Origin of the sequence: Pseudomonas sp. CF161 (genome assembly GCF_000416215.1) — a bacterium.
Lineage (GTDB): Bacteria > Pseudomonadota > Gammaproteobacteria > Pseudomonadales > Pseudomonadaceae > Aquipseudomonas.
Genome location: NZ_ATLP01000111.1, coordinates 1 through 223,986, shown reverse-complemented (window position 1 = coordinate 223,986; position 223,986 = coordinate 1). Strand labels below are relative to the sequence as shown.

Annotated in this window: 184 protein-coding genes, 3 tRNA genes, 6 pseudogenes and 1 riboswitch; of the genes and pseudogenes, 119 read left to right on the top strand and 74 right to left on the bottom strand. The window is 62.1% G+C overall.

The features are described from left to right. The 6 genes from CF161_RS25845 to CF161_RS25820 form a co-directional block, all read right to left on the bottom strand. On the bottom strand, positions 1 to 833 hold an 833-nt coding region (locus CF161_RS25845), incomplete at its 3' end, for an ABC transporter ATP-binding protein (RefSeq protein ID WP_020299580.1). 470 nt (positions 834 to 1,303) lie between these two features. Continuing rightward, a complete protein-coding gene (locus CF161_RS25840; RefSeq protein WP_020299579.1) occupies positions 1,304 to 2,515 on the bottom strand; it encodes a methyltransferase in 1,212 nt (403 codons plus the stop codon). Between the two features lie 71 nt (positions 2,516 to 2,586). Continuing rightward, a complete protein-coding gene (locus CF161_RS25835) occupies positions 2,587 to 3,276 on the bottom strand; it encodes an ABC transporter permease (RefSeq protein ID WP_020299578.1) in 690 nt (229 codons plus the stop codon). Then, positions 3,276 to 3,968, bottom strand: coding sequence for an ABC transporter permease (locus tag CF161_RS25830; protein WP_020299577.1), 693 nt, complete (start codon positions 3,966 to 3,968; stop codon positions 3,276 to 3,278). Before CF161_RS25830 ends, CF161_RS25835 begins: the two co-directional genes overlap by 1 nt. 65 nt (positions 3,969 to 4,033) lie before the next feature. Further along, positions 4,034 to 4,786 carry an ABC transporter substrate-binding protein gene (locus CF161_RS25825; RefSeq protein ID WP_020299576.1) on the bottom strand — a complete coding sequence of 251 codons (753 nt, stop codon included), beginning with the start codon at positions 4,784 to 4,786 and terminating at the stop codon, positions 4,034 to 4,036. Between the two features lie 13 nt (positions 4,787 to 4,799). Beyond that, positions 4,800 to 5,573, bottom strand: coding sequence for an ABC transporter ATP-binding protein (locus CF161_RS25820; RefSeq protein WP_020299575.1), 774 nt, complete (start codon positions 5,571 to 5,573; stop codon positions 4,800 to 4,802). A 554-nt stretch (positions 5,574 to 6,127) separates the two neighbouring features. Here CF161_RS25820 and gabP point away from each other — a divergent pair. Continuing rightward, positions 6,128 to 7,519 carry a GABA permease gene (gene gabP / locus CF161_RS25815; protein WP_020299574.1) on the top strand — a complete coding sequence of 464 codons (1,392 nt, stop codon included), beginning with the start codon at positions 6,128 to 6,130 and terminating at the stop codon, positions 7,517 to 7,519. Between the two features lie 458 nt (positions 7,520 to 7,977). Next, positions 7,978 to 8,298 (top strand): hypothetical protein, encoded by a 321-nt coding sequence (locus tag CF161_RS25810; protein ID WP_020299573.1) that lies wholly within the window; start codon positions 7,978 to 7,980, stop codon positions 8,296 to 8,298. Between the two features lie 79 nt (positions 8,299 to 8,377). Here CF161_RS25810 and CF161_RS25805 read toward each other — a convergent pair whose 3' ends face one another. After that, positions 8,378 to 8,788, bottom strand: a complete 411-nt coding sequence (locus CF161_RS25805; protein ID WP_020299572.1) for a hypothetical protein — start codon at positions 8,786 to 8,788, stop codon at positions 8,378 to 8,380. A 109-nt stretch (positions 8,789 to 8,897) separates the two neighbouring features. After that, complete coding sequence (locus tag CF161_RS25800; protein WP_020299571.1) at positions 8,898 to 9,854, bottom strand: alpha/beta fold hydrolase; 957 nt, start codon at positions 9,852 to 9,854, stop codon at positions 8,898 to 8,900. A gap of 174 nt (positions 9,855 to 10,028) precedes the next feature. Here CF161_RS25800 and CF161_RS25795 point away from each other — a divergent pair, with 174 nt between their 5' ends. From CF161_RS25795 to CF161_RS32920, 8 genes and pseudogenes are all read left to right on the top strand, one after another. After that, the gene (locus CF161_RS25795) at positions 10,029 to 12,053 is read left to right on the top strand and encodes a DKNYY domain-containing protein (protein WP_020299570.1); all 2,025 of its coding nucleotides are present in this window, start codon (positions 10,029 to 10,031) and stop codon (positions 12,051 to 12,053) included. A gap of 23 nt (positions 12,054 to 12,076) precedes the next feature. Continuing rightward, a complete protein-coding gene (locus CF161_RS25790) occupies positions 12,077 to 12,397 on the top strand; it encodes an isochorismate lyase (protein WP_043230378.1) in 321 nt (106 codons plus the stop codon). Positions 12,398 to 12,734: 337 nt separating this feature from the next. Next, on the top strand, positions 12,735 to 14,453 hold the full coding sequence (locus CF161_RS25785) for a ShlB/FhaC/HecB family hemolysin secretion/activation protein (protein WP_020299568.1): 1,719 nt from the start codon (positions 12,735 to 12,737) through the stop codon (positions 14,451 to 14,453). Between the two features lie 24 nt (positions 14,454 to 14,477). After that, positions 14,478 to 21,914 (top strand): DUF637 domain-containing protein, encoded by a 7,437-nt coding sequence (locus CF161_RS25780; RefSeq protein ID WP_020299567.1) that lies wholly within the window; start codon positions 14,478 to 14,480, stop codon positions 21,912 to 21,914. A 2-nt stretch (positions 21,915 to 21,916) separates the two neighbouring features. Beyond that, positions 21,917 to 22,360: a hypothetical protein gene (locus tag CF161_RS25775; RefSeq protein ID WP_020299566.1), complete on the top strand. Its 444-nt coding sequence runs from the start codon at positions 21,917 to 21,919 to the stop codon at positions 22,358 to 22,360. Between the two features lie 743 nt (positions 22,361 to 23,103). Further along, positions 23,104 to 23,364 (top strand): hypothetical protein, encoded by a 261-nt coding sequence (locus tag CF161_RS32925; protein ID WP_156882736.1) that lies wholly within the window; start codon positions 23,104 to 23,106, stop codon positions 23,362 to 23,364. A gap of 339 nt (positions 23,365 to 23,703) precedes the next feature. Continuing rightward, positions 23,704 to 23,910, top strand: a pseudogene (locus CF161_RS33790) (hypothetical protein); the annotation flags it as partial. Between the two features lie 433 nt (positions 23,911 to 24,343). Next, a complete protein-coding gene (locus CF161_RS32920; protein ID WP_156882735.1) occupies positions 24,344 to 24,868 on the top strand; it encodes a hypothetical protein in 525 nt (174 codons plus the stop codon). A 366-nt stretch (positions 24,869 to 25,234) separates the two neighbouring features. On the opposite strand, the pseudogene CF161_RS32490 reads toward CF161_RS32920, so the two are convergent. From CF161_RS32490 to CF161_RS25755, 3 genes and pseudogenes are all read right to left on the bottom strand, one after another. Next, positions 25,235 to 25,483: pseudogene (locus CF161_RS32490) on the bottom strand (hypothetical protein); the annotation flags it as partial. 329 nt (positions 25,484 to 25,812) lie between these two features. Next, positions 25,813 to 26,376 (bottom strand): DUF4272 domain-containing protein, encoded by a 564-nt coding sequence (locus CF161_RS25760; RefSeq protein ID WP_020299562.1) that lies wholly within the window; start codon positions 26,374 to 26,376, stop codon positions 25,813 to 25,815. A gap of 83 nt (positions 26,377 to 26,459) precedes the next feature. After that, entirely contained in the window at positions 26,460 to 27,014 is a 555-nt protein-coding gene (locus CF161_RS25755; RefSeq protein WP_020299561.1) for a hypothetical protein, read from the bottom strand. Between the two features lie 89 nt (positions 27,015 to 27,103). On the opposite strand from CF161_RS25755, the gene CF161_RS25750 reads away from it, so the two are divergent. Next, positions 27,104 to 27,703: a hypothetical protein gene (locus tag CF161_RS25750; RefSeq protein WP_020299560.1), complete on the top strand. Its 600-nt coding sequence runs from the start codon at positions 27,104 to 27,106 to the stop codon at positions 27,701 to 27,703. 17 nt (positions 27,704 to 27,720) lie between these two features. Here CF161_RS25750 and CF161_RS25745 read toward each other — a convergent pair whose 3' ends face one another. The 3 genes from CF161_RS25745 to CF161_RS25735 form a co-directional block, all read right to left on the bottom strand. Further along, on the bottom strand, positions 27,721 to 29,562 hold the full coding sequence (locus tag CF161_RS25745; RefSeq protein ID WP_020299559.1) for a M48 family metallopeptidase: 1,842 nt from the start codon (positions 29,560 to 29,562) through the stop codon (positions 27,721 to 27,723). A gap of 5 nt (positions 29,563 to 29,567) precedes the next feature. After that, complete coding sequence (locus CF161_RS25740; RefSeq protein WP_020299558.1) at positions 29,568 to 31,568, bottom strand: DUF4034 domain-containing protein; 2,001 nt, start codon at positions 31,566 to 31,568, stop codon at positions 29,568 to 29,570. Positions 31,569 to 31,709: 141 nt separating this feature from the next. Further along, positions 31,710 to 32,672 carry a LysR substrate-binding domain-containing protein gene (locus tag CF161_RS25735; RefSeq protein WP_020299557.1) on the bottom strand — a complete coding sequence of 321 codons (963 nt, stop codon included), beginning with the start codon at positions 32,670 to 32,672 and terminating at the stop codon, positions 31,710 to 31,712. A 90-nt stretch (positions 32,673 to 32,762) separates the two neighbouring features. On the opposite strand from CF161_RS25735, the gene CF161_RS25730 reads away from it, so the two are divergent. Then, the gene (locus CF161_RS25730) at positions 32,763 to 33,752 is read left to right on the top strand and encodes a DMT family transporter (protein ID WP_020299556.1); all 990 of its coding nucleotides are present in this window, start codon (positions 32,763 to 32,765) and stop codon (positions 33,750 to 33,752) included. An 18-nt stretch (positions 33,753 to 33,770) separates the two neighbouring features. Here the strand turns inward: CF161_RS25730 and CF161_RS25725 are convergent, their stop codons facing one another. Continuing rightward, positions 33,771 to 34,925, bottom strand: a complete 1,155-nt coding sequence (locus CF161_RS25725) for a Fic family protein (protein ID WP_020299555.1) — start codon at positions 34,923 to 34,925, stop codon at positions 33,771 to 33,773. Between the two features lie 468 nt (positions 34,926 to 35,393). Here CF161_RS25725 and CF161_RS25720 point away from each other — a divergent pair, with 468 nt between their 5' ends. The 3 genes from CF161_RS25720 (at position 35,394) to CF161_RS25710 (ending at position 36,575) form a co-directional block, all read left to right on the top strand. Further along, the gene (locus CF161_RS25720; RefSeq protein ID WP_020299554.1) at positions 35,394 to 35,672 is read left to right on the top strand and encodes a hypothetical protein; all 279 of its coding nucleotides are present in this window, start codon (positions 35,394 to 35,396) and stop codon (positions 35,670 to 35,672) included. 107 nt (positions 35,673 to 35,779) lie between these two features. Continuing rightward, positions 35,780 to 36,361 (top strand): hypothetical protein, encoded by a 582-nt coding sequence (locus tag CF161_RS25715; RefSeq protein ID WP_020299553.1) that lies wholly within the window; start codon positions 35,780 to 35,782, stop codon positions 36,359 to 36,361. A 22-nt stretch (positions 36,362 to 36,383) separates the two neighbouring features. Further along, positions 36,384 to 36,575, top strand: a complete 192-nt coding sequence (locus CF161_RS25710; protein WP_156882734.1) for a DNA-binding protein — start codon at positions 36,384 to 36,386, stop codon at positions 36,573 to 36,575. 82 nt (positions 36,576 to 36,657) lie between these two features. On the opposite strand, the gene CF161_RS25705 is transcribed toward CF161_RS25710, so the two are convergent. From CF161_RS25705 to CF161_RS25685, 5 genes are all read right to left on the bottom strand, one after another. Beyond that, positions 36,658 to 36,733, bottom strand: a tRNA-Phe gene (locus tag CF161_RS25705). Positions 36,734 to 36,837: 104 nt separating this feature from the next. Next, entirely contained in the window at positions 36,838 to 37,110 is a 273-nt protein-coding gene (locus CF161_RS25700) for an oxidative damage protection protein (RefSeq protein ID WP_020299551.1), read from the bottom strand. After that, positions 37,107 to 38,174: an A/G-specific adenine glycosylase gene (gene mutY, locus CF161_RS25695; RefSeq protein ID WP_020299550.1), complete on the bottom strand. Its 1,068-nt coding sequence runs from the start codon at positions 38,172 to 38,174 to the stop codon at positions 37,107 to 37,109. Before mutY ends, CF161_RS25700 begins: the two co-directional genes overlap by 4 nt. After that, on the bottom strand, positions 38,171 to 40,399 hold the full coding sequence (locus CF161_RS25690; RefSeq protein WP_020299549.1) for an AsmA family protein: 2,229 nt from the start codon (positions 40,397 to 40,399) through the stop codon (positions 38,171 to 38,173). Before CF161_RS25690 ends, mutY begins: the two co-directional genes overlap by 4 nt. Positions 40,400 to 40,480: 81 nt before the next feature. Continuing rightward, positions 40,481 to 40,879 carry an acetyl-CoA sensor PanZ family protein gene (locus CF161_RS25685; protein WP_020299548.1) on the bottom strand — a complete coding sequence of 133 codons (399 nt, stop codon included), beginning with the start codon at positions 40,877 to 40,879 and terminating at the stop codon, positions 40,481 to 40,483. A 309-nt stretch (positions 40,880 to 41,188) separates the two neighbouring features. Here CF161_RS25685 and CF161_RS25680 point away from each other — a divergent pair, with 309 nt between their 5' ends. The 7 genes from CF161_RS25680 (at position 41,189) to CF161_RS25650 (ending at position 47,092) form a co-directional block, all read left to right on the top strand. Further along, entirely contained in the window at positions 41,189 to 42,850 is a 1,662-nt protein-coding gene (locus CF161_RS25680; protein WP_020299547.1) for an OFA family MFS transporter, read from the top strand. 220 nt (positions 42,851 to 43,070) lie between these two features. Next, complete coding sequence (gene hisB / locus CF161_RS25675; RefSeq protein WP_017849940.1) at positions 43,071 to 43,664, top strand: imidazoleglycerol-phosphate dehydratase HisB; 594 nt, start codon at positions 43,071 to 43,073, stop codon at positions 43,662 to 43,664. Then, positions 43,664 to 44,302: an imidazole glycerol phosphate synthase subunit HisH gene (hisH, locus tag CF161_RS25670; RefSeq protein ID WP_020299546.1), complete on the top strand. Its 639-nt coding sequence runs from the start codon at positions 43,664 to 43,666 to the stop codon at positions 44,300 to 44,302. The genes hisB and hisH overlap by 1 nt, the downstream gene beginning before the upstream one ends. Next, complete coding sequence (locus tag CF161_RS25665) at positions 44,302 to 44,559, top strand: DUF2164 domain-containing protein (protein ID WP_020299545.1); 258 nt, start codon at positions 44,302 to 44,304, stop codon at positions 44,557 to 44,559. The genes hisH and CF161_RS25665 overlap by 1 nt, the downstream gene beginning before the upstream one ends. 100 nt (positions 44,560 to 44,659) lie before the next feature. After that, positions 44,660 to 45,409, top strand: coding sequence for a 1-(5-phosphoribosyl)-5-[(5-phosphoribosylamino)methylideneamino]imidazole-4-carboxamide isomerase (hisA, locus tag CF161_RS25660; RefSeq protein WP_020299544.1), 750 nt, complete (start codon positions 44,660 to 44,662; stop codon positions 45,407 to 45,409). A 93-nt stretch (positions 45,410 to 45,502) separates the two neighbouring features. Next, positions 45,503 to 46,273, top strand: a complete 771-nt coding sequence (gene hisF / locus CF161_RS25655) for an imidazole glycerol phosphate synthase subunit HisF (protein WP_020299543.1) — start codon at positions 45,503 to 45,505, stop codon at positions 46,271 to 46,273. A 63-nt stretch (positions 46,274 to 46,336) separates the two neighbouring features. Further along, the gene (locus tag CF161_RS25650) at positions 46,337 to 47,092 is read left to right on the top strand and encodes an ABC transporter substrate-binding protein (RefSeq protein WP_020299542.1); all 756 of its coding nucleotides are present in this window, start codon (positions 46,337 to 46,339) and stop codon (positions 47,090 to 47,092) included. 90 nt (positions 47,093 to 47,182) lie between these two features. Here the strand turns inward: CF161_RS25650 and CF161_RS25645 are convergent, their stop codons facing one another. The 4 genes from CF161_RS25645 to gpmI form a co-directional block, all read right to left on the bottom strand. Beyond that, complete coding sequence (locus CF161_RS25645; protein ID WP_052027229.1) at positions 47,183 to 48,007, bottom strand: divergent polysaccharide deacetylase family protein; 825 nt, start codon at positions 48,005 to 48,007, stop codon at positions 47,183 to 47,185. Between the two features lie 115 nt (positions 48,008 to 48,122). Next, positions 48,123 to 49,433 (bottom strand): S41 family peptidase, encoded by a 1,311-nt coding sequence (locus CF161_RS25640; RefSeq protein WP_020299540.1) that lies wholly within the window; start codon positions 49,431 to 49,433, stop codon positions 48,123 to 48,125. 32 nt (positions 49,434 to 49,465) lie between these two features. Continuing rightward, complete coding sequence (locus CF161_RS25635; protein ID WP_020299539.1) at positions 49,466 to 50,752, bottom strand: murein hydrolase activator EnvC; 1,287 nt, start codon at positions 50,750 to 50,752, stop codon at positions 49,466 to 49,468. A gap of 134 nt (positions 50,753 to 50,886) precedes the next feature. Then, a complete protein-coding gene (gpmI, locus tag CF161_RS25630; protein WP_020299538.1) occupies positions 50,887 to 52,416 on the bottom strand; it encodes a 2,3-bisphosphoglycerate-independent phosphoglycerate mutase in 1,530 nt (509 codons plus the stop codon). A gap of 151 nt (positions 52,417 to 52,567) precedes the next feature. Here gpmI and CF161_RS25625 point away from each other — a divergent pair, with 151 nt between their 5' ends. The 3 genes from CF161_RS25625 to secB are packed head-to-tail and all read left to right on the top strand — an operon-like array spanning position 52,568 to position 53,778. Then, the gene (locus tag CF161_RS25625; protein ID WP_020299537.1) at positions 52,568 to 52,981 is read left to right on the top strand and encodes a rhodanese-like domain-containing protein; all 414 of its coding nucleotides are present in this window, start codon (positions 52,568 to 52,570) and stop codon (positions 52,979 to 52,981) included. A 1-nt stretch (position 52,982) separates the two neighbouring features. After that, positions 52,983 to 53,237, top strand: a complete 255-nt coding sequence (grxC, locus tag CF161_RS25620) for a glutaredoxin 3 (protein ID WP_020299536.1) — start codon at positions 52,983 to 52,985, stop codon at positions 53,235 to 53,237. 58 nt (positions 53,238 to 53,295) lie between these two features. Continuing rightward, on the top strand, positions 53,296 to 53,778 hold the full coding sequence (secB, locus tag CF161_RS25615) for a protein-export chaperone SecB (RefSeq protein ID WP_020299535.1): 483 nt from the start codon (positions 53,296 to 53,298) through the stop codon (positions 53,776 to 53,778). Positions 53,779 to 53,949: 171 nt separating this feature from the next. Here secB and CF161_RS25610 read toward each other — a convergent pair whose 3' ends face one another. Further along, entirely contained in the window at positions 53,950 to 54,405 is a 456-nt protein-coding gene (locus CF161_RS25610; protein ID WP_020299534.1) for a tRNA (cytidine(34)-2'-O)-methyltransferase, read from the bottom strand. On the opposite strand from CF161_RS25610, the gene CF161_RS25605 reads away from it, so the two are divergent. Further along, positions 54,404 to 54,844 (top strand): hypothetical protein, encoded by a 441-nt coding sequence (locus CF161_RS25605; protein WP_043230369.1) that lies wholly within the window; start codon positions 54,404 to 54,406, stop codon positions 54,842 to 54,844. The genes CF161_RS25610 and CF161_RS25605 overlap by 2 nt on opposite strands. A 711-nt stretch (positions 54,845 to 55,555) precedes the next feature. Here CF161_RS25605 and ntrC read toward each other — a convergent pair. The 4 genes from ntrC to CF161_RS25585 form a co-directional block, all read right to left on the bottom strand. After that, positions 55,556 to 56,992 (bottom strand): nitrogen regulation protein NR(I), encoded by a 1,437-nt coding sequence (ntrC, locus tag CF161_RS25600; RefSeq protein WP_020299532.1) that lies wholly within the window; start codon positions 56,990 to 56,992, stop codon positions 55,556 to 55,558. Then, positions 56,989 to 58,074, bottom strand: coding sequence for a nitrogen regulation protein NR(II) (gene glnL, locus CF161_RS25595; protein ID WP_020299531.1), 1,086 nt, complete (start codon positions 58,072 to 58,074; stop codon positions 56,989 to 56,991). The genes ntrC and glnL overlap by 4 nt, the downstream gene beginning before the upstream one ends. A 407-nt stretch (positions 58,075 to 58,481) precedes the next feature. Then, a complete protein-coding gene (locus tag CF161_RS25590; protein ID WP_020299530.1) occupies positions 58,482 to 59,900 on the bottom strand; it encodes an MFS transporter in 1,419 nt (472 codons plus the stop codon). 198 nt (positions 59,901 to 60,098) lie between these two features. Further along, on the bottom strand, positions 60,099 to 60,998 hold the full coding sequence (locus CF161_RS25585; protein WP_020299529.1) for a LysR family transcriptional regulator: 900 nt from the start codon (positions 60,996 to 60,998) through the stop codon (positions 60,099 to 60,101). A 111-nt stretch (positions 60,999 to 61,109) separates the two neighbouring features. Here CF161_RS25585 and CF161_RS25580 point away from each other — a divergent pair, with 111 nt between their 5' ends. Genes CF161_RS25580 through CF161_RS25565 form a run of 4 tightly spaced genes read left to right on the top strand, consistent with a single transcriptional unit; the run spans position 61,110 to position 66,871 of the window. Then, complete coding sequence (locus tag CF161_RS25580; protein WP_020299528.1) at positions 61,110 to 62,831, top strand: acyl-CoA dehydrogenase family protein; 1,722 nt, start codon at positions 61,110 to 61,112, stop codon at positions 62,829 to 62,831. Between the two features lie 32 nt (positions 62,832 to 62,863). Then, a complete protein-coding gene (locus tag CF161_RS25575; RefSeq protein ID WP_020299527.1) occupies positions 62,864 to 64,051 on the top strand; it encodes a CaiB/BaiF CoA-transferase family protein in 1,188 nt (395 codons plus the stop codon). Between the two features lie 36 nt (positions 64,052 to 64,087). After that, on the top strand, positions 64,088 to 65,635 hold the full coding sequence (locus tag CF161_RS25570) for a 3-hydroxyacyl-CoA dehydrogenase (RefSeq protein ID WP_020299526.1): 1,548 nt from the start codon (positions 64,088 to 64,090) through the stop codon (positions 65,633 to 65,635). Between the two features lie 33 nt (positions 65,636 to 65,668). Then, on the top strand, positions 65,669 to 66,871 hold the full coding sequence (locus CF161_RS25565; RefSeq protein WP_020299525.1) for a 3-oxoadipyl-CoA thiolase: 1,203 nt from the start codon (positions 65,669 to 65,671) through the stop codon (positions 66,869 to 66,871). Positions 66,872 to 66,887: 16 nt separating this feature from the next. Here CF161_RS25565 and CF161_RS25560 read toward each other — a convergent pair whose 3' ends face one another. The 4 genes from CF161_RS25560 to glnA all read right to left on the bottom strand — a co-directional run bounded on the left by CF161_RS25560 (position 66,888) and on the right by glnA (position 71,766). Next, positions 66,888 to 67,406 (bottom strand): DUF4124 domain-containing protein, encoded by a 519-nt coding sequence (locus CF161_RS25560; protein ID WP_020299524.1) that lies wholly within the window; start codon positions 67,404 to 67,406, stop codon positions 66,888 to 66,890. Between the two features lie 70 nt (positions 67,407 to 67,476). Next, a complete protein-coding gene (locus tag CF161_RS25555; RefSeq protein WP_156882738.1) occupies positions 67,477 to 68,025 on the bottom strand; it encodes a chorismate mutase in 549 nt (182 codons plus the stop codon). A 134-nt stretch (positions 68,026 to 68,159) separates the two neighbouring features. Then, entirely contained in the window at positions 68,160 to 70,202 is a 2,043-nt protein-coding gene (locus CF161_RS25550) for a hypothetical protein (protein WP_020299522.1), read from the bottom strand. A gap of 157 nt (positions 70,203 to 70,359) precedes the next feature. Beyond that, a complete protein-coding gene (gene glnA, locus CF161_RS25545; RefSeq protein WP_020299521.1) occupies positions 70,360 to 71,766 on the bottom strand; it encodes a glutamate--ammonia ligase in 1,407 nt (468 codons plus the stop codon). A gap of 331 nt (positions 71,767 to 72,097) precedes the next feature. On the opposite strand from glnA, the gene thiI reads away from it, so the two are divergent. Beyond that, positions 72,098 to 73,552: a tRNA uracil 4-sulfurtransferase ThiI gene (gene thiI / locus CF161_RS25540; RefSeq protein WP_043230367.1), complete on the top strand. Its 1,455-nt coding sequence runs from the start codon at positions 72,098 to 72,100 to the stop codon at positions 73,550 to 73,552. A gap of 137 nt (positions 73,553 to 73,689) precedes the next feature. Continuing rightward, complete coding sequence (typA, locus tag CF161_RS25535) at positions 73,690 to 75,510, top strand: translational GTPase TypA (RefSeq protein WP_020299519.1); 1,821 nt, start codon at positions 73,690 to 73,692, stop codon at positions 75,508 to 75,510. 230 nt (positions 75,511 to 75,740) lie between these two features. Here the strand turns inward: typA and CF161_RS25530 are convergent, their stop codons facing one another. Beyond that, positions 75,741 to 76,175 (bottom strand): YkgJ family cysteine cluster protein, encoded by a 435-nt coding sequence (locus CF161_RS25530; protein ID WP_020299518.1) that lies wholly within the window; start codon positions 76,173 to 76,175, stop codon positions 75,741 to 75,743. A gap of 237 nt (positions 76,176 to 76,412) precedes the next feature. Here CF161_RS25530 and CF161_RS25525 point away from each other — a divergent pair, with 237 nt between their 5' ends. The 5 genes from CF161_RS25525 to CF161_RS25505 all read left to right on the top strand — a co-directional run bounded on the left by CF161_RS25525 (position 76,413) and on the right by CF161_RS25505 (position 85,849). Next, the gene (locus tag CF161_RS25525) at positions 76,413 to 78,863 is read left to right on the top strand and encodes a glycogen/starch/alpha-glucan phosphorylase (RefSeq protein ID WP_020299517.1); all 2,451 of its coding nucleotides are present in this window, start codon (positions 76,413 to 76,415) and stop codon (positions 78,861 to 78,863) included. Positions 78,864 to 78,991: 128 nt separating this feature from the next. Next, positions 78,992 to 82,636 (top strand): DUF2339 domain-containing protein, encoded by a 3,645-nt coding sequence (locus CF161_RS25520; protein ID WP_020299516.1) that lies wholly within the window; start codon positions 78,992 to 78,994, stop codon positions 82,634 to 82,636. Then, positions 82,633 to 84,012: a DUF3999 domain-containing protein gene (locus CF161_RS25515; protein ID WP_020299515.1), complete on the top strand. Its 1,380-nt coding sequence runs from the start codon at positions 82,633 to 82,635 to the stop codon at positions 84,010 to 84,012. Before CF161_RS25520 ends, CF161_RS25515 begins: the two co-directional genes overlap by 4 nt. A 219-nt stretch (positions 84,013 to 84,231) precedes the next feature. Further along, positions 84,232 to 85,242, top strand: a complete 1,011-nt coding sequence (locus CF161_RS25510; RefSeq protein WP_020299514.1) for a class 1 fructose-bisphosphatase — start codon at positions 84,232 to 84,234, stop codon at positions 85,240 to 85,242. A gap of 4 nt (positions 85,243 to 85,246) precedes the next feature. Next, positions 85,247 to 85,849 (top strand): DUF924 family protein, encoded by a 603-nt coding sequence (locus tag CF161_RS25505; RefSeq protein WP_020299513.1) that lies wholly within the window; start codon positions 85,247 to 85,249, stop codon positions 85,847 to 85,849. Positions 85,850 to 86,001: 152 nt separating this feature from the next. Here CF161_RS25505 and CF161_RS33785 read toward each other — a convergent pair whose 3' ends face one another. Together CF161_RS33785 and CF161_RS33780 are read right to left on the bottom strand one after the other, a co-directional pair. Continuing rightward, positions 86,002 to 86,766 (bottom strand): methyl-accepting chemotaxis protein, encoded by a 765-nt coding sequence (locus CF161_RS33785; RefSeq protein ID WP_371106548.1) that lies wholly within the window; start codon positions 86,764 to 86,766, stop codon positions 86,002 to 86,004. Positions 86,767 to 86,859: 93 nt separating this feature from the next. Continuing rightward, positions 86,860 to 87,882 (bottom strand): annotated as a pseudogene (locus CF161_RS33780) (cache domain-containing protein); the annotation flags it as partial. Between the two features lie 294 nt (positions 87,883 to 88,176). Here CF161_RS33780 and CF161_RS25495 point away from each other — a divergent pair. Both CF161_RS25495 and CF161_RS25490 read left to right on the top strand, forming a co-directional pair. After that, on the top strand, positions 88,177 to 88,431 hold the full coding sequence (locus tag CF161_RS25495; RefSeq protein ID WP_020299511.1) for a lipoprotein: 255 nt from the start codon (positions 88,177 to 88,179) through the stop codon (positions 88,429 to 88,431). Between the two features lie 31 nt (positions 88,432 to 88,462). Continuing rightward, entirely contained in the window at positions 88,463 to 89,032 is a 570-nt protein-coding gene (locus CF161_RS25490; RefSeq protein ID WP_020299510.1) for a lipocalin family protein, read from the top strand. A gap of 131 nt (positions 89,033 to 89,163) precedes the next feature. On the opposite strand, the gene CF161_RS25485 is transcribed toward CF161_RS25490, so the two are convergent. Beyond that, a complete protein-coding gene (locus CF161_RS25485; RefSeq protein ID WP_020299509.1) occupies positions 89,164 to 90,528 on the bottom strand; it encodes a formimidoylglutamate deiminase in 1,365 nt (454 codons plus the stop codon). A gap of 187 nt (positions 90,529 to 90,715) precedes the next feature. Between CF161_RS25485 and hutC the strand changes: the two genes are divergently transcribed. The 22 genes from hutC (at position 90,716) to CF161_RS25375 (ending at position 118,850) form a co-directional block, all read left to right on the top strand. Beyond that, positions 90,716 to 91,384: a histidine utilization repressor gene (gene hutC / locus CF161_RS25480; protein ID WP_238596131.1), complete on the top strand. Its 669-nt coding sequence runs from the start codon at positions 90,716 to 90,718 to the stop codon at positions 91,382 to 91,384. Further along, the gene (locus tag CF161_RS25475; protein ID WP_020299507.1) at positions 91,381 to 91,953 is read left to right on the top strand and encodes a HutD family protein; all 573 of its coding nucleotides are present in this window, start codon (positions 91,381 to 91,383) and stop codon (positions 91,951 to 91,953) included. Before hutC ends, CF161_RS25475 begins: the two co-directional genes overlap by 4 nt. 497 nt (positions 91,954 to 92,450) lie before the next feature. Beyond that, entirely contained in the window at positions 92,451 to 94,133 is a 1,683-nt protein-coding gene (gene hutU / locus CF161_RS25470; RefSeq protein WP_020299506.1) for a urocanate hydratase, read from the top strand. 99 nt (positions 94,134 to 94,232) lie between these two features. Continuing rightward, on the top strand, positions 94,233 to 95,702 hold the full coding sequence (locus CF161_RS25465; RefSeq protein ID WP_043230364.1) for a cytosine permease: 1,470 nt from the start codon (positions 94,233 to 94,235) through the stop codon (positions 95,700 to 95,702). A gap of 74 nt (positions 95,703 to 95,776) precedes the next feature. Then, complete coding sequence (locus CF161_RS25460; protein ID WP_020299504.1) at positions 95,777 to 96,745, top strand: ABC transporter substrate-binding protein; 969 nt, start codon at positions 95,777 to 95,779, stop codon at positions 96,743 to 96,745. A 72-nt stretch (positions 96,746 to 96,817) separates the two neighbouring features. After that, complete coding sequence (locus CF161_RS25455; protein WP_020299503.1) at positions 96,818 to 97,669, top strand: proline/glycine betaine ABC transporter permease; 852 nt, start codon at positions 96,818 to 96,820, stop codon at positions 97,667 to 97,669. Beyond that, positions 97,666 to 98,496 (top strand): glycine betaine/L-proline ABC transporter ATP-binding protein, encoded by an 831-nt coding sequence (locus tag CF161_RS25450; RefSeq protein WP_020299502.1) that lies wholly within the window; start codon positions 97,666 to 97,668, stop codon positions 98,494 to 98,496. The genes CF161_RS25455 and CF161_RS25450 overlap by 4 nt, the downstream gene beginning before the upstream one ends. Positions 98,497 to 98,544: 48 nt before the next feature. Then, positions 98,545 to 100,068: a histidine ammonia-lyase gene (hutH, locus tag CF161_RS25445; RefSeq protein ID WP_020299501.1), complete on the top strand. Its 1,524-nt coding sequence runs from the start codon at positions 98,545 to 98,547 to the stop codon at positions 100,066 to 100,068. Between the two features lie 111 nt (positions 100,069 to 100,179). Further along, a complete protein-coding gene (gene hutH / locus CF161_RS25440) occupies positions 100,180 to 101,718 on the top strand; it encodes a histidine ammonia-lyase (RefSeq protein WP_156882732.1) in 1,539 nt (512 codons plus the stop codon). Between the two features lie 224 nt (positions 101,719 to 101,942). Then, the gene (locus CF161_RS25435; protein WP_020299499.1) at positions 101,943 to 103,355 is read left to right on the top strand and encodes an amino acid permease; all 1,413 of its coding nucleotides are present in this window, start codon (positions 101,943 to 101,945) and stop codon (positions 103,353 to 103,355) included. Positions 103,356 to 103,367: 12 nt separating this feature from the next. Next, positions 103,368 to 104,573, top strand: a complete 1,206-nt coding sequence (gene hutI / locus CF161_RS25430) for an imidazolonepropionase (protein ID WP_020299498.1) — start codon at positions 103,368 to 103,370, stop codon at positions 104,571 to 104,573. A gap of 10 nt (positions 104,574 to 104,583) precedes the next feature. Further along, positions 104,584 to 105,387, top strand: coding sequence for an N-formylglutamate deformylase (gene hutG / locus CF161_RS25425; RefSeq protein ID WP_020299497.1), 804 nt, complete (start codon positions 104,584 to 104,586; stop codon positions 105,385 to 105,387). Positions 105,388 to 105,562: 175 nt separating this feature from the next. Continuing rightward, entirely contained in the window at positions 105,563 to 106,534 is a 972-nt protein-coding gene (gene pip, locus CF161_RS25420) for a prolyl aminopeptidase (RefSeq protein ID WP_020299496.1), read from the top strand. Further along, positions 106,531 to 106,968, top strand: coding sequence for a D-aminoacyl-tRNA deacylase (gene dtd, locus CF161_RS25415; RefSeq protein ID WP_020299495.1), 438 nt, complete (start codon positions 106,531 to 106,533; stop codon positions 106,966 to 106,968). The genes pip and dtd overlap by 4 nt, the downstream gene beginning before the upstream one ends. 276 nt (positions 106,969 to 107,244) lie before the next feature. After that, positions 107,245 to 109,053 carry a glucan biosynthesis protein gene (locus tag CF161_RS25410; RefSeq protein ID WP_043230385.1) on the top strand — a complete coding sequence of 603 codons (1,809 nt, stop codon included), beginning with the start codon at positions 107,245 to 107,247 and terminating at the stop codon, positions 109,051 to 109,053. Continuing rightward, positions 109,046 to 111,616, top strand: coding sequence for a glucans biosynthesis glucosyltransferase MdoH (gene mdoH / locus CF161_RS25405; RefSeq protein WP_043230361.1), 2,571 nt, complete (start codon positions 109,046 to 109,048; stop codon positions 111,614 to 111,616). The genes CF161_RS25410 and mdoH overlap by 8 nt, the downstream gene beginning before the upstream one ends. Before the next feature lie 592 nt (positions 111,617 to 112,208). Further along, positions 112,209 to 113,420, top strand: a complete 1,212-nt coding sequence (locus CF161_RS25400; RefSeq protein WP_020299492.1) for a hypothetical protein — start codon at positions 112,209 to 112,211, stop codon at positions 113,418 to 113,420. A gap of 120 nt (positions 113,421 to 113,540) precedes the next feature. Further along, positions 113,541 to 114,296 carry a hypothetical protein gene (locus CF161_RS25395; protein ID WP_020299491.1) on the top strand — a complete coding sequence of 252 codons (756 nt, stop codon included), beginning with the start codon at positions 113,541 to 113,543 and terminating at the stop codon, positions 114,294 to 114,296. A 199-nt stretch (positions 114,297 to 114,495) separates the two neighbouring features. Continuing rightward, positions 114,496 to 115,815 carry an MFS transporter gene (locus tag CF161_RS25390; RefSeq protein ID WP_218187575.1) on the top strand — a complete coding sequence of 440 codons (1,320 nt, stop codon included), beginning with the start codon at positions 114,496 to 114,498 and terminating at the stop codon, positions 115,813 to 115,815. A 411-nt stretch (positions 115,816 to 116,226) separates the two neighbouring features. Continuing rightward, positions 116,227 to 117,024 (top strand): transporter substrate-binding domain-containing protein, encoded by a 798-nt coding sequence (locus CF161_RS25385; RefSeq protein WP_043230359.1) that lies wholly within the window; start codon positions 116,227 to 116,229, stop codon positions 117,022 to 117,024. A gap of 139 nt (positions 117,025 to 117,163) precedes the next feature. Further along, positions 117,164 to 118,123, top strand: coding sequence for an amino acid ABC transporter permease (locus tag CF161_RS25380; protein WP_020299488.1), 960 nt, complete (start codon positions 117,164 to 117,166; stop codon positions 118,121 to 118,123). Continuing rightward, complete coding sequence (locus tag CF161_RS25375) at positions 118,116 to 118,850, top strand: amino acid ABC transporter ATP-binding protein (protein WP_020299487.1); 735 nt, start codon at positions 118,116 to 118,118, stop codon at positions 118,848 to 118,850. Before CF161_RS25380 ends, CF161_RS25375 begins: the two co-directional genes overlap by 8 nt. A gap of 132 nt (positions 118,851 to 118,982) precedes the next feature. On the opposite strand, the gene CF161_RS33775 is transcribed toward CF161_RS25375, so the two are convergent. The 11 genes and pseudogenes from CF161_RS33775 to ubiE form a co-directional block, all read right to left on the bottom strand. Next, entirely contained in the window at positions 118,983 to 119,696 is a 714-nt protein-coding gene (locus CF161_RS33775; protein WP_371106547.1) for a methyl-accepting chemotaxis protein, read from the bottom strand. A gap of 141 nt (positions 119,697 to 119,837) precedes the next feature. Further along, positions 119,838 to 120,788 (bottom strand): annotated as a pseudogene (locus tag CF161_RS33770) (methyl-accepting chemotaxis protein); the annotation flags it as partial. Positions 120,789 to 121,044: 256 nt separating this feature from the next. Beyond that, positions 121,045 to 121,752, bottom strand: a complete 708-nt coding sequence (locus CF161_RS25365; RefSeq protein WP_020299485.1) for a 16S rRNA (uracil(1498)-N(3))-methyltransferase — start codon at positions 121,750 to 121,752, stop codon at positions 121,045 to 121,047. Next, positions 121,749 to 122,543: a twin-arginine translocase subunit TatC gene (tatC, locus tag CF161_RS25360; RefSeq protein ID WP_020299484.1), complete on the bottom strand. Its 795-nt coding sequence runs from the start codon at positions 122,541 to 122,543 to the stop codon at positions 121,749 to 121,751. Before tatC ends, CF161_RS25365 begins: the two co-directional genes overlap by 4 nt. Then, positions 122,540 to 122,995 carry a Sec-independent protein translocase protein TatB gene (gene tatB / locus CF161_RS25355; protein WP_020299483.1) on the bottom strand — a complete coding sequence of 152 codons (456 nt, stop codon included), beginning with the start codon at positions 122,993 to 122,995 and terminating at the stop codon, positions 122,540 to 122,542. The genes tatC and tatB overlap by 4 nt, the downstream gene beginning before the upstream one ends. A 10-nt stretch (positions 122,996 to 123,005) precedes the next feature. After that, a complete protein-coding gene (locus CF161_RS25350; RefSeq protein WP_020299482.1) occupies positions 123,006 to 123,287 on the bottom strand; it encodes a twin-arginine translocase TatA/TatE family subunit in 282 nt (93 codons plus the stop codon). A 27-nt stretch (positions 123,288 to 123,314) separates the two neighbouring features. Further along, entirely contained in the window at positions 123,315 to 123,647 is a 333-nt protein-coding gene (locus CF161_RS25345; RefSeq protein ID WP_020299481.1) for a phosphoribosyl-ATP diphosphatase, read from the bottom strand. A gap of 2 nt (positions 123,648 to 123,649) precedes the next feature. Continuing rightward, a complete protein-coding gene (gene hisI, locus CF161_RS25340) occupies positions 123,650 to 124,042 on the bottom strand; it encodes a phosphoribosyl-AMP cyclohydrolase (protein ID WP_020299480.1) in 393 nt (130 codons plus the stop codon). A gap of 80 nt (positions 124,043 to 124,122) precedes the next feature. Next, on the bottom strand, positions 124,123 to 125,727 hold the full coding sequence (gene ubiB, locus CF161_RS25335) for a ubiquinone biosynthesis regulatory protein kinase UbiB (RefSeq protein WP_020299479.1): 1,605 nt from the start codon (positions 125,725 to 125,727) through the stop codon (positions 124,123 to 124,125). Further along, on the bottom strand, positions 125,724 to 126,347 hold the full coding sequence (locus CF161_RS25330; RefSeq protein WP_020299478.1) for an SCP2 domain-containing protein: 624 nt from the start codon (positions 126,345 to 126,347) through the stop codon (positions 125,724 to 125,726). Before CF161_RS25330 ends, ubiB begins: the two co-directional genes overlap by 4 nt. Further along, positions 126,347 to 127,117 (bottom strand): bifunctional demethylmenaquinone methyltransferase/2-methoxy-6-polyprenyl-1,4-benzoquinol methylase UbiE, encoded by a 771-nt coding sequence (gene ubiE / locus CF161_RS25325; protein ID WP_020299477.1) that lies wholly within the window; start codon positions 127,115 to 127,117, stop codon positions 126,347 to 126,349. The genes CF161_RS25330 and ubiE overlap by 1 nt, the downstream gene beginning before the upstream one ends. 155 nt (positions 127,118 to 127,272) lie before the next feature. On the opposite strand from ubiE, the gene CF161_RS25320 reads away from it, so the two are divergent. The 3 genes from CF161_RS25320 to CF161_RS25310 all read left to right on the top strand — a co-directional run bounded on the left by CF161_RS25320 (position 127,273) and on the right by CF161_RS25310 (position 129,088). Beyond that, on the top strand, positions 127,273 to 127,548 hold the full coding sequence (locus CF161_RS25320; protein ID WP_020299476.1) for a polyhydroxyalkanoic acid system family protein: 276 nt from the start codon (positions 127,273 to 127,275) through the stop codon (positions 127,546 to 127,548). Between the two features lie 207 nt (positions 127,549 to 127,755). Further along, positions 127,756 to 128,178, top strand: a complete 423-nt coding sequence (locus tag CF161_RS25315) for a phasin family protein (RefSeq protein ID WP_020299475.1) — start codon at positions 127,756 to 127,758, stop codon at positions 128,176 to 128,178. A 10-nt stretch (positions 128,179 to 128,188) separates the two neighbouring features. Beyond that, positions 128,189 to 129,088 carry a phasin family protein gene (locus tag CF161_RS25310; protein ID WP_020299474.1) on the top strand — a complete coding sequence of 300 codons (900 nt, stop codon included), beginning with the start codon at positions 128,189 to 128,191 and terminating at the stop codon, positions 129,086 to 129,088. Positions 129,089 to 129,204: 116 nt separating this feature from the next. Here CF161_RS25310 and CF161_RS25305 read toward each other — a convergent pair whose 3' ends face one another. The 8 genes from CF161_RS25305 to CF161_RS25270 form a co-directional block, all read right to left on the bottom strand. After that, positions 129,205 to 129,825, bottom strand: a complete 621-nt coding sequence (locus CF161_RS25305; RefSeq protein ID WP_020299473.1) for a TetR/AcrR family transcriptional regulator — start codon at positions 129,823 to 129,825, stop codon at positions 129,205 to 129,207. A 61-nt stretch (positions 129,826 to 129,886) separates the two neighbouring features. Continuing rightward, entirely contained in the window at positions 129,887 to 131,569 is a 1,683-nt protein-coding gene (gene phaC, locus CF161_RS25300; RefSeq protein WP_020299472.1) for a class II poly(R)-hydroxyalkanoic acid synthase, read from the bottom strand. Positions 131,570 to 131,676: 107 nt separating this feature from the next. Next, entirely contained in the window at positions 131,677 to 132,534 is an 858-nt protein-coding gene (gene phaZ, locus CF161_RS25295; RefSeq protein WP_020299471.1) for a poly(3-hydroxyalkanoate) depolymerase, read from the bottom strand. A gap of 137 nt (positions 132,535 to 132,671) precedes the next feature. After that, complete coding sequence (phaC, locus tag CF161_RS25290) at positions 132,672 to 134,351, bottom strand: class II poly(R)-hydroxyalkanoic acid synthase (RefSeq protein WP_020299470.1); 1,680 nt, start codon at positions 134,349 to 134,351, stop codon at positions 132,672 to 132,674. A 259-nt stretch (positions 134,352 to 134,610) separates the two neighbouring features. Then, positions 134,611 to 134,988 carry a gamma-butyrobetaine hydroxylase-like domain-containing protein gene (locus CF161_RS25285; RefSeq protein WP_020299469.1) on the bottom strand — a complete coding sequence of 126 codons (378 nt, stop codon included), beginning with the start codon at positions 134,986 to 134,988 and terminating at the stop codon, positions 134,611 to 134,613. A gap of 80 nt (positions 134,989 to 135,068) precedes the next feature. Continuing rightward, the gene (gene hslU / locus CF161_RS25280) at positions 135,069 to 136,406 is read right to left on the bottom strand and encodes an ATP-dependent protease ATPase subunit HslU (RefSeq protein WP_020299468.1); all 1,338 of its coding nucleotides are present in this window, start codon (positions 136,404 to 136,406) and stop codon (positions 135,069 to 135,071) included. A gap of 57 nt (positions 136,407 to 136,463) precedes the next feature. Next, a complete protein-coding gene (gene hslV, locus CF161_RS25275) occupies positions 136,464 to 136,994 on the bottom strand; it encodes an ATP-dependent protease subunit HslV (RefSeq protein ID WP_020299467.1) in 531 nt (176 codons plus the stop codon). A gap of 488 nt (positions 136,995 to 137,482) precedes the next feature. After that, positions 137,483 to 138,916, bottom strand: a complete 1,434-nt coding sequence (locus CF161_RS25270; RefSeq protein ID WP_020299466.1) for a TolC family outer membrane protein — start codon at positions 138,914 to 138,916, stop codon at positions 137,483 to 137,485. 197 nt (positions 138,917 to 139,113) lie between these two features. Next, positions 139,114 to 139,218, top strand: a riboswitch (TPP riboswitch). A gap of 165 nt (positions 139,219 to 139,383) precedes the next feature. Here CF161_RS25270 and thiC point away from each other — a divergent pair. Then, positions 139,384 to 141,273 carry a phosphomethylpyrimidine synthase ThiC gene (gene thiC, locus CF161_RS25265; protein WP_020299465.1) on the top strand — a complete coding sequence of 630 codons (1,890 nt, stop codon included), beginning with the start codon at positions 139,384 to 139,386 and terminating at the stop codon, positions 141,271 to 141,273. 103 nt (positions 141,274 to 141,376) lie between these two features. Next, positions 141,377 to 142,669, top strand: a complete 1,293-nt coding sequence (gene cytX, locus CF161_RS25260; RefSeq protein ID WP_020299464.1) for a putative hydroxymethylpyrimidine transporter CytX — start codon at positions 141,377 to 141,379, stop codon at positions 142,667 to 142,669. Here cytX and CF161_RS25255 read toward each other — a convergent pair. Beyond that, complete coding sequence (locus tag CF161_RS25255) at positions 142,638 to 143,384, bottom strand: RsiV family protein (RefSeq protein WP_020299463.1); 747 nt, start codon at positions 143,382 to 143,384, stop codon at positions 142,638 to 142,640. The two genes, cytX and CF161_RS25255, sit on opposite strands and share 32 nt — an antisense overlap. A 223-nt stretch (positions 143,385 to 143,607) precedes the next feature. Here CF161_RS25255 and CF161_RS25250 point away from each other — a divergent pair, with 223 nt between their 5' ends. The 9 genes from CF161_RS25250 to CF161_RS25210 all read left to right on the top strand — a co-directional run bounded on the left by CF161_RS25250 (position 143,608) and on the right by CF161_RS25210 (position 152,911). Further along, a complete protein-coding gene (locus tag CF161_RS25250; RefSeq protein ID WP_020299462.1) occupies positions 143,608 to 144,225 on the top strand; it encodes an NUDIX domain-containing protein in 618 nt (205 codons plus the stop codon). After that, a complete protein-coding gene (locus tag CF161_RS25245) occupies positions 144,216 to 144,668 on the top strand; it encodes a DUF1249 domain-containing protein (RefSeq protein WP_020299461.1) in 453 nt (150 codons plus the stop codon). The genes CF161_RS25250 and CF161_RS25245 overlap by 10 nt, the downstream gene beginning before the upstream one ends. A gap of 98 nt (positions 144,669 to 144,766) precedes the next feature. Then, a complete protein-coding gene (gene cpdA / locus CF161_RS25240) occupies positions 144,767 to 145,582 on the top strand; it encodes a 3',5'-cyclic-AMP phosphodiesterase (RefSeq protein WP_020299460.1) in 816 nt (271 codons plus the stop codon). A gap of 109 nt (positions 145,583 to 145,691) precedes the next feature. Beyond that, entirely contained in the window at positions 145,692 to 146,300 is a 609-nt protein-coding gene (locus CF161_RS25235) for a YqiA/YcfP family alpha/beta fold hydrolase (protein WP_020299459.1), read from the top strand. A 43-nt stretch (positions 146,301 to 146,343) separates the two neighbouring features. Further along, positions 146,344 to 148,248, top strand: a complete 1,905-nt coding sequence (parE, locus tag CF161_RS25230; RefSeq protein WP_020299458.1) for a DNA topoisomerase IV subunit B — start codon at positions 146,344 to 146,346, stop codon at positions 148,246 to 148,248. Continuing rightward, on the top strand, positions 148,248 to 149,231 hold the full coding sequence (locus CF161_RS25225; protein WP_020299457.1) for an esterase-like activity of phytase family protein: 984 nt from the start codon (positions 148,248 to 148,250) through the stop codon (positions 149,229 to 149,231). Before parE ends, CF161_RS25225 begins: the two co-directional genes overlap by 1 nt. Continuing rightward, complete coding sequence (locus CF161_RS25220; protein WP_020299456.1) at positions 149,228 to 149,746, top strand: TIGR02281 family clan AA aspartic protease; 519 nt, start codon at positions 149,228 to 149,230, stop codon at positions 149,744 to 149,746. Before CF161_RS25225 ends, CF161_RS25220 begins: the two co-directional genes overlap by 4 nt. 10 nt (positions 149,747 to 149,756) lie before the next feature. Then, the gene (parC, locus tag CF161_RS25215) at positions 149,757 to 152,021 is read left to right on the top strand and encodes a DNA topoisomerase IV subunit A (protein WP_020299455.1); all 2,265 of its coding nucleotides are present in this window, start codon (positions 149,757 to 149,759) and stop codon (positions 152,019 to 152,021) included. A 179-nt stretch (positions 152,022 to 152,200) separates the two neighbouring features. After that, on the top strand, positions 152,201 to 152,911 hold the full coding sequence (locus CF161_RS25210; RefSeq protein WP_020299454.1) for a membrane integrity-associated transporter subunit PqiC: 711 nt from the start codon (positions 152,201 to 152,203) through the stop codon (positions 152,909 to 152,911). Between the two features lie 213 nt (positions 152,912 to 153,124). On the opposite strand, the gene CF161_RS25205 is transcribed toward CF161_RS25210, so the two are convergent. Continuing rightward, the gene (locus CF161_RS25205) at positions 153,125 to 154,666 is read right to left on the bottom strand and encodes an AhpA/YtjB family protein (protein ID WP_020299453.1); all 1,542 of its coding nucleotides are present in this window, start codon (positions 154,664 to 154,666) and stop codon (positions 153,125 to 153,127) included. Between the two features lie 134 nt (positions 154,667 to 154,800). On the opposite strand from CF161_RS25205, the gene serB reads away from it, so the two are divergent. Next, entirely contained in the window at positions 154,801 to 156,015 is a 1,215-nt protein-coding gene (gene serB / locus CF161_RS25200) for a phosphoserine phosphatase SerB (RefSeq protein WP_020299452.1), read from the top strand. Between the two features lie 71 nt (positions 156,016 to 156,086). Here the strand turns inward: serB and asd are convergent, their stop codons facing one another. The 3 genes from asd to CF161_RS25185 are packed head-to-tail and all read right to left on the bottom strand — an operon-like array spanning position 156,087 to position 159,363. Beyond that, the gene (gene asd / locus CF161_RS25195; protein ID WP_020299451.1) at positions 156,087 to 156,947 is read right to left on the bottom strand and encodes an archaetidylserine decarboxylase; all 861 of its coding nucleotides are present in this window, start codon (positions 156,945 to 156,947) and stop codon (positions 156,087 to 156,089) included. Positions 156,948 to 156,965: 18 nt separating this feature from the next. Further along, the gene (locus CF161_RS25190; RefSeq protein ID WP_020299450.1) at positions 156,966 to 157,781 is read right to left on the bottom strand and encodes a rhodanese-like domain-containing protein; all 816 of its coding nucleotides are present in this window, start codon (positions 157,779 to 157,781) and stop codon (positions 156,966 to 156,968) included. A gap of 43 nt (positions 157,782 to 157,824) precedes the next feature. Next, positions 157,825 to 159,363 carry an HDOD domain-containing protein gene (locus tag CF161_RS25185; protein ID WP_043230355.1) on the bottom strand — a complete coding sequence of 513 codons (1,539 nt, stop codon included), beginning with the start codon at positions 159,361 to 159,363 and terminating at the stop codon, positions 157,825 to 157,827. Positions 159,364 to 159,529: 166 nt separating this feature from the next. Here CF161_RS25185 and motA point away from each other — a divergent pair, with 166 nt between their 5' ends. Beyond that, entirely contained in the window at positions 159,530 to 160,381 is an 852-nt protein-coding gene (gene motA, locus CF161_RS25180; protein WP_020299448.1) for a flagellar motor stator protein MotA, read from the top strand. A 3-nt stretch (positions 160,382 to 160,384) separates the two neighbouring features. After that, complete coding sequence (gene motB, locus CF161_RS25175) at positions 160,385 to 161,488, top strand: flagellar motor protein MotB (RefSeq protein ID WP_020299447.1); 1,104 nt, start codon at positions 160,385 to 160,387, stop codon at positions 161,486 to 161,488. A 56-nt stretch (positions 161,489 to 161,544) separates the two neighbouring features. Here the strand turns inward: motB and rsgA are convergent, their stop codons facing one another. Then, entirely contained in the window at positions 161,545 to 162,576 is a 1,032-nt protein-coding gene (rsgA, locus tag CF161_RS25170; RefSeq protein ID WP_020299446.1) for a small ribosomal subunit biogenesis GTPase RsgA, read from the bottom strand. A gap of 108 nt (positions 162,577 to 162,684) precedes the next feature. On the opposite strand from rsgA, the gene orn reads away from it, so the two are divergent. Both orn and CF161_RS25160 read left to right on the top strand, forming a co-directional pair. After that, positions 162,685 to 163,227, top strand: coding sequence for an oligoribonuclease (gene orn / locus CF161_RS25165; RefSeq protein ID WP_020299445.1), 543 nt, complete (start codon positions 162,685 to 162,687; stop codon positions 163,225 to 163,227). A gap of 104 nt (positions 163,228 to 163,331) precedes the next feature. Continuing rightward, on the top strand, positions 163,332 to 163,946 hold the full coding sequence (locus tag CF161_RS25160; protein ID WP_177326804.1) for a trimeric intracellular cation channel family protein: 615 nt from the start codon (positions 163,332 to 163,334) through the stop codon (positions 163,944 to 163,946). Here CF161_RS25160 and queG read toward each other — a convergent pair. After that, on the bottom strand, positions 163,928 to 165,007 hold the full coding sequence (queG, locus tag CF161_RS25155; protein ID WP_020299443.1) for a tRNA epoxyqueuosine(34) reductase QueG: 1,080 nt from the start codon (positions 165,005 to 165,007) through the stop codon (positions 163,928 to 163,930). The two genes, CF161_RS25160 and queG, sit on opposite strands and share 19 nt — an antisense overlap. 63 nt (positions 165,008 to 165,070) lie before the next feature. On the opposite strand from queG, the gene CF161_RS25150 reads away from it, so the two are divergent. From CF161_RS25150 to CF161_RS33760, 13 genes and pseudogenes are all read left to right on the top strand, one after another. Next, positions 165,071 to 165,931 carry an NAD(P)H-hydrate dehydratase gene (locus CF161_RS25150; RefSeq protein WP_020299442.1) on the top strand — a complete coding sequence of 287 codons (861 nt, stop codon included), beginning with the start codon at positions 165,071 to 165,073 and terminating at the stop codon, positions 165,929 to 165,931. After that, positions 165,919 to 166,389, top strand: coding sequence for a tRNA (adenosine(37)-N6)-threonylcarbamoyltransferase complex ATPase subunit type 1 TsaE (gene tsaE, locus CF161_RS25145; protein ID WP_020299441.1), 471 nt, complete (start codon positions 165,919 to 165,921; stop codon positions 166,387 to 166,389). The genes CF161_RS25150 and tsaE overlap by 13 nt, the downstream gene beginning before the upstream one ends. A gap of 3 nt (positions 166,390 to 166,392) precedes the next feature. Next, positions 166,393 to 167,820 (top strand): N-acetylmuramoyl-L-alanine amidase, encoded by a 1,428-nt coding sequence (locus tag CF161_RS25140; protein WP_218187574.1) that lies wholly within the window; start codon positions 166,393 to 166,395, stop codon positions 167,818 to 167,820. Then, the gene (gene mutL / locus CF161_RS25135; RefSeq protein WP_020299439.1) at positions 167,817 to 169,727 is read left to right on the top strand and encodes a DNA mismatch repair endonuclease MutL; all 1,911 of its coding nucleotides are present in this window, start codon (positions 167,817 to 167,819) and stop codon (positions 169,725 to 169,727) included. The genes CF161_RS25140 and mutL overlap by 4 nt, the downstream gene beginning before the upstream one ends. Then, positions 169,727 to 170,698 carry a tRNA (adenosine(37)-N6)-dimethylallyltransferase MiaA gene (miaA, locus tag CF161_RS25130; protein ID WP_020299438.1) on the top strand — a complete coding sequence of 324 codons (972 nt, stop codon included), beginning with the start codon at positions 169,727 to 169,729 and terminating at the stop codon, positions 170,696 to 170,698. Before mutL ends, miaA begins: the two co-directional genes overlap by 1 nt. Before the next feature lie 93 nt (positions 170,699 to 170,791). Then, positions 170,792 to 171,052 carry an RNA chaperone Hfq gene (hfq, locus tag CF161_RS25125; RefSeq protein WP_007921378.1) on the top strand — a complete coding sequence of 87 codons (261 nt, stop codon included), beginning with the start codon at positions 170,792 to 170,794 and terminating at the stop codon, positions 171,050 to 171,052. Between the two features lie 12 nt (positions 171,053 to 171,064). After that, entirely contained in the window at positions 171,065 to 172,366 is a 1,302-nt protein-coding gene (gene hflX, locus CF161_RS25120; protein WP_020299437.1) for a ribosome rescue GTPase HflX, read from the top strand. Positions 172,367 to 172,462: 96 nt separating this feature from the next. Next, positions 172,463 to 173,638: an FtsH protease activity modulator HflK gene (gene hflK, locus CF161_RS25115; protein ID WP_020299436.1), complete on the top strand. Its 1,176-nt coding sequence runs from the start codon at positions 172,463 to 172,465 to the stop codon at positions 173,636 to 173,638. Then, positions 173,638 to 174,507: a protease modulator HflC gene (hflC, locus tag CF161_RS25110; protein WP_020299435.1), complete on the top strand. Its 870-nt coding sequence runs from the start codon at positions 173,638 to 173,640 to the stop codon at positions 174,505 to 174,507. Before hflK ends, hflC begins: the two co-directional genes overlap by 1 nt. 288 nt (positions 174,508 to 174,795) lie before the next feature. Next, positions 174,796 to 175,983 carry an ATP phosphoribosyltransferase regulatory subunit gene (locus tag CF161_RS25105; RefSeq protein ID WP_020299434.1) on the top strand — a complete coding sequence of 396 codons (1,188 nt, stop codon included), beginning with the start codon at positions 174,796 to 174,798 and terminating at the stop codon, positions 175,981 to 175,983. Between the two features lie 54 nt (positions 175,984 to 176,037). Beyond that, on the top strand, positions 176,038 to 177,327 hold the full coding sequence (locus tag CF161_RS25100) for an adenylosuccinate synthase (protein WP_020299433.1): 1,290 nt from the start codon (positions 176,038 to 176,040) through the stop codon (positions 177,325 to 177,327). A 474-nt stretch (positions 177,328 to 177,801) separates the two neighbouring features. Next, positions 177,802 to 178,494 (top strand): annotated as a pseudogene (locus tag CF161_RS33765) (methyl-accepting chemotaxis protein); the annotation flags it as partial. A 21-nt stretch (positions 178,495 to 178,515) separates the two neighbouring features. After that, a complete protein-coding gene (locus CF161_RS33760) occupies positions 178,516 to 179,400 on the top strand; it encodes a methyl-accepting chemotaxis protein (RefSeq protein ID WP_371106546.1) in 885 nt (294 codons plus the stop codon). 66 nt (positions 179,401 to 179,466) lie between these two features. On the opposite strand, the gene CF161_RS25090 is transcribed toward CF161_RS33760, so the two are convergent. Then, positions 179,467 to 181,032, bottom strand: a complete 1,566-nt coding sequence (locus CF161_RS25090; RefSeq protein ID WP_020299431.1) for an iron ABC transporter permease — start codon at positions 181,030 to 181,032, stop codon at positions 179,467 to 179,469. Beyond that, the gene (locus CF161_RS25085) at positions 181,032 to 182,045 is read right to left on the bottom strand and encodes an extracellular solute-binding protein (RefSeq protein WP_020299430.1); all 1,014 of its coding nucleotides are present in this window, start codon (positions 182,043 to 182,045) and stop codon (positions 181,032 to 181,034) included. The genes CF161_RS25090 and CF161_RS25085 overlap by 1 nt, the downstream gene beginning before the upstream one ends. Positions 182,046 to 182,443: 398 nt before the next feature. Here CF161_RS25085 and CF161_RS25080 point away from each other — a divergent pair, with 398 nt between their 5' ends. The 3 genes from CF161_RS25080 to CF161_RS25070 all read left to right on the top strand — a co-directional run bounded on the left by CF161_RS25080 (position 182,444) and on the right by CF161_RS25070 (position 188,031). Continuing rightward, positions 182,444 to 185,572 (top strand): TonB-dependent receptor domain-containing protein, encoded by a 3,129-nt coding sequence (locus CF161_RS25080; RefSeq protein ID WP_043230347.1) that lies wholly within the window; start codon positions 182,444 to 182,446, stop codon positions 185,570 to 185,572. A 58-nt stretch (positions 185,573 to 185,630) separates the two neighbouring features. After that, positions 185,631 to 186,467: a Slam-dependent surface lipoprotein gene (locus CF161_RS25075; protein WP_020299428.1), complete on the top strand. Its 837-nt coding sequence runs from the start codon at positions 185,631 to 185,633 to the stop codon at positions 186,465 to 186,467. Between the two features lie 193 nt (positions 186,468 to 186,660). Next, a complete protein-coding gene (locus CF161_RS25070; RefSeq protein WP_256206589.1) occupies positions 186,661 to 188,031 on the top strand; it encodes a surface lipoprotein assembly modifier in 1,371 nt (456 codons plus the stop codon). 83 nt (positions 188,032 to 188,114) lie between these two features. Here the strand turns inward: CF161_RS25070 and CF161_RS25065 are convergent. Both CF161_RS25065 and CF161_RS25060 read right to left on the bottom strand, forming a co-directional pair. Further along, a tRNA-Leu gene (locus CF161_RS25065) sits at positions 188,115 to 188,201 on the bottom strand. A gap of 164 nt (positions 188,202 to 188,365) precedes the next feature. Continuing rightward, positions 188,366 to 188,452 (bottom strand) — tRNA-Leu (locus CF161_RS25060). Positions 188,453 to 188,675: 223 nt separating this feature from the next. Between CF161_RS25060 and rnr the strand changes: the two genes are divergently transcribed. From rnr to CF161_RS24995, 13 genes are all read left to right on the top strand, one after another. Then, complete coding sequence (rnr, locus tag CF161_RS25055; RefSeq protein ID WP_020299426.1) at positions 188,676 to 191,300, top strand: ribonuclease R; 2,625 nt, start codon at positions 188,676 to 188,678, stop codon at positions 191,298 to 191,300. Next, a complete protein-coding gene (rlmB, locus tag CF161_RS25050) occupies positions 191,297 to 192,058 on the top strand; it encodes a 23S rRNA (guanosine(2251)-2'-O)-methyltransferase RlmB (protein ID WP_020299425.1) in 762 nt (253 codons plus the stop codon). The genes rnr and rlmB overlap by 4 nt, the downstream gene beginning before the upstream one ends. Before the next feature lie 200 nt (positions 192,059 to 192,258). Beyond that, positions 192,259 to 192,684 carry a 30S ribosomal protein S6 gene (gene rpsF / locus CF161_RS25045; protein ID WP_020299424.1) on the top strand — a complete coding sequence of 142 codons (426 nt, stop codon included), beginning with the start codon at positions 192,259 to 192,261 and terminating at the stop codon, positions 192,682 to 192,684. A 28-nt stretch (positions 192,685 to 192,712) separates the two neighbouring features. After that, positions 192,713 to 192,943: a 30S ribosomal protein S18 gene (gene rpsR / locus CF161_RS25040; RefSeq protein WP_002551829.1), complete on the top strand. Its 231-nt coding sequence runs from the start codon at positions 192,713 to 192,715 to the stop codon at positions 192,941 to 192,943. 36 nt (positions 192,944 to 192,979) lie between these two features. Beyond that, positions 192,980 to 193,873 (top strand): hypothetical protein, encoded by an 894-nt coding sequence (locus CF161_RS25035; protein WP_043230342.1) that lies wholly within the window; start codon positions 192,980 to 192,982, stop codon positions 193,871 to 193,873. A 19-nt stretch (positions 193,874 to 193,892) separates the two neighbouring features. Beyond that, on the top strand, positions 193,893 to 194,339 hold the full coding sequence (rplI, locus tag CF161_RS25030; protein ID WP_020299422.1) for a 50S ribosomal protein L9: 447 nt from the start codon (positions 193,893 to 193,895) through the stop codon (positions 194,337 to 194,339). A gap of 123 nt (positions 194,340 to 194,462) precedes the next feature. Beyond that, positions 194,463 to 195,857, top strand: a complete 1,395-nt coding sequence (gene dnaB / locus CF161_RS25025) for a replicative DNA helicase (protein ID WP_020299421.1) — start codon at positions 194,463 to 194,465, stop codon at positions 195,855 to 195,857. 143 nt (positions 195,858 to 196,000) lie between these two features. Next, complete coding sequence (locus tag CF161_RS25020; protein WP_043230381.1) at positions 196,001 to 198,304, top strand: YgiQ family radical SAM protein; 2,304 nt, start codon at positions 196,001 to 196,003, stop codon at positions 198,302 to 198,304. A gap of 161 nt (positions 198,305 to 198,465) precedes the next feature. Then, entirely contained in the window at positions 198,466 to 198,702 is a 237-nt protein-coding gene (locus CF161_RS25015; RefSeq protein ID WP_020299419.1) for a hypothetical protein, read from the top strand. After that, positions 198,699 to 199,160 carry a hypothetical protein gene (locus CF161_RS25010; protein WP_020299418.1) on the top strand — a complete coding sequence of 154 codons (462 nt, stop codon included), beginning with the start codon at positions 198,699 to 198,701 and terminating at the stop codon, positions 199,158 to 199,160. Before CF161_RS25015 ends, CF161_RS25010 begins: the two co-directional genes overlap by 4 nt. 170 nt (positions 199,161 to 199,330) lie before the next feature. Further along, a complete protein-coding gene (locus tag CF161_RS25005; RefSeq protein WP_020299417.1) occupies positions 199,331 to 202,606 on the top strand; it encodes a DUF2126 domain-containing protein in 3,276 nt (1,091 codons plus the stop codon). Between the two features lie 87 nt (positions 202,607 to 202,693). Continuing rightward, positions 202,694 to 205,180, top strand: coding sequence for a circularly permuted type 2 ATP-grasp protein (locus CF161_RS25000; RefSeq protein ID WP_020299416.1), 2,487 nt, complete (start codon positions 202,694 to 202,696; stop codon positions 205,178 to 205,180). After that, positions 205,180 to 206,070: a transglutaminase family protein gene (locus CF161_RS24995; protein ID WP_020299415.1), complete on the top strand. Its 891-nt coding sequence runs from the start codon at positions 205,180 to 205,182 to the stop codon at positions 206,068 to 206,070. Before CF161_RS25000 ends, CF161_RS24995 begins: the two co-directional genes overlap by 1 nt. 180 nt (positions 206,071 to 206,250) lie before the next feature. Here the strand turns inward: CF161_RS24995 and CF161_RS24990 are convergent, their stop codons facing one another. Continuing rightward, the gene (locus CF161_RS24990) at positions 206,251 to 206,439 is read right to left on the bottom strand and encodes a hypothetical protein (protein ID WP_020299414.1); all 189 of its coding nucleotides are present in this window, start codon (positions 206,437 to 206,439) and stop codon (positions 206,251 to 206,253) included. Between the two features lie 69 nt (positions 206,440 to 206,508). Then, positions 206,509 to 207,096, bottom strand: a complete 588-nt coding sequence (locus CF161_RS24985; RefSeq protein ID WP_020299413.1) for a TIGR00730 family Rossman fold protein — start codon at positions 207,094 to 207,096, stop codon at positions 206,509 to 206,511. Positions 207,097 to 207,447: 351 nt separating this feature from the next. Here CF161_RS24985 and azu point away from each other — a divergent pair, with 351 nt between their 5' ends. Beyond that, a complete protein-coding gene (azu, locus tag CF161_RS24980) occupies positions 207,448 to 207,894 on the top strand; it encodes an azurin (RefSeq protein WP_020299412.1) in 447 nt (148 codons plus the stop codon). A gap of 115 nt (positions 207,895 to 208,009) precedes the next feature. Here the strand turns inward: azu and nadE are convergent, their stop codons facing one another. The 3 genes from nadE to CF161_RS24965 form a co-directional block, all read right to left on the bottom strand. Next, positions 208,010 to 208,837, bottom strand: coding sequence for an ammonia-dependent NAD(+) synthetase (nadE, locus tag CF161_RS24975; RefSeq protein WP_020299411.1), 828 nt, complete (start codon positions 208,835 to 208,837; stop codon positions 208,010 to 208,012). 3 nt (positions 208,838 to 208,840) lie between these two features. Further along, entirely contained in the window at positions 208,841 to 210,067 is a 1,227-nt protein-coding gene (pncB, locus tag CF161_RS24970; RefSeq protein ID WP_020299410.1) for a nicotinate phosphoribosyltransferase, read from the bottom strand. A 125-nt stretch (positions 210,068 to 210,192) separates the two neighbouring features. Further along, positions 210,193 to 211,095 carry a LysR family transcriptional regulator gene (locus CF161_RS24965; RefSeq protein ID WP_020299409.1) on the bottom strand — a complete coding sequence of 301 codons (903 nt, stop codon included), beginning with the start codon at positions 211,093 to 211,095 and terminating at the stop codon, positions 210,193 to 210,195. 178 nt (positions 211,096 to 211,273) lie between these two features. On the opposite strand from CF161_RS24965, the gene CF161_RS24960 reads away from it, so the two are divergent. The 9 genes from CF161_RS24960 (at position 211,274) to CF161_RS24920 (ending at position 222,606) form a co-directional block, all read left to right on the top strand. Beyond that, positions 211,274 to 212,764: an aldehyde dehydrogenase family protein gene (locus CF161_RS24960; RefSeq protein ID WP_020299408.1), complete on the top strand. Its 1,491-nt coding sequence runs from the start codon at positions 211,274 to 211,276 to the stop codon at positions 212,762 to 212,764. Positions 212,765 to 212,935: 171 nt separating this feature from the next. Then, on the top strand, positions 212,936 to 214,219 hold the full coding sequence (locus CF161_RS24955; protein WP_020299407.1) for an FAD-binding oxidoreductase: 1,284 nt from the start codon (positions 212,936 to 212,938) through the stop codon (positions 214,217 to 214,219). A 362-nt stretch (positions 214,220 to 214,581) separates the two neighbouring features. After that, the gene (locus tag CF161_RS24950; protein ID WP_020299406.1) at positions 214,582 to 215,718 is read left to right on the top strand and encodes a branched-chain amino acid ABC transporter substrate-binding protein; all 1,137 of its coding nucleotides are present in this window, start codon (positions 214,582 to 214,584) and stop codon (positions 215,716 to 215,718) included. Positions 215,719 to 215,968: 250 nt separating this feature from the next. Then, positions 215,969 to 216,883 carry a branched-chain amino acid ABC transporter permease gene (locus CF161_RS24945; protein ID WP_020299405.1) on the top strand — a complete coding sequence of 305 codons (915 nt, stop codon included), beginning with the start codon at positions 215,969 to 215,971 and terminating at the stop codon, positions 216,881 to 216,883. A 2-nt stretch (positions 216,884 to 216,885) separates the two neighbouring features. Next, the gene (gene livM, locus CF161_RS24940) at positions 216,886 to 218,181 is read left to right on the top strand and encodes a high-affinity branched-chain amino acid ABC transporter permease LivM (RefSeq protein WP_020299404.1); all 1,296 of its coding nucleotides are present in this window, start codon (positions 216,886 to 216,888) and stop codon (positions 218,179 to 218,181) included. Next, positions 218,178 to 219,053 carry an ABC transporter ATP-binding protein gene (locus tag CF161_RS24935; RefSeq protein WP_020299403.1) on the top strand — a complete coding sequence of 292 codons (876 nt, stop codon included), beginning with the start codon at positions 218,178 to 218,180 and terminating at the stop codon, positions 219,051 to 219,053. Before livM ends, CF161_RS24935 begins: the two co-directional genes overlap by 4 nt. Continuing rightward, the gene (locus CF161_RS24930; protein ID WP_020299402.1) at positions 219,050 to 219,766 is read left to right on the top strand and encodes an ABC transporter ATP-binding protein; all 717 of its coding nucleotides are present in this window, start codon (positions 219,050 to 219,052) and stop codon (positions 219,764 to 219,766) included. The genes CF161_RS24935 and CF161_RS24930 overlap by 4 nt, the downstream gene beginning before the upstream one ends. Before the next feature lie 899 nt (positions 219,767 to 220,665). Further along, on the top strand, positions 220,666 to 221,433 hold the full coding sequence (locus CF161_RS24925; RefSeq protein ID WP_020299401.1) for an SDR family oxidoreductase: 768 nt from the start codon (positions 220,666 to 220,668) through the stop codon (positions 221,431 to 221,433). Positions 221,434 to 221,700: 267 nt separating this feature from the next. After that, entirely contained in the window at positions 221,701 to 222,606 is a 906-nt protein-coding gene (locus CF161_RS24920; protein ID WP_043230336.1) for a cation diffusion facilitator family transporter, read from the top strand. Positions 222,607 to 222,654: 48 nt separating this feature from the next. On the opposite strand, the gene CF161_RS24915 is transcribed toward CF161_RS24920, so the two are convergent. Continuing rightward, complete coding sequence (locus tag CF161_RS24915) at positions 222,655 to 223,788, bottom strand: AGE family epimerase/isomerase (protein ID WP_020299399.1); 1,134 nt, start codon at positions 223,786 to 223,788, stop codon at positions 222,655 to 222,657. Between the two features lie 108 nt (positions 223,789 to 223,896). Next, positions 223,897 to 223,986 (bottom strand): annotated as a pseudogene (locus tag CF161_RS32915) (protein hupE); the annotation flags it as partial.

The following is a 223,986-nucleotide window of genomic DNA, read 5'->3' as shown; positions in this document are numbered from 1 at the left end:
GCCTGACTGCCCAGGGCCTGGGGCGCGGCGGCGTGCAGTTGGCTGTCGCCGCAGCGGCCGCTGGCCTGGCCGCCATGGCGTGCCACGTCCTGCAGCGCGAAGAGGTTCATCTTGCCCAGGAACTCGGCGACGAAGCGGCTGTTGGGCCGGTCATAGATGACTTGCGGGGTATCGACCTGGGCCAGGCGGCCCTGGTTGAAAATGGCAATCCGCGTCGACAGTGCCAGGGCTTCGCCCTGGTCGTGGGTGACGAACACGAAGCTGGTGCCGACCTGGCGGTGGATGCGCTGCAACTCGGTTTGCAGCTGTTCGCGCAGGTTTTTGTCGAGGGCCGACAGGGGTTCGTCGAGCAGCAGCATGTCCGGTTCGAACACCAGGGCGCGGGCAATAGCCACCCGCTGCTGCTGGCCGCCGGAAAGCTGCGAAGGTTTTTTGTCGAGGTGGGCGCCGAGGCCGACCACTTCAATGATGTGCTTGACCCGGCGCTGGCGCTCCTCGGCCTTGACCCCGCGAATGCGCAGCGGATAGGCGACGTTGTCGGCCACGCTCATGTGCGGGAACAGCGCATAACCCTGGAACACCATGCCGTAGTTGCGCTTCTCGGCCGGACGCTGGCTGATGTCCACGCCATGCTCCAGCAGCTTGCCGGCGCTGGGGCTGAGAAAGCCGGCGAGGATCATGAGGAGGGTGGTTTTGCCCGACCCGGAAGGTCCGAGCAGGGTCAGGAATTCGCCTTGGCGAACATCCAGGTTGATCGCATCCAGGGCGGTGAATTTGCCGTAGTACTGGCTGATGCCTTGGGCGCTGAGCTGAATAGAGGGATTGCTGGACACGACGAAGTTCTCCCTTTGGCCTGGCTGGCATCTGAGGTTTTTGTTGTGGGCTCAGGCAGGCGTAGGCCCATTATTGTCAAAAGGATTGCTACATCAATGGAATATTTTTCGCCGAATTGGTGAGCAATATCGAACAAAAAAGCCGGGGCGAGGGGGCTTGTTCTGGTGTCTCGCCGCCTCTGTTCAACGCCAATAAAAGCCGTCCGATGGCCCTGGCTCGAAGGTGCTGCGGGAACCTTGAATGGCTGGCCTTATGCCCTTTGGCCGCTGGGCTTATGCACAATCGACGGCGGCCGCGAGCCCTGGCTGCTGGATTTTGTGAAGCCGTTCTCATTAGCTCGCAACTGGCTGTTTTTCCGATATTTTATTGTGTGAACAAAAAATGACCAGCGCTGAGAATGGCCTCTGAGCCAGGGTTTTACAGGTGTCGTGGATATTCCATCAACAGAGTTATCCACAGGCTGGAGGGCTCAGGCGCGCTCGGCCAGCAGCATCAGATTGCGCGGTGTCAGCGGTGCCTGGCAGAACAGGCCCAGGCGTACCTGGTAACCCTGTTGTTGCAGAAACAGTCCGCGATCCAGCACCAGCCACAGTTCCAGTGGTCGCCGAAACAGGCCGCGGAGCAATTCCAGGTTGCGCACCTGGGCCAGGCGCTGCCAGCCGGCGGCTTCCAGGGCCGGCCAGTCCGGGTTGCCGCTGATGGCCAAACCCTTGAGCGCCGCCAGGTCGCGGCAATAGTCGGTGAAGGGTTTGTCCAGCCAGCTGCTGGGCAGCGACGGGGTGGGCAGGTACTGGTCGCTGCCGCGCAGGCCGCGTTGCAGCAGGTCGAACCCCAGGCGCCGGGCCATGGAGGTATCACGTTGGCGCCGGACCCGGGCGCCGGCGGTCACGGTTTCACTCATGGGCAGGGCCAGGTCGTCGAGGGACAGGCGCAACGCCGACCCCTGGGCGCTGGTCGACAGCGGTACGTAGTGCGGGGCCTGGATACGGTTGTAGCAGCACGGGGCAATCGCCAGTTGCCGGCAACCGGCGCTGCTGGCCAGTTGCATCAGGCGCACATGCAGATCGCCGCAGGCATGCAGCGCCACCGGGGTGTGTTCGGGTTTGAGGCGCAAGGCCGCGTCGGCGGCCAATACGTCCTGCTGCACATGGCTGGCGTCCAGGTGATGGTGCTGGCTCAGTTGCCGGCCGCTGGCAACCAGCGCCGGGTCGTATTCGAGGCAGGTCAGCTGTTGCCCCGGTTGCAGCAGGCGCCGGCCCAGGTGGCCCTTGCCGGCGCACCAGTCCAGCCAGTGGCTGGGGGTGGCAGAAAATTGCAGGCGGCTGGCGAAGGCTTCCAGTTGCTGCCATTTGCGCCCGGGCACGTCCACGTTCAGGCGTTGTCGGGCCGGCGGCACTGGGTGTTCGGGCAACTCGCCGAGGTCACTCAGGGCCAGGGCCTCGCTGGCCAGGGCCGGGAAGGGCGCCGGCGCATCCAGAATCTGCAGGTGGGTATGGCTGGCCTCGGCGTCGGCCAGGGAGCGCCCGCGCAGCCAGTGTGCCAGCTCGGGATACCGGGCTTCCCAAGGCAGGTGCAGGTGGGTGAACGGACGGGGACGCCACAGCGCCTGGTGCGCCAGCAGAAAACGCTCCAGGGCCTGGAAGCGGGTGTGCAGTTCGGGGCCGTGGAGGGCGGTGGGCATGGGCGGCTCGGCGAAGTGGGGCAGGCTATGCGCTCGCTCTGCCGATAGCGATCAGCAGAGCGGGTAGCGCTTCAGCGACCCTGGCAGGCGTCGACCCGCAGCCAGCGTTCCAGTTGGCGGAAGGCCTGGACCAGCATGAACGACATCAACAGGTAGAACACCCCGGCGGTGAAGAACATATCCACCGTCAGGTAGTTGCGGGCAATGATGGTGCGCGCCATGCCGGTCAGTTCCAGCAGGGTCACGGTGCTGGCCAGGGAACTGGCCTTGAGCATCAGGATCACTTCGTTGCTGTAGGCCGGCAGGCCGATGCGCGCGGCACGGGGCAGGATGATGTAGAACAGCGCCTTGGGCTTGGACATGCCCAGGGCCCGCGCAGCTTCGATCTCGCCGGGCGGAATGGCCTGGATTGCGCCGCGCAGGATCTCGGCAATATAGGCCGCAGTGTGCAGGGTCATGGTGGCGGTGGCACACCAGAACGGGTCACGCAGGTACGGCCACATGAAGCTGTCGCGCACCGCATCGAACTGCGCCAGGCCGTAATACACCAGAAACAGCTGCACCAGCAGCGGCGTGCCGCGAAAGAAGAAGATGTAGGCGTAGGGCAGGGCGCGCACGTACCACAGCTTGGACGAGCGGGCGATGCCCAGGGGGATGGCCAGCAGCAGGCCGAGAATCACGGCGATGCCCACCAGCTCCAGGGTCAGCGTCGCGCCCTGGATGAACTTCGGCAGCCATTTGTAGATGACTTCCCATTCCATTACGTCGTCCTCACAAAGCCGCGGGCGGCGCGTTTTTCCAGGAAGTGCATGCCGGTCATGGCCAGCACGGTCAGGCCCAGGTACATGAAGGCCGCGACCATGAAGAAGGTGAACGGGTGCTTGGCGAAGGTCACGGCGTTTTGCGCGTGGCGCATGATTTCTTCAAGGCCGATCACCGACACCAGCGCGGTGTCCTTCATCAGGATCATGAACAGGTTGCCCAGGCCCGGCAGGGCGATACGCCACATCTGCGGCAGGATCAGGCGGCTGAAAATCCGAAACTTGGACAGGCCCAGCGCGGTGCCCGCCTCGCGGTGGCCCTTGGGGATGGCCAGGATCGCGCCGCGGAACACTTCCGTGGCATAGGCACCAAAGCACAGGCCGAGGGCGATGACCCCGGCGAGAAACGGGCTGAGGGCCAGATCGGGGTTGCCGAAATACTCTCCCAGCGCGCTCATCATATTCACCGTGCCGTAGTACATCAGCAGCACCCACAGCAGTTCCGGGACGCCACGCACGATGGTCGAATAGGTTTCGCCAAGCCAGCGCAGCGGCTTGTACGGGGAAGTCTTGGCCAAGGCGCCGAGCAGACCGAGGACCAGCCCCAGGCACAACGCCGAGAGGGCCAGCTTGACGGTCATCAGCGCGCCGGCGGCGAGCGCCGGGCCGAATCCGTAGAGATCGATATTCATGGGTTCTGGATGGCTTTGCTAAGGACCGGCGCCCAGGGGGCGAGCGCCGGTCAGGCAAGTCAGTATCAATAGATGCTGAACGGGAAGTACTTGTCGTTGATCTTCTTGTACGTGCCGTCGGCCACGATTTCTTTCAGGGCGGCGTTCAGCTTCTCGCGCAGTGGATCTTTCTTGCGCACGGCAATCCCGATCTTGTCGCTTTCTTCAACCGGGTCGCCCTTGAACTCGTAAGGCTTGCCGGCATCGCTCTTGAGCCACTCGTAGTTGACGTACTTGTCGGCCAGGATCGCGTCCAGGCGGCCGGAGGTCAGGTCCAGGTAAGCGTTTTCCTGGGTGTCATAGAGCTTGATGGTGATGTCGTCGCCCAGGTTGTCTTCCAGCCAGGTGCCGGCCAGGGTCGCCCGTTGTGCGCCGATGATCTTGCCCTTGAGCGAGGCCTTGTCGGTCTTGAACTCGGTTTTGGCTTTAGGGGCGATGAACTGCAGTTTGTTGGAGTAGTACGGGTCGGTGAAATCCACCGCCTGCTTGCGCTCGTCGGTGATCGACAGCGAGGAGATCAGGAAGTCGAACTTCTTGGCGTTCAGGGCCGGGATGATGCCGTCCCAGTCGGAGGTGACCACGGTGCACTCGACTTTCATCTTGGCGCACAGGGCGTCGCCGATGTCTTTGTCGAAGCCGACGACCTGGCCGCTCGCATCTTTATTGTTGAACGGCGGGTAGGCGGCTTCGATCCCCATTTTCAGGGTCTCGGCGGCAGCCGTGGCGCTGAAGGCCAGGGTGACGGCAGCGGCCAGGAGGATTTTTTTATAGCTCTGCATGCGTGTAGCTCCGTTAGCGGTTGCTGGACATGAATTGTTTGCAGCGCGCCGAAAGCGGGTTATCGAAGACCTGCTGTGGCGATCCTTGCTCTTCTACCAGACCCTGGTGCAGGAATACCACTTCACTGGAAACCTGGCGGGCAAAGCCCATCTCATGGGTCACCAGCAGCATGGTACGGCCCTCTTCGGCCAGGGCGCGGATCACCGCCAGCACTTCCTGGACCATTTCCGGGTCCAGGGCCGAGGTCGGTTCATCGAACAGAATGACCTTGGGCGCCATGGCCAGGGTGCGGGCAATGGCCGCGCGTTGCTGCTGGCCACCGGAGAGCTGGGACGGGTAGGCGTGGCGCTTGTCGCCGATGCCGACCTTGGCCAGCAGCGCCTCGGCCACTTCGATGGCCTCGGCCTTGCTTTGGCCGAGGACCCGGCGCGGGGCCTCGATAATGTTGTCGAGCACGCTCATGTGCGGCCAGAGGTTGAAGTTCTGGAACACAAAACCGATTTCGCTGCGCAGGCGGTTGATCTGCTTGCCGTCGGCGGCAACCAGTTCGCCATTTTTGGCGGGCTTGAGCTTGAGTTCTTCACCGGCGACCAGGATCTGGCCCTGGTGCGGGTTTTCCAGCAGGTTGATGCAGCGCAGGAAGGTGGACTTGCCAGAACCGGAGGAGCCCAGGATCGAGATCACGTCGCCGTCGCGTGCGGTCAGCGAGACGCCCTTGAGCACCTCCAGCGAGCCGTAGCGTTTATGCAAGTTGCGGATTTCAAGCGCGGGCGTGGCCTCAGCCATGTGCGGTCCTCATTGGGTTCATTGCGCTCCTGCTGTTGGCCGCCTTCCTGGCGAGGCGCCAAGCTAGCATAGGGTTTCAATCACAGCCAACAGCGCCACGGCGGGTAAACAGACGGTGTGCGGCAGGTTGTCGCATCAGCACAGCAGACTGTCGCGCCATCAACAACCGAACGCCTGTTTGAACCCGGTTCGTGGTGGGCGTCGCGTAAAAAAAGGCGCGATGGTGCCAGCTTTGGCCGGGTGTTGGAAGCGTCAAGGGGCCAAAGGTCATGGATCCGCACCTTAATTGGGCGCAACGCCGTTTGGGGGTGTGTTTCTGGTGCAGTGTTTCGTCCTACAAAGTGAGTCTCTCGGTAACGCTGTGGCTAATTGCTATCAACTTCAATGACTTGCGCTGACCCGCCGGTCGGCTTGCAGCCCGCGCCATTCGGGATCCTGTAACATTTTGGCGCAATTCTTGCGTAAGAAATAAACAACGCCCTGTTGGATTCTTTTTACGAGAAGGAATGCAGACCGGGCGCAGTGAATCTATTTTCGTTGCAAAGGTGCTTTAAATGAGCGGTACGCAACTCTCCAATGACCTCGAACAGGGGCTCAAACCGCGGCATGTCACCATGCTGTCGATCGCTGGCGTCATCGGCGCCGGGCTGTTTGTCGGCTCCGGCCATGCCATCGCCGAAGCCGGCCCCGCCGTGCTCCTGGCCTATGCCGCCGCCGGTACCCTGGTGGTGCTGGTCATGCGCATGCTGGCCGAGATGGCCGTGGCCTCACCGGATACCGGTTCCTTTTCGACCTATGCCGACCGCGCCATCGGGCACTGGGCCGGTTTCACCATCGGCTGGTTGTACTGGTGGTTCTGGGTGTTGGTGATTCCGCTGGAAGCCAACGCCGCGGCGACCATCCTCCATGCCTGGTTCCCCGACATCGCGATCTGGGTCTTTACCCTGGTCATCACCCTGTTGCTGACCGCAACCAACCTGTTCAGCGTGAAGAACTACGGCGAGTTCGAGTTCTGGTTCGCCCTGATCAAGGTTGTGGCCATCATCGGCTTCGTGATCCTGGGCCTGCTGGCGATCTTCGGCTGGCTGCCGGGCAGCCAGGTCAGTGGCGTGTCGCACCTGTTCGACACCCAGGGCTTCCTGCCCAACGGCATGGGCGCGGTGTTGGCGGCAATGCTGACCACCATGTTCTCCTTCATGGGCACCGAGATCGTCACCATCGCGGCCGCCGAGTCGAAGAACCCGGGGCAGCAGATCTCCAAGGCCACCAACTCGGTGATCTGGCGGATCGGCCTGTTCTACCTGGTGTCGATCTTTATCGTCGTGGCCCTGGTGCCGTGGAACGATCCGGCTCTGGCCAAAGTGGGTTCCTACCAGACCGTGCTCGACCGCATGGGCATCCCCAACGCCAAGCTGATCGTCGACCTGGTGGTCCTGGTCGCGGTAACCAGCTGCCTGAACTCGGCGCTCTACACCGCTTCGCGCATGCTCTTCTCCCTGGGCAAGCGTGGCGATGCTCCGGCCGTGGCCAAGCGCACCAATAAAAGCGGCACCCCGTACTGGGCTGTGCTGCTGTCGACGGCAGCGGCGTTCCTCGCGGTATTTGCCAACTACGTGGCTCCGGCGGCGGTGTTCGACTTCCTGCTGGCCAGCTCCGGCGCCATCGCCCTGCTGGTGTACCTGGTGATTGCCGTGTCGCAACTGCGCATGCGCCAGAAACGCATGGCGGCGGGCGAGAAAATCGCCTTCCGCATGTGGCTGTTCCCGGGCCTGACCTATGCGGTGATCGTGTTCATCATCGGTGTCCTGGCGATCATGCTGTTCCAGGAAGAGCACCGGGTGGAGATCCTCGCCACCGGCCTGCTGAGCATTATTGTGATTGCCGCCGGCCTGCTGGTGGCGCGTCGACGCAAGCTCGCCCGGGTGGGCGCACCGGTGCTCAATTGAGGGCGTGAGCCAGCGTTGAGTGCCATAAAGGCCGCGGTCAGCCCTGACCGCGGCCTTTTTTGTTGCTGTTTGTGAGGTGTAACACGAGGTTTCATGGACAGCATGATGTTGAAATAGTAGCCTTCGCCCCCTCAGATAAAGGCTCGCACGCTCCCGCGTGAGAGAAGCTATGGATTAGCGTTGCAGTGACCAGGGATGGAACGTTTATCGAGCGTCCAGCGCCGTACCCCTCCCTGTTTCGCTAAGCCTGCTTGAAACACCCCTTGCCGACGTCGTGCAGTCAATAGCCGTCGAGCTCAATAAGCTCGCGCTCGATCCCGCCTTGCTGCTGTGTGTGGACGCTGTGTGACCTGGCCTGGTTGGCGTATCTGGCCCTTGATAGCAGGGCTTGGCATTCAGAGCTTTATGGAGATAGCCCGGCCATTTAGATCTCACATTGGGGCAACAAGGAGACGCGCATGGCGTTCACAAAGATCATCTTCAAAAACCCTAATACCGGGGCGATCAAGGAAGCGCCAGTTGGCTTTTCCTGGACTGTTTTCTTCTTCGGTTTCATCCCGGCACTGTTCCGCGCCGACTGGAAATGGGCAGCCATCATGTTCCTGCTGGCCATGTTCACGTTCGGCCTGAGCAACCTGGTGTTCATGTTCATCTACAACAAGCTGTACCTCAAAGACCTGATCGGCTCCGGCTTCAAGGCCCAGTCCATCGCCAGCGGCGACCTGAGCTACGCCAGCGCCAACATCGGTATGGAAATCCCGAAGCTGGAAGCGGCATAAGCCACGGGCTTTTAGCCAGACAAAAAAAACGGGCGCCTCCAATCATGGAAGCGCCCGTTTTTTTTTGGCCTCAGACCGGCTACTTGGCGGCGTCCAGCAGAGCCTGGGAAGCGGCCACGTAGTCGGCCTGGAAGGCCGGTGACTCGATCCAGGCCAGGGCGGCGGCCTCATCGGCTTCGGTGGACCACTGGCGGTACTCGATCAGCGCCGCAAGGATGAAATCGGTGGCGCCGTCTTCGCCTTCCTGCTCGAACACCAGTTCCAGCAGCGGGTCCTGCAAAAAGGCGCTGCACAGGGCCAGTTGGCTGGTCTGCTCGGCGTCGCGCATTTTCTTGAACAGTTCGGTCAGGTCCACCGATTCGAAGTCCAGGCGGTCATCGTTGGGGTCCAGTTCCACTGCGCTGCTGGCGCCGGCGCGCTGGCTGCGGTTCTGCTTGGCCTTGGCTTTGGCCCGGGTGGCACGTTTGTGTTGTTTGTTTGCAGATGCCATGGGCTTCTTACCTGGTGACAAAAGGGGGGAGCGGCGGCTGGAGCCGACAATCAGGCGACACAGGATGCCAGTAAATCAGTGGGCCGGCACCCTTGTCGCCGGGCCCGGGTCAATCAAGCCAGCGCCCCGGCGCGTCGGCGGGCAGCTCGGCGTGCTGCAACCAGGCCAGGGCCAGCGGCCACAACCGGGCCTGGTAGTGGCTGCGAAAAAACGCGAAATGCCCGACCTGCTGTTCGCCGATGTCTTCGGGGGTGAGGCGCCGATGGTGACAATCGCCAGCCTCGAAATACGCCAGCAAGCGCTCGATGGCCGGCACCGTGCCGTAGGGGTCATCGCTGATGCTGATGGCCAGGATCTGGGCCGTGACCCGCGCGAACGGCAACCCGCCCGCCGTCTCCAGCAGTGCCCGCCCGCTGGGCCGACCCTGGTAGCGAGCGCTGGGGGTGGCCCAGTCGCGCACCACGCCGGAGGGCGTGTCTTCCAGCCAACCCAGGCGCTTGCCGGGGAAGTAACCGCAGACGGCGGTGAGCAGCGGCATCGCCAGGTGCCATTTGAGCAGCATGCGCCAGCGGGTCGCGGCGGCGTAATCGCGCCAGTAGGCGAACTGCGCGCCAACCGTCACCACGCGCCGGATCAGCGCGCTCGACGCCGCCAGCCCCACCGCGCAGCCGCCGAAGCTGTGGCCGACCACATCGATCGGCTGCCCGGAGAATTCACGCTGCGCACGTTGCAGCATGGCCTCGAAATCCAGCGCGCCCCAATCCGACCACGACGCCTTGAACCCGCGCAACGAGGCCGGTCGCGACTCGCCGATGCCCCGGTAGTCGTAGACGATCACCTCCAGGCCGTGGGCGAACAGGTAATCGGCGAAGCGAAAGTAATGCCGGCAACGCACCGAGGTCGCGGCGTTGATGATCACCACCGGGCGCTGCGGCTCGTGGCGCGCATGGCGCCAGGTAAAGCCACCGAGGCGCACGCCGTCTGCGGCCCGTTCGTGGAAGGCTTCGCCACCGGGGCTGGCGGCCTGGCGGGCGACGGGCTCGGGCAAGGGGGACTGCACGGTCATGGCAGGTGTTCCTGGTTGGGGCTGGGTCCGCTGCGGGCCGTCGAAGGGACGGGTGGCAGCGCTCGGCTCTTTTTAGCGAACCCATTAATAACCGGGCTGCCCTGGGTCGGGCAACTTTACTCGCCCCCGGCCGATCACGATAATCGGCGCCTCTGTCACCTCGGAACGCCGCACATGGAATTGCTGGAAAGGGATCTTGCCGATTGGGAACCACTGGAGCTTGAGTGGCATCAGGGCTTTGCATTTCTGCAGGGCGAGCTGCTGGGCGATGCCCAGGTGCGTGACACCTACATTCTGATCAGCCCCCAGGGCAAGGCGCCTCAGACGCTGGTCGAAGAAGCCATCGCCCAACATTGTTGGCCGACGCCGCTGATCCCCGGGCAGCCGGTCTGGCGCCATCGCCGCCAGCCCCATTTGCTGGCCGATGCACGCTGCGTTTTCTACCGATTGCCGCACTACGACGGGCGCCACGGTTATCAGGTGTTGCAGGCCTTGCCGTTCCAGTTCCGCGAGTCGCTGCACAGCCTGGGTAATGGCTATTGGCGCGACCGTCTGACCCTCTACTACTTTCACCACTACACCGTGCATGCGGTGCAGGGCGTGCGGCATGCCGAGTTTGCCCTGCTGGAGCAGGACCTGCCTGAAGGTGCCGTGGCGTCGCCGCTGTACAGCGATGGGGTCAACCTCTTCCTCCATGGCAGTCGTGTAGCCAGTGCTGGCGATCAGGTACGAGCGACCAACAGCGCGGGCTATCGGCTGATCAATGGCCAGGTCTGCCGTGGTTTCAAGCCCTTGCACCAGAAGGACGGCAGCCTGTTGCCGATTGCCAATCCGGAGGGTTTCCATCGGGTCAATGGCCGCTGGTTCAGCGATGGCCAGTCGATCATCGTCCAGGCGCAGCAAGGGTCGAGTGCGAGCTACGAATACTTCTACAGCATCGATGACGTCGACCTCGAAAGCTTCACCGTGCTCAACGAGCGCTACGCCAAGGACGCCCGGCGCGCCTATTACATCACCGGCAGAACCATCCGCAACGTCGGCGAGTTCCGCCTGGTGAAGGAGCAGTACCCGCAGTTCGACGCCGGCGGGCGAGTGGTGGCGAGCACGGAAAGCGACGACCGCTATTTTGCCGTGGACGAGCAACACGTCTACGCCGCGGGTACCCGATTGCGCGGCGCTCACGGCCCGAGTTTTCGCTCCCTGGGCTTCAACCATTACTGCGATCAGCAGCGCGCCTATCTGGGCAAGCAGCCGCTGGAGCTGGAAGTGGAAAGCCTGGTGGTGGCCAAGCTGTACCGCGGCGAGGACGAATACGCACCGGTGCTGGTGGGCGACCGGCATGGCCCGCTGAACGCTGGCGGGGTGCTTAATAACGCGATGTTCGAACAGTGGGCGCCGTACTTTGCCGCGCACCCCGAGCGACAGGATTACTGGTGGCACCGCATGCAGGCGCAACGTGAGCAGCCTGAAGCCGAGGAGGACCCGGCCAGCCTGCGGGATATCGGCCAGGGCTTCAGCCTGGGGCGCAGTGTCTACTTCCAGGGGAATAAGATCGAAGGCCTGGACGCGGCCAGTTTCAGGTTGCTCAACGAAAGCCTGTGCGGCGATGCCAATGGCCTGTACCTCCTCGACTACCAGGCAAACGACAACATGGGCGCCGAGCGTTTTTCGACCCAGCCGGTAGAGCATTTCCGCTTCCTGGATGAGGTGTACATCACCGATGGCAAGGCCGTGTTCAAGCACTGGATTCACTACCACCTGCCGGAACTGCTGCGCAAAGCCGATCTCGCCACCTTCGAAACCTTCGGCCACGGCTGGGCCAGGGACGCGTCGGCGGTGTACTGCTACGGCGAAATAAAAAAACACCTCAACCCGGCGACCACGCGCTTTTTGGGCAGCTATGCCTTCAGCCCCGAACTGATGTCGTGGGCCGGCAAACCGCTGGATGTGGAATTCACCATGGACGAAGTGTCGGTGCCGCACCCGGAGTTTCTGCAACTGGGGACCCGCAAACTGTTCTGCGGCCGCCGCCCGCAGAGCGCCAAGCGTATCGACCTGCCGACCCTGGAGTTTCTCGACGGCAAATTCGCCCGGGACAAACGAACCTTCTATCGCTACGAGCGTGACCTGGGCCTGACCGAAACCAGCGAAGACGAGTACCGACAAGCCTTGGCCAAGGCCGGCGAAACGTCGAACTAATCACTCACCAAAGGACTGCACACATGGACGCGACAACAACGCTGCAACCCCAGGAATGTCAGGGCATGGACGATATCCGCCGGGAAATCGACCGCCTGGATCAGAGTGTCATCCAACTGCTGGGCCAACGTTTCCAGTACGTCCTTGCGGCCTCTAAGTTCAAGACCTCGGCCACCTCGGTGCGCGCTCCGGAACGCTTCAAGGCCATGCTCGCCACCCGCCGCGAATGGGCCCAGGCCGAGGGCCTGAGCCCGGACGCCATCGAGAAAATGTACAGCGACCTGGTCACCCATTTTATCGAGCAAGAGTTGCAGCATTGGCAGGCGGCGCAGCCTGCGGTTTGAGTCGATCAGCTTAGGCACACGCTAAGGTTAAAAGCCCACCGCCCCGCTCCCCGTTTGTTGTCTGCGAGCCCTTCAGGGGCTCGACAGAGCACGCAATAGGGGGGCTGGGTCGGTGGGCTTTTGCGTTCCCTAAGCAGGCTTTCAGAAGTCTGCAATAAATTAAGAATGGTCTTATGTGCACGTGCGGAGCATGGGCCTAGCATCCTCACGCCTCAAAGAACGCTTGCATGCGCCGCCGGTCGGGAGTCATGCAGCGGTTAATTGACGCCAGAATGATGGCCACTTAACATCATCGCGCTTTCTGCATGGACTGCAGTGCCTTATCAAAGGATTGAACATGTACGGACCCTCCCTCGCGAACCGCTTGCGCGTCGTGTTTGTGTGCCTGCTCTGGTTTTCTGCTGTACCGGATGCGACCTTGGCCGCGACCAATCCGGGCGATCAGGAGCTGATTCGCGACCGCCAGAACCGCCTGCTCGAAGAGCAGCAGCGGCGCCTTGAGGAACTCAGGGAGCTGCCGGGTAAAACGCCAACGCCCGATGCGCCCGAGGTCGCTGGCGACACTCGTTGTTTTGCCATTCGCCAGGTCGATTTGCAGGGTGCCGAGCAGTTGTCCGCCGCGCAGCAGGCGCGCTTGCTGGCACCCTATAACGGCCAGTGCCTGGGCATGGCGCAGCTCAACCAGTTGCTTCAGGTCATCACCGATCACTACCTCCAACAGGGCTTTGTGACCAGTCGTGCCTACCTGCCGCAGCAGCATCTGGGCAGCGGAATTTTGCGGGTGCAGGTGGTGGAAGGCCGCCTGGAACAGGTGAACCTGGCCCCGGGCAGCCAGCTGTCCCAACGGGAAATAGCCATGGCCTTTCCCGGGCATGAAGGCCAGCTCCTGAATCTGCGGCAGGTCGAACAATTGCTCGACCAACTCAACCGGCTGCCTTCCAACCGCGCCACCATGGAGCTGATGCCTGGCGAGGCGGTGGGTGGCAGCCAGGTGTTGCTGAGCAACCAGCCGCAACAGCCTTGGCGTGCCGCGTTGGCCCGGCATAACAACGGCCAGAAAAGCACCGGTGAACAACAGTGGAACCTTGGGTTGGGCTGGGACAGCCCGCTCGGGCTCGCGGACCAGTTGAACCTGCGGCGCAGCGAGGATGCCGTCAGCGATCACCAGCGCCGTTCCGCCAGCAACTTTCTCAATTACAACCTGCCCTGGGGTTGGTGGAACTTCAGCTACAGCTACAGCGACAGTGAATACCGTACCCGTGGCCAAGGTGCCGGTTTCGATTTCAAGTACAGCGGTGAAAGCCAGACCCATCAAGGACTCGTCGAGCGCGTGATTCACCGTGACGCCCAAGGCAAGACGGCTTTGAGCGCCGGCCTCAGTCATCTGCGAACGGTCAGCTATATCGAAGACAGCCCGCTGCGCAACGGCACCCAGCGCATCACCGAAGCCCAGTTCGGCTTTAGCCATGGTCGGGTGTTGGGCAGCGCCTTCGGCAACCTGGAATTGGGCATGCAGCAAGGCCTCGGCGCCCTGGATGCGATGTCCGACAAGCACGCCGCAAGCACCACGCCAACCGCCCGCTACCGCAAATACACGGCGACCTTGAGTTACCTGCAACCGTTCAAGTTGTGGGGTGAGGACTGGGCGTTCAGCAGCCTGGCCACCGGCCAGCGCAGTGAAGACCTGCTCTACAACAGCCAGCGCATCAGCCTCACTGGGCAGTCGGCGGTGCGCGGCTACAAGGAGCAATTTCTCTCGGGCGACAGTGGTGGCTACTGGCGCAACGACCTGCGTTGGACCCGCCAGGTCGATAGCACCTGGCTGCGACCGTGGCTTCAGCAGTACGGGCTCGGTGTGGCCTACGACCAGGGCGTTGTTCGCCACGACGCCCACAGTGCCGGGCAAAACGGCCGGGTGTCGAGCAATGCCCTGGAGCTCTTTGGCCGGGGTCCGCACATGGGCGCGAGCCTGACGTTTGCCCACTCGCTCAAGCGCCCCATGGCGCTCAGCGAAAGCGAGGCGCCGATCTACTTTCGGCTTGAGTTTTTTCTTTGAATGATGCGCCAAGGATTACGTGATATGGACGTTACGCAACAGGCCACCGCGACCCGACTGCACACTCTCGAGGGTTTTCGAGGCTTGGCCAGGCGCGGCCTGGCGCTGATTCTGGCCAACGCGATGGTCTGGCAACCTTTGCTGGTCCAGGCCGAGGGCATTGCCATCAATGGCGGCGGTGGCAGCCTCGGTGCGGCGGCCAACGGCGTCCCGGTCGTCAACATTGCCAAGCCCAACAGCAATGGCCTGTCGCATAACACGTTCGAGCACTACAACGTCGGTAGCCAGGGCCTGATCCTCAACAACGCGATCGACCGGACCCAGAGCACCCAGTTGGGCGGAATCATCCTCGGCAACAGCCACCTTCAAGGTCAATCCGCGACCACCATCCTCAACGAGGTCACCAGCAACAACCGCACGCAGCTCAAGGGCTACACCGAAGTGGCCGGGCAGGCCGCACGGGTGATCATCGCCAACCCTTACGGCATTACGTGCGACGGTTGCGGCTTCATCAACACCCCCCAGGCCACACTGACCACGGGCAAGCCGGTCGTCGACCAGGGCCGCCTGGACCGTTTCACGGTCGATGGCGGGGATATCGCCATCGAGGGTGCCGGCGCCAATACCAGCAACCTCAACCAGTTCGACCTGATCACGCGTTCGGCCAAGATCAACGCCAAGCTCCATGCAAAAAAACTCAATGTCATCGCCGGGCGCAACGAGGTGGACGCCAGCAGCCTGGCCGTCACGGCCCTGGCGCCAGGCGGCTCCCCGGCGCCGCAGTTGGCTATCGACAGCAGTGCCTTGGGCGGTATGTACGCCGGGGCGATCAAGCTGGTGGGCACCGAGCAAGGAGTAGGCGTCAAACTCTCGGGGGAAATGGCCGCCAGCGCCGGTGATATCCACATCGATGTTGACGGTCGCCTGACCATGGCCACCGCTGCCGCCACGGCAGCCCTGAACATCAAGGCCCAGAGCCTGCGGGCCGAGGATGCGCTGTACGCCGGCGGTGACCTGGATATCCAGGCCCGCGACGAGCTGTTCAGCGACAAGAGCATCGCCGCTGGCGGCAAGGTGATCTTGGCCAGCAACGGCCAGTTGACCAGCCTCGGTGCCATCGAGGCTGGGGTCAACGCCGACAACAGCCGCAATCCGCGGGGCGATGTGCAGATCGCCGCGCAGAACCTGCGCAACGCCGGGCAGGTCATCGCCACGCGCCAGCTCGATATCAGCACCGAGCAGACGCTGGACAACCGCGACGGCAAGCTGATCGGTGCCCAGGTCCAGCTCAGTGCCAACCGGCTCGACAACCGCAATGGCCTGATCGGCGCCAGTACCGGCGAGACCAAGGTGAGCGCCGGCGAGCAACTGGACAACCGTGGCGGCACGCTGCAAGCCGAGAGCAAGCTGCGCCTGGACGGTGGGGCCATGCTCAACCGCAACGGCGTAATGCTCGGCAAGCAGGTCACCCTGGACGCCAAGAGTCTGGACAACAGTGAGCAGGGCCACATCGTGGCCGAGGCCGGTCGCCTGAGTGCGACGGTGGAGCAGGCGCTCGACAATCAACAGGGGCGCCTGCAAGCCTCGGCCGGGGACATGGAGCTCTCGGCGGCCAGCCTCGACAACCGTGGTGGCGTGATGGTTGGCGAGCACGTCCAGGTCACCGCCACCCAGGGCGGCCTGGACAACCAGGGCGGTCAAGTGCTCGGCAGCGGCCTGCAGATCCAGGCCGAGACCGCGATTGATAACCGCGCCGGCGGCCAACTGCTGGCGGGCAGCAACGGCTTGAAACTGGGCAGTGCGTACTTGCACAACCAGCAGGGCCAGGTCATCGCCGGAGGCAGTCATGCGCAGCTCGAGCTGGAGCACCTGGACAATCAGCAGGGCAGTATCAGCGCCAGCAGCCTGAGCCTGACCGCCGACGAAGCCGACAACCGCGCAGGCCACATCGCCAGCCTGGACGGCCATTTGCAACTGAGCGTGGCCCGACTGAACAACCAGGGCGGATTGATCGAGGCGAGCCAGCACTTGCTGATCCAGGGGCAGCGTCTGGACAACAGTGCCGGCGGCCGGCTGATTGCCTACCTGGGTGAGCTGAGTCGTATCCAGCTCGGCGGCGAGCTGGACAATCGCAGGGGGCGCATCGCTATTGGCAGCCGCGACTTTGGCCTGCAAGCCGGGACCCTGCACAACGTTGGCGGGCAGATCGAACACGCGGGCAGCGGCTCGTTCAACCTGAGTTCGGCCAGCCTGCTCGGTGCCCAGGGCCGGGTGATCGGCCAGGGCAGTGGCGCCTGGAATATCACCCAGGTCGATGGCGCCGGTGTCTGGCACCTCAACGGCGCACTGGATGTCAGTGGCCTGAACAGCATCTCCCTGATGGCCGGCGACCGTATCGCCAGTGCCGGCAACCTCAGCCTGGCAGCCGTCAGCCTGAACAACGCCGGCGAGCTGCTGAGCGATGGCGACCTGGTCCTGACGTTGTCCGGTGACCTTAACAACCAGGGCTTGATCTCGACCCAGAAAGCGCTGCGTATCGACGCCGCCAACCTGACCCAGGAGGACGGGCGCATCGCCAGTGCCGCCGAGGCCGAGGTCAACCTGACCGGGCTGCTCGACAACCTGGGGCGCCTGACCGCTGGCACTCAACTCAATGTGCGCGCCGAGGCCATCGACAACCGCGGCACCTTGGGCGCGCAACAGTTCCTTGGCCTTACCGCCATCCAGGGCATCAGCAACCAGTCCGGCAGCTTGATCTTCAGCGGCGCCGATATGCAATTGCGCGCCGACAGCCTGCTCAATCGCTACGCCGATCTCTACAGCAAAGGCAACCTGAGCTTCGCTGCGGTCGACGGCGGCCTTGCCCGTGAAATGCGCAACCTGTCCGGCAGCATCGAAAGCGAAGGCGACCTGCAACTCAAGGTCGGTGAACTGGAGAACGCCAAGGCCGACTTCGAAGCCGGCGAAAGCGTGGCCAACCGCAACATTCTGATCAACTGCATCGACTGCCGAGGCGATCGCCACTCCGGCTACTACATCGTGCGCACCACCTACGAGGGCAACGTTCTCAAGGACTCGCCGGCTGCGCGCCTGCTGGCCAATCGCGACCTGTTGCTGGAGGCCGTGACCGTCACCAATGGCCAGAGCCTGCTGGCGGCCAACCGTAACCTCAGCGTCACGGCGGCCAACTTCTACAACCGGGGGCTGACCCTCGACAACCGCGTCGAGACCGTCAATTACTTCCTCAGCGGCGTGAGCCAAAGCGCCTACCGCGTGACCGAAGCGGCGACCAATGCCTGGAACGCCTGGAACGCCGGTCTGGCTCCCGAAGACCAGGCGCCGATCCCCGTCGCCATCACCCAATATGGGGTTCACAGCAGCAACAGCACCCTCACCCCCGGGACCAACACCCTTGAAAGTGGCACCGTACAAGCCGGCGCGACCCTGAGCCTGAACATCAGCGGTGAACTGGTCAACGGAACCCTCAGCCCCCAGGGCGACGCTCAACTCAGTGGCACCACCCTGGACAGCCAGGCCTATGGCGCTGGTGGCCAGGAGGTGATTCTCGGCACCCAGGCCGGCGCTCCGGGGCCGTTGAAAGACGTGAAGCGGGTTGAAGTCGTCAATGCCGATGGCAGCGTCCACGTCAGCTTCGTGCCACAGGACTTCAGCGACGCGCCGTTTGTCAGCGTCGACCCGACTTCGCTGCCGACCTTCCGTTTGCCCCAGGGTGAATATGGCCTGTTCACCCAGGCCCGCAACCCGGCGAGTCAGTACCTGATCGAAACCAATCCGGCGCTGACTGACCTCAAACGGTTCATGAGCTCGGACTACCTGCTGGGCCAACTCAATTACGATTTTCGCGAAGCGTCTCGCCGCCTGGGCGATGGTCAATATGAAACCCGCCTGATCGCCGATGCCGTGCGGGCCCAGACCGGGCAACGCTTCCTTGCCGATGGCCTGAGCAGCGACTACGAGCAGTTCCAGTACCTGATGGACAACGCCATCGGCAGCAAGAGCGCCCTGGGCTTGAGTGTTGGCGTGGGCCTGACGGCTGAGCAGATGGCGGCCCTGACCCATGACATTGTCTGGATGGAAGAACGGCTGGTCGGCGGCGAATCGGTACTCGCCCCGGTGCTGTACTTGGCCAAGGTCGACTCTCGAAACCTGCGCGGCGCCAGCCTGATTCAAGGGCGTGACGTCAACCTGATCAGTGGGGCTGACCTGAAGAACGTGGGGACCTTGCGCGCCAGCAAAGACCTCACCTTGATCAGCGGCGGCAGCGTCCTGCAGGGGGGGCTGGTCCAAGCCAACGACCGCTTGAGCCTGCTGGCGCAGGGCAGCATCCGCAACGCCCTGGCCGGGGAGATTCGTGCCGATAAGGTCGACCTCACCAGCCTGAGTGGCCATATCGTCAACGATCGCACGGCCACCGCCCTGTCTGTCGGTGCCGGCAGCGTGACCCATGTGGACGCTGGCAGCCTGATCAGCGCCGGTTCGCAACTGACCCTGAACGCAGCGCAGGACCTGGTGAACGCAGGGCGGATCAGCAGTGGCGGTAACGCCACCCTGAGCGCGGGCAACGACATCAACCTGCTTGCCGTCGAAGACCGCACCCTCAGCGTCGAAGCGCTGGGGCGCGGCATACGCCGCGAAGAGCACATGACCCAGCTGGGCTCCAGCGTCAGTGCCAAGGGCAACCTCACGCTGAAGGCCGGTAACGACATCAACGCCCTGGCCAGCAGCGCCAGCGCCGGAGAGGACCTGAGTGTCGAGGCTGCGCGGGACATCAACCTGGTCTCCGCCGCCGACGAACACACCCTAGAAAGCCGCTACAAAAAGGGCCAGAAAAAAGTCCACAGCATCGACAGCCAGACTCGCCAAGTCGCGAGCGAATTCAGCGCGGGTGGCAACCTCGACCTGTTGGCCGGGCGCGACGCCACCCTGATTGCCAGCACGCTCGAGGCGGGTGAAGAGGCTTATGTCCATGCCGGCCAGCAACTCAACCTGCTGGCCGCCGAAAACAGCGATTACTCGCTGTACGACATGAAGAAAAAGGGCAGTTGGGGCAGCAAGAAAACCCAGCGCGACGAAGTCACCGACATCACCAACGTGGGCAGCACCATCAAGGCCGGCGGCGACCTGACCCTCAAGAGCGGTGGCGACCAAACCTATCAGGTGGCCAAACTCGACAGCGGCCGCGACATCCTCCTCGACAGCGGCGGAGCCATCGCCTTTGAAGGGGTGAAGGACCTGCATCAGGAGAGTCACGAGAAGACCAACAACAACGCGTTCTGGGTTTCCTCCAAAGGCAAGGGCAATACCGACGAAACCCTGCGCCAGAGCCAGATGGTGGCGGCCGGCAACATCGTGATCAAGGCCGTCGATGGCCTGCAGATTGATGTGCGGCAGGTCAACCGGCAAAGCGTCAGCCAGACCATCGACGCCATGGTCGCCGCCGATCCGCAACTGGCGTGGCTCAAGGACGCCGAGCAACGCGGTGATGTCGACTGGCGCCAAGTGAAGGAAATCCACGACTCCTTCAAGTACAGCAACGCGGGGCTTGGGCCGGCGTCGCAGATCATTATTGCGATATTGATGGGCGCGGTAATCGGGCCAATGGCCGGTGGGCTGGTCGGGGGCGGTACGACCGGTGCCGTAGTAGGCGCCGTTGCATCCGGAGCCTCTACCAACGCGACCGTGAGCTTCATCAATAACGGCGGCAACCTCGGGGCCGTGTTCAAGGACGTGACCTCTTCGAATGCCATGAAGGGCTACGTGATTTCTGGTGTGACGGCGGGGCTGACCTCTGGCGTTTTCGACGAGCTGACGGGAACTCACACCAATCCGTATACCAACAAGGTCACCGTCCCGAACCTGAGCACCTGGACCGGGGTAGGCCAGTTCGCTGCGAACCAGACGTTGCAGTCGGGTACGTCAATGCTGCTGAGCAAGGCACTGGGGCAGGGCGGCAGTGCCAGCGATGCGCTGAAAAGCGCGCTGTTCAATACCCTGGCCGCCGCGAGCTTCAATGCCGTGGGTGATTACACCGAAGGCGTGCTGACTGAAGGCATGCCACCCAAGATCCTGGTCCACGCCATGGTCGGCGGCCTGCTGTCAAAAGCCACCGGTGGCGACTTCAAGACCGGCGCCTTGGCGGCGGGCGTGAACGAGGCCCTGGTCGTCCATCTGGACAAGCTGGTGAGCGGTAACAAAACGCTGCTGTCCATGAGCTCGCAAATCGTGGGCGTGCTGACGGCTGCGGCGCAGAAGGATGCGAATGCGCAGTCGATGGAGAAGGCTGGGTGGGTGGCGAAGAATGCGACTGAGTACAACTACCTGAACCATGCTGAAAATGAAGAGCGTTTTAACGCCGAGAAAGAGTGTCAGGCGGGAAATGCCGATGCCTGTAGCAGGCGAGATGAACTTAACCGCTTGGACGTAGGGCGCGATAAAGCGCTTTGGGCCGCTTGCAACGGTGCTGCGAGCAGTGCTGCTTGTACAGCGGTTCGCATTGAGATGCGCACAGCCGAGTTGGATCTACTGCGCCATCAAAATACTCCTGAGGCACGCGAGCAGTACCTGCAGGCAAAAAATAACCCGGAGTTGATGAGATATACCATCGAGGCTGAGCTTTATAGCATTCGAGGTGTCAACGACCTGGTCACAGCGCAGCTATCGACTCGTATTGCGAAGAGCTTATTATCGCTTGGCGCTGACTTCACACCTGGCGTTGGAGATGCCAAAGCTTATGCGGAAGCTGAGGATGGCATTGACTACGCGTTTGCTACCGTTGGGCTATTGCCGCTTTTGGGCGACTTGTTGTCGGTTGCGTTACGGGAAGCGAGGACGCTTCTCAAGCTAGGCAAGGTTGAAGAGGCTACTGTTGTTCTTGAGCGAGCGGCTCAAGAGCAGGCTTTGCAAAAGGCTTCGGTAAAGGGAAACAGTAGCTCGAACTTGGGCGGAGCTTATGTGGATGGCGCGGGCGGCGCTATCAAGGGGAGTCCAACTATTGCATATGATCCTAAAGGAACGTTTGTTTCACAAGGCAATGCGCCTGTGTGTGGTCCCGCTTGTGCAGCTATGACCATAACCGATGGAACAGGGGTTTTTATTAACTTGGAAAACACCATAGGAAAGTTTGTGAATGGAGTTAGGCCTAGTGGTGTAAATACTTTAGAGTTGTCAGAGGTGATCACTAAGGCGGGTGTCAAAAATACAGTGAATACGACCATGTTTCCTGGGCAGTTAAATAAGGCTTTGGAGGAGGTTGGTAGTGTAATAGTTCAAGTTCCTTCGGGGCCAGGGAAGCATTTCATAATCGTAGATGGCGTGCAGATTGTGAATGGTGTCAAATATTATATGACAAGAGACCCAAGCGCAGGGCCACGAGGTGTTCGGCAGGACTTTTTGGATAAAGCGATGTCAGATGGTGTTAACGCGATTGTGATAGGCAAATAGGCATGAAAATTCCAAATGAAAAATATAGTGATTTTTTTAATCGGTTTGTCGGCAGTGAGGGTCTAATCGAGCTGGCTGGATGGTTAGTGATTATTGATTATAGGTTGTTTCTTATTTCTGAAAAATATGTCGGAGATTATAGGCAGGCTGAAAGGATTGAATTTTCTGATTCGGCAGTTATTTTTTCCGTAATAGATAGGGTTTTCCCGTTAGGTGGAGGTGAGAGTTTTTTATTTCATAAGGCAAAAGTCATTGGGTGGCTCTTCGAAACTACTCCTCTAAAGATTGACCCCGTAGAACTGGTGGTTGAAGAAAGAGGTCGCGGGTTTGTTTCTATTAGTCTCCAGGAGGAAGATATGGAAAAGAATAGGGTGCGATATGAGAGCTTTCTAAAAAATAAAGAAACTGCTAATCCAGTTGACTGGCTCGATTTCTACAGGGACTAATTCTCGGTCCGGCAACCTGGTTTTCGGCGGCGTCGATATGCAGTTGCGCGCCGATAGCCAGCTCAGTAGCTATGCCGATCTCTACAGCAAAGGCAACCTGCAACTAAAGGTTGGTGAACTGGAGAACGCCTAGGCAGACTTCGAAGCCGGCGAAAGCGTAGCCAACCGCAACCGCAACCGCAACCGCAACCGCAACTGCCGGGGCGATCGCCACTCCGGCTACTACATAGTGCGCACCACCTACCAGGGCACCGATCTCAAAAACTTGCCAGCTGCGCGCCTGATCGATAATACATCTGGGCACTATGAGCCCTCTGGTCCTGTTGCACAGGTTGCAGCAGAAAAAGCCTCCTCCCCAAAAGGCCTTGATGTATCAGGGAAGTATGTAGAAAAGTCTGAATTCCAAATCATAGTAGTTCTAGAATAGGTGCGTGGTATACGCAATTATGAAACGTTTGGCCTTGAGAAGATGGCTCGAAACCAAGGATTGGAACGCTTTCCTTTCTAAGTGAGGAGGTAACCTGGGGATTGAGCTTAAATCCGAGGCGGGGAATCTGAAGTTTCTTATCGGGAGTGCAGAAGCTGAGAGTTTTTTGATTTTGATATTGTCTGTGATTGGTGTAAGAGGTTTCTGGATTTTTTATCTAGTGGCTTTTTTCGCAGTTTAGGTGCCTAAATGATGTAAGATAAATTCTGGTGCGCCTCTGTAAAGAGTTGCAGTAGGAGTGTGGGGACGGTTTTAGATGATTGCGATTGATGGTGTCATGAAAATTAACTGTGTTAATGGAACATCTAAAGCAATGCTGCTTATTATTGAACCTTGGGCTGAAGAGTATTGGCTTGAGTCTGGTGTGTCAGTTGATATTGTCGGGTGTGGAGGGGCAGTTGATGGTAATTTTGAAGTTGAGTATTTCGACGGTGGTGTGATCTTTTATGGGTGGGAAGGCAGCGTGGTTTCAGTGTTTTCGAATGGTGTCGAGGTGGTTCCTAGTCGACAGGATTAAATCTTTGGTGCGAAAGGTACGGCGAAAGACCTAGGGAACCTCCGACCAACTTGCCGCTCAGTTGCGGCAAGTTGGTCGGAGGTTCCCTAATGGGATTTCATACAAGAATGGCTATCCGGACTTCTCTGTGGTTGCACTTCAAGAGGTTAGACTTTCTGGTCTAATGTCTACAAGGCGAGATGCTAATTTCCGCGCTGCTAACCAGATGCTGGCTAGTAAGTTGGGTGTGAAAGAGTCTGAAAAACCACTGTTTTTTTGTTGGTAGAGAAAGCTTTTTTTAGCTACTACGTTTGCAGGCTTGAGGAATACCGATAGTGATTTGATGCTGATGAGGCTGATACCAAGGCGCCGAGGGTTCACGTAGTTAATGACATTGGGAAATTGGTTTCTCTGAGGTGTATTAAAGTGATGTCCGCTTTTGACGCTGACGCACGTCAAATTGGTTTTATTTTTGACGCGACGTTTGACCCTCAGCTTGGCTTGGGGGTTCTGCTTACTAACGGCTCTGTGGAAGCTGTAGATACCCAAGATATTTTACTAGGCTAACTGCAGGGAAAGAGATCCCTGCAACCTCTGCAAATGCACGGGTAGGTTTGCGAGAAGATTTAGCCGTACAAACTGACATCCCGAGAAACCTAGATAAGGTTTGGGGGGGGCAATAAATGATCTTATCCGATCTTATAAGATGGATGGTGCAACGCTGACCCAAGTATTCGCTCAGGAACCTCAGGAAAGGCCCAGGCATATACAGTTGAAGGGCATCCAACAATTTCCGAGATTCAGTATCATCCAGGTAGTGGAAAGCACAAAGTTGGTGAATATTATAATTTTACTTATAAGGATGGTTTGGAAGTTGCAGTTATTGATCCGGCTTCGGGGTTTGAATCTGGAGCTATCACTAGTTATCAGAGATGCTATGACCCTCAAGGTAACAGGCTAAAGTATGAGGCCGGTAAATAGAGTGTCTGGGAATAAAACTATGAAAGTGATAAATCCAGACTTATATGCGGATTTGGTTCCTGGTTTAGCTGGGGCTGGATTTAGACTCGGAGAGTCTTTAGAGAGTGTAGAGAAAAGACTCGGTGTGGTTAAATGGTTTGAAAATGACTGCAATCTAAAAGATGTACTCTCTAAGAATTCTGGTTGGGTAGGGGTGGTATCAAAAATAGGACAGGCAACTGGACTTGATCTAAAAGAAATTTCTTTCTCATATATGGATGATGTCGTTTCTTTGTTCTTTGAGGAGAAGAAAATTCTTTATAGGATTCTCGTGGGTAAAGGGTGTCTAGGAAATTTTCGAGGAGTTAAGTCTGGCGAAAATATTTTGGGGTTAAGTAAATTCTATAGGATTAATTTTAACTGTGAGGATGATGAGTTTCTTGTTGTTGAGGGTGATAGGGTTGTAGAAGGGATAAGCTTTGTTACGGACTATCGGGCATCTTTAGAGTGTGCGCCTGAGCAAGAAATCCAATATATATCCATCCATGATTGGACTTTTCGATAAAAAGAATGCATGAGCCGTAATCATCAGACACCCCTTAATTACTCGCGTTTTAACGCTCTCGTTCACCTCAAGCCCCCGTCTGCCTCAGCCACAATCCCCGTAGCCTGATCCAGGACACGGGCCGGGCGGTGGCGTAGTCATTGTCCTTGTCGTTGGCTGGGTAGAAATCGGCGGCGATTTTTAACCGGCGGTCAGTGACGAGAGATACTTTTATTGAGGTGGCCGTATCGCTACCAAGCAGTTTTAATTTGAGGGTGTGTAAGCATTTTAGGATTTGGTATGAGTGTTTAGTTCTTTAGTAATTGAGTTTTTTACAGGCGATAACAACGGGCGGCGGACGCCGCCCATTTTTCGCCATATTGAAAACTGTTTCTGTAGCTTCCGCCCCACTACATCCAGCAAGTCGCAACCATCACGTAACAAGATGGCGCAAGCAAGTGTCATTTCTTGAAGGACTATAGGGTTGTGGCAAACCTCATCAGAAGTGACGAAGTTTTCCAACAATTGATTAACTGCACGATTGCGATAGGCGGCTGCATCGTGTGATACATCAATAGGTGCCTGAGTATCAATAAGTAACGAGGGGGTATTACAGTCGTGACCCGTAATGGGCATTTATCGTTCCATGATTAGACTCTCTGCTTGATTGCTGAGGCCATCACTCATTCGTCGCCAAACGATGGGTGGCAGCTGTACGCAGGTTGGCGAACCGGCAGCGGAGAAAACCGGCAGACCATAAGGTCTCCCGCGTGCAGCCGCCAATAAGGCAATTTGTAGGTGTGAATCTGCAAGCAAGCCAATGACTTTTGCATTCTCTACTGTCAGGTCGCCAAACCTGAATCGCCATTTGGGCGACCAGCGGGCAGATGCAACATCAGTTCACCCTCGCTGCTCTGCGAGCTAAATGACTATCCCCCGCTGAACTACCCACTCAGACCTAGCCCTCAAGTATCCGTCGGCACCTCATCCCAATCATCGCCATAGCCCACCAGCCAGCTCAAGGCGTAACGCCGTTCGTACACCACCCCGGGGTGGAGTTCCTCGGGCATGGGTTTGTTGAACAACTGGGCATCGCGTACCCGCCAGTGCTGCTGATAGAGCTCGCCTTCGGCGGCTTCGATATCGGCCGCCGGGCGCAGTTGGGCCTGGGCGATAAAGGCTTTAGGGTCTTTCATGGCCTGGGCCAGCAGGCGGATGCTCTTCAGATCTGCTGTCAGGTTCAGCGCCGGTAGCTGGTCGAGCCCGCCCAGGGCCCAGGCCACTGCGACCAGGCCTTCGGCGCGCCAGCTGAAGTTGACCAGCTGCTGTTCGGTGGGCTCCGGTTGCTGGTAAAAAGCCCGTTCCTCATCCGAGAAAAACGCCTCGACGCCGTGCTGCTTGACCCAGGCCAGTTCCGGCGAGTCCGCTGCCGAGTAGGTGCGCGACACGGTGGCCGTCAGGGCCAGCAAGCGTTGTGCGACCTGTTCTGGGGTACGCGCGCTCATGGCGTCATCGTCGTGCTCGGTCATCTGCTGCGAAGCTCCATTTCTGTGGCCGAACGGGCCGGGAGGGCGATCCTGGCACAGCCCTCGGCGGCGTTCAACGTGTGGCGTCAGTCGGTTTTTGCGTGCAGTTTGATCAGCCCGGCGGGCAATTGGTCGAGCTCTTCGTAGGCATCGCGCGGGCCGTACACCAGGTAGCGGTGGCTGCTTTCATGGCCGACATTGTTGAAGATCACCCGTGGCCCCTGGGCGGTCATCTGCACCCAACCGGGGCGGTTTCTTTCGGCAAAATCGATGCGCTGCACCCGGCTGCCCTGGGGCTCCCAGTAGAACGCCGCGCCTTGCAGGTAGTTGGCGGTGAATTCGCCGGACAGTAGCAGCAGGTGGCTGTTGGCACCGGTGGCCACGCATTGCCATTGCACATTCATGCCCAGGGAATCGTCTTCGCTGTTGTAGAGCAGCCAGGTCTGCGGTCCATGGCGCAGGCGATAGATAAACGAGTCGACAAAGGCGGCGCTGCGCAGCAAGGTCAGCCGCTGGGAAGGGCCCGCCAGCTCGCAATCGATCACGGTCCTGGCCGGTGCCGCTGCCCAGGCGTGGGCGGTGCACAGCAGGGGCAGCAGGCCAAGTAAAAGGCGGCGCAGGGGCGGTGGCAGGGTGGGCATAAGGGGGACGGCTTCCATGGCGAGATATTGAGGTAGTGCGGGCCGTACCTAGTAATATGGCGGCACATTTTTTACCAGCTGATTTGTTAATGCCTGAGTACAGCCCGTCTGCCAGCGATGCGCCTATCCTGTTGTTTCCCAAGCACATCAGCTTGTGGGCCGATGGAGGGGAACTGCCGGCGCTGGCCATGCCGGTGCCGGGCCCCATCCGGGTGTTGCGTTATGGCTGGCTGGTGCTGGCTCTCGGATTGCTGGGAGCGGTGGCGCTGGGGCAGCAGGGGCTGGCGCTGATCCTTGGGGTGTCGATGGTGATGATTCCATTGCTGGTCCTGGGCGTGCGCAGGCGGCTGTTTCCGCCTGCTCGGCCCAAGGCCTGGTTCGACGCCCAGGGCCTGCACCTGGCCTGCGGCACTGAAACGGCCCCCGGTGGCGTTTACCGGCACTTTATTGCCTTCGGTGATATCACCCGTATCGCGAGCCTGGATCAGTCGATTGATTTGCCACGGCGCGGTCATGCCCAGTACCGCACCTACCTCGTCGAAACTCGGCAGTTCCTGGGCGATAACACCTGCATCCACATCAGCACCCAGCAGAGCCTGGAAGCGCTGCACAGTGTGCTGGAACGCCTGAGGCAACTGCCCGCAGCGGCCCATATCAGCCTGCCGCCGACGCACCGGTACGGCGCCTGAACCGTGTCCAAAGCGCATCAGCCGAGTGACGCATCGAGACGCATCCGCGCCGCCTCTGTGCACTGCGCAAGCCGTGGGTCGTTGTCTTCGAGGAGGTAGGCCTCGACCCGCAGGTGCAGGCGGGGCATTAGCCGATCCAGCAGTTGCTCGCAGTTGCGCTGGCTGTAGTTCTGCTCGCCGGTGAGACGGCTGACGAGGCGCAGCAGAAGGTTCTCCCGGGCCTGGACCAGCAGCACATAGTGCCGGCTATCGGGCAGGCGCAGCAGCCAGACGCCGCTGGCAATGCGCAGCAGCGGGGCCAGGGTCTGAGCCAGTTTGTTGACTTCCACGGCGGCCAGTTCATGGGCGTGATACTGCGGCGGGTCCTGCTCGGCGTTGGCCTGTCGATGCAGGCGGTCGGCCTGCTGCCGATAGTGGCAGGCCTGCTCCCAGTCCTGCGCGGCCATGGCCAGCATGCTCAATTGGCGCAAGCTGCCCAACTGGTACGGCCCGGGTTTGGCGGCCAGTTGCTGCCAGCGTTGCGCGGCGGCTTGATGCTCCCCGGCCTGGTACAGGCTGAAGGCCTGCTGCTGGCGCAGGGCGCGGTGTTCCGGGTCCTGCTCCAGCGCTTGTTCCAGCAATGAGGCGGCCCGGGGGTTGTCGTCCAGGTGGGTGCGATACAGCCAGGCCAGGCGAGCGATCTCATCACTGTTGAGGCTGCGGATTCGTTGCTTGCGCAGCAGCTCGTGGTGTTCGCCGACCAGGGCCTGATAGTCCTCGCGGGCGTCGTTGCAGCGCTCGCGGATGAACTCGGCAAATTGCTGGTCCAGGCGTTGCGCCAGGGCCTGGTGCTGTTCTCCCAGCCACACCTGGGCGGCGCTGGGCTGGGCGCGTTGCCAGTGCAGCGGCAGGTCGGTGCGTGCGGTGTCGATGCCCAGGGCGGCCAGACGCTCGGCCAGTGCCGGGTGGGTGTCGCTGCGTTCGGTGCTGTTGCACAGTTCGGCGTGCAACCAGGTGCCGGCCTGGGCGGCGTCCACCGGGGTCGCCAGCAGGCCGTGGCGCGCCAGTTCGACCAGGGGTTGCAGGTCGTCCCGGGGCTGGTTCACCGCCTGGGTGTAGAGCTTGGGCCAGTAGTCCTCGGCCAAGGCGCGGCGTTGCAGGGCGGTGCCGATCAGGGCCTGGGCGAAGGTGCCGGCGCCGCAGACTCGCGCCGCCTCGGCATCGGCCTGGTATTCACAGTGGCGGGCGAAATCCAGGCTGATATCGAGAAACCTCGGCACGTACCACTCCACAAACAACCGCAGCGGGGCGCCGGTCAGGGTGCGGTTGCGCTCCAGCCGGTCGCTGACGGCCTGCCATTGCAGGCGGGCGAAATACACCCGGCTGGCATAGCGCCCGTGGCGATGGGCAATGTGCGCGCATTCGTGGGCGAGGATGGCCGCGCAGGCGGCGGGCGACAAGGTGTCGAGCAGCGGCAGCCCCAGCCACAGCACGTTGCGGGTGCGCCCGGCGAGCACCCGGTGCTGGCGAATGCTGGCGTTGAACTGGCTGTTGAGATACACCGCATCCAGCCTGGGCGCGCCCAGCTCGTTGCGGATCCGCTCCAGTTCGCTGAACAGCTGCGGCACCTCCTCGGGGAGCAGGGCGATGCCGTCCTCATCCCCCTGGACCCGGCTGCTGAACGGAACCTTGAGCATCACCAGGCCGAACGGCGCGGCGGGGAAGGTCGCCACCGCCGCCAGCACCCCCAACAGCCCCGGCAAGGCCACCAGCAACAGCGCCGGCAGCAGGCAGAGCAGCAGGCCCAGGGTCAGCAGTGCCACATCCCCCAACAGCAGCCAGGCGCTGATCCGCAGTCGGTGTCGACGCAGGTTCGGCATTTCACTCATGACGCAGGTTTGGGCGGCAGGTCATCGGGGCTGATGTTGCCGCGCTTGAAAAAGGCCCCGACCACCGTGCCCACGGTCTTCACCAGGCTGTGGGAGTTGAGCACCTCGCGTTCGATTTCCTCGATGCCCTCGTTGTCCGGCAGCAGGCGGGTGGCGTGCTGGGCCCATTCGATGGCGGCAAAACGACTGCGTTTGGCGCCGCGCCCGTTCATGTAGGCCAGGGCGATTTCCGCGCAGGCGCGGGCGGCGGTCCAGTCGTCCTGGTCGTCGATCAGCGAACGCAGGTAGCCCTGCACGCCTTCTTCCTGCTCGTCGAGGGTGCCGAAGTCGCGTTGCAGCACGCCGATCCGCAGCCGGGCGAATGCTTCGCAGCGCGAGTCCTCGCGGGACTCCTGCAGCAACTGGCGCACGGCGTTGAAGTGCTTGCGCTCGTTGAAGTCCAGGCCCTGGCTGAACAACCGGTCCCAGGCCATGTTGTACTTGGCCAGGGCCGAGCCGTCGGCCACTGCGCGCTCCAGCCAGAACTCGCGGGCGGCGTCATTGATGTAGCTCTCCGGGGTGTTGCTGCGGCTGCCCCGGTGAATGTCGTACATGGCGCTGGAGGCGTCGTGTACCCGGCGTTCGGCGCATTGTCGGATCAAGTAGTAGCCCGCCTCATGGGCGCCGCTGTCCCACAGCAGGTAGCCGGCAGTGAGGACATTGAAGTTGTCGTCCATCTGGTTTTTGCTCAGCACCGCGGCGCGGTTGAGCAGGGTGCGTGCGCGCTCCGCATCGTGGGCAAAACCCCAAAGCGCGAACTCGTGGCCCACGGCGGCCAGGGCCAGCGGGGTGGCCAGTTCATCCATGCGGCACATGCGCTCGATCGCCTCTTTGAAGACGTCGATGTGGTCCGTCATCTGATGGATCAGGGTCAGGTAGGCGAAGCTGTGGAACGGGCCGTCGACCTCGCGGAAATACACCCCGGGAGCGAAGGCCGCGACGCTGGCCACATGCAGCGAATAAGCGCGGGCTTCGTCGTTCAGCGAGTAGCTGCAGAAGTTGGCGAAGCGGCCCAGGGCATCGCCGCGCTCTTCGGGCCGCAGGTCGCGTTGCAACCAGGCTTCGAAGCGCGCCAGGAAGGCCTGCGCGGTGCTGACTTCATCGGCGGCCGGGTAGTCGCTGATGGCGTCGTACGCGCCGATCCAGCGGATCGCGTTGCGTTGCGCTTCGTCCAGCCCGGCGGCGAGCGGCCCGCTGGCCAAGCCTTCGATGTCTTCGTAACTGCCACCCCAGCGCGGCCGCAGGTAATTGGTGTAGGCCAGCAAGGCTTCGAGGCAGGCGGGGCGCCATTGCAGGATCTGGTGCAGCCAGTAGTCCTGGCCCTGGTCCATCTCGTGGGCCTCTCGGGTCGGCAGCAGCTCCGGCAGTGCCTGGGGCGGTTGGGCCAGCGGGGTCAGGCCATAGTCGGCCAGGTGCGTCAGGGCCTGGGCCAGCAGTTCCGGCTCCTGGTCGGTGGCGGCGCAGGTGACGGCGGGCTGCTGGCGGAACAGCTCCAGTAACCAGGCCGGCTCCTGGAAGTGTGACGACAATTGCAGCATGGCCATGCCGGCCGCCACCGGGCGCGACGAGCGCTGCATGGCGGTCAGCAGTGCCGCGGTGGCGCTCTCGCAGGCCATGGCTGCGCCCAGCCAGCAGTCCTGGGACACGCCCTGGGCCCAGCCGTAGCCGCGGATATCGGTGGCGCGGCCAAAGCAGAATTTGCCCCAGATCAGCTGCGGGTGATACGCCTCGGGGCAGGCCGCGATCCAGGCCTGGAGAAACTGCGCCACGGACGTGTAGGACTGGGTGCTGTAGTCGAACAGCGTCCCGGCCTGGGTTGCATCGATGTAGGGATGGCTGCCAGTGGGCGCCTCGAGCCATTGCGCCTCAAGCTCGTTGTAGTAGCGGTCCAGCTCGGCATAGGCCGCAGTGCGTACCAGATCACGAACGTGCAGGCGCAGGGTAGAGAGGGTAGGCAAGGGGCATCATCCTTGATCGGGTAAGGGGCGGCGCAGTCCGGGGTTTGCGCGTGGGGCGTATCGCATGGGGCATCGCGCCCGGGCTGCGGTAAAAAATCCGCGTGATATTAATACAATGGCAGGCGCGGCGCAGCCGGATGTTCAGGCGTGCAGCGCTGGGGTGTTGGCGTCGAGCTTTTTGGCGGCCTGGGCCTCGTCGTCGGCGCGCAATTCATCCTCCAGCCATTGCACCAGGGCCCGGGTTTCGTGGCGATCGCGGTCCTGATAGCGGCTGAACACCGAGATCGCCTCGGGCAGCGGCACGCTCTGCACGCAGGGGCGAATCAGCGCGCCGCTCTCGATCAAGCGGCTGGCCGTGCGTTGCCAGCCCATGGCGATGCCATGCCCCTCGACAGCGGCTTGCAGCATCATCGGGTAGTTATCGAACACCTGGCTGGCACTGTGCTGTGCCAGGGTCAGGCCGAACGTGCCCAGCCAACTGTCCCATTCCATCAAGTGCGGCGGGCTGGAGCGGTGATGGAGCAGGGTGTGCTGCGGCAAGTCAGTGAGGGCCAGGGGCAGTGCCGTACCTGCCAGATAGCCCGGGCTGCACACCGGGAACACCTCGTCAGACGCCGTGAACGCCAGGGCCTGGGAGCCGCTGGCGCGCCCGGTGCTTTGCAGGGCGACGTCGAAATGGCCGTTGAATTCGGTCAGCGGGCGGGTGGTGGTGACCACCTGGATCTCGATCTGCGCATGCCGCTGATGAAACCCGGACAGGCGCGGCATCAGCCAGTAGAAGGCCTCGCACAGCTGGCACAGCAGCACCAGCTGGTTCTTGCGCGGCGCGCCGCGAAGCTCGTCGGCGCTGGTGCCGATGCTGCGCAAGGCACTGCCGACCACCCGCGACAATTCGATGCCCTGGGCCGTGAGAAACACCGCGCGATTGCGCCGGCTGAACAGCTGCACGCCGAGGTTCTCCTCCAGCCAGCGAATCTGCCGGCTGATGGCGGCCTGGGTGATGTGTAGCTCCTGCGCCGCCAGGGAAAAACTGCCCAGGCGCGCGGCGGCCTCGAACGGCAGCAAGCTGGCGAGTGGGGGCAGGGACTTGCCGAGAGCATTCATAATCTGTGGTTATGCATTGGCGGCTGAGAACTCGTTTGTAGCACAGAACCGGCGTTGCGCAGTATGGCCCCAGATTCAACGGAGGCCGTCATGTCCCAACCTGTCCCACATCTGGCCGCTGGCATCGCCTGCGCCGTGTTCGCCACCCTGAGCTGGGCGCTGAACTTCATTGCGCCCTACGTCAGCGGGGCTTACAGCCTGTTTGATCTGCTGGCGCTGCGGTTTCTGCTGGCGGGGGTGATCGGCGGCGTATTGCTGCTAGTGCACCGCCGCCAACTGGCCTTTATCCGCCCGTGGCAACGCGGGCTCGGCCTGAGCCTGGGGGTTATGGGTTACCTGGGCTACAGCGCCTGCATCGCCGGCGGCATCCTCTTCGCCGGCCCGGTACTGACCCCGGCCCTGATCGGCCTGGTGCCGGTGCTGCTGGCGCTGCTGGGCAATGTCCGCTGCCCGACCCTGACCTGGAGCCGGCTGGCGTTGCCTCTGGGCTTTCTGTTGTGCGGCTTGTTGTTGATCCACCTCGGCAGCCTGGATCAACCCTTTATCGCCGGTCCATCGCTGGGCATCGGCCTGCTGTTCTCGGTGCTGGCGGTGGTGATCTGGCTGCTGTTCAGCCTGCTCAACCAGCACGCCATGGATCAGTTACCGACCACCGCCAACGGCGCCTGGACCGGGCTGATGATGGTCGGCGGCGCCCTGGGCACCCTGTGCTTGCTGCCGGTCGGCCTGCACCTCGACCTGCTGCGCCTGCCGCACCTGGGGTTCGGCTTCGACCAGGCTGGCTCGCTCTACGCCTGGGCCCTGGCGCTGGCTCTGCTGTCATCGGTGGCCGGCGGCTGGGCCTGGAACCTCGCCACCCGCTACCTGCCGATGGTGCTCTCGGCCCAATTGATCTCCCTCGAATCCCTGTTCGCCAGCGTGCTTGGCCTGCTGTTCCACGGGCGCTGGCCGACCCTGTTTGAAGCCTTGGGCCTGGGGGCCGTGCTGCTGGGGGCGATGCTGGCGGTGCGGGTGATTTTGCCGGGGCGGGGGCAGGAGGTGGCTGAGGTCGGGGCGTGCGTGGGTGGGCGTTTGGATTAGCCGTGTGTGCGAGGTTCTTCAGGGCTTGTCGAGGGGCTCGGGGATGAAACCCTGCTCGCGCAGCGATTTGATAACGCCCCTGATCAGGTAGTTGTTCGAGAAGCCGATGGTGTACTGACGCGCTCCCGGACTGATGGGCAGCAGCATGCCTTGGTCCACCAGTTTTTTGATCTGGTAGGTACGCTGCCCGGCCGACAGTTTCGGCAGTACGTTGCCAATGTCCGCGGACTTGACCACTTTGATTTTTATCGCGGCCGCCAGCACCCGTTCCTCCGCCTGGGTGATCCAGCCGCGCTCGTGGGCGAAGGTCACGGCGGGGTCCAGAATGTGCGTCTTCAGGTAGCGGTAGTCAGTCAGCCGATCGACTTTCTCCAGCTCGTCCCGGACCCCCTCCAGTACGTAAGTGCACCACAGCTCCCGCCCCTCCTTGGTGCCGGTATCCGCCGTGGCGAGCATGGCGTAGTAGCGTTCTCGATCATTGCAAAACACCGCCGTGGGGTTGAGTACTCGTCCGACGGCGCTCACATCAAAGCCATATTTCAGGAGCAGGGCATAGGTCAGGAGCCGCACCACACGCCCGTTGCCATTGCTGAATGGGTGAATCCAGCCAAACCGATGATGGGCCAGCGCGACTTTCATCAGGTCGTATTTGGGAGGGTCTTCGCGGTTCACGAAGGCCACCAACTCCTGCATGTAACCGGGGACCAGTACCGCATCCGGGGGTAAGTGATCGGATTGCGCAATCTGCACGCTGCCCAGGCGATAGGCCCCTGGGGTCGGGTCTCCCTCTCGCTCCAGGGTTTGTACGGCGATGGCGTGCAGTTCTCTGATGGCCCGCTCTGTCAGTTCGGTGCCGGGGGCCATGATCTGCTCGATGTAGTCCATGGCTTTTTCGATATTGGCGATTTCGCGCAGTTGATCGGTCTGTTCGGCGGTGCCCTCGACTTTGCTCTCGATGTAATCGGCCAAGGTCGTGTGGTTGCCCTCGATCCGTGCGGAGCCCAGGCTTTCCAGTGCATGGAAAATGGATTTGAGTTGATGGAAAACACCTGGCGGCGTATCACCTTCCAGCCGGAGCCGGCGAAGGTGCTCCAGCTCGCTCAGGACGTCGACCAGGCCTGAATCGAAAGAAGGATTCAAGAGCTGCAGATCGTGGTGAGTAAAGGTTGCCATGGTGAATTTATCTCAAATCTGTTTTGTAACTATCTTTAAATATTTATTGCTAAGCCCTGTATTTAAAGGGCTGAGCGCTAGTAAGCGCTTAACGTTATCTCAAATCCAGGGTTTTACTAAGTCAAAGTGTATAGGTTGCCCGTGGCGTGCTTTTGCCCTGGCATCAGGGTTTTGTGCGCCTTGTTACTTCTGGTTATCGAGCAAGGCTTGCTCTGTGGAGAGGGGCTCTTTACTCTGCGCCGGTCGCTGCAAAATCAGCGGCCGGGTGTAGGAGCCCGATGTTCGCACCGTGCACGAGCGCCCGACTTCTCGGGTGCTTTTTGCTGCCCTGTGTTTTATGGCGGCTGTGCGCGGGCACGCTTCGGCGTGGCCGGGACGTGCGTCCGGTCTCCTACCCCGCGTACAGCTGCCACCCAGCTTGTAGGAGAGTTTGGGGGGGAAGCTTCCTTAACGCACGGAGCTACGCCAATGAACGGATATATCCCGCTACCCAACACCCCCAGCGAACACCCTGTTCTGCTGATCAACCCCAACGCCCCGTTGGTGGACCTCATGGCCTGCGCCGATCAGCGCGTACGCGCCATTCACAAGCTGATGACTCGCCTCTCATGCATGACCGCCCACAGCGCGGACGAGACCGACCTGTTCCAGATCGCCGACATTGCCGCGCTGCTGCTCAGTGACGGCGTGGCCTTGCTCGATGTGGCGCAGGGCAGGGCGATGGCATTGGTGGATAAAGCGGCCTGAGGGCCTTCGGTAAAGCGGCCAGGCCGGTCATGGCCTGGCCGCCTCGCTTATGAACACGCCGCGCAGGTAGGCTGGCGGCTTTTGCTGATGGACCAGGAACGACAACGATGACATTACGCACATGGATTGGGCTGGCGCTGCTGGCTGTCAGCGGGCCGCTATGGGCCAGCGAGCCGTCCTCGGTGTACCTGCGCTGCACGATGACCGTCGAGCAGTACACCAAGGCCATGGCGGCGCCTCCAGGCTCGGCGCTGGCCTACAGCGATTGGCAGGCGTGGTTCGACAGCCAGGGCCCGTCCGGCCTGGGGCCGGTCGAGCTGGAATGGCTGCGTGACTATTCCGCTGCCCCCAACCTGCAAGCCCTGGTGCAGCTATGGCTGGGCGCAGGCGGGACCTCACGCTATGACCCGCAGACCGGGAGCTGGCAGTTTGCGCTGCTGGAGTTCACCGACAACTACGGCGAAATGATCCAGCTGCTGGCGCCCCTGCGCGGCGTCGCTTCTTACTGCCAGCCGCAGTCGGGCAGCTTCCTGTTTATCTACTCCTACTTCTGGGGCAACGGCGACAACGCCTACCTGACCCTGGATAACCCGCGCAGCCAATTCGCCCCCGGCCCGACCCCGGCCCAGCGCTCCGAGGCGGATGCGGCGCTCAAGGTGCTGATGGAGTCGAGTGCCGAGAGAAATTGACATGGACTGTTTGGAGGGTGAGATGGCGAAGAGCAGATTGAGCCGGTGGGATGTTGTCGATCATCTGCGGACCGAGCACGACCGGTCGCTTTATCTTGAGGCCTGCCAGCAGGAAAGCGATCCGCAGCTGCTGGCTGTCGCCCCGGGTGATATCGCCCGGGCGCGGGAAATGCATCGGCGCCCTGAGTCATGGAAAAAGCCGATACAGGGCTAAAACTCCAGACAACAAAAAACCCGCACTAGGCGGGTTTTCTGGTTGCTCTCACGTGATGTAAACACCACCTGAAAGCTGAAGGTGGTGCCCAGAGACGGAATCGAACCGCCGACACGGGGATTTTCAATCCCCTGCTCTACCGACTGAGCTATCTGGGCAACGGGGCGCATTAAACGGGTTTTTCGGGGGGGCGTCAAGCGAGTTTTGAAAAAAATGTTTAATTATTACCGTCGCTTACGTTCCACCCCCGATTTATACGGGTTTATTCAGCTGGCGGCACGTAGCCGTCGGCCTTGGCGTATTCCTCGCCGGAGAAGAACTTGTCCATCTCGCCCTGCAAATATTTGCGGTCTTCGGCGTTCATCATGTTCAGGCGTTTTTCGTTGATCAGCAGGGTCTGGTGTTTTTGCCAGTCGGCCCAGGCCTTGGCCGAGACGTGGTCGAAGATGTCCTGGCCCTTGGCGCCTGGAAACGGCGCGCGCTCCAGGGCGGGCAATTCTTCGTGGTACTTGCGGCACATGATGGTGCGGGTCATGACAACTCTCCTGCGTTCAAGACGTCGGCCGCGCGTTTAAGCAGCTTTTTCACCGGGGCGGCAAGGCCCAGGCGCGGCGGGGTGGCGAGGTTATACCAGAGCCAGTCGGCCTCGGCCACGTGATGGGCCGACTCCTCGACCTGGACCAGCCAGGGTTCGATGGCCAGCTGGAAGTGGCTGAAGGTGTGCACCAGGCTCGGCAGTTCGTGTTGCTTGCCCAGGGCCAGCGAGTGTTGCAGCGCCAGGTGTTCGAGGTCGGCCAGGTCGTCGAGCTCCGGCAGGCTCCACAAGCCGCCCCAGAGGCCGCTGGAAGGGCGGCGATAAAGCAGGATGGCGCCGTCGCGATTGGCCAGCATCGGCATCAGGGTGCGCTTTTGCGGCACGCTCTTGCGCGGCTTGGGGATCGGGTAGCGGGTTTCGAGCCCCAGCATGTGGGCCTCGCAGCCGCGCTCCAGGGGGCACAGCAGGCAACTGGGCTTGCTGCGGGTGCAGAGCGTGGCGCCCAGGTCCATCATCGCCTGGGTGTAGTTGTTGACCCGGGTGTGCGGCGTGAAGCGCTCGGCGGTGGCCCACAGTTGCTTGGCCACCTTGGGCTCGCCCGGGTAGCCCTCCTGCGCCGTGAACCGTGCCAGCACGCGCTTGACGTTGCCGTCGAGGATCGAGGCGCGGATGCCCATGCTCAGGCTGGCGATGGCGCCGGCGGTGGACAGGCCGATGCCCGGCAGTTCGGTGAGTTTCTCGACGTCGCGGGGGAACTCGCCGCCGTAGTCGGCAACGATGATTTTCGCGGTCTTTTGCAGGTTGCGCGCCCGGGTGTAGTAGCCCAGGCCGGTCCACAGGTGCAGCACTTCGTCTTCCGGCGCGGCGGCCAGGGCTTCGACCGTCGGCAGCGAGGCCATGAAACGGTCGAAGTAGTTGAGCACGGTGCTGACCTGGGTCTGTTGCAGCATGATCTCCGAGACCCACACCCGGTATGGGGTGATGCCCTGTTGCCAGGGCAGGTCGTGGCGGCCGTGGTGGTCGTACCAGTCCAGTACCGCCGGTGCAAACTGTTCCGCTCTCATCGTTTGAACAGCCCTTTGAGCGCGTTTTTCAGTTCCGGGCTGACCTTGTCGCCGAGTTTCTCTTCAAGCTTTTCGCTGAGGCGATTGCCGGCCATCCGCGTTGCGACCTGGCCCAGGCCGTCCTTGTCCAGGCGGCAGGCCTTGGCCCCCAGTTCCAGCGGGCCACGGCAGCGCAATGGCAGTTCGAGGCCGACAAAACGCTCGCCGACCTGGCAGGCTGGGTCGGGCATGTCGCTCTTGTCGCCTTCGACCACGATGCCGACGCGATAGTCCATGCCCAGCACCCGCAGGTCGATGTCGCCGTTGCCGTTGACGGTCATGCCCGGGATGCGCACTTTCAGGTCCGGGTTGCTGGCCACGCCGTTGCGAAAGGTCAGGTTGCCCTTGAGCTCCTGGAACGGCGTGTCCTTGCCGCGTGGGGTGCTGCTGAGGGTCTTGCGGTTGAGGAAGGCGATGCCCTGGCACAGCTGCTGTTCCAGGTTGGCGTTGAGCAGCACGCCGTTGTTGATCACAAAGCTGGTGGTGCCGTTGAGGCTGTCGATCAGGGCTTTCTGGCTGTTGCCGCTGCCGCTGAGGTTGCTGTTGAGGGTCACCAGGCCCTTGACCGGAGGCGTCTGCCCCTGGCTTTCGAGGATGCGCTCAACCGGCACTCGGTTGATCTTGGTCTGCAGGCTCAGCAGCGGGGTGGTCTGGCGCACGTCGAGGTTGCCGCTGGCATCGAAACTGCCGTTGTACAGCTCGCCGCGCAGGCTTTGCAGTTTCAGCAGGCCGCCCTGGCCGTTGGCCTTGAGTGCGGCATTTTGGATCGGCAGTTTGTCCAGGGTCAGTTGGCCAAAGCTCAGGTCGGCGTCGACATCCAGCTTGCTCAGACGCTCCACCGGCAACAGGCGTTCGGTGCTCCAGGCGCCCTTGGTCGGTGCGTCCGGCAGCGGGGTGGTGCCGGCGCCGGCCATGGCATCGGCCTCGCTGCTTTGCACTTCGGCCTTGCGGGCCACCGCTGCGCTGTTGGCGGCGGCGGACTTGGGCGGCAGGTAGCGGTCGACATTGAAGGTGTCGGCCTTGAGCTGGGCGCGCAGCGACTGCTTGGCGAAGTCTTCGATGGCCAGGCGGCCGCTGAAGGTGCTGTCGTCGAGCTTCAGGTTCAGGTCTTCCAGGGCCAGGCTGGTGGGCGTGCCTTGCAGGCGGCTGACCAGCTCGACCTTGGTCAGGCTGCCCTCGGCCATGGCCGGCAGGGCCTGGCCGATGCTGTCGACGAATTTGGCCAGGTCGAACTGGGCAATCGAGATGCCGCCACTGATCTGCGGGGTTTTATCCAGGTCATTGACCTTGAGTTCACCCAGGGCGCGCAGCTGGTTGGCGGAGATTTTCAGGCCGGTCCATTCACCGACGTTGGCCGCCTTGTCCAGCAGCAACTGGCCCTGGGCGGCGAAGGTCACGGTCTTGCCTTGCAGCGGGTCGCCGGTGACTTCGCCCGACAGGCGCATGTCTTCGAACTGGTAGCGCTGCAGGGCGCGGTCAAAGCGCAGCTCGCCGTTGAGTTCGGTGCGCACCCGCACCACTGGCTGGTTGCTGGCCAGGAATGCGGTGAGTTTGACTGGGGTGGCGGTGGCCTCGTGGATCGGCCCGGTGCTGAGCTGGATGCTCTCGGCGGTGAACTGCTTGCCGCTCTGTTCGTCGTTGTATTCAACCCGGGCGTTGTTCACGGTGAGGCTGTCGATGTCGAGGCGGATCGGCTGCGCGGCCTTGTCGGCGGTGGCCGGGGTGTCGACGCTCGGCTCGCCGGTGCTGGTGGCCGGGGTCTCGGCCTGTTTCGCCATGGGCGCGGCGCGGCCGATGTCTTCCCAGTTGCCGTGGCCGTCCTTGTCGCGGTTCAGGCGCAGGTTCAGGCCTTCGACCCGCACATCGCTCATCTGCACTTCGCGGCGCAGCAGGGGCAGCACGCGGACCGACAGGCCAAGCATCTGCAGATCGGCGAAGGGCTGGGTCGGGTTGGCCAGGGTGGCGACGCTGGCTTCGTGCAGTTCGAGGCCGAGCCAGGGGAACAGGCTCCAGCCGATGTCGCCATTGAGCGTCAGCTCGATGTGGGCCTTGTCGCGGGCAATCTGGCGAATCTCGTCTTTGTAGTCGTTGGGATCAAACAGGTGGGTCAGGGCAAAGCCCAGAGCCACGATGATCAGCAACAGCCCGAGAAGTACCAGACCCAGGATTTTGCCGAACGCTTTCATGGGCGAGTCCTTGTAGTGTCGAATTCAAATTTAGCCAGGGAGTATAGCGCCCCGGAACCGACGACTGGTCACCGATCGCGCCTAGAGCTCATCCAGCTCCAGATGCAGTTTGGCGGCCAGTGCCTGGGCCGGCAGATGCCCGGCTGGCGCGAGCAGGCGCAAGGTGGCGCCCTGTTGTCGAGCCATTCTTTGTGCCTCGCTCACCAGCCGCTCGGCCACGCCACGGCGGCGGGTGATGCTGCGCACGCACAACTGGGACAGGTGCCAGACCGCTGGGTGCTGTTGCAGGCGCGCGGCCCCCAGCAGGCGGTCGTTGAAGCGCCCGGCGATCAGCGAGCCGTCGCCCAGGCCGGTTTCAATCAGCTCCCCGGCGTCGCTCAGCGGTGCGAACAGCCAGTGAGGGGCGTCCTGGTAGATTTTCTGCAGGTCCTGCTGATCCTGATAGCTCACGTGGTGCAGCGACTCGACAACGATGGGCATGGACTCTCCTGGGCAGGCAGTGCGGCGTCGGCCAACATGGTTGCAGGCGGGCCGGCTGTTGCGCATGGGCTCGGGCTGTTGCCGGGTGTGCCTGCAGGTTTACAGGGGGCTAAGCAGATGGGCACTGCGCCGCTATCTGTTTGCGTTTTCTGTGGCGGGCAAATGGTAACCTCTCGCCGTTCGTCCGTCCCTCTGCGACTTAACGTCGCGCTCAAATGGAGCTTTACTCAATAAAACGGTCATGCCTGCGTGCAAAGGCCGTGGGTGAAGAGCGGCCGACGAATAATTCTAACAATTGGGGGAATATCCATGAGCACTAGCACTTCGGCGGGCAGTACCGCCGTCCAGCCAGCGTTCTTGTCCAAAGAACGCATCATCGCCAAGCCCGGTTTCAACCGCTGGCTGGTTCCACCGGCCGCCCTGGCCATCCACCTGTGCATCGGCATGGCCTATGGCTTTTCCGTGTTCTGGCTGCCGTTGTCCCAGGCCCTGGGGGTGACCGCTCCGGTGGCCTGTGCGCCGGACATGAGCTATATCGCGCAGATCTTCTCGTCCCAGTGTGACTGGCCGATCTCCATGCTCGGCTGGATCTACACCCTGTTCTTCATCTTCCTCGGCTGCTCGGCGGCGATCTGGGGTGGCTGGCTGGAACGCGCCGGCCCGCGCAAGGCTGGCGTGGTCTCGGCACTGTGCTGGTGCGGCGGTCTGCTGATTTCGGCGTTGGGCATCTATACCCACCAGATCTGGTTGATGTGGCTCGGTTCCGGAGTGATTGGCGGCATCGGCCTGGGCCTGGGCTACATCTCGCCGGTCTCGACCCTGATCAAGTGGTTCCCGGACAAGCGCGGCATGGCCACCGGCATGGCGATCATGGGCTTTGGTGGCGGTGCCATGGTTGGCGCTCCGCTGGCCGCAGCGCTGATGGGTCACTTTGCCTCGCCGACTGGCGTCGGTGTATGGCAGAGCTTTCTGGTAATGGCCGCGATCTACTTCGTGTTCATGCTGGCCGGCGCCCTGTCGTACCGCGTTCCGCCCACCGGCTGGAAGCCCGAGGGCTGGACCCCGCCGGCGAAGCGAGCCGCCAACGCGATGATTACCCATCGCCATGTGCACGTGAGCGTGGCCTGGAAAACCCCGCAGTTCCGCCTGGTATGGCTGGTGCTGTGCCTGAACGTCTCGGCCGGTATCGGCATCCTCGGCATGGCTTCGCCGCTGTTGCAGGAAGTGTTCGGCGGCAAGTTGCTGGGCAATGGCTTGTCGTTCGGCGAACTGGATACCGCGCAAAAGGTCTCGATCGCGGCAATTGCTGCGGGCTTCACCGGTTTGTTGAGCCTGTTCAACATCGGTGGCCGTTTCTTCTGGGCCTCGTTCTCCGACTACCTGGGGCGTAAAAACACCTATTTCGTGTTCTTCGCCCTGGGCTTTGCCCTGTACGCGCTGATTCCGAACCTGGGCCACCTGGGCAATATCGCGCTGTTCGTGGCGGCGTTCTGCATCATCCTGTCGATGTACGGCGGCGGTTTTGCCACGGTGCCGGCCTACCTGGCGGACCTGTTCGGCACGCAGATGGTCGGTGCGATCCATGGTCGGCTGCTGACGGCCTGGGCTGCTGCCGGCGTGCTCGGTCCGGTGCTGGTGAACTACCTGCGTGAGTATCAGTTGAGCATCGGCGTCGAGCGCGCCGCGGCCTATGACATCACCCTGTACATCCTCGCCGGCCTGCTGGTGCTGGGTTTCCTGTGCAACCTGCTGGTGCGTCCGGTGGCCGACAAGTACTTCATGACCGACGCGCAACTGGCGGCCGAGCAGGCGCTGGGGCATGACAAGGGCGCCGACAGCAGCACCATGCTGGAGTGGAAGGCGTCGGCGTCGAGCCTGCCGCTGGTGATCGTGGCCTGGCTGGTGGTGGGTATTCCGCTGGCGTGGGGCGTGTGGGTCACCCTGCAAAAAACGGCGGTGCTGTTCCGCTAGGCCTCGGCCTGAGGCACAAAAAGCCGGTGCGTGATCTTCACGCGCCGGCTTTTTGCCGTGTGGCCTGGGCCAATGTCCGTTCGGCTGGCTTGTCATGACAGGTATAGCCCCGCAGCCATTGGCTCGCGCCCGTCAGGATATTGTCCGGCATGTTTCTGTTTGGCGGCCGTCGGGCCTATAATGGTCGCCTTTTTCGCCCAATGATTTTGCGGAGCTGGTGATGGCCGAACGTAAGGCGTCTGTCGAGCGCGACACTCTGGAAACCCAGATCAAAGCCTCGATCAACCTGGATGGCACCGGAAAGGCCCGATTTGATATCGGTGTTCCGTTCCTTGAGCACATGCTGGACCAGATCGCCCGTCACGGGCTGATCGACCTGGATATCGTCAGCAAGGGCGACCTGCATATCGATGACCACCACACCGTGGAAGATGTCGGTATCACCCTGGGCCAGGCGTTTGCCAAAGCCATCGGTGACAAGAAAGGCATCCGCCGTTATGGCCATGCCTATGTGCCGCTGGACGAAGCGCTGTCGCGCGTGGTGATCGACTTCTCCGGCCGCCCGGGCCTGCAGATGCACGTGCCCTACACCCGCGCCACCGTGGGCGGCTTCGACGTCGACCTGTTCCAGGAGTTCTTCCAGGGCTTCGTCAACCACGCCCTGGTCAGCCTGCACATCGACAACCTGCGCGGCACCAACACCCACCACCAGATCGAGACCGTGTTCAAGGCCTTCGGCCGTGCACTGCGCATGGCGGTCGAGCTGGATGAGCGCATGGCCGGGCAAATGCCCTCGACCAAGGGCGTCCTGTAATGCAGACGGTCGCGGTTATCGATTACGGCATGGGCAACCTGCACTCGGTGGCCAAGGCCCTCGAGCACGTAGGGGCCGGCAAGGTGCTGATCACCAGCGATGCCGATGTGATTCGCGAAGCCGACCGGGTGGTGTTCCCCGGGGTGGGGGCGATTCGCGACTGCATGGCGGAGATCCGGCGCCTGGGCTTCGACTCGCTGGTGCGTGAAGTCAGCCAGGACCGTCCATTCCTCGGTATTTGCGTGGGCATGCAAGCCCTGCTCGATCGCAGCGAAGAGAACGACGGCGTCGACTGCATCGGCCTGTTCCCGGGCCAGGTGAAGTTCTTCGGCAAGGGCCTGGTAGAAGACGGCGAGCACCTCAAAGTCCCGCACATGGGCTGGAATGAAGTGCAGCAAACGGTGGATCACCCGCTGTGGCACAACATCGCCGACCGTGCGCGCTTCTACTTCGTGCACAGCTATTACATCGCCGCCGGCAATGCGCGGCAGGTGGTGGGTGGCGGTCATTACGGCGTCGACTTCGCCGCAGCACTGGCCGATGGCTCGCGTTTCGCCGTGCAGTTCCACCCGGAGAAGAGCCATACCCATGGCCTGCAATTGCTGCAGAACTTCGCTGCCTGGGACGGGCGCTGGTAATGGCCGCCAAGAAAAAGCCGCCGATCCTGACCCTCACTCCCGAGCAGGAGAACGAGGCCAATCACAAGATCAAGCGCTTTATGGAGGATCGCTTCGAACTGGACCTGGGTTCGTTCGAAGCGGCCGAAATCCTCGATCTGTTTACCCGCGAAATTGCGCCGCACTATTACAACAGGGCGATTTTCGATGTGCAGACGCACCTTAAAGAAAGGTTCGAAAGCATCGAAAGCGACTTGTGGGCGCTCGAAAAGAATTAGGGCAGCGGCAAGCTTCAAGCTGCAAGCTGCAAGATTTGGTAGACCGCATGCTTGCAGCTAGTCGCTTGCAGCTTGCCGCTCTTTTGACGAAGGAAAAAGCATGCTAATTATTCCCGCTATCGATCTCAAGGACGGCGCCTGCGTACGACTGCGCCAGGGCCGCATGGAAGATTCCACGGTGTTCTCCGATGACCCGGTGAGCATGGCTGCCAAGTGGGTGGAGGGCGGTTGCCGTCGCCTGCACCTGGTCGACCTGAACGGTGCCTTCGAAGGTCAGCCGGTCAATGGTGAAGTGGTGACCGCGATCGCCAAGCGCTACCCGAACCTGCCGATCCAGATCGGCGGCGGCATCCGCTCCCTGGAAACCATCGAGCACTACGTCAAGGCTGGCGTCAGCTACGTGATCATCGGCACCAAGGCCGTGAAAGATCCGGCCTTCGTCGCCGAAGCCTGCCGCGCCTTCCCGGGCAAAGTCATCGTTGGCCTGGACGCCAAGGACGGCTTCGTCGCCACCGACGGCTGGGCTGAAATCAGCACCGTGCAAGTCATCGACCTGGCCAAGCAGTTTGAAGCCGACGGCGTGTCCGCCATCGTTTATACCGATATCGCCAAAGACGGCATGATGCAGGGCTGCAACGTGCCCTTCACTGCTGCGCTGGCGGCGGCCACCAGGATCCCGGTGATCGCGTCCGGCGGCATCCACAACCTGGGTGATATCAAGTCGCTGCTGGACGCCAAGGCGCCGGGCATTATCGGCGCCATCACCGGCCGTGCGATTTATGAGGGCACGCTGGATGTGGCCGAGGCTCAGGCCTTTTGTGATGGCTACGCGGCCAGCTCCAAGTCGTAAGCGGCAAGCGGCAAGTCAAGGGCGCGACTGCGGTTGGCCCTTGCTTGGCGCTTGAAGCTTGAAGCTTGCAACTCTTAATCGGAGATTAAGCCCATGGCGTTAGCCAAGCGCATCATCCCTTGCCTGGACGTCGACAACGGCCGGGTCGTCAAAGGCGTCAAGTTCGAGAACATCCGTGACGCCGGCGACCCGGTGGAAATCGCCCGTCGCTACGATGAGCAAGGTGCCGACGAGATTACCTTTCTCGACATCACCGCCAGCGTCGACGGTCGTGACACCACGCTGCATACCGTCGAGCGTATGGCCAGCCAGGTATTCATTCCGCTGACCGTGGGCGGCGGCGTGCGCACCGTGCAAGACATCCGCAACCTGCTCAACGCCGGCGCGGACAAGGTGTCGATCAACACCGCGGCGGTGTTCAACCCCGAGTTCGTGGGCGAAGCGGCGCAGCATTTCGGCTCGCAGTGCATCGTCGTCGCCATCGACGCGAAGAAGGTCTCCGGCCCGGGCGAAACCCCGCGCTGGGAGATCTTCACCCACGGCGGGCGCAAGCCTACCGGGCTGGACGCGGTGGAGTGGGCGAAGAAGATGGAAGGCCTGGGCGCCGGCGAAATCCTCCTGACCAGCATGGACCAGGACGGCATGAAAAACGGCTTCGACCTGGGCGTGACCCGCGCCATCAGCGATGCCCTGGGCATCCCAGTGATCGCCTCTGGGGGGGTCGGCAACCTGCAGCATCTGGCCGACGGCATCCTCGAAGGCCACGCCAGTGCGGTGCTGGCGGCGAGTATTTTTCACTTCGGCGAGTACACGGTTCCCGAGGCCAAGGCGTACATGGCCCAGCGCGGAATAGTTGTGCGATAGCCACTGGACAGCATGGCGGGCTCACGGCACTCTTGAGCACGCCATGGATTCCGGTAGCCCGTCATGTTCAAACGCCTGCTCCTTGTTCTTGCCAGCGCTACGCTCCTGCTTTCAGCGGCCTCTCGTGCCGCCGACACGTCCGATACCTCCCTGGTGTTGCTGACGGAAAACTTCCCCCCCTACAACATGGCCAAGAACGGCAAGAACTTCGCCCAGGGCGATAACATCAACGGCATCGCCGTGGATATCGTGCGGGAAATGTTCAAGCGCGCCGGGATCAATTACAGCCTCACCCTGCGTTTCCCCTGGGAGCGGATCTACAAGCTGGCCCTGGAGCAGCCGGGTTACGGCGTGTTCGTCATGGCGCGCCTGCCGGACCGCGAGCCGCTGTTCAAGTGGGTCGGCCCGATCGGCCCGGATGACTGGATCATGCTGGCCAAGGCCGACAGCAAAATCACCCTGGAGAACCTGGAGCAGGCGCGCCAGTACAAGATCGGCGCCTACAAGGGCGACGCCATCGCCGAGACCCTGGCCAAGCAGGGCCTGGCACCGCTGGTGGTGCTGCGTGACCAGGACAACGCGAAGAAGCTGCTCAACGGTCAGATCGACCTCTGGGCCACCGGCGACCCGGCCGGGCGCTACCTGGCCAGGCAGGAAGGCATCACCGGTCTCAAGACCGTGCTGCGTTTCAATAGTGCCCAGTTGTACATGGCCCTGAACAAAGACGTCCCCGACGAAATCGTCACCAGACTCCAAACCGCCCTGGACCAACTGCGCAAAGAAGGCGTGGTCGACGAAATCATGGGGCGTTATCTCTAGAGCAGCGGCAAGCCGCAAGCCACAAGTGAGATCAGGTCCGCGGCGCTTTGGCTTTGGCTTTGGCTTGCAGCTTGAAACTTGCCGCTGCCCCTACCTGTACCTACCGTCTTTGCCGTGTGCCGCTGTGGCCTGGTTGCTGCGCACGCTGATCATCAATTTGATATCGATCCACTCGATGCCCTGGGCCTTGAGCTTGGGCAGCTCGCGTTCGAGTACGGCCAGGGTCTGTGGATAAGGGTGGCCGATCATCACCGCCGAGCCCTGCTTGTGTGCCAGGTTGATGGCGGTTTGCAGTTGCCCGGCGATGGCGGCCTCGGTGCGCTCGTCGTCGAGGAAGACGTCCCGCGAAACACTGGCCAGGCCGATTTTCTGGGCCTCGGCGGCGGCGACGGTCTGCGCGCTGGTGCGGCTGTCGACAAAGAATTTGTGGCGGCGCTGCAACTCAGCCATCAACCAGGCCATGGCCTGCGGCTGGGCGGTCATGCGGCTGCCCATATGGTTGTTGATGCCGCTGGTGTAGGGCACGGCCTTGAACGCCGCATCGAGACGCTTTTGCAGTTCTTCGATGGGCAGCTCGGGGTGCCAGGCAAAAGGACCGGTGGCCGGGTCCATGGGCATGTGCAGGATGACGATCTTGCCGGCGCGATGGGCCTCGCGGGCGAATTCGGCGGCGTGGGGAGTGTCGGGCATGATCGCGGTGGTCACCGGCCCTGGCAGGGCCAGCACGCGGCGGTCCCGGGGCAGGTTTTGCCCAAGGTCGTCGATGATCAGGGTCAGGTAGGCCTTGCGTGGCGCCTGGGAGCTTTCAGCAGCCTGGGCCGGGATCACATTCAGAAGACACAACAGGGCGACCAGGAGCCCCCACCACAACCTTGAAACGGGTTGGCGCTGGCGGGTCAGGGGGATGCGTAGCATGGGATTGGGCGGCGGCCTTTGGACGGGTGGTGAGGCGCCATTGCCGGCGAGGGGCGTGCCCCTCGGGCTCCCGCGGAAGGCGCGGGAGCCGCTTTGCCGGCGATGGGTTTGACGGTCAGCGACCGCGGGTGATGCTCAAGCCCTTGAGCAGGCTCAGCGCCTGGGCCAGTTGGTAGTCGTCGTCCTGCGGCATCGGCTTGGCCTTGCTCGCCGAACCGCTCGGCTTGTCGGCGCCGCCGTTGCCATTGCCCAGGTGACCTTGGAGATCGGCTTCCTTGAAGTATTCGCCGTCCTGGGACTCGCTGGTGATCTTGGCGCGACGCACCTCGATGTCCGGCACGATGCCCTGGGCCTGGATCGAGCGCCCATTGGGGGTGAAGTACAGCGCGGTGGTGATCTTCAGCGCGCGGTCGTTGTTCAGGGGCAGTACGGTTTGCACCGAACCTTTGCCGAAGCTGGTGGTGCCCATCAGCACTGCGCGTTTCTGGTCTTGCAGGGCGCCGGCGACGATTTCCGAGGCCGAGGCGCTGCCGCCGTTGATCAGCACCACCATCGGCACGGCTTCGCTTTCGTCCTTGCCGGTGGCCGAGAAGCGCAGCTCGGAGTTGGCGATACGGCCCTTGGTGTAGACGATCAGGCCCTTGGTGATGAAGTGGTCGACCACTTCCACCGCCGATTGCAGCACGCCACCCGGGTTGTTACGCAGGTCGAGAATGATCCCGCTGAGTTTCTTGCCGTTGTCCTTGCGCAGCTTGGCCAGGGCCTTGGAGACTTCTTCGCCGGTCTTGACCTGGAACTGGGTGATGCGGATGTAGCCGTAGCCCGATTCCAGCAACTGGCTCTTCACGCTTTTGACCTGGATCGTGGCGCGGGCCAGGGTCACGTCGAAAGGTGTACCGCCGTCGCGGACCAGGGTCAGGGTGATCTTCTGCCCGAGTTTGCCGCGCATCTTGTCCACGGCTTCGGTCATGGTCTGGCCACGGGTCGGCTGGCCGTTGATCTTGACGATCAGGTCGCCGGCCTGGATCCCGGCCTTGGACGCCGGGGTGTCGTCGATCGGCGACACCACTTTGATAAAGCCGTCTTCGGCGCCGACTTCGATGCCCAGTCCACCGAATTCACCGCTGGTGCTTTCCTGCAGCTCGGCAAAATCTTCCGGCCCCAGGTAGGCGGAGTGCGGGTCGAGGTTGCTGAGCATGCCTTTGATGGCGTTTTCCAGCAGGGTCTTGTCGTCGACCGGTTCGACATACGCGGCTTTGATACGGTCCATGACCTCGGCAAAGGTGCGCAGCTCTTCGAGCGGCAATGGCGCCTTGGTGGTCGCGGCGGCTGCCGATTGAGCAGTTTCTGCGGCGAACGCCAGCGGCGCGCCGATCACCAGAGCGATCGTCAGGGCCAGCGAGGTGAGGCGGGACAAATGCAGCATGTCGAACGAACTCCTAAATTAGGTAACGGCGCTTATCCTTGCGCGCGGCACCATTGTGCCGGGTCGCTGGGGCGGCCCTGCTGACGAATAGCGAAGTACAGCGCAGGTGTGTCTTGTCCGCCACTATTACCGACCGTGGAAATGGACTCACCGGCTTTGACAATGTCGCCAGCTTCTTTAAGCAATGTCTGGTTGTGTCCGTAGAGGCTGAGGTAACCGTTGCCGTGGTCGAGGATCACCAGCAAGCCGGCGCCGCGCAACCAGTCGGCAAACACCACGCGACCACCATGTACGGCGTGTACCTGGCTGCCGGCGCTGGCGCTGATCATCACCCCGTCCCATTTGGTACGGGCGTCGTCGCCACGGGATTCACCAAAGCGTGCAAGCAGTCGACCATCAACAGGCCATGGAAGTTTTCCCCGGGCTGAAGCAAAAGGTCCGCCGAAGGATGCGCCTGAACTTGAAACCAGGGGGCCAGGCGCTGATCTGGTTGGTTTGCGTGGGGCATCGCTGGCGTCTGCCTGGGCCTCACGTAAACGCTTTTTTTCGGCTTCCTGCTGGGCGATCAGCGCTTTCTGTCGCGCCTCTTCTGCCTCTCGAGCCTGGCGGGCCAGGGTTTCCTCGATGGTTTTCAGGACTTTCGACAGGTCGGCCTGGTCTTGCTCGCGGGCTTGCAGCTTCTGGTCGCGGGCCTTCACATCGTCGTTGAGCTTGGCCAGGACCTGCTGGCGTTCCTTGCGGACTTTGTCGAGTTCTTCGCGCTGGCTGTCGAGGCTGCTTTTCTGCACCAGCAACTGGGCCTGCTGCAGGGAGATGTCTTTTTCGACATTGGCCAGTTGGCGCAGGGTTTCGTTGAAGTTCTTCAACTGCTCCAGGCGTGCCTGGCTCAGGTAGTCGTAATAGGTCAGGGTGCGGGCGAATTTTTCCGGATTCTGCTGGTTGAGCAACAGCTTGAGGTATTCCTGACGGCCGTTCTGGTAGGCCGCACGGGCCTGGATCGCGATCAGCCGTTGCTGTTCAGTGCGCGCGCTCTGGAGTTTTTTTTTCTCCTCATCGAGTCGCTGCAGCTCGGTCTCGCTTTTCTTCAGCTCTTTTTGCAGGGTTTCGACCTGCTTTTCCAGCTTGCCCATCTCGGTTTCGGTGCCGCGCAGGTCTTTTTGCACGCCGGATTTTTCTTCCTGCAGCTTGCCCAGCAGCTTTTTCAGCTCGGTAATGTCCTGACGCGTGGCGTCCAACTGTTGTTGGGTTTGCGCGCGCTCATCGGCAAACGCCGGTTGGAGCAGACAGATCAGAGCAAGGGCAATCAGCGAGCGAAGCATAGAGGCGGGCGACACCAGGGAAAGGGACGGCCTAGTATGCCCGCGCATCGCCGCAAAAAAAACGCCTCAAAGCCAACTGCTTTGAGGCGTTCGTCATAAAAAGCCGTTTCCGGCCGGTTTTGGGCCTTTTGCTATCAAACTAGGATCGATTTGCCGGTCATCTCTTCAGGCTGCTTGAGGCCCAGCAGCTTGAGCATGGTCGGCGCGACATCGGCCAGGACCCCGCCTTCGCGCACTTTCAGTGCACGTTTGCCGACATAAATGAACGGCACCGGCTCGGTGGTGTGGGCGGTGTGTGCCTGACCGGTGGATTCGTCGGACATTTGCTCGACGTTGCCATGATCGGCGGTGATCAGGGCTTCGCCCCCGACCTTCTCCAGGGCGTCGACAATCCGCCCTACACACAGGTCCAGGCATTCCACGGCCTTGACCGCCGCGTCGAACACGCCGCTGTGGCCGACCATGTCGCCGTTGGCGTAGTTGACGATGATCACGTCGTAGCGCTGGTGTTCGATGGCGTCGACGATCTTGTCGGTGACTTCCGGGGCGCTCATTTCCGGCTGCAGGTCATAGGTGGCGACCTTGGGCGACGGGATCAGGATGCGTTCTTCACCGGGGAAGGGCTCTTCACGGCCGCCGGAGAAGAAGAAGGTCACGTGGGCGTATTTTTCGGTTTCGGCGATGCGCAGCTGGGTCTTGCCGTTTTTCGCCAGGTAGTCGCCGAGGACGTTTTCCAGGCTGCCGGGCGCAAAGGCCGCTGGCGCGGGGATGCTGGCGGCGTATTGGGTGAGCATGACGAAGCCGGCCAGTTTCGGCTGGCGGGCGCGCTCGAAGTCCTTGAAGCCGTCCTCGACGAAGACCCGGGTCAACTCGCGGGCGCGGTCGGCGCGGAAGTTCATGAACACCACGGCGTCGCCGTCTTCGACCTTTACCGGCTCGCCCAGGGTGGTGGCTTTGACGAATTCGTCGCTTTCGCCACGTTCGTAGGCAGCCTGCAGGCCGGCCTGGGCATCGGCGGCGTTGAATTCAGCCTGGCCGTCGACGATCAGGTTGTAGGCCTGGGCCACGCGGTCCCAGCGATTGTCGCGGTCCATGGCGAAGTAGCGCCCGATCAGGCTGGCGATACGGCCCTTGCCCAGGGTCTTGAAGGATTCATCCAGCAGTTCGATGGACGACTGGGCGCTTTTAGGCGGGGTGTCGCGGCCATCGAGGAAGGCGTGCAGGTAGATTTTGTCGGCGCCACGCTTGAATGCCAGCTCGGCCATGGCCACCAGGTGGTCCTGGTGGCTGTGCACGCCGCCGTCGGACAGCAGGCCGAGGATGTGCACGGCCTTGCCCGCCGCCACGGCTTTATCCACGGTGGCGCATAGGGTCGGGTTCTCGAAAAAATCGCCGTCGCGGATCGATTTGGTCACCCGGGTGAAGTCCTGGTACACCACGCGCCCGGCGCCGAGGTTCATGTGGCCGACTTCGGAGTTGCCCATTTGCCCGTCCGGCAGGCCGACATCCATGCCCGAACCCGAGATCAGGCCGTTCGGCATGCTGGCGCACAAGCGGTCCAGGACCGGCTTCTTGGCCGAATAGACGGCGTTGGATTCGTGGCTCTCGCTGTGACCGAAGCCATCCAGAATCATCAGGACCAAAGGTTTAGGCGTGGTAGTCATAGATTCCACTCGTGGCTGGATTGGGGGAGGTGTTTAAAAAGGGAGTGGCAGTTTAAAGCTAAGTTCCGGTGCCGTCACCGCCGGGCGGGGTTTGGCCGACCTTGAGGGCTGTGTATACTGGCCGACATTTTAACGCCCTGGAACCTCCTTGATGGTTGCTCACCTGATTCAATTCGCCACTGATCACTACTTGCTCGTCGGCGCCTTCGTCATCTTGTTGGCTCTGTTGATCGCCCATGAGTTGAGCCGCGGCGGCCGCAGCCTCAGCACCCGCGAGCTGACCGCACTGGTCAACAGCGAGCAGGGCGTAGTGATCGATATCCGTCCATCCAAGGACTTCGCCGCAGGCCACATCGTGGGCGCGCTGAACATTCCCCAGGACAAACTGATGGCTCGCGTCGGCGAGCTGGAAAAACACAAGGCCAAGACCCTCATTCTGGTCGACGCCCAAGGCCAGCATTCAGGCATTCACGCTCGCGAACTGCTGAAGGCCGGCTTTACCGCCGCCAAGCTGTCCGGTGGCATTGGTAGCTGGAAAGCCGACAATCTGCCGTTGGTGAAGTGATATGGCCGCTGTCGTCGTCTACTCAAGTGATTACTGCCCTTACTGCTCGCGGGCCAAGCACCTGCTCGAGAACAAAGGCGTAGCCTTCGAAGAGATCAAGGTCGATGGCAAGCCCCAGGTGCGCGCCGAAATGGCCCAGAAGGCCGGACGCACGTCCGTGCCACAGATCTGGATCGGCAGCACCCATGTGGGCGGTTGTGATGATTTGTTCGCCCTGGAGCGCGCCGGCAAGCTCGACGCGCTGCTCAAGGCTTGACCGAACCCCCCAAAATAGTCGAACCCTCTAGTAGCCCCGAGATCAAGAAGGATCCGAGATGACTGACCAACAGAACACCGCCGCTACCGAAGACGAAAGCGCTCCACAATTTTCCCTGCAACGCATTTACGTGCGTGACCTGTCCTTTGAAGCTCCGAAAAGCCCGGCGATCTTCCGCCAGCAGTGGGAGCCAAGCGTCGGCCTGGACCTGAACACCCGCCAAAAACCACTGGAAGGCGACTTCCACGAAGTGGTCCTGACCTTGTCGGTGACCGTGAAAAACGGTGAAGAAGTGGCATTCATCGCTGAAGTGCAACAGGCCGGGATCTTCCTGATCAAGAACCTGGACGAGGCTTCCATGAGCCACACCCTGGGTGCCTTCTGCCCGAACATCCTGTTCCCGTACGCGCGCGAAGCGCTGGACAGCCTGGTGACCCGTGGTTCGTTCCCGGCACTGATGCTGGCGCCGGTGAACTTCGACGCGCTGTACGCCCAGGAGCTGCAACGCATGCAGTCGGCTGGCGAAAACACCGTCCAATAAACCGCACCTGCAGTACGAAAAAAGCGCCGTTCAAGGCGCTTTTTTCATGTTCGGCCCAGCGATTTCCAACCACCACCTGCACCCGCCTGTAACCGCTGCCGAGCCCGCGAGGCTGCGCTTGGGGGCATCTGCAGTTGGAGTGTTTAGCAGGCTTGCGCCGACGGCTGAAACTTACTTGAAACCCAACTGCCGCCAGCCTTCATAGACGGCGACGGCCACGGTGTTGGACAGGTTCAGGCTGCGGCACCCTTCGCGCATCGGCAGGCGCAGGCGCTGCTCGCCGGGCAGGGCGTCCAGCACTTCGGCGGGCAGGCCGCGGCTTTCCGGGCCGAACAAAAAGGCATCGCCCTCGGCAAAGCTGGCATCGTGGAACGGCCGCGAGCCCTTGGTGGTGAAGGCGAACAAGCGGGGCTGGCCGAGGCTTTCCAGGCAACTGACGAGGTCGGCATGGCGTTGCAGGGTGGCGTATTCGTGATAGTCGAGGCCGGCACGGCGCAGGCGCTTGTCGTCCATGTCGAAACCCAGCGGTTCGATCAAATGCAGGTGGCAGCCACTGTTGGCGCACAGCCTGATAACGTTGCCGGTATTCGGCGGAATTTCTGGTTGAAAGAGGATGACGTGAAACATGCACGGCTCCGAAGAGAAAGACAGGCTGCATTCTACGCCTGAAGAAGACCCCAGGCCGAAGCTAATGCTGCGGGTGTTCGGCTCGTTGGCGATTGTCGGTTTGATGGTGGGGCTGATGATTGGCCGGCTGACGACCCCCGAGCCCACGCTGCTGCAGCAGGTGGAGGTGCAGCCCGATGGCCTGGTGGTGTGGTTCAGCCAGGAACCCAAGGTGCATGGCGAACACATCGACGGCACCGTGGCGCTGTTGTTCGATGCCCAGGGTCCGGCGCAGAACGGTCGGCTGAAGGTCAATGACAAGGATGTGAACTGGCGGGTCAGGGCGGCGGATGCGGGGTTGCTGCTGAACCTGGTGGCGGCGCGACCGCTGCGTGGCGAGTGGGCCGGGAGCAAGGTCGACGGACGCTGGAAGCTGCAGATCCATCTGCGGGAGGAATAAAAGAGGGAATCCCCGGCCTGCCTGTACCAAGGTCCCCAAAACGGGTGGGCTCGTCGCTGTGAGCGTGATGAGCCTGGTGTAAAAGAGGGAATCCCCGGCCTGCCTGTACCAAGGTCCCCGAAACGGGTTGGGCTCGTCGCTGTGAGCGTGGTGAGCCCGGTGTTAAAGAGGGGATCCCCGGCCTGCCTGTACCAAGGTTCCCGAAACTGGGTTGTGCTTGGGGTATAGCAGGGGGCGTGCCAATGTTCGAAAAGAATGTATTTGTTGCCGGCATCAAGGCTTGAAAGCCCCGTAGTACGGGGCTTTTACCTTTTCGAAAGGCCGTTATTCGAATCCGAACTCCGCGAGACTCAAGGCCCGCTCCGTGCCCGATCACGGGGCACCGCGCATTCAGGCAGTGCAAAAGTCGCCCTCCTGGCCGCCAACATAAACCCCACGCAGAAATGCCAACCTGCAGCCGCTGCCGAGCCTGCGAGGCTGCGCTGGCCAGGGAGGTCGCCGAAGAGTGTCAGGTGGTTTTGTGGTGGTTGCGCGGGTCGGCGTCCGAACGCGGCCCGAGCCTGCGGCAGCGGCTACCAGAGTCTGTAGCCGCTGCCGAGCTGGCGAGGCTGCGCTGGCCGGGGAGGTCGCCGAAGGGATGTCAGGAGGTTTTGCGGTGGTTGCGCGGGCCAGCGTCCGAACGCGGCCCGAGCCTGCGACAGCGGCTACAGCTCAGCCTTCCTCGCCTTCGTCATCGTCACCGCCATCGACCTTCATCCCCAGCTCCTTGATCTTGCGGGTCAAGGTGTTGCGGCCCCAGCCCAAGAGCACGGCGGCATCGCGACGGCGGCCGGCGGTGTGCTTGAGGGCGGTCTCGATCATGATCCGCTCGAAGCTCGGCACCGCGCTGTCCAGCAGGCTCGACTGACCACGGGCCAAGGCCTGGTCGGCCCATTGGCGCAGCGCCTGTTCCCAGTTGGTCACTGGCGCCGAGTCCTGCGGCAGGCTCAGCAGCTCCGGCGGCAGGTCGCTGATGTGCACTTCGCGCCCCGAAGCCATGACCGTGATCCAGCGGCAGGTGTTCTCCAACTGACGCACGTTGCCTGGCCACGGCAGGTTCTTCAGGTATTCCTCGGTCTCGCTTTTCAGCAGCTTCGGCTCGACCGCCAGCTCCTGGGCGGCGCGGCTGAGGAAGTGGCGGGCGAGGGTCGGGATGTCTTCGCGGCGATCGGACATCCGTGGAATATGGATGCGGATCACGTTCAGGCGGTGAAACAAATCCTCACGGAACTTGCCGGCGTGGACCAGGGTTTCCAGGTTCTGGTGGGTCGCGGCGATGATCCGCACATCGACCTTGACCGGCGTGTGCCCGCCGACCCGATAGAACTCGCCATCGGCCAGCACCCGCAACAGGCGGGTCTGGGTTTCGGCCGGCATGTCGCCGATCTCATCGAGAAACAGCGTGCCGCCATCGGCCTGTTCAAAGCGCCCGCGACGCAGGTTGGCCGCGCCGGTGAAGGCGCCTTTTTCGTGGCCGAACAACTCGGACTCCATCAAGTCCTTGGGAATCGCCGCCATGTTCAGCGCAATGAACGGCGACGCCGCACGCGGGCTGTGGCGATGCAGGGCGTGGGCCACCAGCTCTTTGCCGGTGCCGGATTCGCCGTTGATCAACACCGTGATGTTGGAGTGGCTCAGGCGGCCAATGGCGCGAAACACTTCCTGCATCGCCGGCGCTTCGCCGATGATTTCCGGGGTCCGGGCCAGGGCGGGCACCACTTCCAGGCCTTGCTGCTCCTGGGCGTGCTGGTTGGCGCGCTTGACCAGTGACACCGCCTCATCCACATCGAACGGCTTGGGCAGGTACTCGAAGGCGCCTCCCTGATAGGACGCGACAGCGCTGTCCAGGTCCGAATGGGCGGTCATGATAATCACCGGCAAGCGCGGGTGCTGCTCGCGGATCCGCGCCAACAGGTCCAGGCCGCTGGCACCGGGCATCCGGATATCGGAAATGATCACGTCCGGTTGCTGGCGCGCCAGGCGACTCATCACGCCATCGGCACTGTCGAAGCTCTGGGTGGTCATGCCTTCCTGCTGCAAGGCTTTTTCCAGGACCCAACGGATAGAACGGTCGTCATCGACGATCCACACGGTTTCACTACGGCTCATGTCGATGGGGCTCCTTGTTCCAGTGGCAGAAAGATCGAGAACGTGGTGTGGCCAGGATGGCTGTCACATTCGATCAGGCCCTGGTGCTGGCTGATGATGTTCTGGGTAATGGCCAGGCCCAGCCCGGTACCGTCCGGGCGGCCGCTGACCATGGGGAAGAAGATGGTTTCCTGCAGGTCTGCAGGGATCCCTGGGCCGTTGTCGATGATCTCGATCTTGGTCACCAGGCGATGGCGCACGTGGCCGATGGTGAACTGGCGCATGGCCCGGGTACGCAGGCTGATGCGGCCCAGGCGCAGTTCATTCTGGCTGCTGATGGCCTGCATCGCGTTGCGCACGATGTTGAGCACCGCCTGGATCATCTGCTCGCGGTCGATCAATACATCGGGAATGCTGGGGTCGTAGTCGCGCACCAGGGTGATGCAACCCTGGCTTTCGGCTTCCACCAGGCTGCTGACCCGTTCCAGAACTTCATGCACATTGCACATGGCCAGGGACGGCAGCTTGTTCGAGCCGAGCATGCGGTCCACCAGGTTTCGCAGGCGGTCGGCTTCTTCAATGATGACGTTGGTGTAGTCCTTGAGGCTTTCTTCCGGCAGCTCCCGGGCCAGCAACTGGGCGGCGCCGCGAATCCCGCCGAGGGGGTTCTTGATTTCATGGGCCAGGCCGCGCACCAGCATCTTGCTGGTTTCCTGCTTGGACAGCTGGGCCTCTTCCTTGGTGATGCGCAGCAGCCGGTCGCGAGGGTGGACCTCCAGCAGCAGCAAGGTGTCGCCGTTGCTCAGAATCGGCGTCACCGCGTAATCCACGGTCAGGGTCTGGCCGGTCAGCGCGGTGAGCATGGCTTCACGCTTGGTGAAGGGGTGAGCCTGCTCCACGGCCTGGCGCAAGGAGCTCAGCGCTTCGGCCGACTCGGTGAACAACTCGCTGATGAATTGCCCGTGGCTGCGTTGTCCGCTGATGGCCAGGAGCATTTCCGCGGCCGGGTTCATGTACTCAAGGCGCAGGTCGGCGTTGAGCAGAATGGTCGCGGTGGTCAGGTTGTCGAGTAGCAAGCGGTGCAATTGGTCGCTGATGGTCATTAGGACCTCTTTTGGAGCAAAACACTTCGGGGCCGATCCCGCAGTGCGCGCGCGGGTAAAGCGCTGAGTGAGGAAAATGCAAAAACCAAACCAAGGCTCCGAAAAGAAGCGTCAAAGCCCTGAAACAGCCGTTTGAAGCTCGATTGCGTGGCGCTTGGCCAGCTTTGACGGGTATTTTCGAACCAAAATGGGCCGGGTAATGGGTATCGGGGCGCGGACGCGCACCAATATAGTGCGCTTCCTGAACGAGTGCTCTAAAGAATAGCCGCTGCCTGTGACGAAGCGATCAGCGCTGCGCTTTTGTGCGGCGCACCACGCACAAGGCCCGCTCGGGGCGGGCCTTGTCGTTCAGTCAGGAGCGAACGCGTCCTATCGGGCACGCTCCTGCGCCACCGATGGGGACTCGGTCAGCGGGCGGGCTGGGGCAAGCCGCCCAGGTCCTGATGCGCCGGGCGAGGGCTGTCTGCCGGGGCGATGCTCGCAGTGCCGGCTTCGCGCGCCAGTTCATCGGCATCCGCCTGCTCGGCGGTCGACAGCTCGGCGGCGTTATGGCCGATGCGCTTGAGCAACAGCAGCATGCACACCAGCGACACCACGGCATAGCAGGCCGATGCGATGGCCACGCCGACGATGCTCCCGGTGCCGTTGAGGATGCTTTGCGCCAGTACCGGCGTGGCGCCGCCCACCAGCAACGAGCACAGCTGATAGGAAATCGACAGCCCGCTGTAGCGCACCCGGGTCGGGAAGGCGCGGGCGAGGATGCCGCCGACGGCCCCGTAGAACATCGAGTGCGGCACGGTGGCCAGGCACATGCCGAGCACGGCGATCCAGTAAGTGCCAGTTTCCACCGCGAAGAACATCGCCGGCATCAGGAAAAATTCCGGCACCACCATCAGCACCACGGCCTTGCGCATGTCCATGCGTGACACCAGCACCGCGCCCAGGGGCTGGGTGATGAACTGCACCACCAGGGCGATGATGATCACGCTGAGGAACGTGCTCTGGGTGTAGCCCAGCTCCTTGGTGGCCCAGGACAGGGCAAAGGTGCTTTTGAAGTAGGTGACGTGGATGATCGGCAACACCCCGGCCCCCAGCAGCACGATTTTCCAGTGGCTGCGCAGCACCTCGAGGATCGGCAGCTTGACGGTCTTTTTCTGCTGGATCAGGCGCTTCATGTCGTCCGACTCTTCGAGCTTGAGGCGGATCACCATGCCGACGATGACCAGCGCCGCCGAGAACAGGAACGGAATGCGCCAGCCCCAGAGCAGGAAGTCCGGCGCCGGCAGCGCACTGAGGGCGAAGAACACCAGGGTCGCCAGCAGGTTGCCGGCCGGTGAGCCTTGCTGGGCGAAGGCGGCGTAGAGAATGCCCTTGCCCTTGGGCGCGCTTTCACTGGCGATCAGCACCGCGCCGCCCCATTCACCGCCGACCGCGATGCCCTGGATGATGCGCAGCGCCACCAGGGCGATCGGCGCCCAGATGCCGATCTGCAGGTAGGTGGGCAGCAGGCCGATGCAGGTGGTGGCGATGCCCATCATGATCAGGGTGATGACCAGGGTGGTCTTGCGCCCGATCTTGTCGCCCAGGTGGCCGAAGATGATGCCGCCGACCGGGCGTGCGACAAAGCCGGCCCACAGGGTCAGGAACGACAGCAGGGTCGCGGTGCCCGGTGGCAGGTCGGCGGGGAAGAACACTTTGCCGAAGACCAGGGCGGCCGCGATCCCGTAGGCATAGAAGTCATACCATTCGATGGTGGTGCCGATGAATGAGGCAACGCCCGCTTTGCGGGCTTTTTTGTGGGCAGCAGCTTCCAGGGCGGGATTCATGTTCACTTCCTGCTTGTTGTTATTGTTATGTGCGCCCCGCGCCATTTTCTGCCGAAAGTGGCGCGGACATTTCACTGGGCGAATCGGCGCATGAGGTTCTTGCAAGGTCCGACTGCTCGGAGCCTATACAGGCAGGTATGAAAAAAATAATGATTAAAACTTATTGTTTGATACGTGATTTCGTATGGTCGCCCGGGCTCAGGGCTCCGTTGTTGCGGGGTGTTGCAGGGCCTTGAGCAGCGCCAGGAAACTCTCGGCGGCGGCCGCCGGTTTGTCGGCATGACGAATCGCATGGATCTCTGAAAGCGCGCCATCGCCCTCGATCTCGCAGTAATGCACCCCTTGTTGCCGAATCATGGCCAGGGTCTGCGGGACCAGTGCCACACCCATTTCGTAGGCCACCATCGCCACCACGGTTTGCCAGAGCCGTGTCTCATGGCGGATGCGCGGGCTGAACCCGGCGGCCACGCAGCGGGCGATGATCAGGTCGTGATAGTGCGGCGAGACGTTGCGCGGAAACAGAATGAAATCATCGCCGGCCAGTTGTGCCAGGTCGATCCGCTGTTGCTGCGCCAGGGGGTGCCCCTCGGGCAGGCAGCAGAGAAAGGGTTCGGCCAGCACCGGCTCGCAGTGGATGCTCGCGGTGAAGGTGTTGCCATGCACGAAGCCGATATCGATCTGGCCGCGTTGCAGGGCCTGGACCTGTTCGGCGCTGTTCATTTCCATCATCACCACTTCGGTGTCCGGGTGTTGCTGCTCGAAGGTCTTCACCGCCTGGGGCAGGCCGCGGTGCAGGATCGAGTTGACGAAACCGACACTCAGGCGCCCGACAAAACCCTGGGCCGAACGCTGGGTCAGGCGCCGCGCCTGCTCGGCGCGCAGCAGCAGGTAACGCGCCTCGTCGAGCAGCACCTGGCCGGCATTGGTCAGGCTCACCGACTTGTTGTTGCGGATCAGCAGCTGGATATCCAGCTGGCTCTCGAGCTTTTTGATGTCGAAACTCAGCGCCGGTTGCGAGATGAACAGGCGAGTCGCGGCGCGCCCGAAATGCAGTTCTTCGGCCACCGCGACGAAGTAGCGCAACTGTTTGAGGTCCATGCTGATCCCCTGCTCTACGATTTGGTTTTCTTATCGTAGTGGAATGATTTTGTATTAGATACTTATCGATGGCGGTTCTAGTCTCGGCGCACAAGAACCAGGAGACGCCCCATGAACGTCGAGCCACACGCCACCGAAGACAGCCTGAACATCCCCGATAGCCGGGGCCTGAATCTATTCGAATGCGATGCCGGGCTGGCTGCGCTGCTCAAGGTCTACCTGCCGGCGCAGGTCTATGGGCAATGGCTGCCGACCTGGCAGCGCCTGGGGGCCAGGGCCGGTGGCGAGCTGGACGTGCTGGCCCTGTCGGCCGACAAAAATCCCCCGGTACTGCTTCCCCGTACCCGACGTGGGGAAAACCTGCAAAGCATCGCCAAGCACCCGGACTTCGTTGCGCTGGAGCGTGTCGCCTATGCCGAACTGGGCTTGGCCGCCATGAGCCATCGCCCCGAGCCGGCGCTGCCGCTGGTGAAGTACGCGCTGACCTACCTGTTCGTGCAGGCCGAGTTCGGCCTGTGCTGCCCGGTGAGCATGACCGACTCCCTGACCCGCACCCTGCGCAAGTTCGGGGCCCCGGAACTGGTGGAGCGCTACCTGCCGCAGCTGGCGTCCCAGGATTTTGACCAACTGTTCCAGGGCGCCATGTTCATGACCGAGCAGGCGGCCGGCTCCGATGTGTCGCGCACCGAAACCCGGGCGCGGCTTGAGAATGGCGAATGGCAGCTGTTTGGCGAAAAGTGGTTCTGTTCCAACCCGGATGCCGACCTGGCCATGGTGCTGGCCCGGCCTGAGGATGCCCCGGCGGGCATGGCCGGGGTCACCCTGTTTTTGCTGCCCAGGCTGCGCCCCGATGGTTCGCGTAACGCCTACCGGATCCAGCGCCTGAAGGACAAGCTGGGCAGCCGCTCGATGGCCAGTGGCGAGATCACCCTGGAAGGCGCCACCGCGTACCTGATCGGTGAAGTCGGCCGTGGTTTTCAGCAGATGGCCGACATGGTCAACATGTCGCGCCTGTCCAACGGGGTGCGCGCGGCAGGCTTGATGCGGCGTGGCCTTAACGAGGCGCTGTTTATCGCGCGCCAGCGCCGAGCCTTCGGCAAGCACCTGATCGAAATGCCGCTGATGCAGCGCCAGTTGCTGAAGATGATGCTGCCCACCGAGCAGGCTCGCTCGATGTTCATGCAGATCGCCACGTTGCTGCCTCGTGCCGACGGTGGCGATGAAGCGGCGCGCAAGTGTGTGCGCATCCTCACCCCGATGATCAAGTTCCGCGCCTGCCGCGATGCGCGGCGGGTGACCGGCGATGCCATGGAGGTGCGCGGTGGGGTCGGTTACATCGAAGAGTGGAGTGACGGGCGGCTGGTGCGTGACGCGCACCTGGGCTCGATCTGGGAAGGCACCAGCAACATTGTTGCGCTGGATATCGCCCGCGCCGTGACCCGCGAGCAGGCCCTGGAACCCTTGCAGAAAATGCTCGCGCAATTGCTCGCCGAAGCCGACTTGCCGGAGCCCAGCCGGCGTCTGTTCGAGGTGACCCTGCAGCGTACGGTGAGCCACTTCGACGAGGTGGCCCGGCAGCGCCAGGACGAACAGGTGCGCCAGGCCGGCAGCGCCTTGTATCACCTTGCCAGTGGGATTTTCATGGCCTGGGAAGCCTGTCGCCAGGCGCCTGACTATCGGCGCCTGGCCCTGGCCCATCTGCTGTTGCAGCACAAGTTGCTGCCCCGCGACCCGCTGCGTTCGGCGCCGGTGATCGACGCCGCGCTGCTGGCGAACCTGGCCAATGAGCGTCCGCTGTCGCTGGCTGAAGCCATGCAGTTGCTGCCTGCCTGAACGGCATTTCCCCTCTTTGCTGGAGAACACAGATGAACCCAACCCAAGGTGCCCTGGCCGGCCTCAAAGTCATCGACCTCAGCCGCGTGCTGGGCGGCCCTTACTGCTCCCAGGCCCTGGCTGACCATGGCGCCGAAGTGATCAAGCTCGAGCCGTTGGGCGGCGACGAAACCCGTGGCTGGGGGCCACCCTTCGAAGGTGACGATGCCTCGTACTTCAAGGGCGTGAACCGCAACAAGCAGGGGATCGCCGTTGACCTGTCGCGGCCCGAGGGCCTGGACCTGTTGATGCAACTGCTGGAAGGCGCCGACGTGCTGGTGGAGAACTTCAAGCCAGGCACCCTGCAGCGCTGGGGGATCGGTTATGCCGAGGTGCTGAGCCAGCGCTTCCCGGGGCTGATTCATTGCGCGATTTCCGGCTTTGGCGGCGACGGGCCCTTGGGCGGCTTGCCCGGCTACGACGCGGTGATCCAGGCAATGGCGGGCTTGATGAGCGTCAACGGCGAAGGCGATGGCGGGCCGTTGCGCATCGGCCTGCCGATTGTCGACATGGTCACCGGCCTGAACGCCCTGGCCGGGATTCTGCTGGCGCTCAATGAACGCCACCGCAGCGGCCTGGGCCAGTCCCTGGACATCAGCCTCTACGATTGCGGCGTATCACTGTTGCACCCGCACCTGGCGAACTTCTTCGCCGCCGGCAAGACCCCGCAGCGCACCGGCAATGCCCACCCCAATATCGCGCCCTACGACAGCTACCGCACCGGCAGCGTGCCGATCTTCCTGGCCGTGGGCAACGACCGCCAGTTCGCCCGATTGTGCGAGCGACTGGGGGCGAATGCCTTGCTCGATGATCCGCGTTTTGCCAGCAACGGCAGCCGTTCGGTCAACCGTGAAGCCCTGAAGCAGGCACTGGAGCATCACCTGCAAACCCATGACGGCGCGGCCTTGGCCCAACAGCTGATTGGCCTGGGGGTGCCCTGTGGTTCGATTGCCACCATCGATCAGGTGGTGGCCCACCCCCACACCCGGCACCGGGGCTTGCTGGTGCAGATCGACGATTACCGTGGGGTCGGCTCGCCGGTGAAGCTGTCGCGCACCCCCGCCAGCTACCGCAGTGCGCCGCCGACCCTGGGCCAGGACACGCGCCAGGTTCTCGAAGGCCTGGGCCTGGATGCGCAGATGATCGCCGGGCTATACGCCAGCGGTATCGTGCGCGGCTGAGTGCGCCATGGCTGATTCATTTTTCGGGAGTGCTTTATGAATGACGAGTCGGTCTGCCTGAACACCTTGCAATGCATCGGCGTGGTCGGTGCCGGCGCCATGGGCCAGGGCATCACCCAGGTGCTGCTCCAGGCCGGGCTGACGGTGCAGCTGTTCGACGCCCGGCCCGGTGCCGCTGACAGGGCCCGCGAGCAACTGCAGGTGCGCTTCGCCCGGTTGCAGGACAAGGCGCGCATGAGCCCGCAGGCAGTGCGGCAGGCGCTGGGCAAGCTACAGCTCGTGGACAGCCTGCAAGCGCTGGGCGACTGCCAGTTGGTGATCGAGGCGATCGTCGAAAACCTGGAGGCCAAGCAGCAGCTGTTCCGGGAGTTGGAGCAGGTGCTGGACAGCCGCGCGCTGCTGGCGAGCAACACCTCGTCGCTGTCGATCACGGCCATCGCGGCGGCTTGTCGTTACCCGCAGCGGGTCGCGGGGTTGCACTTCTTCAACCCGGTGCCGCGCATGCGCCTGGTGGAGGTGATCGCGGGCCTGGAAACCACACCCGAGATCGCCGGGCAATTGCAGGCCCTGGTGCGGCACATCGGCCACCATCCGGTGCTGGCCAAGGATTCCCCCGGGTTTATCGTCAACCATGCCGGCCGTGCGTTTGGCACCGAGGCCCTGCGTATGTTGAGCGAGGGCGTGGCGCCGGTGGCGCAGATCGATGCACTGCTGCGCGACGCTGCCGGATTCGCCATGGGGCCCTTCGAACTGATGGACCTGGTGGGCCTGGATGTCAGCCTGCCGGTGATGGAATCGCTCTACCGGCAGTTCTACCAGGAGCCGCGCTACCGCCCCCATCCACTGCTGCGCCAGATGCAGGCGGCTGGCCATCTGGGGCGCAAGAGTGGCCAGGGTTTCTACCGCTATGACGGCGTGCACGACAGCCCGCAGCCATCCCCTGTATCGATGCCCCGTGGTGCGCGGCCGGCGGTGTGGATGGCCGCCGATGACGAGCTGGGGCATGCGCGTCTGCTGGCCCTGCTCCAGCGCCTGGGGGTGGAGCCGCAAACCGGCCCTCGGCCATCCGACGACGCGTTGTGCCTGCTGGCGCCCCTGGGCGATGACGCCACTGAGGCCGCCCTGCGTCATGGGGTCGACCCGGCGCGCACGGTGGCGATCGATACCTTGTTCGAACTCGACCGCCAGCGCTGCCTGATGCTCACCCCCAGCACCCGGCCGGACATGCAGCAGGCGGCCTACGACTTGTGCAGTGCTGACGGTGGTCGGGTGACGCTGATCCACGACAGCTGCGGTTTTGTCCTGCAACGAACCCTGGCGTCGATCGTCAACCTGGCTTGCGACATCGCCCAGCAAGGCATCGCCTCGGTTGCCGATATCGATACCGCGGTGCGCCTGGGGCTCGGTTACCCCCAGGGGCCACTGGCCTGGGGCGATCAATTGGGCGCCGAGCGCCTGTTACAGATTCTGCTGCGCATGCACGCCCTGACCGGCGAGCCGCGCTATCGCCCGAGTGGCTGGCTGCGGCGCCGGGTGCGCCTGGGCCTGTCGTTGTGTCAGGCGCCCGAGCCGCTGCTGGCTTGAGTGCTGTCGTCCACCTGTCATGAGAGTTGCGCCATGCTTGATGCCTACGTTTACAGCGGTTTGCGTACCCCGTTCGGCCGCTATGGCGGTTGCCTGTCGCGGGTGCGCCCGGATGATCTGGTCGGGCCGTTGCTGGCCCGGTTGATGGAAACCTCAGGCTTGCCGATGGATGAGCTGGAGGAGGTGATTCTGGGCTGCACCAACCAGGCGGGCGAGGACAGCCGCAACCTGGCGCGCAATGCCTTGCTCAGCGCCGGCCTGCCCTGGTGCGTGCCCGGGCAGACGATCAACCGCCTGTGCGCCAGCGGCCTGTCGGCGGTGGTCGATGCGGCGCGCGCCATCACCTGTGGCGAGGGTCAGCTGTACCTGGCTGGCGGCGTCGAAAGCATGTCCCGTGCGCCCTTTGTCATGGCCAAGGCCGAGAGCGCGTTCAGCCGCTCGCTGGAGGTGGCGGACAGCACCCTTGGCGCGCGTTTCAGCAACCCGCGCCTGGTCCGGCTCTACGGCAACGACAGCATGCCGCAGACTGCCGACAACCTGGCGCGGCTGTTTTCCATCAGCCGCGAGCAGGCCGATATCTTTGCCGCGCTGTCCCAGTCGCGCTACCAGTCGGCCCTGCAGGCCGGGCACCTGGACGACGAGATCCTGCCGGTCGAGGTGCCGGCGGGGCGCAAGGGCGAGGTGCTGCAGGTCAGCCAGGATGAGCATCCACGGCCGCAATCGGATTTCGACCTGCTGTCGAAAATGTCGCCCCTGGCTCCGGGCTCGGTGATCACGGCGGGTAATGCCTCGGGGATCAACGACGGTGCAGCGGTGCTGTTGCTCGGCAATCGCGCCATTGGCGAGGCGCATGGGGTGGCCCCGATGGCGCGGATTCTTGCGTCGGCCGCCGTCGGCGTGGAGCCGCGAATCATGGGGATCGGCCCGCATCAGGCCATCGAGCTGGCATTGCACCGTGCCGGCCTGACCCTGGAGCAGGTCGACCTGATTGAAATCAACGAGGCATTCGCGGTGCAGGTGCTGGCCTGTCTCAAAGTCCTGGGCCTGCGCCATGACGACCCTCGGGTCAACCCGGGCGGCGGGGCCATTGCAATCGGTCATCCGCTGGGCGCATCCGGTGCTCGCCTGGTGCTGAGTGCCTGCCGCACCTTGCAACGCTACAAGCTGCGTTATGCGGTGGTCAGCCTCTGCGTCGGGCTGGGCCAGGGCGTGGCCATGGTCATTGAGCGCGCCTGAAACCCAGGGCTCAGCCTCAAGGCCGATGCACCCGCAGCAGGTGGAACGTGGTGCTCGGGCTTTGTTGCACCACGTGTTCGCCATCGAGTACCTGGACCGCCAGGCGATGTTCGCCGCGGTCGATATTTTCCAGATGCAGTTCCAGTGCCGTGCCGGGTTGGCCGTAGGGCTGGTCGTCCAGCAGCAGGCGCAGGCGATGGGGTTGTTGCAGGTTCGGTTGCAGCAGCACCTGCACGCTGAAGCTGCCGTTGTTGGCCCGCAATGCGCCGTCGCGCGGCAAGCCACTGAGTTGCAGCACCTCATAGGGCTGCGCCACCACGGTGCGTGGCTTGGCGGCGGGTGGCGGTGGCTGTAACGGCAAGCGGGTTGGGCCGGGAATGGCCTTGGAGGGCGCTGGCGCAATGGCCTGGCTGCGGGTGTTGCTTGGCGGCTGATCGCTGTAGGCAGGGTTGCCCTGGGCGTCGGTGTATTGGTAGATCTGCGCCGTCGCCGGCAGGCAGATGATCAGCAGCAGGTAGCAAGCGGCAGCGCGCATGGCAGAGGGTTCCTGGGCGGCGAAGTGAGGGCCCCAGCCTAGAGCAAGGGGCCTTTCGCGGGGCGCGGGCTTAACCTTTGAACACACAAAGCTCGTCCGTGGCCCGGGTTAGGGCCAGCCTGCGCAGCGGGTCCTGGCTGGCGGCCTGGGTGGCCTGGGCCAGCCACTGCGGGCATTGTGGGTCGGTGCGCGACGGGCTGAACTCGGCCAGTTGCTGCAGCAGGTGTTTTTGTAACTGATCGAGTTGCGGGCGGATCTGCCCCAGCAGATCGGGGCGGGCGCTGTCCGGCGCGTGGCCTTGCAGGTGCCAGGCCGACAGGCGGGCGTATTGCACCAGTTTGTTGGCTTCGATCTGCGCTGCAAAAAACTGTTCCACTTCGGCAGCGGCCAGTGGGTATTGCGTGGCCTGGGCCACGGCGCCGGCAATCACTTCACGCTCCCGGGGGCGGTCTTCCACGGCTTTATGGCTGTCCCATTTGCTCAGGGCCACCTGGTCGGCAATTGCCAGGCGTGCCTCGATGCTGCTCAGCAAGGGGGCGAGGGTGGCTGGGGCGTTGGCGGCGCAGGCGTTGCCGGCCAGCAACAGGGTCGTCAGGGCGAGGCAGAATCTGGCGTGCAGGGGCATGGGCGATCTCGGCTGTTGTGGGCAAGTCGGCGGCCATGATGCACGCAAAGGCGCCCGGTCTGGCAAGCGCTCGCCCTGGGCGCGGGGCTTTGGCGAGCGCCGGTTGTGAGCTGTACGGGGCGCGCCGGTCAGTGCACGGCCTCGGCACTGGTCGGTCTGCGGCAACCGCTGGGGCCGGGGAAAGTTTGCTTGCCGGTTTCGTCATACTGGGTCTTGCAACCGCTGGGGCCCTTGTCGAAAAAGTCGCGACTCTTGATCACGCCATTGGGGTAGTAACACAGCTGCTCGCCGCTCAGGACCGCCTGGTTGTAGTTCTTGAGCTTCTGCTGGTTGATGGTCATCCACTCGAACCCGACCTTGTTGACCCGGCACTCGACCTGGCCGTTGTCGTAGTAGGTGATTTCGCTGACCTGGTCGCCCTCGCCGATCACCCGCTCGCGGATCTTGAGTCCGGTTTGCGCGTTGTATTCGCGGTACTCCTGCAGCTCGCCGTACAGGTAGTCGCGTTCGCTGGTGACCCGGCCCTGGCGGAACTCGCGGGACATGCCGCACAGGCCGACGGTCGACTGGTAGCTTTGAAAACGGCAGCGGGTCGCGGCGGAAAAGATCTGGCCCTGCTCATCGAGCTGGGTCATCAGGCCGATGAATTCGCTGCCCTCGACGCGCCCGACCGTGGCCGGCGAACCGTCCGCGAGGAAGGTCAGGTACGGGCCCTGCTTGTTGCCGTTCTTGTAGCTCATGTCCGATAGCAGCACCTTGCCGTCGGCGCTGTAGATCAGCGAGCGGCCTTCGCGCTGGCCGTTTTCGTAGGCGTAGGAATACATCAACTGGCCGCTGTCGTTGTAACCCTCCTGAGTGCCCCAGAGCAGGCCGTCGCGATAGTGCTCGATGACCCGCAACACGCCCTGGGCGTCGGTGTCGCGCAGTTCGCCCTGCATCTTGTCGGCAACAAAACTCACGCTGCGGGTGTGACCATCGGCGGCCTTGAGTTGCCAGGGCCCGATCTTCAGGCCCTGGTCGTAGCTGCCGCTGCCTTCGGTAGTCAGCCACGGGCCCTGGCGCAGGTCATTACGGTAATCGCCCCGTTCCAGCACCGCGCCACCCTCGCGGCTTTCGCTGGGGCCGTTGCGCAGGTCATGGAGGTAGGTGACGAAGCCGCCGTCTTCGAGGGCTTCGGAGTCGCTCAGCTTGATGTCCCAGCGTCCTTCGCGCAGGTCGTCGCGGAACAGGCCGGTCATGCCGTAGCCTTGGCTTTCATTGGACAGGCTCCATTGGCCCTGGCGCTTGCCGTCGACATAGGGCCCGTGGGACCAACCGTTGGACGGTCCGGCAAAGCCCCACTCGCCGTTGCGCTGGCCATGGGTGTAGGGCCCGCGAGAGGCGATGGCGCCGTCTTCGCTGTAGGTCACCGAGGGCCCGTCTTCGCTGCCGGTCAGGCGCGCGGGCTGGGTTTCCCAGGCGATGCGGCGGGCCTGGTAGTTGTAGAGCTGGCGCGGGCCATCGACCAGGGCCGGGCTCTGGTCGCGCTCATAGGTGACGCTGAGAAAGCGCCCGTCCTTCTCGCCAAAGGTCTTTTTGTAGCGGTAGGCTTCGGCGCCTGGCGAGGTATTGCCCAGGGGCTGGCCGTCCTGGCCGAAGTAACCCACCAGGGTCCCGGCGCTGTGGTCGAACTGGTCGAACTCGGCAATGCCCGAGTCTTCGTAGGCAACCCGGTAATTGAGCGGCGTGAGCTGGCTCAGGGCCTGGTTCACCGTGCGTGCGTCGAGTTTGCGCTGGCCCTGGGTAATGCGGTCCAGGGCTTTTTGCAGATTGCCCAGGCGGCTGTAGAGGTGGTCGCTGTCGTCATAACGGTAGGCGCGCAGGTGATAGTTGCCCTGCAGCTTGAACAGCACCAGGCGTGTCAGGTGCTGGTTGTCCAGGGCGATGTTGAACACCGACTCGATCGAGGCCTTGCCGAAGTCATCCAGCAATTGCGCCTGGCTTTGCGCCTCATCGACCGCGTAGTAGCCCTGCACTCCGGCAGGCGTCCTGATAAAGGCCAGGGTCGCCGAGCTTTCCGCCAGGCCGGTGATCAGCGGGTGGGCCAGGGTCTTGCCTTCGTAGAAGGGCGCAGCCTGGGCCTGGCTCAAAACCAGGCAGGCGATCAGGCCGAGCGCGCGTGTCCATTGCATAGCATTCCTTCGTCAATGCGCCGCACCGAGGGTGCGCGAGGCGTGGATTATCCACCGAAGGGGCGAGCGAAGAAACAATCGCGGCCAATGGCCGGGCAATAAAAAAGGCCTCCCGAAGGAGGCCTCTTGTTACTCCGCTTGCGCGGGCGTCACGGGATCAGCAGCTGTAGTACAGCTCGTATTCCAGTGGGTGTACGAAGGTACGAACCTTGATTTCTTCTTCGCTTTTCAGGGCGATGTAAGCGTCGATGAAGTCGTCGCTGAAAACGCCGCCTTTGGTCAGGAACGCACGACCTTTGTCCAGCTCTTCCAGGGCTTCTTTCAGGCTGCCGCACACTTGTGGGATCTCTTTGGCCTCTTCAGGCGGCAGGTCATACAAGTTTTTGTCAGCCGCGTCGCCAGGGTGGATCTTGTTCTGGATGCCGTCCAGGCCAGCCATCAGCAGTGCAGCAAAGCCCAGGTATGGGTTGGCTGCTGGATCCGGGAAGCGGGCTTCGATACGGCGAGCGCGAGGGCTGGACACGTAAGGAATACGGATCGAAGCGGAACGGTTGCGAGCCGAGTAGGCCAGCATTACCGGTGCTTCGAAACCTGGGACCAGACGCTTGTAGGAGTTGGTCGACGGGTTGGTGAAGCCGTTCAGGGCCTTACCGTGCTTGATGATGCCGCCGATGAAGTACAGGGCGGTGTCGGACAGGCCGGCATAACCTTCGCCAGCGAAGGTGTTCTTGCCATCTTTGGCGATGGACAGGTGAACGTGCATACCCGAGCCGTTGTCGCCGTACAGCGGCTTAGGCATGAAGGTAGCGGTACGGCCGTAGGCATCAGCCACGTTGTGTACGCAGTACTTCAGGGTCTGAACTTCGTCAGCCTTGGCGACCAGGGTGTTGAACTTGACGCCGATTTCGTTCTGGCCGGCAGTCGCCACTTCGTGGTGGTGAACTTCGATGACCAGGCCCATTTCTTCCATGGCGTTGCACATTGAGGTACGGATTTCGTGGTCGTGGTCGAACGGAGGAACCGGGAAGTAGCCGCCCTTGATGCCTGGACGGTGGCCACGGTTGCCGCCTTCCACGTCCTGGTCGGACATCCACGAACCTTGTTCGGAGAAGATTTTGAACATGGAACCGGAGATGTCGGACTTGAACTTCACTTCGTCGAAGATGAAGAACTCAGGCTCCGGGCCTACGAATACGGTGTCGCCGATACCGGTCGACTTCAGGTATTCCTCGGCACGCTTGGCGATGGCCCGTGGGTCACGGTCGTAGCCTTGCATGGTCGAAGGCTCGATCACGTCGCAGACCAGGATCAGGGTCGGCTCTTCGGTGAACGGGTCGAGTACGGCGGTGGTGTCGTCCGGCATCAGGATCATGTCGGAGGCTTCGATGCCTTTCCAGCCAGCAATGGAGGAGCCGTCGAACATTTTGCCTTCTTCGAAGAAGGCGTCATCCAGCGCGTCACGGGCCGGCATGGTCACGTGGTGCTGAGTGCCTTTGGTATCAGTGAAGCGCAGATCAATCCACTTGACGTCATGATCTTTGATGAGTTGAACCGACTTCGACATAGTGTCCTCCGGGTGGCTTCGGGCTAAGTAGTGGAGTGCCCTTAGAATGTGGGTGATGCCGGCGCGAATACTCGACCAAGGCAACCTGCCTCACAAGGGAGCAAATTGCATGCCAGTGCCCCGACTTGGGTTTTTTGCCCCAAACTCACGCATATAAAGGTGCAATCCGCCGTTTTCAGGAAAATCGCGCACCGCAATGTGGCGCTGACAAATCGAAATGACCTGTTTTGGTGCATCGAAAACCATCTGTACATAAACTGGTTAAACCTTGAGCAATTTCCGCTATAATCCGCGCCCCCCTTTTTCGGCTGGCCCTGCGCGCGCTGTTTTCATGAAACTAATCGTTAAAGTTTTCCCGGAAATCACCATCAAGAGCCGCCCGGTACGGATGCGTTTCATCCGTCAGTTGGCGAAAAACATCCGTGCCGTGCTCCGCGATCTGGACCCGGCTGTGGTGGTCAATGGTGTCTGGGACAACCTCGAGCTTGAAACCGCGCTCACTGACCCCAAATCCTTGAAGGACATGACCGAGCGCCTGAGTTGCATGCCGGGCATCGCGCATTTTCTGCAGGTCGACGAGTACCCGCTGGGTGACTTCGACGACATCGTCGCCAAGTGCAAGCAGCACTTCGGCGAGGCCCTGGCGGGGAAGATTTTTTCCGTGCGCTGCAAGCGTGCCGGCAAGCATCCATTCACCTCCATGGAGGTCGAAAAATACGTCGGCAGCCAGATGCGTCGTCAGTGCGGCGCCGCCGGAATCTCCTTGAAAGAGCCGGAAATCGAAGTTCGCATCGAAATTCGCGACCAACGGTTGTTTGTGATCCACAACCAGCACAACAGCATCGGCGGCTACCCCCTGGGCGCCCTGGAACAGACCCTGGTCCTGATGTCCGGCGGTTTCGATTCCACGGTGGCGGCGTACCAGATCATGCGTCGCGGGCTGATGAGCCATTTCTGCTTCTTCAACCTGGGCGGGCGTGCCCACGAATTGGGCGTGATGGAAGTCGCGCACTTTATCTGGAAGAAGTACGGCAGCTCCCAGCGGGTGCTGTTCGTCAGCGTGCCGTTCGAGGAAGTGCTGGGAGAAATTCTCGGCAAAGTCGATAACAGTCATATGGGCGTAGTATTGAAGCGTATGATGTTGCGCGCTGCGTCGAGAATCGCCGACCGCCTGGAGATCGATGCCCTGGTCACCGGTGAAGCGATTTCCCAGGTGTCGAGCCAGACGCTGCCGAACCTGTCCGTGATCGACTGCGTGACCGACAAGCTGGTGTTGCGCCCGCTGATCGCCAGCCACAAGCAGGACATCATCGACCTGGCGAATGAAATCGGCACCGCCGACTTCGCCAAGCACATGCCGGAATATTGCGGGGTCATCTCGGTGAACCCCAAGACCCACGCCAAGCGCCCGCGCGTGGAGCATGAAGAGAAAGAATTCGATATGGCGGTTCTGGAGCGTGCGCTCGAGAACGCCAAGCTGGTGCCGATCGATCGAGTGATCGACGAGTTGGGCCAGGATTTGCAGATCGAAGAAGTCAGCGAAGCGCTGGCCGGTCAGATCGTGATCGACATCCGTCACCCGGATGCTCAGGAAGATCAGCCGCTGGAGCTTGCTGGCATTGAGGTACAAGCGATGCCGTTTTATGCACTGAACGCTCGTTTCAAGGAACTGGACCCTACTCGCCAGTACCTGCTCTATTGCGACAAAGGCGTGATGAGTCGCCTGCATGCCCACCATTTGCTCAGTGAGGGACATGCCAATGTGCGCGTTTATCGACCGAGCTAAGTGCCCGGGGATGTTTGCCTGTGGCCTGCGTCACCGGCCCCCCGACGCCGCCGTCGAGCTGTAACGGCTTTACGGACGCAACGTTAATCGCTGCCACGACCTGTCAGCACACCGAATCCTCTGATCGAGATACACAAGTGATCGAAAATCTACGCAACATCGCCATCATTGCTCACGTTGACCACGGTAAAACCACCCTGGTAGACAAACTCTTGCGTCAATCCGGCACTCTGGAGCGCAACGAGCTCAACGACGAGCGCGTGATGGACTCCAACGACCAGGAGAAAGAGCGCGGTATTACCATTCTGGCGAAAAACACCGCCATCAACTGGAACGGCTACCACATCAACATCGTGGACACCCCGGGCCACGCCGACTTCGGCGGCGAAGTTGAACGCGTAATGTCGATGGTTGACTCCGTTCTGCTGCTGGTTGATGCCCAGGACGGCCCTATGCCGCAAACCCGTTTCGTGACCAAGAAGGCTTTCGAAGCCGGCCTGCGTCCAATCGTGGTGATCAACAAGGTTGACCGTCCAGGCGCGCGTCCGGACTGGGTTCTGGACCAGATCTTCGACCTGTTCGACAACCTGGGTGCTACCGAAGAACAGCTGGACTTCAAAGTGGTTTACGCCTCCGCCCTGAACGGTATTGCTGGTCTTGACCACACCGACATGGCTGAAGACATGACCCCGCTGTACCAGTCGATCGTCGACAACGTACCAGCACCAGCCGTTGACCGTGACGGTCCGTTCCAGATGCAAATCTCGGCTCTGGACTACAACAGCTTCCTGGGTGTTATCGGCGTTGGCCGTATCGCTCGTGGTCGCGTCAAGCCGAACACTCCGGTGGTGGCGATCGACGCCGACGGCAAGAAGCGTAACGGTCGTATCCTGAAGCTGATGGGTCACCACGGCCTGCACCGCATCGACGTTGAAGAAGCAGCTGCCGGCGACATCGTCTGCATCAGCGGCTTCGACCAGCTGTTCATCTCCGACACACTGTGCGACCCAACCGCTGTTGAAGCGATGAAGCCGCTGACCGTTGACGAGCCAACCGTTTCCATGACCTTCCAGGTAAACGACTCGCCATTCTGCGGTAAAGAAGGCAAGTTCGTGACCAGCCGTAACATCAAGGAACGTCTGGACAAAGAGCTGCTCTACAACGTTGCTCTGCGCGTTGAAGAAGGCGACTCGGCTGACAAGTTCAAGGTCTCCGGCCGTGGTGAGCTGCACCTCTCGGTACTGATCGAAACCATGCGTCGCGAAGGCTTCGAAATGGGTGTTGGTCGTCCGGAAGTGATCATCCGCATGGTTGACGGCGTGAAGCACGAACCGTACGAAAACGTGACCATCGACCTGCCGGAAGAATCGCAAGGTTCGATCATGGAACAGATCGGTATCCGTAAGGGCGACCTGACCAACATGGTTCCGGATGGCAAGGGCCGTGTGCGCCTTGAGTACAACATCCCGGCTCGTGGCCTGATCGGTTTCCGTAACGAGTTCCTGACCCTGACCTCCGGTGCAGGCATCCTGACCTCGATCTTCGACCGTTACGACGTGATGAAGTCCGGCGACATGTCCGGCCGTCAGAACGGCGTGCTGGTATCGGTTGCTACCGGTAAGGCGCTGACCTACTCGCTGGAAACCCTGCAGTCGCGTGGCAAGCTGTTCATCGAACACGGCCAGGACATCTATGAAGGTCAAATCGTTGGTCTGAACAGCCGCGACAACGACCTGGGTGTAAACCCAACCAAAGGCAAGAAGCTCGACAACATGCGTGCTTCGGGTAAAGACGAAACCATCGCTCTGGTTCCGCCTGTACGTTTCACTCTGGAGCAAGCTCTGGAATTCGTACAAGAAGACGAGCTGTGTGAAGTCACTCCTAAGTCCATCCGTCTTCGCAAGAAGATCCTGGGCGAAAGCGAGCGTACCCGCGCTGCCAAGAAAAGCAGCAACTAAGTCATTTAGTTAGCTGCAAAAAAACGCCCCCGACCGCAAGGTCGGGGGCGTTTTTGTTTGTCTGGGTTTTATGGCCTGGCCAGGACCTTGTGGCGAGGGAGCTTGCTCCCGCTGGGCGGCGCAGCAGCCCTAAAGCCGATCGATCCGATCTAGCTGAAAGGCCGCGTCAGCCTTATTGGGGGCGCTTCGCAACCCGGCGGGAGCAAGCTCCCTCGCCACGGGGAAGCGAGTTAAAACTTCTCGAGGGTGCGCAGCTTGGTCTCGCGTACCACTTCCTTGGGCTTGTAGGCGCAATAGCCTGGGCGCGGCCCGATTTTCGGGTGGTTGCGGCAGGTGTCGGGGCGCTTGTCATAAATAGTGCAGAAGCGGCTTTTACGATCCAGGTACAGGCAGTCGTCGTTGCTCATGCGCTGCAAGGTAAAGATCTCGGACTTGGCGTTGAAGCGCTCGACGATGCCTTCTTTCTGCAAGCGCTTGGCGATGTTCTTCGGCGGGTCGCCACGCTCGAATTCATCGACGATGCCGATGCGGATCAGGTCCTTGATCTTCACCTCGACCGGCAGGGTGCAGCAGCTCGACACGCAGCCGCCGCACATATGGCTCGAGTATTTCTGCCAGGTCTCGAGACGGTCGAGTTCCGCGGCGGCGATCAGTTGAGGCTTCATCAGGTTTCCAAGAGGGGGCTTAATCCGGGCGCGCGATCATACCGGGATTGGTGGTTTTTTGAACAATATTTTGCAGCTTTCAGCTCGAAGGCTGCTTTGGCGAATAAACGGGCACGGCCCCTGCATCTAATTAGCGCAAAGGTGAATGAGTTTAAAAACTGCCGAACCAGAGCGTCTACCGTCTGTCAGACCGTCTAGGCTCTAGCAACTCCTTCTATCTCGCCCGAGGTCGCATCGATGTCTCAGGAACCGCTTGTACGAGAAGCAGAGGTAGCCGCATTCCGCGATGCCGTCTTGACCAAACTCACCTACGCGGTGGGCAAGGACCCGGATCACGCCTTTGACCATGACTGGTTTGAAGCCATTGCCCTGGCGGCGCGTGATCATATGGTCGAACACTGGATGGATCACACCCGGCAAATTTATCGCAAGGGGCAGAAGCGGGTGTACTACCTGTCCCTGGAATTCCTGATCGGCCGCCTGCTGTATGACAGCCTGAGCAACCTGGGGCTGCTCGACGTGGCGCGCGATGCCCTCACTGAGCTGGGCGTCGACCTGGAACGCATTCGTCTGCTGGAGCCGGATGCGGCCCTGGGCAACGGTGGCCTGGGGCGCCTGGCGGCGTGCTTCATGGAAAGCATGTCGACCCTGGGCATCGCCGGCCATGGCTATGGCATTCGTTATGAGCACGGGCTGTTCCGCCAGGCCATCGTCGATGGCTGGCAGCAGGAACAGACCGAGCACTGGCTGGATTTCGGCAACCCCTGGGAGTTCGAGCGCGCCGAGGTGATCTACCCGATCGGCTTTGGCGGCGGGGTCGAAACCCGGCTCGATGCCAGCGGCAAATCGATCCAGGTCTGGACCCCCAGTGAAACCGTGCGCGCGGTGGCCTATGACACGCCGGTAGTGGGCTGGCGCGGTGCTAGCGTGAATACCCTGCGCCTGTGGCGCGCGCGGGCCGTGGAAGACTTGCACCTGGAGCGCTTCAACGCCGGCGACCACTTGGGCGCGGTGGCGGAGGTTGCCCGGGCAGAAAGCATCTCCCGCGTGCTGTACCCGGCCGACAGCACCGAAGCGGGGCAGGAACTGCGCCTGCGCCAGGAATATTTCTTTGTCTCGGCCTCGCTGCAAGACCTGCTGCGTCGCCACAAAAATATGCATGGCTCGGTGCTCAGCCTGGGCGAGCATGCGGCGATCCAGCTCAACGACACTCACCCGTCGATCGCCGTGGCCGAGCTGATGCGCCAGTTGGTCGACCTGCACGACATCGCCTGGGATGCGGCCTGGCAAGTCACCGTGGAAACCCTGGCCTACACCAACCACACCTTGCTCCCCGAAGCCCTGGAAACCTGGCCGGTCGGCCTGATGGAACGCATGTTGCCGCGGCATATGCAGATCATTTACCTGATCAACGCCCAGCACATCGATTCGCTGCGGGCCAAGGGCATTCATGACTTCGACGTGCTGCGCGCGGTGTCGCTGATCGAGGAAGACAATGGCCGCCGGGTGCGCATGGGCAACCTGGCGTTTCTCGGTTCCCACAGCGTCAACGGCGTGTCCGGGCTGCACACCCAACTGATGCGCAGCACGGTGTTCTCCGAGCTGCACAAGCTGTACCCGGAGCGCATCAACAACAAGACCAACGGCATCACCTTCCGCCGCTGGCTGTACCAGGCCAATGCCCAACTGACGGCGATGATGGTCGAGGCGGTCGGCCCCGAGCTGCTGGACAACCCCGAAGAGCTGCTGCTGAAACTGGAGCCCTTTGCCGAAAAACCCGGGTTCCGCAAACAGTTCGCCGAGCAGCGCCTGCACAGCAAGCGCGCCCTGGCGGCGATCATTCATGAGCGCCTGGGGATTTCGGTCAACCCGGCGGCCATGTTCGATGTGCAGGTCAAGCGCATCCACGAGTACAAGCGCCAGTTGCTCAACCTGCTGCACACCGTGGCGCTGTACCAGGCGATCCGCGCCGAGCCGGAAATCGACTGGGTGCCGCGGGTGAAGATCTTCGCCGGCAAGGCTGCGGCCAGTTATCACCAGGCCAAGCTGATCATCAAGCTGACCAACGACATCGCGCGTACGGTCAACAACGACCCCACCGTGCGCGGCCTGCTCAAGGTGGTGTTCCTGCCCAATTACAACGTCAGCCTGGCGGAAAGCATCATCCCGGCGGCCGACCTGTCGGAGCAGATCTCCACCGCGGGCTTCGAGGCCTCGGGCACCAGCAACATGAAGTTCGGCCTGAACGGCGCGCTGACCATCGGCACCCTGGACGGCGCCAACGTCGAGATGTGCGAACGCGTGGGCGCCGATCACATGTTTATCTTCGGCCTCAGCGCCCAGCAGGTGGAGGCCCGCAAGCGTAACGGCGAGTTCAGCGCGGCGCCGGATATCGCCGCCTCCCATCGGCTCAACGATGTGTTGCAGGCGATCCGTGGCGGGGTGTTTTCGCCGGATGATCCGTCGCGCTACACCGGGCTTATCGATTCACTGATTGACTACGACCGCTTCCTGGTCTGCGCCGACTTCGATTCCTACTGGGCGGCCCAGGCCCGGGTCGAAGAGCGCTGGCACGACTCCAAGGAGTGGTGGCGCTCGGCGGTGCTCAACAGTGCGCGGATGGGCTGGTTCTCTTCGGACCGAACCATTCGCGAGTACGCCACGGAGATCTGGAAGGCGCTGGAGTAAGCACTTTCAGAGAATTCTAGAAATGCGCACAAGGCCCAACGTTTGTTGGGCCTTGTCGATATACTGGGCGCCAGTTTTTTCTGCGGCTGCTGGCGCAGGATCTGATTCGGTGCTTAGGGATATCGACCATGCAATGGATTTTCATGCTGATAGGGCTGGTGCTGGGCTGGGTGCTCGATGAGTCCTTCAGCGATGCACTGATCGGCGCGCTGCTGGGTCTGGGCATTGGCCTGGCGGTCCGGGTCGGTGGCCTCAGCGCCCAGGCCCGCGAACTGCACCGCGAGCTGCAGCAGGCCAAAACCGCGCTGGCAGCCCTCGGTCAGCGTCTGTCCTCCCTTGAACGCAGTGGCGTCAGCACGCCTGAGCCGGCCCCGGCCAGCGCAGCGCCGAGCGTCAACCCGGCGCCCGCGCCGGAACCTGCGCTGCCGATTCTGCTGGCCCAGGCGGCAAAACCTCAGCCGCCACCGGTTGTCGAGCCTGTGCCCGGGGAATTGGTCTGGGAACTGCCCGCCACACTGCAACCGAGCCCGGCAACCATTCGCGAATTCACCCAGGCGCCACCGGCCGACGTTCTGCGCCAGGCGCCGCCTGCGCGCCAGCCGATTGCGCCAGCGGCCGCTGCCGAACCCTTGGAGCCCAACTTGATCGAACGCGCCATCAGCGGCGCGCGCACGTGGCTGTTTGGCGGCAACACCGTGCTGCGGGTGGGCGTGCTGCTGTTGTTCCTCGGCCTGGCCTTCCTGCTGCGCTATGCCACCGAAGGCATGGTGGTGCCGATTGAATTGCGTTACGCCGGGGTTGCCGCCAGCGCCCTGGGGTTGCTGGGCCTGGGCTGGTGGCTGCGGCTGCGCAACAGCAACTATGGGTTGATGCTGCAAGGCACGGGGATCGGCGTGCTGTACCTGACGGTCTTTGCCGCCATGCGCCTGCACCCGCTACTCGACCCATCGGCGGCCCTGGGCCTGCTGGTGGCGGTCACGCTGTTCTCGGCGATCCTGGCCGTGACCCAGAATGCCCTGGGCCTGGCCGCCGCCGCTGCCCTGGGCGGCTTTGCCGCGCCGATCCTGACCTCCACCGGGGCCGGCAGCCACGTCGCGTTATTCAGCTACTTTGCTCTGCTCAATGCCGGGATCCTCGCCATCGCCTGGTTCAAGGCCTGGCGCCTGCTGAACCTGATCGGTTTTGTCGGCACCTTCGGCATCGGTTTCGCCTGGGGCCTGCGTTCCTACGAGCCGCAGCTGTTGTGGAGCACCGAGCCGTTCCTGGTGTTGTTCTTCCTGATGTACCTGGCGATCGGCCTGCTGTTTGCCCGGCGCACACTCATGGACCTGCCCGATGCGCCGCAAGACGCCAGCCGCGAGGCACTGCTGCGCTGGTCGGCGCGCAAGGGCGACTACGTCGACGGCAGCATGCTGTTCGGCCCGCCGCTGGTAGGTTTCGGCCTGCAGTTCGCGCTGGTGCAGCACCTGGAGTTCGGCGCGGCGTTCAGTGCCCTGGCGCTGGGCATCCTCTACATGGGCCTGGCACGGCTGCTGAGCGGCGGCCGCGCCTTGTTGCTGGGCGAAACCTGCCTGGCCCTGGGGGTGATTTTCGCCAGCTTGGCGATTCCCTTGGGCCTGGACGCACGCTGGACCAGCGCCGCCTGGGCGGTCGAAGGCGCGGGGATCTTCTGGCTCGGTTTGCGCCAGCAGCGGCCATTGGCCCGGGCATTTGCCTTGTTGCTGCAACTGGGCGCGGCGGTGGCCTTCCTCGGCGAATTGCGCCCCGGCAGCAACAGCCTGCTGGATGGCGCGCCCTTGGGCGCGCTGTTGTTGGGGGCTGCGCTGCTGTTCAGCTTTTATCAACTGCGCAAGGCCCAGCCGCAGCAGGTGTCGAGTTGGGAGCCGGGGTTGCTGCCGATTCTGGCCTGCCTGGGGTTGAGCTTCCTGTACCTGCTGGCGCCGCTGTTTTTCTTCACTCACGGCACCGCCATCGGTTGGGCCCTGGCCGGCTTGGCGACGCTGTTTGTCGGCCTGCGCCTGCAATCGCGGACCTTCCTGTTCACCGCCTTTGCCGTGCAGCTGTTGGGCGGTGGGTTGTTCCTGTTGCGCCTGCAGGGTGCCGAAGGCGATTCCAGCGCGGTGTTCAGCGCCGGCTGGAATGGCCTGCTCAGCGCCTCGCTGATTGGCCTGGCGCTGATCGGCGGCATGTTGCTGGCGGCCCGGGACGACATGGTGCGCAACGATGTGCGCTTGCTGCGCGGGTTGTCGGTGGTGCTGCTGGCCGGCTTGATGATGATCAATCTGGCGGTGCTGTTTGTCCTGCCGTGGTCCATCGCCAGCGGGGTGTGGGCGGCCAGTGGCCTGTTGATTATCTGGCTGAGCCTGTATTTGCAGCAGCGCGCCAGTTTCGTTTTCGGCCTGCTGTTGCAGGTGATCGGCGGCAGCGCCTTCCTGCTGGCCGGTGCCGACGGGTTCGGCCCGCTGCTCAGCGAGGGCCTGCGGCCGCTGGCCAACGCTGACTTCTGCACGCCGATGGTGCTGGCCCTGGCCGCGCTGGTCGGCGCCTGGCGCTTGCAACGCGGCAGCCATGGCCCGGTGTTCGACGCCTTGAAACTGGGACACCTGTCGGATCTGTTGCTGGCCTGGGGCGCCTGCTGGTGGAGTTTTGCCCTGGTCCGGGAAGTATTGCGCTTCGCCCCTGTGCACCTGCAAGGCAGCCTGTTGCTGGCGATTGCCGCGCTCAGTGTGCTGCTCTGGGCCTGGCTGGCAGTGCGCCTGAAGTGGACCTCGCTGGGCCTGCTGTGCAGCCTGTTGATGCCGGTGGCGGCGCTGGTGCTGATCGCCTCCTGGCATTCGCGTTACCACCCGGCCGCGAGTGGTGGCTGGCTGGCCTGGGCGCTGGTGTTCGCGGTGCATTTCTTCAGCCTGCGGCGCCTGGCATCGATGCTGCCGGCGCGCCTGCAAAGCGCCGCCCATGTGCTCGGCTGCTGGTTGCTGATCGGCGTGCTGGCCCTGGAGCTGCGCTATGGCCTGCTGCTGTTGTCCGAGCAGTACAACGCCTGGCGCTGGTTGGGCTGGGCGATTCTGCCGAGCCTGTACCTGGTGCTGATGGCCGCGCCACGGGCCTGGCCATGGCCGGTGGCGGCCCATGCCCGCGAGTATCGGCTGTACGCGGCCTTGCCTCTGGCGGTGTTGATGCTGGGCTGGTTCTGGCTGGCGAACATCGCCAGCGACGGCAGCGCCGAGCCTCTGCCGTACGTGCCATTGCTCAACCCGCTGGAGCTGGGGCTGCTGTTTGCCTTGTTCGGGGTTTATATGTGGTCGCGCAGCGCGGTCGAGCAATGGGCGATCCGTGTCGACTATGCCGAGCGCGGCACCCAGGCCGTGGCGGGGATTTCGCTGTTCGCGTTCTTCACCGCGCTGGTGATGCGCGCCGCGCACCATTGGAGCGGCGTGCCGTACGAGCTCGATGCGTTGCTCGGCTCGATGCGGGTGCAGGCCGGGTTGTCCATCGTCTGGACCCTGATTGCCCTGGGGCTGATGATCGGCGGCCACCTGCGCCATCGTCGCGAGGTCTGGCTGGTGGGGGCGGGGTTGATCGCCCTGGTGGTGGCCAAGCTGTTCTTTGTCGAATTGAGCAACCGTGGCGGGCTGGCGCGGATCGTGTCGTTTATCGGCGTTGGGGTGTTGCTGCTGGTGGTCGGCTATTTCGCCCCGCTGCCGCCCAAGCGCGTCGAGGCAGAGCCGGATCAACCCCGGCCAGAGCCTGAAACCGAAGGAGTGTCGTCTTGAAGCAGAACCTGAACCTGGGCTGGCTGGGGGCACTGGGCCTGTGTGTCGCGCTGTCGGCCACGGCCCAGGAAAAACCCGCGGACTTCAAGTCCCAGTTGCCGCTGAGCCTGAGCGGCGAGGGCCCCTGGTATCGCCTGGAACTGCCGCTGGCGGCGCAGCTCAAGGCCAGCCAGAGCGATCTGGGGGATATCCGTGTGTTCAACGCTGCCGGCGAACCCCAGGCCTATGCCCTGGCCCGCGAACAGGCCGAAACCCGCGAACAGCGCAGCCTGACCGAGGTCAAGTGGTTCCCGCTGTACAGCTCGGCGGATGCCAGCGAAGCGGCGCCGAGCGTGCGCGTGCAGTCGAGCGCCAGCGGGACCCTGGTCGAGGTGCAGCCGTCCAGCCAGCTCGAGGCCGGTGAAGAAGTGCTGCGGGGCTGGCTGCTGGACGCCAGTGCGATCAAGGCACCCTTGCAGCAACTGGTGCTCGACTGGACCAGCGAGCGCGATGGTTTCCAGCGTTTCAGCATCGAGGCCAGCGACGACCTGCAACATTGGCAGGCCTGGGGAGAGGGGCAGGTGGCGCGGCTGTCGTTTGCCGATGAGCGCATCGAGCAGCATGAAGTCGGCTTGCCCGGGCAGTCGGCGCGTTACCTGCGCCTGCTGTGGAGCGCTCCGCAATCGGCGCCGATCCTGACCTCGGCGCAACTGCAAAGCACCCGTACCAGCAGCCTGCCGTTGCCCCTGCTGTGGTCGCAGCCGCTGGCCGGCAGCAGCCCCAAGGCCGGGGAGTACATCTGGCAGTTGCCGACGGGGTTGAATGTCGAGCGCCTGCAGGTCGAGCTGAGCCAACCCAACAGCCTGGCACCGGTGACCCTCTACGGCCGCCACGACAACAATCAACCCTGGCAGCCGCTGACCAGTGGTTTGCTCTATCGCCTGACCCAGAATGGCCAGGACGTGGTGCAGAACGATCTGCAACTGACCGGGCGCAACGTGCAGCAACTGAGGTTGACGGTGGACGAGCGCGGCGGTGGCCTGGGTGCCGAGGCCCCGGCCTTGAAGGTTGCCGTGCGTGCCACGCAACTGGTGTTCCTGGCCCGTGGCGCCGGCCCCTACACCCTGGCGCTGGGCAACCCCACGGTCGCGGCGGCGAACCTGCCATTGGCCACCCTGATCCCGGACTACAGCCCGCAACGCCTCAAGGCCCTGGGCCAGGCCCGGGTCGATGGCGCGCTGCAGCTGGCTGCGTCCAGCGCCACCCCCTCGGTCGCCCCGGCAGCGAGCGGGCCGGATTGGAAGAAAATCGCCCTGTGGGCGGTCTTGCTGCTTGGGGTGCTGGCCCTGGGCGCCATGGCCTTCAGCCTGTTGCGCAAACCCGCGGCGAAAACCTGATCGACCGCTGCCATCGCCGGCCGTGGCCAGGGCGCCTGCTCTTGTGCCACCGCCGATGGGCGGGGCCGTCGGCGATGTCAGTCATAAAGGCTGTTTTGTAGCTACGCTGAAAGCGGTCCATGAACTCTATTGGGCAGTTCCCTGTCTGACAGGAGGAAATGCGCCTCGACTCGCGTTAAACTGCGCGGGTTTTTAGTCCCCCATCCTCCGGAGCCTTCCATGTCCCGCGTTACCCTGAGTCGCTATTTGATTGAGCAGACCCGCAGCAACAACACTCCTGCCGATCTGCGCTTCCTGATCGAAGTGGTGGCGCGTGCTTGCAAGGAAATCAGCCACGCTGTCTCCAAAGGCGCCCTGGGCGGTGTTCTGGGCAGTATGGGCACCGAAAACGTACAGGGCGAAGTGCAGAAGAAGCTCGACGTGATCTCCAACGAGATCCTGCTCGAAGCCAACGAATGGGGCGGTCACCTGGCCGGCATGGCGTCCGAGGAAATGGACAATGCCTACCAGATTCCCGGCAAATACCCCAAAGGTGCCTACCTGCTGGTATTCGACCCGTTGGACGGTTCGTCGAACATCGACATCAACGTGTCGGTCGGCACCATCTTCTCGGTACTGCGTTGCCCTAACGAGCACCTGAGCCAGAACGAAGCCCTGAGCGAAAAAGCCTTCCTGCAACCGGGCACCCAGCAAGTGGCTGCCGGTTACGCGATCTACGGCCCGCAGACCATGCTGGTGCTGACCCTGGGCGACGGCGTCAAAGGCTTCACCCTGGACCGTGAAATGGGCAGCTTCGTCCTGACCCACGAAAACATGACCATCCCGGCATCGACCCAGGAATTTGCCATCAACATGTCCAACCAGCGTCACTGGGAAGCCCCGGTGCAGCGCTACGTGAGCGAGTTGCTGGAAGGCGAGACCGGCCCGCTGAAAAAAGACTTCAACATGCGCTGGATCGCCGCGATGGTGGCCGACGTGCACCGCATCCTGACCCGTGGCGGTCTGTTCATGTACCCGCGCGATGCTCGCGACCCGTCCAAGCCAGGCAAATTGCGCCTGATGTACGAAGCCAACCCGATGTCGTTCCTGGTGGAGCAGGCGGGCGGTGTTTCCACTGACGGTCACCAGCGTATCCTCGACATCCAGCCTGAAGGCCTGCACCAGCGCGTGGCGGTGTTCCTGGGTTCGAAGGAAGAAGTCGACCGCGTGACCGCGTACCACAAGGAGTAACCCCATGGCCCAGCCCTGGCAGCCCCTGCTCGATTGGTGGTTCGGTTCAGCCGAAAAACCGGCCGAGATTGTGGCGGACAAGGGCGGGTTGTGGTTCGGCAAGCGTGACAGCCAGGATCTTGAAGCGCGCGAGCGCTTCGGGGCCCAGGTCGAACAGGCACTGGCCGGCGGATTGACCGAATGGGCGCAAGGCCCCCACGGTTGGCTGGCCCTGGTGTTGTTGCTCGATCAACTGCCACGGATGATCTTTCGCGAAACCCCCAAGGCCTTCAGCGGTGACCTGCGTGCGCAAGCACTGGTGGCCCAGGGCATCGCCGCGGATTTTGACCGGCAATTGCCGCCCATGCAGCGCGCGTTCATCTACCTGGTGTTCGAGCATTGCGAGAACCTGGCGGTGCAGAACGAAGGCGTATCGCGCTTTGCTGCCCTGCATGACCAGCAGCCTGCGGAGGATCGCCCGGTATTCGCCGACCACCTGGATTACGCCGAACGGCACCAGAAGGTCATCGCCCGCTTCGGCCGCTTCCCCCACCGCAACGCCATCCTCGGCCGTGAATCCACCGCTGAAGAAATGACCTTCCTGAGCCAGCCTGGCTCGCGTTTTTAAGCTGTCCCGACCCCATCGCCGAGGTACACCCGTGTGAGTTGTGTGGGTGCATGGGGCCCGCGCAGCTACAGGTTTTGTAGCCGCTGCCGAAGGCGGCGCTGGCCCTCACGACCGCTGCCGTACTCCCGGATGCCCCCCCAGCGGCTAAACACTCAGATCCGAAAACTACCCACCAACTGCTTCAGACGTGCCGCCTGCCGTTCCAGGTCGGCGCAGGCGCGCAGGGTGGATTGCAGGTTTTCCACGCCTTCCTGGTTCAGGGTGTTGATCTCGGTGATGTCGACGTTGATCGACTCGACCACCGCGGTCTGCTCCTCGGTGGCGGTGGCCACCGACTGGTTCATGCCGTCGATCTCGCCGATGCGCTGGGTCACGCTGCCCAGGCGCTCGCCGGCCTGGTTGGCGATGCCCACGCTGCTTTCGCTCTCGCGCTGGCTTTCGGTCATGGTGCTCACCGCCTGGCGCGCGCCCACTTGCAGCTCTTCGATCATCTTCTGCACTTGCTGCGCCGAATCCTGGGTCCGGTGGGCCAGGTTGCGCACCTCGTCGGCCACCACCGCAAACCCACGCCCGGCTTCACCGGCGCGGGCCGCTTCAATGGCTGCGTTAAGGGCCAGCAGGTTGGTTTGCTGAGAGATGCTGGTGATCACTTCGAGGATCTGCCCGATGTTCACCGTGTTGCTGTTCAGGGTTTCGATATTGCCGCAGGAATCGCTGATCTTGGCCGACAGCTGGTGCATGGCCGCGATGGTCTGATCCACCACCTGTTGGCCTTCGGCGGCCAGGTTGCGCGCGTCGCTGGAATGCTGCGAGGCGAGGGCGGCGTTCTGGGCGATTTCCTGGGCGGCGGCCCCCAGTTCGTTGATCGCCGCGGCCACGCTGCTGGTACGCGAGGCCTGCTGGTCGGAGTTGAACATCGACGAGTTGGAGGCTGCCACCACCCGCAGCGCCACCTCATTGACCTGGCCGGTGGCCGAGGACACCTCGGTGATCGAGGTGTGGATCCGCTCGACAAACCGGTTGAACGACAGGCCCAGGGTGCCGAACTCATCGTGGCCGTGGATGCTCAGGCGTTTGGTCAGGTCGCCTTCGCCTTCGGCGATGTCATGCATGGCGCGACCCATCAGGTGCAGCGGTTGCATCAGCACCCGGATCAGCATGCCGAGCAGGGCGATGATGATCACCACCGCGATAAACATGGCAATGATCGCCGAGGTGCGGAACTCGCTGAGCATGGCGAACGCGGTGTCCTGATCCAGCACCAGCGCCACGTACCAGTCGGCCGAGGGCACACCGTTGACGTGGGTGAAGGAGATGAATTGGCGTTTGCCGTTCACGTCCACTTCCTTCAGGCCCGGGCTGATGCTGGGGGCGCCGTTGGGGTAGGCCTCGCCCAGGCTTTTGAGCACCAGCTTGCTGTCCGGGTGGATCAGGATCTTGCCGTCGGCGCTGACGATAAACGCGTGGCCATGGCCGCCGAAGTTCAGCGAGTTGATGATGGCGCTGACGCTGGAGAGGTCGATGTCGGCGCCGGCCACGCCGATAAACTGGTTCTGGTGCTGCACCGGCGTGGCCACGGTGATCACCAGCTTGCCGGAGGACGCGGCGATGTACGGCTCGGTGACGATGGTCCGGCCGGCGCTGTTGGCCGCCTTGAACCAGCCCCGGGCGCGCGGATCGTAGTCGGCGGCACGGTTGCCGGCTGGCACCGAGAACATCACCCCGTCCTGGCCGCCAAAATAGCTCAGTTGGAAGTTGCTGGCGTAAGCCGGCAGGCCGACGCTGCGTTGCAGGCTGTCGCCACCGTTGCCATCCACGGCGATCTGCTGGGCCAGGGATTGCAGGAGCTGGATGCGACTTTCGAGCCAGGTCTGAATGTTGCTGGTGGTCAGGCTGCCGAGTTCCTGCATGGAGGATTCGGTGCCACTGCGCAGGGCTGCGCGCTGACGGTAGTCGTTGAACAGGATGAAACAGGCGAACGCCACGGCGACCACAAGGGCGGCGGCGAGCAGGATCTTGTGGCTGAACTTCATGTTTCTGGTCATTAAGTGAACTACCGCGAGAGGCTGGTCAACGAGGGTGCGCTAATTTGCCACAGTGGAGGGCTTTTCGCTGCCTATATGTCGACTTGCCAGCGTCAAAACTGAAGCGAGTTTCGGCAAAGCCGACGAAATGCTTTCGGCCTCGGGAAAGTGCCTGATTTGTGACGCAAATCGTGTTTTTTGCCGGTAATAAATACCCGTCGTCATGGGGAACCAGATCGGGGTTTTCTCTTCTAAGCTTCTGGTTGGCAGCCATGCCTTCCCCCTTCCGTCCAGGAGTTCACCATGTCGCTGCGTTCCCTCGCTCTGTTGTCGTTCTGCGTGCTGCTGGCAGCCTGCAGCAAGGTCAATCAGGAAAACTATTCCAAGCTGTCGGCGGGCATGCCCAAGGCCGAGGTTGAAAACCTGCTCGGCAAACCGACCGATTGCTCCGGCGCCCTGGGCATGTCCAGCTGCACCTGGGGTGACAAAAACAGCTTTATCAGCGTGCAGTACGCCGGTGACAAAGTGCTGATGTTTTCCGGGCAAGGCCTGAAGTAAACCGGGGCCACGTGCCCACGGGAGAAAAATAATGATGCGTTTGGTATTCACTCTTCTGGCCGGCCTGCTCTTGGCCGGCTGCGCCACGTCCCGGGACGATTCGCTGGCGCCCAAGACCGTTAGTCACGTCGACCTCAAGCGTTACCAAGGGACCTGGTACGAGCTGGCGCGACTGCCGATGTACTTCCAGCGCAATTGTGCGCAATCCGAAGCCCGTTACACCCTGTTGCCCGAAGGCAATGTGGCGGTGCTCAACCGCTGCCTGACGCCCGAGTGGAAGTGGGAAGAAGCGCGGGGCACGGCGACGCCGCAGGTGCCGGGTAACACCGACAAGCTGTGGGTCGAGTTCGACAACTGGTTTTCCCGGTTGCTGCCCGGGGTCGCGAAGGGCGATTACTGGGTGCTTTACGTCAGCGACGACTACAAGACAGCCATTGTCGGCGACCCGAGTCGGCGCTACCTGTGGCTGCTGTCGCGCAAGCCGGAAGTCAGCGAGACAGTCCGTGAGGATTTGCTGAGCCGGGCACGCCAGCAGGGCTACGACACCACACGGCTGATCTGGCGGGTGTCGGATTCAGTGATGGCGAAAAATTCCAAGTAACGCCGAGGCGAGGGCGATTGGCAGGGGACTGTTGAATTGCCCGTTTGGCCGGGATGGCCGCTGCGCGGCCAGGCGCGAGCAAGCTCCCGCGCCACAATGATTCCCCGCGCTGCAAGCGCGCGGGGGCGGGTTCAGTTGAGCAGTTCGCGCAGGACCTGGGTGAAGGCGCGGTTGCTTTCTTCTTCCCCGGCATGGCGTCCGTTGCGCACCACCCACTGGCCGTTGACCAGCACATCGCGTACCTGACGGTCGCCGCCGGCGAACAGCCAGCGATTGAGAATGGCGTCGCCGTCGGCGGTGGCCAGGTACGGGTCGTTGCCGTCCAGCACCAGCCAGTCGGCACGCTTGCCCACTTCCAATGCGCCGATGGCTTGCCCCAGCGCTTCGGCGCCGCCATCCAGCGCGGCGTCATACAGGGTGCGCCCGACCATCGGCTGATCGGCGCCATACAGGCGGTTGCGCCGCTGGTCGCGCAGACGCTGGCCGTATTCCAGCCAGCGCAGTTCCTCGACCACGCTCAGTGACACATGGCTGTCGGAACCGATGCCCATGCGCCCGCCCTGGGCCAGGTAGTCCACCGCAGGGAAGATCCCGTCCCCGAGGTTCGCTTCGGTGGTCAGGCACAGCCCGGCAATCGCCCGGCTCCTGGCCATCAGCGTGACTTCTTCCGGGTTGGCATGGGTGGCGTGGACCAAGCACCAGCGCTGATCGACCTCGGTGTTTTCATACAGCCATTGCAACGGCCGGCGCCCGCTCCAGGCCAGGCAGTCGTCGACTTCCTTCTGCTGCTCGGCGATGTGGATATGCACCGGGCACTGTCGGTCGCTGGCGGCCAGGACCTCGCTGATCTGCTGCGGCGTGACCGCGCGCAAGGAGTGAAAGCACACTCCCAGGTGTTGCGCCGGCTGTGCAGCCAGCAGCGGTTGCAGACGCGATTGCAGCTTGAGGTAGTTTTCGGTGCTGTTGATAAAGCGCCGCTGGCCTTCATTGGGTGCCTGGCCGCCGAAGCCCGAGTGGCTGTAGAGCACGGGCAGCAGGGTCAGGCCGATGCCGGCAGAACTGGCCGCCTGGCTGATACGCAGCGCCAGTTCGGCCGGATCCGCATAGGGCTGGCCGCTGGTGTCGTGGTGCACGTAATGGAATTCGGCGACCGAGGTGTAGCCGGCCTTGAGCATTTCGATATACAGCTGGCGCGCGATGACGTGCAACTGCTCGGGGCTGATCTTGCCGACCAGGCGATACATCAGGTCGCGCCAGGTCCAGAAGCTGTCATTGGGGTTGCCGGCGACTTCCGCCAGGCCGGCCATCGCCCGCTGGAAGGCATGGGAGTGCAGGTTGGGCATGCCCGGCAGCAGCGGGCCCCGGACCCGTTCGGCGCCTTGCGCATCGGCGTTGGCCTGGATGTGGGTCAGCAGGCCGTCGGCGCTGACCTCAAGACGTACATTGTTGGCCCATCCATTAGGCAGCAGCGCGCGTTCGGCAAAGAAGGCGGACATGGTTCAGCACCCCATCGTGTGTTATTTGTATATACATATACAGACGTTTGCCTGCTCGGTAAACTCCGGCAAGCTAGCCCCCTTTATTCACGAACAAGGATTCCCTGTGCCGATTCCGACTGCCAACTCCCCGCTGGCCGCCCACTTGGGCGATAGTCCGGCGCCCTTGTACGCCCGCGTCAAACAGATGATTACCCAGCAGATCGAGAGCGGAAACTGGCCGCCGCACTACCGCGTTCCGTCGGAAAGTGAACTGGTCAACCAGCTGGGTTTCAGCCGCATGACCATCAACCGTGCCCTGCGCGAAATGACTGCCGAGGGCATGCTGGTGCGGATGCAGGGCGTCGGCACCTTTGTTGCTGAACCCAAGAGCCAGTCGGCGCTGTTCGAAGTGCATAACATTGCCGACGAGATTGCCTCCCGTGGCCATCGCCACACCTGCAAGGTCATCACCCTGGGTGAAGAGGCCGCCGGCTCCGAGCGTGCCGTGGCCCTGGACATGCGCGAAGGGCAGAAGGTGTTCCACTCGCTGATCGTGCATTTCGAAAACGATATTCCGGTGCAAATCGAAGACCGTTTCGTCAACGCCCTGGTGGCGCCGGAGTACCTCAAGCAAGACTTCACCCTGCAAACCCCCTACGCCTACCTGAACCAGGTGGCCCCGCTGACCGAGGGCGAGCATGTGGTCGAGGCGATCCTGGCCGAGGCCGAGGAGTGCCGGCTGTTGCAGATCGAGCGCGGCGAGCCGTGCCTGCTGATCCGGCGCCGCACCTGGTCCGGTCGCCAGCCAGTGACCGCGGCGCGCTTGATCCACCCCGGTTCCCGTCATCGTCTGGAAGGACGTTTTCATAAATGACCCAGTTGAAGCTTTTGCGCGCCACCGACTACCCGCGCATGCCTTGGAAGAACGGCGGTGGCAGCACCGAAGAAATCACCCGTGATGCCGGCGTTGGCCTGGAAGGGTTTGGCTGGCGCCTGTCGATTGCCGATATCGGTGAGTCCGGTGGTTTTTCCAGCTTTGCCGGTTACCAGCGGATCATCACCGTGCTGCAAGGCAGCGGCATGGCGCTGACGGTGGATGGCCACGAGACCCGCCCGCTGCTGCCCCTCGACCCCTTCGCCTTCAGTGGCGCGAGCCAGGTGACCTGCAACCTGCTGGACGGTCCGATTCGCGACTTCAACCTGATCTACGCCGCCGACCGCTATAAAGCGCGCCTGCAATGGCTCGAAGGCGAGCAGCGTTTCTTCAGCCAGGCCAGCACCCTGCTGATATTCAGCGTGACTGAGCAGTTGCAGGTAACGATCAATGACGGCGCGTTACACGAGCTGGGTTGCCACGATTGCCTGCAACTGGACGGCAATGCCGCATTGCTGGAGGTCGCCCTCGGCGGCCGCTGCTGCGTGATCGAGCTCACACACCTCTAACCCCCCCCCCATCCCTGTAGCCGCTGCCGAGCCCGCGAGGCTGCGCTGGCCCTGACCGACGCCGCAGCGCTCCCTGGAAAACCCCGTCGTCCGAGCCGCCCAGCGCAGCCTTGCGGGCTCGGCAGGGGTTACAGCTTTTGTGGGACTGGCGTTTCCCCATCGCGCACCAGTTTGTTACCGAATGCCCCAGCGTGGCGCAAAACCACGCCTTGGTAACAGCCGTTACCGCCCTCGAACAATCCCGCGAAAAAAATCCCTTCCTCGCAAAGCCTTTATTTTCAAGGCGTACACGCCTGCACCTGGTTTTCTTCGGTGGTCGTTTCCCGAGTTGGCCGCTTGATTGCATATGCTTGTATGTACAAGTAAATATGTGTGCGTAAGAGTGAGGTGATTTCCTCTTCGCGCCCTTGCTGATTCGCTTGTAGCGCAACCCCTGCGCGCAGGCTTGCTGGCCCACTGCCTGGGTTGGTTTGGATTGATTGCTGAGGATTTTTTCCGTGACTGACAACAAACCTACTAAATACCGGAACGTCGAAATTCGCGCTGCCCGCGGCAACAAGCTGACCGCCAAGAGCTGGCTGACAGAAGCGCCGCTGCGGATGCTGATGAACAACCTCGATCCGGAAGTCGCCGAGAACCCTAAAGAGCTGGTGGTCTACGGCGGCATTGGTCGCGCCGCGCGCAACTGGGAGTGCTACGACAAGATCGTCGAGAGCCTGACCAACCTCAATGACGATGAAACCCTGCTGGTGCAGTCGGGCAAGCCGGTCGGCGTGTTCAAGACCCACAGCAATGCACCGCGGGTACTGATCGCCAACTCCAACCTGGTGCCGCACTGGGCCAGCTGGGAACACTTCAACGAACTGGATGCCAAGGGCCTGGCCATGTACGGCCAGATGACCGCCGGCAGCTGGATCTACATCGGCAGCCAGGGCATCGTCCAGGGCACCTACGAAACCTTCGTCGAAGCCGGTCGCCAGCACTACAACAGCAATCTGAAAGGCCGCTGGGTCCTCACCGCCGGCCTCGGCGGCATGGGTGGCGCCCAGCCGCTGGCCGCGACCCTGGCCGGTGCCTGCTCGCTGAACATCGAATGCCAGCAGGTCAGCATCGATTTCCGCCTCAACAGCCGCTACGTCGATGAACAAGCCCGCGACCTCGACGACGCCCTGGCCCGCATCGAGAAATACACCAAGGAAGGCAAGGCCATCTCCATTGCCCTGCTGGGTAACGCCGCGGAAATCCTCCCGGAACTGGTCAAGCGTGGCGTGCGCCCGGACATGGTCACCGACCAGACCAGCGCCCACGATCCGCTCAACGGTTACCTGCCAGCCGGCTGGACCTGGGACGAGTACCGCACTCGCGCCAAGACCGAGCCTGCCGCCGTGGTCAAGGCCGCCAAGCAATCCATGGCGGTGCACGTCAAGGCCATGCTCGACTTCCAGAAACAAGGCATTCCGACCTTCGACTACGGCAACAACATCCGGCAGATGGCCCAGGAAGAGGGCGTGGAAAACGCCTTCGACTTCCCGGGTTTCGTACCGGCCTATATCCGTCCGCTGTTCTGCCGTGGCATCGGTCCGTTCCGTTGGGCCGCGCTGTCCGGCGACCCGCAGGACATCTACAAGACCGACGCCAAGGTCAAGGAACTGATCCCCGACGACGCCCACCTGCACAACTGGCTGGACATGGCCCGCGAGCGCATCAGCTTCCAGGGCCTGCCGGCGCGTATCTGCTGGGTCGGCCTGGGCCTGCGTGCCAAGCTCGGCCTGGCATTCAACGAAATGGTGCGCAGCGGTGAACTGTCGGCGCCGATCGTGATCGGTCGCGACCACCTGGACTCCGGTTCGGTCGCCAGCCCGAACCGCGAAACCGAGTCGATGCAGGATGGTTCCGACGCCGTGTCCGACTGGCCACTGCTCAACGCCCTGCTCAACACCGCCAGTGGCGCGACCTGGGTCTCGCTGCACCACGGTGGCGGCGTCGGCATGGGCTTCTCCCAGCACTCGGGGATGGTCATCGTCTGCGACGGTACCGATGAAGCCGCCGAGCGTATCGCGCGCGTGCTGCACAACGACCCGGCCACCGGTGTCATGCGTCACGCCGACGCCGGTTATCAGATCGCTATCGACTGCGCCAAGGAGCAAGGCCTGAATCTGCCGATGATCACCGGCAAGTAAGCCGTATCGCGGGGGCCGGTCCACCGGCTCCCGCCGCTACAAAAAACGCTCCTGTCGGAGCCGCAAATCGTCTGCAGTGCCCATAGAGGTTCGACGTAAATGGCTTTATCGAATGATCGTGCAAGCAGTAAACCGTTGATCGAAAGGCGTTCGATCGACTACATCCCGGAAGCGGAAAGACACGGTCGTCTATTGAGTCAGTTCACCCTATGGCTGGGTGCCAACCTGCAAATCACTGCAATTGTCACCGGGGCCCTGGCCGTGGTGCTGGGCGGTGATGTGTTCTGGTCGCTGATCGGCCTGTTGCTTGGGCAACTGATCGGCGGCGGGGTCATGGCGCTGCACGCGGCACAAGGACCGCAACTGGGCCTGCCGCAGATGATCTCCAGCCGTGTGCAGTTCGGTGTCTACGGTGCGGTGATTCCCCTGGTGCTGGTGTGCCTGATGTACATCGGTTTCTCGGCCAGCGGCTCGTTGCTGGCGGGGCAGGCGGTGGCGCAACTGCTGCAGGTCCAGGACTGGGTCGGCATCGTGCTGTTTGCCGGTTCGATCATGGTCTTCACCATCTTCGGCTATCGGGTGATTCACGGCATTGGCCGGGTCGCCAGCGTGCTGGGGGTCGTGGCCTTCATTTACCTGTTCTACAAACTGCTGTCCGGCAACGACATTGGCGCGCTGCTGGGTAACAAGCATTTTTCTCTTTCGAGCTTTCTGTTGGCGGTGTCGTTGTCGGCCTCCTGGCAGATCGCCTTCGGCCCTTATGTGGCCGACTACTCGCGTTATCTGCCGCGCAGCACCTCGGCGACCAAGACCTTCTGGGCCGTGGGCCTGGGTTCGGTGATCGGCGCGCAGGCGGCGATGGTGTTCGGGGTGTTCGCGGCGGCCCTGGCCGGTTCGCAGTTTGCCCACCACGAGGTGTCGTTTATCGTCGGCCTGGGGGGCACCGGGATCGTTGCCGGCCTGCTGTACTTCGCCGTGGCCTTCGGCAAGGTGACAGTGACCACCCTCAACGCCTACGGCAGCTTCATGTCGATCGCCACCATCATCAGTGGCTTTCGCGGCAGCCGGCACATCGGCAGCGGCGTGCGCCTGCTGTACATCTTCATCATGGTCTCGATCGCGGCGTCCCTGGCACTGCTGGGCAAGGACTCGTTCCTCAAGGACTTCTCCGCGTTCATCCTGTTCCTGCTGGCGTTCTTCACGCCCTGGAGCGCGATCAACCTGGTGGACTTCTACTGCATCACCAAAGAGCGCTATGACATTCCCGCGCTCTCGGACCCCAATGCCCGGTACGGGCGCTGGAACCTCATGGGCATCAGCATTTACGTGTTTGGTGTGTTGATTCAAATGCCGTTCATCTCCACCCATTTCTACACCGGTCCGCTGGTGGCGAGCCTGGGGGACACCGATATCTCCTGGATCATCGGCCTGGTGGTGCCGGCAATGCTGTACTACTTCGCCGCCAAAAAATGGCATGGCGCGGTACCCGATCGCTTGATCCTGCCGGTAGAGCAGGACGCGGTCACCGAACAAAAGCTGAGTGGGGCGGCCCGCGCAAGCGCGGTGTGAGCCTGATTGGACGTGGATAGGGCTGGATGCCTCTTGACTGCCGTATGCCAATTCATGATTAGGAGCGTCACACAATGCGCATCAATAAGACCCTGCTGACCACTCTGCTTTCCATGGGCCTGCTGGCCAGTACCGGTGCTGCCCAGGCCGCCGGCTGGTGCGAATCCGGCAAACCGGTGAAGTTCGCCGGGCTGAACTGGGAAAGCGGCATGTTGCTGACCGACGTGCTGCAAGTGGTCCTGGAAAAAGGCTACGACTGCAAGACCGACACCTTGCCCGGCAACTCCATCACCATGGAGAACGCCCTGGGCAGCAACGACATTCAAGTATTCGCCGAGGAGTGGGTTGGCCGCAGCGAAGTCTGGAACAAGGCCGAGAAGGCCGGCAAGGTGGTGGGTGTCGGCGCCCCGGTGGTGGGGGCCGTCGAAGGCTGGTACGTGCCGCGCTACGTGATCGAGGGCGATGCCAAGCGCAAGCTGCAAGCCAAGGCGCCGGACCTGAAGAACATCGCCGACCTGGCCAAGTATTCAGCGGTGTTCAAGGATCAGGAAGAGCCTGCCAAAGGCCGTTTCTACAACTGCCCGGCCGGCTGGACCTGTGAGCTGGACAACAGTGAAATGCTCAAGAGCTACGGCCTGGAAAGCAGCTACACCAACTTCCGCCCGGGCACCGGCCCGGCCCTGGATGCCGCTGTGCTGTCGAGCTACAAGCGTGGCGAGCCGATCCTGTTTTACTACTGGTCGCCGACTCCGCTGATGGGCCAGGTCGACCTGGTGAAGCTCGAGGAAAAACCCGGCGTGGATAAAAGCGTGACCATCAAGGTCGGCCTGTCCAAGGTGTTCCACGAGCAGGCGCCGGAGCTGGTCGCGGTGCTGGAAAAGGTCAACCTGCCGATCGATCTGCTGAACCAGAACCTGGCGCGGATGACCAAGGAGCGCATCGAATCACCGAAGTTGGCGAAAATCTTTCTCAAGGAACATCCTGAAGTCTGGCATGCATGGGTAAGCGACGATGCGGCCAAGAAAATCGACGCGGCCTTGTAGGTAGAGCCTTTGCGGCCGTCAGCACTGGCTGCCGCAAGCGACGCCACATCCCCCCTTGATCGAGAGTTGCTTATGTTTCCTGAGCGTTTCACATTTTCTATCGCCGATTGGGTCAACGCTTGGGTTGACTCGTTGGTGACTAATTACGGCGATGTATTCCGCCACATCTCCGACACCCTGCTGTGGGCCATCGTCAACCTCGAAGGCCTGCTGCGCATGGCGCCCTGGTGGCTGATGCTGGCCATTGTCGGCGGCATTGCCTGGCATGCGACGCGCAAGGTGCTGACCACTGCGGTGATCGTCGGCCTGCTGTTTCTGGTGGGCGCCGTCGGGCTGTGGGACAAGCTGATGCAGACCCTGGCACTGATGCTGGTGGCGACCGTGATTTCGGTGCTGATCGGCATTCCCCTGGGCATCCTTTCGGCGCGCAGCAATCGCCTGCGTTCGGTGCTGATGCCGCTGCTCGACATCATGCAGACCATGCCCAGCTTCGTGTACCTGATCCCGGTGCTGATGCTGTTCGGTCTGGGCAAGGTGCCGGCGATCTTCGCCACCGTTATCTACGCCGCGCCGCCGCTGATCCGCCTCACCGACCTGGGGATTCGCCAGGTCGACCGCGAGGTCATGGAAGCGATCAACGCCTTTGGCGCCAATCGCTGGCAGCAGCTGTTCGGCGTGCAATTGCCGCTGGCGCTGCCGAGCATCATGGCCGGGATCAACCAGACCACCATGATGGCCCTGTCGATGGTGGTGATTGCCTCGATGATCGGTGCCCGTGGCCTGGGCGAAGACGTGCTGGTGGGCATCCAGACCCTCAACGTCGGGCGCGGCCTGGAAGCGGGGCTGGCCATCGTGATTCTGGCGGTGGTGATCGATCGGATTACCCAGGCCTATGGTCGTCCACGCCATGAGGTGAACCCATGAGCAACACAGCCATCAGCAAAATCGAAGTCAAGAACGTGTTCAAGATCTTCGGCAATCGTTCCGCCGATGCCTTGAACATGATCCGCCAGAACAAGAGCAAGGATCAGGTGCTGGCCGAAACCGGCTGCGTGGTCGGGGTCAACGACCTGTCGCTGAGCATCGGCACCGGCGAAATCTTCGTGATCATGGGCCTCTCCGGCTCCGGCAAGTCGACCCTGGTGCGCCACTTCAATCGCCTGATCGACCCCACCAGCGGCGCGATCCTGGTGGACGGCGAAGACATCCTGCAATACGACATGGACGCCCTGCGCCAGTTTCGCCGGCACAAGATCAGCATGGTGTTCCAGAGCTTCGGCCTGTTGCCCCACAAGAGCGTGCTGGACAACGTCGCCTACGGCCTGAAAGTGCGCGGCGAGAGCAAGCAGGTCTGTGCCGAACGGGCGCTGCACTGGATCAATACCGTGGGCCTCAAGGGCTATGAAAACAAATACCCGCACCAGCTTTCCGGCGGCATGCGCCAACGGGTCGGCCTGGCCCGGGCGCTGGCGGCGGACACCGACATCATCCTGATGGACGAAGCCTTCAGCGCCCTCGATCCGCTGATCCGCGCCGAAATGCAGGACCAGTTGCTGGAGCTGCAAAAGACCCTGCACAAGACCATCGTCTTTATCACTCACGATCTGGATGAGGCGGTGCGCATCGGCAACCGCATTGCGATCCTCAAGGACGGCCGCCTGATTCAGGTCGGTACGCCGAAGGAGATCCTGCATTCGCCGGCCGACGAGTACGTCGACCGTTTCGTCCAGCGTCGCGCGGCGGTGGTCTGATGAGCACCGTGGCTGCTGCACCGTCATTCACTCGGTATGAGGCTGGACATGTCCCAGGCTGAAACAGTCGTTATCGCCGACGCCCCGCTGCGTTGGCAGGATGTCGTCGCCGTCGCTCGCCAGGGCGCGCAACTGGTGCTCTCGGAGCAGGCCTGGGCGCGGGTCGAGAATGCCCAGGCCATCGTCCAGCGCATCGTCGCCAGCGGCGAGCGCGCCTATGGCGTCAGCACTGGCCTGGGGGCGTTGTGCAACGTCTCGCTCGAGGGCGAGCAACTCAGCCAGCTGTCGCGCAACACCTTGCTCAGCCACGCCTGCGGCGTTGGCCCGGTGTTGAGTGACGAGCAGACCCGGGCCATTCTCTGCGCCGCCATCATCAACTTCAGCCAGGGCAAATCCGGGGTGCAGCGGCCGGTGGTCGAGGCGCTGCTGAACTTGCTCAATCGCGGAATCACGCCACAGGTGCCGTCCCAGGGCTCGGTGGGTTACCTGACCCACATGGCGCATATCAGCATCACCCTGCTGGGGGTAGGCCAGGTCAGTTATCGCGGCCAGGTGGTCGCGGCCGCGCAGGCTCTGGCAGCGGAAGGGTTGCAGCCGGTGCAGCTGGGGGCCAAGGACGGGTTGTGCCTGGTCAACGGCACGCCGTGCATGACCGGCCTCAGTTGCCTGGCATTGGCCGATGCCACGCGCCTGCTGCAATGGGCCGATGTGATCGGCGCCATGAGTTTCGAAGCCCTGCGCGGGCAGATTGCCGCGTTCGACGCCGAGATCATCGCCCTCAAGCCGCACCCGGGCATGCAACAGGTGGCCACTAACCTGCGCAGCCTGCTTGAAGGCAGCGAAGTGATCGCCAACAGCCTGGGCATTCGCACCCAGGATGCCTTGAGCATTCGTTCGATTCCCCAGGTGCACGGCGCGGCCCGCGACCAGTTGGCCCACGCCACGCGCCAGATTGAAACCGAACTCAACGCCGCCACCGACAACCCGCTGCTGCTGGGCACGCCGGACAACTACCGGGTGATGTCCCAGGCCAATCCTCACGGTCAATCGGTGGCCATGGCCGCGGACCTGCTGGCGATCGCCATGGCGGAAATCGGTTCGATCGCCGAGCGTCGCCTGGATCGCCTGATCAACCCCCATGTCAGCGGCCTGCCGGCGTTCCTGGTGAGCAACCCGGGGGTCAACTCCGGAATGATGATCGTGCAATACGTGGCCGCGTCGCTGTGCGCGGAAAACCGCCAGCTGGCGCAACCGGCGGTGCTCGACAACTACGTGACCTCGGGCCTGCAGGAGGACCACCTGAGCCTCGGCACCAACGCCGCGCTGAAGCTGCACCGGGCCCTGGCGAACTGCCGTCAGATCCTCGCCATCGAGTACCTGCTGGCGGCCCAGGCCTTCGAATTTCTCAAGCCCCAGGGCTTTGGCCAGGGCACCGGCCGCGCCTGGAAGCTGCTGCGCGAGCGGGTCCCGGCCTATGACCAGGACCGCTGGCTGGCGCCGGACATCGCCAGCGCCGCCTCGATGTTGCAAGACCCGACACTGCTCGAAAACGTTTTACCGAAGCTGTACTGATTTCTACACACGCCAGCGTGCCAAGGCGCCACTGCGCTCAACCAGCGGGTGGCGACGGACAACGGAATTATCCGGAGCGACTGGCAAGTTAATAAAACTCTCAAAAGGAGAATGAATGTGACTGCGCTTAACCTTATCCCCGGCCAACTGAGCCTGGCTCAACTGCGTGCCATCTATCAGCAACCGGTGACCCTGAGCCTGGATGACAGTGCCTCGGCCCAGATCGACGCCAGCGTTGCCTGCGTCGAGCAGATCCTCGCGGAAAACCGCACCGCCTATGGCATCAACACCGGTTTCGGCCTGCTGGCCTCGACCCGCATTGCCAGCGCCGACCTGGAAAACCTCCAGCGCTCGCTGGTGCTGTCCCACGCCGCCGGTGTCGGCGAGCCGATCAGCGATGACCTGGTGCGCCTGATCATGGTGCTCAAGGTCAACAGCCTGAGCCGTGGTTTCTCGGGTATCCGCCGCCAGGTGATCGATGGCCTGATCGCGCTGATCAACGCCGAGGTTTATCCCCACATTCCGCTCAAGGGTTCGGTAGGCGCCTCCGGTGACCTGGCACCGTTGGCCCATATGTCGCTGGTGCTGCTGGGCGAGGGCAAGGCGCGCTACAAGGGCGAATGGCTGGAAGCCACCGCAGCGCTGAAGGTTGCCGGTCTCAAGCCGCTGACCCTGGCGGCCAAGGAAGGGCTGGCCCTGCTCAATGGCACCCAGGTCTCCACCGCCTATGCCTTGCGCGGCCTGTTCGAAGGTGAAGACCTGTTCGCCGGCGCCCTGGCCTGTGGCGGCCTGACGGTCGAGGCGGTGCTGGGTTCGCGCTCGCCGTTCGACGCGCGGATTCACGCAGCCCGTGGCCAGCGTGGCCAGATCGATGCCGCCGCGGCCTACCGCGACCTGCTGGGCGAGGCCAGTGAAGTGTCGGCCTCCCACGAGAACTGCGACAAGGTCCAGGACCCGTACTCCCTGCGCTGCCAGCCGCAAGTGATGGGCGCCTGCCTGACTCAACTGCGCCAGGCGGCTGAAGTGCTGGTGGTCGAAGCCAACGCCGTTTCCGACAACCCGCTGGTATTTGCCGCCGAAGGCGACGTGATTTCCGGTGGCAACTTCCACGCCGAGCCGGTGGCCATGGCCGCCGACAACATGGCCCTGGCCATCGCCGAAATCGGCTCCCTGAGCGAGCGCCGCATTTCGCTGATGATGGACAAGCACATGTCGCAACTGCCGCCGTTCCTGGTGGCCAATGGCGGGGTCAACTCCGGCTTCATGATCGCCCAGGTCACGGCCGCCGCCCTGGCCAGCGAAAACAAGGCCCTGGCTCACCCGCACTCGGTGGACAGCATCCCGACCTCCGCCAACCAGGAAGACCACGTGTCGATGGCGCCGGCCGCCGGCAAGCGCCTGTGGGAAATGGCTGAAAACACCCGTGGCGTGCTCGCCGTGGAATGGCTGGCGGCCTGTCAGGGCCTGGACCTGCGCGATGGCCTGAAAACCTCGGTCAAACTGGAAAAAGCCCGCAGCGCCCTGCGCGCCAAAGTGCCGTTCTACGAGAAGGACCGTTTCTTCGCGCCGGACATCAATGCCGCAAGCGAGCTGCTGGCCTCGCGCTGCCTGAACGAGCTGGTATCGGCCAAGTTGCTGCCAAGCCTGTAATCACCACAAAGCCTTGCGCGGCCCGGCCTTCACGCCGGGCCTGTGCAGGCTGCTGCCGAGCCTCGAGTAGGGGAGGCTGCTGATTGTCTCCATGCCTGGCATGGAAGTGCGGCCTGTGACGCCTGGCGTCACGAAATGGACGCGGAGCGTCTGTTGATGATTCTTCCTGTGCATGTGCCCGGGAAGAAATGGTCGTCTGATAAGAATAAATAGGGGACGAAGAAATGGAACAGAAAACAGCTGGATTGAAGCGCGGCCTATCGGCTCGCCACATTCGGTTCATGGCCTTGGGGTCCGCCATCGGCACCGGGCTTTTTTACGGTTCTGCCTCGGCCATTCAAATGGCCGGCCCTGCAGTTTTGCTCGCCTACCTGATTGGTGGCGCAGCCGTTTTCATGGTGATGCGCGCCCTCGGCGAGATGGCCGTGCATAACCCGGTGTCCGGTTCGTTCGGGCACTACGCCAGCCAGTACCTGGGGCCGTTGTCGGGCTTCATCCTGGGCTGGACCTACGCGTTTGAAATGATCATCGTCTGCCTGGCGGACGTCACGGCGTTCGGTATCTACATGGGCTTCTGGTTCCCGGAGGTGGCCCGCTGGATCTGGGTGCTGGGCATTGTGCTGCTGATCGGCGGCCTCAACCTGTGCAACGTCAAGGTCTTCGGCGAGATGGAGTTCTGGCTGTCGCTGCTCAAGGTCGGGGCCATTGTCGCGATGATTCTCGGCGGCTTCGGCATCATGCTGTTCGGCATCGGTTCGGCCGGCAGCGACCAGGCAGTGGGCGTCTCCAACCTGTGGGCCCATGGCGGTTTCATGCCTAACGGCATCGGTGGCCTGATCGCCTCGTTCGCGGTGGTGATGTTCGCCTTTGGCGGAATTGAAATCATCGGCATCACCGCCGGCGAAGCCAAGGACCCGCGCCGGGTGATCCCCAAGGCGATCAACGCCGTGCCGCTGCGGATTCTGCTGTTCTACGTGCTGACCCTGTTTGTGCTGATGGCCATCTACCCATGGCAGCAGATCGGCACCCAGGGCAGCCCGTTCGTGCAGATCTTCGATAACCTGGGCATCGCCTCGGCGGCGACCATCCTCAACATCGTGGTGATCTCGGCGGCGGTGTCGGCCATCAACAGCGACATCTTCGGCGCCGGGCGCATGATGTATGGCCTGGCCCAGCAAGGTCAGGCGCCCAAGGGCTTTGCCCAGCTGTCGAAACAGGGCGTGCCGTGGATGACCGTGGTGGTGATGGCGGCGGCCCTGTTGGGCGGCGTGCTGCTGAACTACCTGATTCCGGAAAACGTATTCCTGCTGATCGCGTCCATCGCGACCTTCGCCACGGTCTGGGTCTGGCTGATGATCCTCGTGACCCAGGTGGCCATGCGTCGCTCCATGAACGCCGAGCAGGTTGCCCAGTTGCAATTCAAGGTGCCGTTCTGGCCTTGGGCACCGGCAGCGGCCATCGTCTTCATGCTGTTCATCTTTGGCGTGCTGGGTTACTTCCCGCAGACTCAGGCGGCGCTGATGGTGGGCGCGGTGTGGATTGTGCTGCTGGTGGTTGCATATATGTTGTGGGTCAAGCCAGCGGCGGCACAGGCGCAGCGGGTGGCTGATCCGTCTTTATCACCGACTGACCACTAACGGAGACTGTGGATGAAAACTCTTTGGCAACACTGCAACGTCGCCAGCATGGCTGCGGGTAGCTACTCGATCATCGAGGACGCGGCTATGGTGACGTCAGGGGCGCACATCGAGTGGATCGGCCGGCGCTCGCAGGCGCCGGCCGGCAACTACGCCCAGGTCAAGGACCTGGCTGGAGCCTGGGTCACCCCGGGCTTTATCGATTGCCATACCCATACGGTATTCGGCGGCAACCGCAGCGGTGAATTCGAGCAGCGCCTGCAGGGCGTGAGCTATGCCGAGATCGCCGCCGCCGGTGGCGGTATCGCCAGCACCGTGCGCGCGACCCGCGCCGCCAGTGAGGACGAGCTGTTCGCCAGTGCCAAAAAGCGTCTGCAAAGCCTGCTGCGCGACGGCGTCACCAGTGTCGAGATCAAGTCCGGCTACGGCCTGGACCTAGCCAGCGAGCGCAAGATCCTGCGGGTTATCCGCCGTCTGGGCGCCGAGTTGCCGGTCAGTGTGCGCAGCACCTGCCTGGCGGCCCACGCCTTGCCGCCGGAATACGCCGAACGCGCCGACGACTACATCGACCACATCTGCCACGAGATGCTTCCGGCGCTGGCCGCCGAAGGGCTGGTGGATGCGGTGGATGCGTTCTGCGAATACCTGGCGTTTTCGCCGGCCCAGGTGGAGCGGGTGTTTATTGCCGCGCAGGCGCTGGGCTTGCCGGTGAAGCTGCACGCCGAGCAACTGTCGTCGCTGCACGGTTCGAGCCTGGCGGCGCGCTACCACGCGCTGTCGGCCGACCACCTGGAATTCATGACCGAAGACGATGCCATCGCCATGGCCCAGTCGGGCACGGTGGCGGTGTTGTTGCCGGGGGCCTTCTACTTTTTGCGCGAAACCCAACTGCCGCCGATGGAGGCCCTGCGCAAGCATGGGGTGAAGATCGCCGTGGCCAGCGACCTCAATCCCGGCACCTCGCCGGCGTTGTCGGTGCGCCTGATGCTGAACATGGCCTGCACCTGTTTCCGCATGACCCCGGAAGAAGCCCTGGCCGGCGTCACGCTGCACGCGGCCAAGGCCCTGGGCATGGAGCAGACCCATGGTTCGCTGGAGGTCGGCAAGGTCGCGGACTTTGTCGCCTGGCAGATTGATCGTCCGGCCGACCTGGCCTACTGGCTGGGCGGCGACCTGGAAAAACGCGTCGTGCGTCACGGCGTGGAAGTGACTGTTTAGGAGAATGCTTGTGGATAAGGTGCTGAACTTCAAACAAGGCCGGGTGCCGCTGCTGATCAGCATGCCCCATGCCGGCGTGCGCCTGACGCCCGCCGTGGAGGCCGGGCTGATCGCCGAGGCGCAAAGCCTGCCGGACACCGACTGGCACATCCCGCAGCTCTACGAGTTTGCCCAGGCGCTGGGGGCCAGCACCCTGGCTGCCGAGTACTCGCGGTTTGTCATCGACCTCAACCGCCCGTCCGATGACACACCTTTATATGTCGGGGCCACCACCGGCCTGTACCCGGCCACCCTGTTCGACGGCGTGCCGTTGTTCAAGGAGGGCCATGAGCCGTCGGCCGAAGAACGGGCGAGTTACCTGCAAAAGGTCTGGGGGCCGTATCACCGCACCCTGCAGGAAGAACTGGCACGGTTGCGGGACGAGTTTGGTTACGCCTTGCTGTTCGATGCCCACTCGATCCGTTCGCTGATCCCCCATCTGTTCGAGGGCAAGCTGCCGGACTTCAACCTCGGCACCTTCAACGGCGCCAGCTGCGACCCGCAACTGGCCAGCCAGCTGGAGGCAATCTGCGCCGGCCATGGCGATTACAGCCATGTGTTGAACGGGCGCTTCAAGGGCGGTCATATCACCCGCCATTACGGCAACCCGGCCGAGCATATCCACGCGGTGCAACTGGAGCTGGCGCAGAGCACCTATATGGAAGAGTTCGAACCGTTCCGCTATCGCCCGGACCTGGCGGCGCCGACCCAGGTGGTGCTCAAGGAGTTGCTGCAAGGGCTGCTCGCCTGGGGCCGGCAGCGTTACGGCAAGTGAGGGCGCGCGCCCTGGCGACAAACCCCTGAGGGGGCAGGGTTCACGTGCATGAAATGGGGCTGACAACCCCATTTTTCTCAAGGGCATGCTGATTGCGTAATTCGGGTTTATGATGCCGGACGGCAGAATAATTGAAGTCCCCCCAGGGATGAACCCGACCCTTACGGAGCGCGCAATGCAGACTTTGTACCCGCAGATCAAACCCTACGCCCGGCACGATCTGGCTGTCGACGAACCGCATGTGCTGTACGTCGATGAAAGCGGTTCTCCGGAAGGCCTGCCGGTGGTGTTTATCCACGGGGGCCCGGGAGCCGGGTGCGATGCCCAGAGCCGCTGCTATTTCGACCCGAACCTGTACCGCATTGTCACCTTCGATCAGCGCGGTTGCGGTCGCTCCACCCCCCACGCCAGCCTTGAAAACAACACCACTTGGGACCTGGTCGCCGACCTGGAGCGGATTCGTCTGCACCTGGGGATCGAAAAGTGGGTGGTGTTTGGCGGTTCCTGGGGCTCGACACTGGCGCTGGCTTACGCGCAAAGCCATCCAGAACGTGTGCACGGTCTGATTCTGCGCGGGATCTTTCTGGCGCGTCCGCAGGAAATCGAGTGGTTTTACCAGAACGGCGCCAGCCGCCTGTTCCCGGATTACTGGCAGGACTACGTGGCGCCCATCCCGCAGGATGAACGCCATGACCTGCTCAACGCCTTCCACAAACGCCTGACCGGCACCGACCAGATTGCCCAGATGCATGCGGCCAAGGCCTGGTCGACCTGGGAGGGACGCACTGCGACCCTGCGCCCGAACCCGCTGGTGGTGGACCGTTTCTCCGAGCCGCAGCGCGCGCTGTCGATTGCCCGGATCGAATGCCACTACTTCACCAACAATGCCTTCCTTGAACCCAACCAGCTGATTCGCGACATGGGCAAGATCGCCCACCTGCCGGGGGTTATCGTCCACGGTCGCTACGACGTGATCTGCCCCCTGGACAACGCCTGGGAGCTGCACCAGGCCTGGCCCAACAGCGAACTGCAAGTCATCCGCGACGCGGGCCACGCGGCCTCCGAGCCGGGGATCACCGACGCCCTGGTGCGTGCCGCCGACCAGATGGCCCGGCGCCTGCTCGACCTGCCGCTTGAAGAAGCATGAAGGGCCTGCTGCAACGGGTGCGTGGCGCACGAGTGGAAGTGGCGGGGGAGGTGGTAGGCGCCATCGACCAGGGGTTGCTGGTGCTGGTGGCGGTCGAACCCGACGACACCCGGGCCAGCGCCGACAAACTTCTGCACAAGCTGCTTAACTATCGGGTGTTCAGTGATCCCGAGGGCAAGATGAATCTGTCCCTGGCCGAGGTCGATGGCGGTCTGCTGCTGGTGTCGCAGTTCACCCTGGCCGCCGACACCAAAAGTGGCTTGCGTCCGAGCTTTTCCACGGCCGCGCCGCCCGCCCTGGGCCAGGAGCTTTTCGACTATCTATTAGCAAAGGCGCAACAGTTACATGGCAAAGTGGCATCGGGGCGTTTCGGTGCGGACATGCAGGTGCATCTGGTCAATGATGGCCCGGTAACCTTCCTGTTACAGACCTGAAAGTGCTTGAAACATCTTTTTCCGCCGATTTAGGTCGAAAACAGCTGTTTTACCCAATAAATACTTTGTTCCCCCTGATGCGTTGTAACGCGGCCTACTAGATAATCGCGCGCTACGGGGATCAGCGTTCGTTGGTCCATTTTGACTTAGGTAGAGACTTGTCCGTGACCGCTTGGGGAATCATTTCGCCCCATCGGAGTCGGAACAATGCTCGCCAACCTGGCATATAGATAGCTGGCCGTTGGTTTTTTGATCTGTTTTCGGCGAGGGTTGCTCGTGATTGTTAGTCCCTGTAATGCACCAAAATTGTCTGCCAAACGGTTACGAAACGCGCTGCTGACAGGCTCTGCCCTGCTTTGCCTGCTTGGCGCCGGTCCGCTCATGGCTTTCAATCTGGATGATGTATCGGCCAAAGCCAAAGAGCTGGCCGGGCAGAAGTACGAGGCCCCGCGCAGTAACCTGCCGAACGAATTTCGAGACATGAAGTTCGCGGATTATCAAAAAATCCGCTTCCTCACTGAAAAAGCTGAGTGGGCCAATCAGAAAACCCCCTTCAAGCTGTCGTTCTATCACCAGGGCATGCACTTCGATACGCCGGTGAAAATCAACGAAATCACGGCCAACACCGTCGAAGAGATCAAATACGACCCGAGTCGCTTCGACTTCGGCGACGTCAAGTTCGATCCCAAGGCCACCGAGAAGCTGGGTTATGCCGGTTTCCGCGTGCTGTACCCGATCAACAAGGCCGACAAGCAAGACGAGATCATGACCATGCTCGGCGCGAGCTACTTCCGCGTCGTGGGCAAGGGCCATACCTACGGCTTGTCCGCCCGTGGCCTGGCGATCGATACCGCCTTGCCTTCCGGCGAAGAGTTCCCGCGTTTCAGCGAGTTCTGGATCCAGCAACCCAAGCCCACCGACAAGCACCTGGTGATCTACGCCCTGCTGGATTCGCCGCGTGCGGCCGGCGCCTACCGCCTGACCCTGCGTCCGGGCAGCGACACCATCGTCGACGTCAAGGCCAAGGTGTTCCTGCGGGACAAGGTCGGCAAGCTGGGCATCGCCCCGCTGACCAGCATGTTCCTGTTCGGCGCCAACCAGCCGTCCAAGGTCCTCAACTACCGTCGCGAGCTGCATGACTCCAGCGGGCTGTCGATCCATGCCGGCAATGGCGAGTGGATCTGGCGTCCGCTGAACAACCCGAAACACCTGGCCGTGAGCAACTTCTCGGTGGAAAACCCGCGTGGTTTCGGCTTGCTGCAACGGGGCCGCGACTTCAGCCACTACGAAGACCTCGATGACCGCTACGACAAGCGCCCAAGCGCCTGGATCGAGCCGAAGGGCGATTGGGGCAAGGGCACCGTGGATCTGGTAGAGATCCCGACTGCCGATGAAACCAACGACAACATCGTGGCGTTCTGGAGCCCGGAGAAACAGCCGGAGCCGGGCCAGGCCTTTGATTTCGCCTACCGCCTGCACTGGACCATCGACGAAGCCGCCCTGCATTCGCCGGACAGCGCCTGGGTCGAGCAGACCCTGCGTTCCACGGGTGACGTCAAGCAGTCGAACCTGATCCGTCAGCCGGACGGCAGCGTGGCGTACCTGGTGGACTTCCAGGGCCCATCCCTGGCGGCCCTGCCGGAAGATGCCGAAGTGCGCAGCCAGGTCAGCGTTGGCGATAACGCCGAGCTGGTCGAAAACAGCGTGCGCTACAACCCTGAAACCAAAGGCTGGCGCCTGACCCTGCGGATGAAAATCAAGGACGCGGGCAAGTCCACCGAGATGCGTGCGGCGCTGGTGAGAAACGTGGCTCCGGCCGAACCTGCCAAGTCGACCCTGCCGGCCTCCAATTCTTCCGTGGCCAAGGCGGACAAGATTGCCGCCAAGCAACAGGAGAAGAAGGACAAGGAAGCCAAGCTGGCCGAGGCCAAGCAAGCTGACGCCAAACCGGCCAAAGACGCCAAGGACAACAAAGACGCGAAGCAGCCTGTCGCTGCCGATGCCGCCCCAGCCACACCGGAATCTGTCCCGACTGAGCAAGTCCTGACCGAGACCTGGAGCTATCAGTTGCCTGCCGATGAGTAACTCTCAAGTACAGCCAGAGACTCTCGCCGAGTACCTGGCGCACCTGCCGATGACGGACGAGCAGCGCGCTGAACTGGCGGGTTGCCAGTCTTTCAGCGAGCTGCACCAGCGGCTGTCGTCTGCAACCTTCGATGCCCCTGCCGATGCCGCCCAGGCGTCGGTCGGCCGACGTCTGACCCTGAGCACCGCCGAAGAGCTGGAGGACGCCGAAATGCTGGCGCTCGACGCCAGCGGCCGGGTGTGCCTCAAGGCCACGCCGCCGATCCGTCGTACCAAGGTGGTTCCGGAGCCGTGGCGCACCAATATCCTGGTTCGTGGCTGGCGGCGCCTGACCGGGCGCACCAACCCGCCGGCGCCACCCAAGGATGAGCGGGTGCTCCCGGCGGCGCGCTGGCGCACCGTGGGCTCGATCCGCCGTTACATCCTGCTGGTGCTGATGCTCGGCCAGACCATCGTCGCCGGCTGGTACATGAAAGGCATCATGCCGTACCAGGGCTGGGCCTTCGTCGACCTGGAAGAGGTCCTGCACCAGCCCCTGATGCAGACCGCGACCCAGGTGCTGCCGTATGCGCTGCAGACCAGCATCCTGATCCTGTTCGGGATTCTGTTCTGCTGGGTCTCGGCGGGCTTCTGGACGGCGCTGATGGGCTTCCTCGAGTTGCTCACCGGGCATGACAAGTACCGTATCTCCGGCGCCAGTGCCGGTGACGAGCCGATCCCTCGGGACGCGCGCACTGCCCTGGTGATGCCGATCTGCAACGAAGACGTGCCGCGGGTATTCGCCGGCTTGCGGGCGACTTTCGAGTCGGTTGCGGCCACGGGTGACCTCGACCGCTTCGACTTCTTCGTGCTCAGCGACAGTAACGATGCCGATATCTGCATCGCCGAACAGCAGGCGTGGCTGGATGTGTGCCGTGAAGCCAAGGGCTTCGGCAAGATCTTCTATCGTCGCCGTCGTCGCCGGGTCAAACGCAAGAGCGGCAACCTCGACGACTTCTGCCGTCGCTGGGGCGGCGACTACAAATACATGGTGGTGCTCGACGCCGACAGCGTGATGAGCGGTGAATGCCTGACCAGCCTGGTGCGCTTGATGGAAGCCACGCCGGACGCCGGGATCATTCAGACCGCGCCACGGGCTTCGGGCATGGACACCCTGTATGCGCGCATGCAGCAGTTCGCGACCCGGGTCTACGGCCCGCTGTTCACCGCCGGCCTGCACTTCTGGCAGTTGGGTGAATCCCACTACTGGGGCCACAACGCGATCATCCGCATGCAGCCGTTCATCGAGCATTGCGCCCTGGCGCCGTTGCCGGGCAAAGGCGCGTTCGCCGGTGCGATTCTTTCCCACGACTTCGTTGAAGCAGCGCTGATGCGCCGTGCCGGCTGGGGTGTGTGGATTGCCTACGACCTACCGGGCAGCTACGAAGAACTGCCGCCGAACCTGCTGGACGAACTCAAGCGTGACCGTCGCTGGTGCCACGGCAACCTGATGAACTTCCGCCTGTTCCTGGTAAAAGGCATGCACCCGGTGCACCGTGCGGTGTTCCTCACGGGCGTGATGTCCTACCTGTCGGCGCCCTTGTGGTTCTTCTTCCTGGTGCTGTCCACCGCCCTGCTGGCGGTGAACACGCTGATGGAACCGCAGTACTTCATGGAGCCGCGCCAGCTGTACCCGCTGTGGCCGCAATGGCACCCGGACAAAGCCGTGGCCCTGTTCTCGACCACCATCGTGCTGCTGTTCCTGCCCAAGTTGCTGAGCATCATCCTGATCTGGGCCAAGGGCGCGAAAGAGTTCGGCGGCAAGTTCAAGGTGACCCTGTCGATGCTGCTGGAGATGCTGTTCTCCATGCTGCTGGCGCCGGTGCGGATGATTTTCCACACCCGCTTCGTCCTGGCCGCGTTCCTTGGCTGGGCCGCGACCTGGAACTCGCCACAGCGTGACGACGACTCCACGCCATGGAGCGAGGCGGTCAAGCGCCACGGTCCGCAGACCTTGCTGGGCTTCTTCTGGGCCTTGCTGGTGGTGTGGCTGAACCCGAGCTTCCTGTGGTGGCTGGTGCCGATCGTCGGTTCGCTGATGCTGTCGATCCCGGTATCGGTGATCTCCAGCCGTGTCGGTCTGGGCCTGAAGTCCCGTGACGAGAGCCTGTTCCTGATCCCCGAGGAATACAATCCGCCGCAGGCCTTGCTGGCGACTGACCAGTACACCCACGAAAACCGCTGGCACGCCCTCAACGACGGCTTTATCCGTGCCGTGGTCGACCCGCAGCAGAACGCCCTGGCGTGTGCGCTGGCGACCTCCCGTCACGGCCAGGCCGAGCCGATCGAGTGGCTGCGTATCGAGCGCGTGCGGCATGCGCTGAAAGTGGGGCCGGCGGCCCTCAACAACAGCGAGCGTCTGGCGCTGTTGAGCGACCCGGTGGCCCTGGCCCGCTTGCATGAGCAGGTCTGGAGCGAGGGGCACAGCGAATGGCTGAGCGCCTGGCGCCAGTCGGTGGATGCCGACCCCCACGCGCCGCTGCTGCCGTTGCAGCCGCTGACCGCGGCGCCGCAACCGGCCTGAAGCCAACGCCCTTGAGTGACCGCTCAAGGGCGTTTTTTTTGCCTGACCTTCGTTCGTAAACGCGTAAGCGGTGTGTCAGGAACATGCCTGCTGCAGTTGCCCCTGCGTTTTCGGTTCTTGTGTGAAAAAGAACGTCTATCTGCGTGAAGTAAAGACGCACCCTCAATGTGTAGTTCGGTTACTCCATGAAGCGATGCTTCACTGGTGATACAAAAAAATCTGTTTCCCATATAAACAATTGTTTTTGTTGGGGTTATTCCAGCCAAGTAGATAATTAATACTTGGCATAGTTTCTGCTGTACCTCTATTAAGTGCAGGCATTGACGGCTGCCTTATTAATGATGAAGCGCTAGAAGCAACTCGCGTCTACACAGCGATATTTAAGCTCGCTTGCCATTTGCCACTTGAATGCTGCGCGGAAAGTGTTCGGTGCTCGAATTAACAACATGTGTATTAAAACGATCAGTGCATCGGATTGTAATCCTTGTACTGCATGCCGCTGTCAAAAGTCCCACGTTGTTAAAGCGCCTGACGCTTCTCTTTTGGCATTACCTGTAACTGTGTTGTGCCTGGTATTACAGGGGTATTCGATATGAAGCGTCATGTAACGTGTCTGGGCTTGATGATGAGCAGTTGTGCCGGTTTCGCAGGTGAGGTCAGTCCTGCCGCACTTGTTACCGCGACGACGGTTAAAAAGCCGTTTCCGCATATCTCCTGGCGCAGCGACGACGGTGAAAGCAGCCTGGATATTGGAGGCGCCTTACGCGTTCACTACCGTGATGAGGGGTGGGACACCGCCGAGAATAATGGACGACTTCTTTTTGATACCTTTCGTATTGATGTGCAGGCGACTTATAAAAACGCCTTCAGTGATCTCGGTTACTGGTTCCAGGATGACGGTAAACGTTCTGTCGATCGCGGCTTCATCGGTTATCGGCTGAATAACCATTCAAGCCTGCAACTGGGCGCGCCGTTCAAACCGTTTGGCATTGAGCCTTACCCTCAATTTGGCACAACTTGGCATCTCCCATTTTTTATGGGTTACGGCGTCAGTGCCGGGGTGGGCATGAAGTACGTATATAAAGATGAGCGGTGGAATCTGCAACTTGGTTATTTTCCGCGCATGTTACCGGCGGATATTCGCTTTTCTGCCGAGATCGGGCGCGGTGCCGATTTTGGCAAAAATTTGAGTCAGGACAACGAAAAAAAGAATCAGCTCAATGCCCGCATTGCACGGACCTTTCTCAATGACAACTGGAAAACCGAGATCGGTGCCTCGTTGGCCACCGCCGAACTTCATAACGCCACCACCCAAGACGATGGAGGCTACTGGGCTGCTGGTGTACATGCTGTGGTTAACGTTGGCCAATGGACGCTGACGACTCAGGGGATCAACTACCGTTACGATCCAAAAAACCCGGAAGGGGTCAGTAAGGATTCAGTGTTGATGGGGGGCAACGGATTGAATCCCACTTACTTGATTGCGTCCAAGGCAACGATAGCGTCACTCAATATTGCCTATGACATCGACACGCCGATGTTAGGCCCGCTCAAGCGAGTCAAGTTATACAACGACTACAGTCGCCTAATGAAAACTGTCAGTGGCTGGGATGATTCGCAGATGTACACCGTGGGCGCACAGTTCCTGGCGATGCCGGTTATGGCCTGGGTCGATTTGACCTGGGCAAGGAATGCCAACCATTTTGGGGGGGCGGAAAACGGTACAGGTTTTATCAATACCTCTTCGGTGGGGAGTAATCAGTGGTATTACCGAACTAACGTTAATATTGGATATTATTTCTGATGCTGTTGCCCCTCGCGCTAGCTGAAGTGTCCCCCTGCATGATGTTGACTCGTTATCAAGGTCTGGGCGGGTGTGTAACAAATCGACTGTTAGTTATTTCATAAGGTAGGTCGTCATAGTATGGAAATGCTTCCGTTTGCACTTGGGAATTACCACTATATTCCGGGCGGTTTTCAATACAGCGCAGCGGTGCTGGCCGATCCTGGATTTATCATTGAAAGAGCCTGTTTTGATATGCCGGTTGAATTGGATCAGGCTTTTGAATTGATGCGCCAGCACCTGATTAGCATCGGCCGCCCCTTGGCCGCGCTTTGCGCGTGTGAGTTAAGGTCGGCGGCGCAGATGTCAGAGGCGCAGTTTTTCGAGTTTAACTGCGGGTATGTAAAAATCTTGGCGAATTGGGGGATTTTTGAAAATAACCTAAACCCCGTTGCCAGGTGCAATCTTGTGTCCGCCGAGAATGGCCCCGCGCGACCCAGCATTTATGCGTTCAGTTACACCGTGCCCACGGAGGCTGCGCTCAATATTCCCAACTTCAAGACGTCCGGCGCTGCTGAGTGCCCTGATCGACCGGGCTACCGAGATAACATCGTCAGGTTGGGGGAAGTCACACCGGATGCTCTGTTGGACAAGTTGACGTATGCGATGGGCGATATCGATCTAAGGTTGGCGCTAATGGGGGTGTCCTGGTCCGATATCAATAAGGTGCACCTCTATTCGGTTCACAACTTGCACCCCATCATGCATCAGCAATTGCTGTCGAAAGGCTGTGCCCTGAAAGGCATCAGTTGGCACTGTGTACGTCCCCCGGTGGAAGACATTGAAATAGAAATTGATGTCGCACGTATCTCACGCCAGGTACTGATTGAGGTCTGAGGGCCGTGATATCTGCAAGCGCCAGCAGCAGTCGTGTCGGATTGATCAGCAGTGTGTTGAAACCTTATGCAGCTCGCCAACCCTGGGGGCTTTGCTGCTCTGGAAGAGTTAATCGATGTGGGGTAGGCGTCAGGAGGAGAAGTATTCCAGGCGCCGCTGTTTTTCGGGGGTAGTTTTATACCTTTTGGAGTGGATCAGTTTGAGCATTCAATCGCGCTGGCTGGGTGTTTTGACCTTGTTCTTGGTCGTCGCCATTTCTTATGTTGACCGTATTAATGTGTCGGTTCTCATTACAGATCACGAATTCCTGAAACATGCCGGCATTGATCGGCTGGACAGGGCTGCCCAAGGTTTTCTGGCGACCTGTTTTATGCTGGGGTACGGGATTTCTTCGATAGTGCTCACGCCTTTTTGCTCGTCGGTCCTGGGCATTAGACGAAGCTTGTCCTGTTCCCTGGTGATTTGGGGCGCGGTTACGGTATCCATTCCGTTTATTGAAGGTTACTTAGCTTTGGTGGTGTCTCGTGTTTTGCTGGGGGTGGCGGAAGGTCCACTGTTTTCTTTGGCTTATGCCTATATAAAGTCGAATTTCAATAACCTGGAGAGTGGTACGCCCAATGCCTTTGTTGGCATGGGCGCGGGTATTGGATTGGCGATGGGTTATCCCGCTATTGGTTACATGCTCCACGCCTATGGTTGGGACGTGTCCTTTTATGTGCTCTCGGTAGTTAACGTTTTTATCGGCTTGCCGTTGGTTTTGATGTTTGTTCGAATGCCAAGGGGTGGCGGGGCGGATAAGCCAATGGCTGTCAACTGGCTCAGCCTGTATGGCGTGATAAGGGATGGCATCATTGAATCTTTTAAAGTGCGCTCTGTATTTATAATTCTGGCTCTGTCTTCTCTTTCGCTTTCTTATATTTGGGGGAGCAGCAATTGGTTGCCGGTTTACTTCAAGGAGGTTCGCGGGTTTTCGTTGCTGGAGATGGGGTGGCTTGCTTCATTACCGCTTTATGCGGTTGTGCTGGCGTCCATTTGCAGTGGCGTGGTGATAGACAGGATTAACCGAAAAAATCTGCCTGTGATTTTTCTATGCACAAGCCTGATCGTTGCCGCGTTTGTGTTTATGGCTATAACAGTCGTTGATCGCTATTGGGCATTGTGTGCCCTGGTAATGGCCAATTTTTTTTGGGGCCTGCAAGGTCCTGCGATTCCTGCCATCGTCCAGCAGTTCACAACTGACCAAAACATGGCCAGCACCTTTGGCGTCGTTAATGGGGCGGCGAGTCTCGTCGCTGCATTTATGCCGGCGATGATGGGCGCCATGATCATGCTGTTTGCCAACTTTGAGCCGTGGGTGGAGACGCCGGGTATGAGTGATGCTGCGGCTGGATTTTATGGTGGTTTTTTCCTGTTGATAGGCTCACAAGTGCTGGCCAGTGTCTTCTGGGCAAGCCTCTGGTTTCGTGATGGTTCTTTGCACAAGCGCAATGCTTTCTCCGCGTCGAAGCGCCTTGCCTAGTTAAAGGCGCGGGCGCAACCGCCATAAAAACGGCTTCGCCCTAGCTCGATGTGGGTGGGGCCAGGGCTGGGCTCTGATCGACCCCGTAGCCGCTGCCGCAGGCTGCGCTGGCCGGCACTGGCGCCGCATGTTTTCCCTGACACCCCTCCGGCGTTCCATAAGGCCCGCGCAGCCTCGCGGGCTCGGCAGCGGCTACGGGCGCGACTTTTCTTTGGTGCTTTGGCGCTGCGCTCCGGGGCTGGCGCAGGGGGTGGTTGGGCTGACAAAAAACCTTGTGCAAATGGCCGAGTGCGTTAGCATCGCTCCCGCAAATTCTTGCGCGTGAACGACAACGGCTTGATATCCGGAGATTTTCCGTCCGGGGCCAGTATGCGCAGGCATCACAATAAAATCGGTTCAGGGGACTTGAAGATGAAGAAGTATCTCTCGATGCTGCTGCTCGGCGTCAGCGCCTTGCTGGCAGTCAACGCGGCCCAGGCGGGCGCCATCGACGACGCGGTCAAGCGCGGCACATTGAAAGTCGGCATGGACCCGACCTACATGCCGTTTGAAATGACCAACAAGCGTGGCGAGATCATCGGTTTTGAAGTCGACCTGCTCAAAGCCATGGCCAAGTCCATGGGCGTCAAGCTGGAGATGGTTTCCACCGGTTACGACGGCATCATCCCGGCCCTGCTGACCGACAAGTTCGACATGATCGGCAGCGGTATGACCCTGACCCAGGAACGCAACCTGCGCCTGAACTTCAGCGACCCCTTCATCGTGGTCGGCCAGACCCTGCTGATCCGCAAAGAACTCGAAGGCACTATCAAGTCCTATAAAGACCTGAACAGCGCCGACTACCGCATCACCTCCAAGCTCGGCACCACCGGTGAGATGATCGCCAAGAAGCTGATCGCCAAAGCCAAATACCACGGCTACGACAATGAGCAGGAAGCGGTGCTCGACGTGGTCAACGGCAAGGCCGACGCCTTTATCTACGACGCCCCGTACAACGTGGTGGCGCTGGGCAAGGTCGGCAACGGCAAGCTTACGTTCCTCGATAAGCCGTTCACCTACGAGCCCCTGGCCTTCGGTCTGAAGAAGGGTGACTACGACAGCATCAACTTCATCAACAACTTCCTGCACCAGATCCACGAAGACGGCACCTACGATCGCATCCATGACAAGTGGTTCAAGAGCACCGAGTGGCTCAAGGACATGGAATAAGCACCCTGTAGCCAAGGCGCTGGTTTTCTTCGGGCCGCTTGGCGGTTCCACCAGCGCCGCCGCGCCCCGCTCTTTGACCAAGGCAGCGTCCCCTACCGTTGGGGGAGCTGTCCTCTGATCGCTATGGATTCACCGACCCATGAAGCAGAAAAAAGCCCAGTGGCCCTGGCACATCCTGACCGTACTGGTCTTGATCGGCCTGGCCGGCGCCCTGTATTACGCCACCTCGCTGATGTCTTACGAATGGCGCTGGAACCGCGTACCGCAGTATTTCGTCTACCAGGCTGAAGAGCCTCAGCGCGCTGCGGAGTTTTCCACCGTCAGCCAACTGGTGCGCAAGGGCGATAGCGTCGAAGTTTCCCTGCGCAACGATGGCGGCAACGAGCAGGTGCTGACGGTCGATGCCGCCAGCCTGCAAGTGGCCCAGGGCGACGATGTGAGCGAGGGCGATGTGGTTGGCATGACTCACCACTGGGCCGCCGGGCCGCTGTTGTGGGGGCTGTGGACCACCTTGTGGCTGTCGCTGGTGTCCGGCGTGCTCGGGCTGCTGATCGGCCTGGCAACGGGCCTGTGCCGGCTGTCGAGCAACCCGACCCTGCGTGACCTGTCGACGATTTATGTCGAGCTGGTACGGGGCACGCCGCTGCTGGTGCAGATTTTCATTTTCTACTTCTTTATCGGCACCGTGCTCAACCTGTCCCGGGAGTTCGCCGGGATTGCCGCGTTGTCGCTGTTCACCGGCGCCTATGTGGCGGAAATCATTCGCGCCGGGGTGCAGTCCATTGCCCGCGGGCAGAACGAAGCCGCGCGTTCCCTGGGCTTGAGCGGTGGCCAGTCGATGCGCCATGTGGTGCTGCCCCAGGCGCTCAAGCGCGTGCTGCCGCCGTTGGCCGGGCAGTTTATCAGCCTGGTCAAGGACACCTCGCTGGTCTCGGTGATCGCCATTACCGAACTGCTCAAGAGCGGCCGCGAAGTGATCACCACCTCGTTCTCGCCGTTCGAGATTCTGTTCTGCGTGGCTGGTCTTTATCTGTTGATCAACCTGCCGCTGTCGAAAATCGCCAGCCGGCTTGAGCGGAGGCTCGCGCAAAGTGATTGAAGTCCGCGATCTGGTAAAAGTCTTCGACACCCGCGGCCAAGTGGTGCGTGCGGTGGATAACGTCACCACCCAGGTGGCCCGTGGCGAAGTGCTGGTGGTGATCGGCCCGTCCGGCTCCGGCAAGTCGACCTTCCTGCGTTGCCTCAACGGCCTGGAGGAATTCGACTCCGGCTCGGTGAGCATCGACGGTCTGCAACTGGCCGACCCCAAGACCGATGTGAATGCCTACCGCCGGGAAGTGGGCATGGTGTTCCAGCACTTCAACCTGTTTCCGCACATGACGGTCCTGGAAAACCTGTGTCTGGCGCAGAAAGTGGTGCGCAAGCGCGGCAAGCAAGAGCGCGAGGCCAAGGCCCTGGCGCTGCTGGAAAAAGTCGGTATCGCGCAGAAGGCCAATGAGTTTCCGTCACGCCTGTCCGGCGGCCAGCAGCAGCGCGTGGCGATTGCCCGGGCGCTGGCGATGGAGCCCAAGGTCATGCTGTTCGATGAGCCGACTTCGGCCCTGGACCCGGAAATGGTCGGCGAAGTGCTGGACGTGATGAAAACCCTGGCCCTGGAAGGCATGACCATGGTCTGCGTGACCCACGAAATGGGCTTCGCCCGGGAAGTGGCGGACCGGGTGCTGTTTTTCGACCACGGCAAACTGCTGGAAGACGCCGCGCCGGCTGCGTTCTTCGACGCCCCCCAGGACCCCCGGGCCCAAGCCTTCCTGCGCCAGGTCCTGTAGCCGCTCCTGATTCACTCGGCCCCGAGCGCAGTCTGGCGGCAGCGGCTACACATGTAGCCGCTGCCCAGGCACGAGGCTGCGCTGTCCATCCATGACACACCCGCTCACCTGCTAGACCCTTGCCGCTACCGGTCAGACCCGAAAGCGCCCCACCAGGCTTTGCAGGTGGATCCCCAGGCGCGCCAGTTCGGCGCTGGAGGCGGCGGTTTCTTCGCTGGCGGCGGAGGTCTGCTCGGAAACGTCACGCACGTTCAGCACGCTGCGGTTGATCTCTTCGGCCACGGCGCTTTGCTGCTCGGCGGCGGTGGCGATCTGTTGGTTCATGGCCTGGATGGCCGACACCGTACGGGTGATGTTCTCCAGGGCACCGCCGGCACGCCGAGTCAGCTCGACGCTGCTTTCGGTCAGGCCACGGCTGTTGTCCATGATGGTTGCCACCTGCTGGGTGCCGCTTTGCAGGCCGACGATCAGCTCCTCGATCTCCTCGGTGGACTTCTGTGTGCGCTGGGCCAGGCTGCGCACCTCGTCGGCCACCACCGCAAAACCACGACCGGCTTCCCCGGCACGCGCGGCTTCGATGGCGGCGTTGAGCGCCAGCAGGTTGGTCTGCTGGGCCACGGACTTGATCACATCCAGCACGCTGCCGATTTTGTCGCTCTCGTGCTTGAGGTGGCTCATGGCGTCGGTGGAGTTGCCGACCTCGGTCGCCAGGCGCTCGATCTGGGCGATGGCTTCGCTGACCACCCGATCACCCTCGCGGGCCTGCTGATCGGCAGCCACAGCGGCCTCGGAGGCCTCCTCGGCGTTGCGCGCGACCTCTTGCACGGTAGCCGCCATCTCATTCATCGCGGTGGCGACCTGGTCGGTCTCGATTTTCTGGTTATTGACCCCGGCGCTGGTCTGCTCGGTGACGGCCGACAGCTGCTCGGCGGCGCTGGCGATCTGGGTCACGCCATCGCCGATGCCGCCGATCAGCTCGCGCAGGCTCAGGGTCATGCGCTGCATGGCGTTCTGTAGCTGGCCCAGCTCATCACGACGCTCGACGTTGAGGTTGTGGCTCAGATCCCCCGAGGCGACCCGCTCGGCGGCTTTCAGCGCCTGTTGCAGGGGAATGACGATCTGCCGGGTGATGCTCCAGGCGGCGATCAGGCCAAAGAGCAGGGCCAGCGCGGTGACGATGATCAGCGTGTTCCGGGCCTGGGCCGCGTCGCTGTCGCGCTTGAGGGTCTGGGCGCTGGTGAGCTGCTTGCTCAGGTCCATCAGGCGCGTGCCTTGGTCGGCCATGCGCTTGAGCGCTGCGGCACTGGCCACTTGCGAGTCGCGGAACTCGCTGACGGCAGCGCGATAGCCCTTGAGGGAGTCGGTGGCCTGTTGCAGGTTGGCGATATGTTGCTCCGGCAGCCGGGTCGGCAGGCTGGCCAGGTTGCTCAGGGCGTTGTCGATGGCGTCCAGGGCCGGCTGTTCGGCATCGGCCTTGCCGCTGTAGGTGTAGCCACGTACCTGGAAGCGCGCCTGCTGGATCAGCTTGGACAGATCGATGACGCTGTTGAACTGGGCGACGCTGTCGCCCTGCAGCAGGGATTTCTCGACCTCGGCAACCCGGGCCACGGCGTTGTCCGCGGTGGCGCCGAGTTTGCCCCGGGCAGCCTCGCGGCTGTCGGTGGCGCGGGTCATGTCGCTGAAAGCAGCCTTGTACTCGCCGACCGCTGCCAACTGTTGGTCAATCAGGGTCAGGCTGTCGGATTGCTCCAGCATGCCGCGTGCAGTCTGCAAGCCGCTGTCGAGCTGCTTGAGCAGGTCGCTGACCGCCCCCGGGCCTTGTTCGCCGCGGCGCATTTCGTAATCCAGGCGCGCGGCACGCAGGTCCTTGGTCAATTCGTTGAGGCTGGAGATGTAGCCGAGCTTGTCGCCACGCTCGATCACGCTGCCCAGGCCCATCCAGCCGGTGGCGGTGATCAGCAGGGTCAGGAGCAGCACCAGGCCGAAGCCAAAGCCCAGTTTTTTATTGACGCTTACATTCCCCAGGGTTTGGGCGAGCCAGCGGTACATGGTGTGAACTCCCTTTATTGCCGATTGGGTTTATCCATACGCTATCGGCGGGCACGGGCGTTCCTGTAGGTGCCGGCGTGCCGACAATGGCGCAATAGAGGGGGTGGCGCTGGATGCAAGGCGTCGGCGAGCGCCTGCTCGTGGCTCAGAACAAGCGGGCGAGCAGGGCGGTGACGGCGGTTTCGACGCGCAGGATGCGTTCGCCGAGCTGTACCGGCTGCAGGCCGGCCTTGCCCAGCAAGTCGATTTCGTAGGGGATCCAGCCGCCTTCGGGGCCGATGGCCAGGGTCACCGGCTCGTCCAGCCCGCGTGGGCAGGCCGGGTAGGGGCCCGGGTGGCCGACCAGGCCCCGCGTGCCTTCAACCAGGCCAGGCAGGCGGTCTTCGACGAAGGGCTTGAAGCGTTTTTCGATCAGCACCTGCGGCAGCACGGTGTCCCGGGCTTGTTCAAGGCCAAGAATCAGTTGTTCGCGAATCGCCGCAGGTTCAAGGAAGGGGGTTTGCCAGAAGCTCTTTTCGACCCGGTAGCTGTTGACCAGGATCAGCCGTGGCACGCCCATGGTGGAGACGGTCTGCAGCACTCGACGCAGCATCTTCGGCCGGGGCAGGGCCAGCACCAGGGTCAGCGGCAGCTTGGCGGGCGGCGACAGGTCGAGGTTGACCTGCAGTTCGGCCTCATGGGCCTCCAGGCGCAACAGTTCGGCCGAACCCATCGCGCCGTCGATGCGTCCGACCCGCAGGCTGTCACCGACCGCGGCGCGATGCACTTCCTGCATGTGGGTCAGGCGCCGGTCGCGCAGGACCACGCGGTCCGGCGCAATGAAATCGGCCTCTTCGAGGAGCAGCAGGTTCACGCCTGGGTCGCTGGCGGCTGGTCGTTGTGATCGTCGGCCGGTTGATCGTCCACGTGGTCGCCACGCTTGCTGATCAGGCTGCCGAACAGGATGCCGATTTCAAACAGCAGCCACATGGGAACGGCCAGCAGCGTCTGGGAGAAGATGTCCGGCGGCGTGAGGATCATGCCGACCACGAAGCAGCCGATGATCACGTACGGGCGGATCTTCTTCAGGTATTTGACGTCGACTACGCCGATCCAGACCAGCAGCACTACGGCCACCGGGATCTCGAATGCCACGCCGAAGGCGAAGAACAGGGTCATCACGAAATCGAGGTAGCTGGTGATGTCGGTCATCATTTCGACGCCGGCCGGAGTGGCGGCGGCAAAGAACTTGAAGATCAGCGGGAACACCAGGAAGTAGGCGAAGGCCATGCCGGTGTAGAACAGCATGATGCTCGACACCAGCAGCGGCACGGCGATGCGTTTTTCATGCTTGTACAGGCCCGGTGCAATAAAGCCCCAGATCTGGTGCAGGATCACCGGGATCGCCAGAAACAGCGAGACCATCATGGTCAGCTTCAGCGGCGTGAGGAACGGCGAGGAGACATCGGTGGCGATCATCGTCGCGCCCACCGGCAGGTATTCACGCAGCGGGGTGGAGACGAAGGTGTAGATCTGCTGGGTGAAGGCGAACAGCCCGGCAAAGATCAGGAAGATCGCCGCGACGCAGCGCAGCAGGCGGGTGCGCAACTCGGTGAGGTGCGACACCAGCGGCATGTGTTGGTCGTTTTCCGGAATATCGCTCATGGGGCTCGCGGCGGCAAAGTAGGGTCATGGGGTGCGGGCGTGGCTGGAGCCGCCGCGGCAGGTGCAGGTTCGGTCAGGGGCTGGGGCGTGGCCGGCTCGATGGCCTCGGCTGGTGCTGGCGCTGGAGCGCTGGGCACTGGCGGAGCGTCGCTCGCAGCCGGGGCTGGTTGTTCGGCCACCGGTGGCGGCGGAGTGGCTTCCAGCTGGGTCGGTGCGAGGATTTTTCGCGCTTCCTGCTCCAACGACAGAATGTGTTCGTTGTGCAGTTGCCGGCGAATCTCGTCGGCACCGATTTCCCGTTCAACTTCCTGTTTAATCGCGTTGAAGCTGCGCTTCAGGCGCCCGACCCAGAGGCCGGCGGTCCGCGCAGCACCCGGCAGACGCTCCGGGCCCAGGACCAGCAGGGCCACGAGGCCGACGAGCAGCAGTTCAGAGAAGCTGATACCAAACATTAGTCAGTGCTCACGAGTCTTTGCGGGTCGGCTCTTCGACTTTTTGCGCCTGCACGTCGATGGTGTGCGGTTGGCTCAGCGGTGCGGTGGCTTGTGGTTGCACCGGTGGCACGGGCTGCGCGGTCGGCGGTACCACGGGCTCGGCAGGCTTTTCGTCGTCGTTCATGGCCTTGCGAAAGCCCTTGATCGATTCGCCGACATCAGTGCCCAGGTTCTTCAGTTTCTTGGTGCCGAATACCAGTACCACGACAACCAGGATGACGATCCAGTGTTTCCAGTCAAAAATGCCCATGCTGCGTTTTCCTCTCTAAAGTGTGGTTCAGGCGGATGGGCGCGAGGCCTTCTCGGCGTGCCCGGACAAACCGAAGCGACGATCCAGCTCATCGAGAACGGCCTGCGGATGCTGCCCCAGTTGGGCGAGCATGACCATACTGTGAAACCACAAATCGGCGGTTTCGTAGATCACATCGCTGCAGTCGCCACTGATGGCGGCGTCCTTGGCGGCGAGGATGGTTTCGACCGACTCTTCGCCCACTTTCTCCAGAATCTTGTTCAGACCCTTGTGGTACAGGCTGGCGACATAAGAACTGTCGGCCGCGGCCCCTTTGCGCTCTTCCAGCACCTGTGCCAGACGGTTCAGGGTGTCATTCATGTTCAGTGTCCTGCCGAATAAATCGCATGCGGGTCTTTGAGGACCGGTTCGACGGTCTTCCACTCGCCGTTCTCGTGAACGCGGTAGAAGCAGCTATGGCGGCCGGTGTGGCAGGCGATGTCGCCGACTTGCTCGACCATCAGGATGATCACGTCAGCGTCGCAGTCCAGGCGCATTTCGTGGAGCTTTTGTACATGCCCGGACTCTTCGCCCTTGCGCCACAGTTTGCCGCGCGAACGTGACCAGTAAATGGCACGGTTTTCGGCGGCGGTCAGGCTCAGGGCCTCGCGGTTCATCCAGGCCATCATCAGTACGCGCCCGGTCTTGTGATCCTGGGCAATGGCCGGCACCAGGCCGTCAGCGTCCCATTTGATCTCGTCCAGCCAATCTTTCATCTTCGACTCCGACTACCAGGTTCAACCCGTTGGTTGCGCCTCGGCGATTTGAACAGTTTGCCAGCCGACCGCGTCACTGGCTATCGGCGAACGACCAGATACAGGCCGACCGCAATCATGATTCCCGCCGGCCAGTGCCCCAATTCGTTCAACGGGCCACCGGCTGCGAGAATCGCGCCGCCGGCCAGGTGAGCGCAGCCCAGCAGGCGCAGGAACCAGTCGTCCTTGCGCTGATGCCAGGGCGGCGGCGGGTCCTTGGCGTGGGGTTGGGACATGCGTTCGAGCAGGTCGCGGGTCATGCTGGCCAGGTGCGGCAGCTGTTCGACCTGGCTGTGCAGGTTGCCCAGCAGGGTTTTTGGGCTGACCCGCTCGCGCATCCAGCGTTCGAGGAACGGCTGTGCGGTGTTCCACAGGTCCAGGTCCGGGTACAGCTGGCGGCCCAGGCCCTCGATGTTGAGCAGGGTCTTTTGCAGCAGCACCAGTTGCGGCTGGACTTCCATATTGAAGCGCCGCGCCGTCTGGAACAGGCGCATCAGCACCTGGCCGAAGGAAATATCCTTTAACGGTTTTTCGAAGATCGGTTCGCACACGGTGCGGATCGCCGCTTCGAATTCGTTGAGTTTGGTTTCCGCCGGCACCCAGCCGGAGTCAATGTGCAACTGGGCCACGCGGCGGTAGTCGCGCTTGAAAAAGGCGAACAGGTTGCGCGCCAGGTAGTCCTGGTCCTCGGGGGTCAGGCTGCCGACGATGCCGCAGTCGATCGCAATGTACTGCGGGCTCCACGGGTTGACGGTGCTGACGAAAATATTGCCCGGGTGCATGTCGGCGTGGAAGAAGCTGTCGCGGAACACCTGGGTGAAGAAAATCTCCACGCCGCGCTCGGCGAGCATCTTCATGTCGGTGCGCTGGTCGGCCAGGGTTGCCAGGTCAGTGACCTGGATCCCGTAGATACGCTCCATCACCAGCACTTTGGGGCGGCACCAGTCCCAGTAGACCTGGGGCACATACAGCAGCGGCGAGCCTTCGAAGTTGCGCTTGAGCTGGCTGGCGTTGGCCGCCTCGCGCAGCAGGTCGAGTTCGTCGTAGATGGTTTTTTCGTAGTCGCTGACCACATCCACCGGGTGCAGCAGGCGGGCGTCGGCCGAGAGTTTTTCCGCCGTGCGGGCCAGGATGAACAGCCACGCCAGGTCCTGGGCGATGATCGGCTTGAGCCCCGGGCGGATCACCTTGACCACCACCTCTTCACCGCTTTTGAGCTGCGCGGCGTGCACCTGGGCCACCGAGGCCGAGGCCAGGGGCTCGATATCGAAGCGACTGAAGACGTCGCTGATCTTCTTGCCCAACTGCTGCTCGATCAGCGCCACGGCCTGTTGCGAGTCGAACGGCGGCACGCGGTCCTGCAGGCGCATCAGTTCGTCGGCGATGTCTTCGGGGAGCAGGTCGCGCCGGGTGGAGAGGATCTGCCCGAACTTGATAAAGATCGGCCCCAGGTCCTGCAGCGCCAGGCGCAAGCGTGCGCCTCGACTCAGCTCCAGCGGTTTGCGCGGCAGCCAGCGCCAGGGCAGGGCGTAGCGCAGGGCCAGGAGAAACCAGGGCAGGGGCAGGGCAAACAGCAGGTCATCGAGGCGGTAACGAATCACGACGCGCTGGATGCGCAACAAACGGCGGACGGCGAGCAGCTTCATGCGTTATCGCTTGGATCAAGGGATCGGGAAAGGCGCTCGAAGCGCGCCTCAAGACGTTCCAGGTCGAGTTTGATCTGGTCCAGCTCGCTAAACCGGGCTTCGGCTTCGCGCTGGCCTACCAGGGTGCGTGATTCTTCGGCCAGGTATTCGCCCAGGTTCTGATTGAGGCTGGCGAACCCTTGCTGATACCAGCGGGCCCGGCTGCGCACATGGCCGCTGAACAGCGAGGTGGCGACCGGGCCAAGCCAGCGCGACAGCTCGTATTCCCAGTCCAGGTCGAGGTCCTGGAGGATCGCCGCCAGTTCCATGAGCACGCCGCTGTCGCCTTCCAGCTCGACCTCGGGGCCATGCAGGATCGTGCTCTTGTCTTTGCTCAGGGCCAGCTTCAGCAGGCTTGCGGCCGGGGCCCGCAAGGTGCAGTCGGCATCGGTGGCCCAGTGCGCGGCCAGCATCAGGCCTTCATCGCTGGGCAGGATAAACAGCTGCAACGCCGGGTTGCGGCAATCGACCGCGATCACCTTGCCGCTCAGTTGCTGCAGGCGCGGCAGGGCCGTGCTGTCGAGGCGCAGCACGCGGTTGACGCCGAGTTCGACGCTGGCGAGCAGGCCGCTGAGCAACATCAGGGCTTGATGCCGCGATGCAGGGCGACGATGCCCGCGGTCATGTTGTGGTAGGTCACGCGGTCGAAACCGGCCTCGACCATCATCGATTTCAGGGTTTCCTGATTCGGGTGCATGCGGATCGATTCGGCCAGGTAACGGTAGCTTTCCGAGTCATTGGTGATCAGCTTGCCCATCAGCGGCATGAAGGCGAACGAATACGCGTCATAGGCCTTGGACATCAGCGCGTTGGTCGGCTTGGAAAACTCCAGCACCAGCAGCCGGCCACCGGGCTTGAGTACGCGCAGCATCGAGCGCAGGGCGTCTTCCTTGTGGGTGACGTTGCGCAGGCCGAAGGCGATGGTCACGCAGTCGAAATGGTTGTCCGGGAACGGCAGTTTTTCTGCATCGGCCTGGACGAATTCGACGTTGCCGGCCACGCCGAGGTCCAGCAGGCGGTCGCGACCGACCTTGAGCATGGAGGCGTTGATGTCAGCCAGTACCACCTGGCCGGTCGGGCCAACCAGGTGCGAGAACTTCTTGGTCAGGTCGCCAGTGCCGCCGGCGATGTCCAGTACGCGGTTACCGCTGCGAACGCCCGACAACTCGATGGCAAAGCGCTTCCACAAACGGTGCATCCCGCCCGACAGCAGGTCGTTCATCAGGTCGTACTTGGCGGCTACCGAGTGGAACACCTCAGCGACTTTTTCCGCCTTTTGGCTTTCTGGAACGTTCTTGAAGCCGAAGTGTGTGGTGGGTTCGGCATCGCTGCCTTTGCGCTGATCAGTCATATCGCTGTCACCAAAAGAGAATGCGGGACATTCTAATCCCGGTGGCGGCCTTTGTCTTGGCAAGGCTGAATGTAAGATAGTGCGCCGCCGAGACGTTTTGACGCAGCCACGGTCAAGATGCTTCAGGCAAGTCCCGATAAATCAGGAGTTATTTAATGGCCCGTATTAGTGTTGAACGTGCCCATGGCCTGGGCAAGGAAGCGGCCCGTGAAAAGGCTGAGCAACTGGCGCAGAAACTGGCCGATCAATATGGCCTGGAACCCAAGTGGTCGGGCGACACCCTGAACCTCAAGCGTTCCGGCGTCAAAGGCACGGTGCAGGTGGGCGAAGAGTTGATCCGGATCGATGTTGAACTGGGCCTGTTGATGTCCGCCATGAGCGGCACCATCAAGTCGGAAATCGAAAAGGCTCTGGATAAAGCCCTGACCTGATTGGCTGTTACAGCAACTGGCTTGCCGGCCATCGCAGGCGTTGCAATGGCGCTGATTGAACACCACCGGTAAGCCAGCCCCCGATCAAGTTGCTTCACTGTTTTGTTGCAGTGGTTAGGGTGCCGATTCTAATTTTTCTCACTACTTTGTGCTTCAGCCCCATTTTCTGTGGGCAGTTCCTCCAACCTTCTGCGCGTGAGGTGCACCATGGCCAAAGTAATTCTGAAGAAAAAAGTTGATGTTTCGTCGACTGCTCTGAGTGAAGTCAAATCCTATGCCCGCAAGATCTGGCTGGCAGGCTTGGGTGCCTACGCCAAGGTCGGACAGGAAGGCAGCGAGTACTTCCAGGAACTCATCAAGGAAGGTCAAGTTGTTGAAAAGAAGGGCAAAAAAGTTGTGACTGAACAACTTGATGCGGCCAACAGTCAAATCGACAACGTCAAGGGTGATGTCACCAGTCTCAAAGGCAAAGTTGAAGTGCAACTGGATAAAGTCGAAAAGGCTTTTGACACGCGCGTCGCAAGTGCCTTGAATCGCATCGGCATTCCGTCTAAACATGACGTTGAGACACTCTCTGCTAAGCTCGATGAGCTGACGGCATTGCTCGAACGTGTCGCGCGTAAACATTAAGGAGAACGGGATGGCTGGCAAAAAGAATACTGAAAAAGAAGGCAGCTCGTGGATCGGGAAAGTCGAAGACTACTCCCGCAAAATCTGGCTTGCTGGTTTAGGCGTGTACTCGAAGATTGACACTGACGGCAGCAAACTCTTCGAGACCCTGGTCAAAGATGGCGAGAAAGCCGAGAAGCTGACTAAAAGTGCGGTCGGCAAGAAAGTTGAATCCGCCAAGGATTCCGCCAGCTCTGCCAAGTCGCGTATCAGTGATGTCAAAGATCGTGCGCTGGGCAAGTGGGACGAACTCGAAGGCGCGTTCGACAAGCGTCTGAACAGTGCCATCTCGCGCCTGGGCGTGCCAAGCCGCAATGAGGTCAAGGCCCTGCACAGCAAGGTCGATACCCTGACCAAGCAAATCGAAAAACTCACCGGCGCCAAGGTGGCTCCCGTTGCGGCTAAAACCGCAGCAGCCAAGCCGGCTGCCAAACCCGCCGCCAAGCCACTGGTCAAGGCCGCCGCTAAACCCGCTGCAAAACCTGCGGCCAAGACCGCAGCGGCTAAACCGGCAGCCAAACCTGCCGCCAAGACCGCCGCCGCGAAACCTGCCGCCAAACCCGCGGCCAAACCAGTAGCCGCCAAGCCGGCAGCCAAGCCAGCAGCTAAACCTGCTGCGAAGCCCGCCGCTAAAACGGCCGCCGCCAAACCTGCGGTCAAACCGGCAGCCAAACCCGCCGCGGCGAAAAAACCGGTAGCCAAGAAACCTGCTGCCGCCAAACCCGCTGCTCCAAAAGCGGCGGCGCCAAAGCCTGCTGTTGCAGCAAAACCGGCCGCCCCGGTCAGCCCAGCGAACTCCTCGTCGGCTCCGACCCCGGTTGCAACCCCGACTGCCGCGCCAGCTCCAGTGACGCCAACCAGTCAAACCTGATTTATTCAGGTTTTGCAAAAACGCCCGGCCTGCAAAGGTCGGGCGTTTTTGTTGCGGCCCGTCAGGGCTTGAGTCCTGGGCTGCACTGCTTGCCGGTCAGCACTGCCGACAGTGGTTTATTCATGCTGGTCCAGATACTGGCGTGCCATCTGTTCGGTCGCGATCTTGGCCGGCGGCAGCAAGTGCGGCGCCACCAGCATCATGATCTGGTACACCACCAGCCGCACCTCGCCTTCGCGGTCGAGGATCCGCTGGTAGTCCAGGGAAAACAGCAAGGTCATGGTGATCTGTTCCACCAGTTGGCCCAGGGCCTGGGTGTCGCTGACCAACTGACCGGCCGCCTTGAGCCGGGCCAGCAAGGACGCCAGGGTGCGCTTGAGGGCATTGAGCAGGTTGCGAATGCCCCTGGCCAGTTTCGGCAGGCGCCCGGCCAGGTTCGACAGGTCCTGAAACAGAAAGCGGTAGTGCGCCAGGCGCTCGACGATCAGGTGCAAAAACAGCCAATAGTCTTCCGGAGCCAGCAGCGCATCGGCGGGCGGGTCCAGCAAGGGGGTCAGCTCGTTCTGGAAGCGCTCGAACAGGCCCAGGATCAACGGCTCCTTGCCGTGAAAGTGGTAGTAGAGGTTGCCGGGGCTGATCCCCATTTCATTGGCAACTTCCATGGTCGAGACATTGGGTTCGCCCTTTTGGTTGAACAATTGCAGGGCACATTCGAGGATCCGGTCGCGGGTTTTCATCCAGTCTTCTTGTTTGTTCCGTCAGGCCACGGCCCGCTGGCGGGCGTGGCACCAGGGTTGTTCAGCGTACGTGCACGTAAGTGCCGGGTGCCGCTTCCATGGGTGGGTAGTTCTGGTTGCCGAGGGTCATCTGGGTGTCGCGCTGGACGCCGGAACGCTCCTGAATCCAGCCCAGCCACTGCGTCCACCAACTGCCGTCGACGTGCTTGGCGTCGTAGTACCAGGCCCGCGGGTCGCTGCTGAGCTTGGGGTTTTCGACGTAGTTTGCCTTGGGGTTGCTCGGCGGGTTGAGGATGCTCTGCACGTGGCCGCTGTTGGACAGCACGAAGCGCCGCTCGCCGCCCAGCAGCAGGGTCGAGCGATACACCGCGTCCCAGGGCGTGATGTGATCGTTGATCCCGGCCACGCTGAAGCTGTCGACATTGACCTTCTGCAGGTCGATCGGCGTGCCGCAGACCTCCAGGCCCCCGGTATGGCTCAACGGGTTGTGTTTGAAGAAGTCCAGCAGGTCGCCGTGCAGCGCGGCCGGCAGGCGTGTGTTGTCGTTGTTCCAGTAGAGGATGTCGAACGCCGGTGGCTCTTTGCCCAGCAGGTAGTTGTTGACCCAGTAATTCCAGATCAGGTCGTTGGGGCGCATCCAGGCGAAGACTTTGGCCATGTCCCGGCCGTCCAGCACCCCTTGCTGGTAGGAGCGACGCTTGGCGGCCTCCAGGGTCTGTTCGTCGGCGAACAGGGTTGCCGGGCTGTCCATCTGGCTGTCGAGCAGGCTGACCAGGTAGCTGGCGCTGGACACCCGGCGCAACTGGCGCTTGGCCTGCAAATGGCCTTGCAGGGCGGCGATGGTCAGGCCTCCGGCGCAGGCGCCCATCAGGTTCACTTCGCGGCTGCCGGTGATCGCGCGGCACACATTCATCGCCTCTTCGGCGGCTTCGATGTAGCTGGAGAGCCCCCATTCGCGGTGGCGGATATCCGGGTTGCGCCAGCTGATCATGAAGGTCTGCAAGCCGTTTTTCAGGGCAAACTGGACGAAGCTGTTGGCCGGGCTGAGGTCGAAAATGTAGTACTTGTTGATTTGCGGCGGCACGATCAGCAAGGGCCTGGCGTACTGTTTCTCGCTCATCGGTTTGTACTGGATCAGTTCCAGCAGCTCGTTGCGAAACACCACCGAGCCTGGCGTGGTGGCCAGGGTCTTGCCGATCTCGAAGGCCTGTTTGGTGACCTGGCTGGGCAGGCCGTTGTTGTGCAGCAGGTCGTCCACCAGATGGCCAAGACCGCGGACCACGCTGTTGCCGCCGGAGTTGAACAGCTCCTTGATCGCCAGCGGGTTGAGCAAGGTGTTGGAGGGGGCGATGGCGTCATTGAGCAAGGTGAAGGCGAAATGCGCGCGGGCGCGGTCGTCGTCGCTCATGCCACTGTCGTCGATCCAGCTCCTGGTCTGCTTTTGCCAACTCAGGTACGCCTGCAGGCTGCGCCGGTAGAAGGGGTTCAGGCTCCAGGTCGGGTCGGCGAACCGACTGTCCTGGGGGTTGGGTTTGTGCAGGGTCTCGCCCAGCAGTACCCGACCCAATTGGCCGCCCAGGGCCAGGGCGTGCCGGGCGCTGTGCAGGGGGTTACGCAGGCCGTGAGCGGCCACGTTGCGCAGCGTCGACAACAGATCCCGGCCGCGCAGGCCGGTGATCGCGCTTTGAGCATTGATAAACGCGGCAGGCGTCGTCAACGAGCCTGTCGCTGGTTTGTCTCGCATGAGTCAACACTCCTTCGTCACCATCAACAAGCACACCAATCCAAGACAGACAACATAGTCGGTCCCGGGCCAACTTGCGCGCGAAGTCCTGTTCGACGTGCGCCTTCTCACGGACCGCTGAAAGGCGTCGGGTGCGGATGCATCACGGCCCGCTGCCGCTCCTCCTGGAGAAATTTCATGATGATCGGTGCAACCGCTTCGGCCCGGGTGATCAGAAACAGATGGCCGTCGTCGATGATGTGCAACTGAGCATTGGGGATGCGCCAGGCGAGCAGGCGCATATTGATCAGCGGGATCAGCGGGTCATCGTCACCGGCCAGCACCAGGGTCGGCTGATGGATCTTGTGCAGCCAGTGGATGCTGGTCCAGCCCATGCCGGCGAACAATTGCCAGTAGTAGCCCAGCTTGCCCGCCGAGCGCACCTTGGCCGCGTGCTCTGCGGCCAAGGACGGATCGCGACGGAAAGCGCCGCCGTAGATCATCGGCGCGATGCGAATCACGTGGGAAGGCTGAATGTAGCGCCGTGGACTGGCCATCATCCACAGCACCTTGGGTTTGCCCGGCACCATAAAGGCGCCGGCGGCAGTCGCGGCCAGCACCAGTTTCTTGCAGCGTTCGGGATAGTCGTAGGCGAACTGCTGGGCCAGGGCGCCGCCCCACGACACGCCCACCGCATTGACCTGGCCGTAGTCGAGGTAATCGAGCATGCGCGCGGTCAGCTTGGCCAGGCCGGGAAAGCGGTAAGGGTGGCTGGGCGTCGAGGAGCCGCCGACGCCTGGCACATCGAACGCGATGACTTCCAGGTCCGGGTCCAGGGCCTGGACGAACGGAAACACCAGCTCCAGGTTGGCGCCGATGCCGTTGAAAATCAGCAGCGGGGTCAAGTGCGGCTTGCCTGGGCGTACCGCGGTGCGGATGGTCTGTCCATCCAGATCGACGGTACGAAATATGAACGGTTGAGGCATGCCTGGACCCTGTGAATTAAACCGCCGGAACCGCCATCGTGGCGGAATCCGGATGACCCGAGGCGGGTATCCGCCTCGTCGAACAGTAGGGTTGACGGCACCTCCAGGTGCCGGGTTGGTCATGGCCGACGGACGGTTTACCGCTCGTGGACATAGGTGCCGGGTGCGGCTTCGGCGGCGGCGAATTTCTTGTTGCCCAGGGCGGTCGGCGACGCTTTCAGCTTGCCCGAGCGCTCGGCCTGCCAGGCCTGCCAGTGCAGCCACCAGGAGTCGGTGTGCTTGGTGGAGTTTTCCTGCCAGTCGTCGGGCTTGTCGGTCATTCCGGTGCCGGTCATGTAACGCGACTTGGGGTTGCCCGGCGGGTTGAGAATGCTCTGGATATGGCCGCTGCTGGACAGCACGAACTCGACGTTGCCGCCAAACAGCTGGGCTGACTTGTAGCAGGACTTCCACGGCGTGATGTGATCGTTGGTACCGGCCAGGGAGAAGATGTCGGCGGTGACTTGTTTCAGGTCGATCGGCGTGCCGCACACTTCCAGTGCATTGGGCCGGATCAGTGGGTTGTTTTTGAACATCTCGATCAGGTCGCCGTGGAATGCCGCCGGCAGCCGGGTGGTGTCGTTGTTCCAGAACAGGATGTCGAACACCGGCGGCTCGTTGCCCAACAGGTAGTTATTGACCCAGTAGTTCCAGATCAGGTCGTTGGGCCGCATCCAGGCGAAGACTTTCGCCATGTCGCGCCCTTCCAGGACGCCGGCCTGGTAGGAGTGGCGCTTGGCCGCCTCCAGCGTCTGCTCGTCGACAAACAACGCCACGTCGCTGTCCAGGGTGGTGTCGAGCACGCTCACCAGCAAGGTCAGGGCGTTGACCTTCTTCTCGCCGATCGCGGCGTAGTGCCCGAGCAGGGCGGTGCAGGTAATGCCGCCGGAGCAGGCGCCGAGCATGTTCACGTCTTTGCTGCCGGTGATCGCGGTGACCACATCGACCGCTTCCTTGAGCGCTTCGATATAGGTCGACAGGCCCCACTCGCGCTGGGCCTTGGTCGGGTTGCGCCAACTGATGATAAAAGTCTGCACGTTGTTGCGCAGGCAGAAGCGCGCCAGGCTTTTGTCGGGGCTGAGGTCGAAGACATAGAACTTGTTGATCTGCGGCGGCACCACCAGCAGGGGGCGCTCGTGCACTTGTTCGGTGATCGGGCGGTATTGGATCAATTCCAGCACGTCGTTGCGAAACACCACCGCGCCTTCGCTGGTGCCCAGGTTTTTGCCGACTTCAAAGGCGTCCATGTTGACCTGGCTGGGCATGCCGCCGTTGTGCACCAGGTCCTTGGCCAGATGAGACAGGCCGTCAAGCAGGCTCTTACCGCCGGTTTCGAAGAAGCGCTTGACCGCCGCCGGGTTGGCCGCACTGTTGGTCGGTGCCATGGCTTCGGTCATCAGGTTGATCACGAAATGCCCGCGGCTGATGTCTTTGGGCGAGAGGTTACTGTCGGCGATCCAGTCGTGGAGCTCCTTGCGCCACGCCAGGTAGGTTTGCAGGTAACGCTTGTAGAGCGGGTTCTGGCTCCAGGCCGGATCATTGAAGCGACGGTCATCGCCAGCCGGTTGCAACTGCGATTTGCCGAACAGCACGTTTTTCAGTTCAAGACCGAAATGGGTGACGTGCTTGACGCTGTGAAGCGGTTGTTTGATGGCCTGGGTGAGCACCATGCGAGCAGAGCCAAGAAGATCCTTTCGACGCAAGCCAATGACCGGATTCAGCCCCAGGGTGTTTTCCGAGGCTTGGGCTTTCAGGTCATCGTTATTCTTGTTACTCATCTACGACGCTCCATTGTCCTGAGACGAGTACCAGACCTGCTGTGTAGTCACACAGCAAAGATGCCAGGTACTACTGCTCGGGTGACCGTTGATTCCACATCGCTGCTTTGTTGCTGCACAAAGCATTGCAGGGAACTTGCCAGCTCCATTGGTTACCCGAGTTTAATTTTTTTCGCAAGCAGGCCAATGCATGGCACTGCGGCCAAGCATTCAATCAGATGAAATTAGAAAATGCGTTCTAATCAGTTGGAGGCTTGAGTTAGAGCATCAGCTTGACGATCGACTCGCTCGGATCGCGGGATTTTCCAGCCGCTTTGAGCTCGGCCAAATAATCGTTCCACAGCGTGTCCTGGCGCACAGCCAGCTGGTACAGGTAATCCCAGGTGAACAGGCCGCTGTCATGACCGTCGTCGAAGGTCAATTTCAGTGCGTACTGGCCGGCGGGTTCGACCTTGGTCAGGCCGACGTTGATCTTGCCCCATTGCAGGATGGGTTTGCCGTGGCCCTGGACCTCGGCGGAAGGAGAGTGCACGCGCAACAGCTCGGCGGGCAGGTGATAGACTTCGTCCAGCCCATAGGTCAGGGTCAGGGTTTTCGAGGCTTTGTGCAGGTTGATGGCAGTCGGGAGTTTGGTCATGGGGGGCAGCTTAAAGCTGCGAGCTGCAAGCCACAAGATGACCGCGGTCAACTTGCAGCTTGTCGCTCGCCATGGGGCGCTTAAAGGATGTAGCGCGACAGGTCTTCGTTCTGCGCCAATTCGCCGAGGTGGCTGTTGACGTAGGCGGCGTCGATGCGGATCGGCTCTTCGCCATGGGCGCTGGCCAGGTCACCGGCGCTGAACGACACCTCTTCGAGCAGGCGCTCAAGCAGGGTGTGCAGGCGGCGTGCACCGATGTTCTCGGTCTTCTCGTTGACCTGCCAGGCGATTTCCGCCAGGCGCTTGATGCCGTCGGGCAGGAACTCGATGGCCAGGCCTTCGGTTTTCAGCAACTCGCGATACTGCTCGGTCAACGAAGCATGGGGCTCGCTGAGGATGCGCTCGAAGTCGCCAGGGGTCAGGGCCTTGAGTTCGACGCGGATCGGCAGCCGGCCTTGCAGCTCGGGGACCAGGTCGCTCGGTTTGCTCAGGTGGAAAGCGCCGGAGGCGATGAACAGGATGTGGTCGGTCTTGACCATGCCCAGCTTGGTATTGACCGTGCAACCTTCGATCAGCGGCAGCAGGTCGCGCTGCACGCCTTCCCGGGAGACGTCGACGCCGCCCGAGTTGCCGCGCTTGGCGACCTTGTCGATTTCGTCGATGAACACGATGCCGTGCTGCTCGACCGCTTCCAGGGCCTTGGCTTTCAATTCTTCATCGTTGACCAGGCGCCCGGCTTCTTCGTCGCGCACCAGCTTCAGCGCTTCCTTGACCTTGAGCTTGCGGTTCTTGCGCTTGCCCTTGCCCATGTTGGCGAACAGGCTTTGCAGCTGGTTGGTCATTTCTTCCATGCCCGGTGGCGCGGAGATATCGACGCCGGCGCTTTCGGCGACTTCGATCTCGATCTCCTTGTCATCCAGTTGCCCTTCGCGCAGGCGCTTGCGGAACAGCTGGCGGGTGTTGGAGTCCTGGGCGGGAGCGTCGTCGCTGCTGAACCCCATGCGTGCCGGGGGCAGCAGGGCGTCGAGAATGCGCTCTTCGGCAGCATCTTCGGCGCGATGGCGAACCTTGATGATTTCCTGCTCGCGAAACAGTTTGATCGCGGCATCGGCCAGGTCACGAATGATCGACTCGACATCGCGGCCGACGTAGCCGACTTCGGTGAACTTGGTCGCTTCAACCTTGATGAACGGCGCGTTGGCCAGCTTGGCCAGGCGGCGGGCGATTTCGGTCTTGCCGACGCCGGTCGGGCCGATCATCAGGATGTTCTTGGGGGTCACTTCAACGCGCAGCTCTTCCGGCAGCTGCATCCGGCGCCAGCGGTTACGCAGGGCGATGGCGACGGCGCGCTTGGCATCGTCCTGGCCGATGATATGGCGGTTGAGTTCGTGGACGATTTCGCGGGGAGTCATGGACATAGTAGTTGGCGGTCCTCAAGCAAGAATAAATACCGTGGCCCTGGGCCTGTACCGGATTTATTCCGCGAGATCCTGCTCCTCAATGGTGATGTTGTGGTTGGTGAATACGCAGATGTCGCCGGCGATGCCGAGGGCGGTTTCAACGATTTCCCGGGCCGACAGGTCGGTTTTCTTCAGCAGGGCGCTGGCTGCGGCCTGGGCGAAGGCGCCGCCGGAACCCATGGCGATCAGGCCGTCTTCGGGTTCGACCACGTCACCGTTGCCGGTGATGATCAGGGACGCGTCCTTGTTGGCCACGGCGAGCATGGCTTCCAGGCGGCTCAGGGAGCGATCGGTACGCCATTCCTTGGCCAGCTCGACAGCGGCGCGGACCAGATGGCCCTGGTGTTTTTCCAACTGGCCTTCGAAGCGCTCGAACAGGGTGAAGGCGTCAGCGGTGGCACCGGCGAAGCCGGCAATGACTTCACCGTGGTACAGGCGGCGCACTTTTTTGGCGTTGCCTTTCATCACGGTATTGCCCAGAGAAACCTGGCCGTCGCCGCCCATGACGACTTTGCCGTGGCGGCGAACTGAAACGATGGTGGTCAAGGGAGAGTCTCCACGCTGCGGGGCGAAAATGCCCTGATGGAAACTCATATGGGGGTGGTGAGAGGTTTTTCAACCGTAGGGCGGGGATAGAGACGAGCGGTGAGACGGGTCTAATGTCACAGAGTGTGACTTGCCAGACAGCACGGCCGCACGCTGTAGGGAGGGGCAGCGTGGCTGTCACTGACACTCCAGCGGCGGTCCTGATGGCCAGCGCAGCCTCGGGCCTCGGCAGCGGCTACAGATGAGTCGCAATAAAAAGGCCACCCGCTTGGGTAATGCCAGGCAGTTAAGGGCAGGAGCTTTCATTGTGGCGAGGGAGCTTGCTCCCGCTGGGCCGCGCAGCGGCCCCAAAAAGGCGACTGCTACGCCCCGGAGCCCCGGCCGGCCCAACGGGAGCAAGCTCCCTCGCCACAGGTTATGTTTCGTTCGCTCTAGCGCTTAACTGATCGGCATTCCCGCTTGGGTGGCCTTTTTTACTGCCGGTGGGCTCAAGGGCGGGCTTTAAGCTGCTCTTGCGCGGCTTTGGCCAGGTCCGGCGGCAGGAAGTCGCGGTCCGGGTTGTAGTCGGCCTTGAGGTAGCGCGACAGGTCTTGCAGGTCGCCCGGGCTCAGGGTGCCCGCCGCCTGCTTGAGGCGCAGGTTGTCGAGGATGTAGTCGTAGCGGCTGTTGTTGTAGTTGCGCACCGAGGTGTACAGCTGGCGCTGGGCGTCGAGTACATCGACGATATTGCGCGTGCCCACCTGGTAGCCGATTTCGGTGGCTTCCACCGCGCTCTGGTTGGAGATGATCGACTGGCGACGGGCTTGCACCTGTTCGACATCGGTGTTCACCGCGCGGTGCAGGTTGCGGGTGTTTTCCACCACCTGGCGGCGCAGGCCTTCGCGTTGCTGTTCGGTCTGGCTCAGGCGCGAATAGGACTCGCGCACCTGGGAGCTGGTCAGGCCGCCGCTGAAGATCGGAATATTCAGCTGCAGGCCGACGGTGCGCTGCTCGACGTCGCTGCCATAGCGCTGGCCCAGAGGGTTGGGGTTGCTGAAACCGAGGGCGTCGTTATCGCCTTTCTTGTACTGCGCCACCGCGTCCAGGGTCGGTGCGTGGCCGGCCTTGCGCTGCTTGAGGGTTTCTTCGGCGGCGCTGACCGCGTAGTTGCTGGCCAGTAGGTTGAGGTTCTGTCGAGCGGCGGTGTCGACCCAGGACTTGGCGTCGTTCGGCGTCGGCGCCAGTACCGGCAAGGTGTGGACAATGCCCTGGATCGAGTTGTACTCGCGGTTGGTCAGGGTGATCAGTGCTTCGAAGGCATCGTCCACCTGGCGCTGGGCGAGGATCCGGTTGGCCCGCGCCGTGTCGTAGCTGGCCTGGGATTGCAGGACGTCGGTCTTGTCCGAAAGGCCGACATCGAAGCGCTCGTTGGACTGGTCCAGCTGGCGCTTGAAGGCGGATTCCTCGGCCTTGGTCGAGGCCAGGTTGTCCTGGGCGCGCAGCACTGCGAAGTAGTTTTCGGCGGACTGCAGGATCAGGTTCTGCTCGGTGGCCGACAGTTGCAGGGCCGCCTGTTCATTGATGTCTTTGGCGGCTTGCAGTTGGAACCAGCGGTCGGCGCGGAACAACGGTTGAGCCAGGGTCGCCTGGTACACGGTGCCGCTGCGGGTGGCGGTCATCGACGGTTCGTCGAACTTGGTTCGGGTGTTGTTCATGTCGGCGCCGGCCGAAAGATTGGGCAGAAGGCCGGCACGTGCCTGGGGCACGACTTCTTTCTGTGCGCCGTATTGGGCGCGGGCGGCGGCCAGGTCGGCGTTGTTGTCCACGGCTTCCTGGTAGACGCTGACCAGATCGGTCTTGGTGGTTAAGGGCGCTTCTGCTGCCCAGGCCAATCCATTGGACGCACAAGACACGGCAAGGGCCAGTGAGAGTTTGCGCAGCATGAGACGATCCCTAGAGTTGATATTACGGCGATAATTCAAGCGCCAAGGCTACGGCGCGGCCCGTGGAGCGTCAAGGCGCTGCACAGCCCCGCGAGTGTAGATGTGCTGACCTGTCGCAACAATCCTGCAATTACGCCATTCATCATGCTGATTGCACGGGCATTGGCATTGGGCCCGGACTTTGGTCTAGACTGCGCCAGTTCTTGTCGGGGTGCCTTGCTATGAGGCTGAGATCGGATAATCCGGATCCCGTTGAACCTGATCAGGTTAGCGCCTGCGTAGGGAACAAGATTTCTCGTCACCCGGCGAGTCCTCTTGTGCTTCGTCCGGGATGTTGTTCGACAATCGAACACCCCTCGAGCACTGAGCACAGCACCCACTGGTTTTTTCAGTGACGCGTGCGTCCATTCGTTACAGGTTCGCTCCGACAAAAATCCACTGCCTGGATGCTGTCTGGAGAGCCCGTGATGACTACAAAACTAAAAAGCGCAACCAACCTGAGTGACTCGGCCAAGGTCGATCAGCAATCGGTTCAGCCCTTTACTCGCTCGCAAAAAATCTACGTCCAGGGTTCGCGCCCGGACATCCTCGTGCCGATGCGCGAAATCAGCCTCGATGTGACCCCCACCGACTTTGGCGGCGAGATCAACGCGCCGGTCGTGGTCTACGACACCTCGGGCCCGTACACCGACCCCAACGTCATCATCGATGTGCGCAAAGGCCTGGCCGATGTGCGTTCGCCGTGGATCGAAGCCCGTGGCGACACCGAGCGCCTGCCGGGCCTGAGCTCCAACTTCGGCCAGGAACGCCTGGCCGATGCCGAGCTGACCAAGCTGCGCTTCGCCCACGTCAACAACCCGCGCCGGGCCAAGGCCGGGGCCAACGTCAGCCAGATGCACTACGCGCGCCAGGGCATCATCACCGCCGAGATGGAATACGTCGCCATCCGCGAAAACATGAAGCTCGAAGTGGCCCGGGCTGCTGGCCTGCTCGATCAACAACACGCCGGCCACAGCTTTGGCGCCAGCGTGCCGAAAATCATCACCCCCGAATTTGTCCGTGAAGAAATCGCCCGCGGTCGCGCGATCATTCCGGCCAACATCAACCACACCGAACTGGAACCGATGATCATCGGCCGTAACTTCCTGGTGAAGATCAACGGCAACATCGGCAACAGCGCCCTGGGTTCGTCCATCGAAGAAGAAGTGGCGAAACTGACCTGGGGCATCCGCTGGGGTTCGGACACGGTCATGGACCTGTCCACCGGCAAGCACATCCACGAAACCCGCGAGTGGATCATCCGCAACTCGCCGGTGCCGATCGGCACCGTACCGATCTACCAGGCCCTGGAAAAAGTCGGCGGCGCCGCCGAAGACCTGACCTGGGAGCTGTTCCGCGACACCCTGATCGAACAGGCCGAGCAGGGCGTGGACTACTTCACCATCCACGCCGGCGTGTTGCTGCGCTATGTGCCACTGACTGCCAAGCGCGTGACCGGCATCGTTTCCCGGGGCGGCTCGATCATGGCCAAGTGGTGCCTGGCGCACCACAAAGAGAACTTCCTCTACACCCATTTCGAAGACATCTGCGAAATCATGAAGGCCTACGACGTCAGCTTCTCGCTGGGCGATGGCCTGCGTCCGGGCTCGATTGCCGACGCCAACGACGCTGCGCAATTCGGTGAGCTGGAAACCCTCGGCGAACTGACGAAGATCGCCTGGAAACACGACGTGCAGTGCATGATCGAAGGCCCGGGCCATGTACCGATGCAGTTGATCAAAGAGAACATGGACAAGCAGCTGGAGTGCTGCGACGAGGCGCCGTTCTACACCCTCGGCCCGCTGACCACCGACATCGCTCCGGGCTATGACCACATCACCTCCGGCATCGGCGCGGCGATGATCGGCTGGTTCGGTTGCGCCATGCTCTGCTACGTCACGCCCAAGGAACACCTGGGCCTGCCGAACAAGGATGACGTGAAGACCGGGATCATCACCTACAAGATCGCCGCCCACGCGGCCGACCTTGCCAAGGGCCACCCCGGTGCGCAGATCCGCGACAACGCCCTGTCCAAGGCGCGCTTCGAGTTCCGCTGGGAAGACCAGTTCAACCTCGGCCTGGACCCGGACACCGCGCGCTCGTACCACGATGAAACCCTGCCGAAGGATTCGGCCAAGGTCGCGCATTTCTGCTCGATGTGCGGGCCGAAGTTCTGCTCGATGAAAATCACCCAGGAAGTCCGTGAGTACGCGGCCAACCAGCGGATCGAGGCCATCGACGTGGACGTTGCCCAGGGCCTGGCGGAACAGGCCGAGCGCTTCAAGCAGGAAGGCAGCCAGCTGTACAAGAAGGTTTAAGCCGCAAGCGGCAGGCTGCAAGTTGCAAGCGAGGGCGCCGCGCCTTTGCTTGCGGCTTGAAGCTGGCCGCTGCGTTTCTCTGTCCCTCTCTGAGTCTCTCCCCTTGAGCATTCAACCCAGCACCTATTCCCCGGATATCGCGGTGCCCACCGACAAGCGTGTGTTTGGCGGCCGCGATCTGTTTTCCCTGTGGTTTTCCCTCGGCATCGGCCTGATGGTGTTGCAGACCGGTGCCTTGCTGGCGCCTGGCCTGGGCATGTCCGGCTCGTTGCTGGCGATTTTTTTCGGCACGGCGGTGGGCGTGCTGCTACTGGCCGCGGTCGGTGTGATCGGCAGTGACACCGGCCTGTCGTCGATGGCGGCGCTCAAGCTCAGCCTCGGCAACCGTGGCGCCAGCCTGCCGGCGTTGCTCAACCTGCTGCAACTGGTGGGTTGGGGCTCGTTTGAAATCATCGTCATGCGCGATGCGGCCAGCCTGCTCGGCGCCCGCGCCTTCAGCGACGGCAGCCTGTGGAGCAATCCCGTGCTCTGGACCCTGTTTTTCGGTGCCCTGGCGACCCTGCTCGCGGTCAGTGGCCCGTTGACCTTTGTCCGCCAGATCCTGCGCAAATGGGGCATCTGGCTGCTGCTGGCGGCCTGCCTGTGGCTGACCTGGAACCTGCTGGCCAAGGTCGATCTGCCGGCCTTGTGGGCTCAGGCCGGTGACGGTTCGATGCAGTTTGCGGTGGGGTTTGACATTGCGATCGCCATGCCGCTGTCCTGGCTGCCGTTGATTGCCGATTACTCACGCTTCGGCAAGCGCGCCAGGAGCGTGTTCGGCGGCACCGCGCTGGGCTTCTTTATCGGTAACTTGTGGCTGATGAGCCTGGGCGTGGCCTACACCCTGGCCTTTGCTCCGAGCGGTGAGGTCAATGCGCTGCTGCTGGCATTGGCGGGGGCCGGCCTGGGGATTCCGTTGTTGCTGATTCTGCTGGATGAGTCGGAAAACGCCTTCGCCGACATTCACTCGGCGGCGGTCTCCAGCGGGATTCTGCTGCGCCTCAAGGTCGAGCACCTGGCCCTGGCCATCGGCGTGCTCTGCACCGTGATCGCCTGCCTGGCGCCACTGGCGCAGTACCAGAATTTCCTGTTGCTGATCGGCTCGGTCTTCGCGCCGCTGTTCGGCGTGGTGCTGGTGGATCACTTCATCCTGCGCAAACGCAGGGCCCAGGTCTCGGCTGCGAACTTGCGCTGGCCGGCGCTGCTGGCCTGGCTGGGTGGGGTCAGCACCTATCACTTGCTGGCCAACTTCTACCCGGATATCGGCGCAACCCTGCCGTCACTGATTCTGGCAGGGCTGCTGCAATGGCTGCTGGGCCGTGCCTTCAGTTACGGGCGGGAAACAGCTCGGGTTTGAGGATGCCGTTCAGGCGGTTGTAGGGGATCTTCAGTTCAACGTGGCCGAGGGCGTAAGGCGCGATCACCGACACGTTGTACTTGAGGATCACGCCGCCTGAGGTCAGTGCCACATTCGGGGTTTTCTGGAACGGCCAGCTCTTGATGTACTCCGGCTCCTGATCCAGCTTGGTGCTGATCAGCCAGCTGTTGTGTGCCACTTGCGCGGCTTTCCAGAAGTTGTCTTCCTGCCCCGGCAACAGCATGTCGGCGAGGTTCAGCGCCTTGTGCTGCGCCCGTGAATAGTTGATGAAGCCGCGGCCCGGCGTGCCATGGGCGGCTCCGGTATCCAGATAACTGGCCAGCTCGATGATCACCAAGCCGTCATGCTGCTCACGTACCTTGGCTTGCAAATACATGCTGTTGCGGCTGGGGGCGTCGCGTAAAAACGTCTGCCGATAGGCGTTGAGTGTCGCCGGAACCGAGTCTTGCGGGCTGGTGCGGGTCATCTGCAACAGGCGCTTTTCGATGACGGCGTCCAGTTGCGGTTCGTCCGGGAAGTGCACGGTGTCGATATTGACCAGTGGGCAGTCCGGGGCATTGCACCCGGGCTTGATCTGCTCCGACTTGTCGCTGGTGGTGCTCAGCGGGGTCTTGTAGCTGGGCTGGAACAGGCTTTGGCAGGCGCCCAGGGTCAGGGCGATACAGGCCACGGAGGCGATTTTGGCAAGCGACATGGGCGTCCTTCATAAACCAGGGGGGAGCGAAAGTTACCGGCTTCGACTGTCGGCGAGGCAGTCAGTTCGCCACTAAGCTCATTACAGGCAATTAGATTAGGTTTGCCCCCTCGCCGTCTATCCCGCTGACAGGAAAGGGGCTGCATCCGGGGTCGCGGGCGCGTTAGGATGGCGCGAAGTCGAGGGGGATCCTCGCAAGAACAGGCAGTAGACGAGGATTGCTATGACTGACTTTGCCAACGCCACGCCGAGCGCGGTCGATATTGTCCGCCGCGAAAAATGCTACCAGGGCTTCTACCAGCTCGATCGGCTGCACCTGCGCCATGAGCTGTTTGCCGGTGGCATGGGCAACGAGATCAGCCGCGAAGTATTCGTGCGTCATGATGCCGTGTGCATGCTGCCTTACGACCCGCAGCGCGATGAAGTGGTGCTGATCGAACAGTTCCGCGTCGGTGTCCTGGGCAAGACCGGCAACCCATGGCTGATCGAACTGGTGGCCGGCCTGATCGACAAGGACGAACAACCGGAACAGGTTGCTCACCGCGAGGCGCAGGAGGAAGCTGGGCTGGACATCAGTGCGCTGTGGCCGATGACCAAATATTTTCCATCGCCGGGGGGCAGCACCGAGTTCGTTCATCTGTTTCTCGGACGCTGCGACAGCCGTGGCGTCGGCGGCCTGCACGGGCTGGTGGAGGAGGGTGAAGACATACGCGTGTCGGTCTGGGCTTTTGAAGACGCGCTGCAGGCGGTACGGGATGGGCGGATTTCCAACGCGGCGAGCATCATTGCCTTGCAATGGCTGGCTCTGAATCGCGCTGAAGTGAGGGGGCTATGGTCGTAAACAAGCAACGCGACCGCTATCGGGTCGATCTGGTGGGGCTGCAAACCTCCTGCGAGGCCAACTACGCTCGCTTGATGCGCCTCTTGCCCGACATGCGCAACCAGCCGGTCGCCCGGCGCATTGCGGTGACCCAGGGCGATCAGATGCTCGGCGTGCTGGCCCTCGAAGTGCTGCAGGCCTGCCCCTATACCACCACCTTGCAGGTGCGCCAGGAGCACAGCCTGCCGTGGCTGCCGGTGCCGCAGCTGGAAGTGCAGGTGTACCACGACGCGCGCATGGCCGAAGTGATCAGCGCCGAACATGCCCGGCGTTTTCGCGGCATTTATCCTTATCCCAATGCGCACATGCACCAGCCGGACGAGAAGGCCCAGCTCAACGTATTCCTGGGTGAATGGCTGAGCCATTGCCTGGCCTGCGGCCATGAATTCGAAGCCGTGCGCTAGTTGTGAACTGCGTCCGGTTCGCCGGTTTCCTCTTTTGAATTTCCCCCAGCATAATTGCGCCAACTTTTATATCCCGTGACACGCCCTGGGAGACCGCCTTGCCGAGCGTATCCACTCTGACCACCGACGATAGCGCGTTGCTGGTGCAACTCTCCGACAGTCACCTGTTTGCCGAGGCGGACGGCACCCTGCTGGGCATGAATACCTGCGACAGCCTGCAACGGGTGATCGAGCTGGTGCTGGCCCAGCAGCCGAAGATCGACCTGCTGCTGGCCACCGGCGATCTGTCCCAGGACGGCAGCCTGGAGTCCTACCAGCGTTTTCGCCAGATGAGCGCATCCATCGCCGCCCCCGCGCGCTGGATCCCGGGCAATCACGATGAACCCCAGATCATGGCCCAGGCCGTCACCCAAAGCCCGCTGCTCGAGCCGGTGGTGGACATCGGCAATTGGCGCGTGACCCTGCTCGACTCGGCGGTGCCGGGCTCGGTGCCGGGTTATCTGCAGGATGAACAACTGCAACTGCTGGTCCGTTCCTTGAGCGAGGCGCCTGATCGCCATCACCTGGTGTGCCTGCACCATCACCCGGTGTCCATTGGCTGCGCGTGGATGGAACCGATCGGCCTGCGCAACCGCGAAGCATTGTTCGCCGTCCTTGAGCGCTTCCCTCAGGCGCGAGCGGTGCTTTGGGGCCATGTGCACCAGGAGATCGACCGCTTGCACGGCAGCCTGCGGTTGCTGGCATCACCCTCGACCTGCATTCAGTTCGAGCCCGGCAGCGAGGATTTTAAGGTCGATGAGCAGGCGCCGGGTTATCGCTGGCTGCGGTTGCTGCCCGATGGCGGCCTGGAAACCGGCGTCGAGCGGGTGACCGGCTTTGATTTCGAGGTCGACTACGGCAGCGACGGCTACTGAGCCCGGGCTGCCTGTCGCCACGGCGGGACAAGTCGATACACCTGAAGGCAAGTCAATCCGCCAGACTCCCTGTAAACTGCGCCCTTTGCTTGATGCCTAGGGAGCTCGCATGTCCGGTTCGATCCTGTATATCCACGGTTTCAACAGCGCGCCGGCGTCGCAGAAGGCCTGTCAGTTGAGTTCGGTGATGAGCACCCTGGGGCTGTCCGATCAACTGCGGGTTCCGGCCCTGCATCATCACCCGCGCGAGGCGATGGTCCAGCTGGAGCAGGCGATTGCCGAGCTCGGAAGGCCATTGCTGGTCGGCAGCTCGCTCGGCGGCTACTATGCCACTCACCTTGCCGAGCGCCATGGCTTGAAAGCCCTGTTGGTCAACCCCGCTGTCAGTCCGCATCGGATGTTCGACGGCTACCTGGGCACGCAGAAAAACCTGTACACCGATGAAACCTGGGAACTGACCCACGACCATGTAGCGGCCCTGGCCGAACTGGAAGTGCCGCCGCCCCAGGACCCCCAGCGCTATCAGGTGTGGTTGCAGACGGGTGACGAGACTCTGGACTATCGCAGCGCTCAGCTGTATTACCGTGCCTGTGCCTTGCGCATTCAAGCCGGCGGCGACCACGGTTTCCAGGGTTTTGCCGGACAATTACCGGCGTTGTTGAGTTTTGCCGGCATTGGCACAGATCAGTACCAGGCGATCGATTTCACTGCACTGTGAAGCCGCGCCTCTATTTTCATTGAACGACTAACGACGAGACCCCATGGCCACTCCCAGCGCTAGCTCTTATAACGCAGACGCCATCGAAGTCCTCTCGGGCCTCGACCCGGTGCGCAAACGCCCGGGCATGTACACCGACACCAGTCGGCCGAACCACCTTGCCCAGGAAGTCATCGACAACAGTGTCGACGAGGCCTTGGCCGGGCATGCGAAGTCGGTGCAGGTCATCCTGCATGCCGATCATTCCCTGGAAGTGTCCGACGACGGTCGCGGCATGCCGGTGGATATCCACCCCGAAGAAGGGGTTCCCGGTGTCGAGCTGATCCTCACCAAGCTGCACGCCGGCGGCAAGTTCTCCAACAAGAACTACCAGTTCTCCGGTGGTTTGCACGGCGTGGGCATCTCGGTGGTCAACGCCCTGTCGACCCTGGTGCGGGTCAAGGTCAAGCGCGACGGCAACGAATACCAGATGACCTTCGCCGACGGCTATAAAGCCACCGACCTGGAAGTGATCGGTACCGTTGGCAAGCGCAACACCGGGACCAGCGTGTATTTCGCACCGGACCCGAAGTATTTCGATTCACCGAAGTTTTCCGTCAGCCGCCTCAAGCACGTGCTCAAGGCCAAGGCCGTATTGTGCCCGGGGCTGCTGGTCAGCTTTGAGGACAAGTCCACCGGCGAGAAGGTCGAGTGGCACTACGAAGATGGCCTGCGCTCCTACCTGGAAGACGCGGTCAGCGAATTCGAACGCCTGCCCAACGAGCCCTTCTGCGGCAGCCTGGCCGGTAACAAGGAAGCGGTGGACTGGGCCCTGCTGTGGCTGCCCGAAGGTGGCGACAGTGTGCAGGAAAGCTACGTCAACCTGATCCCTACGGCCCAGGGCGGGACCCACGTCAACGGCCTGCGCCAGGGCCTGCTGGATGCGATGCGCGAGTTCTGCGAATTCCGCAGCCTGCTGCCGCGCGGGGTCAAGCTGGCCCCGGAAGACGTCTGGGAACGCATCGCTTTCGTGCTGTCGATGAAGATGCAGGAGCCGCAATTCTCCGGCCAGACCAAAGAACGCCTGTCGTCCCGTGAAGCGGCGGCCTTTGTTTCGGGTGTGGTCAAGGACGCCTTCAGCCTGTGGCTCAACGAGCATCCGGAGCTGGGTCTGCAACTGGCGGAACTGGCGATCAACAACGCCGGCCGTCGCTTGAAGGCCAGTAAAAAGGTCGAGCGCAAGCGCATCACCCAGGGCCCGGCACTGCCGGGCAAGCTGGCCGATTGCGCCGGGCAGGACCCGATGCGTTCCGAGCTGTTCCTGGTGGAAGGTGATTCCGCGGGTGGTTCGGCCAAGCAGGCGCGGGACAAGGAATTCCAGGCGATCCTGCCGCTGCGCGGGAAAATCCTCAACACCTGGGAAGTCGACGGCAGCGAAGTGCTGGCCAGCCAGGAAGTGCACAACATCGCCGTGGCCATCGGTGTCGATCCGGGCGCGGCGGACATGAGCCAGCTGCGTTACGGCAAGATCTGCATCCTCGCCGACGCCGACTCCGACGGCTTGCACATCGCCACCCTGCTTTGTGCGTTGTTCGTCCAGCATTTCCGCCCGCTGGTGGATGCCGGCCACGTCTACGTGGCCATGCCGCCGCTGTACCGCATCGACCTGGGCAAAGAGATCTACTACGCCCTGGACGAGGCCGAGCGCGATGGCATTCTCGATCGCCTGGTGGCCGAGAAGAAACGCGGCAAACCCCAGGTCACTCGATTCAAGGGCCTGGGTGAAATGAACCCGCCGCAACTGCGCGAAACCACCATGGACCCCAATACCCGGCGCCTGGTGCAGTTGACCCTCGAAGACTTCGAGGCGACCTCGGAAATGATGGACATGCTGCTGGCGAAAAAACGCGCCGGCGACCGCAAGTCCTGGTTGGAGTCCAAAGGCAACCTGGCGGAGGTTCTGGGCTGATGCGCAGAGGCTTTGCCCTGGCCTTGGCGCTGGTGGCGACGTCGGTGCTGGCAGAGCCTGTACCCGAGCTGAAATTGCTTGCCGAACACCCGGTCGAAGGCATGCGCGGCGGCAACCTGTCGGGGTTGGCGCTGTGCGGCAATGAGCTGTGGACGGTCTCCGACCGTGATGATGATCAGATCTACCGTCTCGATACCCGGGACACGGTGTGGCAGGCCGAGGCCGTGCACATCAAGGTGCCTGCGGTGCCGGATGCGGGCTTGCCCTGGGGGCTGAAGTCGCGCACCTGGGCGACCTCGCTGGTGCGCGGGGGCGAGCTGGATTTCGAAGGCATCGCCTGCGATGGCGCGGGCAACAAGTACATCGTCAGTGAGTCCGAGGCCACGGTGCTGCAGGTGCCGGTAACGGGGCGGCCGGAATGGCTGAAAATCTCGCCGATCCTGGTGCGCGAGGCTCGGGCCAGCGGCATGTTGCTGCACTTCAATGCCTTGTTCGAAGGGCTGGCGGTCAACCCGGAAGGCAACCGGCTGTGGCTGGCGGCCGAGCGCGAGCGCCGTGGGTTATTGCTGGTCAAGCGCGAACAAAGTGTCTGGAACTGTGACGGCGCCTGCGTATTGCTCAGCGAGGCGGGTGTGGAGATGCAGCCGGCGCAAATGCCCAAGGCCCGCGCAGTGTCTCGGGACTTTGCCGATCTGGCCTTGTTCGAGGGCAAGTTGTTCACCCTGGAGCGCAACGCCTATCGGATCTGCCGCCGGGATGCGCAAACGGCCAAGGTCGAGCGCTGCTGGTCGTTTGCCGCCGAGGCGCTGGTGGAAAATCGCCAGTATCCCCAGGCGTACGGCCTGGCCGAAGCCTTGCTGGTGGATGCCGATGGCGCCTGGATCGGCCTCGACAACAACAACGGTGCCCGGGTCGATGGCGAGACCCGGCCGATCGTCTGGCGCTTTGCCGCCCCGCAAGGTGGCTGGAGTGGCAAATCATGAGCCGACAACCGGGCAGTCGTGCAGGGCGGATCATGCTGATCCTGGCGTGGGCCGCCGGTCTGTTTTTGGCCACGCAGTTTTTTTCGCAGTGGGAGCGGCGTCAGGAGAACCCCAACGCTGTCGTCACTTCGCAACAACACGAGGGTTACATCGAAGTGAAACTGGTCGGAAATGGCCAGGGGCATTTCGTCGCCAGCGGCCAGATCAACGGCCAGCCGGTGGATTTCATGCTCGACACCGGGGCCACCGATGTGGCGATTCCCACCCGCCTGGCCGAGCGCCTGGGGCTGGAGAAGGGCTCCCCGGTAACCCTGAGCACCGCCAATGGTCGCAGCGAGGGCTATCGAACCCGCCTCGACCGCGTGCAACTGGGCGATATCGTTTTGCGTGACGTCCGGGCGCTGGTGGCGCCGGGGCTGGACGGTGAACAAGTGCTGCTGGGCATGAGCGCTTTGAAACAACTTGAATTTACCCAGCGTGGCGGCACTTTGCTGCTGCGCCAGACAACGAACTGATGAGGCCCGCATGAGCGACTCCCTTGATCTCAGCCTGGACGGTGTAGAGCGCCGGTCACTGGCTGACTTCACCGAAAATGCCTACCTCAACTACTCCATGTACGTGATCATGGACCGTGCCCTGCCGCATATCGGCGACGGCCTGAAGCCCGTACAGCGGCGGATCATCTACGCCATGAGTGAGCTGGGGCTGGACGCTGATTCCAAGCACAAGAAGTCCGCGCGTACCGTCGGTGACGTGCTCGGCAAGTTCCACCCCCACGGCGACTCGGCCTGCTATGAGGCCATGGTGCTCATGGCTCAGCCCTTCAGTTATCGCTACACGCTGGTGGACGGGCAGGGTAACTGGGGTGCGCCGGATGATCCCAAGTCCTTCGCGGCCATGCGTTATACCGAGGCGCGCCTGTCGCGTTACTCCGAGGTGCTGCTGAGCGAGCTGGGCCAGGGCACCGCGGACTGGGGGCCGAACTTCGACGGCACCCTGGACGAACCCCTGGTGTTGCCGGCACGTTTGCCGAATATCCTGCTCAATGGCACCACCGGCATCGCCGTGGGCATGGCCACCGACGTGCCGCCGCACAACCTGCGCGAAGTCGCCACTGCCTGCGTCAGGCTGCTGGATGAACCCAAGGCTACGGTCGAGCAGCTGTGCGAGCACATCCAAGGCCCGGACTACCCGACCGAAGCGGAGATCATTACCCCGCGCGCCGATCTGCTGAAAATGTACGAAACCGGCAAGGGCTCGGTGCGCATGCGTGCCGTGTACCACATCGAAGACGGCGATATCGTGGTCACCGCACTGCCGCACCAGGTTTCCGGGGCCAAGGTCCTGGAGCAGATCGCGGCCATGATGCAGGCCAAGCCGTCGAAAGCGCCGCAGGTTGCGGACCTGCGCGATGAGTCGGACCACGAGAACCCTTGCCGTATCGTGATCATTCCGGTCAACAGCCGGGTCGATCACGAAGCGCTGATGCAGCACCTGTTTGCCACCACCGATCTGGAGTCGAGCTACCGGGTCAACATCAACATCATTGGCCTGGACGGCAAGCCGCAGCTGAAAAACCTGCGCGCGCTGCTGGTCGAGTGGCTGGAGTTCCGGGTGCAGACCGTGCGTCGCCGCCTGCAATTCCGCCTCGACAAGGTCGAACGTCGCCTGCACCTGTTGGACGGCTTGTTGATTGCCTACCTCAACCTGGATGAAGTGATTCACATCATCCGCACCGAGGAGCACCCCAAGGCCAGCCTGATCGCGCGTTTTGCCCTGAGTGAAATCCAGGCCGACTACATCCTCGACACCCGCCTGCGTCAATTGGCGCGACTGGAAGAGATGAAGCTGCGTTCCGAGCAGGATGAACTGCTCAAGGAACAGGCCAAGCTGCAAGCCTTGCTCAACAGCGAAGCCAAGCTGAAGAAGCTGGTGCGCACCGAGCTGATCAAGGACGCCGAAACCTATGGCGACGATCGCCGCTCGCCGATTGTCGAGCGTGCCGAAGCCAAGGCCATGACCGAGCACGACCTGCTGCCCAACGAAAAAGTGACGGTCGTACTCTCGGAAAAAGGCTGGGTACGCTCGGCCAAGGGCCATGACATCGACGCCACCGGGCTTTCCTACAAGGCCGGCGACGGCTTCAAGACCTCGGCGCCGGGGCGTTCCAACCAATATGCGGTGTTTATCGACTCCACTGGCCGCAGCTATTCGGTGGCTGCGCACACCCTGCCGTCGGCACGGGGCCAGGGCGAGCCATTGACCGGCCGTCTGACACCGCCGCCCGGGGCGAATTTTGAATGTGTACTGCTTCCTGAAGACGATGCGTTGTATGTCATCGCCTCCGACGCCGGTTACGGTTTCGTGGTCAAGGGTGAAGACCTGCAGGCCAAGAACAAGGCGGGCAAGGCGCTGTTGAGCCTGCCCAACAACGCCAAGGTGCTGCCACCACGCCCGGTCGCCGACCGCGAGCAGAACTGGCTGGCTTCGGTCACCACCGAAGGCCGCCTGTTGATCTTCAAGATCAGCGATCTGCCGCAGTTGGGCAAAGGCAAGGGCAACAAGATCATTGGTATCCCCGGCGAACGCGTAGCCAGCCGTGAGGAATATGTCACTGATATTGCTGTGCTACCTGATGGAGCAACCCTGGTGTTGCAGGCCGGTAAACGTACCTTGTCGCTCAAGGCCGATGACCTTGAGCATTACAAGGGCGAGCGTGGACGCCGTGGTAACAAATTGCCACGTGGATTCCAGCGGGTGGATGCGTTGCTGGTAGAAAATCTCAATTGATGCGGGTTAGAGCGCTCGATCTGCGATTTAACGCGTAGATCGACGCTACAACGCTGGAGTCAGGACGCATATTCACGGATGATATGCGCTTTCAAGCGCCGGCGTAGCTGAGCGTTATTTAGAGTTTTTTTGAGTATTTACACTGTGGCTAGCCTTGTGGCCGCCACCTGGATGGGATGATGACTGCTCTGCGCCTTCCTTTGGTTTTTTTGCTCGCTGGCGTTCTTGGCCTGGCGGGTTGCAGCGTACACCAGCCGGTGTCGCTGTATCAGCTGGACAGCGGAAGTCCAGCTCAGCCGGCCAATGCCGGCATGTCGGTGGTGCTGGGTCCGGTGTTGATCGCCGATTACCTGCAACGTGAAACCCTGCTGCAACGCCAGGATGATGGCAGTCTGCAAGCTTCGACCGATGGTCGTTGGGCGGGCAGCCTGTCCTCCGATATTGGCCAACTGCTATTGCGCCAGGTGGCAGGCCACCTGGACAGCCAGCGCGTAGTCCTGGCGCCGGCGACCAGCGGGTTTACCCCGGACGTGCAGGTGCTGCTGTCTATCACTCGCCTGGATTCCGGTAAATCGCAGCCGGCGGTGCTGGATGCGCAATGGCGCCTGATCGACCGTCGTGGCCAGGTGCGGGATAACCGCATCGTGCACTTGCAGGAGCAACACGCGGGCACTACAGCCTCTCAGGTCCAGGCCCAGGGCGTGTTGCTGCAGCGTCTGGCCGAGCAACTGTCGGGCGCACTGAAGCCGCTGGCCAACCAGCCCGTGGTGGCTGAGGTGCCACGCAAGGCAGCTCCGGCCCCTGCGGCCAAGCCTGTCGAGCAGGAGAAACAGCCAAAGATCCCGATGGCTACTCCTATCCGTACGGATATGGAAGTGTTCAGGTTCTAGGTTGTTGGCTCCCAAGACAAAGCCCGCTCTGAAGCGGGCTTTGTCGTTTCTGGGGTAAGCCTTTGCCCATTGCCGGTGGCTGCGAGCTGGCAGGTGCGGGTTGAAGGCTGCTGCCGCAATAGCGGTGGAGGGCGCCCGTTATGCTCGGCAGGCCCGTTGTGCAGCCACAAAAAAGCCCGCTACGCAGCGGGCTTTTTATGGTTGGGGCCAGGCTTAAAGCTTGGCCCGTGTCTCGTGCATGCGTGCCAGTTGGCGTTCCAGCATCGATGGGTAGGGCTCCATCAGGCGTTCGACGCAGCAGGCGCCTTCCGGGCTGGCGATGGGGCGGATGCGTGCACGTTGGCGGATCAGCGCGTCATCACTGATCTTGCGTTCCACCAGCAGCAGATTGCGGCTGTGCTGGGACAGCGCCAGGGCGTCCTGGGCGGTTTCGGTCAGCAGCAGGTCGATCTGGCTCAGGCCAAACAGCTCGTCACCCAGGGTCAGGCCCAGTTGCAATTGCAGGGTGATGCCGCTGTCCGCGACTTCGATCTGCAAGGCGTGGCCCAGGGCGCGCAGCAGTTCGCCGCAGCAAATGGCGTTGGTCAGGTAGTCGTCGCCACTGTCTTCACTGTGGAACAGCATCAGGGTGCTGCCGTCGTTCAGGGTATGCAGCTCGCTCTGGTAGAGCGAGGCGGCCTGGTCGAGGCAGTCGCGATAGCGTTCCAGCAGCTCCGTCAGTCGGGCACGGGGCAGGCGACGCAGTTGATCCTGGGCGCCGAGTTGTACCGCCAGCACCGCACTGTGTTGCGGTTGCGCGGGCGTTACCGGCCGTGCCAGCGGCTTGGGGGCGGTGGGCGTGGTGTGATCGCGCAGGTCGGCGAACGGGTCTTCTTCGTCCAGTTCGTCTTCTTCGGCGCTGACCAGCCGCCGCGGCGCGGGCTTGAGGCCAGCGACCGGTGCGCTTTCATCAAAGCTCGGGTCGCGCAGGTTACGCATCTCGAAGGCCGGCTCGCGGTCCTGCGGTTCGTCGTAATCCTCGTCGTCGTAGTCGGCTTCGGGCTCGGGCGCCGGCTGCGGTTTCTCTGGCGCCAGGCGCGCATGGAGCTGGCGCGCCAAGTCGCCGATTTCATCCTGGCGCTGGGTGGCCGGGGTGTGTTCGTCCATGTCACGCAGCCAGACCCGCAATTGCATCAGCGGGGTCGAGATGTGACGCCCCAGGCGCAGGCTCAAGGCCAGGGCCAGGGCCAGCAGGATCGCACTGAGGATGCCCATGCTTTGCAGGCTGATGGTCATGGGCTGCTGGAACTGCGCCATGTCCAGGCTGATCCGCAGGTTGCCGGCGGTCACGTCCTGGAAGGTGATCTTGGTCTGATAGACGCCTTCGGTCTCGCCCAGCAGGCTGCTTTTCGGGCGTTGGCCGGCTTCGGCGAGGATCCGGTTATCGACGCTGTAGATGGCCGCATGGGCCACCAGCGGATTTTTGGTCAGGTTGTTGAGCAGCACGTTGAGGCTGAGAATGTCGTTGGACACCAGCAGCTCGGTCGCCGAAGTGGCGGTCTGGGTGGTCAGGCTCTGGCCCAGGGCATCGGCTTGTTCATGCATGGCTTGCTTGAATTGCAGGCCCATCACACAGGCGTAGATCACCAGGGCCAGGGCGACCAGGATCACGTTATGGCTGGCAATGCGCAATGCAATCGGTACACGGCGGTGGCGCAGTGCACGGAAGATCAGCAGAAAGAAATTATCGGTTTTAACAGGCGTGGGCCGGTTCACTGAGCTCGGCTCTTTTGTCCGTGAAGTTGACGCGCAGTATAGCGACAGGCCCTAGGCCGGCAAAGCGCTGGCTGTGCCCGATGGTCACTGAATGTGGGTAGAATGCGGTTTTTTTCCACCTGCGGGGGTGCGCCTTGCGCGAAATCGTCCTGATAAACATCACCGGTGAAGACCGTCCCGGTCTCACTGCAGCCATTACCGGCGTTCTGGCCCAGGGTGGTGTGAATATTCTCGACATCGGTCAGGCGGTGATCCACGACACCTTGTCGTTCGGCATCCTGGTTGAAATCCCGAGTACCGAACAAGCGTCCTCGGTGCTCAAGGACATTCTGTTTACCGCCTACAAGCTGGACCAACAGGTACGTTTCACCCCGGTTTCCGAAGAGGATTACCAGCAGTGGGTCGGCGGCCAGGGCAAGAAACGCCATATTGTGACCCTGCTGACCCGCAAGGTGACGGCCGAGCAGTTGCAGCGAGTGAGTTCGATCACCGCCAAATACGGCCTGAACATCGACCATATCGACCGTCTGTCCGGGCGCATGCCCCTCGACACCCCGGCCGATCAAGGCAAAGGCTGCATCGAGTTCTCGGTACGCGGTGAAGCCGCCGATCCCCAGGCATTGCGCGCCGAGTTCCTGAGCGTCGCCCAGGAATTGAACGTCGATATCGCCTTCCAGGAAGACTCGCTGTTCCGCCGCAATCGCCGCCTGGCGGTATTCGACATGGATTCGACGCTGATCGAGGCCGAAGTCATCGACGAACTGGCCAAGGCCGCAGGCGTGGGTGATCGGGTTGCCGAAATCACCGAGCGGGCCATGGCCGGTGAGCTGGATTTTCGCGCCAGCTTCAAGGAGCGCCTGGCGTTGCTCAAGGGCCTGGACGTTGGCGTGCTTGATTCCATAGGTGCATCACTGCGCCTGACCGAAGGCGCCGAGACGCTGTTTGCCGAGCTCAAGCGCCTGGGCTACAAAACCGCGATCCTCTCGGGCGGTTTCACCTACTTCGCCAAGCAATTGCAGGCCAAGCTGGGTATCGACTACGTGTTTGCCAACGAGCTGGAAGTGGTGGACGGCAAGGTGACGGGGGTGGCGGTCGAGCCGATTGTCGATGCCCAGCGCAAGGCTGATCTGCTGCGCGAACTGGCGCACAAAGAAGGCTTGCGCCTGGAGCAGACCATTGCCGTGGGTGACGGCGCCAATGACTTGCCGATGCTGGCGATAGCCGGGTTGGGCGTGGCGTTCCGCGCCAAGCCGCTGGTCAAGCAATCGGCCAAGCAGGCGATCTCGACCCTGGGCCTGGACGGTGTGCTGTACCTGCTGGGCTTCCGAGATCGCGACGGTCAGCTCTAAGGACTTTGCTCAGATAGCCCCATAAAAAACGCCGCTGATCAGCGGCGTTTTTTTGTGTCCGGGAAACGGCTTCAGGCTTTTGGCAAGCCCAGGCCCTGGCCCATCTGCACCGGCGAGCCGGCAACCAACTCCTGGGCCCACTGCACCTGGTCCGGGCCGAACAGCACGATGGCGGTCGAACCCAGTTTGAAGCGGCCCAGTTCGGCGCCTTTTTCCAAATGGATTGGCGCACGCGCGGCTTCGTCGTAACGCACGGTTTTCAGCTCGCGCTTGGGTGGCGTTACCAGGCCAGCCCAGACGGTTTCGATCGAAGCGACAATCATCGCCCCCACCAGCACCACGGCCATTGGGCCGCGTTCGGTATCGAACAGGCACACCACGCGCTCGTTGCGGGCAAACAGCTCCGGGACGTTTTCGGCAGTGGTCTGGTTAACCGAGAAAATCCGCCCCGGCACGTAGACCATTTCACGCAGGGTGCCGGCCAGCGGCATGTGCACGCGGTGGTAGTCCTTGGGCGACAGGTAGATGGTGGCGAAGTCGCCGCCCATGAACGGCGCGGCAACGGCAGCGTCACCACCCAGCAGTTCGAGCACGCTGTAGCTGTGGCCCTTGGCCTGGAACACCCGGCCATGTTCAATCGGGCCGAGCTGGCTGACGGCACCGTCGGCCGGGCTGAGGATGGCACCTGGAGTCGGGTCCAGCGGGCGCGCGCCGTCTTTCAGGGCGCGGGTGAAGAAGGCGTTGAAGTGCTCGTAGGCGCTCAGGTCTTCCACCAGGGCCTGGGACATGTCCACTTGATAACGCTTGGCGAACCAGGCGGTGAAGGCATTCTTGAACCAGCGCACGCGGCACTCGGCAATGCAGCCGGCCAGGCGCGACAGCAGGTGGTGAGGCAGCAGGTACTGGCTGAGGATAAACAAACGCTTTTTCATTAACTGTCCTTAAAAACCTTAAATCTCTACAGGCGTGTCGGGGTGGTTGCCCCATTCGCCCCAGGAACCGGCATAGCCCTTGACCCGCGGATAACCGAGCGCCTTGGCCACCAGATAGGTGAAGCCAGAGCGATGGTGGGTCTGGCAGTGGGTGATGATTTCTTTGTCTTTGCTGATGCCGAGGCTTTCGAGGATCTGCGGCATGTCGGCGCGGATGCGCAGGTTGCGCGCCTGGTCCATGCCGGCGGTCCACTCGAAATTCACTGCGCCGGGGATGTGACCGCCTTTGGCTGCCAGGACTTTCTCGCCCGAGTACTCCAGCGGTCCACGGGCATCCCAGATCGCCAGGTCGGCAGCACCGAGGCGGCTTTGCAGGTACTCGCGGGTGGCCGTGGGTTCGTCGTGCAGGGTCAGGGCGACCGGGCCGCCAGCCGCCGCCGGCACCGCAGTGGACACCGGCAGGCCTTGGGCCAGCCAGGACAGCAGCCCGCCATCGAGGTAGTGGTAGCGGGTGTGGCCGATGACATCGAGCAGCCAGATGAAACGCCCGGCCCAGCCGCCGCCTTCATCGTCGTAAACCACATAGACCGCGTTGGGGTTGTGCCCCAGTTCGCCGAACAGCGCTTCAAGCGCGCCTTGGGTCGGCAGCAGGCCCGGTGCGGGAGGCTGGCCGAGCTGGGTGCGCTTGGGGTCGACAAAATGGGCGCCGGGAATATGGCCGGTGGCATAACGAGCGGCGCTGGTCAGGTCGACCAGGATCAGTTCGCGGGATTCGAGGCGGTCGAGCAAGTCGCTCGGCTCGATAACCAGCGGCAAGCCAGAGAAGTCAGACATGTGAGGTCTCCAGAGCACAAAGGGGAGGATTGTAGCGCAAGCGTCATTGGCTGCGGTTGGTAAAGCTGTGAAGGGCTTTTTCAATACATTGCGCAGTTTTGCCAAAGGCCTGGACGCTGATTTCCGAGAACGGCCCGCCGCCCTGGTCGGCGGCGATCAGCATCACCACGCGACCGTTGCTCGAGAGCGAGCGCAGCAGCAGGTGCTCGCCACGGAACAGACCGCGCAACTGCGGCGGCAGCAGGGCCGAGAATTGCGCGTTATTGTCCGGGTTCAGGCGCACCTGGGCCGATTTGGTCACCAGGCGTTGCAGCACGTTGCTCTGGCTGACGCGCAGGGTCAGGTTCGCCGACTCCGCAGGCAGGCCGGCAATTTGTTGTGCCCGCAGATTGGCCAGGCCGCGATCGACCATCAGCAGCATCACCCGGCGCATGCCACAGGCCACCAGCGCATCGCAGGCGGCGCTGGTGAGGTGCAGCGCATTGCGAAAGGCGCTCGGTTCCACCAGCAATTGCGCACATTGTTCGCGCCAGTGTCCCAGCGCCTCGGCAGTCGGTGCCGGTGCCGGCAGCAAACCCTTGGGCAAGCGCCGCGCATCCCACGGCCAGAGCAAGGCCTCGGCGGGGTGCCAGAGGTCGGGCGCCGCGTCGTTACGCGCGCTGATCACCGCCTGCTGGTGCAGCTGTTGCTGCAGGTTGTCCATGGGCATTTGCAGATAAAGGCTGGTCAGGTGCTGCCAGCGCAGGCAATGGGCGCTGTCCCAGGCGTATTGCGCCGAAAGTGCCAGGCCGTTGGCCAGCAACACACTGTTGGCCGGCTGGTTCAGCCAGCGCCGCAGGTCGGGGTCGGCATCCAGGCGTTGTTGCTGATGCAGCGGATGTTCGCTGTCGCGGGCAATGTGCAGGACCTTGACCAACAGCCGGCGCTCGCTGATCAGCAGGCGATAGCCCTGTTGGACCCAGATCGGCAGATGCCAGACTTCCACCAGCGCCTGGCATATTTCCAGCAACCTGACGCCGAACAACTCCAGCTCGACCTTGTGCGCCGATTCATGCTTGTGGATGACTCGCAGTTCCCACTCTTCCAGCAGCTTCGGCTGGGCCAGGGCCAGGGGCCACAGTGGCGAGAGAAACAGCAGGCTGCCCCAATGGATGTCCTGCCAGAGGCGGGCCAGGCGGCTGGCAAAGAAGCCATTGGCCTGCTGGCTGGCGTGCTGGCTGATCAGTTGCAGTTGGCGCAGGACCGGCGGGATCTGCCCTTCCGGCAGCGCGGGCAGGCGGGCGAGCAATTCTTCGGTGCGCTTGAGGCCCAGGCGGTTGAGAGCGATCTCGAGGTTTTCCGCAGGCTCGCTCATGCTGCCGTGGGTGTGGCGGTTGGCCTCGCGGATGATGCTCAAGGCCAGCGCCGGGCTGTTCTGCATCAGGTCGGCAATATCGCGCAACGAACTGCGGCTGTCGGCGATGGCTCGGCAGACTTTATCGTGGCTGACTTGCGGCACCGGCAACGGCACCCCGTCCAGGAGCTTTATCCAGCCGCTGAGGGTCGTCGGTCGGGGAGTTGGGACTGTCGTTTCATTAGACATGGCTGGGCGCAATCATCGTCTGCTGTAAACACGCCCAGAGCGGGCCAAACTGGCTTTTCGCCTTAACTGGCTATAGTCTGGCGCAGTTTTGCCGATAAGTAGAAGAAGAGTTTTAAGAACTTCCGAATATGACCTTGAACCCGACTCAATAAGTACTCTCCTACCTATGGCTAAAATTATCGGCATCATCGTCGTATTCGCGAGCGTGCTCGGCGGATACGTGCTCTCACACGGCAAAATCGCAGCACTGATCCAGCCTTTCGAAGTGCTGATCATTGGCGGCGCAGCCTTTGGCGCATTCCTGCAGGCCAACCCCGGCTATATGACGATGCACGTCATCAAGAAATCCCTGGGGATGTTCAGTTCGCGCTTCACCCACACGTTCTATCTGGAAGTGCTGGGCCTGGTGTACGAGATCCTCAACAAGAGCCGCCGCGAAGGCATGATGGCGATCGAGGGAGATATCGAGGACGCCGCCGCCAGCCCGATTTTCGCCAAGTACCCGGCGGTGCTCAAAGATGCACGCATGACCGCCTATATCTGTGACTACCTGCGCATCATGTCCTCCGGCAACATGGCTCCCCACGAGCTTGAAGGCCTGTTCGACATGGAGCTGTTCAGCATGAAGGAAGACCTCGAGCATCCTTCCCATGCGGTAACCGGCATCGCCGACGCCATGCCCGGTTTCGGTATCGTTGCCGCGGTACTGGGTATCGTGGTGACCATGGCCTCCCTGGGTGAGGGCGACCAGAAGTCCATCGGCCTGCACGTAGGTGCGGCATTGGTAGGTACCTTCTTCGGTATTCTCGCGGCGTACGGTTTCTTCGGCCCGCTGGCCACTTCCCTGGCCCACGATGCCAAGGAAGAACTGAACGTCTACGAAGCCATCAAGGCGGCCCTGGTCGCTTCTGCATCCGGCATGCCGCCATCGCTGGCTGTGGAGTTCGGGCGCAAGGTGCTGTACCCGGCGCACCGTCCAAGCTTTGCCGAGCTGGAACAAGCGGTTCGCGGTCGCTAAGTCATGGAAAATAACCAGCCGATTATCATCAAGCGCGTCAAGCGCTTCGCTGGCGGACACCACGGGGGCGCCTGGAAAATCGCCTTCGCCGACTTCGCCACGGCGATGATGGCGTTCTTCCTGGTGCTGTGGTTGCTGTCCACCGCCACCCCGGAACAGAAGATCGCCATCGCCGGTTACTTCAAAGACCCGATCGGCTTCTCCGAAAGCGGCACACCCTACATCATCGATCTGGGCGGTTCGCCCGAGCTGGCGCCGGACACCACCCTCAATCCCGAGGTGAAGTCCCAGCCACAGCCGGACAAGGTGACGGTCGATTCCGAGCAGGTCGAGGGCATGGCCGAGCAGGTCGAGCGCGAGCGTCTCGAACTGTTGTTGCAAGAGCTGCAGAACAAGGTTGAAGAGAACCCGCAACTGCAGAAATTCAAGGACCAGATCCTGTTCGAAATCACCCAGGACGGCTTGCGCATCCAGATCATGGACGCCGAGAACCGGCCGATGTTCGACTCGGGCAGCGCGCGTCTGAAACCGTATTTCGAAGACATCCTGCTGGCCATGGCCGACACCATCAAGGCGGTGCCGAACAAGATCAGCATCAGCGGCCACACCGATGCCAAGCCGTACTCGGGCGCCGGTGACTTCGGCAACTGGGAGCTTTCGGCCAACCGGGCCAACGCCGCACGTCGCGCCCTGGTCGCGGGCAGCTATCCCGACTCCCAGGTGGCGCGGGTAGTGGGCTATGCCTCGTCGTCGCTGTTCGATCGCAAGGACCCGTTCAACCCGGTCAACCGGCGGATCGATATCGTGGTCCTGACCAAGAAGGCACAGCGTGCCATCGAGGGTGAGCAACCGCCGAGCGATGCGCCGAGTCAGGGCCAGGGTGCGCCGGGCGAAGTGCCGGGTGCTGCGACTGATCCGAATGCCTTGCCACCAGGCGCCGATCCGCTGCCGGCCCATGAAGTGCGGCAGCGCCTGAATATCTTCGAGGATGGGGTGTTGAAGATGGATGAGCCCGGCAAGTCGGGCCAGCCTTCGACCGCACCGGCGGCACCGGCCACGCCACCTGCGGCGTCACCGCCAGCGGCTGCGCCCGCAGCGCCGAAGTAACCCACAAAAAAGGCCGCGATGATCGCGGCCTTTTTGTCAGTGCGGGGTGCGACAGGTCAGTAGCTGGTTTCCGGCAGGCTGGCGATGATCGAGCGGTAGCTGTTCATCCGTTGCTGCTGCACGCGGCCATCTTCAAGGGCCTTGAGCAGGGCGCAGCCGGGTTCGCGATCATGTTTGCAATCGCGGAAGCGGCAGGTGCCCAGCAGGTCGTTGAACTCGATGAACCCGGCTTCGACATCGGCGCGGCTGACGTGGCCCAGGCCGAATTCGCGAATGCCCGGGGAGTCGATCAATTCGCCGCCACCCGGGAAGTGGAACAGTCGCGCGGTGGTGGTGGTGTGCGTGCCCTGGCCGGACAGCTCGGACAGCGGGCCGACACGGGTTTCGACTTCCGGCAGCAAGCTGTTCACCAGCGAGGATTTGCCGACACCGGACTGGCCGACGAACACGCTGATGCGCCCGTCCAGTTGGGCCTGCAATTGCTCCATGCCATCGCCGTGGTGCGCCGAGACTTCCAGCAGCGGGTAACCCAATTGGCGATACACCGCCAGCAGGGCATTGAGTGCCGGCGCATTCTGCTCGTCGATCAAGTCGGCCTTGTTCAGCAGCAGCAGCGGACGGATGCCGGCGTGTTCGGCGGCGACCAGGTAGCGGTCGATCAGGTTGGCATGGGGTTCGGGCAGCGGGGCGAAGACAATCACGATCATGTCGACGTTGGCTGCCACCGGCTTGAGCTGGCCGCGGCTGTCCGGGCGGCACAGTTCGGTGTTGCGTGGCAGTTGGGCGACGATCACGCCGATGCCCTGGTTGCCGGCACGCCACACCACTTGGTCGCCCGTTACCAGCGCTGGCAGGTTGGCGCGCAAGTGGCAGCGGAATACCTGGCCAGCCAATTCGCCTTCGCGAGCTTCGACTTCGACCTGGACGCCGAAGTGGGCGATCACCAGGCCGGTCTGCTCGGGGCCCAGGTCGCCTCCCTCAAGCGCTTCCACGGCGGAGGATTCACGCTTGGCGGCGCGGGCGGCGCGCTCGCCTTGAATCTTTTCGATGCGCCAGTTTTGGCGACGGTTGAGCTGGCGTTTGGCCATGGGTGTTCCGTGTTGATAATGCTGCAGGATAGGTAAAACGGCCGCGAGTTTAGCACGCCGAGGAGGCCCTCTAGGCTAAACTGCGCAACTACGCCGAGGAGCCCCCCCATGCAAAACCCACAGAATCTGATTTGGATCGATCTGGAAATGACCGGTCTGAACCCTGACACCGACGTCATCATCGAGATGGCCACCATCGTCACCGACAGCAACCTCAATACCTTGGCCGAAGGTCCGGTCATCGCCATCCATCACAGTGATGAAGTCCTGGCCGGCATGGACGAGTGGAACACCCGCACCCACGGTGGCTCGGGCCTGACGCAACGGGTCCGCGAAAGTCGCATCAGCATGGCCGAGGCCGAGGCCGAGACCATCGCCTTCCTGGAGCAGTGGGTGCCTCGGGGCAAGTCGCCGATCTGTGGCAACAGCATCTGCCAGGACCGACGCTTCCTTTATACCCACATGAAATCCCTGGAAAGCTTCTTCCATTACCGCAACCTCGATGTCTCGACCCTCAAGGAACTGGCCGCGCGCTGGGCCCCGGACGTGCGCGACAGCTTCAAGAAGGGCAGCACCCACCTGGCCCTGGACGACATTCGTGAGTCCATCGCCGAGCTGCAGCATTACCGCAAACACTTCATCAAGTTCTGATGTCGGGCAGACCGGGCTGGTGGTCCAGGGCTATTTCCCGGTCTCGCCCTCTTTTGGTGCCCGTGCCAACTGAGTAGACTGCGCGCCTTCCTGCAAGGACCGCCATCATGCTGCTGATGCTCTACCTGATCGCCATTACCGCTGAAGCCATGACTGGCGCCCTGTCCGCGGGGCGCCGCGGTATGGACTGGTTCGGCGTGGTGCTAATCGCCTGCGTCACGGCCCTGGGTGGCGGTTCGGTGCGTGATGTACTGCTCGGCCACTACCCGCTGACCTGGGTCAAGCACCCGGAATACCTGGTGCTGACCTCGGTGGCGGCGCTGGTGACGATCTTTATCGCACCGCTGATGCGCCACCTGCGCTCGCTGTTTCTGGTGCTCGATGCCGTGGGCCTGGTGGCGTTTACCCTGATCGGTTGCATGACCGCCCTGGAAATGGGCCACGGCATGTTGGTGGCCTCGGTCAGCGGGGTGATTACCGGGGTGTTCGGCGGGATTCTGCGGGATATCTTCTGCAACGATATTCCGCTGATCTTCCGCCGCGAGCTGTACGCCAGCGTCTCGTTCGCCGCAGCCTGGTGCTACATGCTGTGCATCTATGTGCAACTGCCCAGCGAGCAGGCGATCCTGGTCACCCTGTTCGGCGGCTTTCTACTGCGCCTGCTGGCGATCCGCTTTCACTGGGAAATGCCCAAGTTCGTCTACAACGACGCCGAGTGACGCTTGGCGTGTTGCGCCAGCGCCCACTCCACGTGTTCCTGCACCAGTTCTGATGGATAGTCCCGGCGCGCCTTGAGCGCTTCCAGCACTGGAATGCTCGAAGGCGCATTGCCCAGGCCGACCGCCAGGTTGCGCAGCCAGCGCTCATACCCGGCGCGCCGCAGAGGCGAGCCCTCGGTGCTGCTGAGGAAGCGCTCTTCATCCCACATGAACAGCTCGGCCAGTTCGGCGTTATCCAGGTTGTGCCGCGGCTTGAAGTCGTTTTCTCCCGACGGGCGAGCGAAGCGGTTCCAGGGGCAGACGATCTGGCAGTCATCGCAGCCGAACACCCGATTGCCGATCAGCGCGCGCAACTCTTCGGGGATGGCGCTTTTGAGCTCGATGGTCAGGTACGAAATGCAACGCCGCGCATCCAGCACATAGGGGCCGACAAACGCCTGGGTCGGGCAGATGTCGAGGCAGGCGGTGCAGCGTCCGCAGTGCTCGCTGGCGTGGGGCTCGTCCACCGGCAGCGGCAGGTCGACGAACAGCTCGCTGAGGAAGAAATAGCTGCCGGCCTTGCGGTTGAGGACCAGGGTGTTCTTGCCGATCCAGCCCAGCCCGGCCTGTTCGGCGATGGCTTTTTCCAGCACCGGGGCGCTGTCGACAAAGGCGCGATAGCCAAAGGGGCCGATGGCTTGCTGGATGCGCTCGGCCAGTTGCTGCACGCGTTTACGAATCAATTTGTGGTAATCGCGGCCCAGGGCATAGCGCGAAACGTAGGCTTTGGCCGGCTGCGCCAGGCGCTGGGCCATTTGCGTATCGCCTGGCAGGTAGTCCATGCGCAGCGAAACCACGCGCAAGGTGCCGGGCACCAGCTCCTCGGGGTGGGAACGTTTGCTGCCGTGGGCGCCCATGTAGTCCATCTCGCCGTGGTAGCCAGCCTCGAGCCAGCGTTGCAGGTGCTGTTCGTGCTCGGCCAGGTCCAGGCCGCTGATGCCGACTTGTTGAAAGCCCAACTCGCGGCCCCAGTCTTTGATCGATTGGGCCAGAGCGGGCAGATCGGTGGTAATAGCAGGCATGAGGCGAGAGAAACCGGGGCTGAGGTGCGTATAATTCTGCCAGACATCGGAGCCTGAAGACGCATGCCGCAGACAAAACACGATTTACCCGACGCGCAGTTACTGCTGCCCGGCCATTTGCCGAGGCTGGCGGCCCGTTCGCCGGACGCCCACAAGGGCCAATTCGGCCATGTCCTGCTGATTGGCGGCGATCGCGGTTTTGGCGGCGCGGTGCTGCTGAGCGCGCAAAGTGCCCTGCGCAGCGGCGCTGGCCTGGTGTCCCTGGCGACGCGTAGCGAGCACGTGTCGGCGGCCCTGGCTCGTTTGCCGGAGGTGATGACCCAGGGCGTGCATTCGGCCAATCAACTGATGGGGCTGCTCGCCCAGGCATCGGTGCTGGTGGTCGGCCCCGGCCTGGGCCAGGCGGCATGGGGGCACAGCCTGTTGTCGGCGGCGGCAAATGCCTCGCAACCGCAGGTCTGGGATGCCGATGCGCTGAATCTGTTGTCCAAGGGCGAGTTGAGCCTGCCCGAGGGCAGTGTCATTACCCCGCATCCGGGAGAAGCAGCGCGGTTGCTCGGGTTGTCGACGGCCGAGGTGCAGGCCGACCGTCCGGCGGCGGCGCGGGCTTTGAGTAAAAAGTATGCAGTGGTGGCTGTCCTCAAGGGCGCGGGTACCCTGATCGCCAGCCCCGAGGGCGAGCTGGCGCGCTGTGATCAAGGCCATCCAGCCATGGCCAGCGCCGGGTTGGGCGATGTGCTGGCGGGCGTGATTGGCGCCTTGCTGGCCCAGGGCATGAGCGCATTTGATGGCGCTTGCCTGGCCGTCTGGTTGCATGCGACGGCGGGTGAGCAGCAAGGCAAGTTGGGCCGAGGGCTGGCGGCCAGCGATCTGATACCGGCCATTCGTCAGTTGTTGGAGGAGCAAGCACCGTGTCTGAACTAACCCTTTATCTGGCCGATGAGCAGGCCATGGTCGAATTGGGTGCGCGCATCGCTCAGGTCACCCGAGGGGTTGGCGTGATCTTCCTGGAGGGCGACCTGGGGGCGGGTAAAACCACCCTGTCACGGGGCATCATTCGGGGTTTGGGGCATGTGGGGGCGGTCAAGAGCCCGACCTTTACCCTGGTCGAGCCCTATGAGATCGGTGAGATTCGAGCGTTTCACTTCGACCTGTATCGCCTGGTCGATCCGGAGGAGCTGGAGTTTCTCGGCATTCGCGATTACTTCGACGGCGATGCTTTATGCCTGCTTGAGTGGCCCCAACGTGGTGCAGGCTTTTTGCCAAAGCCGGACCTGACCATTACCATTACCCCGCATAACAACGGGCGTTCTCTGCATTTGTTGTCGCAAGGCTCGCGTGGCGAGTCCTGGTGTGCCGCTTTGGCGTTGGAATTCAAATAAATTATGGGGTTAGGTATGCGCATTCGCGCGTTGGTTGCTGTCGTAGGACTGTTACTTACGGCATTGGCCGTCGAGGCTGTAGCCGCGACACAGGTGCGCAGCGTGCGCCTGTGGCGAGCACCGGATAACACTCGTTTGGTGTTCGACCTGTCCGGGCCGGTTCAGCACAGCGTGTTTACCCTGAGCGCCCCCGACCGGCTGGTGATCGATATCAATGGCGCGACCCTCGGCGGTCCGCTGAACATTGCCACGGCCAACACCCCCATCACGGCCATGCGTTCCGCGCAGCGCACGCCGACCGATCTGCGGGTGGTCATCGACCTGAAAAAGGCCGTCACCCCCAAGAGCTTCACCCTGGCGCCGAACGCGCAATACGGTAACCGCCTGGTGGTCGACCTGTTCGACAACCCGGCTGACGCCGCTCCGCCGCCCACCCCTGCGCCCAGTGTCGCCACGGTTCCGGCGGTGCCGGTCACCCCGGTCGAGCCGGCGATCAAGTTGCCACCGGCGCCTGCCGGCAAGCGCGACATCATCGTGGTGATCGATGCCGGTCACGGCGGTGAAGACCCGGGTGCTTCCGGCTCCCGCGGCCAGCATGAAAAAGACGTGGTGCTGGCCATCGCCCGCGAGTTGCAGCGCCAGGTCAATGGCCTGAAAGGCTTTCGCGCCGAGCTGACCCGTACCGGCGATTACTTCATTCCGTTGCGTGGCCGTACCGAAATCGCCCGCAAGAAGGGCGCCGATCTGTTCGTGTCGATCCACGCCGATGCCGCGCCGTCGGCCGCCGCCTTCGGGGCCTCGGTGTTTGCCCTGTCGGACCGTGGCGCCACGTCGGAAACCGCCCGTTGGCTGGCGGACAGTGAAAACCGTTCCGACTTGATCGGCGGGGCCGGCAACGTCAGCCTGGACGACAAGGACCGCATGCTCGCCGGGGTATTGCTCGACCTGTCGATGACCGCTTCGCTGACCTCCAGCCTGAATGTCGGGCAGAAGGTCCTGACCAACATCGGCCGGGTCACGCCGTTGCACAAGCAGCGGGTGGAGCAGGCCGGGTTCATGGTGCTGAAGTCGCCGGATATTCCGTCGATCCTGGTGGAAACCGGCTTTATCTCCAACGCCAACGAGGCCTCCAAGCTGGCCGCCGCCAGCCACCAGCAGGCCTTGGCGCGTTCCATCAGCAGCGGCATTCGCCAGTTCTTCCAGCAGAACCCGCCGCCGGGCACCTACATTGCCTGGTTGCGCGACTCCGGGAAAATCGCCCAGGGCCCTCGTGATCACCGGGTCAGCCCAGGGGAAACCCTGGCCATGCTCGCGGTGCGTTACCAGGTGTCGGCGGCCACCCTGCGCACGGCCAATAACCTGAAGACTGATGAACTCAAGGTCGGGCAGACCCTGACCATCCCAGGCACTGAACTGGCGTCCAAGCAATGAGTGATACGGTCCTGAACAACGCGCGCATCGAGCTGCTCAGCCCGCGCCTGGCTAACCAGATCGCCGCGGGCGAGGTGGTCGAGCGCCCGGCCTCGGTGATCAAGGAGCTGCTGGAAAACAGCCTCGACTCGGGTGCCAAGCGCATTGATGTGGATGTGGAGCAGGCCGGCGTCAAGCTGCTGCGAGTGCGTGACGATGGTCGCGGGATTTCCGCTGATGACCTGCCGCTGGCGTTGGCGCGACACGCCACCAGTAAAATCCGCGACCTGGAAGACCTTGAGCGGGTGATGAGCCTGGGGTTTCGTGGCGAGGCCCTGGCGTCCATCAGCTCTGTGGCACGCCTGACCCTGACCTCGCGCACCCGCGACGCCGAGCAGGCCTGGCAGGTGGAAACCGAAGGCCGCGACATGGCGCCTCGGGTCCAGCCCGCAGCGCACCCGGCCGGGACCTCGGTTGAAGTGCGTGACCTGTTCTTCAATACCCCGGCGCGGCGCAAGTTTCTCAAGGCCGAAAAAACCGAATTCGATCATCTGCAGGAAGTGATCAAGCGCCTGGCGCTGGCCCGTTTCGATGTCGCCTTCCACCTGCGACACAACGGCAAAAGCATCCTAAGCCTGCACGAAGCCAATGATGACGCGGCCCGTGCCCGGCGCGTGGCGGCGGTCTGCGGTGCAGGCTTCCTCGAGCAGGCATTGCCGATCGAGGTCGAGCGCAATGGCCTGCACTTGTGGGGCTGGGTCGGTTTGCCGACCTTCTCCCGCAGCCAGGCGGACCTGCAGTACTTCTATGTCAATGGCCGCGCGGTGCGCGACAAACTGGTGGCCCATGCGGTGCGCCAGGCTTACCGCGACGTGCTGTTCAATGGCCGGCATCCGACCTTTGTGCTGTTTTTCGAGGTCGACCCATCGGTGGTCGACGTCAATGTGCACCCGACCAAACACGAAGTGCGCTTCCGTGACGGGCGCATGGTGCACGACTTTCTCTATGGCACCCTGCACCGCGCCCTGGGCGATGTGCGCCCCGAAGACCACCTGGCGGCGCCGGCCGCCGTCGCGGGCATGGTCCGGCCTACAGGCATCGACGCCGGCGAATTCGGCCCCCAGGGTGAAATGCGCCTGGCGGCCCATATGGCGCTCGAGCAACCGCAAATCCAGCCGGGCTTGAGTGCGCCGGGTACGGGGGCGGGGGCCGGTTATCAGTATCAGTACACGCCGCGTCCACAGGCGGTCCTGCCGGCGGCAGAGGCGCAGAGTGCCTATCGCGAGTTTTACGCGCCCTTGCCCGACGCCAGCGGCGTTTCGCTGCCCGAAGGGCAAGGGGATATTCCGCCCCTGGGTTACGCCTTGGCGCAGCTCAAGGGGATCTACATCCTCGCGGAAAACGCCCAGGGCCTGGTGCTGGTGGATATGCACGCGGCCCACGAGCGGATCATGTACGAGCGCCTGAAAGTGGCCATGGCCAGCGAAGGCTTGAGTGGCCAGCCGCTGCTGGTGCCGGAGTCGATTGCCGTCAGCCAGCGCGAAGCCGACTGCGCCGAAGAACACGTCAGTTGGTTCCAGCGCCTGGGCTTCGAGCTGCAGCGCCTGGGGCCCGAGTCGTTGGCGATCCGGCAGATTCCGGCGCTGTTGAAGCAGGCTGAAGCCAATCGCCTGGTACACGACGTACTCGCCGACCTGATGGAGTACGGGACCAGCGATCGGATCCAGGCCCACCTCAACGAATTGCTCGGCACCATGGCCTGTCATGGCGCGATCCGCGCCAACCGGCGCCTGGCCCTGCCGGAAATGAACGGTTTGCTGCGTGACATGGAAAACACCGAGCGCAGCGGCCAATGCAACCATGGCCGACCGACCTGGACCCAGTTGGGCCTGGACGATCTGGACAAACTATTCTTGCGCGGTCGTTGATGAGCCAGCTTCCTCCAGCGATCTTTCTGATGGGCCCGACTGCTGCTGGCAAGACCGACCTGGCCATCGAACTCACCAAAGTCCTGCCTTGCGAGCTGATCAGTGTCGATTCGGCGCTGGTCTATCGCGGCATGGACATTGGTACGGCAAAGCCTTCCCGGGAGCTGCTGGACGAGTTTCCACACCGTTTGATCGATATTCTCGACCCGGCCGAGAGCTATTCCGCCGCCGATTTTCGTAAAGACGCCCTGGCGGCCATGGCCGAGATCACCGCGCGCGGCAATATTCCGCTGCTGGTGGGCGGCACCATGCTTTATTACAAGGCGTTGGTCGAAGGGTTGGCGGATATGCCCGCGGCTGATCCGCAGGTCCGTGCCGAGCTTGAGGAAGAGGCCACACGCCTTGGCTGGCAGGCCCTGCACGATCAGTTGGCGGTAATTGATCCGGAGTCGGCGGCAAGAATTCACCCCAATGACCCTCAACGCCTGACTCGGGCGCTAGAAGTCTATCGGGTCAGTGGCCTGAGCATGACCGCTCACCGCCAGCGACAATCTGCGCAAAGTACTGAAGCAGCCGCTTCGGGACAGGGACAATTGCCCTATACTGTCGCGAACTTGGCCATCGCTCCGGCGAATCGTCAGGTACTGCATCAGCGGATTGCACAAAGATTCACACAAATGTTGGAACAGGGATTCATCGACGAGGTCGTAGCTCTGCGTTCAAGAAGTGACCTGCATGCCGGGTTGCCGTCTATACGTGCGGTGGGCTATCGCCAAGTCTGGGATCATCTGGATGGCAAGCTGACGTCAGCCGAGATGCAGGAGCGGGGCATCATTGCCACGCGCCAATTGGCGAAGCGCCAGTTCACCTGGTTACGCAGCTGGGCTGATTTACACTGGCTGGACAGTCTGGATTGCGACAATCTGCCACGCGCCTTGAAATACTTGGGAACGGTCTCCATATTGAGCTGAGTCCTTGCAATTGCCGTCTATCCTTGGGGGTGTGGCGGCATAAGCCATCTGTTTTCTAATTTTTTATTATTGATCCTTAAAGGAGTGCGGCACATGTCAAAAGGGCATTCGCTACAAGACCCTTACTTGAATACTTTACGTAAAGAGAAAGTTGGGGTTTCCATCTATCTGGTCAACGGGATCAAGCTGCAAGGTACGATCGAGTCCTTCGACCAGTTCGTCATCCTGCTGAAAAACACCGTCAGCCAAATGGTTTACAAGCACGCTATCTCGACAGTGGTGCCAGTTCGTCCAATTCGCCTGCCTAGCGCATCCGAATCCGAACAGGGCGACGCTGAGCCAGGTAACGCCTGATAGGAGTCTCCTTTGTTCTTTGAGCGCCACGGTGGTGGTGAGCGAGTGATACTCGTTCACTTGGATGGACAGGACCCTGAGGCGCGCGAAGATCCGCAGGAGTTTCAGGAGTTGGCAAATTCGGCCGGCGCCGAGACCGTCGCGTTTTTTAACGTGCCGCGTCATCGGCCAACCGCCAAATTCCTGATTGGCAGTGGCAAGGTCGAGGAATTACGCGACCTGGTCCATGCCGAAAAGGCCGATCTGGTGATTTTCAATCACATCCTCACGCCCAGTCAGGAACGTAACCTCGAACGTGTATTCGAGTGTCGCGTGATCGATCGCACGGGTCTGATTCTCGATATTTTCGCCCAACGCGCCCGTACCCATGAAGGCAAGCTCCAGGTTGAACTGGCCCAGCTTGACCACATGAGCACCCGTCTGGTTCGTGGCTGGACTCACCTTGAGCGCCAGGGCGGCGGTATTGGCATGCGTGGTCCGGGTGAGACCCAGTTGGAAACCGACCGACGCCTGCTGCGGGTTCGCCTGCGACAGATCAAGGGCCGGCTGGAGAAGGTGCGCAGCCAGCGTGAACAATCTCGGCGTGGCCGGATGCGTGCGGATATTCCTACCGTTTCCCTGGTGGGCTATACCAACGCCGGTAAATCCACACTCTTCAACAACGTGACGAAATCGGACGTGTACGCGGCCGACCAACTGTTTGCCACGCTCGACCCGACCTTGCGCCGTCTGGATCTGGACGACCTGGGGCCGATTGTCCTGGCCGATACCGTGGGTTTCATTCGTCACTTGCCCCATAAGCTGGTCGAGGCATTTCGGTCTACGCTCGAAGAGTCGAGCAACTCCGACCTGCTGTTGCACGTGATTGACGCGGCCGAGCCGGATCGCATGTTGCAGATTGAACAGGTCATGGTGGTGCTGGGCGAGATTGGTGCCCAGGACTTGCCGATCCTCGAGGTCTATAACAAACTCGATTTGCTTGAAGGCGTTGAGCCACAAATCCAGCGCGACGAAAACGGCAAGCCACAGCGGGTCTGGCTTTCGGCGCGTGATGGCAGTGGCCTGGAGTTGCTTGAGCAAGCCATTGCCGAGTTGTTGGGCAGCGATCTGTTCGTCGGCACCTTGCGCTTGCCTCAACGTTTTGCTCGGTTGCGTGCTCAGTTCTTCGAACTGGGCGCGGTACAGAAAGAAGAACACGACGAAGAAGGTGTCAGCTTGCTGGCCGTTCGATTACCACGCTCGGAGCTGAATCGGCTGGTCAGCCGTGAAGGCGTTGTGCCGATGGAGTTCATCGAGCAACACACTTTGCAATAAAAGCCTGGGAAAGCGGTTGTGCCGCTGTGACAGGCATTCTGTAGCATTGGTCGGCGCGCCGTGGGTGCGTCTTTGCTTTATCAGATGGAGAGCGCTATGGCTTGGAATGAGCCGGGTGGCAACTCGAATAATCAGGATCCTTGGGGTGGTAAACGCCGCAATAACGGCGACCGCAAGGGGCCACCGGATCTCGACGAGGCCTTCCGAAAGCTGCAGGAAAGCCTGAATGGGTTGTTCGGTGGTGGTAAGAAACGTGGTGGTGACGAGGGCGGCAGATCGGGTAAAGGCGGTGGTTTCGGCTTGCTCGGTATCGGCCTTGTCGTACTGGCGGCCGTTTGGCTGTACAGCGCGGTTTACGTGGTCGACGAGCAGGAGCAAGCCGTGGTGCTGCGCTTCGGCAAGTACTACGAAACCGTCGGCCCGGGCCTGAACATCTACTTCCCGCCGATCGATCGCAAGTACATGGAGAACGTCACGCGCGAGCGTGCCTACACCAAGCAGGGCCAGATGCTGACTGAAGACGAAAACATCGTCGAAGTGCCGCTGACCGTGCAGTACAAGATCAGCAACCTGCAGGACTTCGTGCTGAACGTCGATCAGCCGGAAATCAGCCTGCAGCACGCGACCGACAGTGCCCTGCGCCACGTTGTGGGTTCCACCGCGATGGACCAGGTGCTGACCGAAGGCCGTGAATTGATGGCCAGCGAGATCAAGGAGCGTCTGCAACGTTTCCTCGATACCTATCGCACCGGTATCACCGTCACTCAGGTCAACGTACAGAGCGCAGCGGCACCGCGTGAAGTGCAGGAAGCCTTCGATGACGTGATCCGTGCTCGTGAAGATGAGCAGCGTTCGCGCAACCAGGCTGAAACCTACGCCAATGGCGTGGTGCCGGAAGCCCGTGGTCAGGCCCAGCGTATCCTCGAGGATGCCAATGGTTACCGCGATGAAGTGGTTTCCCGCGCCAAGGGTGAGGCTGATCGCTTCACCAAGCTGGTCGCCGAATACCGCAAGGCTCCTGAAGTCACTCGTCAGCGTCTGTACCTGGACACCATGCAGGAAGTCTTCAGCAACACCAGCAAAGTGCTGGTGACCGGTGGCAAGGGCGGGCAGAACAACCTGCTTTACCTGCCGCTGGACAAGATGATCGACAGCGGTCGTAGCAACAACGCTCCGGCAACGGGTGCGGCGTCTGCGGCTGGCAATGAAGTGAATGCACGTGCGGCGGCTGACTTGCAGCAACAGCAGACGCGTTCTAGGGAGAGTCGCTGATGAGCAATAAATCGCTGATCGCCCTGATTGTGGGTGTTGTCGTGGCGGTAGTTGCCTGGAACAGCTTCTACATCGTGGCTCAGACCGAGCGTGCGGTGTTGCTGCAGTTCGGTCGAGTGGTCCAGGCCGATGTCCAGCCTGGCCTGCATGTGAAAGTGCCCTACGTCAACCAGGTGCGTAAGTTCGATGCGCGCCTGATGACCCTGGATGCACCGACTCAGCGCTTCCTGACCCTGGAAAAGAAAGCGGTCATGGTCGATGCCTTCGCCAAGTGGCGGGTCAAGGACGCAGAGCGCTTCTACACCGCGACTTCCGGTCTCAAGCAGATTGCCGACGAGCGTCTGTCTCGTCGTCTGGAGTCGGGCCTGCGTGACCAGTTCGGCAAGCGCACCTTGCACGAAGTGGTTTCCGGTGAGCGCGACGCTTTGATGGCTGACATCACCGCCTCGTTGAACAAGATGGCCGAGAAAGAACTGGGCATCGAAGTTGTCGACGTACGGGTCAAGGCTATCGACCTGCCCAAGGAAGTGAACCGCAGCGTATTCGAGCGTATGAGCACCGAGCGTGAGCGTGAAGCTCGCGAGCACCGCGCCAAGGGTAACGAGCTGGCCGAAGGCATCCGTGCCGACGCCGATCGTCAGCGCCGTGTACTGCTGGCAGAAGCCTATCGCGAGTCTGAAGAGGCGCGCGGTGATGGTGATGCTCAGGCAGCGGCGATCTACGCCAAGGCTTACGGCCAGGACCAGGAGTTCTACGCGTTCTATCGCAGCCTGCGTGCCTACCGTGAAAGCTTCGCGAACAAAAGTGACGTGATGGTTCTGGATCCGGGCAGTGACTTCTTCCGTTACCTGGAAAAAGCCAAGCCTTGATCTCACACTGACCCAGATCACCCCGCCGGGCGGCTAACGCACTTGGCGGGGTGATCCTTTGGGAAAACGTGTGTATCATGCGGCAGCCGGGAAATTCCCGGCTTTTTTGCGTCTGCATGTTTGATTGGTCGATTCGTTCAAGAGCTCGACAAGATTTTTCGAGGAAAGTGGTCTGTACAGCTGATTCCTGGCTGCCTGTCCGGCTGAGTTCGCGTCGGATGCGATCGCTTTCTGCTTCACTCAAGGCTGGCCGAAGGCTTGCCGCCCGGATCATAGGGGAAAGGCGTAATGGCAACGGTAGACCGCTGGCTGCTGCCAGATGGCATCGAAGAAGTATTGCCGCCGGAAGCGGCGCGCATCGAAGTGGCGCGTCGTCAGGTGTTGGATCTGTTCCAGAGCTGGGGTTACGAGTTCGTCGTGACCCCGCATATCGAATACCTGGAATCCCTGCTGACAGGTGCCGGCCAGGATCTGGATCTGCGCACCTTCAAGGTCATCGACCCGCAATCGGGTCGGCAGATGGGCTTTCGGGCCGACATCACGCCGCAAGTGGCGCGTATCGATGCGCACACTTTGCGTCGTGAAGGTCCGAGCCGCCTGTGCTATGCCGGCAGCGTGCTGCATGCCCAGCCGCGAGCCCTGTCGTCTTCGCGCAGCCCGATCCAGTTGGGCGCCGAGTTGTATGGCGATGCCAGCCCGAGCAGCGACGTTGAAGTCATCAGCCTGATGCTGGCGATGCTGCAACTGGCTGATGTCCCGGATGTTCACATGGACCTGGGCCACGTCGGTATCTACCGCGGCCTGGCCCGTGCTGCCGGCTTGTCCGGTGAAGTCGAGCAACAGCTGTTCGATGCCCTGCAACGCAAGGCGATCGACGAGGTCATTACCTTGACCGAAGGCCTGCCTGCCGAACTGTCGGGCATGCTGCGTGCCCTGGTCGACCTGTGTGGCGGCCGTGAAGTATTGACCGCTGCCCGTGACCGCCTGGCCCACGCGCCGGCGCCGGTACTGGCGGCACTGGATGATTTGCTGGCGATCGCCGAGCGTTTGTCGGCGCGTTTCCCGGAGTTGCCGCTGTATTTCGACCTGGGCGAGCTGCGCGGTTACCACTACCACACCGGTGTGGTGTTCGCGGTGTTCGTTCCTGGCGTGGGTCAGTCCATCGCCCAGGGCGGGCGTTATGACGATATTGGCGCTGATTTTGGCCGTGCGCGGCCGGCGACCGGTTTTTCCACCGATTTGAAAACCCTGGTGACCCTGGGGCGTGCTGAAGTCGAGCTACCGTCTGGCGGTATCTGGATGCCTGACAGCACTGATGCGGCACTCTGGCAGCAAGTCTGTCAGTTGCGCGGTGAGGGTCAGCGTGTCGTCCAGGCGTTGCCTGGGCAGCCTTTGGCCGCCGCCCGTGAAGCGGATTGCGACCGACAATTGATTCAGCAGAATGGGCTTTGGCAGGTACTGCCGCTGTCTTCTTGAGTTTTCCCGCCGGCGGCTGCCGGCACCAAGTTTGCGCGAATGAGGACAAGTGTTATGGGTAAGAATGTCGTAGTCCTGGGCACCCAGTGGGGTGATGAGGGCAAAGGCAAGATCGTTGATCTGCTGACCGAACATGCTGCCGCCGTAGTGCGCTACCAAGGTGGCCACAACGCGGGTCACACCCTGGTGATCGACGGCGAAAAAACCGTCTTGCACCTGATCCCGTCGGGCGTACTGCGCGAAGGCGTGCAGTGCCTGATCGGCAACGGCGTGGTGGTTGCACCTGACGCCCTGCTGCGGGAGATCACCAAGCTGGAAGAGAAAGGCGTGCCAGTGCGTGAGCGCCTGCGTATCAGCCCTTCCTGCCCGCTGATCCTGTCCTTCCACGTTGCGCTGGACCAGGCCCGTGAAAAGGCCCGTGGCGAGCTGAAGATCGGCACCACCGGTCGCGGCATCGGCCCGGCCTACGAAGACAAGGTTGCACGTCGTGGCCTGCGTGTGGGCGACCTGCTCAACATGCCGCGTTTTGAAGACAAGCTGCGTGAACTGGTGGACTACCACAACTTCATGCTGGTGGGTTACTACAAAGAGCCGGCCATCGAGTTTGAAAGGACCCTGGCCGAGTGCAAGGAATACGCTGAGCTGCTCAAGCCGCTGATGCTGGACGTGACAGCCGAGCTGCACGACCTGCGTCGCGCCGGCAAAGACATCATGTTCGAAGGCGCCCAGGGCTCATTGCTGGACATCGACCACGGCACTTACCCGTACGTCACCAGCTCCAACACCACCGCTGGCGGCGTTGCGACTGGTTCGGGCGTTGGCCCGATGTTCCTGGACTACATCCTTGGCATCACCAAGGCGTACACCACGCGTGTAGGTTCGGGCCCGTTCCCGACTGAGCTGTTCGACGACGTCGGTGCGCACCTGGCCAAACAAGGTCACGAGTTCGGCGCGACGACCGGCCGTGCCCGTCGTTGTGGCTGGTTTGACGCCGTTATCCTGCGTCGTGCTATCGATGTGAACAGCATCTCGGGCATCTGCCTGACCAAGCTGGACGTACTCGACGGCCTGGAAACCATCAACATCTGCATCGGCTACAAAGATGCGCAAGGCAAGGACGTTGCTCCGACTGACGCGGACAGCTACGTAGGCCTGCAGCCTGTGTACGAAGAAGTGCCGGGCTGGACCGAATCGACCGTGGGCGCCAAGACCCTGGAAGAGCTGCCAACCAATGCCCGCGCTTACATCAAACGCGTTGAAGAGCTGATCGGCGCGCCGATTGACATTATTTCGACAGGTCCGGACCGCAACGAAACCATCGTTCTGCGTCATCCGTTCGCGTAATAAGTCGTTGATGTAAATCACAAAGGGCCCTGAATTGGGCCCTTTGTCGTATCTGGTGCTTGAACGGCACGACCCTTGCTGTTAACTCTGATTCTAGAGTGCCATCAATTTTATGGCGTCAAAGCAGAGGGATTTCCTGTGTCGGCCGTTCTCTCACTGTTACAAAGCCGTTTGCTGCGGCCGGTGTTCGTTACCCTAGGTATCGCCCTTTTGGTGCAGGTACTGGTGGCGGTTGCCCTGACCCGGAGCACGGTGACTGCGCTCGAGGCTGATCTTGCCGCCCGTCTGGGCGTTGATAGCCAGAAGCTGTCTGCGGAACTGGAGCAGGCCGGGCGTGAAGTCACCTCCAGCCTGGAGAGCCTCTCCAGCAGCACCCGTCAGCGCCTGACCGCGGGCCTGTCCTCGCGCCTGCAGGAAGAGCAGGCGCAGTTGCGCGCCACCCTGGAAAAAGACCTGAAGGACTCAGCCAATGACATGGCCCAATTGCTGGCGTCGGTAGCGCCGCGAGCCATGTGGGACAGCGACGTGCCGACTCTTTCCGAGTTCGCCCGGCGTGCGCAACGTAATCCCAACGTGTTGTTCGTGGTCTACGACGACGCGGCGGGCGAGCACTTGACCCGTTACCTGAACCGGGAAAACCCGATCAACAAGGCATTGCTGGAGAAGGGCAAGGGCGACCGAGCGCTGGACAAGGTGCTGGATGCGGCCAAGAACGACCCCTCGGTCTACTACCTCGAAGCGTCGATCAACCCCAATGGCGTGGAAATCGGCAAGGTGTTGATGGGGGTGTCCACCGCCTCGGTCGAGGCGGATGTGGCGGCGCTGGACAAGCGTTTTGCGGCGCTGATTGCCAGCAGCGACCAATTGGTTGGCGACAGCGTGAAAGGCGCCTCGGCAGAGAGCTCGGCGGCCATGCGCTCGCGCCTGCAATCGGCCCAGGGTACGGCCACGCAAATGCAGGCCAACACTGCCAGCACCGTGCAGGACGCGGCGCAGACCCTGCGCTGGCGGATCGGCCTGGGCCTGGCGCTGGTCGGCTGCGGCGTCCTGCTGTTGCTCGCGGTGGTGCTTGGGCGGCGTGTGGTCAACAAGCTGCACCTGCTGATTGCCGCGCTGAACGATCTGGCGGCGGGCGAGGGCGATCTGACCAAACGCGTGCAGCTCAACAGCAATGATGAAATCGGTGATATGGCCTCGGCGGTCAATCGTTTTGTCGACAAGTTGCAGCCCATCGTGCGCGAGGCGGGGGATGTGGCGCAGCGCACCGGGGTTGAGATCGGTGCCATGAGCCTGCGCAACGCCGGCGCCGATGCGGCGGCCGAAGCCCAGCGCGATGAAGTGGCCGAGAGCCTGCGGGCGCTCTCGCAAATGGCCGATGAGGCCCAGGCCGAAAGCCAGGCGATGCAGGCAGCGTTGCAGCAAGTGGTGGAGATTCGCCAAGCCACCGACGAGAACACCCGCACTTCGGCCCAGGTCGGCGGCCTGATCGAGGCGCTGGCGGGGCAGGTCGATACCGGGGCCAAGGTCATCGAGCGCCTGGCTCAGCAGAGTGAACAGATTGAGGTGGTGCTGACGGTGATCCACGGCATTGCCGAGCAGACCAATCTGCTGGCACTGAACGCGGCCATCGAAGCGGCGCGCGCGGGCGAAACCGGGCGCGGCTTCGCGGTGGTGGCCGATGAGGTCAGGGCTCTGGCCAGCAAGACCCAGAGTTCGACCGGCGATATCCAGGCCCATATCGGCGCCCTGCAGCAAGGCGCGCGTGAGGCCGTGGCGGCCATCGGCCAAGCCGGACGCCAGGCCAGCGAAGGGTTGTTGGTGCTGCGCGACAGTGCGCGGCTGCAACAGTCAGTGCAGTCTTCGGTGGAGCAGGTGCACGCCGCCATCGGGCTGGCGACCAAGGCGGCAGCCCATCAGGCGCAAGGTGCGCAAGCGGTGCGCGGGCGGGTTGAAACCATTCATGCCCAGGCCGAGCGCGCGGCTCAGGCGGTGGTGGAAACCACGGCCAGTGGCAAGGTCCTCGACAGTCTGGCTGCGCAGCTCAAGGCCAGCCTGGGGCAATTCCGGGCCTGACCGCCCGTATCGGCCAACCGACTCCTGCAGGGGTGTGGATAACTGCAGGAGCGGTTGCGCGCAGGTTCAGCGACTCAGGTACATCCGCGTGGTCAGCAGATACACCGGCAAGCCCGAGACCAGAATCAGCAGCGCCGCATAGGGTGCGGCCGCCGCAAACTCGACATTCGCCGTATGCGCCCAGACTTCAGTCGCCAGGGTGTTGAGCCCGGTCGGGCTAAGCAGCAGGGTGGCGGTGAGTTCTTTCATCGCATCCAGGAACACCAGGGCAAACGCGGCGCCAAGGGCTGGAAAGATGATCGGCAACGTCACCCGGCAGAATGCACTGAACGAGGAAGCGCCCAGGGTGCGCGCGGCTTCTTCGAGTTGCGGCGCGGCCTTGTTCAATGCGGTGCGGATGGGGGCCTGGGCCAGCGGCAGAAACAGCAGTGCGTAGGCGATCAGCAGCAACGCCGAGGTCTGATACAGCGCCGGCACATAGTGCAGGGCGAAGAACACCAGCGTCAGGGCGATCACCAGGCCCGGCAAGGCATGCAGCAGGTACGGCAGGCGCTCGGCCCACAGCGCCAGGCGGCCCTTGTAACGCACCACCAGCAGACCGACCGGTACCGCCAGCAGCAAACACAGCGCAGCGCCGCCCAAGGACAAAGCCAGGGACGAGAGCAGAGCCTCACTGATGGCCGCCACCGGGAAGGCCGCTGAAGAGCCCACGGCCAACCAGTAGGCAAGCATGCCCAGGGGGATGCCGCTGCCGATCACCGCCAGCAACAGGCAATAGACTTGCCCGCCCCAGGCCCAACGCCCCAGTCGAACCTGTTCGGCGTGACGCGCCGCACCCTGGCCGGTGCGCACATGGCGGCCCTTGCCGCGAACCCGCAATTCCAGCCACAGCAGCATCAGGCACATCGCCAGCAGCACGGCGGAGAGCATGGCTGCGTTGGCGTTGCTGAACTCCAGCTCGAACTGTTGATAGATCGCCGTGGTGAAGGTTTGCAGGCCGATGATCGACAGTGCGCCGAACTCCACCAGCATATGCAGGGCGATCAGCAGCGAGCCGGCCAGCAGTGACGGCCAGAGCAGAGGCAGGGTGATTCTGAAGAACACCCCCAGGCGGTTTTGCCCCAGGGTGCGCGCCGACTCTTCCAGGGACGGGTCGAGATTGCGCAGGGTCGCCGCCACCGGCAGGAACACCAGCGGGTACTTGGACAGCGTCATCACCAGGATCGCCCCGCCCAGCCCTTCGAAATGAGCGCTGAGGGAGACCCAGGTAAAGCTGCTGACAAAGGCCGGCACCGCAAAGGGCAGGCACAGCACCACGCCCCACAGCCGCCGCCCTGGCAGGTCACTGCGCTCCAGCAGCCAGGCCAGCGACAAGCCGATGACCGCACAGGCCAGCGTGACGCCGACCATCAGCAGCAGGGTGTTGCGCAGCAGCCCGAACACGTAGGGGCGCCACAGCAGGTGCAGGGCTTCAGCCCAGCCGGCCTGCCAGGCCTTGAGCCCGACGTACAGCAGCGGCAGCAGGCTCAGGCCGACCAGCAGCAGCACCGGCAGCAGCAGCCAGATCGACGGCCGCTTGCGCCGGGGGACATAACCGACGCGGGCCGTGCCGGCGGGCAGCGACAGGCTCATCAGTTCAGGCCAACTTCACGTTCCAGTTCCAGGGCTTCCTCGGCGTTGCCCAGGTCGGCGGGGGTGACTTTCGGTGCCTGCAGCTCGCTGAATGGCTTGAGCCCGCGATCCGACTCCAACCCCTTGCGTAGCGGGTATTCGGCGGTGGTCTGGGTGATGACCCGCTGGCCTTCTTCGCTGGCCATGTAGGCCAGGAACTGCTGGGCTTCCTTCGGATGTTTGCTCGACTTGAGCACCGCCGCGCTGGAGACCGTGATCAGGCCGCCGACGTCGCCGCCGGTGAAGTAGTGCAGTTTCGAATCCAGTTGGCCTTTTTCGCGTTGCAGGGCGAACCAGTAGTAGTTGTTCACCAGCACGGTGGCGACTTCGCCGTTTTCCACCGCTTTGAGCGCGACCATGTTGTTGCTGTAGGTCTTGCCGAAAGCGCGCAGGCCGGTCAGCCATTCTTCTGCGGCATCCATCCCGTGCAGCTTGATGATGGCCACGGCTTGTTCCTGGAACGCACCGCTGGTGGGCACGAAGCCGACTTTGCCTTGCCATTGCGGTTGGGCGAAATCGAGCACCGACTTGGGCAGGTCTTTTTCGTCGATCAGTTTCGGGTTGAATGCCACTACGCGCACCCGAGCGGTGATGCCGATCCAGGTGCCATTGGTGGCGACGTAGTCCTTGGGCAGGACCTCCAGGGTCGCGGCATCGGTCTTGGCCAGCAGGCCTTGCTCACCCAGCTTGTTCAGCGGTGGCGACTCTTCGGTGTAGATCACGTCGGCCGGGGAGCGATCGCCTTCTTCGACGACCTGGCTGGCCAGTTGATTGCTGCTGCCCTTGCGTACATTGACGCGGATGCCGGTCTTGGCTTCAAACGCCTTGGCGATGGCGTCGCCGACTTCCTTGTGCTGACCGTTATAGAGGGTCAGGGAAACCGGGTCGGCGGCCATGGCCTGTGACGCCCCCAGAATCAGGCCCAGCATCGAAACGGCCAGGCCGCGCAGCATCGGGTTATTGCGAATCGTCATGCGGGTACTTCCTCGCTTGCGGCTACATATCTTGAAATAATGATAAACGATATTGTTTCTCAAGTGCCTTTTTGCGGGAAATTGATAAGCAGGCTATCGGTCTTCAGCGCCGTCTTGGCGTCTCGCCTCTCCGTGTCACGACTCCTCCCCCCGCTCATTCCTCCCTAGGAAATCCCCATCCGGCCGCCGCTTTTTCTCCCGAGGGCGGCCATTCAAGGGCGAGTCAGCCGTGATGCAGCCCGGGAAAAGTTCCCGCAGCACCATCGTGCATAGGAATTACTTCGATGTGCATACAAAGCTAAGTGAGATTCATTTGCATTGGTGAGTAGTATCACTGCGTCGCCCGAGAGGGCCCGGAAACATCGTTTCGCAGCGCATGAAAACTACAGGTCCTCGCTATGTCCTTGCTTAGCCCGCCGCCGTCGTTGAACAGATTGAAGCCCCTGGCGTGTTCGATTCTGTTGGCGCTTGCCACGTCATATACCCAGGCCCAGGAAACGCTTGAAAGCCCCGCCCCGCGGGCGCCGCTGAAGATGGGGGCGGTCGAGATCGAACTGCCCGCCGGGGTCGAGGAAGATAAGCCTCAGGGCACCTCGCAGAAAGGGCTGGAGGTGCTGCAGGCGATCGAGGTCAAGGGCGAGTGGGAGACCAAGGACGAGATCGGCCAGAACAACGTGTTCGCCAAGGATGTATCCAACGTCTACGCCGGCAAGGATGACTTGGAGCGCTATAAGGGTGCGAGTGTGTCCGATCTGTTCAAGGGCCTGAACGGTGTGTACAGCGGCGATGCGCGCAACAGTGGCTCGCTGGACCCGAATATCCGGGGCATCCAGGGCGAAGGGCGGATCCCGGTGACCGTGGATGGCACCGAGCAGGCCACGTCGGTGTGGATGGGCTCGGCGGGCGTCGCCAACCGCAATTATGTCGACCCGAACATGATCGGCAGCATCGCGGTGGAGAAGGGCCCGTCGATGAGCTCCGGGATCAAGAGCGGCATTGGCGGCTCGGTAGAGATCAAGACCCTGGACGTCGACGACATCGTCAAACCTGGCGAAAGCTTCGGCCTGGAGATCAAGACCGAAACCGCGACCAATTCCATCAAGCCCAATGAAAGCGGAATGAAGTCGTTCGGCCGCGACTATCGGGATATCGACGGGGCCTACGCCGGGTACGACGGCAACCTGACCTTCAGCAAGGGCGGCGGCACCGAGTTCAGCCCGCGCAGCGGCTCCCATTCCGGCAACTTCGACTTCAACGACAACGCGTTTCGTATTGCCACTGCTACGCGGCAGGAGGATTTCGACCTGTTCGCGGCCTACAGCTACCGCAACAAAGGCAACTACTTCAGCGGCAAGGGCGGTAGCCAGCGCTACCAGACCAGCGACTGGTTGGCCGATGCCAAGGCCGACGCGGGGGCCAAGGACGCCCCGGGCGACGCGAACGTGCAGTCCTACGTGGCCAACCTGTTCCTGCCCGGGCACGAAGTGGCCAATACCTCCAGCGAGATGCGCACCACCTTGCTCAAGGGCACCCTGTACCTGCCTGATGAGCAGAGCCTGAAGCTGTCCTATATGCACAACGAGTTGGAGTACGGGGAGAGTTCGCCGTACCTGGTCTCTTACTACGTGGGCCTGGACAAGGCGGGGGGCAATAATATCGGGTTGCAGTTCCCCTACAGCCAGGTCAAGCAAGACACCTACAACCTCAACTACAACTGGAACCCGGACAACCCGCTGATCGACCTCAAGAGCGGCCTGTGGATGACCCGCAGTGACAGCGAGCGGCATCAGAATGGCGACGACGTCTATGGCATAACCGCGGCCGATGTCCGTGGCCAGGATGTGGTCTGGGACAACTACGTGCGCTGCCAGGCAGGCGCCAACCCCAGCAGTTGCGGGACGGCCCCGGAGAAGCTGCCCAATATCGACGATCGATACACTATCTACGCCAAGGCCCTGCAACTCTCGAAACATGACCGTTGGGGGGTGAATGTCAGCAACAAACTGCAATTGACCGATGACCTGGCGGTGACCCTGGCCAGTGATTTCAGCCATGAAAAACTCGAGCAAAAAGACGCCTCGCAAGATCGCGCCGCGACCACGGCGACCTGGGGCAACCGGCATATGGGGCCGCGCAGTGGCAACCGCCAGCAATACAACTTCTCCTTCACCGGGGACTGGTCGCCCACCTCCTGGCTGGTCTTGAGCGCGGGCGCCCGCTACAGCGATTACAACTCGTTTGATGAGGGGTTGAAGCGTCACCGCGAAAACCAGGACGCCAACTGGCAGGTCAATGCGCCTATCGACCGCAAGGGGTTCGAGTATCGTAGGGTGATGACCGATGCGGAAAACCAGCAGTTCGTGGATGCCGTCAATGAAGAATTCCTGAACGGCAATTTAACCGCCGAAGACCTTCCGTTCGTGCTCGACAAAGACAAGGTCGGCGGCGTTCGTTATACGACCGAGTCGGTGGATATTCCCTTTAACGGGTTCACTCTTGATCGCTCGCAGAACCCTTTTCTCAATGGCGGGATCAACCTTCAGGAAACGGTCAACAACCCCCAGGGCGTCTCCGGGGACTATGCCCGCTACCTTGTTAACCGCGGTTACACCGGCGTTGCCAAGTCGGGGGCCGAGCCCGCCGATAAATGGGCGTTGCCGAAAAAGCGCAAAGACAGTGCGTGGGCACCCATGGCGGGGGCGACTGTCTTTCTGACCGAACATGCACGGGTCTACCTGCGCTACACCGAGTTCGTGCGCTTCCCCTCCATTTATGAAGATACCCAGGCCGCCTCGGGGTTTGGTGGCGCCGGTGTGTCAAACAATGCGATGCGCCCCGAGCACTCTTATAACTGGGAAGTGGGGTATGCCCACGACTTGAGAAGTTATTTTGAAGAGTGGCGGCATGCGGACTTCAAGATCAATTACTACAACAACACTATTCGCGATTATGTCGACCGCGATTACAACTTCAATATCGTTCAGTATGACAAGAAGGTGTATTCGGGTATTGAACTGCAAACCCGGTTCGATACGGGTAAGTACTTCACCCACTTCTCTGCCAGTTATCGCCTGCAACAAAAGCTCTGCGACAAGGATTATGCCGCCACCCTGGATCCTTATTACAGCAACGCGATCTCCACCTGCGTCACGGCCGGGTTCCCTACGACCTTTGCCCGCAGCAGCCTGCAGCCCGACTATTCGCTAAACCTGGACAGCGGCCTGCGCCTGTTCAATGAAAGCCTGGAGTTGGGCGGGCGCATGATTTACCACAGCAGTGCGGTCAATAAGGACGAAGAAGACTGGATTCGTAATGGCGTGATGTATGTCGACGGGTTCAATCGACCTCTTAATTGGCACCCGATCTGGGTCTTCGATACGTACGCCAGTTATCACGTGAATAAAAACATCGATGTCGATTTCGGTATCAATAACCTGACCAATCGTTATTACCTCGACCCTTTGGCGCGAGTAATGATGCCGGCGCCGGGGCGCACCATGAAACTTGGTTTGACCGCGCGCTTCTGATTTTTTGCTGTTTTTAGTTAAAAACAGTGGTTTTTATCATTTTAACTTGGAGGTTGTTATGAAAAAACTGTTTGTGTTTACCGCGCTGGCATTGGTGACGTCGGGTAGTTTTGCTGCGCCTGTCACGGGTGGCTCTTCGAGCGCTTATGTGCAGGTCGGGCAATCTAACTTGCAAGGCGTTGGGGAAGTCGGGATTGCCATGCCGACTGCCGTCGGCGGGACTGCCGATACCAGCAAGATTGTCAGTTTCAAAAGCGGTCCTGTTGCCCAGACCAATGCCTTGATCGTCACCCCAGGCACGGCATCTGCGCATATTGTGATGAATGGCAACAAGATCTCGGAAACCTGGAAGTCTTCGGTGGCCTATGGCACGCAAGTTTATTCCTATCGGCAGATCTCCGACCCACTGCCAAACTTCCCGCAGTTTGGCGGTGAAGTGATCGCCAAGGTCTCCGGTGCCGAAGTGTATTTCGGCGAATGGGCTCCGCGCAAAACCGGTGTGCAGCCGGATAACAGTACGGATCTCAATTTGACGCACGCCAATCGTACGGTGTTCTTCGCTGGCGAAAACCCAACGACCAGCATGCCGACGCTGGTCAATGCCAAGTACGACGTCGTCGGGATCAAGAAGTTTGACCCGGGTGCACCAAATGTTTCGACGGGCACGCTGACTGCCAACTACGGTGGCGGCAGCGGCACCCTGGCCGGTTCTATTGCCGGTGGTGCGGGCACGGTCAACTTCGCGGGCACCAACATTGCCTCTAATGGTTCGTTCCAGAACACCAGCGGCCTTATCAAGGGGCAGTTCTATGGTGCGGGGGCTGAGGCATTGGCAGGTATCTACAACAACGGCATCTCATCCAGCAGCGTCGCCTTTGGTGGCAAAAAACAATAACTAAGCCTGGCATCAGAAAAGGGAGAGTCGATCTCTCCCTTTTTTAATCATTGTCTATTCGCTGGATCTGACCCACATGTCGATGTGCTTGCCTGTGCGGCTTGTTTTAATCCTTGCATTCACTCTATTGGCCGGTGCCGCAGGGGCCGATGAGGACGATACCCGGCGACTGTTGAACAAGATTGACCGAACGGTGAATGAGCGTGAGCGCTCGCATTTGATCGAACTTGATCCGGCCACTGATGACTCGTCGCTGATTACCATCGAGGGGCGCACTTATAACGTGCAGAACACTCTGGAGGATCTGGGGCCTGCGATCTTTGTCACCCTGAATTTGCAGCAATGGCCCAAGGTGCGCCAGTTCGTCGAGCGCTATCGGCAACTACCGGGGCATGAAGAGAAAGTGGTGCTGATGGCCGAAGGCATGCTGGCCCGGCAGGAAAAACACTACCGTCAGGCCATCGCCCATCTGCGAGCCGCAGTGGCCGTGGACCCAGCTTTTGTGCGGGCCAAGCTGGAGCTGGCCCGGGCACTGTTCGAGGACAACCAGTCACGCGAAGCCAAGGTGCTGTTTGATCAAGTGGCGGCGAGTGCGGTTCCTGAGCAGGTGATTCCAGTGCTTGAAGGCTATAAGGGGGCCTTGCAGGAGCGGCGCAGCTGGCACGGGTCGGTTGCGCTGGGCGCCGGCTACAACAGCAACGTCAACCAGGCCAATGGCATGACGACCCATACGGACGTGTGTGATTTCTTCGGCTGTTACCGTTTCAGTCGCAAGATGCCCGAACCCATCCAGTCCTCCAGCCTGGTGTACGACGCCGTGGCCGAGCGGCGCTTTCAGATCGACGGGCATCATCACGTGCTGGTTCGCGGACTCAGCTATGGCAACTACTACCATCGGCACAAGGAAGACGAGCCCGAGACCTATTACGACGAAAACACCAGTGTGATCTATGCCGGCTACAACTACCTGAGCGCCTTGAATGATGTCTCGGTGTCGCCACTGTTCGAAAGCTACTACGGCGATCGGCACAACAAGTATCAAGCCAGCGGCCTGCGCCTGGAGTGGAAGCACACCCTGACCGAGCGGCTGCAACTGAGCCTCCAGGGGCAGCAGAAGCACTTTCGTTTCCAGGGCGAGGAGCGGGACTATTTCGAGAACTACGACGAGCGCCTGGTGGGCGGCTCGGCGTCTTACCTGGTGGGCGGGCAAACCCTGGTGTACGGCGGCTTGACCTACACTCGTCGGACCCAGCCTCAGGCGTCGGCCAGTAACAAGGAATACATGGCGAGCCTTGGGCTGTATCGGATGTTCGATGTGGGGCTGAACCTCAATGCGACGGCGCTGTACCGGCGCACGCGGTATGACGAGCCGGACTACTTTCTCGGCGGGCTGCGCGAGGATCGACAGCAGATCTATATCGCCAACCTGGCCATGCCGCGCTTTAAAGTGGCGGGCGTGGTGCCCAACCTTTACGTCAAGCGCACCATCAATGCGAGCACCATCGATTGGGCTTATCAATATCGCCAGACGGAAGTGGCGCTGAAGCTGGAGAAGAGTTTCTGATAGGGAAGGGGTGTGTGGCGCGGGACCGGGAAAAAACAGGGGCCAGAAACGAAAAAACCCGCTTTCGCGGGTTTGATCTGAATTGGTGCCCAGAAGAAGACTCGAACTTCCACGACCTTGCGGTCACCAGCACCTGAAGCTGGCGTGTCTACCAATTTCACCATCTGGGCAGTATCGACATCGTTGCCGTGTCGATGGAGCGCACTATACGGAGCGCGATTTGATCTGTAAACCCCTGTTTTGGTTTTAATAAATCAAATACTTAGAATGCAAAAACCCGCTTTCGCGGGTTTTTGTGTGAGCCTTGAGATTGATCTATTCTCAAGCTCGAAATTGGTGCCCAGAAGAAGACTCGAACTTCCACGACCTTGCGGTCACCAGCACCTGAAGCTGGCGTGTCTACCAATTTCACCATCTGGGCAGTATCAACGACGTCGCCGTGTTGATGGCGCGCACTATACGGACCACTTTTTAAGCTGTAAACCCCTGTTTTGAAAAATATCCAAAAAAATGCGCAAGCCATGCTGCTAAGAGCTTTCCTAGGCGTTTCACGGATCTTTCGCGTGTTGTCTGAGCCTGAAATTTCCCGTTTCAATACGCGTATGCCAAACTAACCCGCATATAGACAAGGTGAAATTTATCTAATGGCCGATTGGCAGTCCCTCGATCCCGAGGCCGCTCGTGAAGCGGAAAAATACGAAAACCCTATTCCTAGCCGCGAACTGATCCTGCAGCACCTTGCTGACCGGGGTTCGCCTGCTAGCCGCGAGCAGTTGGTAGAAGAGTTCGGTCTGACCACAGAAGACCAGCTCGAAGCCCTGCGCCGCCGCCTGCGCGCCATGGAGCGCGATGCTCAACTGATTTACACCCGTCGTGGCACCTATGCCCCGGTGGACAAGCTCGACCTGATCCTGGGCCGCATCAGCGGTCACCGCGATGGCTTCGGCTTCCTGGTGCCGGACGACGGCAGTGACGACCTGTTCATGAGCCCGGGGCAAATGCGCCTGGTGTTCGATGGCGATCGCGCCCTGGCGCGTGTTTCCGGCCTGGACCGTCGTGGTCGCCGTGAAGGCGTGATCGTTGAAGTGGTCTCCCGTGCCCACGAGACTATCGTCGGCCGTTACTTCGAAGAGGGCGGCATCGGCTTTGTGGTGGCAGATAATCCGAAGATCCAGCAAGAAGTGCTGGTGACCCCGGGTCGCAACGCCAACGCCAAGGTGGGTCAGTTCGTCGAGGTGAAGATCACTCACTGGCCGACGCCGCGCTTCCAGCCGCAGGGAGATGTGGTCGAAGTGGTGGGCAACTACATGGCGCCGGGCATGGAGATCGATGTCGCGCTGCGTACCTACGACATCCCTCACGTCTGGCCGGAGGCCGTCCTCAAGGAAGCCGCCAAGCTCAAGCCTGAAGTCGAAGAAAAAGACAAAGAGAAGCGCATCGACTTGCGTCATCTGCCGTTCGTCACCATTGACGGCGAAGATGCGCGGGACTTCGATGACGCGGTCTATTGCGAAGCCAAGCCTGGCAAATTGCGCCTGTTCTCCGGTGGCTGGAAGTTGTTCGTCGCGATTGCCGACGTGTCCAGCTACGTGAAGATCGGTTCGGCCCTGGACAACGAAGCCCAGGTGCGCGGCAACTCGGTGTACTTCCCCGAGCGCGTGATCCCGATGCTGCCTGAGCAGCTGTCCAACGGTTTGTGCTCGCTGAACCCGAAAGTCGACCGTTTGGCCATGGTGTGCGAGATGACCATCTCGAAAACCGGCGAAATGACCGATTACCAGTTCTACGAAGCGGTGATTCACTCTCAGGCGCGCCTGACCTACAACAAGGTCAGCACTATCCTGGAGCAGCCGAAAACCAGCGAAGCCAAAGCCCTGCGCGGTGAGTACGGCCATGTCGTGCCGCACCTCAAGCAGCTCTACGCGCTGTACAAGGTGCTGTTGGGCGCTCGTCATGTGCGCGGCGCGATCGATTTTGAAACTCAGGAAACCCGGATTGTCTTCGGCTCCGAGCGCAAGATCGCCGCCATCACCCCGACCACACGCAACGATGCTCACAAGCTGATCGAGGAATGCATGCTGGCGGCCAACGTGGCCACCGCTGAATTCCTGAAGAAGCATGAGATCCCTGCGTTGTACCGGGTCCACGACGGTCCGCCGCCGGAGCGCCTGGAAAAACTGCGCGCGTTCCTCGGCGAGCTCGGTCTGTCCCTGCACAAGGGCAAGGACGGCCCAACGCCGAAGGACTATCAGGCTTTGCTGGCCAGCATCAAGGACCGTCCGGATTACCACGTGATCCAGACCGTGATGCTGCGCTCCCTGAGCCAGGCGGTGTACAGCGCCGATAACCAGGGCCACTTCGGCCTGAATTACGAGGCGTACACCCACTTCACCTCGCCGATTCGTCGTTACCCGGACCTGCTCACGCACCGGGCGATCCGCAGCGTGATCCATTCCAAGCAGAACACCCCGCACGTCAAGCGCGCCGGTGCCATGACCATTCCGAAGGCGCGGATCTATCCGTACGACGAAGCGGCCCTGGAGCAATTGGGCGAGCAGTGCTCCATGAGCGAGCGCCGTGCCGACGAAGCCACCCGCGACGTCGTGAACTGGCTCAAGTGCGAGTTCATGAAAGACCGCGTGGGCGAGTCGTTCCCGGGTGTGATCACTGCCGTGACCGGCTTTGGTCTGTTCGTCGAGCTGACTGACATCTACGTCGAAGGCCTGGTGCACGTCACCGCCTTGCCGGGTGACTACTACCACTTCGATCCTGTGCATCACCGCCTGGCGGGTGAGCGCACCGGGCGCAGCTTCCGTTTGGGCGACACCGTGGAAGTGCAGGTCATGCGCGTCGACCTCGACGAGCGCAAGATCGACTTCGGCATGCCTGACAAGCCAGCCGAGCCGACTGGCCGTAAAAAACGTGGCAGCGACACCGCAGCCCCGGCCGCGAAAGGTAAAGGTGCTCCTGCGAAAGCAGCGGTCGCCGAGCCGGCGCCAGCCAAGGCTGGCCGTCGGTCGTCTGTCAAGGACAAGGCCCCCGAAGCCTACCGCCCAAGCGATGCTGCGGCAAAAAACGCCGAAGTGCGCAAGAGCCGTGAGTTGAAGCAGCAGTTGCTCAACGAAGCCAAAAGCGGTGGTAAAGCGGCGTCTGGGGGAAAGTCCCAGGGCGCAGAAAAGAAACCGAGCAAACACCGTAAAGGCCCGCCGAAAGCGGGTTCGGCCCCCGCGAAAAGCGGCGGGTCGCGCAAACCTAAGGCCAAGTCATGAGTCTGGAAAAAATCTACGGCGTGCACGCCGTAGAAGCATTGCTGCGTCACCACCCGAAGCGCGTCAAGCAGGTGTGGTTGGCAGAAGGCCGCAGTGAGCCGCGCGTGCAAGCGCTGGTCGAGCTGGCCAACCAAAACAAGGTTGCGATCGGCCAGGCTGAGCGTCGCGAGATGGACGTCTGGGTCGAAGGCGTTCACCAAGGCGTGGTAGCGGACGTAAGCCCGAGCCAGGTCTGGGGCGAAGCGATGCTCGATGAGCTGCTCGATCGCACCGAAGGCGCACCGCTGTTGCTGGTGCTCGACGGCGTGACCGATCCGCACAACCTGGGTGCCTGCCTGCGCTCGGCCGATGCTGCCGGTGCGCTGGCGGTGATCGTGCCTAAAGACAAGTCGGCGACCTTGACGCCGGTAGTGCGTAAAGTCGCCTGCGGTGCGGCAGAAGTGATTCCGCTGGTGGCCGTGACCAACCTCGCACGCACCCTGGAGAAGCTCCAGCAGCGCGGTCTGTGGGTCGTGGGCACGGCGGGGGAGGCCGAGGTCAGCATTTATGACCAGGACCTGACCGGCCCAACCATCCTGATCATGGGGGCTGAAGGCAAGGGTATGCGTCGCCTGACTCGCGAGCATTGCGATTACCTGGTGAAGCTGCCGATGGCAGGCAGCGTCAGCAGCCTCAACGTTTCTGTCGCCACAGGTGTGTGCCTGTTCGAAGCCCAGCGCCAACGTGGCGTAAAAGCAGGCGCTTCGCGCAAGTCCTGAGTCTCAAGCTGCAAGTTTGGAGCTCGTTCACCGACGGCTCGTCACTTGCAGCTTGCAGCTTGCTGCTCCCTTCTCTACTATTGCGCCCCTTGCCTTCCTGGCAGGCACGCATGTGCCTCCCTGCGGCAAGATCCATAAGTGTCATTCACTCCTTGTCTGACCGTTTTTGAGCGGCAGGCTACAACCCGTAAGGAGCATTCATGCGTCATTACGAAATCATCTTTTTGGTCCACCCGGATCAAAGCGAGCAAGTCGGCGGCATGGTTGAGCGTTACACCAAGCTGATCGAAGAAGACGGCGGCAAAATCCACCGTCTGGAAGATTGGGGCCGTCGTCAACTGGCCTACGCAATCAACAATGTTCACAAGGCTCACTACGTGATGCTGAACGTTGAGTGCACTGGCAAGGCCCTGGCCGAGCTGGAAGACAACTTCCGCTACAACGATGCAGTGATCCGTAACCTGGTCATCCGTCGCGAAGAAGCCGTTACCGGCCAATCCGAGATGCTCAAGGCTGAAGAAAACCGCAGTGAGCGCCGTGAGCGTCGTGACCGTCCTGAGCATTCTGACAGCGCCGATGGCGATGACAGCGATAACAGCGACGCCAGCGATAACGCTGACGAGTAATCCACGGACCTTTTGAGGAGCCAATTACATGGCACGTTTCTTCCGTCGTCGTAAATTCTGCCGCTTCACCGCTGAAGACGTGAAAGAGATCGATTACAAAGATCTCAACACTCTGAAAGCCTACGTATCCGAGACCGGCAAAATCGTTCCAAGCCGCATCACCGGTACCAAAGCTCGTTATCAGCGTCAGCTGGCCACCGCTATCAAGCGCGCCCGCTTCCTGGCCCTGCTGGCCTACACCGACAGCCACGGCCGCTGAGACCGGGCAGTCGACAAGTAGTAAGGGATTGAATGCATGCGCGCCTTAGCTGAGTTCATCATGCGCGGTCGTGTGCAGGCCACTCTGGTAGTGGCTGGATGTGCGGCGTTGCCGTTGTTGTATTGGTTGGGTGCTGCTGCGGGAAGCCTTGTGCTCCTGCGGCGCGGATTGAAGGGCGCCGTTGGTGTCCTCGCCCTGGGACTGCTGCCAGCGTTGATCTGGTGGTTTTATTCCGCTGATCCCCGCGCACTTCTGGTGCTGTTGGGGTCTTCGGGCCTTGCGTTGGTTTTGCGCGCAAGCGAGTCCTGGAACCGCGTGCTGCTGGTCAGCATAGCGCTGGGCCTGGTGTTTGCTGGAGTGCTGGGTGTGACTTTCCGCCCCCAGATCGAGATGCTCTCGCAGGAGTTGGTAAAAATCCTGCCGTTGGCCCTTGGTGATCTCTACCAGCAATTATCGGTTGAAGAGCGAGCTCGTCTCGCCTCGCTGATAGCACCGGTCCTGACCGGCCTGATAGCGGCCTTGTTGCAGATCGTCAGTGTGCTGAGCCTGATTGTTGGGCGCTACTGGCAGGCGTTGTTGTACAACCCTGGTGGTTTTGGTCGCGAGTTTCGCGCGATCAGAATCCCGCTGGGGCCGGCGATGTTGCTGCTGGCGTGCATGCTTCTGGGACCGAATTTCGGCCCCCAGATGGCGATGTTGACGCCGTTGTGCAGCGTACCGCTGGTGTTCGCCGGGCTGGCCCTGATTCATGGGCTGGTGGCTGAGAAGCGGCTGGCCAGATTCTGGCTGGTGGGGTTGTACGTAACGCTGCTGCTGTTTATGCAACTGATCTATCCGTTGCTGGTGGTCTTGGCCATCGTCGACAGCCTGATTGATTTTCGCGGTCGTTTGGCGCCGAAAGACGCCGATAACGCGAACGGTGAAGGTTAAAAGTTAAGAGGATTTTCACATGCAACTGATCCTTCTGGAAAAAGTCGCCAACCTGGGCAACCTGGGCGACAAAGTGAACGTTAAGGCTGGTTACGGCCGTAACTACCTGCTGCCTTACGGCAAAGCTACCGCTGCGACCGCTGCCAACCTGGCTGCGTTCGAAGAGCGTCGTGCTGAGCTGGAAAAACTGGCTGCAGACCGTAAAGCATCGGCTGAAAGCCGCGCTGCCCAACTGGCTGAGCTGGAAGTGACTATCACTGCCACCGCTGGTGACGAAGGCAAGCTGTTCGGTTCGATCGGTACTCACGACATCGCTGATGCACTGACCGCCTCTGGCGTTGAAGTTGCAAAAAGCGAAGTTCGTCTGCCGAACGGCACCATCCGCAACGTAGGCGAATTCGACGTAGCCGTGCACCTGCACGCCGAAGTTGAAGCCACCGTACGCGTTGTCGTGGTAGCAGCTTAAGCAGCACTTGTCGGCTGGCACCCCTGGGTGCTTGCCGGTAACATCGGGCACGATCCTGTTTACAGGTCGTGCCCTTTGTCTTTCTGCACCCTGTGTTTTTTACTCCCCTGACTCCAAGTGGCCATGAACGATATCTCCGCTCCCGAGCAATACGATCTGCAAACCGCTGCCCTGAAGGTGCCGCCGCATTCCATCGAGGCCGAACAGGCCGTGCTCGGTGGTCTGATGCTGGACAACAACGCCTGGGAACGCGTGCTCGATCAAGTATCGGATGGCGATTTCTATCGACATGACCACCGCCTGATTTTCCGTGCGATCGCCAAGCTGGCCGATCAGAACATGCCGATCGACGTGGTGACCCTGTCCGAGCAATTGGACAAGGAAGGCCAGACCTCGCAAGTGGGTGGCCTGGGCTACCTGGGCGAGCTGGCGAAAAACACCCCGTCGGTGGCCAACATCAAGGCCTATGCCGCGATCGTGCGCGAGCGTGCGACCCTGCGCCAACTGATCGGCATCAGCACCGAAATCGCCGACAGCGCCTTCAACCCGGAAGGGCGCACCGCCGCCGAGATCCTCGACGAGGCTGAGCGGCAGATCTTCCAGATCGCCGAGGCCCGGCCGAAAACCGGCGGCCCGGTCAGCGTCAATGACCTGCTGACCAAGGCCATCGACCGCATCGATACCCTGTTCAACACCGACAACGCGATTACCGGCCTGTCCACCGGCTACACCGACCTCGACGAGAAGACCAGCGGCCTGCAACCGGCCGACTTGATCATCGTCGCCGGCCGTCCATCCATGGGTAAAACCACCTTTGCGATGAACCTGGTGGAAAACGCCGTACTGCGCAGCGACAAGTGTGTACTGGTCTACTCCCTGGAGATGCCAGGCGAATCGCTGATCATGCGTATGTTGTCGTCCCTGGGGCGGATCGATCAGACCAAGGTCCGGGCCGGCCGCCTGGACGACGACGATTGGCCGCGCCTGACGTCGGCGGTCAACCTGCTCAACGATCGCAAGTTGTTCATCGACGATACGGCCGGTATCAGCCCCTCGGAAATGCGTGCGCGGACCCGACGCCTGGTGCGTGAGCACGGCGAAGTCGCGCTGATCATGATCGACTACCTGCAGTTGATGCAGATCCCGGGTTCGGGCGGCGATAACCGGACCAACGAGATTTCGGAAATCTCCCGCTCCCTGAAAGCCCTGGCCAAAGAGTTCAACTGCCCGGTGGTGGCGCTGTCGCAGCTCAACCGCTCCCTGGAGCAACGCCCGAACAAGCGCCCGATCAACTCCGACTTGCGGGAATCCGGAGCCATCGAGCAGGATGCCGACGTCATCATGTTCGTGTACCGGGACGAGGTGTACCACCCGGAAACCGAGCACAAGGGCATCGCCGAGATCATTATCGGCAAGCAGCGGAACGGTCCGATCGGTACCTCGCGACTGGCGTTTATCGGCAAGTACACCCGCTTCGAAAACCTGGCCCCAGGCAGCTACAACTTCGACGACGAGTAAGCCCGGCGGAGCTTCTGGCTCCCGGCGGCAGGTCCCAAGGCCGGCGCTGATATTTCCGACCGTTGCAGTCGGAATTGGTCATTTTTTGTGCTATATTCCGCGCCCGCGAAATTCAATGAAAGCCAACACCGGTTATCGACATGATGCAAGCAGCCAAGCCTCTCTTTGACTATCCCAAGTACTGGGCCGAATGTTTCGGGCCAGCGCCGTTCCTGCCGATGAGCAGGGAGGAGATGGATCAGCTCGGCTGGGATTCATGCGACATCATCATCGTGACCGGTGATGCCTATGTCGATCACCCGTCGTTCGGCATGGCGATCATCGGCCGGCTGCTGGAGTCCCAGGGCTTTCGCGTCGGGATCATTGCCCAGCCGAACTGGCAGTCCAAAGACGATTTCATGAAGCTCGGCGAGCCGAACCTGTTCTTCGGCGTCGCGGCCGGCAACATGGATTCGATGATCAACCGCTACACCGCCGATAAAAAGATCCGTTCCGATGACGCCTACACCCCAGGTGGCATGGCTGGCAAACGTCCGGATCGCGCCAGCCTGGTCTACAGCCAGCGCTGCAAGGAAGCCTACAAGAATGTGCCGATCGTCCTGGGCGGCATCGAAGCGTCCCTGCGCCGTATCGCCCACTACGACTATTGGCAGGACCGCGTACGCAACTCGATCCTGATCGACGCCTGCGCCGATATCCTGCTGTACGGCAACGCCGAACGGGCGATTGTCGAAGTCGCCCAGCGCCTGTCCTACGGTCATAAGATCGAAGACATCACCGATGTCCGCGGCACCGCGTTCATCCGCCGCGATACGCCGAAAGACTGGTACGAAGTCGACTCCACGCGCATCGACCGTCCGGGCAAGGTCGACAAGATCATCAACCCCTACGTGAATACGCAGGACACCCAGGCGTGCGCCATCGAGCAAGAGAAAGGGCCGGTTGAAGACCCCAACGAAGCCAAGGTGGTGCAGATCCTGGCCAGCCCGCGCATGACCCGGGACAAGACAGTGATTCGCTTGCCGTCGGTGGAAAAGGTCCGTGGCGACGCGGTGCTGTATGCCCACGCCAACCGCGTGCTGCACCTGGAAACCAACCCGGGCAACGCCCGTGCGCTGGTGCAGAAGCATGGTGAAGTGGACGTCTGGTTCAACCCGCCGCCCATTCCCATGACCACCGAAGAAATGGACTACGTGTTCGGCATGCCCTATGCCCGCGTTCCGCATCCGGCGTACGGCAAGGAAAAGATTCCGGCCTACGACATGATCCGCTTCTCGGTGAACATCATGCGGGGCTGCTTCGGCGGCTGTACCTTCTGCTCGATCACCGAGCACGAGGGGCGGATCATCCAGAACCGTTCCGAAGAGTCGATCATTCGCGAGATCGAAGAAATTCGCGACAAGGTCCCGGGTTTTACCGGCGTGATCTCCGACCTCGGTGGCCCGACCGCGAACATGTACCGCATTGCCTGCAAGAGCCCGGAAATCGAATCCGCGTGCCGCAAGCCGTCCTGCGTGTTCCCCGGGATCTGCCCGAACCTGAACACCGACCACTCGTCGCTGATCCAGTTGTATCGCAGCGCCCGTGCCTTGCCGGGTGTGAAGAAGATCCTGATCGCTTCCGGCCTGCGCTACGACCTGGCGGTCGAGTCGCCGGAATACGTCAAAGAGCTGGTGACCCACCACGTTGGCGGTTACCTGAAGATCGCCCCGGAACACACCGAGGAAGGTCCGCTCAACCAGATGATGAAGCCGGGCATCGGCAGCTATGACAAGTTCAAGCGCATGTTCGAGAAGTACACCAAGGAAGCGGGGAAAGAGCAGTACCTGATTCCGTACTTCATCGCCGCGCATCCGGGCACCACCGATGAAGACATGATGAACCTGGCCCTGTGGCTCAAGGGCAACGGCTTCCGGGCCGACCAGGTGCAGGCGTTCTACCCGTCGCCGATGGCCACCGCCACCGCCATGTACCACTCGGGCAAGAACCCGCTGCGCAAGGTGACCTACAAGAGCGACGCGGTGACCATCGTCAAGAGCGAGGAGCAGCGTCGCCTGCACAAGGCGTTCTTGCGTTATCACGACCCGAAAGGCTGGCCGATGCTGCGTGAAGCCTTGACCCGCATGGGCCGCGCCGACCTGATCGGGCCGGGCAAGAACCAGTTGATCCCGTTGCACCAACCGGCCACCGACAGCTACCAGAGCGCCCGTCGCAAGAACTCGACGCCGGCTGGCAGCCACAAAGTGGCCGGCGAGAAGACCACCAAGATCCTGACCCAGCACACCGGCCTGCCACCACGCGCCAGCGATGGCGGCAACTCCTGGGACAAGCGCGAACAGGCCAAGGCGGCGGCATTCGCCCGCAACCAGCAGGCGGCCAAGGAACGCAAGGATGCGGCCAAGGGCAAGGGGCCCAAACCCGCGCGTAAACCGGTCGTACCGCGTTAAACGCAACGCCAGCCTCAGGGCTGGCGTTTTGCATTCTGGCGAACATTTTCGCGGACTATCGGTCTTAAACATCCTGTTGGCGTTGTTAAGGTGACGCCAGTCTGCTCGAACGACCTGGCCGGCAGGCCGACTTTCCACTCATGAGATCAAGGACGACTCCCGTGACCTGCACTCTAGACGACGTGATCCCAGGCCTGCGCCCGCCCCGGGTTCTGGCCCGCCGGCGGACCGAAAGCCAGTTCAACCTGCCGAGGTTGTTTGCCGCCTTTGATACCGTGCCTTCGATTGCCGGCGCCGGGGTGATTCTGCGACAGGCTGAGCGCTGCATCGCGCCCCAGCAGTTTGCCGGCCAACTGAACCCCCTCGCGGTGGAACGCTACGAGGCGTTCGACAAATGATTGGCGGTGGCCGGACGGTGGATTTCCTTGCGCGTTTTTTTCCGACCTTCATGCTCACGATTCTGCTCGGCTGCTTCAGTGGCTCGATCCTGCTGTCCCTGGCCGGCACCACCTATTGGCGCATGCTGGAGCCTTCGCGCAGTACCGATAATGTCGGGCTCGGCATGCTGGTGCTGGTGACGCTGCTGGTGTTCGGCAACCTGATGATTGTGCGGGGGCGGGAATGGGCGGCATGGCTGGTGGCGGGGTATTTCCTGCTGTGCCTGGCGGCCCTGGTGCCGATGTACAGGTATGGGCCGCACCCGGGCCTGTATGGCTTTGCGCTGTTGCTGCCATTGTTCGGCCTGTTGTTACTCAACAGCCGCCGCCATCGGGAAATGCGCAAGAAGCTTGTGCAGATTCGCCACGAACGCCAGCGCATCAAGCGTGAGGCCAGGGAGGCGGGCAAGCGCGGGTGAGGTATCGCACCGCGCCTGCCGCATTTGTGTGCAACCCTTGCACGGCAATGCAGGCGCTGCGCGGTTTTGGTGCTGTACTGCGTTGAGTCACAGTGGAAAGCGTTGGCGGGGCTGGATGGCATAAGTCTTGCGCGCTTTCTTTCACCGCCCAGGCTCGCAGGAGGCACGCCGTGTCGATCCATGTCGCATTGCACCATGTCACGCATTACCGCTACGACCGCGCGGTCGAACTCGGCCCGCAGATCGTGCGCCTGCGCCCGGCCGCCCACAGCCGGACGCGGATCCTCTCCTATGCGCTGAAGGTTTTGCCTGAGCAGCACTTCATCAACTGGCAGCAGGACCCTCAGGGCAACTACCTGGCGCGCCTGGTGTTCCCGGAAAAAACCAGCGAGCTGCGGATCGAGGTCGATCTGCTGGCCGAGATGGCGGTGTTCAACCCGTTCGATTTTTTCCTTGAGCCTTACGCCGAGAAAATCCCCTTTGCCTACGCCGCCGACGAGCAGCGCGAGCTGGCGCCGTATCTGGAAACCCTGCCGCTGACCCCGAAATTCCAGGCCTACCTGGACGGCATCGACCGCACGCCACTGCCGGCAGTGGATTTCCTGGTGGCCCTCAACCAGCGCCTGAGCGAAGACATCGGCTACCTGATCCGTATGGAGCCCGGGGTCCAGACCCCGGAGCAGACCCTGGACAACGCCTCGGGCTCCTGCCGCGACTCGGCCTGGCTGCTGGTCCAGCTGCTGCGCAACCTGGGGCTGGCAGCGCGATTCGTCTCGGGCTACCTGATTCAACTGACCGCGGATGTAAAGGCCCTCGATGGCCCCTCGGGCACCGAGGTCGACTTCACCGACCTGCATGCCTGGTGCGAGGTCTATTTGCCGGGTGCGGGCTGGATCGGCCTGGATGCCACCTCCGGGCTGTTTGCCGGCGAAGGGCATATTCCGTTGGCGTGCAGCCCCGATCCGTCCTCTGCGGCGCCTATCAGCGGCCTGGTGGAGCCTTGCGAGTGCGAATTCACCCACGAAATGTCGGTTGAGCGGATCTGGGAAGCGCCCCGGGTCACCAAGCCCTACACCGAAGAGCAATGGCTGGCGATCCAGACCCTGGGGCGGCAGATTGACGCCGACCTGCTGGAAGGCGATGTGCGCCTGACCATGGGCGGCGAACCGACCTTTGTCTCGATCGACGACCCGGACGGTGCCGAGTGGAACACCGCCGCCCTGGGCGCCGACAAGCGCCGGCTGTCCGCCGAATTGTTCCAGCGCATGCGCAACCATTACGCGCCCAAGGGCCTGGTGCATTTCGGCCAGGGCAAGTGGTACCCCGGCGAGCAGCTGCCGCGCTGGTCGTTGAACTGCTATTGGCGGCGGGACGGTGTGCCGATCTGGCACAACAGCGCCTTGATCGCCGATGAGCATCAGGATTACGGCGCCGATGGCCTGCTGGCCGGACGTTTTCTGGCGAGTGTCGCCGAGCGTCTGAAGCTGCCGGCGCGCTTCGTGTTTGCGGCTTACGAAGACAATTTCTACTACCTGTGGCGCGAGGGCGCCTTGCCGTCCAACGTCACCGCCGAAGATTCGCGCCTGGACGATGCCCTGGAACGCGCGCGGCTGCACAAGGTGTTCAGCCAGGGCCTGGACAAGGTCATCGGTCAGGTCTTGCCCTTGGCGCGCACGGCCAAGGGCGACCAGTGGCAGAGCGGCCGCTGGTACCTGCGCGACAGTCACTGCCGCCTGATTCCCGGGGATTCGCCCCTGGGCTATCGCTTGCCCCTGGCGTCCCAACCCTGGGTCAAGGCCGCGGAGTACCCGTTCATTCACCCGACCGACCCCAACCAGGACTTCGCCGAGCTGCCCGGCAGCCAGCAACTGCACAGCCATGGCGAACCGTCACCGGCGGATGAACGGGTGCCGGCCATCGATGAGTCCGCCGATTGGCTGACCCGTACCGCACTCTGCGCCGAGGCGCGTGAGGGGCGGCTGTATCTGTTTATGCCGCCGCTGGAGCGAGTGGAGGATTACCTGGAGCTGGTGAGCGCCATCGAAGCCACCGCCGAGGAGCTGCACAGCCCGGTGTTGCTGGAAGGGTACGAGCCGCCCAGCGATCCGCGCCTGAGCAACTTCAGGGTCACCCCCGACCCGGGTGTGATCGAGGTCAACGTGCAGCCTTCGGCCAGTTGGGACGAATTGGTGGAGCGCACCGAGTTTCTCTACGAAGAGGCGCGGCAAAACCGCCTGACCACCGAGAAGTTCATGATCGACGGGCGTCACACCGGTACCGGTGGCGGCAACCACTTCGTGCTCGGCGGCGCGACCCCGGCGGACTCTCCCTTCCTGCGGCGCCCGGACCTGCTGCGCAGCCTGATCAGTTACTGGCACAACCACCCCTCGTTGTCCTACCTGTTTTCCGGGTTGTTTATCGGGCCGACCTCCCAGGCGCCCCGGGTCGACGAGGCGCGCAACGATGCCTTGTACGAGCTGGAAATCGCCTTTGCACAAATGCCCGAACCAGGCCAGGAGTGCGCGCCGTGGCTGGTGGACCGGCTGCTGCGCAACCTGCTGATCGATGTCACCGGCAACACCCACCGGGCCGAGTTCTGCATCGACAAACTGTATTCGCCGGACGGCGCCACCGGACGCCTGGGGCTGTTGGAGCTGCGGGCTTTCGAGATGCCGCCCCATGCGCGCATGAGCCTGGCCCAGCAGCTGTTGCTGCGGGCTCTGGTGGCGCGCTTCTGGCGCGAACCTTATGCGCCGGCCAAGCTGGCGCGCTGGGGCACCGAGCTGCATGACCGCTTTATGCTGCCGCACTTTATCGAGCAGGACTTCGCCGACGTCATTGTCGAGCTCAATGCGGCTGGTTATGGGCTGCGCGCCGAATGGTTTGCCGCGCACCTGGAGTTTCGATTCCCGAAAGTCGGGGATTACGCGGTCAGCGGTATCGAGCTGGAACTGCGCCAGGCCCTGGAACCCTGGCATGTGCTGGGGGAAGAGGGCACGGCCGGCGGCACGGTGCGTTACGTCGACTCCTCGCTGGAGCGCCTGCAGGTCAAGCTCAGCGGGCTGGCGCCGCAGCGCTACATCCTGACCTGCAACGGGGTGGCGGTGCCGTTGCAGCCGACCGGCCGGGTCGGTGAGTTTGTCGCTGGCGTGCGCTATCGCGCCTGGCAGCCGGCCAACTGCCTGCAACCGACCATCCCGGTGCATGCGCCGCTGGTGTTCGACCTGCTCGACACCTGGATGCAGCGCTCCCTGGGCGGTTGCCAGTACCACGTCGCGCACCCCGGCGGGCGCAATTACGACAGCCTGCCGGTCAATGCCAATGAGGCGGAAAGCCGGCGCATGGCGCGATTTTTCCGCCTGGGCCATACCCCTGGGACCTTGCCCGTGCCGAGCTTGAGCATCAACGACGAGTTGCCGATGACGCTCGATTTACGACGTTTCTAAAGCAGACGCGACGTCCGGAGGAATCGAATATCCGGGCGTCATGTGTCTGCGTTAATCTGACGGTCCTTGCCGTCTGCCGAGTTTTCCATGCCTGACCTGCTTGCCCGCTACCCGCTGACGGCGGGTACTTACCATGAACTGCTGGATGACAGCGGTGCGGTCCGGCCGCACTGGCAGCGCCTGCTCGAGCAATTGCAACGCAGCACGCCGACGCAGTTGGCCCAGCGCCAGGCGCTGCTGACCCGGCAAATTCACGAAAACGGCGTCACCTATAACGTCTATGCCGACCCCAAGGGCGCCGACCGGCCCTGGGAGCTGGACTTGCTGCCCCATGTGATCCCTGCGGACGAATGGCAGCATCTGTCGGCCGGGATCGCCCAGCGCGCGCGCCTGCTCAATGCCGTGCTGGCCGACCTCTACGGGCCGCAGCGCCTGATCAGCGAAGGCCTGCTGCCGGCTGAGCTGGTGTTTGGCCATAACAATTTCCTGTGGCCGTGCCAGGGCATCCAGCCACCTGACGGCGCCTTCCTGCACCTGTACGCGGTGGACCTGGCGCGCACCCCCGATGGCCGCTGGTGGGTCACCGCCGACCGCACCCAGGCGCCCTCCGGCGCCGGTTATGCCCTGGAAAACCGGATGATCGTGTCCCGGGCCTTTCCCGATCTGTACCGTGACCTGCAAGTGCAGCATCTGGCCGGGTTCTTCCGCACCTTGCAGGAAACCCTGGCCCGCCAGGCCCCGCGAGACGAGGAAGCGCCGCTGATCGTGCTGCTGACGCCGGGGCGTTTCAACGAAAGCTATTTCGAACACCTGTACCTGGCGCGGCAACTGGGCTACCCCCTGGTCGAGGGCGGCGACCTGACCGTGCGCGATGCCACGGTCTACCTGAAAACCCTCAGCGGGCTGCGCCGGGTGCACGCCATCATGCGCCGCCTGGACGATGACTTCTGCGACCCGCTGGAGCTGCGCACCGACTCGGCGCTCGGCGTGCCCGGGCTGCTGGAGGTGGTGCGTCAGGGGCGGGTGCTGGTGGCCAATGCCCTGGGCAGCGGGGTGTTGGAGTCGCCGGGGCTGCTCGGCTTCCTGCCGAAGATCAACCAATACCTGTTCGGCGAAGAGCTGATACTGCCGTCGGTGGCTACCTGGTGGTGCGGCGAGGCGCCGGTGCTGGCCCAGGCCCTGGAGAAAATGCCGGAGTTGCTGATCAAGCCGGCATTTCCCTCGCAAAGCTTCGCGCCGCTGTTCGGCCGCGACCTGACCCCGGAGCAGCGCGTGGCCTTGGCCGAGCGGATGCGGGCGCGGCCCTATGCCTATGTCGCCCAGGAGTTGGCGCAGCTGTCCCAGGCGCCGATCTGGCAGGCCGAAGATGGTCAGTTGCAGCCCCGTGCCATCGGCATGCGGGTGTACGCCGTGGCCAGTGCCGATGGCTATCGGGTATTGCCCGGTGGCTTGACCCGGGTCGCCGCCGAGGCGGATGCCGAAGTGGTGTCGATGCAGCGCGGTGGCGCCAGCAAGGACACCTGGGTGCTCGGCGAACGGGCGCCCAGCGGCGAGCAGTGGAAGGGCCAGCGCACCATCGGCGTGTACGACCTGGTGCGGCGCGACCCTTACCTGCCGTCGCGGGTGGTGGAGAACCTGTTCTGGTTTGGCCGTTATTGCGAGCGTTGCGATGACAGCGCGCGGCTGTTGCGGATCATGCTCGCGCGCTACGTCGACGGCGATGACCCACAGGCCTTGCAGGCCGCCGTCGACCTGGGCGAAAGCCTGATGCTGCTGCCGGATGAGGGTGAGCTGCCGGAGCGCTTGCTGGCGGCGCTGCTGGGCGAAGACTGGTCGTTCAGCCTGCGCTCCAACCTGCAACGCTTGCAGTGGGCGGCGTCCCAGGTGCGCGGCAAGCTGTCCCGGGAAAACTGGCAGGCGCTGGTGGAGTTGCAGCGCGAAGCCCTGGAGCTGGACACCGAGGAGCCGGACTTTGGCGAGCTGCTGGACTTCCTAAACCGCCTGGTGATGTCCCTGGCGGCGCTGTCCGGGTTTGCCCTGGACGACATGACCCGCGACGAGGGCTGGCGCTTTCTGATGATCGGCCGGCGCATCGAGCGCCTGCAATTTCTCAGCGCCAGCCTTGCTGCATTCCTGCGTGGCAGTGGCGCGTTCGATCAGGCCGGGCTGGAGTGGCTGCTGGAGCTGGGCAACAGCAGCATCACTTACCGCTCGCGCTACCTGGCGGTGGCGCAGTTGATCCCGGTGCTCGACTTGTTGCTGCTGGATGAGCAGAACCCGCACGCCGTGCTGTTCCAGTTGAAACTGGTGACCCGCACCCTGAAGCGCTTGAACGATGACTTCGGTGCTCCCCGCGAAGCCGGCCTGCCCAAACTGGTGGAGCGCCTGTCGCGTTTTGACCTGGGCTGCCTGGAAAACTCCCTGTTTGGCGAAGCCAGCGTGCACGCCGCCATCGATGGCCTGGCTGACCTGTTGCAGGAGATCGCCGATGCCAGCAGCCAGGTGTCCGATCGCCTGGCCTTGCGCCATTTCGCCCATGTCGACGATGTCAGCCAACAAACGGTGTCTGTCTGATGAGCGCCCGGTACCAGATCTTTCACGACACGCACTATCACTACGACAGCCCGGTGTCCCTGGCCCAGCAACTGGCTCACCTGTGGCCGCGGGCCTGCGCCTGGCAGCGTTGCACCGAACAGCAGTTGCTGATCAGCCCGGAGCCGACGGTGCGCCGCGATGAGCTGGATGTGTTTGGCAACCCGCTGACCCGCCTGGCGTTCGAGCGGCCCCACGATGAGTTGCTGGTCAATGCCCAACTGACGGTGGAAGTGCTGGCCCGGCCGTCGCTGGATTTCAGCCAATCCCCGGCCTGGGATGAAACCCGCAGCGCGCTGACCTATAGCGGCCAGCCCGTGTCGCCAGCGTTGCTGGACGCTTGCCGTTATCGTTTTGAATCGCCCTATGTGCACCTGAAGAAAAGCTTCGTCGAGTTTTCCGCGAGCTGTTTCCCGAGCGGGCGCCCGCTGTTGCTTGGGGTGCAGGCGCTGATGGAGAAGATCTTCAGCGAGTTCACCTTCGACGCCGAGGCGACCCAGGTCGCTACGCCCCTGGTGGAGGTGCTGGAACGGCGGCGCGGCGTGTGCCAGGACTTTGCCCACCTGATGCTCGCTTGCGTGCGTTCCCGCGGGCTGGCGGCGCGCTATGTCAGCGGCTACCTGCTGACCCAGCCACCGCCCGGGCAACCCAGGCTGATTGGCGCCGATGCGTCCCACGCCTGGGTGTCGGTGTTTTGCCCGGTGCTGGGCTGGGTCGATTTCGACCCGACCAACAATGTCCAGCCGGCGCTGGAACACATCACCCTGGCCTGGGGGCGGGATTTTTCCGATGTCTCGCCGCTGCGCGGGGTGATTCTGGGCGGTGGCAACCACGATCCGGAAGTGCAGGTCACGGTGATGCCCCTGGAGTGACTGCGGTGTGCCGGGCGTTCATCCAGGCGTGGTTGTACCGGCGGCTGGGCTGGCGATCGGTTTTTTTGAAAGGCGGCGAGACCCGTGGGTCAAGGGGTGGGTCTGTGAGGACCGGCAGCGTGGCTGCCGATCCTGGGCACAGATCCCGGGGCCTGATCGGAACATCGGGCCCGGCGGGTATCAGGCCTGGGGAGCCTGATTGTCTACGGCGTCACTGTCATCGGCTGCCACTTCACCTTCTGCTTCCGGGTTCAGTGCGCTGGCTTCTTCTTCAGCGGTCGCTTTCTTGCGTTGCAACTTTTCCTCTTTCTTCTGCTCCTTTGCCAGGTCTCTCTGACGTTTGGCGAAGGAGTAATTAGGTTTAGCCATGGGCGATCCTCTTGGGGTCGAAGGTGAGGTTGAGCGGCGCGTATTCTGCCTTGTATCGGGCCTGGGCGGTTAGCTGGGTTTTTGTTCGGCCCATTTTGCCGGGGCCGAAGGTTGCCAGGCGTCCAGTACATCCAGCAGTTCTGCGGGGGATTCGCTCATTTGCAGCATGTCACGGTGCGCAGCCCGAACGAAGCCTTCGCCGACGATATGATCGAGAAAACCACTGAGCTTTTCATAAAAACCGTTCACTTCCAGCAGCCCCAGCGGCTTGCCGTGGTAACCCAGCTGACCCCAGGTCCAGACTTCAAACAGCTCTTCCAGGGTGCCGAGGCCGCCTGGTAGGGCGATAAAGGCGTCGCTCAATTGGGCCATGCGCGCCTTGCGTGCATGCATGCCATCGACCACTTCCAGGCGGGTCAGGCCGGTGTGGCCGATCTCCGAATCCTTGAGACTTTGCGGGATGATCCCGATCACTTCGCCGCCGGCCGCCAGGGCCGCATCGGCAACGATCCCCATCAGCCCGACGGCGCCACCGCCGTAGACCAGGGTCAGCTTGCGCTCGGCCAGGGCCCGCCCGAGGGCGGCAGCCGCTTCACGGTAAACGGGGTTGGTACCGGTGCTGGCACCGCAGAACACACAGACAGACGTTAATGGCATGCCTTACTCCCAGGTCATTGAGGGCCCAAGAGTAATGGCTTGAGGGTGATGCGCCAAACGTTAAACCTCGCGTTGCGGGGTTTCATGGGTGCCGCTGGCCCCACAGGCATAGGCGGCGAGCAAGCTGCGAAACAGGCTATTGAGAGGCATGACGGTGCTCCGGCTGGGGGAATGGGCCGATCATAAAGGCCGAGCCGGCCCCGGACCGGTCAATTGTCTTAATCGGGGCTATAGGTCGAAAGTTGTATACAATTTCTTGATGCAAATCATAGGAACTTGCGAAGTTTTCAGGCAGTCTTCACCCCCATGGATTCAGATGGATTTTGTTAAACCCTGCCTTGGAGATTCACCATGTTTGCCAAACTTGTTGCGGTATCCCTGTTGACACTGGCTAGCAGCCAATTGATGGCCGCCGAATGCAAGGTCGATGTTGATTCCACCGACCAGATGTCCTTCAACACGAAGGAAATCACCATCGACAAGAGCTGCAAGACGTTCACCGTCAACCTGACCCACTCCGGCAGCTTGCCGAAGAACGTCATGGGCCATAACTGGGTCCTGAGCAAAACCGCCGACATGGCCGGTATCGCCACCGACGGCATGGCCGCCGGCATCGACAAGAGCTACCTGAAAGATGGCGACACCCGCGTTATCGCCCACACCAAAATCATCGGTGCTGGCGAAAAAGACTCGGTGACCTTCGACGTGTCGAAGCTGACTGCTGGCGAAAGCTACCAGTTCTTCTGCTCGTTCCCTGGCCACAACTCGATGATGAAAGGCGCTGTGGTCCTGAAGTGATCGGTTGACCCGGCAGCAACAAAAAAGCCGCTTTCCTGGTAAGGGAAAGCGGCTTTTTTTATGGGGAGCGCGCGCCCTCGCCATGGCTGTTACCGGGGCCAGGGGCCGCCGGGGCTCACGGCGCGAAGGGCATTTCGCGTTTGTGGTGGGTCTTGCGGTAGGTGTCGCAGATGATCTTGAACGCTTCTTCGCGCACCGGCTGGCCGTGCAGGAAGGCGTCGATCTCGGTGTAGGTGACGCCGTGGGAGGCCTCATCCGGTTTGCCCGGCGACAGGTCTTCAAGGTCGGCGGTGGGGACTTTTTCCACCAGGGACTCCGGCGCGCCGAAATGCCGGGCGATGGCCCGCACCTGGTTCTTCACCAGGCCGCTCAAGGGGGCCAGGTCGCAGGCACCGTCACCGAACTTGGTGAAGAACCCCATCACCGCCTCGGCCGCGTGGTCGGTGCCGATCACCAGGCCATGGGCGGCGCCGGCGATGGTGTACTGGGCCACCATGCGCATCCGCGCCTTGGTGTTGCCGAGAACGAAATCCACCGACACTGCGTGCTGCCCTTCAAAGGCCGCCACTTCATTGGCCAGCGCCTTGACCGCTGGGCCGATATTGACCGTGTGCCGCTCATCGGGGGCGATGAAGTCCACTGAGGCCTGGGCATCGTGCTCGTCGAACTGGGTTTCGTAGGGCAGGCGCACGGCGATGAAACGGTACTTGTCGTCGCCCGTGCGTGCCCGCAGTTCGCGCATGGCCCGTTGTGCCAAGAGGCCTGCGGTGAGGGAGTCGACACCGCCGCTGATGCCCAGCACCAGGGATTTGAGCCCCGAATTGAGCAGGCAGTCCTGGATAAAGGTCACGCGCCGGGCGACTTCCGCCTCCAGGGCGGCCTGGTCCTGGAACGGGGCCTGGACCTTGAGCTGCTGCGCAATCTCACGCTGTACGGCTTGCATGATTCACTCCTTGCTTGATGTGCCTGAAAGGGCGGCAGGTACTTGGAAAACGTGGCGCAGATAACCCACGAAGTTCGGATCCCGGCAATGGGTCTTGCCCGCTTCGTCGGAGATCTTGGCGACGGGCTGGCCATTGCAGGCGGCCATTTTAAGCACGATGCTCATCGGCTCGACACCGGGAATATCACAGGTCAGGTTGGTGCCGATGCCGAAGCTGACATTGATCCGACCACGCAGCGCCCGGAAAATCTCCAAGGAGCGGGGCAGGGTCAGGCTGTCGGAGAACACCAGGGTCTTGCTCATCGGCTCGATGCCCAGCTTGTGGTAATGGGCGATGGCTTTTTCGGCCCACAGGATCGGGTCGCCGGAATCGTGGCGCAAACCGTCGAAGAGCTTGGCGAAGTACAGGTCGAAGTCGCCGAGAAAGGCGTCGGTGGTGATGCAGTCGGTCAGGGCGATGCCCAGCAGGCCGCGGTACTCGCGGACCCAGCAGTCCAGGGCGGCGATCTGGCTGTCGATCAGCCGTGGGCCCAGTTGCTGGTGGGCCATGATCCATTCGTGGGCCATGGTGCCCAGGGGTTTCATGTCCAGCACCCGCGACAGGTGCACGTTGCTGGTGCCGACGAAGCGCCCGGGGAAGTCGTGCTTGAGCACGTTCACCACTTCTTCCTGCACGCGGTAGGAGAAGCGTCGGCGGGTGCCGAAGTCGGCGACCTGCAGCTCCGAAAGCTCTTCGCTGCTGGCGTTGGCGCTGAGCCAGTCGAACTTGCGGTACAGCTGCTCGCGCGCCTGCTCCAACACCACTTCGCGGTAGCGATAGCGGTTACGCACTTCGCTGACGATGGCCAGCATCGGCACTTCAAACAGGATCACGTGCAGCCAGGGCCCGCGCAGGCGGATAAACAGCTCGCCGTCCTCGATGCCGGTGTAGACGTAGCGCAGGTTGAAGCGGAACAGGCCGAGAAAACGCAGGAAGTCGGGCTTGAGGAAGCTGATGCGTTCCAGGGAACTCAGTTGGTCGGCGCTCAGGCTGAGTTCGGCCAGGCGTTCGAACTGGTAGCGGATTTCTGCCAGGTACGGCCGCAGGTCCTCGCTGTTACGGCAACGGAACTCCCATTCGACTTCCACGTTGGGGTAGTTGTGCAGCACCGCCTGCATCATGGTCAATTTGTAGAAGTCGGTGTCGAGCAGGTTCTGCACGATGCGATCGGCAAACACACTCTCGCTCATAACGGGAATCTCCAGGCGGGCCGCGTAGAAATGCGCGGCTTTGCAGCTTTATTCAATGAGGGCGGTAGTGGCGCATATCCGCAGTCTGTTTTGCCAGCGTTTTTTTAGCGGGCGCGGCCGAGTCGCTAGGGGGCCGGGCTGTCGACCTGCTCCAGCATCCAGCGCACAAAGTCGCGGACCTTGGGCACTTCGGCGGAATGCTCGGGGTAGGCGATGAAATACGCATCGTGGCTGGGCATCGCGTACTGCCAGGCGATCACCAGCTTGCCGTCGTTCAACTCTTCCTCCACCAGAAAGCGCGGCAGCAGGGCCACGCCGCAACCGACCTGGGCGGCGCGGATGCACATGTAGAAGGTTTCGAAGCGCGGGCCGTGATAGCTGTGTTCGGTGTGGTAACCCTGGCTGTCGAACCAGTCGTGCCAGGCCTGGGGCCGGGAGGCATTCTGCAGCAGCACCAGATCGGCCAACTGCGTCGGGTCGGTGAACGGCTGGTCCGGCAGGCTGCCTGGGGCGCAGACCGCCACCAGCTCTTCGCTGAACAGCTTCAGGCACTCGGTGCCGGGGCGCGAACCCTGGCCGAAGTAGAACGCCAGGTCGCTGCGGCCTTGCAGCAAATCGTCGGCCTCCTGCTCGTTGCACAGGTCCAGATGGATATGCGGATGACGCAGGCGCCAGCCCTTGAGGCGCGGCACCAGCCAGCGCGCGCCGAAGGTCGAGGGCGTGGACACCCGCAGCACTTCGGTTTCACCGCCGTAGGAGCGCAGGTAGTGGGTCGACATCTCGACCTGGGTCAGGATCTTGCGCACTTCCACCAGGTACAGATCGCCGGCCGGGGTCATCTGCAAGCGTCGGCGCACGCGGCGGAACAACAGGTGTTGCAGCAGCTCTTCGAGTTGCGCCACCTGCTTGCTGACCGCGCTTTGGGTCAGGTTCAGCTCTTCGGCGGCACGGGTGAAGCTCAGGTGGCGGGTGACCGCCTCGAAGCACTGCAAGGCGGTGATCGAGGGCAGGTGGCGTTTGTTCAGCATGGCGCAAGGTCCCTGGTTCTTGTCTCAGCGCTGCTTGGCCGACGCAGCATGAATAAACGGAATGATATCTCGCCTAATCGTCGTTTGTTGGCAAGTCTCAGGCCAGCTACAACTACAGGCCTCAATAGCTGGTTTATCGGCTACGACTTTTTGTTTTTTCATCTGTAAGGAGTGACCCATGGTTGCCGCATTGCTTGATCGTCTCGGTGTGAACCCGGCCCTGTATCAGTCGGGCAGCCAACCCGTGCACTCGCCGATCGACGGCAGCCGCATCGCCGCCGTGAACTGGGAAGGCGCGGCCGAAGTCGAGCAGCAGGTCAGTCGCGCAGAGCATGCATTCGAACTCTGGCGCAAAGTACCGGCGCCCCGTCGTGGCGAGCTGGTCCGCCAGTTCGGCGAAGTGTTGCGCGAGTACAAGGCCGACCTTGGCGAGCTGGTGTCCTGGGAAGCGGGCAAGATCACCCAGGAAGGCCTGGGTGAAGTGCAGGAGATGATCGACATCTGCGATTTCGCCGTCGGCCTGTCGCGCCAGCTCTACGGTTTGACCATCGCCTCCGAACGTCCTGGCCACCACATGCGTGAAACCTGGCACCCACTGGGCGTGGTCGGGGTGATCAGCGCGTTCAACTTCCCGGTGGCGGTCTGGGCGTGGAACACCACCCTGGCGCTGGTCTGCGGCAACCCGGTGATCTGGAAACCGTCGGAGAAAACCCCGCTGACCGCCCTGGCGTGCCAGGCGTTGTTCGAGCGCGTGCTGAAAAACTTCAGCGACGCTCCGCCCTTCCTCAGCCAGGTGATCATCGGCGGGCGTGAAGCCGGTGCCGCGCTGGTGGACGACCCACGTGTGGCCCTGATCAGCGCCACCGGCAGCACCCGCATGGGCCGTGAAGTGGCGCCCAAAGTCGCCGCGCGCTTTGCCCGCAGCATCCTCGAGCTGGGCGGCAACAACGCGATGATCCTCGGCCCAAGCGCCGACCTGGACATGGCGGTGCGCGCCATTCTGTTCAGTGCCGTCGGCACCGCCGGCCAGCGTTGCACGTCCCTGCGCCGACTGATCGCCCATGAGTCGGTCAAGGAAGAAATCGTCACCCGGCTCAAGGCCGCCTACTCCAAGGTGCGGATCGGTCATCCGCTGGAAGGCAACCTGGTCGGCCCGCTGATCGACAAGCACAGCTTCGACAATATGCAGGACGCCCTGGAACAGGCCTTGAGCGAAGGCGGCCGGGTGTTTGGCGGCAAGCGGCAGTTGCAAGAGCAGTTCCCGAATGCCTACTACGTGTCGCCGGCCATCGTCGAGATGCCTGAGCAGAGCGATGTGGTGCGCGATGAAACCTTTGCCCCGATCCTCTACGTGGTCGGCTACACCGACTTTGCCGAAGCGCTGCGCCTGAACAACGCCGTGCCCCAGGGCCTGTCGTCGTGCATCTTCACCACCGATGTGCGCGAAGCCGAGCAGTTCATGTCGGCGGTGGGCAGCGACTGCGGCATCGCCAACGTCAACATCGGCCCGAGCGGCGCGGAAATCGGCGGCGCCTTCGGTGGCGAGAAAGAAACCGGTGGCGGGCGCGAGTCCGGTTCCGATGCATGGCGCGGTTACATGCGCCGCCAGACCAATACCGTCAACTACTCCCTGGAACTGCCACTGGCCCAGGGCATTACCTTCGATTGAATGATGGCGGCAAACCTGTAACCGCCGCCGAGCTTGGCGAGGCTGCGCGGGCCGGCCTGGACGCTGGAGTGCATCCGGGAACGGGGCGTTGGTTTTAGGGCCAGCGCAGCCTGCGGCAGCGGTTACAGCGGCGAATGCAAACCTGTCTGTGGTTGATTTCGGAGTCTGGCAATGGCGTTACGCGAAGAGTGTCTATGGGAAAAACTGACGCCGCAAAGGCCTGACAACGCCGCGCTCAACGGCGAGGTCGCGGTGGATGTCTGCGTGATTGGCGCAGGTTTCACCGGTTTGTCGGCGGCGGTGCATTTGCTGGAGCAGGGCAAGCGGGTCTGCGTGCTGGAGGCTCACCGCGCGGGGCATGGCGGCTCGGGGCGCAACGTCGGCCTGGTCAACGCCGGGATGTGGATCGCGCCCGACGATATCGAGGCCGGCTTCGGCGAGCAGGTCGGCAGCCAGCTCAACCGCATGCTGGGCGCGGCGCCGTCCCTGGTGTTCAGCCTGGTGGACAAATACCGCATTGATTGCCAGTTGCGCCGTGAAGGCACCTTGCACATGGCCCATAACGCCCGGGGCGAGGCCGACCTGCGCAGCCGCGAACAACAATGGAAACGCCGTGGCGCGCCGGTGGAGTTGCTGACCGGTGCCGCATGCGAAGCCGCCACCGGCACCCAGAAGATTGCCGCCGCGCTGCTGGATCGACGCGCCGGCACCCTCAACCCCATGGCCTATACCTCGGGCCTGGCCAAGGCGGCGGTGGACCTGGGCGGCCTGTTGTTCGACCACTCGCCGGTTACCCGCCTGGAACGCCAGGGCCAGCGCTGGTCGGTGCAAACGGCCCAGGGCTCGGTGCTGGCCGAGCAGGTGGTGATTGCCTCCAATGCCTACACCGAAGGTGACTGGACCGAGCTGCGGCGCAATTTCTTCCCCGGTTACTACTACCAGGTCGCCTCCCGGCCCCTGACGGAAGACGCCGCGCAACAGATCCTGCCCGGTGGCCAGGGCTCCTGGGACACGCGCCAGGTACTGAGCAGCATCCGCCGCGATGCCGAAGGCCGCCTGCTGCTCGGCAGCCTGGGCAACGGCAACCAGAAACCTGCCTGGTTCCTCAAGGCCTGGGCCGATCGGGTGCAGCAGCATTACTTCCCGTATCTCAAGCCGGTGGAGTGGGAGTGCACCTGGACCGGCTGCATTGCCTTCACCCCCGACCACCTGATGCGTCTGTTCGAACCTGCGCCCGGTTTAGTGGCAGTCACCGGGTACAACGGGCGTGGCGTCACCACCGGGACCGTGGTCGGCAAGGCCTTTGCCGATTACCTGTGTAATGGAAATCCTCAAGCCCTGCCGATTCCCTTCGCGCCCATGCAACCGCTGGCCGGGGTGGGCCTGCGCAGTTGCCTGTACGAGGCTGGGTTCTCTCTGTATCACGCGGGCCAGTGCCTGCGGATCGTCATCTGATCGACGAAATTCAACCCCTGGGGCGGCGCTTTTCGGCGCAGCGACTAGCCTGTAATGGTGCGGCTCGTAGCAGTGCCGCACCAGCAGTGTGCACTTCGGTGACGCAGGCTGTTACAGGCTGGTTGCACGTTGATTTGCGCCGTGGTTGCAATGATGGCGCGTGCGGGTTGCGCCTTTCATTTTTTACGGTTTCACCTTCCGCGGTTTAGACGGTTGCACGCCCAATAAAAAAGGGCTCGAAACAGTCGAAATAACACCATCAGAACGACTTTTTTCAGAATAAAAAACCAATGGCACGGCCCTTGCTCTGAGCATTCAGTGAAGTCGCATTGCCAACTAAAAAAACCTTGGAGCACCACCCCATGTCCCAGACGTTTTACAAGAAAGGCTTTCTGGCCCTCGCAGTGGCAGCTGCGCTGGGTGTTTCTGCGTTTGCTCAGGCCGACCTGAAGATCGGCGTAGCGGGTCCCATGACTGGCGCCAACGCGGCATTTGGCGAGCAGTACATGAAGGGTGCACAGGCAGCGGCTGACGAAATCAATGCCAAGGGCGGGGTCAACGGCGAGAAGATCGTCCTGGTCAAGGGCGATGACGCTTGCGAACCCAAGCAAGCGGTGGCCGTGGCCAACCGCCTGGTGGATCAGGACAAGGTCGCAGGCGTGGTCGGGCACTTCTGCTCGTCCTCGACCATTCCGGCGTCCGAGGTGTACAGCGATGCGGGCGTGATCGCCATTACCCCGGGCTCGACCAACCCGCAGGTTACCGAGCGCGGCCTGAGCGCCATGTTCCGCATGTGCGGGCGTGACGACCAGCAGGGCATCGTCGCCGGCGACTACATCGTCGATGTGCTCAAGGGCAAGAAGGTCGCGGTGCTGCACGACAAGGACACCTACGGCCAGGGCCTGGCGGATGCCACCAAGGCCCAGCTGACCAAGCGCGGCGTGACCCCGGTGCTGTACGAAGGCCTGACCCGTGGCGAGAAAGACTTCAGCGCCGTGGTGACCAAGATCCGCTCCGTGGGGGCCGACGTCGTGTACTTCGGCGGCCTGCATCCGGAAGCCGGTCCACTGGTGCGCCAACTGCGCGAGCAGGGCCTCAAGGACGTGAAATTCATGTCCGATGACGGCATCGTCACCGACGAACTGGTCACCACCGCTGGCGGCCCGCAGTACGTCGACGGCGTGTACATGACCTTCGGTGCCGACCCGCGCCTGCTGCCAGACAGCAAGACCGTGGTCGACGCTTTCCGCAAGGCCGGCACCGAGCCTGAAGGCTACACCCTGTACGCTTACGCCTCGGTCCAGGCCCTGGCTGCCGGCTTCGGCGGCGCCAAGTCGAACAAGGGTGAAGACGCGGCCAAATGGCTGAAAGCCAACCCGGTGAAAACCGTGATGGGCGAGAAGACCTGGGACGCCAAAGGCGACCTGAAGATCTCCGACTACGTGGTCTACCAGTGGGACAAGGACGGCAAATACCACCAGCTCGAAAAACAGAAGTGACATGAGCGTCTGAGAGCCGGTTTACGGTCCGGCGAGCCAGGTTCAGGCACTTTCAAGGTCGCCTGAGCCTGGCGCAACTGACCGTAGGCCGGTTCCGAGCCGTCCGCCACCGCCCCCCGGTGTCGGCCGGTTGCCCGTGCAGTACTTGTCTTTTCTCGTAGAGCTGCACAATGGCCGTGTTGCGCCGGTGGCTGAACCCCAGTCCGTCGTCTCCGCTGTGTGCAGTCTCTCAAATGCGTGAGATTGCGTTATGGATGGTATTTTCCTGCAGCAACTGATCAATGGACTGACCCTCGGGTCTGTCTATGGTCTGATCGCCATAGGCTACACAATGGTCTACGGCATCATTGGCATGATCAACTTCGCCCATGGCGAGGTTTACATGATTTCCGCTTACCTCGCGGCAATCAGTCTGGCTCTGCTGGCCTACTTCGGCATCGAATCCTTCCCGCTACTCATTCTCGGCACCCTGGTCTTTACCGTCGTCGTGACGGGGGTCTACGGCTGGGTCATCGAGCGCGTCGCCTACAAACCTCTGCGTAACTCCACCCGCCTGGCGCCGCTGATCAGCGCCATCGGTATCTCGCTGATCCTGCAGAACTACGCGCAGATCAGCCAGGGCGCCAAGCAACAGGGTGTGCCAACGCTGTTGGCCGGTGCCTGGAAGGTCGATATCGGCAGCGGTTTCGTCCAGCTCACCTACACCAAGATCTTCATCCTGGTCGCGGCATTCGCCGGCATGGCGTTGCTGACCTACATCATCAAGTACACCAAGCTTGGCCGCATGTGCCGCGCTACCCAGCAAGACCGCAAGATGGCCTCGATCCTCGGGATCAACACCGACCGCGTGATCTCCTACGTGTTCGTCATCGGCGCCGCCATGGCTGCGCTGGCGGGCGTGCTGATCACCATGAACTACGGCACGTTCGACTTCTATGCCGGCTTTGTCATCGGGATCAAGGCGTTTACCGCCGCGGTTCTCGGCGGCATCGGCTCGCTGCCGGGCGCGATGCTGGGCGGGATCATCCTCGGGATCTCCGAGTCGCTGTTCTCCGGGTTGATCAACTCCGACTACAAAGATGTGTTCAGTTTCTCGCTGCTGGTGCTGATTCTGATCTTCCGTCCCCAAGGCCTGCTGGGTCGCCCACTCGTGGCGAAGGTATAAGTATGTCTGCTGCCAATAAACCGATTGATATCAAAAAGAGTGTTATCGACGCCGTGCTGGCCGGGCTGATCTCGCTGATCGTGTTCGGGCCGATTGTCGGCGTGGTCCTGGATGGCTACAGCTTCAACCTGCAGCCGGCGCGTGTCGGCTGGCTGGTGGCGATCGTGATGATCGGCCGCCTGGCCATGAGCCTGTTCCTGCAGACCCCCAAGGGCCTGAAGATTCTCCAGGGCTTCGAGACCACCGGCTCCGGCGTGCATGTGCGCCCGCCAGACTACAAGTCGCGGCTGCGCTGGATCATCCCGGTGCTGATCGTGATTGCCATCGTGTTCCCGATCTTCGCCAACAAGTACCTGCTGACCGTGGTGATCCTCGGCCTGATCTACGTGTTGCTGGGCCTGGGCCTGAACATTGTGGTCGGCCTGGCCGGCCTGCTCGACCTGGGTTACGTGGCCTTCTATGCCATCGGCGCCTACGGCCTGGCATTGGGTTACCAGTACCTGGGCCTGGGTTTCTGGACGGTGCTGCCGCTGGCGGCGATTGCGGCGGCGCTGGCCGGTTGCATACTCGGCTTCCCGGTCTTGCGAATGCACGGTGACTACCTGGCCATCGTGACCCTGGGTTTTGGCGAGATCATCCGCCTGGTGCTCAACAACTGGCTGTCCTTCACCGGCGGGCCCAACGGCATGCCGGTGCCATCGCCGACCTTTTTCGGCCTGGAGTTCGGCCGCAAGGCCAAGGATGGCGGTGTGCCGTTCCATGAGTTTTTCGGCATGGACTACAACCCCAACCTGAAATTCCTGTTTATCTACATCGTGCTGTTCCTGGTGGTGCTGCTGGTGCTCTACGTCAAGCATCGCCTGACCCGCATGCCGGTCGGCCGGGCCTGGGAAGCCTTGCGCGAAGACGAGATCGCCTGCCGGGCCATGGGCCTGAACCACGTGCTGGTCAAGCTCTCGGCGTTCACCATCGGCGCCTCGACTGCGGGCCTGGCCGGGGTGTTCTTCGCCAGCTACCAGGGCTTCGTCAACCCGTCGTCCTTCACCTTTTTCGAGTCGGCGCTGATCCTGGCTATCGTGGTGCTGGGCGGCATGGGTTCGACGGTGGGCGTGGTGATTGCCGCGTTCGTGCTCACCGTGGCCCCGGAACTGCTGCGCAGCTTCTCCGAGTACCGGGTGCTGCTGTTCGGGGTGCTGATGGTGTTGATGATGATCTGGCGCCCCCGTGGCCTGATTCGCATCAGCCGTACCGGTGTGACCCCGCGTAAAGGTGTCCTGACCCAGAGGAGCGCATCATGAGCGATGAAGTGATTCTCTCGGTAGAGAACCTGATGATGCACTTCGGCGGGATCAAGGCCCTGAGCGACGTCAGCCTCAAGGTGCGCCGCAACTCGATCTTCGCCCTGATCGGCCCCAACGGTGCCGGCAAGACCACGGTGTTCAACTGCCTGACCGGGTTCTACAAGGCCTCCGGCGGGCGTATCGAACTCAATACCCGGGGCCAGAGCACCAACGTCATCAAGCTGCTCGGCGAGCCTTTTCGCGCCACTGACTTTGTGTCGCCCAAGAGCTTTGCCAGCCGCCTGTACTACAAGATGTTCGGCGGCACCCACCTGGTGAACCGGGCGGGCCTGGCGCGGACCTTCCAGAACATTCGCCTGTTCAAGGAAATGTCGGTGCTGGAGAACCTGCTGGTGGCCCAGCACATGTGGGTCAACCGCAATATGCTGGCCGGCATTCTCAACACCAGGGGCTACCAGAAGGCCGAGAGCGACGCGCTGGACCACGCCTTCTACTGGCTGGAAGTGGTGGACCTGGTGGACTGCGCCAACCGCCTGGCCGGCGAGTTGTCGTACGGTCAGCAGCGGCGCCTGGAAATCGCCCGGGCCATGTGCACCCGTCCGCAGATCATCTGCCTCGACGAACCGGCCGCCGGCCTCAACCCTCAGGAAACCGAAGCGCTGAGCGCGATGATCCGTCTGCTGCGTGACGAGCACGATCTGACCGTGGTGCTGATTGAACACGACATGGGCATGGTGATGAGTATTTCCGACCACATCGTGGTGCTCGACCACGGCAACGTGATCGCCGAAGGCGGGCCGGAGGCGATCCGCAACGATCCGAAAGTGATCGCCGCCTACCTGGGTGCCGACGAAGAGGAGCTGGTATGACTCAACCTATCCTCGAACTCAAGGACTTGGACGTTTACTACGGCCCGATCCAGGCCCTGAAGAAGGTCTCGCTGCACATCAATGAAGGCGAGACCGTGAGCCTGATCGGCTCCAACGGTGCCGGCAAGTCGACGTTGCTGATGTCGATTTTCGGCCAGCCCCGGGCCGAGTCCGGGCAGATCCTCTACCGTGGCGTGGACATCACCCACAAGTCGTCGCACTACATCGCCTCCAACGGCATCGCTCAGTCGCCGGAAGGGCGACGGGTGTTCCCGGACATGACGGTGGAAGAAAACCTGCTGATGGGCACCATCCCCATCGGCGACAAGCACGCCACCGAAGACATGCAGCGCATGTTCGACCTGTTCCCCCGGCTCAAGGAGCGGCGGACTCAGCGGGCCATGACCATGTCGGGTGGTGAACAGCAGATGCTGGCCATTGCCCGGGCGCTGATGAGCCGGCCCAAGCTGCTGTTGCTGGATGAGCCGAGCCTGGGCCTGGCGCCGATTGTGGTGAAGCAGATCTTCGCCACCCTGCGTGAGCTGGCGGGCAGCGGCATGACCATCTTTCTGGTGGAGCAGAACGCCAACCATGCGCTGAAGTTGTCGGACCGGGCCTATGTGATGGTCAACGGCGAGATCCGCCTGAGCGGCACCGGGCAGGAACTGCTGGTCAATGAGGAGGTGCGCAACGCTTATCTGGGCGGCCACTGACGCCCCGCACTGTGGATAAAACCCGCCCCGATGTGCCTTGGCCATCGGGGCGTTTTTTTGTCCACAGGCGTCTGAAAAAGCTGAAACGAAGTGCGTTTTATCGGATGTCCACAGCGGGTACTGGAAATTGTGGAAAACATTATTCCCAAGCTATCAAAGCGCGGCATAAAGCCGCTGCAATTAGTTGTTTTGTCACGGTTTTGACTTGTCCCCGTTTGCTGTGGAACTGGCTGTGGGTAACGTGGGAGTAGCTGGCTGGAGGCCTTGATTGGCGTGGCCTGCAAGGGGGTGGTTGTTTTTTGATCAGGGCTTTTTGGTGAAGCGGGCGGCGCGATTGTCAACCCCTTTATTGTCGCAGCCAGGCGCTGTTGAATGCCCTGTTCAGCCTGTGGATAAGTCTGTGACTAAACTCTGGAAAGACTCGGCTAAGCGCCGTCGTTACTGGCTTCAAGCCATCTCCTCAAACCGCTGTTTCGCGGTCAAACCGCTAGGGGCTGCATGATGGCCATGGGCGGGTCAAGCAAAAAACTTGCAAAGCCGGGCTGTAAGCCCTGTGGACAGCGGCTTTCAGACTTTTGCACTTGCCCCCAAAGACTGTGGACCGGCCTGTGGATAAGATGCGCGCAGATGGCTGCAGGCCAAGTAAATCAACGCCTTGCGCCAGCTGATCGTTTTTTGTACAGCGATCCACCCGTTATCGCGAGTTCTGTAGCCGCTGCCCAGCCCGCGAGGCTGCGCTGGCCGGGATGGGCGCCGTGGTGGGTCAGGGGGTTATGCGGCGGTATTGCGGGCCAGCGCCTACGGGTGCAACGTCCGGTTGCCGCTCGGAGCGAGGCCGGGCATGCTGCGAAGCGATTTTCCATTTCAATGGCTGCGCGCCACCCAGCAAGGAGAACACCATGACTTCCACCCTGTTTATCACCGGGGCTACTTCCGGTTTTGGCGAAGCCTGTGCCCGGCGTTTCGCCGAGGCCGGCTGGTCGCTGGTGCTCACCGGTCGTCGTGAAGAGCGGCTGAATGCATTGTGCGCCGAGCTTTCCAAGCAGACGCAGGTGCATGGCCTGGTGCTCGACGTGCGTGACCGCAAGGCGATGGAGGAGGCGATCGCCAACCTGCCGCCGTCCTTCAGCACGCTGCGCGGCCTGATCAACAACGCCGGCCTGGCCCTGGGCGTCGACCCGGCACCCAAGTGCGACCTGGATGACTGGGACACCATGGTCGACACCAACATCAAGGGCCTGATGTACAGCACCCGCCTGTTGCTGCCCCGGCTGATCGCCCACGGGCGCGGCGCCGGGATCATCAACCTGGGGTCCATCGCCGGCAACTACCCGTACCCGGGCAGCCATGTCTATGGCGCGAGCAAGGCCTTCGTCAAACAGTTCTCCCTGAACCTGCGCTGCGACCTGCAGGGCACCGGCGTACGGGTGACCAATATCGAGCCGGGCCTGTGCGAGAGCGAGTTCTCCCTGGTGCGCTTCGCCGGTGACCAGGCGCGCTACGACGCGACCTACGCCGGTGCCGAGCCGATTCAGCCGCAGGACATCGCCGACACGATTTTCTGGGTGCTCAACACCCCGGCCCACATCAACATCAACAGCCTGGAGCTGATGCCGGTCAGCCAGACCTGGGCCGGCTTCTCGATTGAGCGCAACGCCAAGCCCTGAGGCTTGTGCGTGGTGGGGTGCGCAGCCAGGCGGCACGGACTCCCTGTAGCCGCCGCAGGCTCGGGCCGCGTTCGGACGCAGGCCATGGGCAGCACCCCACCCATCGGCCGGCGCCCAAGACGCCTGCCAGCTACAGTTGTTATGCCTGGAAGCACATAAGCTGATTCGTTTCAGCTTGAGGTCAGCCTCGCCAAGGTAGAATCCCCGCCAGACACTTCGCTACCGCCTCCTTCGAGGCGGTGGGTGTGAAGTTCGATAGGAGGAGTTGTGAGTAACCGAGGTGAGCAGGTTCTGCTCAAGCAATCGACCGTACTGATGTTCGCCGTGGCGATCGCCGGTATCGTCACGGGTTTTGTTTCTGGTGCCCAATCCATCCTGTTCGATGGCTTTTTTTCCCTGATCGCGACCTTTATCAAAGTCCTGATGCTGATCACCGCCAAGCTGATCGCCAAGGAAAGCAACCAGCGTTTCCAGTTCGGTTTCTGGCACCTGGAACCCATGGTGCTGTTGATCGAAGGCAGCTTCCTGCTGTTGATCGCGATCTATGCCTTTCTCAACGGTGTGTTCGGCATCATCAATGGCGGGCGTGAGATCGAACTGGGGCTGGTGATCATCTACGCCGCGGTGTTCACCGTGGTCGAGTTCGCTTATTTCTTCTACATCCGCCATCGCAACCGCAGGCTCAAGTCCACCCTGATCCAGTTCGACAACATCAGTTGGCTGGTGGACGCCATGCTGTCCGTCGGTCTGCTGGTGAGCTTTCTTGCCGCCTTGCTGCTCAAGAGCCAGGGCTACCACGACTGGGCGATGTACGTTGACCCGCTGATCCTGATCCTGCTGGCGCTGAGCATGCTGCCCGCGGCGTTCAAGATCCTGCGTCCGGCGCTGCGGGACGTGCTGGGCATTGCCCCGGATCAGTTGGACGACAAGGTGCGTAACGTGATGGACGCGGCCAAGGTCGAACACGGTTTCGCCGACTATGTGTCTTACGTGCAGAAACACGGCCGGGCGCGCTTTATCGAGATCCATATCGTGCTGCCGGACGGCTATCCGCTGCACAGCGTGGCGACCCTGGATCAGTTGCGCGAAGAGATCTCCAGCCAGCTCGGCCAGGCGGACACGGCGCGTTGGCTGACCATCAGCTTCACCGGGGATCGCAAGTGGATTGCCTGACCTGAAACGTGGGGGCCGGTCGGAGTCTGTAGGACCCCGGTAGCTCAGTCAGGCAAAGTATTCACTCAGGCCGCTGTAGCAGGTGGCCAGGTGATAGGGCGTGGTCGACGGCATGTCCTGCCGGCTGACCTTGCCGGCGGCGTCCAGGCATTCGTTCCAGCCGGCGGGGTGCAGGAAGTGCTGCTGCAACGCCAGCAATTGGCGACGCAGCGATGCCTGGCTGGCTGGGCGCAAGGTCAGGGCGCGCAGGTATTCGGCCTGGGCCCAGATGCGCTGGGTGGCATCCCTTGGCTGCGCTGTGGCTTGCAGGTCGAGCATGGCCGCCACCGCGCCGGTCTGCGGGTCGACTCCGCAGTCTTCGGTGAAGGCGAAAGCCCGATCCAGTGAGCCGTGCAGCGCCGTTCCTCGCAGCAGGGGCGAAGATTCCAGGAGGAAAAACCACTCGAACTGATGCCCCGGTTCAAACCAGTTATCCACAGCCCCCAGGGGTTTCTCCAGCATCACCCCGGTGTGCGGGTCGATGAAGCGCCGCTGCATGGCCTCGCACAACGCGCTAAGAGCGCCTTGCACGGGACTGTCTTCGCGCACCGCAAGGGTCGCCAGGAAGGCTTCGGCCAGGTGCATCAGCGGATTCTGCAGCGGCCCGGAGCCCAGGGACGACCAGTCCTGGTCAAGGCTGGCCTGGTACAGGCCGTCGCCGCTGGCGAAACGTTCGGCCACCACGCTCAGCGCCGCATTGAGTACCGATTCCACCAAAGGCTCGCGAACCTTGGCCCAGTAATGGGCGCAGGCGAAAATGATGAACGCGTGGGTGTAGAGGTCCTTGCGCTTGTCCAGCGGCGCGCCCTGGGCGTCGATGCTGTAGAACCAGCCGCCGTGTTCGGCATCGTGAAAGTGCTGCTGCAGGGAACGGAACAGCGCGGCTGCGCGTTGTTCGGCCGCGGGCACCTGGCCGATCAGGCTGGAGAACAAATACAGCTGCCGGGCACAGGCCATGGCGCGATAACGCTGCACCGGCAATGGCTGATGCCTGGCGTCCAGGGCCTCGAAAGGCAGCGCCAGCGCCGGGTTCCAGCCAGGGCCTTGCCACAGAGGCACGATGACCCCCTGGAAGTGCTGCTGCACGGTCGCGAACAGAGCGGTCAAATCAGGCTGGGAGGCGGAGCTGGAAACATCGGGCATTGGCTGGCGTCGTCACGGCAGGGTTGAGTGCGCGACATGGTAGCAGGGCGAACGGGGCAGGCGCTCGCGAAAGCGCCGGCCCGTAAGTGCGCTCGTCGCTGTTCGGCCTCAGCCGGCCAGCAACCACACACCGGTGGCCGCCGATGCCGCGCCGGCGACCCGTACCAGCGGCGCCGCTGCCTGGGGCAGGACCCGTAC

Excerpts from the sequence above, each read along its gene's own strand:
- CF161_RS25580 (WP_020299528.1), top strand. The coding sequence starts at position 61,110 with ATGAACGTCGAGCCACACGCCACCGAAGACAGCCTGAACATCCCCGAT.
- phaZ (WP_020299471.1), bottom strand. The coding sequence starts at position 132,534 with ATGCCTCAACCGTTCATATTTCGTACCGTCGATCTGGATGGACAGACC.
- motB (WP_020299447.1), top strand. The coding sequence starts at position 160,385 with ATGGAAAATAACCAGCCGATTATCATCAAGCGCGTCAAGCGCTTCGCT.
- dtd (WP_020299495.1), top strand. The coding sequence starts at position 106,531 with ATGAAGGGCCTGCTGCAACGGGTGCGTGGCGCACGAGTGGAAGTGGCG.
- tatC (WP_020299484.1), bottom strand. The coding sequence starts at position 122,543 with ATGAGCGATATTCCGGAAAACGACCAACACATGCCGCTGGTGTCGCAC.
- CF161_RS25485 (WP_020299509.1), bottom strand. The coding sequence starts at position 90,528 with ATGTCCGCCTTCTTTGCCGAACGCGCGCTGCTGCCTAATGGATGGGCC.
- hflC (WP_020299435.1), top strand. The coding sequence starts at position 173,638 with ATGAGCAATAAATCGCTGATCGCCCTGATTGTGGGTGTTGTCGTGGCG.
- ubiE (WP_020299477.1), bottom strand. The coding sequence starts at position 127,117 with ATGACTGATCAGCGCAAAGGCAGCGATGCCGAACCCACCACACACTTC.
- orn (WP_020299445.1), top strand. The coding sequence starts at position 162,685 with ATGCAAAACCCACAGAATCTGATTTGGATCGATCTGGAAATGACCGGT.
- phaC (WP_020299470.1), bottom strand. The coding sequence starts at position 134,351 with ATGAGTAACAAGAATAACGATGACCTGAAAGCCCAAGCCTCGGAAAAC.
- CF161_RS25035 (WP_043230342.1), top strand. The coding sequence starts at position 192,980 with ATGCGCGCCTTAGCTGAGTTCATCATGCGCGGTCGTGTGCAGGCCACT.
- phaC (WP_020299472.1), bottom strand. The coding sequence starts at position 131,569 with ATGCGAGACAAACCAGCGACAGGCTCGTTGACGACGCCTGCCGCGTTT.
- CF161_RS25345 (WP_020299481.1), bottom strand. The coding sequence starts at position 123,647 with ATGAATGACACCCTGAACCGTCTGGCACAGGTGCTGGAAGAGCGCAAA.
- CF161_RS25575 (WP_020299527.1), top strand. The coding sequence starts at position 62,864 with ATGAACCCAACCCAAGGTGCCCTGGCCGGCCTCAAAGTCATCGACCTC.
- CF161_RS25285 (WP_020299469.1), bottom strand. The coding sequence starts at position 134,988 with ATGACCAAACTCCCGACTGCCATCAACCTGCACAAAGCCTCGAAAACC.
- thiI (WP_043230367.1), top strand. The coding sequence starts at position 72,098 with ATGAAACTAATCGTTAAAGTTTTCCCGGAAATCACCATCAAGAGCCGC.
- CF161_RS24945 (WP_020299405.1), top strand. The coding sequence starts at position 215,969 with ATGGATGGTATTTTCCTGCAGCAACTGATCAATGGACTGACCCTCGGG.
- hutC (WP_238596131.1), top strand. The coding sequence starts at position 90,716 with ATGATTACCCAGCAGATCGAGAGCGGAAACTGGCCGCCGCACTACCGC.
- CF161_RS25505 (WP_020299513.1), top strand. The coding sequence starts at position 85,247 with ATGGCCCAGCCCTGGCAGCCCCTGCTCGATTGGTGGTTCGGTTCAGCC.
- CF161_RS25835 (WP_020299578.1), bottom strand. The coding sequence starts at position 3,276 with ATGGAATGGGAAGTCATCTACAAATGGCTGCCGAAGTTCATCCAGGGC.
- CF161_RS25590 (WP_020299530.1), bottom strand. The coding sequence starts at position 59,900 with ATGAATCCCGCCCTGGAAGCTGCTGCCCACAAAAAAGCCCGCAAAGCG.
- CF161_RS25550 (WP_020299522.1), bottom strand. The coding sequence starts at position 70,202 with ATGCAATGGACACGCGCGCTCGGCCTGATCGCCTGCCTGGTTTTGAGC.
- rpsR (WP_002551829.1), top strand. The coding sequence starts at position 192,713 with ATGGCACGTTTCTTCCGTCGTCGTAAATTCTGCCGCTTCACCGCTGAA.
- CF161_RS25830 (WP_020299577.1), bottom strand. The coding sequence starts at position 3,968 with ATGAATATCGATCTCTACGGATTCGGCCCGGCGCTCGCCGCCGGCGCG.
- pncB (WP_020299410.1), bottom strand. The coding sequence starts at position 210,067 with ATGAGCGAGAGTGTGTTTGCCGATCGCATCGTGCAGAACCTGCTCGAC.
- CF161_RS25380 (WP_020299488.1), top strand. The coding sequence starts at position 117,164 with ATGAAGCAGAAAAAAGCCCAGTGGCCCTGGCACATCCTGACCGTACTG.
- CF161_RS25780 (WP_020299567.1), top strand. The coding sequence starts at position 14,478 with ATGGACGTTACGCAACAGGCCACCGCGACCCGACTGCACACTCTCGAG.
- hutI (WP_020299498.1), top strand. The coding sequence starts at position 103,368 with ATGAAAACTCTTTGGCAACACTGCAACGTCGCCAGCATGGCTGCGGGT.
- CF161_RS25605 (WP_043230369.1), top strand. The coding sequence starts at position 54,404 with ATGCACGGCTCCGAAGAGAAAGACAGGCTGCATTCTACGCCTGAAGAA.
- CF161_RS32925 (WP_156882736.1), top strand. The coding sequence starts at position 23,104 with ATGATTGCGATTGATGGTGTCATGAAAATTAACTGTGTTAATGGAACA.
- CF161_RS25080 (WP_043230347.1), top strand. The coding sequence starts at position 182,444 with ATGTCCTTGCTTAGCCCGCCGCCGTCGTTGAACAGATTGAAGCCCCTG.
- hflK (WP_020299436.1), top strand. The coding sequence starts at position 172,463 with ATGGCTTGGAATGAGCCGGGTGGCAACTCGAATAATCAGGATCCTTGG.
- CF161_RS24950 (WP_020299406.1), top strand. The coding sequence starts at position 214,582 with ATGTCCCAGACGTTTTACAAGAAAGGCTTTCTGGCCCTCGCAGTGGCA.
- parC (WP_020299455.1), top strand. The coding sequence starts at position 149,757 with ATGAGCGACTCCCTTGATCTCAGCCTGGACGGTGTAGAGCGCCGGTCA.
- CF161_RS25395 (WP_020299491.1), top strand. The coding sequence starts at position 113,541 with ATGGAAATGCTTCCGTTTGCACTTGGGAATTACCACTATATTCCGGGC.
- CF161_RS25210 (WP_020299454.1), top strand. The coding sequence starts at position 152,201 with ATGACTGCTCTGCGCCTTCCTTTGGTTTTTTTGCTCGCTGGCGTTCTT.
- CF161_RS25570 (WP_020299526.1), top strand. The coding sequence starts at position 64,088 with ATGAATGACGAGTCGGTCTGCCTGAACACCTTGCAATGCATCGGCGTG.
- CF161_RS25805 (WP_020299572.1), bottom strand. The coding sequence starts at position 8,788 with ATGGCATCTGCAAACAAACAACACAAACGTGCCACCCGGGCCAAAGCC.
- CF161_RS25460 (WP_020299504.1), top strand. The coding sequence starts at position 95,777 with ATGCGCATCAATAAGACCCTGCTGACCACTCTGCTTTCCATGGGCCTG.
- CF161_RS25725 (WP_020299555.1), bottom strand. The coding sequence starts at position 34,925 with ATGGCAACCTTTACTCACCACGATCTGCAGCTCTTGAATCCTTCTTTC.
- asd (WP_020299451.1), bottom strand. The coding sequence starts at position 156,947 with ATGAAAAAGCGTTTGTTTATCCTCAGCCAGTACCTGCTGCCTCACCAC.
- CF161_RS25010 (WP_020299418.1), top strand. The coding sequence starts at position 198,699 with ATGATTGGCGGTGGCCGGACGGTGGATTTCCTTGCGCGTTTTTTTCCG.
- secB (WP_020299535.1), top strand. The coding sequence starts at position 53,296 with ATGACTGACCAACAGAACACCGCCGCTACCGAAGACGAAAGCGCTCCA.
- CF161_RS25585 (WP_020299529.1), bottom strand. The coding sequence starts at position 60,998 with ATGGACCTCAAACAGTTGCGCTACTTCGTCGCGGTGGCCGAAGAACTG.
- CF161_RS25685 (WP_020299548.1), bottom strand. The coding sequence starts at position 40,879 with ATGCCCATCGTTGTCGAGTCGCTGCACCACGTGAGCTATCAGGATCAG.
- rlmB (WP_020299425.1), top strand. The coding sequence starts at position 191,297 with ATGAGTCTGGAAAAAATCTACGGCGTGCACGCCGTAGAAGCATTGCTG.
- CF161_RS25455 (WP_020299503.1), top strand. The coding sequence starts at position 96,818 with ATGTTTCCTGAGCGTTTCACATTTTCTATCGCCGATTGGGTCAACGCT.
- CF161_RS25625 (WP_020299537.1), top strand. The coding sequence starts at position 52,568 with ATGGTTGCTCACCTGATTCAATTCGCCACTGATCACTACTTGCTCGTC.
- rsgA (WP_020299446.1), bottom strand. The coding sequence starts at position 162,576 with ATGGCCAAACGCCAGCTCAACCGTCGCCAAAACTGGCGCATCGAAAAG.
- mdoH (WP_043230361.1), top strand. The coding sequence starts at position 109,046 with ATGAGTAACTCTCAAGTACAGCCAGAGACTCTCGCCGAGTACCTGGCG.
- miaA (WP_020299438.1), top strand. The coding sequence starts at position 169,727 with ATGAGCCAGCTTCCTCCAGCGATCTTTCTGATGGGCCCGACTGCTGCT.
- azu (WP_020299412.1), top strand. The coding sequence starts at position 207,448 with ATGTTTGCCAAACTTGTTGCGGTATCCCTGTTGACACTGGCTAGCAGC.
- CF161_RS25640 (WP_020299540.1), bottom strand. The coding sequence starts at position 49,433 with ATGCTGCATTTGTCCCGCCTCACCTCGCTGGCCCTGACGATCGCTCTG.
- dnaB (WP_020299421.1), top strand. The coding sequence starts at position 194,463 with ATGAACGATATCTCCGCTCCCGAGCAATACGATCTGCAAACCGCTGCC.
- CF161_RS25330 (WP_020299478.1), bottom strand. The coding sequence starts at position 126,347 with ATGTTGCTCAGCGGCCTGCTCGCCAGCGTCGAACTCGGCGTCAACCGC.
- CF161_RS25680 (WP_020299547.1), top strand. The coding sequence starts at position 41,189 with ATGAGCACTAGCACTTCGGCGGGCAGTACCGCCGTCCAGCCAGCGTTC.
- hslU (WP_020299468.1), bottom strand. The coding sequence starts at position 136,406 with ATGTCCATGACTCCCCGCGAAATCGTCCACGAACTCAACCGCCATATC.
- motA (WP_020299448.1), top strand. The coding sequence starts at position 159,530 with ATGGCTAAAATTATCGGCATCATCGTCGTATTCGCGAGCGTGCTCGGC.
- mutY (WP_020299550.1), bottom strand. The coding sequence starts at position 38,174 with ATGAGAGCGGAACAGTTTGCACCGGCGGTACTGGACTGGTACGACCAC.
- rpsF (WP_020299424.1), top strand. The coding sequence starts at position 192,259 with ATGCGTCATTACGAAATCATCTTTTTGGTCCACCCGGATCAAAGCGAG.
- CF161_RS25650 (WP_020299542.1), top strand. The coding sequence starts at position 46,337 with ATGTTCAAACGCCTGCTCCTTGTTCTTGCCAGCGCTACGCTCCTGCTT.
- pip (WP_020299496.1), top strand. The coding sequence starts at position 105,563 with ATGCAGACTTTGTACCCGCAGATCAAACCCTACGCCCGGCACGATCTG.
- CF161_RS24985 (WP_020299413.1), bottom strand. The coding sequence starts at position 207,096 with ATGCCATTAACGTCTGTCTGTGTGTTCTGCGGTGCCAGCACCGGTACC.
- CF161_RS25150 (WP_020299442.1), top strand. The coding sequence starts at position 165,071 with ATGCCGCAGACAAAACACGATTTACCCGACGCGCAGTTACTGCTGCCC.
- CF161_RS25755 (WP_020299561.1), bottom strand. The coding sequence starts at position 27,014 with ATGCCCACCCTGCCACCGCCCCTGCGCCGCCTTTTACTTGGCCTGCTG.
- CF161_RS25400 (WP_020299492.1), top strand. The coding sequence starts at position 112,209 with ATGAAGCGTCATGTAACGTGTCTGGGCTTGATGATGAGCAGTTGTGCC.
- hutH (WP_020299501.1), top strand. The coding sequence starts at position 98,545 with ATGTCCCAGGCTGAAACAGTCGTTATCGCCGACGCCCCGCTGCGTTGG.
- CF161_RS25090 (WP_020299431.1), bottom strand. The coding sequence starts at position 181,032 with ATGAGCCTGTCGCTGCCCGCCGGCACGGCCCGCGTCGGTTATGTCCCC.
- CF161_RS25775 (WP_020299566.1), top strand. The coding sequence starts at position 21,917 with ATGAAAATTCCAAATGAAAAATATAGTGATTTTTTTAATCGGTTTGTC.
- CF161_RS24965 (WP_020299409.1), bottom strand. The coding sequence starts at position 211,095 with ATGCTGAACAAACGCCACCTGCCCTCGATCACCGCCTTGCAGTGCTTC.
- CF161_RS25105 (WP_020299434.1), top strand. The coding sequence starts at position 174,796 with ATGGCAACGGTAGACCGCTGGCTGCTGCCAGATGGCATCGAAGAAGTA.
- gabP (WP_020299574.1), top strand. The coding sequence starts at position 6,128 with ATGAGCGGTACGCAACTCTCCAATGACCTCGAACAGGGGCTCAAACCG.
- thiC (WP_020299465.1), top strand. The coding sequence starts at position 139,384 with ATGACTACAAAACTAAAAAGCGCAACCAACCTGAGTGACTCGGCCAAG.
- CF161_RS25700 (WP_020299551.1), bottom strand. The coding sequence starts at position 37,110 with ATGACCCGCACCATCATGTGCCGCAAGTACCACGAAGAATTGCCCGCC.
- CF161_RS24915 (WP_020299399.1), bottom strand. The coding sequence starts at position 223,788 with ATGCCCGATGTTTCCAGCTCCGCCTCCCAGCCTGATTTGACCGCTCTG.
- CF161_RS25000 (WP_020299416.1), top strand. The coding sequence starts at position 202,694 with ATGCCTGACCTGCTTGCCCGCTACCCGCTGACGGCGGGTACTTACCAT.
- CF161_RS25310 (WP_020299474.1), top strand. The coding sequence starts at position 128,189 with ATGGCTGGCAAAAAGAATACTGAAAAAGAAGGCAGCTCGTGGATCGGG.
- queG (WP_020299443.1), bottom strand. The coding sequence starts at position 165,007 with ATGCCTGCTATTACCACCGATCTGCCCGCTCTGGCCCAATCGATCAAA.
- CF161_RS25450 (WP_020299502.1), top strand. The coding sequence starts at position 97,666 with ATGAGCAACACAGCCATCAGCAAAATCGAAGTCAAGAACGTGTTCAAG.
- CF161_RS25475 (WP_020299507.1), top strand. The coding sequence starts at position 91,381 with ATGACCCAGTTGAAGCTTTTGCGCGCCACCGACTACCCGCGCATGCCT.
- CF161_RS25305 (WP_020299473.1), bottom strand. The coding sequence starts at position 129,825 with ATGAAAACCCGCGACCGGATCCTCGAATGTGCCCTGCAATTGTTCAAC.
- CF161_RS24955 (WP_020299407.1), top strand. The coding sequence starts at position 212,936 with ATGGCGTTACGCGAAGAGTGTCTATGGGAAAAACTGACGCCGCAAAGG.
- CF161_RS25385 (WP_043230359.1), top strand. The coding sequence starts at position 116,227 with ATGAAGAAGTATCTCTCGATGCTGCTGCTCGGCGTCAGCGCCTTGCTG.
- CF161_RS25435 (WP_020299499.1), top strand. The coding sequence starts at position 101,943 with ATGGAACAGAAAACAGCTGGATTGAAGCGCGGCCTATCGGCTCGCCAC.
- hisA (WP_020299544.1), top strand. The coding sequence starts at position 44,660 with ATGCTAATTATTCCCGCTATCGATCTCAAGGACGGCGCCTGCGTACGA.
- CF161_RS25350 (WP_020299482.1), bottom strand. The coding sequence starts at position 123,287 with ATGGGCATTTTTGACTGGAAACACTGGATCGTCATCCTGGTTGTCGTG.
- CF161_RS25250 (WP_020299462.1), top strand. The coding sequence starts at position 143,608 with ATGACTGACTTTGCCAACGCCACGCCGAGCGCGGTCGATATTGTCCGC.
- ntrC (WP_020299532.1), bottom strand. The coding sequence starts at position 56,992 with ATGAGCCGTAGTGAAACCGTGTGGATCGTCGATGACGACCGTTCTATC.
- CF161_RS25140 (WP_218187574.1), top strand. The coding sequence starts at position 166,393 with ATGGGGTTAGGTATGCGCATTCGCGCGTTGGTTGCTGTCGTAGGACTG.
- CF161_RS25100 (WP_020299433.1), top strand. The coding sequence starts at position 176,038 with ATGGGTAAGAATGTCGTAGTCCTGGGCACCCAGTGGGGTGATGAGGGC.
- CF161_RS33785 (WP_371106548.1), bottom strand. The coding sequence starts at position 86,766 with ATGTTCAACTCCGACCAGCAGGCCTCGCGTACCAGCAGCGTGGCCGCG.
- hfq (WP_007921378.1), top strand. The coding sequence starts at position 170,792 with ATGTCAAAAGGGCATTCGCTACAAGACCCTTACTTGAATACTTTACGT.
- CF161_RS25185 (WP_043230355.1), bottom strand. The coding sequence starts at position 159,363 with ATGTCTAATGAAACGACAGTCCCAACTCCCCGACCGACGACCCTCAGC.
- CF161_RS25720 (WP_020299554.1), top strand. The coding sequence starts at position 35,394 with ATGAACGGATATATCCCGCTACCCAACACCCCCAGCGAACACCCTGTT.
- hutH (WP_156882732.1), top strand. The coding sequence starts at position 100,180 with ATGAATGTGACTGCGCTTAACCTTATCCCCGGCCAACTGAGCCTGGCT.
- CF161_RS25235 (WP_020299459.1), top strand. The coding sequence starts at position 145,692 with ATGTCCGGTTCGATCCTGTATATCCACGGTTTCAACAGCGCGCCGGCG.
- CF161_RS25710 (WP_156882734.1), top strand. The coding sequence starts at position 36,384 with ATGGCGAAGAGCAGATTGAGCCGGTGGGATGTTGTCGATCATCTGCGG.
- CF161_RS25465 (WP_043230364.1), top strand. The coding sequence starts at position 94,233 with ATGGCTTTATCGAATGATCGTGCAAGCAGTAAACCGTTGATCGAAAGG.
- CF161_RS25610 (WP_020299534.1), bottom strand. The coding sequence starts at position 54,405 with ATGTTTCACGTCATCCTCTTTCAACCAGAAATTCCGCCGAATACCGGC.
- CF161_RS25255 (WP_020299463.1), bottom strand. The coding sequence starts at position 143,384 with ATGTCGCTTGCCAAAATCGCCTCCGTGGCCTGTATCGCCCTGACCCTG.
- parE (WP_020299458.1), top strand. The coding sequence starts at position 146,344 with ATGGCCACTCCCAGCGCTAGCTCTTATAACGCAGACGCCATCGAAGTC.
- rnr (WP_020299426.1), top strand. The coding sequence starts at position 188,676 with ATGGCCGATTGGCAGTCCCTCGATCCCGAGGCCGCTCGTGAAGCGGAA.
- CF161_RS25745 (WP_020299559.1), bottom strand. The coding sequence starts at position 29,562 with ATGCCGAACCTGCGTCGACACCGACTGCGGATCAGCGCCTGGCTGCTG.
- CF161_RS32920 (WP_156882735.1), top strand. The coding sequence starts at position 24,344 with ATGAAAGTGATAAATCCAGACTTATATGCGGATTTGGTTCCTGGTTTA.
- CF161_RS25225 (WP_020299457.1), top strand. The coding sequence starts at position 148,248 with ATGCGCAGAGGCTTTGCCCTGGCCTTGGCGCTGGTGGCGACGTCGGTG.
- CF161_RS25565 (WP_020299525.1), top strand. The coding sequence starts at position 65,669 with ATGCTTGATGCCTACGTTTACAGCGGTTTGCGTACCCCGTTCGGCCGC.
- CF161_RS25790 (WP_043230378.1), top strand. The coding sequence starts at position 12,077 with ATGGACGCGACAACAACGCTGCAACCCCAGGAATGTCAGGGCATGGAC.
- CF161_RS25735 (WP_020299557.1), bottom strand. The coding sequence starts at position 32,672 with ATGAATGCTCTCGGCAAGTCCCTGCCCCCACTCGCCAGCTTGCTGCCG.
- CF161_RS25665 (WP_020299545.1), top strand. The coding sequence starts at position 44,302 with ATGGCCGCCAAGAAAAAGCCGCCGATCCTGACCCTCACTCCCGAGCAG.
- CF161_RS25750 (WP_020299560.1), top strand. The coding sequence starts at position 27,104 with ATGCCTGAGTACAGCCCGTCTGCCAGCGATGCGCCTATCCTGTTGTTT.
- mutL (WP_020299439.1), top strand. The coding sequence starts at position 167,817 with ATGAGTGATACGGTCCTGAACAACGCGCGCATCGAGCTGCTCAGCCCG.
- rplI (WP_020299422.1), top strand. The coding sequence starts at position 193,893 with ATGCAACTGATCCTTCTGGAAAAAGTCGCCAACCTGGGCAACCTGGGC.
- CF161_RS25245 (WP_020299461.1), top strand. The coding sequence starts at position 144,216 with ATGGTCGTAAACAAGCAACGCGACCGCTATCGGGTCGATCTGGTGGGG.
- CF161_RS33760 (WP_371106546.1), top strand. The coding sequence starts at position 178,516 with ATGGCCTCGGCGGTCAATCGTTTTGTCGACAAGTTGCAGCCCATCGTG.
- CF161_RS25520 (WP_020299516.1), top strand. The coding sequence starts at position 78,992 with ATGCAATGGATTTTCATGCTGATAGGGCTGGTGCTGGGCTGGGTGCTC.
- CF161_RS25795 (WP_020299570.1), top strand. The coding sequence starts at position 10,029 with ATGGAATTGCTGGAAAGGGATCTTGCCGATTGGGAACCACTGGAGCTT.
- CF161_RS25800 (WP_020299571.1), bottom strand. The coding sequence starts at position 9,854 with ATGACCGTGCAGTCCCCCTTGCCCGAGCCCGTCGCCCGCCAGGCCGCC.
- CF161_RS25530 (WP_020299518.1), bottom strand. The coding sequence starts at position 76,175 with ATGAAGCCTCAACTGATCGCCGCCGCGGAACTCGACCGTCTCGAGACC.
- CF161_RS25525 (WP_020299517.1), top strand. The coding sequence starts at position 76,413 with ATGTCTCAGGAACCGCTTGTACGAGAAGCAGAGGTAGCCGCATTCCGC.
- gpmI (WP_020299538.1), bottom strand. The coding sequence starts at position 52,416 with ATGACTACCACGCCTAAACCTTTGGTCCTGATGATTCTGGATGGCTTC.
- CF161_RS25645 (WP_052027229.1), bottom strand. The coding sequence starts at position 48,007 with ATGCTACGCATCCCCCTGACCCGCCAGCGCCAACCCGTTTCAAGGTTG.
- CF161_RS25715 (WP_020299553.1), top strand. The coding sequence starts at position 35,780 with ATGACATTACGCACATGGATTGGGCTGGCGCTGCTGGCTGTCAGCGGG.
- CF161_RS25085 (WP_020299430.1), bottom strand. The coding sequence starts at position 182,045 with ATGACGATTCGCAATAACCCGATGCTGCGCGGCCTGGCCGTTTCGATG.
- grxC (WP_020299536.1), top strand. The coding sequence starts at position 52,983 with ATGGCCGCTGTCGTCGTCTACTCAAGTGATTACTGCCCTTACTGCTCG.
- CF161_RS25220 (WP_020299456.1), top strand. The coding sequence starts at position 149,228 with ATGAGCCGACAACCGGGCAGTCGTGCAGGGCGGATCATGCTGATCCTG.
- CF161_RS25820 (WP_020299575.1), bottom strand. The coding sequence starts at position 5,573 with ATGGCTGAGGCCACGCCCGCGCTTGAAATCCGCAACTTGCATAAACGC.
- CF161_RS24930 (WP_020299402.1), top strand. The coding sequence starts at position 219,050 with ATGACTCAACCTATCCTCGAACTCAAGGACTTGGACGTTTACTACGGC.
- CF161_RS24960 (WP_020299408.1), top strand. The coding sequence starts at position 211,274 with ATGGTTGCCGCATTGCTTGATCGTCTCGGTGTGAACCCGGCCCTGTAT.
- CF161_RS25490 (WP_020299510.1), top strand. The coding sequence starts at position 88,463 with ATGATGCGTTTGGTATTCACTCTTCTGGCCGGCCTGCTCTTGGCCGGC.
- CF161_RS24935 (WP_020299403.1), top strand. The coding sequence starts at position 218,178 with ATGAGCGATGAAGTGATTCTCTCGGTAGAGAACCTGATGATGCACTTC.
- CF161_RS25690 (WP_020299549.1), bottom strand. The coding sequence starts at position 40,399 with ATGAAAGCGTTCGGCAAAATCCTGGGTCTGGTACTTCTCGGGCTGTTG.
- CF161_RS25315 (WP_020299475.1), top strand. The coding sequence starts at position 127,756 with ATGGCCAAAGTAATTCTGAAGAAAAAAGTTGATGTTTCGTCGACTGCT.
- CF161_RS25840 (WP_020299579.1), bottom strand. The coding sequence starts at position 2,515 with ATGCCCACCGCCCTCCACGGCCCCGAACTGCACACCCGCTTCCAGGCC.
- hisH (WP_020299546.1), top strand. The coding sequence starts at position 43,664 with ATGCAGACGGTCGCGGTTATCGATTACGGCATGGGCAACCTGCACTCG.
- CF161_RS25560 (WP_020299524.1), bottom strand. The coding sequence starts at position 67,406 with ATGCGCGCTGCCGCTTGCTACCTGCTGCTGATCATCTGCCTGCCGGCG.
- hisF (WP_020299543.1), top strand. The coding sequence starts at position 45,503 with ATGGCGTTAGCCAAGCGCATCATCCCTTGCCTGGACGTCGACAACGGC.
- glnA (WP_020299521.1), bottom strand. The coding sequence starts at position 71,766 with ATGTCGAAGTCGGTTCAACTCATCAAAGATCATGACGTCAAGTGGATT.
- CF161_RS25635 (WP_020299539.1), bottom strand. The coding sequence starts at position 50,752 with ATGCTTCGCTCGCTGATTGCCCTTGCTCTGATCTGTCTGCTCCAACCG.
- CF161_RS25075 (WP_020299428.1), top strand. The coding sequence starts at position 185,631 with ATGAAAAAACTGTTTGTGTTTACCGCGCTGGCATTGGTGACGTCGGGT.
- CF161_RS25020 (WP_043230381.1), top strand. The coding sequence starts at position 196,001 with ATGCAAGCAGCCAAGCCTCTCTTTGACTATCCCAAGTACTGGGCCGAA.
- CF161_RS24990 (WP_020299414.1), bottom strand. The coding sequence starts at position 206,439 with ATGGCTAAACCTAATTACTCCTTCGCCAAACGTCAGAGAGACCTGGCA.
- CF161_RS25495 (WP_020299511.1), top strand. The coding sequence starts at position 88,177 with ATGTCGCTGCGTTCCCTCGCTCTGTTGTCGTTCTGCGTGCTGCTGGCA.
- CF161_RS25270 (WP_020299466.1), bottom strand. The coding sequence starts at position 138,916 with ATGCTGCGCAAACTCTCACTGGCCCTTGCCGTGTCTTGTGCGTCCAAT.
- livM (WP_020299404.1), top strand. The coding sequence starts at position 216,886 with ATGTCTGCTGCCAATAAACCGATTGATATCAAAAAGAGTGTTATCGAC.
- CF161_RS25785 (WP_020299568.1), top strand. The coding sequence starts at position 12,735 with ATGTACGGACCCTCCCTCGCGAACCGCTTGCGCGTCGTGTTTGTGTGC.
- hisI (WP_020299480.1), bottom strand. The coding sequence starts at position 124,042 with ATGAAAGATTGGCTGGACGAGATCAAATGGGACGCTGACGGCCTGGTG.
- CF161_RS24925 (WP_020299401.1), top strand. The coding sequence starts at position 220,666 with ATGACTTCCACCCTGTTTATCACCGGGGCTACTTCCGGTTTTGGCGAA.
- CF161_RS24995 (WP_020299415.1), top strand. The coding sequence starts at position 205,180 with ATGAGCGCCCGGTACCAGATCTTTCACGACACGCACTATCACTACGAC.
- CF161_RS25730 (WP_020299556.1), top strand. The coding sequence starts at position 32,763 with ATGTCCCAACCTGTCCCACATCTGGCCGCTGGCATCGCCTGCGCCGTG.
- CF161_RS25810 (WP_020299573.1), top strand. The coding sequence starts at position 7,978 with ATGGCGTTCACAAAGATCATCTTCAAAAACCCTAATACCGGGGCGATC.
- CF161_RS33775 (WP_371106547.1), bottom strand. The coding sequence starts at position 119,696 with ATGAATGAGATGGCGGCTACCGTGCAAGAGGTCGCGCGCAACGCCGAG.
- CF161_RS25320 (WP_020299476.1), top strand. The coding sequence starts at position 127,273 with ATGGCCCGTATTAGTGTTGAACGTGCCCATGGCCTGGGCAAGGAAGCG.
- glnL (WP_020299531.1), bottom strand. The coding sequence starts at position 58,074 with ATGACCATCAGCGACCAATTGCACCGCTTGCTACTCGACAACCTGACC.
- CF161_RS25825 (WP_020299576.1), bottom strand. The coding sequence starts at position 4,786 with ATGCAGAGCTATAAAAAAATCCTCCTGGCCGCTGCCGTCACCCTGGCC.
- CF161_RS25190 (WP_020299450.1), bottom strand. The coding sequence starts at position 157,781 with ATGTCTGACTTCTCTGGCTTGCCGCTGGTTATCGAGCCGAGCGACTTG.
- CF161_RS25760 (WP_020299562.1), bottom strand. The coding sequence starts at position 26,376 with ATGACCGAGCACGACGATGACGCCATGAGCGCGCGTACCCCAGAACAG.
- hisB (WP_017849940.1), top strand. The coding sequence starts at position 43,071 with ATGGCCGAACGTAAGGCGTCTGTCGAGCGCGACACTCTGGAAACCCAG.
- nadE (WP_020299411.1), bottom strand. The coding sequence starts at position 208,837 with ATGCAAGCCGTACAGCGTGAGATTGCGCAGCAGCTCAAGGTCCAGGCC.
- ubiB (WP_020299479.1), bottom strand. The coding sequence starts at position 125,727 with ATGAAGCTGCTCGCCGTCCGCCGTTTGTTGCGCATCCAGCGCGTCGTG.
- CF161_RS25510 (WP_020299514.1), top strand. The coding sequence starts at position 84,232 with ATGTCCCGCGTTACCCTGAGTCGCTATTTGATTGAGCAGACCCGCAGC.
- tatB (WP_020299483.1), bottom strand. The coding sequence starts at position 122,995 with ATGTTTGGTATCAGCTTCTCTGAACTGCTGCTCGTCGGCCTCGTGGCC.